This window comes from Acidovorax lacteus (genome assembly GCF_039540375.1).
GTDB classification, from domain to species: Bacteria; Pseudomonadota; Gammaproteobacteria; order Burkholderiales; family Burkholderiaceae_C; genus Acidovorax_G; species Acidovorax_G lacteus.
In genome coordinates this window covers 1-194,650 of the sequence record NZ_BAABEX010000011.1, presented here as the reverse complement: position 1 = coordinate 194,650, position 194,650 = coordinate 1, and the positions used below count along the sequence as shown (strand labels likewise).

Below are 194,650 nucleotides of genomic sequence, written 5' to 3'. Positions count from 1 at the left end.
CCGCCCCGCGCCCTGTGCTCCTCGTCGCAGCCGAGGGGCCAGAGGGGTCGGCTGCTGCTGCGCAGTGACGCCGACTCCCGGGCGGCGCTGCCGCCCTGCCGAACGTGGCGCGCTGTGGTTTGCGTCAGAGCGGTGATACCCCCACCGGGCCGAGCGCAGCAATGGCCCGCCCCCACCCCCTTCAGGATGCGCCGAGGCGCGCAGCGCCTGGGGTGGCCTGCGTGCCGCAGGACACGCAGGCTTCGTCCTTCTAGCTCGCCGCATTTGTCCGAACGCAGCGCCGCAGGCGCGAAGTGAGTTATGCGGCGCACCCCAGGCGCGAGCACCGCAGGTTGCCCCGCGCGCACGCCAGTGCGCGTGGGGACGCAGCCTGTAGGGTCGCCTTTCTTTTGCCTCCTTTTCTTTGGCGACGCAAAGAAAAGGAGGTCGGCCGCCGGGCCGAGACCCGGCCCCGGACCACAACACACCCCAGCGGCACACTACCGCCAAACACAGAATGCTACGAATTCCATAGCTGCTTGTGCTTACCAAATAAGCACGAGCAGCCAAAAACACTCCAAGCGCCTCCATCACCGCCCCAGGTACACCTCGATCACCCGCTCATCCGCCTGCACCTGGTCCAGCGTGCCCTCGGCCAGCACCGCGCCATCGCACAGCACCGTCACCTTTTCGGAAATCGCGCGGATGAACGACATGTCGTGCTCCACCACCATCAGCGAATGCTTGCCCTTGAGCGACAGGAACAGCTCGGCCGTGCGCACGGTCTCCTCGTCGGTCATGCCCGCCACGGGCTCGTCCAGCAGCAGCAGCTTCGGGTCTTGCATCAGCAGCATGCCGATCTCCAGCCACTGCTTCTGCCCGTGGCTCAGCAGCCCGGCCAGGCGGGTGGTCTGGTCGGCCAGGTGGATGGTGTGCAGCACCTCGGCCAGCCGGTCCTTCTGGGCCGAATCGAGGCGGAAGAACATGGACGCCGCCACGCCCTTGTGCGTCTTGAGCGCGAGCTCCAGGTTCTCGAACACCGTGAGCTGCTCGAACACCGTGGGCTTCTGGAACTTGCGGCCGATGCCCAGGCTGGCGATCTCGGGCTCGTTGTGGCGCAGCAGGTCGATGGTGGAGCCGAAGAACACCGTGCCGCGGTCGGGCCGGGTCTTGCCGGTGATGATGTCCATCATCGTGGTCTTGCCCGCGCCGTTGGGGCCGATGATGCAGCGCAACTCGCCCGGCGCAATGTCGAGGTTCAGGCCGTTGATGGCCTTGAAGCCGTCGAAGGCCACGTGCACGTCTTCCAGGTACAGGATGCGGCCGTGGGCCACATCCACCTCGCCCGGGGTGGCGATGCGCGAGAAGCCCGCCGTGCGGCCGCCCGACTCCGTCTGGCCCGCCGGGCCTTGCGGCAGGCGGGCCTGGGCGCGGCGCGCGCCCTCGTCCATCAGATCGGGCGTCATTGCGCGGCTCCCTTCTTGCGGGCCCAGGCGGCGTGCAGCTTCTTGGCCAGGCCGACCACGCCGTTGGGCAGGAACAGGGTCACCGCAATGAACAGCGCGCCCAGAAAATACAGCCAGAACTCGGGGGCGGTCACCGTGAGCCAGCTCTTGGCCCCGTTGACCAGGAACGCGCCCACGATGGGCCCGATCAGCGTGGCGCGCCCCCCCACGGCCGTCCACACGGCGATCTCGATGGAGTTGGCCGGGCTCATCTCGCCCGGGTTGATGATGCCCACCTGCGGCACATACAGCGCCCCGGCCACGCCACACATCATGGCGCTGATGGTCCAGATGGTGAGCTTGTAGGGCAGCGGCGAGTAGCCCGAGAACATCACGCGGCTTTCAGCGTCGCGCACGGCCTGCAGCACGCGCCCGAACTTGCTGCGCACCAGCCAGCGGGCCAGCAGAAAGAAGCCCAGCAGCGTCAGCCCCGTGAGCACGAACAGCACCATGCGCATGTGCTGGGTGGCCAGGGGCATGTCGAGGATGCGCTTGAAGTCGGTGAAGCCGTTGTTGCCGCCAAAGCCTGTCTCGTTGCGGAAGAACAGCAGCATGGCCGCGTACGTCATGGCCTGGGTGATGATGGAGAAGTACACCCCCTTGATGCGCGAGCGGAAGGCGAAGTAGCCAAACACGAAGGCGATCAGCCCGGGCACTGCGACGATGAGGATGAGCGTGGCGATGAAGCTGTCGGAGAACGTCCAGTGCCAGGGCAGTTCCTTCCAGTCGAGGAACACCATGAAGTCGGGCAGGTCGCTCTTGTAGTTGCCGTCGCGGCCAATTTGGCGCATGAGGTACATGCCCATCATGTACCCGCCCAGCGCAAAGAACAGGCCGTGGCCCAGGCTCAGGATGCCGGTGTAGCCCCAGATCAGGTCCATGGCCAGCGCGCAGATGGCGTAGCACATGATCTTGCCGAGCAGGCCCACCGCGTAGTCCGACAGGTGGAACACGCTGCCCGCGGGCACCCAGAGGTTGAGCACGGGTGCCACGGCGCAGACCACGATCAGCGCCACGATGAAGGCCGACCAGCCGGTGCGCGACAGCAGCGGCGCGGGGGCCGGCAGGGTGAGGGAGGGAGTAGAAAGATTCGTCATGGTGTATCTCTGCCCGCCACTCAATCTGCGGTGCGCCCTTTGACCGCAAAAATGCCCTGCGGCCGCTTCTGGATGAACACGATGATCAGCACCAGCACCGCGATCTTGGCCAGCACGGCACCCGTCCAGCCTTCCAGAAACTTGTTGAGGATGCCCAGGCCCAGCGCCGCATACACGGTGCCCGCGAGCTGGCCCACGCCGCCCAGCACCACCACCATGAAGGCGTCCACGATGTAGCTCTGGCCCAGGTCGGGCCCCACATTGCCCACCTGGCTCAGCGCGCAGCCGGCCAGGCCCGCAATGCCCGAGCCCAGCGCAAACGCCATGGTGTCCACACGCGCCGTGTTCACGCCCATGCACGAGGCGATGGGGCGGTTTTGCGTCACGCCGCGCACGAACAGGCCCAGGCGCGTACGGGCAATCAGGTAGCCCATGCCCAGCAGCACGGCGATGGCAAAACCGATGATGACGAGCCGGTTGTAGGGCAGCGTGAGGTTGGAGAGCACCTGCACGCCGCCGCTCATCCACGCCGGGTTTTCCACGCCCACGTTCTGCGCGCCGAACAGGCTGCGCACCAGCTGCATCAGCACCAGGCTGATGCCCCAGGTGGCCAGCAGGGTCTCCAGCGGGCGGCCGTACAGAAAACGCAGCACACTGCGCTCGAGCACCGCGCCCACGGCGGCCGACGTGGCAAACGCCAGCGGCACCGCTGCCACCAGGTACCAGTCGAAGGCTCCGGGAAAAAACTTCTGGAACACGCCCTGCACCACGTAGGTGGCATAGGCGCCGATCATCATCAGCTCGCCATGGGCCATGTTGATCACGCCCATCAGGCCGTAGGTGATGGCCAGGCCGAGGGCCACGAGCAGCAGGATGGAGCCCAGGCTGATGCCCGAGAACGCTGCGCCCAGGCGTTCGCCCCAGGCCAGGCGTTCGTTGATGGTGGCCAGGGCGGCGCGCAGGGCGGCCTTGACCTCGGCGTTGTCTTCGGCCGACAGGCGCTCGTTGAGCAGCAGGCGGGTGTCGGGCGTGGCGCTGCCCGCCAGTGCGCGTGCGGCTTCCAGGCGCTGGGCCACGTCGTCGCTGCCCAGCAGCGCAGCCGAGCGGGCCAGCGCCAGCTGCTCTTTCACCCGGGCGCTGGTTTCGCTGGTGAGCGCACGCTCCAGCAGGGGCAAGCGTGCCAGATCGGGCTCCTTCATCAGCGCCTGCGCGGCGGCCAGGCGGGCTTTTTCGTCCGTGCCAAACAGCTGCAAGGCGGCCAGCGCGGTGTCGATCTCACCGCGCAGCCGGTTGTTGCTGATCACGTCCTCGGCGTCATCCGGCACCGCCACCTCGGCTCCGGTGACCGGGTCGCGCCCTTTGCCGTCCTGCAGGACGATGACGCGCTCGCCCGCCACCTTGACGGCGTCGTCGGCCAGCGCGCGCAGAAAGACGGCAGTGGCCTCGCTTGGTTGGGCCACGGCGGCCTGCAACGCCGCAATGCGCTCGTCGGTGTCACCCGTGACCATGGCACGCGCGGCCTCGGCCGTGAGCGCGTGCGCCTGGACGGCCGCGCACAGCAGCAGGCAGGCGGTCAGGCGTTGAAGAATGGTGGCAAGCATGAATGGGAGGCGGTAGGTCAAAAGAAACAGGCCTGTGCAGCGCGCGGAGCCCAGACCAGGGCCCCGGCGCCAGGGCCACCCCGCCGCGCCGGGGGTGCCCCCCGGCCCGCATCGCGCTGCGATGCGAACGCGGGGGGAAGGCGCGATCGCGCCTCAGGGGGATGTCACAGCTTTGTCTTGCCGTCCGGCTCGTCCTTCTTCTTATCGTTGCCTTCGATGTACGGGCTCCAGGGCTTGGCCTTGACCGGGCCCGGCGTCTTCCACACCACGTTGAACTGGCCGTCGGCGCGGATCTCGCCAATGAACACGCTCTTGTGCAGGTGGTGGTTCTTCTCGTCCATCTTGCTCACGATGCCCGACGGCGCCTTGAAGGTCTGGCCGGCCATGGCGGCAATCACCTTGTCCACATCGGTGCTCTTGGCCTTCTCGACGGCCTGCTTCCACATGTTCACGCCGATGTAGGTGGCTTCCATCGGGTCGTTGGTCAGCGGCTTGTCCTTGTGGCCCGGAATGTTCTTGGCCTTGGCGTAGTCGCTCCACTTCTTGATGAAGGCGGTGTTCTCAGGGCTCTTGATCGACTGGAAGTAGTTCCAGGCCGCCAGATGGCCCACCAGCGGCTTGGTGTCCACGCCGCGCAGCTCTTCTTCACCCACGCTGAACGCCACCACCGGCACGTCCTTGGCCTTCAGTCCGGCGTTGCCCAGCTCCTTGTAGAAAGGCACGTTGGAGTCGCCGTTGATGGTGGACACCACGGCCGTCTTGCCACCCTGGCTGAACTTCTTGATGTCCGCCACGATGGTCTGGTAGTCCGAATGGCCGAACGGGGTGTACTTCTCGTCGATGTCGGAATCCTTCACGCCCTTGCTCTTGAGGTAGGCGCGCAGGATCTTGTTGGTGGTGCGGGGGTACACGTAGTCGGTGCCCAGCAGCACCCAGCGCTTGGCACCGCCGCCTTCCTTGCTCATCAGGTAGTCCACGGCCGGAATCGCCTGCTGGTTGGGCGCAGCACCGGTGTAGAACACGTTCTTGGACAGCTCTTCGCCTTCGTACTGCACGGGGTAGAACAGCAGGCCGTTGAGTTCTTCCACCACCGGCAGCACCGACTTGCGCGACACGCTGGTCCAGCAGCCGAAGATCACGGCCACCTTGTCCTGCGTCAGGAGCTGCTTGGTCTTCTCGGCAAACAGCGGCCAGTTGGAGGCCGGGTCCACCACCACGGGCTCGAGCTTCTTGCCCAGCACACCGCCCTTGGCGTTGATTTCATCGATGGCCATCAGCACCGTGTCCTTGAGCACGGTTTCCGAAATGGCCATGGTGCCCGACAGGCTGTGCAGGATGCCGACCTTGATCGTGTCCTGCGCCTGGGCGGGCAGAGCCGAAAGACCTGCGAGGGCGGCGACGGCCGCGAGGGCCTTGAGGGAATAACGACGTTGCATGAGCGCTTCTCCGATGAGGGTGGTGGGAACCAGGTCGATTCGGGGTTTTCCCGTATCGATGGGTGGGATTCTGGAGAGCCCCCCTCGCGCCGGAAATACGCCAGGTGGCGTACAGAACGTCACCCCCAACGGCACGTCCACTGTGCGTTTGCAAACGTTTCAACGCGCTCTCAACCCCGCCCTACCGGGCTGGACGGCCTGTCACGCCTGCCGTACAGTCCGGGCGGCTTTTGCCAAGGGCCTCGCTGCGAGACCACCCAGCGCCCTTGACGTTGGACCCCACCATGCAACCCAAACACCCCATTCGCGCCCCGCTTGTGCTGGCCTTTCCGCTTGTTGCCCTGGCGGTGACAGCCTGCGGCGGGGGCTCCAGCCCTGCGCAGATCTCGACCAAGGACTACGCACTGGCCGAACAGACGGCCGTGCAGACGCCATACATGGCCCTGGGCATTGCGATCAATGTCGACGAGCTTCCCATGGCCAAGACACATCGCGCCCAGGCCTTGGCGTACCAGCTGGTGCTCAAGCGCCAGAAGCTGCAAGCACAACACCCGCTGCCCAAGGAGACGGTCACGGAAACCGCCTGCGAAGCAGGCGGCAGCTACCGCTACCGTGAGCTGGACGGCCAGGACATCATCGAATTCAACGACTGCCGCTTTGAAGAAGGCGAAGAATTCCTACCGGGCGTTCGCCTGGCCACCAGCCTGAACGGTACGGTGCGCTACACCTTCCTGGCAGACGCCACCATGGACCTGGCCTACCGCACGGAAGAAAACACGGTCACCCGGTACCTGACGTCGGACGGAACGGAAGCCAACCGCGAGACCATCACCAGCGCGTTCTGGTTTGGGTCCAATGCACAGGGTTATCACTTCCGGAACATGGACTACCGCGTCCATTACCTGGGCGCGCAGCGCGACTACGTGCTGGCAGGTGAGGGCTTCAGCGCCGTCATCGACCTGAAGACGGGGATGCGCCTGTCGGGCACAGTGCGCGCTGAGGGGCGCATGGGCGATCTGCAGCTGCCCCCGACCCGGTTTCAGTACGCCACCGAGAACCCGCTGCTGTTTGCCAGTGCCGACGAGTTCAGCGACGTGACCGCAGGCCGCGTTCTGGTCACTGCGCAAGACGGTACCAGCCTGCGGCTGACCTACACCGGCCCCAACACCTACCACATTGCCGTCAATGCGCAGTGATGGCCCCGTCTGAAAGTGCCTATCTCATGTTGAGTCGATTCCTGTTCATTCTTCTGGCGCTGTCTACCCTGCTGTGGAGCCCGGCCTCGTTGGCCTCCAGCCCCGCAGAGCCACCGTTCAAAACCCAGTTGCGAAGCTGCTTTGAGGCCAACCGCCCCACCGAGTGGCTCCGCAACCCACAGACATGGTCTCAGGGCAAGTCGATGTTCCCGAGCTACCAGTCCGCAGTGAGCATCAGCCTGAACTGCATGCGGTCAGTCTGCGGCAGCAAGAATGGACTGTGCTGCAACACGTACTGCACGATGTTCGGCCTGACTGGCAACGAACACGCGTCATGCTTCAACAAGTGCTTCGACCCGTTTGCAGGCCTCTGACCGCCGCCTGCCATCGCTGAAGCCCGCTCCGTGGGCACTGGCGGCCCTCTCGGGCCTGCTGTGCTCGCTGTCTTTCGCACGCTGGGAGGGGGTGTACCTGGAGCCGCTGGCGTGGGTGGGCCTGGTGCCCTTGCTGATTGCGCTGGAGCGGAACCAGCGGCCATGGTGGTGCTGCGCGGCCTATGCGATCGCCTTCCAGTGGGCCAACCTGTGGGCCTTGATCGATTTGCTCGGCCCCGGCGTGGGGCTGCTGCTCTTGAACGCAGCGGGGGCCTGGCTGTTGCCTGCCGCCTACGTCTTGCTGCGGCGTCGCTACCCCATGGGAATGGCCATCGCCATCTGGGTCCCCGCCAGCGTGGTGCTGGAATGGGCGCAGGCCCACTGGCTCGCCACCAACGCTCCGTGGTGGCTTCTCGGCGCTTCGCAGGCCCGGCTTGTCCCCGTGATCCAGATGGCACACATCACTGGAACCGCGGGGCTGACCGCCTGGGTCCTCGCGATCAACGGACTGCTGGCTGCGGCCACGCGAAGGCACCAGTGGCGACCCACCGTGCTGTCCATCGCCCTGCTGGTCGTCGCTGCGCCGTGGATCTATGGAAGCTGGCGCCTCGCGTGGGCGGAAACGCACGCACAGGGCGGACATTCCGCGCCGTCACTGCGCATCGCGGCCATCGGCACCGGTGTCCCCACAGGTGATGCAGACCGCATGGCCCTGGCCATGCAAGCCAGCGAACGGGCGGTGCGCGAAGGCGCCGACTTGCTGGCGTGGCCAGAAGGGGTGAACGTGCCCGGGCTGCCGCACACACCGGCTTCGAAGGAAGCCCTGCTGGGAGAGGTGCGCGCATGGAACACTCCGCTGGTACTCGCGGGCACCCGTTTCCGCGCTTTCTCGGAGGCGCATCCGCCCACCGATTTCGAGCGGCGCATCGGGGCACACTACGCTGCCGAAACAGGCAGCGCCGTGCTGACGCCATGGCCATACGACCACCCGGCCGCCGTGGCGACCCTGTTCGAACCCAAACGGCGCTTGGTGCCCTTCCAGGAGTTCATTCCGGGCGCTGCGGCCTTGCCAGCCCTGGCCGCCTGGCTGCACCCGTATGCGCAGCATGGCCGTGCGCACTGGTTCACGCCAGGCACACAGTTCCCTCGCCCGATGCCGATTCCATTCGCGGGCGCGACCGCCGCCCCTGCCGAGGGGGGGTCCGTACCGCTGGCCGTGGTGTTGTGCTTTGAACTGCTCTACGCCCAGGACGTTGCGCTGCGGGTGCAACAAGGGGCACAGGCCATCGTGTGGCAAACCAACGATGAAGATGCCATTGGCAGCCATTACGGCTATCAGTTCGCGCAATTCGCCCGCCTGCGCGCCGTAGAAACAGGGCGTGACGTCGTCCGCATCAACACCGACGGACAGCACTTCCATCTCGACGCATCGGGTCGCATGGTGGCATCGTCCCGGGCCTCACAGCGCCCCTCGTATGCTGTGTTTCAAGCCACGCTTCGCCAGAATGCCACCTGGGCCTCGCAACACCCCTGGTCCTTTGTCGCCGCATGCACGCTGGCAGTGTTTGCCTTGCTGACAGCGCAATGGGCCAGAGCCCGCAGCGCATCCGGTCGTGTGATGTGATACCGACGGACTGCCCGTCAGCGGCCACGCGGTGCCAGCGCGGCAACCGGGGACGCGCACCGCACCACGCCCACACGACCTGGGGCGGCTGTCACCCGCTTGCCATACGGATATTCCCGCACGCTTGACCCGGCACCACTGTGCCGGGTTTACGATCCCGCCATGGCTGACTCATCCCGCCCCGATGCCCATGGACTGACCACCGCTGCGCTGTGCGCCGCTGCTGGCGTGTCGCGCGGCACGCTGCGCCTGTACGAGCGCGAAGGCCTGCTGCCTGCGCCCCGGCGCAGTGCCAACGGCTACCGCCATTACGCGACCAGCGAAGTGCAGCGACTGCAGGCCATCCGCGCATTCAAGGAACTGGGCTTCACGCTGCGCGAGATTGCCCTGCTGCTGGACGAACGCGAAGCCGCGCGCCTGGGCACTGAACGCCTGATGCGGCTGGCGGCCGACCAGTTGGTGCACATCGACCAGCGCATTGCACGGCTGCACATGGTGCGCGGCTACCTGGCCGATGTGGCGGCGGGTGATTTTTCGGCGCTGGACGATCCCGAATGCCGATTCCTCTGCGAGTTTCTGGCCCTGCAGGCCGGACCCGCGCAATCCACCGGCGCTGCCGCCGCAGCGCCCTGTTGAAAGGTTGTTTCATGGCACGACGTCGCACGTTCTTGCTGGCCGGCGCTGCGGCTGCAGGCGCTCTGGTGATCGGCTGGGGGGTGACCCCGCCCCGCCAGCGCCTGCACGCCAGCGCGCAGCCCCCGGCCGCTGAAGGCGCCACCACGCTCAACGGCTGGTTGGTGATCACGCCCGACCATCAGGTGACGGTGCTGATGGCCCGCGCCGAAATGGGACAGGGCACGCATACCGGGCTGGCTGCCATCCTGGCCGAGGAGCTGGATGCCGACTGGTCCCAGGTGCGTGTGGCCATGGCCCCCATCGACGACATCTACAACAACCTTGCCACCGTGGTTGACGGCCTCCCGTTCCACCCCAACCAAGAGGGCACCCTCAAGTCGCTGGCAGGCTGGCTCACGGCCAAGACCATGCGCGAGATCGGTGCCATGGTCACCGGAGGCTCTTCAAGCATTAAAGACCTGTGGCTGCCCATGCGCGAAGCCGGTGCCCATGCGCGCGCCCTGCTGGTGGCCGCAGCCGCCGAGCGCTGGAAGGTGCCCGCCGCCGACATCACGGTGCGCGGTGGCGTGGTGGCACATGCATCGGGCCCGCAGGCGCGCTTTGGCGACCTCGCAGCCGCTGCGGCAGGCCAGAAGGCCCCGCGCACACCCGTGCTCAAGCAGCCCCAGGATTTCCGCCTGGCCGGCCAGCCACTGCGCCGCATCGAGGCCGCAGGCAAGCTCGACGGCAGCGCTCGCTTTGGCATCGACGCCCTGCCCGAGGGCCTGCTCTATGCCAGCGTGGTGCTGTGCCCTACGCGCGGAGGCCAGGTCTCCGGCGTGCGCGCCGACGGGGCCCGCGCGGTGGCGGGCGTACGCCGCACGGTGGTGCTGCCGCCACGCAACGGGGCCAGTGGTGGTGTGGCCGTGATTGCCGACACCCCGTTCCATGCCCAAAAGGGCGCAGCCCAGGTGCAGGTGGACTGGCAGCACGGCCCCGCGGCCGAGTTTTCGAGCGACGGCGCGCTGCGCCAGCTGCGCCAGCGCCTGGAAACGGCCGAGGGCTTTGCCTTCCACCGCCAAGGCGATGCAGACAAGGCACTGGGCAGCGCCGCCAAGGTGGTCAAGGCCGACTACGAGGCCCCGTACCTGGCCCACGCGGCGCTGGAGCCCATCAACGCCACGGCCCAGGTGGCCGATGGGCGTTGCACGCTGTGGCTCTCGACACAGGTGCCGGACCTGGTGCGCAGCGCCGTGGCCAAGGCGCTGGCCATCGATGAAAGCGCCGTGGAGGTGCACCAGTTGCTGCTGGGCGGCGGCTTTGGGCGGCGGCTGGAGGTGGACTACGCGGTGCAGGCCGCGCTGGTCGCCCAGGCGGCCGACGGCGCACCGGTCCAGACGATCTGGAGCCGTGCGCAGGACATTCAGCACGACTTCTACCGCCCGGCGTGCGTGGCGCGCTTCCAGGCGGGGCTGGACGACCAACAGCGCCTGGTGGCCTGGCACAACATTTCGGTGGGCCAGGCCATCGTGCCGCAGGTGATGGACCGCGTGTTCGGCTTGCCCGGCGGTGGCCCGGACAAGACCGCCTCGGAGGGCGCGTTCGACCAGCCCTACGAATGGCCACACGCCTACATTGCCCACGAGACAGTGGAGTTTCCGTGGCCCGTGGGATTCTGGCGCTCTGTGGGCCATTCACACCAGGCGTTCTTCAAAGAGTGCTTCCTCGATGAAGTGGCGCTGGCTGCAGGCCAAGACCCGGTGGCGTTTCGCGCCGCACTGCTGAAGCAGCACCCGCGCCACCTGGCGGTGCTCAAGCTCGCGGCCGACAAGGCGGGCTGGGGCCAGCCGCTGGCCCCCACGGCCGACGGACGGCCGCGCGCTCGCGGTGTGGCGCTGCACCAGTCGTTTGGTTCGGTGGTGGCCCAGGTGGCCGAAGTGTCGGTGGGCGCAGACAAGGCCATCCGCGTGCACCGGGTGGTGTGCGCTGTGGACTGCGGCTACCCAGTGAACCCCAACCTGATCGCCCAGCAGATGGAAGGGGCGGTGGTGTTTGGCCTGTCGGCCGCGCTGTGGGGCGAGGTGCGGATTGAGCGTGGGCAGGTGCAGCAAAGCAACTACCACGACGTGCCGCTGCTGCGCATGGCCGACTGCCCGGTGGTGGAGACCCACATCGTGCCCAGCACCGGGCACCCCGAGGGCGTGGGCGAGCCCGGGGTGCCGCCCATTGCCCCGGCTGTTGCCAACGCGCTGGCGGCCCTCACCGGCCAACGCCTGCGCCGACTACCCCTTCAACTTGCCTGACGGCGGAGCCTGCCATGACCACCCTCACGATCAACGGACAACCCGCCACCCTGAAGGCCGAAGCCGATACCCCGCTGCTGTGGGCGCTGCGCGGCGAACTGAAGATGACGGGCACCAAGTTTGGCTGCGGCATGGCCCTGTGCGGTGCCTGCACCGTGCACGTCAATGGCCAGCCGGTGCGGTCCTGCGTCACGCCGCTGTCGGCTCTGCCCGCCAACGCCCAGGTCACCACCATTGAGGGCCTGCAAGGCCGCGAGGCCGATGCGCTGCGCAAGGCCTGGACGGAACTGGATGTGGCCCAGTGCGGCTACTGCCAGAGCGGACAGCTCATGTCGGCCTGCGCGCTGCTGCGCAGCACGCCACGCCCGACCGATGCCCAGATCGACGCGGCCATGGCAGGCAACGCCTGCCGCTGCGGCACCTACCAGCGCATCCGCGCGGCCATCCACCTGGCGGCTCAGCAGGCCTGAGCGGGCCGCTGCTCAGGGGCGTCGAATGGTGATCGTCGAGATCAGGGCCCGTGCGGGGTCGTAGCTCAGTCCAGTGCCGGTGATGCCGCGTACGGTGTAACTGATCTGGGCGGTCTGCGAAGACAGGTTGGTGGTCTGCACCGCACATTGGCCATTGGTGGCCGTGGTGCAACTCACACTCGATCCACCCGCCGAAAACGCGCCGGTGACCACCGCACCGGGCACCAGAACACCCCTGGAATCGCGCACCGTCACGGTGACACCCGCCTTCCAGCCGGTGGCCGTCCTGGCCGACACCGCCATGAAGCCCGACACACTGACCAGCCGCAGACTCGGAGACGGCGTGGGCGCCGGAGTGGGGGTCGGCGAGGGGGCGGGCGATGGTGTGCTGGACGTGGAGCCCGAAAACAACAGCAGATTTGGCGTTCCCGCGCGCGGATCGGTCACCCGGGCCGTGGTAGCTGTCGCCTTGATGGCGTCGGCCAGTTGGGCCGGCGTACCGGTCGGGTTGCGCTGCAGCCACAACGCCGCCCAACCCGTGACATGCGGGGCCGCCATCGAGGTGCCACTGATGGTGTTGCTGGCCGTGGGCGAGGTAGACCATGCAGAGGTGATGGAAGTGCCCGGCGCAAACACGTCCACGCACGTACCCCAGTTGGAATAGGACGCCCTTGCATCGGTGTTGGTGGTCGCCGCCACCGTGATCGCCGCGGGGGCACGGGCTGGCGACGCCGTGCAGGCGTCGGCTCCGCTGTTGCCGGCAGCGGCCACCACGGCGATGCCCCGCGCCGCCAACTGGGCCACGGCGTTGTCGATCGTGCTGGAGGCGGCGCCGCCGAGCGACATGTTCACCACCGCCGGGCGAACGGCGTTGATGGCAATCCAGTCCAGACCCGCCAGAACGCCGCTCATCGACCCTGATCCAGTGCAGTCCAGCACGCGCACGGGGTACAGCGCAACGCCCTTGGCCATGCCCCAGGTGGACGAGCCGATAGTGCCCGCCACATGGGTGCCATGGCCATTGCAGTCCTGCGTGCCCCGGCCGTCCACGATGGCGCTGTAGCCGCCGCGCACCCGGCTGCCGAACGTGGTGTGGGCGCTCAGGATGCCCGTGTCGACCACGTACGCGTTCACGCCGATGCCAGTGCTCGTGTAGCTGTACGAGCCCGACAGCGGAAGCAGCCGCTGATCGGTACGGTCCAGCCCCCAGGTGGCCCCGGTCTGCACGGTTTGTTGGGTGCTCATGCGGATGTCGTCGTCCAGCGACTCCACGGCGGGATGCTGTGCCATAGCCTGGGCGAATGCGTCTGCCGCAGCGGCAGGCAGCGTGGCGGCAAAACCCTTGGCCACCCGGGTGTACACCTGCCGGATCTGGCCTCCACGACCCCGCATCAGTTCCTGGGCTTGTGTGGTCGGGTTGGCGACGCTGTCCTTGAACATCACCACAAAACTGCGCGTTGTGGGCCCGGGCCCTGGGCCAATCGAAGGTCCGGCCCCGTACACGGCCGACTTGGTGGACCCAGCGTCTGCGTTGATCGATTCCCCGGCACGCCAAGCGTCGGCCTGCTCGACCAGCATGGCATAGGCCTGGGCGAGCACCTGGTCCTGCAGCAGATCCAGATCGTCTGCGACGGCGTTGCGCACGGTCTGGACAGCCTGGCCCCAGGCATCGGCGGTCCGACGCGCCTGCAGAATGGGTTGCTCGGACGTGCCCTCCGCATAGTCGGCCGGTGCCCACTGGGGCATCCCGGCGAGGTGCTGGGCGCGCAAGGCGGCCTGCTCGGGGGACAGTTGCTCCCATCGCTGGGCGGCGAACGCCAGTGTGGACAACGGCGTGATGAGCACCTGGGATGGCTGACCATCGCTCCAGGCGACCAATGGCGCCGCCACACGATCGGCAGCCCGCAGATCGAGACCTCCGTCGGCCGAGTCGTGCGCCACCGGCGAAACACGCGCCACCCAGGTGGCGTTGGGCCCGACCTGTCCGGCCGACGCAGCCACTTCGAAGCGACCCTGCTCGTCACTCAGCCCCGTGGGTTCCCCGTCGTCTTGCTCCAGGTTGCCATTGAGATCGAGGAACACCGTGGCGCCAGACACTGCTCCAGCTGATAACACACGCCCCTGGATCCAGGATGTCGCGGGTGGTGCATCGGCAGACTGTGCCGTGCCCAGGGAAGACCCGCCATCGTGCCCACCGCCGCAGGCCGCCAGGACCGATGCTGCAAGGGCAGACCACAACCAGGGCGCACGCAGCACCCGCGACAGGCTTGCGCCTGCCCGCACGATTCGATGAGACACCATTCGCGACCTCCGTATGCCATGACGAGGCCGGTGGGGACGAGCGGCGCCCCCTCCGGCAGCCCCGCTGCCGTGGCGCATGCGCGCGTTAGGCCGGAAGCTTTGCGTCGCCGCCTTTCGACGGGTTTGCCCAAGATTTGCAACAGATTGTATCTAAAAGCGCAAATATGGCAAATCTATTAAGGTCTACTCACACTATTTTTGCCAGATGCGGTGCAGTCCCGACAGGCCTGCACCAAGCGCCCAAGACATTGGGGGGCTGCATGCGCGGGACTTGGCAACGCCACGCACACTGGACCGATCAGCCCTCAAATTGCGGGTGCAACTGCCGGATACGGCCCAGTGCCATGGCGGCTGCAGCGGTACGCGTTTCCACCCCGAGCTTGGCAAACACGCGCTCCAGGTGCTTTTTCACGGTGGCCGGGCTGGCCCCCAGGATGTCGCCGATGTCGCGGTTGATCTTGCCCTTGACCACCCAGTACAGCACCTCGGCCTCGCGTGCCGTGAGCTTGAAGGACAGGCTCATGGATTCGATGATCTTCGCGTCCGACACTTCGCGCATCACCACCAGCCAGTCGCCACCTCCAGGACTGTCGCCAGCCTGCTGGTGCAGGCGGAAGGTCAGGCGCCGGGCTCCCAGCTCGACCGCCAGGCGCGGTGGCTCTGCGGCCGGGTCGGGGCCGCCGCCGTCGCCCACATGGCGGCGCAGCCAGCCCAAAACCTCTGCGGGTGCCCAAGGGCTGGCCTCGCCAAAGTAGGTCTGCAACAGCTCGCGTGCCAGGGGCGTCTGCCACACCAATCGGCCATCGCTGGCCCGCACGGTGATGCTGGCATAGCCGAACGCATCCAGCGCATTGCGCGCCTGCCGCGCGGTGCTGGCCTCTTGCCGCGCCCGCCGGGCACTGCCCATGTGCACGCCCATGCGCGCCAGCACCTCGCGCGGCTTGAGCGGCTTGGTCACGTAGTCCACGCCACCAGCCTCCAGGGCCGCCACCAGATGCTCGGTTTCGGTCAGGCCGGTCATGAAGATGATGGGAATGTGCGCGGTGAGTGGCGAGGCCTTGAGCCGCCGCGCCACCTCGAATCCGTCCATGCCCGGCATCATGGCGTCGAGCAACACCACATCGGGCTGGGCCTGCGCAGCGCGCTGCAGCGCCGCTTCGCCGTGGGTGGCCACGAGCACGGTGTAGCCCGACTCGTCCAGCGCGTCGTGCAGCACGGCCAGGTTGTCGGGCACGTCGTCCACGATCAACACCACCTCGTGGTCGTCGCGGCCCAGGGCCGCCGGGCGTTCCGGGAATGCGGGTGGCGTGCTCATGGCGTGCGCATCTGTTCAATCGACTGGCCGATGGCCTCGAACTGGAACTGCTGGGCCCACTGGCGCATGGTGGCCAGCCAGGGCGCACACTCGGGGTGGTCCTGCTCCAGGGCCTGCAGCGCCTGCAGCACCCCGCGGGGATAGCCCAGCGCCACGGCCTGCTCCAGCGCAGACAGCGCCGCCAGCGGAGGGGCGACACCGGCAGCCTGCGGCGCAGCGCGGGTGGCAGACACCGGCGCGGCTGCCACCGAAGGGGGCGACTGCAGCACCGGGTCAGCCGTGTCCAGTTCCCACACCAGCTCGAGACGGCGCTCCAGCCAGTCCAGCAATTCGGTATGGCGCACAGGCTTCACGAAGAAGTCGTCGGGCCCGATGGCCACGTCGTTCTCCAGGCCTTTGTCGAACGCATTGGCCGACACGATGGCGCAGTGGGCGGGTACCTGCATGGCGCGCAAGCGGCGCAGGGTTTCCCAGCCGTCAATGCCGGGCATGGCCAGGTCCATGAGCACCGCATCGGGCTGATACCCCGTGGCCAGCAGATCGAGCGCATCGTGACCGCTGGCGGCCTGGCGCAGCTCAAAGCCCAGGGGCGCCAGCAAGGCGACAAGCAATTCGCGGTCGGGCTCCTCGTTGTCCACCACCAGAATGCGGCGCCGCGCACCACGGTAGCCGGTGCGGGTGCCCCGCATGGCCTGCCGGTGGGCCAGGCCACTGCCCGGCTCGCCATGCAGTTCGGGCAGGAACAGCCGCACCTGAAAGGTCGCACCCTCGCCCGGCTGACTGCGCACCGTCAGCTCGCCCCCCATCAGAGCGGTGAGCATCTTGGCAATCGTCAGGCCCAGGCCTGCGCCCGGGGCCGCAGCCACAGCACTGCCGCCGCGCGCAAAGGGCTCGAAGATACGCTCGATCTCCTCGGCCGTCAGGCCCGGCCCGGTGTCCTGCACCTCGATGCGCGCCATCTCGCGGGCGTGGCGCACGCGCAGCGTGACGGTGCCCTGGGCTGTGAACTTGACGGCATTGCCCAACAGGTTGATGAGGATCTGTCGCAGGCGCTTTTCGTCGGCGCGCACCACCTCCGGAATCGCGCCCTCCACATCGAACCGGAAGGCCAGACCCTTAGCTGCGGCCTGCAGTTCAAACAGCGCGGCCATCTCGTGCAGGCCGTCTGCAAATCGCATGGGGCCGACATCCAGCGTGAGCTTGCCCGATTCGATGCGCGCGATGTCGAGCGTGCCCTCGATCAGCGACAGCAGGTGCTCGCCCCCCCGGCGGATCACATGCACCGCGTGCTTGCGGTGCTCGGGCACGCCAGGGTCTTCGCCCATGAGCTGCGCATAGCCCAGGATGCTGTTGAGCGGCGTGCGCAGTTCGTGGCTGATGGCACTGATGTAGCGGCTCTTGGCCTGATTGGCCTGGTCGGCCGCCTGCTTGGCCTCTTCGGCCACCTGCCGGGCCTGCTCGGCCACCTGGCGTGCGGTCTGCAGCGCGGCATCCGTCTGGCGGTGCAGTTCGATCTCGCGCATCAGCAGGCCCGTCTGGCGGTTGGATTCCTCCTGCGCCACCTGGCGGCTTTTGTGGGCCAGCACCAGCCACCAAGCCACGATGCCTGAGATCAGCAGCAGCACCAGGTAGGCCTTGAGCAGGCCCGAGCGCAGCGCGCCCTCGGGTGCGGCCGGGCTGTCGATCACGTCGAGTGCCTGGGCCAGCGTCTGAAGCTCCTGGTGATAAAGCAGCCCCATCACGGCCGCCAGCACAGGCGCGATCACCAGCATCAGGAGCAGGAAGTGCGCAAGCCCGGTGTCCAGATACGGCCAGATGCGGCGCGGCAGCAGCCAGCGCAGCGTGGCCGACCACTGCACCGCCAGGTGTGCGTGGGGTTTGCACAGATCGCCGCAGCGCGCATCAAGCGTGCAGCACAACGAGCAGATGGGCCCGCGGTAGGCAGGGCAGCCCGCCATGTCGGGCGCCTCGTACTCGCGCTCGCACACCACGCAGCGCTGCAGGGCGGGCAGCGCCGTGGCCGACGCAGCGCACCCGGCGCAGCCGCCACCACTGCCACAGGTGGCGGAAGGCTCAGGCTCAGGTTCGGGCTGCCGCGCCAGGTAGTAGCGGCCGCGTGTGGCCCAGGCGATCAGCGGGGCCGTGACAAAGGCCACCGCCATGGCGATCACCGCCGAAAACGCCTGCGGCAGCGGGCCGAACACCCCCAGATGCGCGGTGATGGACACGATGGACGCCAGCACCATGGCCCCCACACCCACCGGATTGATGTCGTACAGATGGGCGCGCTTGAACTCGATGCCCCGCGGCGACAGGCCCAGCGGCTTGTTGACCACGAGGTCTGCCACCACGGCCATCATCCAGGCAATGGCGATGTTGGAGTACAGGCCCAGCACCTCGCCCATGGCGCGGAACACGTTCATCTCCATGAGCATGAAGGCGATCAGCGTGTTGAACACCACCCACACCACCCGGCCCGGATGGCTGTGCGTGAGGCGCGAGAAGAAGTTGGACCACGCGAGCGACCCCGCATAGGCGTTGGTGACGTTGATCTTCATCTGCGACACCACGACGAACAGCGCCGTGGCCGCCACCGCCCAGCCAGGGTGGGAGAAGACGTACTCGTAGGCGACGAGGTACATCTGGTTCGGATCGACCGCGCGCTCGACCGGCACCATGTGGGCCATGGCCAGCCAGGCCAGCAGCGCACCGCCCAGCATCTTGAGCACCCCCAGCACCACCCAGCCCGGCCCACCCGCCAGCACCCCGGCCCACCAGCGCACCCGGTTGGCGCGCGTCTGCTCCGGCATGAAGCGCAGATAGTCGGCCTGCTCCCCCATCTGGGTGATGAGGGCGATTCCCACCGTCAAGGCCGCACCAAACAGGGGCAGATCAAAGCGCTCTCCCTGTCCTGTTTCACCGCCGTAGTGCACCACCCCGGCAAACGCACCAGGATCGTGCGCCAGCACAAACACGAACGGCACCACCAGCATCACCAGCCACAGCGGCTGCGTCCACAGTTGCAGGCGGCTGATGACCGACACCCCGTGCGTGACCAGCGGAATCACCACCAGCGCACAGATCAGATAGCCCCAGGTGGGCGGAATGCCCAGCGCCAGTTCCAGCGCATAGGCCATGACGGCCGCTTCAAGCGCGAAGAAGATGAACGTGAACGAGGCGTAAATCAGCGAGGTGATGGTCGAGCCGATGTAGCCAAAGCCCGCCCCGCGGGTGAGCAGGTCCATGTCCACCCCGTGGCGTGCCGCGTACACGCTGATCGGCAGCCCCGCCAGAAAGATGATGAGCCCCGTGGCCACAATGGCCCAGAACGCATTGAGAAAGCCGTACTGCACCAGCAGCGTGGCTCCCACGGCCTCCAGGATCAGGAACGACGCCGCGCCAAACGCCGTGTTGGCCACGCGCCAAGACGACCAGCGCCGAAAACGCACCGGTGTGTAGCGCAGCGCGTAGTCTTCCATGGTCTCGGTGGCCACCCAGTCGTTGTAGTCGCGGCGCACCTTCACCACCTGCTGGGGCGCAGGGGCGTCGCGTGCGGCGGGTGGGGTCAAGGGTGGAGAAGACACGGAACCAGCAGGGTGGAGGGGAGCACCGTCCAGGCGGCAAGACCCGGCGGCGTACGACCAGCGGTGCAGGTTCCATGCCACGCCAGGGCCGATACGCCGCTTGCCGTATGGACGGGCATGGCCCTTGCTGCGTACGATGGCCTCCAACAGCGTCGTGCGTTGAACCTTGCGTTGCGTGTTTTGCGGGCTTGCCCCCGGGACCGGAGTGGAACGACGATGGAATGGACTCCCCGCGTTCGACCGGCACTGCCGGTCGCGCGGGCTTGTGACCCCAGCCGTGAGCGAAGCGAACGAATATGGAACTGACACCTCGCGAAAAAGACAAGCTGCTGATCTTCACCGCCGCCCTGCTGGCCGAGCGGCGCAAGGCCCGGGGCCTCAAGCTCAACTACCCCGAAGCCGTGGCGCTGATCAGCGCCGCCGTGATGGAGGGCGCGCGCGATGGCAAAACCGTGGCACAGCTCATGAGCGAAGGCCGCGCCGTGCTGACCCGTGCCGAAGTGATGGACGGCGTGCCCGAGATGATTCCCGACATCCAGGTCGAGGCCACCTTCCCCGATGGCACCAAGCTTGTGACCGTGCACCAGCCCATCGTCTGACCTCTGACCGACCCTGACCCGTTTTTTTCCTGGAGTGCCCATGCGCCTGATCCGACCCTCCCATGCCCTGCTGGCCTGTGCGGCCCTGGCCCTGTCTTCGGCGGCCAGCGCCCATACCGGCGCACCGGGCCACGACCACGGCGGCTTTGTGGCCGGCTTGTTGCACCCGCTCACCGGCCTGGACCACCTGGCGGCCATGGTGGCCATTGGCCTGTGGAGCGCACTGAGCGTGCCCGCCGGTCCGCAGGCCCCGGCCCGTGCGCTCTGGAGCCCCGCATGGTTTGCGGCGCTGCTGCTGGGCGGCGCGGTGCTGGGCTGGCGCGGACTGGATCTGCCCGGCGTAGAGCCCATGATTGCCGTGTCGCTGCTGGTCACGGGCCTGCTGGTGGCCACGCGGCTTGCGCTGCCGCGGGCCGTGACTGCGCTGGTGGCCGGGTCGTTTGCGGTGTTCCACGGGCTGGCCCACGGCGCAGAGCTGCCAGCGGCCCAGGCCGCCGCCACCCTGACGGGCATGCTGCTGGCCACGCTGGCCCTGCACGCCGCGGGTTTGCTGGCCGGCTGGCCGCTGCGCCGCCATGTGTGGGCCCCGCGCCTGGCCGGCGGTGCCGTGTCGCTGCTGGGCGGCATCGCATTGTGGCCCGCACTGGCCTGAGGCCCTGCTGTACGGAGGCACGCCATGATCCCCGGAGAACTGCTGACCGAGCCCGGCGAGCACCCGCTCAACACCGGCCGCCGTACCCTGACCCTGGTGGTGCGCAACACGGGCGACCGGCCCATCCAAGTGGGCTCGCACTACCACTTTGCCGAAACCAACGACGCGCTGGGCTTTGACCGCGCCGCCGCGCGCGGCATGCGGCTGAACATTGCCTCGGGCACGGCCGTGCGCTTCGAGCCCGGCCAGCAGCGCACGGTGGAGCTGGTGGACTACGCGGGCGACCGCGTGGTGATCGGCTTTCAGGGCAAGGTGCAGGGGCCGCTGTGAGGCGATAGACCCCTTTTCACATTCCCAGCCAAATCGGCTGCTCGTGCTTGTTTATCAAGCACGAGCAGCTATCAAAATAATAGCATTCAGCTTCGGAGCGGCCCACCATGGCAACCATCGGACGACGCGCTTATGCCGAAATGTTCGGCCCCACCGTGGGCGACCGCCTGCGCCTGGCCGACACCGACCTGATCGTGGAGGTGGAGGCCGACTACACCCTGCGCGCCGGCAGCTACGGCGAAGAGGTCAAGTTCGGCGGTGGCAAGACCATCCGCGACGGCATGGCGCAGTCGCAGCGCATGCGCTCGGAAGGCGCGGTGGACACGGTGCTCACCAACGCGCTCATCATCGACCACTGGGGTATCGTCAAGGCCGACATCGGCCTCAAGGACGGGCGCATCGTGGCGCTGGGCAAGGCCGGCAACCCAGACACGCAACCGGGCGTGGACATCGTCATCGGCCCGGGCACCGAGATCATTGCGGCCGAGGGCTGCATCGTCACCGCGGGCGGCTTTGACAGCCACATCCACTTCATCTGCCCGCAGCAGATCGAAGAAGCCCTGGCCAGCGGCGTGACCACCATGACCGGCGGCGGCACCGGCCCGGCCACCGGCACCTTTGCCACCACCTGCACGCCCGGCCCCTGGCACATCGAGCGCATGCTGCAGGCGGCCGACGCCTTCCCCATGAACATCGGCCTGCTGGGCAAAGGCAACGCCAGCCGGCCCGACGCCATCCGCGAGCAGGTGCACGCCGGGCTGATTGGCCTGAAGCTGCACGAAGACTGGGGCTCCACCCCCGCCGCCATCGACGCCTGCCTGACGGTGGCCGAAGAAACCGACACACAGGTGGCGATCCACACCGACACGCTGAATGAAAGCGGCTTTGTCGAAGACACGCTGGCCGCCTTCAAGGGCCGCTGTATCCACACCTTCCACACCGAAGGCGCGGGCGGCGGCCACGCACCCGACATCCTCAAGCTCGTGGGCGAGGCCCATGTGCTGCCGTCTTCGACCAACCCCACGCGCCCCTACACGGTCAACACGCTCGATGAGCATGTGGACATGCTCATGGTGTGCCACCACCTCGATGCGGGCATTGCCGAAGACCTGGCCTTTGCCGAAAGCCGCATTCGCAAGGAAACCATCGCCGCCGAAGACATCCTGCACGACCTGGGTGCCATCAGCATGATGAGCAGCGACAGCCAGGCCATGGGCCGCGTGGGCGAAGTGATCCTGCGCACCTGGCAGACCGCGCACAAGATGAAGCTGCAGCGCGGCAAGCTGCCGGGCGACGGCGCGCGGCACGACAACTTCCGCGTCAAGCGCTACATCGCCAAGTACACGATCAACCCGGCCCTCACGCACGGCATGGCGCACGAACTCGGCTCCATCGAAGTCGGAAAGTGGGCCGATCTGGTGGTGTGGAAGCCAGCGTTCTTCGGCGTCAAACCCGCGCTGGTGCTCAAGGGTGGCACGATTGCCATGGCCGCCATGGGCGACCCGAATGCCTCCATCCCCACGCCGCAGCCCGTGCACTACCGGCCGCAGTTCGGCGCGTTTGGCGGCGCGCTCACGCGCAGCTCGCTCACCTTTGTGTCGCAGGCGGCGCTGGATGCAGGCATCGGCCAGCGCTACGGCCTGGCCAAGCCGCTGGCCGTGGTCAAGGGCATTCGCGGCATGCGCAAGCGCGACATGGTGCACAACGACTACACGCCGGTCATGGAGATCGACCCGCAGACCTACGCCGTGCGTGCCGACGGCCAGTTGCTCACCTGCGAACCCGCCACCTTGCTGCCACTGGCGCAGCGCTATTTCCTGTTCTGAGCGATGGCTGCTGCGCCCCTGGCCCTGCACATCCGGCAAGACGACCTGCAGGACGCGCGCATCGAGGCCTTCATGCACGAGCACCTGCGCGACATGCATGCCACCTCGCCGCCCGAGAGCGTGCACGCGCTCGACATGGTGCGGCTGCGCCAGCCCGACATCCGCTTCTGGACGGCCTGGACAGCCGACGCGCAAGCGGCCGCCCCGGGCCAGCTCGCGGGCACGGCGGCGCTCAAGCACCTGGATACCGACCACGCCGAGCTCAAATCCATGCGCACCGCCGCCGCCCTGCGCGGCCAGGGCGTGGCGCGCGCGCTGCTCGAACACCTGCTGGGCCAGGCCGTGGACCTGGGCTACACACGCATCAGCCTGGAAACCGGCACGCAAGCCTTCTTTGCCCCGGCGCACCAGCTTTACCTGCGCTATGGCTTTGCCGACTGCGCCCCGTTTGGCGACTACCGGCCCGATCCGCACAGCCGCTACATGACCCGCACGCTATGAAGGCGCCAGCACCCGTCCACAATGCAGGCCTTGCCGCCGCGGCGGCGCTTTGCCTCTTTACCTTGCCATGATTCAGGTCTCAAAACTTCTCCCCCAGGGCCAGGGCCTGGCCCCTGTGCTGCTCAAGCGTGCGGCCACGCTGGAGCTGGACTGGGACGTGCGCCAGAAAAGCCGCTTTTCGGCCACCGACTCGACGGGCCGTGCGCTGGGCGTGTTTCTGCCGCGCGGCACCGTGGTGCGCGGCGGCGACGTGCTGGTGGCCGAAGACGGCTCGCTGCTGCGCGTGGTGGCCGCGCCGCAGCCGGTGCTGCACATCACCTACTGCCGCACGCACGGCAGCCCGTTCGACCTGGTGCGCGCCGCCTACCACCTGGGCAACCGCCATGTGCCCATCGAACTGCAGCCCGACCACCTCAAGATCGAACCCGACCACGTGCTGGCCGACATGCTGCGCGCCATGCACCTCACCGTGACCGAAGACCGGCTGGCCTTCGAGCCTGAAGGCGGAGCCTACGGCCAGGGGCACGGGCATTCGCATGGCTCCGCCCCTGCACACGGCCATGACCACAGCCACGACCACGCACACAGCCATCCGCACGACCATGTGCACGGCCCCGGATGCGGACACGAACACACGCACGCGGCCGACACCGGCACCGCGCATGTGCATGGCCCCGGCTGCGGGCACGGTCACCACCACGGCCACCATCACCACGATTCGCACTGAGCGCTTGCGCCCCGCACCGCCCATGACACCTGCGCCCCACAGCCTGCTGCAGTTGCTCTGGCTCGCATCGCCTGCGCTGCCGGTGGGCGGGTTCTCGTATTCCGAAGGGCTCGAAGCCGCCATCGAACATGGCCAGGTGCAGGACGAAGCCACGCTCGCGGCCTGGGTGCTCGACCAATTGCACCTCACCCAGGCCCGCAGCGACATGCCCGCCCTGGCCCACAGCGTGCAGGCCTGGCAAGTGGGCGATGCGGCGCGCGTGCGCGCACTCAACGACTGGGTGCTGCAAACGCGCGAGACGGCCGAGCTGCGCCTGCAATCGGTGCAGATGGGCCGCTCGCTGGCCGAATGGCTACGCAATCTGCATGCGCACGATGCCACGCGCAGCGCCCACATTGCGCTGCTGCACAGCCTGCCGCCCACCTACCCTATCGCTTTTGGCCTGGCCGGCGCGTATGCCGGTGCGGCCGTGCGCGACGTGGTGCTGGCCTACGCCTTTGCCTGGGCCGAGAACATGGTGCAGGCCGCGCTCAAATCCATGCGCCTGGGGCAAAGCGCGGGCCAGCGGGTGCTGGCCCGGCTCGCCGCTGCCATTCCCACCGCCACCGACCACGCCCTGGCGCAGCCCGATGCGGCCCGCCAAGCCTTCACCCCCATGCTGGCCATCCTGTCGGCCCGCCACGAAACCCAATACTCCCGCCTGTTCCGATCATGAGCACCCTGCACCACATTCCCCAACGCACCAAGAAGCTGCCCCCGCTGCGCGTGGGCATCGGCGGCCCCGTGGGCTCGGGCAAAACCACGCTGCTCGAGATGCTCTGCAAGGCCATGCGCGAGCGCTACGACCTCGTGGCCATCACCAACGACATCTACACCAAGGAAGACCAGCGCCTGCTCACCATCAGCGGCGCGCTGCCGCCCGAGCGCATCCTGGGGGTTGAGACGGGTGGCTGCCCGCACACGGCCATCCGCGAAGACTGCTCGATCAACCTCGAAGCCATCGACCGCATGCTCGAAGCCTTCCCGGACGCCGACGTGGTGTTCGTCGAAAGCGGCGGCGACAACCTGGCCGCCACCTTCAGCCCCGAGCTCAGCGACCTCACCGTGTACGTGATCGACGTGGCGGCGGGCGAGAAGATCCCCCGCAAGGGCGGCCCCGGCATCACCAAGAGCGACCTGTTCGTCATCAACAAGACCGACCTGGCCCCGCATGTGGGCGCCAACCTCGACATCATGCGCAGCGACACCCTGCGCATGCGCGGCACCAAGCCCTTTGTGATGACCAACCTCAAGACGCAGGACGGGCTGGACGGCGTGATCGCGTTCATCGAAGAGCGCGGCATGCTCACCCCCCGCGAGACCGCGGCCCCGGCCCGCTAGAATGCGAGCCTTGCAACGGCCGCCCGCCCCCAGCGCGCAGCGGCCCACAGACCCGGAAGCGTGGCAGAGTGGTCGATTGCACCGGTCTTGAAAACCGGCAACGGGCAACCGTTCGTGAGTTCGAATCTCACCGCTTCCGCCAGCCTTTGAGCCAACGCCCGCCTGCTGCGGGCGTTTTTGTTGGTACGGGATGTGACATGCCATCGGTGGCGGCAGCGCCACTGCCGCTTCACGGCGCAGGCCCTTCACAAGAAGCCGCGGCCGTGTGGTCACGCTCCTTCCGGTCGCCCGTAGAACTTCCGTGCAGAGGTGCCACGCGATTCATGGCCCACCACCAGGGGCATTGCGCCCCTGGCCTCGCGTGTCTGTATCAGTCCACGCGCGAGACGAATTGCTCCTTGGGACGGCGCACCTTGGGCAGGTTCACCAGCCAGTCGCCTTCGGCCTGGCGGTAGCCCACCGGCAGGATGGCCACGCTGCGCAGGCCGCGGGCGCGCAGGTCGAGGATGCCGTCGAGTGCTTCGGGGTCAAAGCCTTCCATGGGCGTGGCGTCCACTTCTTCGTACGCCGCGGCGATCAGCGCGGCCGACAGGCCGATGTAGGCCTGGCGTGCGGCGTGCTGGAAGTTCACCTCCGGCGTGCGCTGCGGGTAGCTGTTCAGCAGCATCTGGCGGTAGTTTTCCCAGCCTTCGTTGCGGAAGCCGCGCACTTCGTTCGTCAGGTCGAACATGTGGTTGATGCGTTCGGGCGTGTAGTGGTCCCACGCGGCAAACACCAGCAGGTGCGAGCCTTCGGTGACCTGGGCCTGGTTCCAGGCAATCGCGCGGATGCGCTCGCGCACCTCGGCGTTGGTGACCACGATGATCTCGAACGGCTGCAGGCCGCTGGAGGTGGGCGCAAGGCGGGCGGCTTCGACGATGCGGTCGATGGCGGCCTCAGGCACCTTGCGGGCGGGGTCCATCTTCTTGGTGGCGTAGCGCCATTGCAGGCGTTGGTGCAGGTCCATGGTCGGTATTCAGTGCGGGTAAAACAACAGCCGTGGAAGCAGGTGCTGCGCAGCATGCGCCGCAGCCCGCACGGCCAGGGACTAGCGAGTTGAGGCCCTTGGCAGGGGTTTCAAGCGCCGATGACCGCAACGCACTGTTGCGCCAAATGGAACAGTGGCGGGTTACGCACGGTCACACGCAGCAGCGCTGTGCTCGCGTATCGTGCGGGGCATGAACGCCTGTACCGCCCCCGCCCGCGGCCACCGTCGCCCGCGCCTCGCCCCCCTGCTCGCACTGGGCCTGCTGCTGTCGGCCTGCGCCCAGCCCCCGGCAGCGCCGGACTACCCGGCCAACAGCACCGGCGCACCGCCCGGCGGCCTGTGCAATGCGCAAGGGCTGGCCGGTTTTGCGGGCCAGATGGCCACCGCCAGCGTGACCGAGGCCGTGCGCGTGCGCGCCGGTGCGCGCATGGCCCGCATCCTGCGGCCGGGGCAGATGATCACCAAGGAGTTCATCGCCGAGCGCGTGAATCTGGAGGTGGATGCCGCCGGTCGCATCGTGGCCGTGCGCTGCGGTTGACGCACCCTGCCGGCACCACCACGCTGGCGGCCTGGCCGCGCTGCCTCAGTCGTCGGCCAGAAACAGCGCCTGCAGATCGCTCAGGAAGTCAAACCCCCGCTCGGTGGGGCGTACGTGCAGCAGATCGCGCTCGATCAGCCCCTTGCGCTCGGCCTCGTCCAGCCCTGCCGCAATGGTGGACAGCGGCAGCCCGGTGCGCGCGCTGTAGTCCTGCAGCGCAAAGCCGCTGCGCAGGCGCAGCGCGTTGAGCATGAATTCGAACGGCAGGTCGGCGCGGCGCACGTCGGCGTCTTGCGCCACGGCCTGGCCGGCCAGGGCCTGCTCCATGTAGCGCTGCGGATCGCGAAAGCGCACCTGCCGCACGATGCGGTGGGCAAAGCTGAGCTTGCTGTGCGCGCCCGCACCGATGCCGAGGTAGTCGCCAAACTGCCAGTAATTGGTGTTGTGAAAGCAGCCATGCCCCGGCCGGGCGTAGGCTGAGACCTCATAGCGCGCCAGCCCCGCCGCCCCGGTGCGCTCGGTGATGCGGTCGAGCATGGCGTAGGCCAGGTCGTCCTCGGGCAGCGTGGGCGGGTACTTGGCGAAGTAGGTGTTGGGCTCGATCGTGAGGTGGTACACCGACAAATGCGGCGGCGCCAGCGCGAGCGCGGTGTCCAGGTCGGCGTCCAGCCCCGCCAGCGTTTGCCCGGGCAGGGCGTACATCAGGTCGAGGTTGAAGGTGTCGAAGGCGGCGGCGGCCTCTTGCACCGCGGCAATGGCCTGGGCGCGGTCGTGCACGCGGCCCAGGGCCTGCAGGGCGGCGTCGTCAAAGCTCTGCACGCCCACCGACAGGCGCGTGACGCCCGCCGCGCGGTAGGCGCGAAACCGGTCGCGCTCAAAGGTGCCCGGGTTGGCTTCCAGCGTGATCTCGCAGTCCGATTCGAGGCGCAGGCGCGCGCGCACGCCCGAGAGCAAGGCGTCGATGGACGCCGGAGCAAACAGGCTGGGCGTGCCGCCGCCAATGAAGATGCTGTGCACCGTGCGGCCCCACACCAACGGCAGCGCGGCCTCCAGGTCGGCCATCAGCGCGGCGATGTAGCGGGCCTCAGGCAATGCGCCGTCGGCCTGCCGGGCTTCGTGCGAATTGAAGTCGCAGTACGGGCACTTGCGCAGGCACCAGGGCAGGTGCACGTACAGCGACAGCGGCGGCAGCGCGGGCAGTTGCAGCGTGCCGCCGCGCATGGCCTGCACCGGGTCGCGCGGCGCAGCGGCCTGCTCGTCGGCCCCGGCGGGCTGAATGGGAATGTGCATGGCGAGGGCTTCCGGTCAAAACCAGCGCTCGCGCATCAGCTCGAGCATCTGCCGCGCGGCGCGGCCGCGGTGGCTGTGCGCGTTCTTGACCTCCACCGGCAATTCGGCAAAGGTCTGGCCGAATTCGGGGATGAACATGATCGGATCGAAGCCAAAGCCGTTGTGGCCCCGGCGCTCGCGTGCGATCTCGCCCACCACGCGACCCACGGCAATCAGCGGCTCGGGGTCTTCGGGGCTGCGTACGGCCACCAGGGTGCTGACCATGGCCGCGCGGCGCTGGTCGATGCCCTGCATCTGCTCCAGCAGCGCCTGCACGTTGGTGTCGTCGCCCTTGGGGTAGCCAAACTGCGTGGCGTAGTAGGCCGTGTCCACCCCGGGCAGGCCGCCAAAGGCGTCCACACACAGACCGGCGTCGTCGGCCAGCGCGGGCAGGCCGGTGTGGCGCGCGGCGAAGCGGGCTTTGGCCAGGGCGTTTTCCACAAAGGTGCGGAACGGCTCCTCGGCTTCGCCCACGCCCAGGTCGGCCTGGCGCACCAGTTCGACCGACAGCGGCGCGAGCATGGCCTGCAACTCGGCCAGCTTGCCGCGGTTGTTGGATGCAAGGACGATTTTCTTCATGGTGTTTTGGGCTGCTCGTGCTTGCCAATCAAGCACGAGCAGCTATCGTTTAGATAGCAAAAGCGTTCTGCCAGCGCGGCGCTGGGCCCACCCACAGCGCCTGCGCCCGGCCGCGGCTGAGAGGACGTGTCACGGGGGCACCGTGGCCGCTGCGCCAATACCAGTCAAAACGACCGGTCGTGCTTATTTTATAAGCACGAGCAGCTCACATTTTGATAGCATCAAGCGTGCAAGGCCTGCTGCTGAAGCGCCACCAGCTCGGCAATGCCCTTTTCGGCCAGGGCCAGCAGGCGGTCCATCTCGGCGCGGGTAAAGGCCACGCCTTCGGCCGTGCCCTGCACTTCCACATAGTGTCCGGCACCGGTCATGACCACGTTCATGTCGGTGTCGCAGTCCACGTCTTCCACGTATTCCAGATCGAGCAGCGGCATGCCCTGCACGATGCCCACCGACACAGCGGCCACCGGCTGCAGCAGCGGCGACTGGGTGATCTTGCCGCTGGCAAGCAGGTGGTTCACGGCGTCCTGCACAGCCACCCAGGCGCCGGTGATGGCTGCGGTGCGCGTGCCGCCGTCGGCCTGGAGCACGTCGCAGTCGAGCTGGATCGTGCGCTCGCCCAGCAACTTCAGGTCGAACACGGCGCGCAGGCTGCGGCCGATCAGGCGCTGGATCTCCTGTGTGCGACCGCTCTGCTTGCCCTTGGCCGCTTCGCGGTCGCTGCGGGTGTGCGTAGCCCGGGGCAGCATGCCGTACTCGGCCGTGACCCAGCCTTCGCCGCTGCCGCGCTTGTGCGGTGGCACGCGCTCTTCGACCGAGGCGGTGCACAGCACCTGGGTGTTGCCGAACTCGATCAGCACCGAGCCTTCGGCGTGCATGGTGTAGCGGCGGGTGATGCGCACGGAGCGCAACTGGTCGGCGGCGCGGCCGCCGGTGCGGGTGAAGGAGGTCATGGGGTTTCCAATGTCAAAAGGGGGAGCTTTGCAGCGCTTGGCGTGCCCGGCCTTGTGTGCCGCGGCCTTACAGGCGTCAGACGTCGGGGCAGCGGCCTTTTGGCAGCACTGGCAGGCGCTGGCTCCGGACGCCGTGCCTTGCAGGCGGCGTCGGCACGCAGCACCATCAGGGGTCGCGTCAGGCCTTGCGCGCAGCGGAGCGGCGGATGGCTTCGTTGATCTCGGCAATCGAGCGCTCGATGGCCGCGTCGTCCAGGTCGTCCACCAGCCCGTCCACAGGCCCCGCCTGGATGGTGGAGGCGAACACGTCGTCGCTGATGCTGTCGGTGGACACGCCCTGGGTCGAATCGAACTCGTCGGGCACTTCCCATTCGAGCGCGACCACCGTCACGTTGTCGCTGCTCTCGCCGGCCTTGCGCAGGGCTTCTTCCACCAGATCGGGCACAGCGTGCGACACCGCCTGCAGGCTGAGCTGGCGCGCAATTTCTTCGTCGCTGACCATGCCCCACAGCCCGTCGGAGCACAGCAGCAGGCGGTCGCCCTGCTCCAGGTACACGGGGCCGGTAATGTCGTAGATCGGCTTGGACGGCGAGCCCAGGCAGGTGAACAGGATGTTGCGGTTCACGCGGTCCATGCCGGGCGGCGGCGCGTTGCGCAGCTCCAGGTACGAATGGTCGCGCGTGCGCGTGAGCATCTCGCCGTCGCGCACCATGTACAGGCGCGAATCGCCGCAGTGGATCCAGGTGGCCGTGCCGTTTTGCAGCACGGCCGCCACCAGCGTGGTGCGGGGGCTGTCGAGCATGCCGCGCTCGGACGCGTAGCGCAGGATCTGGTGGTGCGCAGCCAGCAGCGCGCTGGACAAGAACTCCTGCACGTCGCGCAGCACGGGCTTGGCCTGGCGCTGGAACAGCGACGAGATGGTCTGCAGCGCCAGCTGGGCCGCCACTTCGCCCTCGGGGTGGCCGCCCATGCCGTCGGCCAGCAGGAACAGGCTGGACTCCCGCGTGTAGCAGTAGCCCATGCGGTCTTCGTTCTTCTCGCGCCCGCCACGGCGGCTGATCTGGAATACCGAGAACTTCATTTGGGTCGGGCTCCGATGCCAGTGGCCTCACCCATCTTCTGCACGTTCTTCTTCGTGTCAGACACCAGGGTGTCGATTTGCAGGCGCATCTTTTCCGTCACGCTGAGCTTGGTGTAGCGGCGCTCGCCCTCGCGCGAGAGCTCTTTTTGCAGCGCAAACACCGACTGCGGGCGCGACAGCGGATCGAGCGCCATGCACCATTCGACGACCTCGATCAGGTTGTCTGAGTACACACCGCGCAACTTGGTCAGCGCGAGCGAGAGGCGATCCTTCTCCAGCCGCTGCGGCGCCTCGTTGGGCGGATAGCCCTGCATGCAGGCGTAGATGCAGGCGCCAATGGCGTAGATGTCGGTCCAGGGGCCCATCTGCGAGTCGCGCCGGTACATCTCAGGCGCGGCAAATCCGGGCGTGTACATGGGACGAATGAAGTTGCCTTCCTTGGACAGCACCTCGCGCGCGGCGCCAAAGTCGATCATCACCGCCCGGTTGTCGTCGGTGATGAAGATGTTGGCCGGCTTGATGTCCAGGTGCAGCATCTTGTGCTGGTGCACGATGCGCAGGCCGCGCAGCACCTCGTCGAACAACGAACGGATCGTGGACTCGCGAAAGACCTTCTGGGTCTTGAGCTCGCGCGCGGTGATGATGAAGTCCTGCAGGGTCGCGCCCTCCAGGTAGTTCATCACCATATAGACCGTTTCGTTCTCGCGGAAGAAATTGAGCACGCTCACCACCGAGGCGTGCGAGATCTGCGCGAGCGAGCGGCCCTCTTCAAAGAAGCTCTTGAGCCCCAGGCGGTACAGCGACAGCTTCTCGGGGGGGACCTTGGGGAGCAACTCGCCCGGCGCGCGAGTGGCCAGCGACGACGGCAGGTATTCCTTGATGGCCACCTGCTGGCCTTCCGGGTCAATGGCCAGATAGACCACACCGAAGCCGCCGGACGACAAGCGCCGCACTACGCGATAGCCACCGATGGAGGTATCGGGCGGCAACGGTGCCGGCTTGATCTTGGACATAGGGTGCGCAGGAGGAGCGAGGGTGGTGGACGGAACCCGGATAATCGCCGGATCGCTAGCTACCGTCAAAAAGTCCTATGGCAGTTTACAGCATGACCGGTTACGCCAGCGTCCAGCAAAGTCTGGGCGCGGCAGAGCCCGAAACACCGCCGCGCAGCGGTGCGGCACGCGTGCTGGGACTGGAGATCCGCTCCGTCAACAGCCGCTTTCTGGACCTCACCTTCCGTCTGCCAGAAGAACTTCGCCAGGCCGAGCCAGCGCTGCGCAGCCTGCTCACGGCCCGCCTCAAGCGCGGCAAAGTCGAGGTGCGCGTCAACTTCGAGAGCGACCAGGCCGCGAGCCTGCAGGAGCCGCCAGTACGCGTACTCCAGCGTCTGGGCGCATTGCAGGACACCGTGCGCACCTGGCTGCCGCAAGCCGCCCCTCTGAGCGTGGCAGACGTGCTCCGGCTGGGGCTGGGTCATCAAGGGTCTGCTGTGGACTGGGGCGCCGAACTGCCCCCGCTGGCCGAGCAAGCGCTGGAGGCCCTGCTGGCTGCGCGCGCGCGCGAGGGCAAGCGCCTGGCCGAGATGCTGCGCGACCGCGTGGCCCAGTTGCGGACGCTGGCCGCCCAGGCAGGCCCCTTGGTGCCGCAGTTGGTGGAGCAGCAGCGCCAGCGCTTTCTGGAGCGCTGGGCCGAAGCCATGGCTCTAACAGACGGTGCCACGCTGCCCGAAGCCGCCCGCGACCGGGCGTTGACCGAGGCCACGGCTTTTGCGATCCGTATCGATGTGGCCGAAGAGCTGACGCGCCTGGCATCCCATCTGGACGAGATCGAGCGCTTGCTGGGCAAGGGCGGCGAGATCGGCAAGCGGCTGGATTTCCTGATCCAGGAACTGCACCGCGAGGCCAACACGCTGGGCTCGAAGTCTGCCGCGATGGAGCTGACCCGCATCAGCGTGGACATGAAGGTCCTGATCGAGCAGATGCGCGAGCAAGTGCAAAATATCGAATAACCCGTCCACCACCGGGCGCACAACGCCCTCACCTATGGATTACCCAGGCAATCTGTTTGTCGTGGCCGCTCCGAGCGGCGCCGGCAAATCCAGCCTCGTCAAGGCGCTGCTGGAACTCGACTCGCTCGTCTACCCCTCCGTGTCGCACACCACCCGCCAACCGCGCGGCCAGGAGAAGCACGGTCGCGAGTACTTCTTTGTCTCGAACGCTGAGTTCGATGCCATGGTGCAGGCCAACGCCTTCGTCGAATGGGCGCATGTGCACGGCAACCGTTACGGCACCTCCAAGAAGGCCATCGAGGAACGCATTGCCCAAGGCAACGATGTCATCCTAGAAATCGATTTCCAGGGCGCACTGCAGATCAAGCAGACCTTCGCCAACGCAGTGCTGGTGTTCATTCTTCCGCCCAGCTGGGAAGAACTGCGCTCGCGCCTGGAGCGCCGGGGCGAAGACACGGCCGACGTGATCGAGACGCGACTCAAGAATGCCGCCGTTGAGATGGCCCAGGTCGGCAAATTCGACTTCGTTATAATCAACGAGCTATTCGAGCGTGCGCTTTTTGACCTGAAGGCGGTCGTACACGCCCAGCGACTTCGGTACATCGCCCAACGCCGGGCCCGTGCCGACACCTTCCAGTCGCTTCACATCACCTGATTTCGGAGAATCCCGATGGCCCGCATCACAGTCGAAGATTGCCTGGAAAAAATCCCCAACCGCTTCCAGCTGGTGCTGGCGGCCACATACCGCGCCCGCATGCTGAGTCAAGGCCACGCCCCGCGCATCGACAGCCGCAACAAGCCCGCCGTCACGGCGCTGCGCGAGATCGCTGCCGGCAAGGTCGGCCTGGAAATGCTCAAGAAGGTCCCAGGCTAACTCCAGCTCGGGCCGCGCGCCACCACAAGCACCGCACTGCGGTGCTTTTTTTTGCCCCACAGGTCGGCAACGCTGCCTCGCGCTACATTAAAGGCATATGAATGCGGTGACCCCGATCTCTACAGCGCAGGCAGCAAAGCACTTCGAGCCTGCGGTGCCCTTGAGCGCGTCTGCAGCGGCTGCCAATGCTGCAGCGGCCAGTTTTGCCGCACTGACCGACAACCTGGACTACCTGGACACCGCCAGCATCGAACAGGTGCGGCAGGCCTACCGTTTTGCCGATTCAGCCCATCTGGGCCAACTGCGCAGCAGCGGCGAGCCCTACATCACCCACCCGATCGCGGTCGCAGCGCAGTGCGCCACCTGGAAGCTGGATGCCCAAGCCCTGATGGCGGCGCTTCTGCACGACGCCATGGAGGACTGCGGCGTCACCAAGGCCGACCTGATCGACCGGTTCGGCGCCCCGGTGGCCGAACTGGTAGACGGACTGACCAAACTGGACAAGCTCCAGTTCAATACCCGCGAGGAAAACCAGGCAGAGTCGTTCCGCAAGATGCTGCTGGCCATGGCCCGGGACGTGCGCGTTATCCTCATCAAGCTGGCGGATCGCACGCACAACATGCGCACCCTGGCGGACATGCCGCGCAGCAAGTGGGCGCGTATCTCGTCCGAGACGCTCGAGATTTATGCGCCGATTGCCCATCGGCTAGGGTTGAATCAAACCTACCGCGAATTGCAGGATCTGGCGTTTCGGCACCTGCATCCATGGCGCTACCACGTACTGGCCAAGGCCGTGCAGAAGTCGCGCAACCGCCGCCGCGATCTGGTGCAGAAAGTGCAGGCCGAGGTGGATGCGGCATTCACCAAGATCGGTATGCGGGTGCGACTGGCCGGTCGCGAAAAAACGCTGTACTCCATCTACCAGAAGATGGACCACAAGCATCTTAGCTTTGCCCAGGTCACGGACATCTATGGCTTCCGCGTGATCGTGCCCTCGATCACCGACTGCTACACAGCGCTGGGTGTGCTTCACCAGATGTACAAGCCGGTTCCGGGCAAGTTCAAAGATCACATCGCGATCGCCAAGCTCAATGGCTACCAGTCGCTGCACACCACACTGGTGGGTCCGTCAGGCGTCAACATCGAGTTCCAGATGCGCACAGAGGAGATGCACCTCATCGCAGAAGCGGGGGTGGCCGCGCATTGGCTCTACAAGGCGCAAGACAGCGAAGGCACACCATCGGAACGGCTGGGAACCAAGTGGCTGCAGTCGCTGCTGGACATCCAGAACGAGACACGCGACGCAGCCGAATTCTGGGACCACGTCAAGGTCGATCTGTTCCCCGATGCTGTGTACGTGTTCACACCGAAAAGTCAGATCATGGCGCTGCCCCGCGGCGCGACGGTCGTGGATTTCGCCTATGCCATCCACAGCAACGTGGGAGACCGCACGACAGCGGCCAAGATCAACAACGAGCTGGTCCCGTTGCGCACCGAGCTGAAAAACGGGGACGTCGTCGAAATCGTCACAGACCCCGTCTCATCTCCCAACCCAGCCTGGCTGGGCTTTGTGCGCACAGGGCGGGCTCGCTCGAAAATCCGGCACTACCTCAAGACACTGGCTCAGACCGAGTCGGAAGGCCTGGGTGAAAAGCTGCTGCTGCAAGCCCTTCGAGCCGAAGGGCTGGGCCAACTGCCTCAGCAGTCAGCAGAGAACCAAGGCCTATGGGAAAAACTGTTGCGCTTTACAGGCAACAGGTCGCGCAGCGAGCTCATGACCGATATCGGTCTGGGCAAGCGCATCGCCAGCATCGTGGCCAAGCGCCTGGTCGTGCTGATGGCAGAACAGGGCATGCGCCCCGATGCGCTGCTCATGACGCGTGAGCGCTATACCTCGCACGAGACCGTCTCGCAGGGGGCCGTGACTCTGGATGGCAGCGAGAACGCTTCGGTACAGTATGCCTCCTGCTGCCGCCCAGTGCCTGGAGACGCCATCCTTGGCTACCTTGGCCGAGGTGAAGGCCTGGTGGTTCACAACGCCGAGTGCAACGTAGCACGCCGGCTGCAGCACAAGGACAGCGAGCGCTTTATTGCAGTCGACTGGTCCGACGACCCTACACGACTGTTTGAAACCGGGATCGCCGTGACAGTCACCAACGGCAAGGGTGTGCTCGCGCGCGTCGCCGCCGAACTGGCACATTCCGAAGCCGATATCACGCATGTGGACATGGACGAAGAGGGAGCGCTGGATACCACAGAGCTGCGGTTCGTGATCGCGGTGCGCGATGCTGCGCATGCGGAAAACGCGCTACGTAACCTGCGTCGCACCCAAGCCGTCTTGAGCGCCAAGCGGCGCCTCCCCACGGGTTAGCGACACAGCGTGCGCTTCAAAGCGCACGGATCAGGACGGAGCCCCCGGGTAGCGTACCTCCAGAATCTCCAGCGATCGGACCCCGCCGGGCGTGGGCAACAGTACTTCGTCGCCAACCCGGCCTTTGAGCAGCACTCGCGCCACTGGAGAGATCCAGCTCACCTCCCCGCAGTGGCTGTCTGCCTCGTCAATGCCCATGATGGTGACGGTTCGCTCGTCACCCAAGTCGTCTGTGTATGTGACGGTCGCACCGAAAAACACCTGGTCGCTCCCGTAGTGCACAGACGGATCAACCACCTCGGCAACTTCCAGCCGCTTGGTCAGAAACCGAATACGCCGATCGATTTCACGCAAACGCTTCTTGCCGTACAGGTAATCGCCGTTTTCCGAGCGGTCTCCATTGCTCGCTGCCCAATGCACCACGTCCACAATGCGCGGACGCTCGTTGTCGATCAGGTCCAATAGTTCCGCCCGCAACCGGGCATAGCCGGCAGGTGTCATGTAGTTCTTGGCACCCTGCGGCAATGAAGGAAGCCCGACATCGTCCTCGTCATCGGCGCCACCGTCGTTTTCCCGGGTGAAGGCTTTGCTCATACGCAACAGTGACAAAAGCACTACAGATCGCAATATGGAAAAAGCCCTGACACCATTCGATGTCAGGGCTTACCATTTGGTGCGGCTGGCAGGAATCGAACCCACGACCCCTTGGTTCGTAGCCAAGTACTCTATCCAGCTGAGCTACAGCCGCCAAGACTTGAATTGTAGCACAGTTTTTCGAAGTTTTTTCAATCAACTGGCTAGGCTTCTGTTTTCACATCCACCCGCTCAAGCAAGCCTCAAATTATAGCGCAGTTTTCTGCCTCAAGAAGCCACCTGGTAGGGCGTGCTGGACTTGAACCAGCGACCAAAGGATTATGAGTCCTCTGCTCTGACCAACTGAGCTAACGCCCCGAGTGCCACTCGAGAGCCCTATTGTAGGCTGCGACGGGGCATCCAAGCCCCTCAACGCCTATGGCTCAAGGCGTTGGATACCAGCTTCGAGGTGATATCGACAATCTGGATCATGCGGTCATACGCCATGCGAGTGGGGCCTATAACGCCCAGAGTTCCGACCACCTTACCGTCCACTTCATAGGGAGCGCTCACCACGGAGAGTTCCTCGAACGGAACCACCTGACTCTCACCGCCGATGAAGATACGTACGCCTTCGGCTTCGTGAGACCGTTCCAGCAAACGCAGGATCTGAGTCTTCTGTTCAAACAGATCAAACGCGCGACGCAGATTCCCCATATCGCTGGAGAAATCACTCACTGCAAGCAGGTTGCGCTCGCCGGAGATGACCACGTCTTCCTGCGCCTCATGCAACACCTCGGCGCCGACATGCACTGCCGCCTGCATCAAGGCGGCCACCTCGCCGCGCAACTGATCCAACTCATGCTTGACCCGCTCCCGAACCAAGTCCATGTCCAACCCTGCGTAGTGGGTGTTCAGATAGTTGGAGGCCTCGACAAGCTGACTGGCCGCATAGTCGGTGTCCGTGAAGATGACTCGGTTCTGCACATCACCTTCAGGTGACACGATGATCACCAGCAAACGGCGCTCCGATAGCCTCAGAAACTCGATGTGGCGGAACACGGAACTGCGCCGCGGGGCCATCACGACGCCAACGAACTGAGACAGGTTCGACAAAAGCTGCGCCGCATTGGCGATCACCTTCTGGGGTTGCTCCGGCGGCAGTTCCAGCGTCGGCAAAGCGTCCCGCTGCACTGTCAGCATCGTGTCCACAAACAGCCGATAGCCGCGCACGGTAGGGATGCGTCCCGCGGAAGTGTGCGGGCTGACGATCAGCCCCAACTCCTCCAGATCCGCCATCACGTTGCGTATCGTGGCAGGTGAGAGGTCAAGCCCAGACGCCCTCGACAAGGTGCGCGACCCCACCGGCTGTCCTTCAGCGATGTAGCGCTCGACCAGAGCTTTGAGCAACAACTTGGCGCGGTCATCGAGCATGGATTCATTTTAATGATGTAATTTCGCGATGCCCCCTCTATTCCGACGCGTCGCACTCATCGGGAAATACCAGCCAGTTGCAGCCGGTGGCACCGCCCGCAGCGCTGTCGACACACTGGACCATATCGCGCACTTCCTCATGGACCAAGGCTGCGAGGTTGTGCTCGAAGCCGAGACGGCGGCGAATACTGGCCTCCCCCACTACCCAGTGGCAGACGTGGACGGCATCGGCCGAGAGTGTGATTTGGGCTTGGTTGTCGGCGGTGATGGCACCATGCTGGGCATTGCCCGCCGGCTTGCTCGCCATGGAACCCCGCTGATTGGAATCAACCAAGGCCGTCTCGGGTTCATCACAGACATTCCCCTTGACGGCTTCGCCGCGATATTGCCGCCGATGCTGCACGGTGAGTATGAGGAGGAATCCAGACCCCTGATGCGTGCGCACGTGGTGCGCGATGGCGAGGTCGTCTTCGAGGCCTTGGCCATGAACGACGTGGTCGTCAATCGTGGCGCGACCTCCGGCATGGTGGAACTGCGTGTGGAAGTGGGCGGGCAACTACTGGCCAATCAACGCGCTGACGGGCTGATCGTCGCATCGCCGACCGGTTCCACAGCATACGCATTGTCGGCGGGTGGCCCCATGCTGCATCCGTCGATACCCGGCTGGGTACTGGTCCCGATCGCGCCACATACCTTGTCCAATCGGCCGATCGTGCTCTCCGATGCTATGGAGGTTGCTATCGAAATTGTGAGCGGCCGAGATGTGAGCGCCAATTTCGATATGCAATCACTTGCATCCTTGCTGCACGGTGATCGAATTCATGTCACGCGGTCCGACTACTGCGTGCGTTTTTTACACCCGCGCGGCTGGAACTACTTCGCCACGTTGCGAAAAAAGCTGCGCTGGAATGAAGGAGGATCTTGATCGTGGCGCTGCGACGCATCGAACTGCGCGACTTCGTCATTGTGGAAAGGCTCAGCCTGGAACTGCAGCCAGGATTCACCGCCTTGACCGGAGAAACCGGCGCAGGCAAATCGATCCTCATTGACGCGCTGCAATTGGCACTTGGCGCGCGCGCAGATGCAGGTGTGGTGCGCGATGGTGCTGAGCGCGCCGACATCGCAGCCGAGTTCGATACGCCTACAGGTCTCGCACCATGGTTGGAAGATGCGGGCTTTGACCGGACCGAAACCACCCTCGTTCGCCGAAGCATTGACCGTCAGGGGCGCAGCCGCGCATGGATTAACGGCAGCGCAGCCACCGCGGCTCAGCTGCGCGAACTGGGCGAGCAGATGCTCGATGTGCACGGCCAGCATGCCTGGCAAAGCCTGGTGCGGCCCGATGCGATTGCGGCACTGCTCGATGCTTATGCCAAGGTGTCAACAACCGAGGTGCAGCAGGCCTGGAGGGCATGGCGCTTGGCAGAGCGAACGCTGCAAGAGGCCCGACAGTCGCAAGAGCATTTGCAGATCGAACGAGAGCGTCTGCAGTGGCAGATCAAGGACATGGAAAAGCTGGCCCCGCGTTTGGACGAGTGGGACGAATTGCACAACGTCCACCAGCGTCTGCTGAACGCCCAGGGGCTCCTGGATACCGCCCAGCAAGCGCATGCCGCACTTGCAGGAGACGAGAGTGCCGGCGCTCGCTACTCGCTCCATCAGGCTCGAACCCTGCTGGACCACTATCGATCCGTGGAGCCAGAATTTTCGGGGTTGCTGGATCTTCTCGACTCGGCCACCGTCCAGGTCGACGAGGTGGTTCGCAGCCTGCAAAGCTACTCACGTCATGTTGAGCTGGACCCAGCCCGGCTGGAAGAACTGGACAACCGCGTCGCCCAATGGCTGAGCCTGTCGCGACGCTATCGCCGCGAGCCGCAGGAGCTGCCGATGCTGCTGGAACAATGGCGCGTGGAACTGGCCCGGCTTGATTCCGCCGTAGACCTTGAAGGTCTGCAGCGCGAGGCCCAGCGAACCGAAAACCGCTACCGCGACGCCGCAAAACGCATCAGCCAACAGCGCAAGAAAGCCGTACCCGCCCTGTCACGCGATGTGACCCTGGCCATGCAGGAGCTTGGCATGCCAGGAGGCGTCTTTACGGTGACGCTGGAGGCGGCCGAAACGCCTACGTCCATGGGGCTAGACGCCATCGGCTTTCTTGTCGCCGGGCATCCTGGCGCGACACCACGGCCTATTTCCAAGGTGGCGTCCGGTGGCGAGCTGTCCCGAATTTCTCTCGCCATCGCAGTCACGACCAGCCAGCTGGGGTCCATCCCTACGCTCATCTTTGACGAGGTGGATTCTGGTGTTGGTGGAGCTGTCGCCGACACCGTCGGCAAGCTGTTGCGACGCCTTGGGGAAGACCGCCAGGTTCTGGCGGTGACCCATCTGCCGCAGGTTGCGGCCCGCGCGCACCATCATCTTCTGGTCGAGAAGAGCCGCGGGAAGACGACCACCAGTCAGGTGCGACCACTGCCCACAGCCGACAGGGTGCGAGAGCTTGCCCGCATGCTAGGCGGCGAGAAGATCACGGACACCTCACTCGCGCACGCCAGCGAGCTGCTCGATGCGGCAGCCCTGATCCAAGGCACGCCATGAACACAAGTCTTGAACTGGTGCTGATCACCGGCATGTCGGGTTCCGGCAAGTCGGTGGCACTGCATGCGCTGGAGGACGCTGGCTACTATTGCGTGGACAACCTTCCGCCAGAGTTGCTTGCGTCGTTCGTATCGCTGGAGCACCGGCATCACGGCAACCGCGTCGCGATCGCTATGGATGTGCGCAGCGCCACATCATTGCCACTGGTGCCCAAGGAACTACATCGCCTGCGCGCCCAAGGCACAGTCGTTCACTCGCTGTTTCTTGATGCCACGACCGACACCCTGGTGCGACGATTTTCGGAAACCCGCCGCAGGCACCCACTGTCGCACGACGACCTGCATCAGCAACGGTTGGCCCTGACACAAACCATTGAGCTGGAACGAGAACTGCTGTCCGATCTGCGCGAGCTGTCTCATGTGATCGACACCAGCAACATACGGGCCTCCCAGTTGCAGGGCTACGTCAAGAAGCTCATGACCGCACAGCCTGGGCAGCTCACGCTGGTGTTTCAGTCATTCGCCTTCAAGCGCGGCATTCCGGTCGACGCAGACTATGTATTCGATGTCCGCATGCTGCCGAATCCCCATTACGAACCCGCCTTGCGACCACTCACAGGGCTCGACGCTCCAGTGGCAGAGTTTCTGCAGGCCCAACCAGAAGTCAGGCTGATGAAAGAGCACATTGCCCAGTTCCTGGGCCACTGGCTACAGCCGCTGGAGAGCAACCACCGGAGTTACGTTACCGTGGCGATCGGTTGCACAGGAGGGCAGCACCGGTCGGTTTTTCTGGTCGAAGCCCTCGCCCGGGAATTTCATTCTCGATGGACGACGTTGCGCAGACACCGCGAACTGGATCAACGCTGAGCAGTCGCCGTCCGCCAAAGCAGTGCCTCTACTGCATCTGAAAGCTGAGGAGACAAAGGCGCTGCAGCCTCTACATCTCGAGAGAATGGTTCTGCAGCACACCGCGCAGCGGTGCTGGCATTCCAAGGCTGCGCCATTCGTGCACGGCATGCCACCGCCCATCGAGCCCAGGTAACCGGCTCAAGTCTGGCCAGCGCACGACCACCGTGTGCAGATGCAGTTCCCGGTGGGTAAGCTGGTGCACCAACACCGGCGCAGTGCGCTCAACCGAGCCGGTACCGACTGCCCGCGCGCACCACGCGTCGGCCTCTGCAGCCGAACGCACCACTGGCGGACAATGGAGCCCGCCCCAGATACCTCGGCTCGGCCGCCGCTCCAGCCAAAGACTTTGATCAGGCCCCCAGCAGACCAGCAACCACCATGGCTCGCTTCGGCGCTGGACTGCCCGCGTCCTCACCGGATATCGCTCAGCGTCTCCGGCGCCCGCCGCGCGGCAATCAGACTGCAAGGGGCAAGTGTCACAGCGGGGTTGCCTGGGGGTGCAAATCTGAGCCCCCAGATCCATCAGACCTTGGGTGTAGCGCGGCATGGCTGTCTCAAGACTCACTTGCGGCAGCAGTTGCTCCGCCGCAGCCCACAGGTGCCGCTCGTGCCGCGGCTGGGCCAAGTCTTCGCCATAGGCCAGATAGCGGGTGAGCACCCTGCGTACGTTGGCATCCAAAATCGGCACGCGGTGGCTGAAACAAAAGGCCGCAATGGCGCCGGCCGTGGATCGTCCAATGCCAGGCAACGCAGTCAACTGTTCGACCGACTCAGGGAATCGTCCGGCATGCCGCACCACAACCATCTGCGCACAGCGATGGAGGTTGCGAGCCCTGCTGTAGTAGCCTAGGCCCGCCCAGAGCGATAGCACCTCATCCTCCTGCGCCGCGGCCAGCGAAGCGACATCGGGGAAACGCTCTAAAAACCGAGCGTAGTATCCAAGCACCGTTTGCACCTGGGTCTGTTGCAGCATGATCTCTGACAACCAAACCCGGTAGGGGTCACGTGTGTTTTGCCACGGGAGGTGGTTGCGACCGTGGCGCGACTGCCAGACGACCACCCGTTCGGCCATCGGGGGCGTTGCCGCAAGATTCATGCGGTTTCAGCTTCGCTCATGGCTTGGGGCATCGCGACAAGTTGCCCGGTAAGTTCCTGCAGACGCTTCTCGATCCAGCCCAACTGCTCTTCCGACGCCTCAATCTCTGTGATTCGCTCCACAAGGCCCGTAGCCGCTTGCTGGATACGGTCTACCGCTTCGATACGACGCGAGAAGCTTCGCCGCCGCTCGCGCAGTTGCGCGTCCAACTGTGCGGTGGCTGACTTGCTCCAGAGCTCCAAATCGTTGGCGGCAGACTCATACACCGTCCGCAGCCGCGTAGCGAGCGCGCGAACCAAACGCTGAGCGAACTCTGGCTGCGCCAGCTTGATCGCGTTGCCGACACCCAGATACTGAACGTGGCTTTGCTCGATCAATGCCAGTTCCTGCTGGTAACTCTCCAGCTGCGGCGCTGCAGGGACTTGGAGCGAGAAACCGAATTCGGCATTGAGTTGACGGAACGTTCCGCTCAGCATGGCATGAATCTCACCACCAGAGGCCACTGCTTGGTCCAGCGTAGTGCGAAGGCGGTCGAAGGTCTGAAGGTAGATCTTCTTGGCGCCCAACTTCAGTCCGCCCTGCTGCAACGCATGCGCCAGTTCAGACAACTCCGCCTTCAAGGCTTTCGACCCGAGCTGCGCGAACACATCCTTCAACAACTTGAGGTGAACCGCACGCAGGGCCTGGATCTTGGTAGTGCTCAGGTCGAACTCGCGCTGCTCCTGCTCAATGCGTGCGCGCATCGCGTCGATCACGGACGCATTCTTGCCCCGCAGGCTGCGCAACTCCGCCATCTGGTCGTCGAGGTCCCGCCGCCGGATGTTGATCACACGCCCCGTCTCTGCACGCAAGCCGGCCACACCGGAAGAGACAGCCGCCCGCAGGATTTCTTGCCGTTGGCTCATCACCCGTTGGGCAAGCGCATCTTCCAAGGCCGGCAAGCCGCTGGATTCCAGCAGGACGTCGTCGCAATTGATTTTGGCGACCAGACCCTTTTGCGCGGAGACCGCGATCACGCGCTCCAGGGGAACGCCCAGCATTTCAGCCGACGTCACTCGCTGGCGCTCAAGCTGAAGCTCCACCTGCTCGGGGGAACTGAGGTCGTCCCAGAGGGTATCGATCTTGTTCAGGACGACCAGACGGGCAGCCGCATCGCCGCTGGCCGTGGCCAGGTGCTCACGCCATATCGACAGATCGGAGCGCGTCACGCCCGTATCGGCCCCCAGGATGAACACCACGGCATGGGCCTGGGGAATCAGGTTCACCGTCAGCTCGGGTTCTGCCCCCACCGCGTTCAATCCTGGCGTGTCGAGAATTACCAGCCCCTGCTTGAGCAATGGATGCGGCACGTTGATGAGAGCATGCCGCCACATCGGTACCTCGACCAGACCATCGGGTCCGAGCACGGGGTTTTCATCAGGCATGTCGTCGTGCCAGAAACCAAGCGCACGCGCCTTCTCCTGGCTGACGCGCAGTACCTCGGATACCTTCTCCAAGGACCGGGCCAGTTGGTCGGCATCTTGGACATCCAGCGGGATCTCGAGCCAGCGATCATGTCGACTGCGCCAATCCGCCAGCCCAAGCGGCTGCAGCCGAGTCTCAATTGGCAGCAAACGCAGGCTGGGAGCACGCTCCGCGTCGTAACCGAGCTCCGTGGGGCACATCGTGGTACGCCCAGCGCTTGCCGGCATGATTCTTCGCCCGTAATCGGCAAAAAAGATCGCGTTGATGAGCTCAGACTTACCGCGCGAAAACTCTGCAACGAAGGCCACCGTGACTTTGTCGCTGCGCACCTGCGCTTCCAGGCGCTGCAATCGCTCCTGCACCGCCGCGTCCATCAGTTCGTGGGATGACATCCACTCGCCAAGCTGCTTGAGCTGCTGGGCGAACGCACGGCGCCAAGCACCGTGCTGGTCAAACTGTTCGTTGAATGAAGGTCCCACGTGATTCCTGTGATCGGCTGGTGCGGCAGGCACTGGCCTGCGATCAAAATATAGCATTGGCTCCCGGAATGCGATTGTCAGGCTCCAGCCGGAAAAACAACAGCCACAACAGCCGCCCGGGACGCCTTACCGCTGACAGATCGCACAAAAGTAGGTGCTGCGCTGCGCCTGTTGCATGACCTTGATGGCTGTTCCGCACACACGACACGGAGCCCCTGCTCGCCCGTACACCATGGTTTGCGTCTGGAAATGACCCAGCGTACCGTCCACGCTGGCGAAATCCCTGAGCGAGCTTCCGCCAGCAGCCAAGGCCTGAAGCAAGACCGCACGGATCGCGGCATGCAAACGGATCACCCGAGCCATGCCGATGCGGTCTGAACGGGACGTGGGGCGAATACCCGCCCTGAAAAGGGCCTCGCACGCGTAGATATTGCCGACACCCACCACCACCCGCCCTGCGAGCAGCAGTTGCTTGACCGGCGCCCGGGTTGCGCGCAGTCCGCGCCACAAAGCTTGAACCGTGAATTCGTCTGACAGAGGCTCCACCCCCCAAGCACCGAGCAATTTATCCGCCAGCGGATCCTCCGGAGAGCGGATCCACACCACTGCGCCAAAGCGCCGCGGATCGTGTAAGCGCAGCAGTCCGGAACACAACACCAAGTCGAAATGGTCGTGCGGACCCGGCGCAGCCCGCTCCCGGTGGAACTGCAAGCTGCCCGACATGCCCAGATGAATGAGCAGCAGCCCCTCGTCCAGCTCCAACAACAGGTACTTGGCTCGCCGTCTGACAGCCTTGATGCTACTCCCGACCAGGCTGGAAGGCTCACACGACAAGGGCCAGCGCAGCGGCTTTCCCAGGCGCACATCGCGGATGATTTGCCCCACCACGAGGGGCTCAACACTGCGGCGCGTGACTTCAACCTCGGGCAACTCTGGCATGAATGTACAGGTAGAAATGTCGGGACGGGGGCTTGGATTATTATGGTTCGATGCCTTCGCCACTCTGCCCTCGAACACGTTCCCTTGGCTTGCTTCTGGCTTTGTCCAGCACCTGCGCGGTCACCTGGTCACAGGCGACTCCCCAGCCAAACCCCGCGGTGGTGTCGCATCCTCAACTCGATGGCGAGCTGTTTTACGAACTGGTGGTGAGCGAAATGAGTGCGCGCCAAGGCGATGCCATCACCGGTTATGCACTCATGCTGGAGGCAGCACGGCGGCTGCGGTCCGATCAGTTGTTTCAGCGGGCGACCGAGATAGCACTCCAGGGACGCTCGGGCGACCAAGCTTTGGTGGCCGCACGCGCATGGAAAAGTACGCTCCCGCAATCCCGCGAGGCCAACCGGTATCTGCTGCAAATCTTGGTGGCCCTGAACCGTATCACTGACACACCGGAACTGCTGCGTCAGGAATTGGCTGCCACCCAACCGCGCGCACGTGCAGCCGCAATTCAGGCTATTCCCCAACTGTTCGGCCGTGTGAGCGACAAGGCACTTGCTGCGCGCATTACGGAGCAGGCCTTGGCAGATGAGCTGGTACACCCAGCCCAAGGCCCCGTGGCATGGGCTACCGTGGGCCGGATGCGCCTGGCCGCAGGTGACCGCACCGGCGCCGAGCAGGCAGCGCTGCAGGCACTGTCCCAAGACCGGCACCAGGAGGCGGCAATCCGTTTCGCGCTCGACCTGCTGGAAGAGGGCGTGGGCAGCATGCAAACGCCTGTCAGCGAGCATGCAGCCTCCGCCCAGGCGACGCCTGATTTCCGGCTGGCCTATTCACGTGTACTGCTTGGCAGCCAGCGCTACAGCGAAGCCCGTCAGCAACTCGAAATCGCCACACGCGACCGACCCGATGCCCCCGAGCCGTGGCTGATACTGGCCACGCTGCAGTTGCAGGAGCGTCAATGGGACGCCGCTCAGACGTCGACAGACCGCTTTCTGGCGCTTGCATCCGGCGGCGGCGCCGCAACGGGCTCGGCACGGGCCGACGGTCCGCAACGGCTGCTGACGCAGGCTTATCTGGTCCAGGCACAAATCGCCGAGCAGCGGAATGATCTGGTGGGCGCCGCGCGATGGCTGGACCGCATCGAGGATGCGCAGGAACTTACCAGCGTACAAACCCGACGCGCCTCGATCCTGGCCCGGCAAGGCCGCATCGACGAGGCCCGCGCCCTGCTGCAGAAGCTTCCTGCCGCAACCGATGCGGAACGCCGCATGCGCCTGCTGGCAGAAGTCCAGCTTCTTCGCGATCACAAGCGCTATCAGGAAGCGTACGACGCCCAGAGCAAGCTGGCAGCGCTGGCCCCCGAGGATGACGACGTGCTCTACGAACTGGCCATGTTGGCTGAAAAGACCGGGAAACCGGAGCGCATGGAGTCGCTGCTGAGAAACATCATTGCAAGAGACCCACGCAACCACCATGCGTACAACGCGCTCGGATACTCCCTGGCAGACCGTGGCGAGCGGCTGCCCGAGGCGCGCGAGCTGATCCTCAAGGCGCTGGAACTGGCGCCGGGCGATCCGTTCATCACCGACAGCCTGGGCTGGGTCGAGTACCGGATGGGCAATCTTGCGGAGGCCAGAAAGTGGCTGCAGCAAGCATTCGAGAAGCGCTCTGATGCCGAGATCGCGGCCCATCTGGGCGAGGTGCTCTGGAAATCCGGCGAGCGCGACCAGGCCCTGAGCGTCTGGCGCAAAGGCCTTGAAATCGGCCCCGACAACGAGACCTTGCGTGAAACGCTGAAAAGGCTCGGAGCACAGCTTTGAGGGCGGCCCCTCAAACGGCCGCGCTCTGGACAAGGCGGCGATGGGGCGTGGGCCTCACAGGCTCGTTGGTGGCGATCGCAACGGTGGGTTGTGCCTCGCCCGCTCGCATGGAACGACAGCCGTCTTCCTGGTCTGGCCGCCTGGCCATTCAGGTGGACGACCCCTCCGTGCCTTCTTTTGCTGCGGCCTTTGAACTGGAAGGCTCTGCCATTCGAGGCACGTTGCGCCTTCTGAGCCCTCTGGGCACCGTGCTGGGTCAGGCCGGCTGGAACCCCGACGGCGCTGAGTTGAGCACGGGCGGCACCAGAGAAACCGCCCAGTCGCTGGACGCTCTTTTGTTGCGCCTGACCGGCACAGCCCTGCCGATCGCAGCGCTTTTCGACTGGCTCCAGGGACAGGCCACCAGCGTCCCAGGCTGGCGGCTGGAACAACTCGACCCGGAGGCTGGGCGGATCGTCGCGCTCCGCGAGCAGCCTCTACCGCGCGTCAGCTTGCGCATTGCTTTATCGCCTTGAGCCCCCTCGTTCCATGCGCACCCTCTACGACGTTCCTGCCCCCGCAAAGCTCAACCTGTTTCTGCACATCACGGGGCGCCGCCATGACGGCTACCACCTGCTGCAGTCGGTGTTCATGCTGATCGACTGGTGTGACCTGCTGGACTTTGACATTCGTTCGGACGGTCAAATCAGCCGGGAGGATCTCGAAGGCTCGGTGCCTTGTGACGATCTGTGCACCCGGGCGGCCCGCCTGCTGCAGACCCGGACAGCTTGCCCTCGGGGCGTTCACATTGGTCTGCGCAAGCGGCTGCCAGCCCAGGCCGGGATGGGAGGGGGCTCTTCTGATGCAGCCTCCACCCTGCTCGCACTCAACCGCTTGTGGGGACTGCAGCTCCCCCTGCCCACCCTGCTCGAACTGGGCTTGCAGCTCGGCGCTGATGTGCCTTTTTTTCTACAAGGACGCAATGCGTGGGTCGAGGGCATCGGCGAAAAGATCACCCCGCTTTCGGGAGCGGCCGCATTGCCCCCACAGCGTTGGATCGTGGTCAAACCCACTGCCGGGCTCGATACGAGCCGCATTTTTTCGGCGCCCAATTTGAAACGCGACACAAACAGTGCTACAATCGCAGGCTTTGCTGCAGCACACTACGACTTTGGTCGTAACGACCTGCAGCCCGTTGCACAAGCCTTGTGCCCCGACGTTACAACAGCCCTTGATTGGCTTGAGTTGCGCGGACTTCAGGGGAGGATGACGGGCTCTGGAAGTGCAGTGTTTGCACGCATTTCGCACGATTGGACTGCTGGCAACATTCCGGATGGATGGCAGGTAAAAACGTGCGATAATCTAGGTCTTCATCCACTTGCAGGATGGGCGCCAGAAAAGATTCAAGGTTAGCTGTCTGCGACAGCTAACCTGTGTAGGGGAGTCGCCAAGTTGGTTAAGGCACCGGATTTTGATTCCGGCATGCGAGGGTTCGAGTCCTTCCTCCCCTGCCAAATTTCTCACCGCGTACGGGCCATTTTCTAGACCGCTGGGGCGCTCATGCAAGCCAACCAACCTGACTTCATGCTGTTCACCGGCAATGCCAACCCTGGCATGGCGTCGGAAATCGCGCAGCACCTCGGAACGCACCTCGGCGCTGCCGACGTGGGTCGCTTCTCGGACGGTGAAGTCACCGTTGAAATCAAGCAAAACGTCCGTGCCCGCGACGTGTTCGTCGTGCAGTCCACCTGCGCGCCGACCAACGAAAACCTGATGGAACTGCTGATCATGGTCGATGCGCTCAAGCGCGCCTCGGCCGAGCGGATCAGCGCCGTGATTCCCTACTTCGGCTACGCCCGCCAAGACCGCCGCCCGCGCTCCACGCGCGTGCCGATTTCGGCCAAGGTGGTGGCCAACATGCTGCAGGCTGTGGGCGTGGCCCGCGTGCTGACCATGGACCTGCATGCCGACCAGATCCAGGGCTTCTTCGACATTCCGGTGGACAACATCTATGCGTCTCCGGTGCTGCTGGGCGATCTGCGCCAGAAGCAGTACGAAGACCTGATCGTGGTCTCGCCCGATGTGGGCGGTGTGGTGCGCGCCCGTGCGCTGGCCAAGCAGCTCGGCTGCGATCTGGCCATCATCGACAAGCGCCGCCCCAAGGCCAACGTGTCAGAAGTCATGCACGTGATCGGCGAAATCGAAGGCCGCAACTGCGTGATCATGGACGACATGATCGACACCGCAGGCACGCTGGTGAAGGCGGCCGAAGTGCTCAAGGAGCGCGGTGCCAAGAACGTGTACGCCTATTGCACCCACCCGATCTTCTCGGGTCCGGCCATCGAGCGCATTGCCAAGGGCACGGCGCTGGATGAAGTGGTGGTGACCAATACCATTCCGCTGAGCGACAACGCCCGCGGATGCTCCAAGATTCGCCAGCTCTCCGTGGCACCGCTGATCGCCGAGACGATCCAGCGCATTGCCAAGGGCGAGTCGGTGATGAGCCTGTTCTCGGAGTGAACGCCCAGCCGCTGCGGCGGCCAGGTGCGCCCGCCTCCTTCGGGAGGCGTGTGTTTTTCTGAGAACCACCTGTGGCAGTGCTGTTGAACGGCCTGCCTTTTTGAAACCGGGTTCGACTGGTCGCGGTCGGCCTCTTGAGGAGTCAGTTATGCAATTCGTCGCTTTTGAGCGCGCCAAGCAGGGTACGGGTGCGAGCCGCCGTCTGCGCAACGGGGGCAAGACCCCTGGCATCGTCTATGGTGGCGCAGCCGCCCCCCAGCTGATCGAAGTCGATCACAACGCACTGTGGCATGCGCTGAAGAAGGAAGCCTTCCATTCGAGCGTGCTCGACATGGAACTGGCCGGCCAGACCAGCAAGGTGCTGCTGCGTGACGTGCAATACCACCCGTTCAAGCAGCTCGTGCTGCACGTGGACTTTCAGCGCGTGGACGAGAAGACCAAGCTGCACATGAAGGTGCCGCTGCACTTCAGCGGCGCTGAAGAGTCGCCCGCCGTGAAGGTGGACAAGTGCATGGTGAACCCCATCGTGAACGAACTGGACGTGAGCTGCCTGCCGTCCGACCTGCCCGAGTTCATCGCTGTGGACCTGAGCAAGCTCGAAAAGGGCTCGTCGCTGCACCTGAAGGACATCAAGCTGCCCAAGGGCGTGACCGCCGTGGTGCGTGGCAGCCAGAAGAACCCGGCCCTGGTGGCTGTGGTGCCCCCGGCCGTGGAAGTGGAAGCCGCACCGGCTGCCCCCGCTGCCGACGCCAAGGGCAAGAAGGGCAAGAAGTAATTCTTGCCGTCTGCCGCCCGCCTCTCGGGGCGGGTGCAACACGCTCAAGGCCCACTTCGGTGGGCCTTTTGTTTGGGGCTTTCGTATGGGGCTTTCGTATGGGGCTTTCGTATGGGGCTTTGGTTTGAGCCGCGCGGTATCTGCCCGGCGTTGGCCGACCCGCGACTCCCAGCAAGGCTCCACAGACCAACCCACCGGCCGCCCCGCAGGTACATGCGTCGGGGCCGCCCGGTCCTCTGCCGTTGCAGTGGGCGCTCCGCATCCGCTGCGACCCCAGCACCCCCTCCTCGATAATCGCGCGCCATGATCAAGCTGTTTGTCGGCCTGGGCAACCCCGGCCCCGAGTACGAGGCCACGCGCCACAACGCAGGCTTCTGGTGGATTGATGCGCTTGCGCGCGAGCTGAAGGTGACGCTGGTGCCCGACCGCGGCTACCACGGCCTGGTGGCGCGTGCCCATGTGAACGGGCAGTCGGTGTGGCTGCTCGAACCGCAGACCTACATGAACCTGTCGGGCAAGTCGGTGGCCGCGCTCGCGCGCTTCTTCAAGATCGCGCCGGAAGAGATCCTGGTGGCGCACGACGAGCTGGACATCGTGCCTGGGCAGGTCAAGCTCAAGCGCGGCGGCGGCCATGCAGGCCACAACGGGCTGCGCGACATCCATGCGCAACTGGGCAGCAGCGACTACTGGCGTCTGCGCATCGGCATCGGGCACCCGGGCGTGAAGTCCGAGGTGGCCAACTGGGTGCTCAAGAAACCCTCGCCCGAGCACCTGCGCCTGATCGAGGACAGCATTTCGCACTCGATGCAGGCGCGCACGGCCTTGCTGGCCGGCAACATGACCGAGGCCACGCACCGCATCCACACCACAGAGCCGCCGCGCCCCAAGCCTCCAAAGCCTGCCGTGCTGCCCAAGCCCTCGCCCGAGGCCAACGGTGCTCCGGGCACGCCCACGGGCGCGCCACACTGAAACGGCCAGTCCATCCTGGGCCTTGGCACGCAGCCGCCCAAGCGCCAGCCCTGACACACCATGCTGCACGGCCGTGGGCCGTTCGATCACGGCGTCAAACGCTACTAATTTGATAGCTGCTCGTGCTTGCCTTTGCTGGCACGGAGGCCCGAAACGCCTGAAATGCCCAGTACGGCGCAGAGGGGCCGGCCGCGCACCCTGCCACGACCGTCGAGAGCCCCAGGCCTGCACTGCACGCGATGCACGCCCTGCACACGCCCGACAGGCCGCGACCGCAAGCGCAGCACTGCGCCATCAGGGCCTTGGTCACCAGGCGGTCTTCTTCGCCCTCCGCCTTCGCCTTGCGCCGCATCCGCCCACGGCGATGCCTCAGGCGGGCTCACCAAACAGGCATCTGCTCTGCATTCAATAGCTGCTCGTGCTTGATTTTGCTGGGCCGGAGCCCCAAAGGGCACTGAAACACGAGGGCTCACGGCCCTGCTCAGCCCTGCGCTGCAGCGCCAGGGGCTGCGGGTGCAGTTTGGCCTTTGGCCGCCTGCAGACGCTGGAACTTCTGCCACAGGGTTTCGCGCGTTTCCACGTGCTGCGGGTTCACCGGAATGCAGGCCACAGGGCAGACCTGCACGCATTGCGGCTCGTCGAAATGGCCCACGCACTCGGTGCATTTGCCGGGGTCGATCTCGTAGATCTCCGGCCCCAGGTAGATGGCCTGGTTCGGGCACTCGGGCTCGCACACATCGCAGTTGATGCACTCGTCCGTGATCATCAAAGCCATGGCTGCTCCGGCGGGCAGAGGGCTACCGACGCAAAGGCGCCGGGGCTCAGGTGTGGACACATACGCGACAACATGCGGTCGATTATCCCCGGCGGGCCGCTGTGCCGCATACGCCACAGGGCCATGCAAGCACCGCATCCATGGTTTTTGCCGTTATGCTGTGTATGCACATTAATTGCACGGCCCGCGGGGGCCTGCGTCCCTCCAAGGTTCTGCCCGGTCGATATCTGCGTCTGTCATGGGTCTTTTTTTCCTCAAACGCCTGCTCACCCTGGTCGTCACCCTGATCGGCGCATCGGTGGTCGTGTTCCTGGTGCTGGAGATCCTGCCGGGCAACGCCGCGCAGATCCTGATGGGGCCCGATGCATCGCCCGAGGCCGTGGCTGCGCTGGCCAGCAAGCTCGGACTCGACCAGCCCGCCACCACGCGCTACTGGCAGTGGGTGAGCGGCCTGGTGGTGGGCGACATGGGCGACAGCTACGCCTACAGCACCCCGGTGCTGGAACTCGTGCTCGAACGCCTGGCGCTCACCGTGCCGCTGGCGCTGATGGCCATGGCCCTGACCACGGTGCTGGCCCTGGCCGCGGGCGTGTATGCCGCGGCGCGCCACAACAAACTGGGCGACGTGGGCGTGATGGGCCTGGCGCAGATCGGGATTGCGATTCCGAACTTCTGGTTCGCCATCCTGCTGATCCTGCTGTTTTCGGTGAAGCTGCAGTGGTTTGCAGCCGGGGGCTTTCCGGGCTGGACGGAAGACGAAGGCGGCGGCCTGTGGGCAGGTCTGCGCGCGCTGCTGCTGCCCGCCATTGCGCTGGCGGTGGTGCAGGCGGCGATCCTGGCGCGCATCACACGTTCGGCCGTGCTCGAAGTGCTGCGTGAGGATTTTGTGCGCACGGCCCGCGCCAAGGGCCTGTCCCAGCGCGCGGCGCTGTGGGGCCATGTGCTGCGCAACGCGCTGATTCCGGTGGTCACGGTGATGGGGCTGCAGTTTGCGAACCTGCTGGCGGGCACCATCGTGGTCGAGAACGTGTTCTATCTGCCCGGCCTGGGCCGGCTGATCTTCCAGTCGATCTCCAACCGCGACCTGATCGTGGTGCGCAACTGCGTGATGCTGCTTGCGGCCATGGTGGTCATCGTCAACTTTGTCGTCGACATCCTGTACGCCGTGATCGATCCGCGCGTCAAGGCCAGCGACATCTGAGAGGCCGAGCCCCCGCATGAGCGCCGCCGCCCTGCCCCCTTCCGTGCCGCCGCCCACCGCGCACCGCGCGCCGGGCTTCTGGCAGCGCGCCGTACGCCACCGCAGCTTTGCCATTGGCGCGGTGCTGTCGCTGCTGCTGGTGCTGGCCGCGGGCCTGTCGTACCTGTGGACACCCTGGTCGCCCTACGAGATGGACCTCACGGCCAAGCTGCAGGGCCCGAGCGAGCGCCACTGGCTGGGCACCGACGCGTTCGGCCGCGACGTGGCCTCGCTGCTGCTGGTGGGGGCGCGCAACTCCATCCTGGTGGGCGTGATCGCGGTGGGCATCGGGCTCACGATCGGCACGGCGCTCGGGCTGCTGGCCTCGGCGCGCCGCGGCTGGGTCGAGGAGCTGATCATGCGGCTGGCCGACTTCACCTTCGCGTTCCCGGCCATCCTCTCGGCCATCATGATGACGGCGGTCTTCGGCGCGGGCATCGTCAACTCCATCATCGCCATCGGCATCTTCAACATTCCCACGTTTGCACGGGTCACGCGCGCCTCGGCCAACGCCGTGTGGGCGCGCGAATACATCATGGCCGCGCAGGCCTGCGGCAAGGGGCGCTGGCGCATCACGCTCGAGCACGTGCTGCCCAACATCCTGTCGGTGCTGATCGTGCAGGCCACGATCCAGTTCGCCATTGCCATCCTGGCCGAAGCGGCACTGTCGTACCTGGGCCTGGGCACGCAGCCCCCGCAGCCCTCGTGGGGGCGCATGCTCAGCGAGGCACAAACGCTGATGTTCCAGGCCCCGCTGCTGGCCGTGTGGCCCGGCGTGGCCATCGCGCTGGCCGTGCTGGGCCTGAACCTGCTGGGCGACGGGCTGCGCGACCTGCTCGATCCTCGCCTGGCCAGAAAAAGATGATCTCCCCTGAGTCGCTTCGCGTATTCCACGGCTCTCCCACAGCTGCGCCGTGCGGGAGGGACACGCCTCCAGTCCTGCGGGGCGGCCCTTCCCCGTTGACACTCACATCGCCAGCGCCCGCGCCCGCCCTGCGGGCCACTCCCACAACGCAACACCATGTCCTTGCTCGAAGTCTCTGACCTGCGCATCCGGCTGCACACGCACCGCGGCCCGGCCGACGCCGTGCGCGGCGTGGGCTTCACCCTGGAGCGCGGCGAAACCCTGGGCCTGATCGGCGAATCGGGCTGTGGCAAGTCGATCACGGCCATGTCGCTCATGGGGCTGCTGCCCGAATCGGCCGAGGTCACGGGCAGCATCCGCTTTGACGGCCACGAAATGGTGGGCCGCAGCGACGCCCAGTGGTGCCAGCTGCGCGGCAACCGCATCGCGATGGTGTTCCAGGAGCCGATGACGGCACTGAACCCCGTGCACACCATCGGCCGCCAGGTGGCCGAGCCGCTGCGCCTGCACCGCGGGCTGTCGGCGGCGCAAGCGCGCACCGAAGCCATCGCGCTGCTCGACCGCGTGGGCATTCCGCACGCTGCCCAGCGCTTTGAGGCGTATCCGCACCAGTTCTCCGGCGGGCAGCGCCAGCGCATCACCATTGCCATGGCCCTGGCCTGCGGGCCCGACCTGCTGATTGCCGACGAGCCCACGACCGCGCTCGACGTGACCATCCAGCAGCAGATCCTCGATCTCATCAGCGACCTGGTGGCCGAGCGCAACATGGCGATGATCCTGATCTCGCACGACCTGGGCGTGATCTCCCAGAACGTGGACCGCATGATGGTGATGTACGGCGGCATGGTGGTCGAGAGCGGCCCCACGGCGTCGGTGTTCTCAGCCATGGCCCACCCGTACACGCGCGGCCTGTTTGCGGCACGCCCGCACCTGGGCGGCCGCCAGCGGCTGGCCACCATCCCGGGCACGGTGCCCGAACTGGTCGATCTGCCTGCGGGCTGTCCGTTTGCGGGGCGCTGTGCGTTCACGGCGCCCGCCTGCCACTCGGAAGCGCCCCCGCGCACGCTGGTATCGGCCGATGCCGAGGGCGATCACCTGGTGCGTTGCCTGCGGCCCGAGGCCATGGCACCCGCTATGGAAGGAGCCCCCGCATGAGCGCCGAGCCCCCCCAGCAGCCCGTCGAGGCCCCGCTGCTGCGCGTGACCGATCTGGTGCGCGAATACACGCTGCCGCGCGAGCACCTGTTCCGCCCGCCCGCCAAGGTGCAGGCGCTGAACGGTGTGAGCTTCACCATGCCCGCCGGCAAGAGCCTGGGCATCGTGGGCGAGTCGGGCTCGGGCAAGTCCACGCTGGCCCGGCTGGTGATGGCGCTCGACACGCCCACGGCGGGCTCGGTTGAACTGCTCGGGCGCAATCTGCATGCCCTGCCCGCGGCCGAACTGCGGGCCGCACGCCGCGACTTCCAGATGGTGTTCCAGGACCCGTACGGATCGCTCGATCCGCGCCAGACGGTGGAGCGCATCGTCACCGAGCCCCTGCAGGCGCAGGGCGGCAGCACGCGCGCCGACCAGCACGCGCGCGCCGCCGAGGTGCTGGCCCAGGTGGGCCTGCGCCCGCAAGACCTGGGCAAGTACCCGCACGAATTCTCGGGCGGCCAGCGCCAGCGCATTGCGATCGCGCGCGCGCTCATCACCCGGCCGCGCCTGATCGTGGCCGACGAGCCGGTGAGCGCACTCGATGTGTCGGTGCAGGCCCAGGTGCTCAACCTCATGATGGATCTGCAGGCGCAGTTCGGCGTGAGCTACCTGCTCATCAGCCACGACTTGGCGGTGGTCAACCACCTGTGCGACGAGGTGGTGGTGCTGTATCAAGGGCGCATCGTCGAGCGCGGCGCGCCTGCCGAGCTGTTTGCCCACGCCCAGCACCCCTACACCCGTTCACTGGTCAACGCAGTGCCGCAGGTACAGCCCGGACGGGCGCGGGCGCGCAGGCAGGCGGCACTTGCGGCCAAGGCCCCTTCGATGCCCGAGGGCGCCAGCAGCGCAGGGCCAGCGATGGTGTAAAAAGAGGCATCCCCCGCAGCGCGGGTGCGCTGCGGGATTCCGTGGGTTTTTTGTTGTCTGGAGAGATTCGACATGCTCAATCGCCGTACCGTTCTCGCCACCGGCGCCATCGCCGCCGTACCGCTGGCCACCCCGCTGGGCGCGCTGGCCCAGAGCCGCAAGGATGCGGTGGTGCTCGCCATGACCCTGGAGCCCCCGGGTCTCGATCCCACGGCGGGTGCGGCGTCGGCCATCGCCGAGATCGTGCACTACAACGTGTTCGAGGCGCTCACCAAAATCAATCCCGACGGAACGGTCTCGCCCCTGCTGGCCGAGAGCTGGGAAGTCTCGCCCGACCTCAAGACCTACACCTTCAAGCTGCGCCGCGGCGTGAAGTTCCAGAACGGCGAGCCCTTCAATGCGGCGGCCGTGAAGTTCTCGTTCGACCGCGCGGCGGCCGAGAAAAGCACCAACAAGGACAAACGCACCTTCGCCAACCTGACCACGCAGGTGGTGGACGAGCACACCGTGGTGCTGCTCAACAAGGAAATCGACCCGGACCTGCTGTTCCTGCTGGGCCAGGCCACGGCCATCATCGTCGAGCCCAAGAGCGTGGACACCAACGCCACCAAGCCCGTGGGCACGGGCCCGTACCAATTGGCCAACTGGAACAAAGGCTCCTCCGTGGTGCTGACCGCCTGGGACGGCTTCCGTGCGCCAGCCAGCATCAAGATCAAGCGCGCCACGTTCCGCTTCATTGCCGACCCGGCCGCCCAGGTGGCTGCATTGCTGGCGGGCGACGTGGACGCCTTCCCGCGCGTCACACCCCGCAGCGTGGCCCAGTTCAAGACCAATCCGCGCTACCAGGTGGTGGTAAGCGGCTCGCGTGCCAAAACCATCCTGGCGATGAACAACAAGCGCAAGCCGCTCGACGACGTGCGCGTGCGCCGCGCCATTGCCTCGGCCATTGACCGCAAGGCGGTCATCGAAGGCGCAGGCGATGGCTATGGCGCACCGATCGGCAGCCACTACGTGCCCGGCGCTTTTGGCTATGTGGACACCACCGGCATCAACCCGTTCGACATCGAAAAGGGCAAGCGCCTGCTGGCCGAAGCGGGCATCAAGACGCCGCTCGAACTCACGCTCACGCTGCCTCCCCCACCCTACGCCCGCCAAGGCGGCGAGGTGATCGCCGCGCAACTGGCCAAGATCGGCATCGTTGCCAAGATCCAGAACGTGGAATGGGCGCAGTGGCTGTCGGGCACCTATGGCAGCAAGAACTACGACCTGACCATCATTTCGCACGTCGAGCCATTCGACCTGGGCAACTTTGCCAAGCCCGATTACTACTGGGGCTACGAGTCCAAGAAGTTCAACGAGCTGTTCGACAAGATCAAGAACGCCCCGCGCCCGGCCGACCGCGCCAAGCTGCTGGGCGAGGCACAGCGCCTGCTGGCCGAAGACTCGGTGCACGCGTTCCTGTACCAGCCGCAGTGGGTCACGGTGGCCAACAAGAACCTCAAGGGCCTCTGGAAGGACATGCCGATCTTCGTCAACGACCTCTCGTCGCTGTCGTGGTCTTGAAGTGGGGACACCCCCCTGAGCGCCTGCGGCGCATCCCCCCGCTCTCGCAGGACTGCGCCCTGCGGGCAGGGGGACGCAGCTATCGCGGCGGGGCGGTCCTGGCTTGGCTGCACTCGCCTGGTCCGCGCCCCGTGGCACGCGTGGCGAGGGGACACAGGTTCGCTGAATCCTGCGGCCTTCAGCTCCTGCTCTCGCGGCGGGGCCGTCCTGGCCCGGTTGCCCTTGCCTGGGCCGTGCCAGTTGCAGGCAATCCAGGGTCGCGCACAGCGGCCGGGGTTACTGGCGTGCGTGGCAGCGATTTGCTCCTGAATTCATAGCTGCTCGTGCTTGATTAGCAAGCACGAGCGCCCCTTTTTGCTCGTAATCATTGCCTTTGCCCATGACCGCCTTGCACGACCTCAGCGCCCCGGACCTCGTGGCCGCCTACCGCAGCCGCCAGCTCTCACCCGTGGAGGTCATGCAGTCGGTGCTGGATCATGCAGAGCGCTGGGAGCCGCACCTGCAGGCCACCTACCTGCTGCGGCCGGATGCCGCACTGGCGCAGGCCCGCGCCAGCGAGGCCCGCTGGCAGCAAGGCGCACCGCTGGGCCCGGTGGACGGCGTGCCCGTCACCATCAAGGACAATATCGCCACGCAGGGCGATCCCACCCCACTCGGAACCGCTGCCGTGGCCCTCACGCCCGCCGCAGCCGATGCCCCACCGGCTGCGCGCATGCGCGAAGCCGGCGCCCTCCTCTGGGCCAAAACCACCATGCCCGACTACGGCATGCTGTCGTCCGGGCTGTCCACGTTCCACCCGCTGTCGCGCAATCCTTGGGATCTGCGCAAAGGTCCGGGCGGATCGAGTGCCGGCGGCGGTGCCGCGGCCGCCGCGGGCTACGGGCCCTTCCATGTAGGCACCGACATCGGCGGCTCGCTGCGCCTGCCCGCGAGCTGGTGCGGCATCTTCAGCCTCAAGCCCAGCCTGGGGCGGATTCCGATCGATCCGCCCTACACGGGCCGCGCTGCCGGGCCGATGACGCGCACTGTGCAGGACGCCGCGCTGATGATGCAGGTGCTGAGCCAGCCCGATGCGCGCGACACCATGAGCCTGCCGCCCCAGGACATCGCCTGGCACGCCTTCGACCGCGGCACCGAATGGCTGCGCGGTGTGCGCATCGGCCTGCTGCTGGACGCGGGCTGCGGACTGCCGGTGGATGCCGAGGTACGGGATGCCGTCGAGAACGCCGCTCGCCTGTTCGAGCAGGCCGGCGCCGTGGTCGAGCCCATGCAGCCCTTCCTCACCCGTACGATGCTCGACGGCATGGACCACTACTGGCGCATGCGCTCCCATGTGGACCTGCAGGCCCTGCCACCGGCCCAGCGCGACAAGGTCCTGCCCTACATCCGCACCTGGGCCGACTCTGCCGCCAACATGAGCGGCACCGAGGTCTTCCAGGCCAGCCACCAGTTCTACCTCACACGCATTGCCACCGTGCGCGCCTGCAGCGCGTTCGACTACGTGATCTCGCCGGTCGCACCGATCACGGCCTTCCAGGCCGAGTGGCCTTCGCCCACCAACGACCCGCTGCGCCCTCTGGAGCACATTGCCTTCACAGTGCCATTCAACATGTCGGAGCAGCCCGCAGCCTCGGTGCCCTGCGGCTTCAGCCGGGCCGGCCTGCCCATCGGACTGCAGATTGCAGGGCCACGGTTCGACGACCTCGGCGTGCTGCAGATGTCCCGCGCTTTCGAACACCTGCGCGGCCCGATGCGCGCCTGGCCCGAGCCGCCGTCGGCCGCAGCCGCACAATAGGCGCATGGACGCATTTCTTCTCACCTTCCTGGTCGGCTTCTCGTCGGTGCTGGTGCTCAACGCACGCGAGCAGCGCCAGCGCATTGCGCGGCTGGCACAGTACCTGGCCCCGTACCAGATCGAACGCCTGATGGAAGGCCTGACCGAAGGCTACCTGCGCGCAATGGGAGAAAAGGACGCAGAGCGCAGCCAGCAGATCTGGCGCCTGCTGACCACCAGCGAGGTGCAGCTGAGCGAGCAGCTCACCCGCCTGGCCAAAGACTTCGCACAGACGCCCGAGCCCGAAGCCCGTGTGAGCCGCTGGCCCTTTGCCCTGCCCTATGCCACCCGCCTGGCACCCGCAGCCACCTTTGACATGCGACGTGCCCTGGCGGTGCACGCCGAAGGCGTATCCCGTGCGATGGCCAACACAGCCGGGCTGAGCACCCGCGACCGCGCCTACACCATCTCGGCCGAACTGCTGCTGCTGCAGCACACGTGCCACTGGTACTGCAAGTCCCGCACGGTGGCCAGCGCGCGCATGCTGGCGCGGCACCAGACGCCGTACCCGCAACTGGTGGCGTCGGTATCGCCCGCCACGCGCGAGGCCTATCTGGCACTCACCCGCTCGCAGTAGCGCCGCAGCCTCTTTCATCACTGCCCCGCCATGCCGATCTCCACCACCGACAGCCTGGGCAACGCCCTCACGCTCCACGACACCGCCAGCGTGGACCGGGTGAACGATTTCGTCGAAGGCTTCATCGCGAGCGAGGCGCGCGCGGTGCGGGTCCTGGAAGCCGCGGACGACCCGTCGCCCACGGTGCAGGCCTGCTGCGCCGCACTGCACATGTTTGCCGAAACAGGCGACGCCCCCGCGCAGGCTCGGCCCTACATGGAGCGCGCGCTGGCCGGGGCCGCCCACGCAACCGAACGCGAGCAACGCTGGGTCGCAGCCGTGGCAGCCTGGGTGGACGGGGACATCCTGCGCGCCGCAGCCCTGCACGAGGAGCAGGCACGCCTCCATCCGCGCGACCTGGCCTCGGTCAAGCTCGGCCAGTACCACCGTTTCAACCGCGGCGATTCACCCGGCATGCTGCGCATGGCCCTGCTGGCGCGCGATGCTGCCGCCGAAGTGCCCTACCTGCACGGCATGCTGGCCTTTGCCTGGGAGCAGTGCCATCTGCTGGCCGAGGCCGAGGCAGCGGCGCAGCATGCAATCCGCCTGCGCCGCAAGGAGCCCTGGGCCCACCACGCGCTGGCCCATGTGATGCTGACGCAGGGGCGTCTGGTGGAAGGCCTGCAGTTTCTGGAAAGCGTGAACGACACCTGGACCGGGCTCAACTCGTTCATGGTCACGCACAACTGGTGGCACCAGGCCCTGTTTCTGCTCGAACTGGACCGGCATTCCGAGGTGCTGGCGCTGTACGACTCGCAGGTCTGGGGTGTGGCCAAGGATTACTCGCAGGACCAGATCAACGCGGTGTCGCTGCTCGCGCGGCTGGAGCTGGCGGGCGTGGACGTGGGGGGCCGCTGGGCCGATATAGGGCGCCACCTGGCGACGCGCCAACCGGACCATGTGCTGCCATTCCTGGACCTGCAGTACCTCTACGGCCTTGCGCGTGCTGGCTACTGGACCGCAGCGGCCGCACTGCGCGACAGCCTGGCGGCCCATGCGGAGCGGGCCGATGCGGCGCGGGACGGCACGGTCTGGCAACAGGTCTGCCTGCCCGCCGCCGAGGGCCTGTTCGCCCATGCACAAGGCGACTGGGGCGCGGCCGTGCGCCACTTGGGCGTGGCCCTGCCGCGCATGGTCGAGGTGGGGGGCAGTCACGCGCAGCGCGACCTGTTTGAGCAGATCTTTCTGCACGCCCTGCAGTGCAACGGCCAATGGACGGCCGCACAAAACCTCCTGCAGCCCCAGTGCAATGCGCAGCCGCAGTCCCGGCGGCTGGCCCGGCAGGCGGGCGTGGTTTACGCAGCGCTCGGACTGCCTTCGGTGTCGGCCTCGGTCGCCAGCAGTTTGACCTGATCGTAGACCGGCTGCGCGGGCAGATCGGCCAGGTGGCGCGTATCGGCCCACTGCAGCACGCTCCACTGCCCATCCTGCATGCGCACCCGGTTCAGGCCAGCGTTGGGAATGTCACTCACCCGCGGACCGGACAACTCCAGACCCTGGGCCGTGCGCCACACCATGTCGAGCACCCCTCCATGGGTGACCACCAGCACCGTCTGGCCCACATGCCGGGCCGCAATGCGATGCAAGGCGTCCATCACCCGCGCATGGAACTGGCGCGTGGTTTCGCCGCCGGGCATGCCCACATCGGCATCGAAGCGCAGCCACTGCGCCCAGGCGTCGGCATGCTGCTGCTTGATGTCGTCCACGCGCAAGCCATCGACGATGCCAAAGCTCTGCTCGCGCAGCGCCGAGTCGGTCAGCGTTTCCAGCGCCAGCTGTGGCAACAGGGCCTTCTGGGAAGGGGCGGCGGTCTGGCGTGTGCGCAACAGGTCGCTGCACACCAGGTGGTCCACCGCCACGCGTTCGGCAGCCAGGCGCTCTGCAAGGCGCTGGGCCTGCGCCATGCCGGTGGCGTTCAGGGGTACGTCCACATGGCCCTGGAAACGCAGCTCTCGGTTCCAGTCGGTTTCGCCATGGCGGATCAGGATCAGGTCGGTCATGTCCCTGCATCATCGCCGAGCACGGGCCCGCGGGCAAACACTCTGGCGACAGGCGGAACGGCCCGCTATGCGGGCGGGCACCTGCGCCAGCACGGCGCCCCCCCACACACGGGGCAAGGCCACCGGAGCGCGCAGGCAGGCCTTGTCCGCCCATCCGTGCTGTTCAGCGCATGGGCACGATCAGCACCCGGCGACGAGGCTGACAGCCCGGGCCATCGTAGGCCTCGCTGTCGCGCTCCCAACCGGGGCCGGGTGAGGTCTGGGCGCAGACGCGCGCACCGTCCACCAGGCTGCGCCAGTAAAACCACGGGGCGGGCGCGGCTTCGGCCGCGCTGGCGATCAGCAGCCAAGCCAGCGCACCACCGGCCCACCACCCCCCGCCCAATCGTGGGCGCACAGGCGACGACCCGGGGCCGCTGACCGAGCGACGGCAGAGGGGATATGGGGTCTTGAGCATCCTGCTCAGCGTAGCACGCGGCCGGGCACTAGCGCTGCGGCCAGCCTGGCAGGCTGCGCAGGAACGCATCCACCGCCTGGGTGTAGGCACCAGGTTCGCCCAGGCGGGCGTTGATCTCGCTATGGTCCAGCGCCTGCGGCAGCACCTCGACCCGGGTGCCCAGGGTGGCGGCACGGGCCTGCAGGCTCCGCGCCTGCTCACACGACACGCGGCGCGGGCTGGAGCACACAGCCAGCAGCGGTGCGACTCCGGGGCGCCACTGGTGCCAGGGCGACAGGGCCTCCCACTGCGCCGGATCGGCCCCGAAAGGCTCGTCGTACAGGGGCATATGGGGCGCCTGCATGATGCGCGGCACGTCCAGGGCCGCGCTGTCCAGCGCCACGGTGCCGAGCACGGGCAGCGCCGCAGCGGCCGCGGCCAGATCGGTGCGGGCGGCCAGCAAGGCAACGAGGTGCGCCCCGGCCGAGTGGCCCATGGCCACCACGCGCTGCGGATCACCGCCCCAGCGCGCCGCCTCGCGCTGCACCGCGGCCAGCGCCCGCGCCACGTCCTGCAACTGCTCTGCCACCGGCGTACCCGGCAGCAGGCCGTAGTTGGTGGACACCAGCACCAGCCCCTGCTGCGCCACCCAATGCGCGACCTTGTGGGCCACCACCGGGGCGTGGGCTTTGTCGCCCATGCGCCAGGCGCCGCCATGCACCATGAAGACGATGGGCACCACGCCTGCAGGGCTGCGGCCGGGCGGCGGCAGGTACACGTCAAAGCGCTGGCGAGCCCCCGGCCCGTAGGCCACGTCGCGCAGCACCTGCACACCCGCCGGCAAGGCCCGGTCTGCGCGCTCGGCGTGCCGGGCCATCCAGCGCTCGCGCAGCGTGTCCTGGCCCTGCGCCAGCGGTGCGGCCAGCAGCAGCGCGGCCGCGAGCGTAGCGGTGCCGCTGCGCCAGAGCATGTCGCGCAGGCCTGCGCTGCGGTTGGGGGCCCCCTCGGAGACCTTGCAAGTCGTCATCGTCCCTCCGTCCACCGCAGCCACCGGGCCGCGTGCGGCGATTGTGGGAATGCCACGTATCGCCACTGCGCGCACGGCGTTTCCAGACGTAACCACGTGCAAGCCGGGTTCAGGCCGTGACGATCCAGCCTTCCAGCGGATCGACCTCAGCAGGCAGGCCGTAGCGGATGTCGCCCTGCGCATGCTGCCCTGCGGCCCAGGCGGCCTGCAGCAGGCACAGCACCGCGTCGAGAGTATCGCCCATGGGGTCGTCCACCAGCGCGTCGCGCTGGGCATGGCGCAAGCGCAGCCGCAGGCCCAGCCGGGTCTGACCGAGCTCCAGCGCATTCACCAGGTCCTTGCGGGCGATCAGGCGGTCGGGCGTCTGGCGGGCGCGGTCGTCGGCCTTGTAGCTGCGCCGCCCGAGCACTTCGCGCGCAAGCAAGCCGGGGTAGGCCTCCAGCGCCACGCGGCGCGGATCGCCCGTGTGCAGCACCGGCAGGTGCACCCCGGCATCCAGCAAGCGGGGCACGCCCGCATGGAGCATGAAGGCCACTGGCGGGTTGACCCATTTCATCGACGGGCTGGAGCCCGCTGGCGCGTCGGTGGCGCGGTGCGCAAACTTGCCGCCCGCGGGCCGCGCATCACAAAACGCCGCGAACTGCGCACGGATGGCATCGCGCGACAGGCTGCGATAGTGCGCCATGCAGGCCGCCCAGTCGAGCGGCCAGCCCAGCGTGTGCACCAGCTCGCGCGGCAGGCCGAAGGGCAGATCGAATCCGCCCACCCAGTCACCCGGCTGGGCCAGCCAGGCGGCCCAGGCATCCAGCGTTTCAAAGCGTTCAAAACCCAGCAACTGCACCTGCCCGCCCTGCCATTGGCCCAGCGCATGCAGGATGGGTTTGCGACGGCTGGGGCTGCTGCTGAAGTCGCAGCCCAGCAGCAAAGGCGGGGACGAGGGCGTTTCTTGGGCCATGCAGTTCGCTCCAAGCATCAACCGAGCGCCAATGCGGTCACGCCTGCGGCGATGCACACGGCGCCAGCCAGGCGGGCCAGCCGGTCGCCCTCGCCCAGCAGATGACCGCCCAGCAGCGCCGCAAACAGCATGGAGACCTCGCGCGCAGGTGCCACCAGCGACATGGGCGCCTCGCGCATGGCGTACAGCACCAGCACATAGGCCACCGGGCTCACCACGGCCACCAGCAGCGCAAAGCGCCATTGCTGCTGCCACAGGCTGCGCGCCGTGGCGGTGTCGCGCAGCACGGTAGGGGCCAGCACGGCCACGCGCACCAGGTTGCCCATGTAGTCGATGAGGATGGGCGACATGAGCAGCACCTTCACGCCATAGCCGTCCACCACGGTATAGCTGGCAATGAAGCCCCCGGTGACCAGCCCGTAGCCAATGCCTCGGTGCACACGCTCGCGGGCTGCGGGGTCTTGTGCGGCACGCAGCAGGCCCGGGCCGCCCGCAATCAGGAACACTCCACCCACCACTGCGGCGATGCCCAACGCGCCCACCAGCGTGATGCGCTCGCCCAGCAGCAGCACCGCCACCAGCGAGGTCAGCAAGGGCCCGGTGCCGCGCGCCAAGGGGTACACCACCGTCAGGTCGGCCACGCGGTAGCCGCGCAGCAGCGTGACGTAATACACCACATGCAACAGGCCGCTGGCCACCACCAGCGTCCATTCGGCGGCACCCCACAGGGGCACGGCGTCGCGCCCCAGCCACCAGCCCAAGGGCGCCCAGAACAGCATCATGAGCACCGAAGTGAAGAACGCAAAGCGCGCATCGCCCCCGGCCTTTTTGGCCGCGATGTTCCAGCCCGCATGGATGAGGCCGGCCAAAAGGATGAGCGCGAAGGCGGTGGGGGTCACGGGGAATCGACGCGGCTGGAATGCAAAAAGCCGCAGCGTCTTTGGGTACGCTGCGGCTCAAGTACCAGCCACTAGACAGTGGGCGCGATGGGCGTGGCGGGCGGCTTCGGCTTGGGCAGAGGAACGCAGCCACCCTCCGGTGCGGCGGGTACCGCAGGCCCGAGATGGGGCCGCGCAGTCGCCAAGCGCCCCACTGTTCAGGCCCTTCCGATGATGGAGGCGGTGGCCATCAGCTCTTCGAGCAGCGCAAACGACACCTTGCCCGACACGGCGTACGGATCGAGTTCGGGCTTTTCCGAGTACTTGAGCAGGATCGAGTGGTTGATCTTGGAGACGTTGACCTGGCCCATGGTCCAACCGCCGAAGCGGCGCTCAGAGATTTCTTCGTAGTGCAGCAGCACCACATCCTTATGGCGCGCGTCGCGCTGGATGTGGCCGTAGAGTTCGCTCACGGCGCTGCGCCCGCCTTCAATGGCCTGCAGGAAGATACCGCCGCCGTAGCACAGCACGCCGGTGATGCCGCTGCCCGGGTTGTGCTGGCGTGATTGCGTGAGGATGGCTTCGATGGCGGCGGGCGAGGGATCGACCGCGCGGCTGGCATAGAGCAGACGTACCAACATGGTCAGTTCTTTCCGGGAATGAGGGAGAGGAATTCGCGGCGCAGCGCCGGGTCTTTGAGAAACACGCCGCGCATCACCGAGTTGATCATCTTGCTGTCCATGTCGCGCACACCGCGCCAGGACATGCAGAAGTGGCTGGCTTCCATCACGATGGCCAGGCCGTCAGGCTGGGTCTTTTCCATGATGAGGTCGGCCAGTTGCACCACGGCTTCTTCCTGGATCTGGGGGCGGCCCATGATCCAGTCGACCAGGCGCGCGTACTTCGACAGGCCGATCACGTTGGTGTGCTCGTTGGGCATCACGCCGATCCAGATCTTGCCGATCACCGGGCACAGGTGGTGGCTGCACGCGCTGCGCACCGCCAGCGGGCCCACGATCATCAGCTCGTTGAGGTGCTCGGCGTTTGGAAACTCGGTGATCGGCGGCTGGGGCACATAGCGGCCGCGGAACACCTCGCTCAGGTACATCTTGGCCACGCGGCGCGCGGTGTCGTTGGTGTTGTGGTCGCCCTTGGTGTCGATGACCATGCTGTCGAGCACGGCCTTCATCTTGTCCTCGACCTCGTCGAGCAGGCGCTCCAGCTCGCCGGGCTGGATGAAGTCGGAGATGTTGTCGTTGGCATGGAAACGCTTGCGCGCCGCCACGAGCCGTTCGCGGATCTTGACGGAGACGGGCGTGCCCTCGTCCGGGTGTTGTTGCGTCATATCGGCTGCTGTTGGGCTGGACATGGCTGGCATGGTACCAGCGAATCGAGTCCGGCAGACTTCAAGGTTTTTGGGCTGCTCGTGCTTCAAAATCAAGCACGAGCAGCTATCAAATTAATAGCAATCAGACCGGCGGTGGCGGGCGCTGTCAGTAGCGCTTGCCGGTGACCCACAGCGCCAGCCGCATCAGCCCGAAGGCCACACGGTCGAGCAGGCGCTCTCGCCAGGGGCGATGGGCGTAGCTGGCGGGGTCGATGCGGCGGCCCTCGTGCTGCATCGCATGCTCCAGCCGCTGGCGCAGGTCGGCAGCGAAGGCCGCGTCTTCCACCACCACGTTGGCCTCGCGGGCCAGCAGCAGGCTCAGGGGGTCGAGGTTGGACGAACCTACCGTGGCCCAGGGCCGCTCTCCCAGCGCATCGACCACTGCCACCTTGGCATGCAGAAAGCTCGGGGCGTACTCGTAGATCTCGACCCCTGCGGCCAGCAGCGCACCATACACGGGCCGCGCCGCGTGGTACTGCATGAAGTACTCGTAGCGCCCCTGCAGCAGCAGCCGCACGCGCACACCACGCCGCGCCGCAGCCACCAGCGCCCGGCGCAGCCGCCCGCCCGGCAGAAAGTAGGCGTTGGCAATGATGACCTCGTGCTGCGCGGCCCCGATGGCGCGGCGGTACGCCTGCTCGATGCGGGTGCGATGGCGTACGTTGTCACGCAGCAGCAGGGCGGCACGCATGCCGCCGGGTGCGGGCAGCAGCGTGCCATCCACGGCCGCATCGGGTACGGCGGGGTGGTGTTGCCAGGCTGCACGCAGCGAGCGCAGGGCCTGCGGAATCTGGTGGCGGGCCACGTCGCGTACCGTCTGCATGCGCCACCACAGTTGCTCCATGGCCTCGCTTGCCTGCTGCACCAGGCTGCCGGTGATGCACACAGCAAAATCGAGGCGTGGGGCTTCCAGTGCGCCGTGGTTGGGGTCGTGAAAATCGTCCAGCACATTGATGCCGCCACAGAACAGCAGCCGCCCATCCACCACGCACAGCTTGCGGTGCAGCCGACGCCAGCGGTGCGGCAGGAGCAAGCCCAGCGGGCCCAGCCGCGAATACACCCGCACCTGCACGCCTGCGGCCAGCATGCGGGCGGCCCAGGCGGTGGGCAGCGGGCCGGTGCCCACGCCATCCACCACCAGGTGCGTGCGCACGCCCCGCGCTGCGGCACGGATCAGGGCCTCGGCCACGTCGGCACCGCCGTCGGTGCAATCGAAGATGTAGGTCTCGAACTGGATGTCCGAGCGCGCAGCGTCCATGGCGGCCACCAGCGCCGGAAAGAACTCCCGCGTGCCCTGCAGCAACTGCACGGCATGGTCGTCGTGGAACACGGGCGGCGGAGACATGGGTCAGCGGCGAGGCTCGGGCAAGGCGGGCGCTTCGATGACGCCCCACGGCGCCTCTGCGGCGGCAACCGACGTCGGGGGAGAAGCGGTACGAGTGTGGCGCGGCCGCATGACAGCGCTGCGATACCCGGCGGTCACAGGCGGAAGTCCGCAATCAGCGGCAGATGATCCGACATGCGCCACCACACCCGGCCGCGCGGCACGTGCAGCGACAACGGCGTGAGCCCTCGCGCGTACACATGGTCCAGCTGCGCCAGCGGCAGCCGCGCCGGGTAGGTGAAGCTGCGCGGTTCGTCGAATTCATGGAGCCCATACCCCGCCAGCGTGCGCTTGATCTGCTGACCCCAGTCGTTGAAGTCGCCCGCCACCACCAGCGGGCAGTGCGCGGGCACCTCGCGCTCGATGAACTGCTGCAGGCGCTGCACCTGGCGCACCCGGCTGCCCGGGATCAGGCCCAGGTGCACGACGATCACATGCACCGGCCGCCCATGCACCTGCACCTGCACATGCAGCAGCCCGCGCTGCTCGAAGCGGTGGTCGGAGATGTCCTCATGGCCGTGGCCCAGCACCGGCCAGCGTGTGAGCAGCGCATTGCCATGCTCGCCATGCCGGGTCACGGCATTGGTGCGGTACACCGCCTCATACCCCTCGGGGGCCAGAAAGTCGGCCTGTGGCAACTCGGGCCAGGACGCAAAAAAGCGCTCCTCGCGCCGGTGGAGCTTGCGCACCTCCTGCAGGCAGACGATGTCGGCGTCCAGTTGCTCAACCGCCAGACCCAGGTTGTGGATCTCCAGCCGCCGGGCCGGGCCAATGCCTTGCACGCCCTTGTGGATGTTGTAGGTGGCCACCCGCAGGATGTTCTCGTTGTCCATGGTGGAATTGTGCGGCCAAGGCGGCGCATCCGATGCGTTGAAAGTCCTTGCGGGCGCCCGCCCTTCCACCCTGCCAAAAAACGCTTGACGCCGAACAACACGGGGGTGAACCCGCATCGCCGTCCGGCAAAACCCGCTCTACACTAGGGAGATCGACGCTGACTGCGCGCGCCCTCGCGCTTTGTATTCCTGATGGCCACTGCTCCCAACCGCGAACCCGCCGACATGCAGGCGTTGGTGGTCGACAGCAACGCCACCTCGCGCAGCATTCTGGTCGCCCAGTTGCGCGAGTACGGCGTGGGCAAGGTCATGCAGTGCAGCCGCGTGCAGGATGCGCGGGCCCGGCTGGAGCACTCGGTCTTCGACTACGTGCTGTGCGAGCAGTACTTCCAGGAAAGCGGCGCAAGCGGCCAGACGCTGCTGGACGACCTTCGACGCGCTCAGCTGCTGCCCTTTTCCACCGTGTTCTTCATGGTCACGGCCGAGGCCTCGTATGCCGCCGTGGCCGAGGCGGCCGAGTCGGCCCTCGACGGCTACCTGCTCAAGCCCTTCACCCCCAGCGCGCTGTTCGAGCGCCTGAGCATCGCACGGCTGCGCAAGGTGCATCTCAAGCCCATCTTCGATGCCATCGAGGAAGAAGACTACGAGAAGGCGGCCGAGCTGTGCGTCGAGCGCTTTGAATCCCGCCGCCCCTATTGGCTGTACGCGGCCCGCATCGGCACCGAACTGCTTCTGCGCTTGGGCCGCCACGAACAGGCGCGAACGCTGTTTGAAGCCGTGATCGCCGCACGCGCACTGCCCTGGGCCAAACTGGGCGTTGCCCGCACCCAGATGGAAGCCGGCCAGCCCGCCAAAGCCATCGTCACGCTGCAGGGCCTGATCGGTGAAGACCCGAACTTTGCCGATGCCTACGACGTGCTGGGGCGGGCGCAGGTCGAGCTGGGGCATTTCAAGGAAGCCATCGAGACTTACCGCCTCGCCAGCTCGCTGACCCCGGACTCGGTGGTACGGTTGCAAAAGCTGGGCATGATGTCCTACTACATGGGCGACCGGGAAACCGCCACCAAGGTCCTGGCGCGCGCGGTGATCCTGGGCATCGACTCCAAGCTGTTCGACTTCCAGTCGCTGGTGCTGCTGACCTTCTCGTACTTTGCCGAGAACGACCGCAAAGGCATTGAGCGCTGCATTGCCGACTTTGGCCGGATTCTGGAGCGCCATGCCGACAGCCAGCGCGTGGTGCGCTTTGCAGCGGTGGCGCGCACCCTGCAGCTGATCCAGCAACGCCAGTTTTCGCAGGCCGTGGCTGCGGTGCGCGACATGGCCCGCGAGATCCATGCGCCCAGCTTCGACTTTGAAGCCGCCTGCAATCTGGGCAGCCTGCTGGCGGTGCTCGCGTCTACCTCCATTGATCTGTCGGAAGGCGAGAGCTGGGTCCGTGCAATCGGCATGCGCTACGCGAACACGCGCGGCCTTACGGAATTGCTGGCCAACGCCTGCAACATCTACGAGCCGTACGCCGACCTCGTGCGCGGCTGCCTCCCTGCGATCAACAAAACCGCCGAACAGGCCATGGCGCAAAGCCTGGGTGGCGACCCGGAAGGAGCCGTGCGAGGGCTGATCGACGTTGCGCGGGGCAGCCTCAATGCCAAGCTCGCGGACCTGTCGCACCAGTTGCTGGTGCGCAATGAGGCGCGGATTGCCAGTGCCGCTGCCTTGGGCGAAGCGGTGGACCAGGTGCGCCAGCGCTGCGGCACTACGCCAGCACGCGCCATTCTCGGGCAAGACAGTGGCCGGCATCCCGGTGGGCTGGCGCTTCGCGTGCGCACGGCCGCCTCGGCAGCGACGGCGGGCTCCAGCGCTGGCGCAGCCTCTGCGTCGGCCCAGACGGGCTCCGCTGCCGAAACGGCGACTCCCACCGCGCCCGATACGGACACCGCCGCTCCGCTGGACCCGCTCGACGCATTGCGCCTTCGCCCCCTCAGCCGCACCTGAACCATCGCGCCCAATGCACCACCGCGCAGGCCGCACTGTGGCATCAGATCAGCGCGGCGGAAGAAACCTTGGAAGCCATAGACAGGCTTCGGCGTTGGATGCCGAGTAACACAGATCGGCGGCGGCCCGCCAGGGCAGCCATTGCCACGCGACATGCTCACGGGGGTTGAGCTGTACGGCGTGTGCGGTGGGCACAGTCAGTCCGAACACGCGCTCGCGGTTGCGCGTCACCCCGGGCGCATAACGGTGGCGCCACTCGGGCCAGATGTCGTAGACGTTCTCTAGCTGCCAATCCGTGAGCACGCAAGCCGGCGCGAGGGCGTCGATGCCGGTCTCCTCCCAGACCTCGCGCACCGCCGTGTCGCGCAGGGGTTCTTCGGCATGGGCACGGCTGCCCGTCACCGACTGCCAGTGCGCCGCACCGTCGGTGCGCTGGATCAGCAGCACCTCCAGCATCGGCGTGTGGATGACCACCAGCACCGATTCTGGAATCTTGAACGGCCGGGCTGTTGTGCTGTCCGGTGTATCCACGCGTTGCACCATGGCCTTTATCCGCCAGCCGCTGGGCCAGCCCGCGTCCCTGCGGCGGCAGGCGGCATGGTGCGCACGGACATCTGCCGCACCTGGGTCACCAAGGCATTGTGCGCATCCAGAAACGCAGCGGCAATGAGCTTGCCTTCGTTGGTGTTGCTCCAGCCGGCCCCAGCCCCTCCGCCCAGGCGCCCCAACACCAGCCCGCCAACGCCCAGGTCGGTGCTCCGCGCAGCGCCGGTGGCAGCGGCCAACTGCTCGGTGGTTTCGTTGTCGGTCAACAGCAGGGCTGTTTGCGCCTCCTTGAGCTTGACCTGCTCGACCAGGCCCACGAGGCCTGCAATGTCCCGCAGCACGGGGATCATGCCCACCACACCCGCAAGGCCGCGGCCTGCATCGGTTTCACTGAAGGTCAGGCTGGGCGTGAGGGTGAACTGCGCCTCGTAGCCGCGCCCCCCATGCACCGTACCGCCCTGACGCAGTACGCCCTGGGCGCGCAACTCCTGTTCCTGCACGGTGCCGCGCAGGCCTGCCGCCCGATCCACCACACGGAAACAGCCGCTCTGCTGCGCCAGCAGGCGCACCAGCGGTACGGGCGACGCGGGCAACTGGTAACTGGCACCTACCGTATAGCCGTAAGGGTTTTCAGCCAGCGCCACCGTGGCCACTGGGGCGTCGCAACGCACCAGCTCGCGCGCAGCTCCCTGGGCACCTGCCGGGCCGGCAGATCCGGTGACGACCGAACCGCCCTCTCCGAGCACGGTCTTGCCCATGTCGCTGACCTTCTCGCCCACCTTGTCCCCGCATCCCGCAAGCGCGAAGGCGAGCCCCAGCAGCCCCGTGGTTGCCAGACGTCTGCCACGGGGCATGGGGCGGCTGCATGGCCACGGGCTGCGGTGCGGATGCATGGTCTGGCTCCTGGTAGGTCCGGCACGGCCGGCGGGGGTTGCAGCGCGCGATCTTAGAACTTGGCCGAGGCTTCGCGCCCTGCCCTGGCCCGAAAAGCAACAGGCCCTTGCAAGCAAGGGCCTGTGAGAAGCGACCGTGACCGCTGCGCCTGGGCACAGCGGTGGGCAGCAGCGCTTACTGCGCTGGCTGCGGGTTGCGCAGACGGATGTGCAGTTCGCGCAATTGCTTCTCGTCCACGGGCGAGGGGGCCTGGGTGAGCAGATCCTGCGCGCGCTGGGTCTTGGGGAAGGCGATCACGTCGCGAATCGACTCGGCGCCCGTCATCAGCGTGATCAGACGGTCCAGGCCGAAGGCCAGACCACCATGCGGAGGCGCGCCGTACTGCAGGGCGTCCAGCAGGTAGCCGAACTTTGCCTGGGCATCCTCGGGGGTGATCTTGAGGGCGTCAAACACCTTCTTTTGCACGTCGGCGCGGTGGATACGTACCGAACCGCCGCCAAGCTCCCACCCGTTGAGCACCATGTCGTAGGCCTTGGCAATGCACTTGCCAGGGTCTGTCGCCATGAATTCCTCGTGGCCGTCCTTGGGGCTGGTAAACGGATGGTGCACAGCCGTCCAGCGGTCTTCTTCCTCGTCGTACTCGAACATCGGGAAGTCCACCACCCACAGGGGTGCCCAGCGGTCTTCAAACAGACCGGTTCTCTTGCCAAACTCGCTATGGCCAATCTTCAGGCGGAGCGCGCCAATGGCGTCGTTGACGATCTTTTCCTTGTCGGCACCGAAGAACAGCAGGTCACCGTTCTGTGCGCCGGATCGCTTGAGCACCTCGGCCAGCGCAGCATCGTGGATGTTCTTGACGATGGGCGACTGCAGGCCATCACGGCCCTTGGACAGATCGTTGACGCGGATGTAGGCCAGGCCCTTGGCACCGTAGATCTTCACGAACTCGGTGTAGGCATCAATCTCGCCGCGGCTGATTCCACCGTTCTCGGCGGAGCCGCCCGGTACGCGCAACGCCACCACACGGCCGCCCTTCATGTTGGCCGCGCCGGAGAACACCTTGAACTCCACGTCCTTCATCACGTCGGTCAGCTCGGTGAATTCGAGCTTCACGCGCAGGTCGGGTTTGTCGGAGCCGAAGCGGTGCGCCGCCTCCTGGTAGCTCATGATCGGGAACTCGCCCAGATCGACGCCCAGTTGGGTCTGGAACACCTCCGTGATCATGCGCTGAAAGATCGCGCGGATCTCTTCCTCGTTCAGGAACGAGGTTTCGCAGTCGATCTGGGTGAACTCTGGTTGTCGGTCCGCGCGCAGGTCTTCATCGCGGAAGCACTTGGTGATCTGGTAGTAGCGGTCGTAGCCCGCCACCATGAGCATCTGCTTGTAGAGCTGGGGCGACTGAGGCAGCGCGAAGAACTGGCCATCGTGTACGCGGCTGGGAACCAGATAGTCGCGCGCGCCTTCGGGCGTGCTCTTGCCCAGCATGGGGGTTTCGATGTCGATGAAGCCTTCCTTGTCCAGGAAGTTGCGCACCTGGATGGCCGTCTTGTAGCGCAGCATCATGTTGCGCTGCATGTGCGGGCGACGCAGGTCCATCACGCGGTGGGTCAGGCGCGTGGTCTCCGAGAGGTTGTCATCGTCCATCTGGAACGGCGGCGTGACAGACGGGTTGAGCACGTTCAGCTCGTGGCACAGCACCTCGATCTGCCCGCTCTTGAGCTTGTCGTTGGTGGTACCTGCCGGACGCGCACGCACGACGCCCTTGACCTGCACGCAGTACTCGTTGCGCACATCCTCGGCCGTCTTGAACATCTCGGCGCGGTCGGGGTCGCACACCACTTGCACATAGCCTTCGCGGTCGCGCAGGTCGATAAAGATCACCCCGCCGTGGTCGCGGCGGCGGTTGACCCAGCCCGACAGGGTCACGGTTTGGCCCATCAGGGCTTCGGTCACGAGACCGCAATAGTGGGAACGCATGGCCATGGCAAATCATCCTGCGCCGCTCGGGCGCGTTGGCAGTGTTACTTGTTGCTTGGAAGGGAGGCGGGAGCGGCTGGCGATACCACCCCCATGGAGACGATGTACTTGAGCGCCGTGTCCACGCTCATGTCGAGCTCAACGCATTCGCTCTTGCGTACCATCACGAAATAGCCCCCGGTGGGGTTGGGCGTGGTGGGCACGTACACGCTGACGAATTCGTCGCGCAGGTAACTGGAGATCTCACCACCGGGCGATCCGGTGATGAAGGCAATCGTCCACACGCCTTCGCGCGGCCACTGCACCAGCACCGCGGTGCGGAAGGCGTTGCCACTCTCCGAAAAGAGCGTGTCCGACACCTGCTTCACGCTCGAATAGATCGATCGGACCACTGGAATGCGGTGCACCAGCGCATCGCCCCACTGCACCAGCTTTCGCCCAGCGAAGTTGCTGGCGACCGCCCCGACGATCAGCAGGATGGCCAGCGTGAGCAGGACGCCGAAACCCGGCACATGAAAGCCCAGCAGCCGATCCGGATGCCAGGCGTTCGGCAGGATCTGCAGGGTCTGGTCGAGAGTGGTCACGATCCAGTGCAGCACCCAGGCGGTGATCACACCGGGAACGATGACCAGCAGGCCCGTCAGGAGCCACTTGCGCAGGGCAGACATGGAAAAAAGCGGGGAGTCGGGGCGTCAGCGGGAAGCTCAGCCCGTGGTGGACGGGGCAGGAGCAGGTGCGGGAGCCGGGGCCGGGGCTGCGGACGATTCCGATTTCGCCTCTGCGGCCGGTGCTGCCGTGTTGCCGCTGCCACCGCGGAAATCGGTCACATACCAGCCCGATCCCTTGAGCTGGAAACCAGCTGCGGTCACTTGCTTGGAGAAGGACTCCGCACCGCAGGCGGGGCACACCGTCAGGGCTGGATCCGAGATTTTTTGCAGCACATCCTTGGCATGGCCGCAGGCGCCGCATTTGTAGGCATAAATTGGCATGTCGAGAGTGTTGTGAAAGTGCAAAACCCTCAATTATAGGCGGGGCGCCTCGCCCACAAGAGGCGCCCCGCCGCAGTCTCAGGCTGCGCTGCCCTGATAGTGGGTGACATGACCCTTGTGATCAGGCAGCCACTGCGGCGCAAGCGAGCCCGCTACCATGCCCACCAGCGCCGCCAGCACGCCCGCCAGTTGCTGGGGGAACGCCTCGGACAACATGGGGCTGGCCATAAACAGCAGCCACACGCCGATGCCCATGACGATGGCCAGCAAAGCGCCTTGCGTGGTGGCACGCTTCCAGTACAAACCGAACACCAGGGGCACGAATGCGCCCACCAGCGGCACCTGATAGGCACCAGACACCATGTCATAAATTGAGGTGCCCTGCATGGTGATCGCGTAGGCCAGCACGCAGCCCGTGAACACCAGCACCGAGATGCGCATGGCCTTCAGGGTCTGGGCGTCCGACATGCCAGGGCGCAGGTTGCGCAAGATGTTCTCGACAAAAGTGGTCGAAGGCGCCAGCAGCGTGGCCGATGCGGTGGACATGATGGCCGACAGCAAGGCACCAAAGAACGCCACCTGCAAGGCCACGGGCATGTGCTGCATCACCAGCGTCGGCAAAACCTTTTGCGGATCGTCGGCCAGCAGCCCCTTGGTGACATCGGGCATCACCAGCACGGCCGCCGCCACGATGAACATGGGGATGAAGGCAAACAGCAGGTAGCAGATGCCACCAATGATCGGCCCCTTGCGCGCCGTCGAGGCGCTGTTGGACGACATCACGCGCTGGAAGACGTCCTGTTGCGGAATGGAGCCGAGCATCATGGTGATGGCCGCAGCAAAGAAGAAGAGCCATTCCTTGCCATCGCCCGTGGGGAAGAACTGGAACTTGCCCTCGGTCACGGCATAGTCAATGACGCGACCCGCACCACCAGCCAGATCGGCCGCGAACCAGGCGATCGCCGAAAGGCCGAGCACGATCACGATCATCTGCACGAAGTCGGTCATGGCCACCGACCACATGCCGCCGTACAGTGTGTAGATCAGCACGACAGCGGTCCCGATCACCATGCCCATGGTGAGAGACACCGCGCCATCGGTCAGCAGGTTGAACACCAGCCCCAGGGCCGTGATCTGCGCCGCCACCCAGCCCAGATAGCTGAACATGATGATGACGGAGCACAGCATCTCCACCGTCTTGCCGAAACGCTGGCGGTAGTAATCCCCGATGGTGATCAGGTTCTTCTGATAAAGCTTGTAGGCGAAGAACAGCCCCACGAGCACCAGGCACATGGAGGCACCGAACGGGTCTTCGACCACGGCGCCCAGATTACCGCTTACGAATTTGGCAGAGACCCCCAGCACAGTTTCAGAACCGAACCACGTCGCGAAGGTGGTCGCGATCACCACAGCCAAGGGCAAACTGCGCCCGGCGACTGCATAGTCGGCCGTGTTGTGAACCCTGGTCGCGGCATAAAGCCCGATACCGATGGACACCAGCAAATAGAGAACGATGAACGAGATCAGCATGGGACCGCTCCGATACTCCTGGGGAGGGGTTGAGGAAAAACGCCCGGCATTATCGGCGTGCCGGGCAACCAGACGTCAATAAAGGCGTACCCGTATTAGCAATTGCATGACCAGCAGGCCCAACACGAACCCCAACCCACCGTACACAATGGCTTGCAACAATCGGTTGGTGCGTTTTTGGGCCTCTAGCAGCTCAGCCAGCAACTGGGTCTGCACCGCGGGAGGGCGACGCAAGGCGTCATGCACCATACGGGGGAGTTCGGGAATCAGCTTGGCGTATCGCGGGGCTTCCGCCCGGAGTTCACGCATCAAGCGCTGCGGGCCCATCTGTTCAAGCATCCACTTTTCAAGAAAGGGCTTGGCGGTGCTCCACAGGTCCAGGTCAGGGTCCAGCTCGCGGCCAAGACCCTCGATGTTGAGCAAGGTCTTTTGCAGCAGCACGAGCTGCGGCTGTATCTCGACATGAAACCGGCGCGAGGTCTGGAACAGACGCATCAGCACCATGCCCAGTGAGATCTCCTTGAGAGGCCGATCGAAATAAGGCTCACACACTGCACGAATAGCCGACTCCAGATCGTTGACCCGGGTATCCGGGGGCACCCAGCCACTCTCGATGTGCAGCTCCGCCACGCGTTTGTAGTCCCGCCGGAAAAAGGCCGTGAAGTTCTGCGCAAGGTATTCCTTGTCGAACTCGGTCAGCGTACCCACGATGCCGAAGTCGAGCGAGATGTAGCGACCGAAGGTCTCTGGCGCAAGGCTCACCTGGATGTTGCCCGGATGCATATCGGCGTGGAAGAAGCCGTCTCGGAACACCTGGGTGAAGAAGATGGTCACACCATCGCGGGCGAGTTGGGGAATGTCCACCCCGGCGTCGCGCAGCCGCTCGATCTGGCTGATGGGCACGCCCGTCATGCGCTCCATCACCATGACCTCGGCGTGGCAGAAATCCCAGAACACTTCTGGAATCAGCACCAAGTCCAGGCCCTGCATGTTGCGGCGCAGTTGCGCGGCGTTGGACGCTTCGCGTACCAGATCGAGTTCGTCGTGCAGGTAGTTGTCGAACTCCGCCACCACTTCGCGCGGTTTGAGGCGCTTGCCGTCGGCCGACAGACGCTCCAGCCAGCCGGCCATCATGCGCATGAGCGCCAGGTCTTTCTCGATCACCGGCAGCATGCCGGGGCGCAGCACCTTCACAGCCACTTCACGCTCGACGCCGCTGCGGTCGCGGATCACGGCAAAGTGGACCTGCGCAATCGAGGCACTGGCGACCGGCGTGCGGTCAAACGCCACGAACACTTCGTCCACTGGGCGACGGAAGGCACGCTCGATGGTCGCAATCGCCACCTCCGCCGGAAACGGCGGCACCCGGTCCTGAAGCAGCGTCAACTCTTCCGCAATGTCGGACGGCATGAGGTCGCGCCGCGTCGACAGCACCTGGCCGAACTTCACAAAGATCGGCCCTAGCAGTTCCAGCGCCTCACGCAGGCGCTGACCGCGGGGAGCGTCCAGCTTGCGCCCCATGCGCGCCATACGGGCCAGCCAGCGCAGCCAGGGGTGCTGAAAGCTGTCGAGCACCAGGCTGTCGAGCCCGTAGCGGAACACCACCCAGACGATGGTGGCACCCCGGACGAATTGCTTCATGGTGCGGTCCGGTCGCCCGGGACTACCGTGGGCATGGCACCGCTGCCTGCGGTAGGCATGCGTGCCCCTACGAACTGCCGCAAGGCTTGCGCCGCGCGGCGCACCGCTTGGGCCACCCCATGGGCAGGCGCGTCACCGATGAGGCGGGCGAGATCTTCCTCCAGGTCCCAGCGCACATGGTCGGCCAGCCAATTGATCTCGGCTGCCAACTGTACGTCGCCTTCAATGCGCACCGGGGGCTTGTCGCCCCGCACGACGGCCTCCAGCAGGGCCAATGGCGAGTTCTCGGCAATCTCCAGCCGGAGGTCGGGCGCTGCCCCCTCTGCGGCCCGGTTGAACAAGCCCGCGGGGGTGATCAACAAGGCCAGGGAAAAGTGGCGCCACTGGGCACTGACTACCCGCCCCCTCTGACGCGCCAAGCGGGCCATGGCCTCTGGCTCCTGCATCAGCACATGGTTGAGGAGCAGCACGACGCGCTGCTGGACCTCCTGTACCACCCACTGCGGCGGCTGAGGGCCTGCAGCCAGCCGGTCGGCGAGGCTGTCCAGAAAAGAAAAAGGGGACTGTGTTGCCATAGTCCCCGATTATTCCCCGAAGCGACAAGCCCCTACGGGGTCGTCACTGCAGCGCCTGCACACCGGCCACCAGCCAGCCGCTGGTGCCCGACTTGGGCTTGGTCATGTTCCACACTTCGCGGAAGGGGCTCGGACCTGCCGAGGGTTCCTCGCGGATCATGCCGGAGAACTCCACGCTGGCCATGTAACCGTCGCCCAGGTCTTCAATGCCCAGCAGCTGCGCCTCGAGCATGACCACATCGGTCTGGTTGGGCTGCGCGCCGCGCTGGGCCTCGCGCTCAGCCAGTTGCGTGCGGATCTCCTGAACCATGGTGTCCGTCATCATCGAGCGCAGCGTGCTGATGTCAGAGCGGTCCCATGCCGCCTGCAGCGTCACGAAATTGCGCTTGGCGGCCTCGACAAAGCCTTGCACGTCGAAATCGGCCGGAATGCCCCAGTTTTGCGAACCACCCAGAGCCGAACCAATCACCACACCCGAACTGGCTGCCTGCGCACCACGGGATGTGTCAAACGCCATGCTGCTGCGCTCCCACGGGCGGGCCGACGCATCGTTGCCCACGTTGTTGGGGCTGTACTGCGGCGGAACCTGTGCCGAGGAAGCCGACCCGGCACCCTGGAAGGCCAGCGGGCTTTGGGCGGAGGTGTGCGCAGACTGTCGGCTGCGCATGAACAGCTTGAACAGCGCAAAGGCCAGCACGGCGAACAGCAGGATCATGAGGAACTGGGCAAAGCCTTCGCCAAAACCCAGCGAATGGGCAAGCCACGCGAGGCCCAGGCCAGCCGCCAGACCGCCGAGCATGGCGCCCCAGGGCTTCTTGGGCTGGGCTGCCGCGGCAGGGGCTGCTGCCGCAGGCGTCGCAGGCTTGGCCGCAGCGGCGTTTTGTGCCGGTGCAGCGGGTGCCGTGGGCGCAGCGTCCCGCTGCGTCACATTGCTCGATTGCTGCCCAACAGATTTGCCGCTGCCCATGCGGCGGGCGTCGGCGTCGGGATGGGCTACGGCCAACATCGCCACCAGCACCACAGACCACAGTTTCATCATGTCCACGTCTCCAGTTGAAAACCTAACAAACGGCTTCAGCACTTGATTCCAACATGCAAGGCGACCACTCCGCCAGTCATGTTGTGATAGTCCACATGCCCGAAACCACTTTGCTGCATGAGGGATTTGAGCGATTCCTGGTCCGGGTGCATGCGGATGGATTCGGCCAGGTAGCGATAGCTCGACGCATCTCCCGCCACCAGTTGCCCCAGGCGCGGCAGCACGTTGAAGGAATACCAGTCGTACACCTTCTCCAACGGGCGGGCCACCTTGGAAAACTCCAGCACCAGCAGCTTGCCGCCGGGTTTGAGCACGCGGCACATCTCGGCGAGGGCTCGGTCCTTGTGCGTCATGTTGCGCAGGCCAAACGCCACGCTCACCAGGTCGAAGTGCGCGTCGGGAAAGGGCAGCGCCTCGGCGTCGCACACCAGCGTGGGCAGCACCACGCCTGCGTCGATCAGTCGGTCACGCCCCGTACGCAGCATGGCTTCGTTGATGTCGGTGTGCACCACCCGGCCCGTAGGCCCCACCTTGCGGGCAAAAGCCAGCGACAAGTCTCCGGTGCCTCCGGCAATGTCCAGCACCTGCTGGCCCTCGCGCAGGTTGGCCACCATCACGGTGTAGGCCTTCCAGGCGCGGTGCAGCCCGCCCGACATGAGATCGTTCATCACGTCGTACTTGGAGGCCACCGAGTCGAATACGCCGCGAACGCGCTGAGCCTTTTCGCGCTCGTCGACCGACTGGAAACCAAAGTGGGTGGTGCTCATAGCTTTATCCTAGGGGTGCCATGCTGTGGCGTATAGCGACAACCCCGCACCGGAACGGGGCATCTGTCGCGCAAACCGCTCAAAGTCGGTGCGCGGTTGAGGAAATGGCATCAGTGGCTGCCGCAGGCATGGCCGCCGCCCTTGGCCACCATGGGTGCGTCACGGTCCACACCAGCCGCCGCCAGCCGCTCGAAGTATTCGGCCCACAGGGCGTCCTGGTTGCGGCCCAGTTCGTAGAGGTAGTCCCACGAAAAAATGCCGCTGTCGTGGCCATCCGAAAACACGGGCTTGACGGCATAGTTGCCCACTGGCTCGAGGTCCACCAGCGTCACATCGCGCTTGCCGGTCTGCAGCACCTCTTGTCCAGGCCCATGGCCCTGCACCTCGGCCGAAGGGGAGTACACGCGCATGAGTTCAAAGGGCAGGCGGAACTGCGATCCATCCGAGAAATGCACTTCGAGCACGCGGGACGCCTCGTGCACCGTCAGCGCCTCGGGCGTCGGCGCGCCCGCTTTCAGACCAGCCATGGCAATCTCCAGGTTCTTTGATGACAAAAAAGGGCGATGGCACCAAGCCTGCCCCGCGGGGCTGCAGGCTCACACCAGGCGGGCCAGCGATTGCGCCAGTTCCGCCTCCAGTGCCGGCAGTCGCGCAGCGACAGCGCTTTCACGCTCCACATTCGCGGCCCGCTGGGCCGCAGCCCATACGGGTGCCGGAAAGTGACGGTCCCACGCAAAACGGGCCACCACGTGCCAGTGCAGGTGCGGCACCATGTTGCCCAGCGATGCGAGGTTGATCTTGTCCGGCCCCAGATGCGCGCGCAGTGCCGTTTCGACGGCGGCCACCACGTCCAGACAGTGCGCGCGGTCGGCCAGCGTCAGGTCGGTCCACTCGGCCACATGGGCCTGCCATACCACCCGATAGAAGGCTGGGTAGCCCGCCTCGTCGGCACGGATCACGCGGCAGCGCTGACCTTGCCAGACCAGGGTGCCCCCCACGCCGTCGCACAGCGGGCAGCCCGGCGCTGGGGCCCCACTCACACCAGCACCCGCTCGATGCCGCCCTGGTTGGCGCGGGCCACGTACTCAGGCATCCAGTTCTCGCCCAGGATTTCACGCGCCATCTCGACCACGATGTAATCGGCTTCGAGCAGGCCGTTCTGCAGGTCGCCCTGGTAGCGGTTCAGGCCCTGCAAGCAGCTCGGGCAGCTGGTGAGGATCTTGACGTTGTCTTGCGCACCGACGGCGCCGCTGTCACGCAGTTGGGCTTCGCCCTTGCGGATTTCCTCTTCCTTGCGGAAGCGCACCTGCGTCGAGATGTCTGGCCGCGTCACACCCAGCGTGCCCGATTCGCCGCAGCAGCGTTCGCTCTTCAAGACCTGCTCTCCCACGAGTGCCTTCACGGTCTTGACCGAGTCCTGCAGCTTCATGGGGTTGTGGCAAGGCTCGTGGTACAGGTAGGCCCCCTTGCCCTGCAGGGTGATGCCCTTTTCGAGCAGGAACTCGTGGATGTCGATGATGCGGCAGCCCGGGAAGATCTTGTCGAACTGGTAGCCCTGGAGCTGGTCGTAGCAGGTGCCACAGCTCACGACCACGGTCTTGATGTCCAGGTAGTTGAGCGTGTTGGCCACGCGGTGGAACAGCACCCGGTTGTCCGTGATCATCTTCTCGGCCTTGTCGAACTGGCCGCTGCCGCGCTGCGGGTAGCCGCAGCACAGGTAACCCGGGGGCAGCACGGTCTGCACGCCCGCATGCCACAGCATGGCCTGCGTGGCCAGGCCCACCTGGCTGAACAGGCGCTCCGAGCCGCAACCGGGGAAGTAGAACACCGCCTCGGTGTCGGCCGTGGTGGTCTGCGGGTCGCGGATGATCGGGACGTAGTCCTTGTTCTCGATGTCGAGCAGCGCCCGCGCCGTTTTCTTGGGCAGGCCGCCGGGCAGCTTCTTGTTGATGAAGTGGATCACCTGCTCTTTGACCGGGGCCGTGCCCACGGTGGCCGGAGGCTTGGCCGTCTGGCGACGCGCCACGGCGCTGAACAGGTCCACCGCCATGCGCTGGGCCTTGAAGCCCACGTCCACCATGGCGCTGCGCATGAACTTGATGGTGTCCGGGTTGGTGGCGTTGAGCATGGCCATGGCCAGTTTGTTGCCGGGCCGGAAGCTCTTCTTGCCCATCTTGCGCAGCAGGTTGCGCATGTTCATGGTCACATCACCGAAGTCGATCTTGACCGGGCACGGCGTGTAGCACTTGTGGCACACAGTGCAGTGGTCGGCGACGTCCTCGAACTCCTGCCAGTGCTTGAGCGACACACCGCGACGCGTCTGCTCCTCGTACAGGAAGGCCTCGATCAGCAGCGAGGTGGCCAGAATCTTGTTGCGCGGGCTGTAGAGCAGGCTGGCGCGCGGCACATGCGTGGCGCACACCGGCTTGCACTTGCCACAACGCAGGCAGTCCTTCACGCTGTCGGCAATCGCGCCGATGTCGCTCTGCTGCATGATCAGCGACTCGTGCCCCATGAGGCCGAAGCTGGGCGTGTAGGCGTTGGTCAGGTCGGCGTAGGTCGCCTCACCGTCTTGAGCAAAATGGGCAGCTTGTGCTTGTCCAAGCTCGTTTTCCTGCTCATTTTTTCGGAGCAACTTGCCTTTGTTGAAGTGCCCGGCCGGATCGACCTTGCGCTTGTACTCGGCAAACGGACGCAGTTCCTCGTCGGTCAGGAATTCGAGCTTGGTAATGCCGATGCCATGCTCGCCCGAGATCACACCATCCAGGCTGCGCGCGAGCTTCATGATGCGCGCCACCGCCTCGTGCGCGGTCTGCAGCATCTCGTAGTCGTCGCTGTTGACCGGGATGTTGGTGTGCACATTGCCGTCGCCTGCGTGCATGTGCAGGGCCACCCACACGCGACCCTTGAGCACGCGCTGGTGGATGGCCTGGGCCTGGTCCAGAATGGGCTGGAACGCCGCACCGGCAAAGATGCCCGCGAGCGGTGCGCGCAGCTGGGTCTTCCAGCTCGCACGCAGCGTGTGATCCTGCAGCTGTGGGAACAGGCGCTCCACATCGGTCAGCCAGCCGGCCCACAGCGCGCGCACCTCGGCCACCAGGGCCAGGGCCTGTGCCACGCGGTCTTCCAGCAACTCGGCGGCCGGGATTTCGCTGGCGTCGTCCTGCTTGCCCAGGGGCAGCTGGCCGTTTTCAAAGAAGGCCCGCAGCTCGTCGCACAGCTTGATCTTGTTGCGCAGGGACAGCTCGATGTTGATGCGCTCGATACCGTCGGTGTACTCGGCCATGCGCGGCAGCGGGATCACCACGTCTTCGTTGATCTTGAAGGCGTTGGTATGGCGGCTGATGGCGGCCGTACGCTTGCGGTCGAGCCAGAACTTCTTGCGCGCCTCGGCGCTGATGGCCACAAAGCCCTCGCCGTTGCGCGAATTGGCAATGCGCACCACCTCCGAAGTGGCGCGGGCCACGTCTTCGGCGTTGTCGCCCGCGATGTCGCCGATCAGCACCATCTTGGGCAGCGCGCCGTTGCCCTTCTTGCTCTTGGTGGCGTAGCCCACCGCTTTGAGGTAGCGGTCGTCCAGGTGCTCCAGCCCGGCCAGCAGGGTGCCGGTGCGGCGCTGCTCGGCGAACATGAAGTCCTTGATCTCGACGATGCTGGGCACCGCGTCCTTCGCGTTGCCAAAGAACTCCAGGCACACGGTGCGCATGTGCTCAGGCATGCGGTGCACCACCCAACGCGCGCTGGTGATCAGGCCGTCACAGCCTTCCTTCTGGATGCCGGGCAGGCCCGAGAGGAACTTATCCGTCACGTCCTTGCCCAGGCCTTCCTTGCGGAAGGTCTTGCCCGGAATGTCCAGGCGCTCCACGCGCGCGGGGCGGCTCCAGTCGATGCGCGACTGGGTGGCGTCAAAGTAGCGCAGCTCGAACGAGGCGACTTCGGCGTCGTGGATCTTGCCCAGGTTGTGGCCGATGCGCACCACCTCCAGCCACTGCGCATCGGGCGTGACCATGCGCCAGGACGCGAGGTTGTCGAGCGCCGTACCCCACAGCACGGCTTTCTTGCCGCCCGCGTTCATGGCGATGTTGCCGCCGATGCACGAGGCCTCGGCACTGGTCGGGTCCACGGCAAACACGAAGCCGGCACGTTCGGCCGCGTCGGCCACGCGCTGCGTGACCACGCCGGCCTCGGTCCACACGGTGGCCACATCCTGGTCCAGGCCGGGCAGGCGCACCATCTCGACCTCGGTCATGGCTTCGAGCTTTTCGGTGTTGATCACCGCGCTCTTCCAGGTCAGCGGGATTGCGCCGCCGGTGTAGCCGGTGCCGCCCCCACGCGGGATGATGGTCAGGCCCAGCTCAATGCAGCCGCGCACCAGGGCGGCCATCTCGGCCTCGGTGTCGGGGGTGAGCACCACGAACGGGTACTCCACGCGCCAGTCGGTCGCATCGGTCACATGGCTCACGCGCGAGAGGCCGTCGAACTTGATGTTGTCGCGCGCCGTGAGACGCCCCAGAGTGCGCTGCACGCGGCGGCGCAGCTGGGCGGCATCGACAAAGCCCTGATTGAAGCGCGCCACCGCCGCGCGGGCCGCCTCGACCAGCTGGCCTACCAGGCGGTCGCGCTCGGCATCGTCGGCCGGGGTCCGGCGCTTTTCGATTTCGCGCAACCGGTGCTCGAGCGCTTCCACCAGCGCCTTGCGGCGGCCCGGGTTGTCCAGCAGATCGTCCTGCAAATAGGGGTTGCGCTGCACGACCCAGATATCTCCGAGCACTTCGTAGAGCATGCGGGCCGAGCGCCCTGTACGGCGCTCCTTGCGCAGCTGGTCCAGCAAGTCCCAGGAGGACGATCCCAGCAACCGGATCACGATTTCGCGATCGGAGAACGACGTGTAGTTGTACGGGATCTCGCGCAGTCGGACGGGCTCGGCGGCCAGCGATTGCAGGGCGGCCAGGGCGATGGGTGCATTCATGGGGTGAACCTGGGGTGGGCGACGCAGCGCCCATGTGCCTCGGGGGCTGCAATTTTATGTCAGGGGGGTTGCGGCCCGCAGGGGGCAACACTGCTGGCAACGCGGGCGTTCTAGGGGCTCGACCCTAGAACAGCACGCGACTGCGCAGCGTGCCCGGGATGCGCGACAGCTGCTGCAGCGCGCGCTCGGACGACGCCGCATCGATGTCGGTGACCACGTAGCCGATGCCTCCGCGGGTCTGCAAATACTGTGCTGCGATGTTGACCTGCCCCTCCGAGAACACCCGATTGATCTCGGACAAGACACCGGGCACGTTGCGGTGCACATGCAGCAGGCGGTGCTTGCCCGCCTGGGCGGGCAGCGCCACCTCCGGGAAGTTCACCGACGACGTCGTGGTGCCGTTGTCGCTGTAACGCACCAGCTTCTCGGCCACCTCGACGCCAATATTTGCCTGCGCCTCGACGGTGGAGCCGCCGATGTGGGGCGTGAGGATGACGTTGTCCAGCCCACGCAGTTCGGAAGTGAACGCGTCCTGGTTGGTGCGGGGTTCTACAGGAAACACGTCGATTGCCGCCCCGGCCAGACGGCGTTCGCGCAACGCGCGGGCCAACGGCTCGATGCGCACCACCGTGCCCCGCGAGGCATTGAGCAAGATCGCTCCGGGCTTCATCATGGCAAGCTCCGGCTCGTCGAGCATCCACTGCGTGGAGGGCAGCTCGGGCACATGCAAGCTCACGATGTCGCTGGCCGCCAGCAACTCCGGCAGGCTGCCTGCCGGGCGCGCATTGCCCAGGGGCAGCTTGTGAACCACATCATGAAAGACGACCTGCATGCCCATGGCCTCGGCCAGTACCGACAGCTGGGTGCCGATGGAACCGTAGCCTACGATGCCCAGGGTTTTGCCGCGTATTTCGTAGGAGCCCTCGGCCGACTTGAGCCAGCCGCCACGGTGCGCCATGGCATTTTTTTCGGGGACGCCACGGAGCAGCAGAATGGCCTCGGCCAGCACCAGTTCGGCCACCGAACGGGTGTTGGAATACGGCGCATTGAAGACTGCAATGCCCCGGTCACGCGCCGCGTCCAGATCAATCTGGTTGGTGCCGATACAGAACGCGCCGACCGCCACCAGCTTGGGCGTGCGTGCCAGCACCGCCGCAGACAGCTGCGTGCGCGAACGGATGCCCAGGAAATGCACATCGGCCAGGCGGTCGGTCAGCTCCGCCTCGGACAGCGCCCCCGCGACCGTTTCAATGGCCGAATAACCAGCAGCGCGCAATACATCCAGCGCGGAAGGATGAACACCTTCAAGCAGCAGAAAACGGATCTTGCTTTTGTCGAGTGAGGCAAGTGCAGTCATGGCAACAGGCAAAGAGGGCAAGCAGCAGACCCGCGAGCGGTGGCACGCCGGCTTTCCGCCAGATTACGGTGGACCATGATGCCCCATCGATGATGCACTGCAGCAAGCGTGGTCTTTGACCCGATGCTGTCGATTCCAACCCGTGGCGCAGAGTCCGGCACTGTCGCAGGGGTTTGCGACAAGCTGTCACAAAGTTGTCACAATCACGCCCTTTCGCGCTCGTGCAACGGGTTTACCCCAGTGCTCTCGCATGCGCGTCATGCGACAACGACACATTGGTGTCACAGAGGCTGCATAGCATGCGGCGTTTGTGCATTTCGTCATCCTTGGAGGAACATTCATGCAGTTCAAGCACCTGGCAGTCGCCACGGCCATCGCCGCCGGAGCCTGTCTCCCCGCACACGCCCAGACCGAAATCCAGTGGTGGCATTCCATGAGCGCCGCCCTGGGCGAATGGGTGAACGATCTGGCCAAACAGTACAACGCCAGCCAGACCCAGTACAAGGTCGTGCCCACCTACAAGGGAACGTACGACGAGTCGATGACGGCTGGCATCGCTGCCTTCCGTGCCGGCAATGCACCGCACATCATCCAGGTCTTCGAAGTGGGCACCGCCACCATGATGGCCAGCAAGGGCGCCATCATCCCGGCTGGCAAGGTGTTGAACGACGCGGGCTTCAAGTTCGACCCCACGCAGTACGTGTCGGCCGTGACCGGCTACTACACCGCACCCAACGGTCAGATGCTGAGCTACCCGCTCAACAGCTCGACCACGGTGTTCTACTACAACAAGGACGCCTTCAAGAAGGCAGGTCTTGACGCCAACAAGCCGCCCAAGACCTGGCCGGAAGTGTTCGAAGCTGCTGCCAAGCTCAAGGCCAGTGGCCACAGCTGCCCGTTCACCACCAGCTGGATCAGCTGGACGCAGCTGGAGAGCTTCTCGCTGTGGCACAACACGCTGTTCGCATCCAAGAACAACGGTTTTGACGGCAACGACGCCCAGCTGTTGGTGAACTCGCCCCTGCACGTGCGCCACTTCGAAAACCTGGCCAAGGCCGCCAAGGATGGCACCTTTGTCTACAAGGGCCGTGGCAATGTGCCCGACGCTTCCTTCCCCTCGGGCGAGTGCGCGATGATGACCGCCTCGTCGGGCCTGTACGCCCGCGTGGCCCGCGAAGCCAAGTTCGCCTATGGCATCTCGACCATGCCCTACTACCCGGACGTGAAGGGTGCACCGCAGAACACCGCCATCGGTGGTGCCAGCCTGTGGGTGATGGCCGGCAAGAAGCCTGAAGAGTACAAGGGTGTGGCCGATTTCCTGAACTTCCTGAACGACACCAAGGTACAGGCCGCTACCCACCAGCGCACCGGCTATCTGCCGGTCACCATGGGCGCCTACAAGCTGACGGAAGCCTCCGGCTTCTACGAGAAGAACCCCGGCACCGACGTGGCCGTGACGCAGATGATCCGCAAGGCCACCGACAAGTCGCGTGGCATCCGCCTGGGCAACTTCACGCAGGTGCGCAGCATCATCGACGAGGAAACCGAACAGATCTGGTCGGGCAAGAAGGCCCCCAAGGAAGCGCTGGACACCATCGTCACCCGCGGCAACGAGCAACTCGCCCGCTTCGCACGGGCCAACCGCTGATCGCCACCGCACCGCTGCGCAACAGCTGGCCGACTGCTGCGGCCCGCCAGTAGCGTAGCCTCCCCCAGCCCGCGACCCTGCATCCTCTGGAGTGCAGGGCTGCGGGCTCTTTTCGTTGAGATTTCCGCCATGGAAAAACGCGTTCTCTTCCGCTCCGTCTGGCTGCCGTGGCTGCTGCTGCTGCCGCAGTTGGTCATCATCACCGTGTTCTTCTTCTGGCCCGCAGGACAGGCCCTGATCCAGTCCTTCCAGATGCAGGATGCGTTTGGCATGTCGACCGAATGGGTGGGCCTGGAAAACTTCAAGACCCTGTTTGCCGACCCGGGCTACATCGCATCGTTCAAGACCACGGCCCTGTTCTCTGCCCTGGTTGCGGTGCTGGGCATCAGCGTTTCGCTGGTGCTAGCCATCTTTGCCGACCGAGTGATCCGCGGTGCGCTGGCCTACAAGACGGCCCTGCTGCTGCCCTATGCCGTGGCGCCTGCCGTGGCAGGAGTGCTGTGGATGTTCATGTTCTCGCCCTCGCTGGGTGTGGTGGCCTACGGGCTGCGCCAAATGGGCCTGGACTGGAACCATATGCTGCGCTCCGACCATGCGATGACGCTGATCGTGGTGGCCGCCGTGTGGAAGCAGATCTCCTACAACTTCCTGTTTTTCCTGGCGGGCCTGCAGTCGATTCCCAAATCCCTGATCGAAGCCGCCGCCATTGACGGTGCGAGCCCGTGGCGCCGGTTCTGGAGCATCCAGTTCCCGCTGCTGTCGCCCACCACCTTCTTCTTGCTGGTGATCAATGTCGTGTACGCCTTCTTCGACACCTTCGCCATCGTGGATTCGACCACCCAAGGCGGTCCGGGGCGCGACACCTCCATCCTGGTCTACAAGGTCTACCACGACGGCTTCAAGGCCATGGACCTCGGAGGCTCGGCCGCGCAGTCGGTGGTGCTGATGGTGATCGTGGTGGCCCTGACCATCGTGCAGTTCCGCTACGTGGAAAAGAAAGTGCAGTACTGAAAATGGTTGAACGCAGTCCTATCCTCGACGCGATCTCGCACCTGGTCATGGTGCTGGGCGTGATCATCGTCGGCTTTCCCCTGTACCTGGCGTTCGTGGCCTCCACGCACACCGCGCAAGATATCGTGCAGGTGCCCATGCCCATCCTGCCTGGCAGCAACTTCTGGGAAACCTACAAGACCGCGCTGTTCGGCGGCGGCTCGGGCCCAGGCTCGAGCGCCCCGGTGGCCCACATGATGTGGGTGAGCTTTGTCTCGGCCATCATCATCACGGTGGGCAAGATCTCGATCTCCCTGCTGTCGGCATTCGCGATCGTGTACTTCCGCTTCCCGTTCAAGGGCCTGTGCTTCTGGATGATCTTCATCACCCTGATGCTGCCCGTGGAAGTGCGCATCGGCCCGACCTACAAGGTGGTGTCGGACCTGGGCATGCTCAACAGCTATGCGGGTCTCACGATCCCGCTGATCGCGTCGGCCACGGCCACCTTTCTGTTCCGTCAGTTCTTCCTCACGGTGCCGGACGAACTCGTCGAAGCCGCTCGCGTGGACGGCGCCGGCCCGATGCGCTTCTTCAAGGACGTGCTGGTGCCGCTGTCGCGCACCTCGATTGCTGCGCTGTTCGTGATCCAGTTCATCTACGGCTGGAACCAGTACCTCTGGCCGCTGCTGGTCACCACGTCGGAAGACATGTACCCGGTGGTGATCGGTATCAAACGCATGATCGCGGGCGGTGACGCCGGCAATGAGTGGAACGTCGTGATGGCCACCGCCCTGCTGGCGATGCTGCCCCCGGCCCTGGTGGTCGTGCTCATGCAGCGCTGGTTCGTCAAGGGCCTCGTGGACACCGAGAAGTAAGCCGCCGTAGAGCGCCCCGGGCGCCAGTGGCTTCCCCCTCAGCAACCCATTCCAAGAAACAACATGGCAACCCTTTCTCTTCGCAATGTCGTCAAGCGCTACGGACACGGCCCCAAGGCCAACCAGGTGATCCACGGCGTCAACGCCGAAATCAAGGACGGCGAATTCATCGTGATCGTGGGCCCCTCGGGCTGCGGCAAGTCCACCCTGCTGCGCATGGTCGCAGGACTGGAAGAAATCAGCGGCGGCGAGATCGCCATCGGCCCGCGTGTGGTCAACAACCTGGAGCCCGCCGAGCGCGACATCGCGATGGTGTTCCAAAACTACGCGCTCTACCCGCACATGAGCGTGTTCGACAACATGGCCTACGGCCTGAAGATCGCCAAGGTGCCGGTGGAAGAGATCAAGGCCCGCGTGGACAAGGCCGCCAAGATTCTGGAGCTTGGCCACCTGCTCGAGCGCAAGCCGCGTGAGCTCTCGGGCGGTCAGCGCCAGCGCGTAGCCATGGGCCGCGCCATCGTGCGCCAGCCACAGGTCTTCCTGTTCGACGAGCCGCTGTCCAACCTCGACGCCAAGCTGCGCGCACAGACCCGCCTCGAAATCCAGAAGCTGCACCGCGACCTCGGCATTACCAGCCTGTTCGTCACGCACGACCAGGTCGAAGCCATGACGCTGGCCCAGCGCATGATCGTGATGAACGGCGGCAACATGGAACAGTTCGGCACGCCCGAAGAGGTCTATCACACACCCGCCTCGACCTTCGTGGCCAGCTTCATCGGTTCGCCGCCGATGAACCTGCTGCGCGCGGTGCCGGGTGGCAAGGCCGGTGCCATTCTGGGCATCCGCCCTGAGCACTTGGACGTGGGTTCGGACGGCTGGGAAGTGCGCGTGGAAACCGTGGAACTGCTGGGTGCAGAACGCCTGATCTACGGCCGCATCGGCGCCGAGCAGATCATCGTGCGCGTGGAAGAAGGCGCTCCCGCACCGCAGGCCGACGCGGTGATCCGCGTGGCCCCGCGCCCGGACCGCCTGCACTGGTTCGACGCCCAGTCGGGCAAGCGGATCTGAGCATGGCCCACCCCGCCCTGCCCGCCTGGCCCTACCCGCGCTGGATCGCCCACCGCGGCGCGGGCAAGCTCGCGCCCGAGAACACGCTGGCGGCCTTCCGCCTGGGGGCCGAGCACGGCTACCGCATGTTCGAATGCGACGCCAAACTCAGCCGCGACGGTGTGCTGTTTCTGCTGCACGACGCCACGCTGGAACGCACCACCAACGGCCGCGGCACCGCAGGCGATCAGGACTGGCAAGCCCTGGCGCAACTCGACGCCGGTGGCTGGCATTCGCGCCGCCATGCGGGCGAGCCGTTGCCCACCCTGGAAAACCTGGCCCGCTGGTGCCTGGCCAATGGCTTTTACCTGAACATCGAGATCAAGCCCACGCCGGGCACCGAGGAAGCCACCGGCCACGCCGTGGGTGCGCTGGCGGCGCGGCTGTGGCAGGGGCAGGCAGTGCCGCCGCTACTGTCGTCCTTCCGCCCAGAGGCCTTGGCCGGCGCCCGCGCTGCCGCGCCACACCTGCCGCGCGGTTTGCTGCTCGACACGCTGTGGGACGGATGCCTGGACGTGGCCGCGCAGCTGGAATGCGCCGCCGTGATCTGCAACCACGCCCTGTGGGACGCGGCCCTGGTGGCCCGCGTGCAGGGCGCAGGCCGCCGCGCGCTGAGCTACACCGTCAACGACGACTGGGCCGCGCAGCGGCTCATCGACCTGGGCACAGACGGCATCATCACCGACCGCGTGGACCTGTTCTCGCCTGCCGCAGGCTGAAGAGCTGGGTGGCACCCGCCCCCCACGCAGGCGCCCTACCCCAGCCTGATCAGCCAGGCGGCGTGCCAATGAAGCGGCACGCTGCTCCCGTCCCCTGCGTGCCGGGCACGCGCGGCGTCAGTCCAGCTTGGCGCCCGACTTCTTCACCGCGTCGGCCCAGCGCGGCATTTCAGCGGCCAGGAACTTCGCAAAGTCGTCCGCCCCAAGGAAAGCCGGGTCTGCACCCTGCGCCACCATGCGGTTGCGGATGTCGGGTGTCTCCAGCACCTGGCGGAAAGCGTCGCTGAGCTTGGCGACCACGTCGCGCGGCGTGCCTGCGGGGGCCAGAAAGCCGTAGAAACCGACCACCTCGAAGTTGCGGATGCCCATTTCCATCACCGTGGGCACCTCGGGCAGCGCCGGGTTGCGCAGCCGGCTGGTGACTGCCAGCGCGCGCACCTTGCCCTGCTTGTGGTAAGCCGCGGCCTGCGGAATGCTCTCGGCCATGAACTGCACCTGCCCCCCCATCAGATCGGTGAAGGCTGGCGCACTGCCGCGGTACGGAATGTGCACCATGAACAAGCCGGTGGAGGTTTTGAACATCTCGGGCACCAGGTGGCTGATGCCACCGTTGCCGGCAGAACCGAAATTGATCTGCCCCGGCCGCGCGCGCGCGTAGTCGATGAATTCCTTCAAATCCTTGACCGGCACCTGCGGATTCACCAACAGCGCCAGCGGCTGCATGGCCGTGCGGGCGATGGGCACGAAGTCTTTGAGCGTGGCGTAGGGCAGCTTGCCGTAGAGCGCCGGGTTGATGACCATCACGCCCGTGTTGGCCAGCATCAGGGTGTGGCCGTCGGCCGGGGCTTTCATCACATCCTGCGCGCCCACGGTGCCGCCAGCCCCAGCCTTGTAGTCGATGACGACCGGCTGGCCCAGCACAGCCTGCAGTCGGTCGGTCAGAAGGCGCGCGTGCTGGTCCAGCGGGCCTCCAGCCGGAAAACCGATGACCACCCGAATAGGCTTGGACGGAAAGCCCTGCGCGGCGGCAGGCGCGAGCCCCGCCAGCATCAGGCACAGGCCGCCCGCCACTGCGAGCACGGTGCGTTTGCGAAACATGGGAAGCCATGGCATCGGGGGTCTCCAATCGGTTGAAAAGCGGACAGGCGTTTCCACGATTGTGCGGGGCCTCTGCGGCCCGCGGCACCGGGGTGTGCCCGGATGCAAGATGCGTGAGGTGCAGGCCGCGGCGGTCGCCGCTCAGCCGCGCCAGCCGCGCTGGCCCAGCCAGTGGGCCGTGGCGCAGCACAGCACCAGCGCCGCGTAGGTGGCCATCTTGCCGTCGCGCCCCCACAGCAGCAGGCCGCCCCCCAGCACCAGCAAGCCCACCACGGTGTCGAGCAGCGCTTGCCGCCCCCACCCCAGGGCCTGCGGCCCGCGTGCCGGCAGGCACAGGCGGCCCAGCGGTGCCAGCAGCAGTGCCACCACCACGGCTGGTGCCACAAAGGCGCCGGTGTGCAGCAGCAGATCAAGGGCGTCCATGGCAGAAGGGCAGCAGGTGCAGGGGGGCGGTGAGCGGTGGGATTGGGCGGGCGCACCCGCCAGACTTGACCTGCATCAAGGCATGAAGCCAAGGGCCAGCGGCGGGCAGCTAGCAATTTTATAATCGCGCTCCATGGCAGTCTGGGCCCTCGGCATCAACCACCACACCGCGCCGCTCGACCTGCGCGGCCGGTTTGCCTTTGCGCTCGACCAGATCCACCCCACGCTGCAAGGCCTGCGCAGTGCGCTGGCCGATGCGACACGCGGCCCGGCGGTGGAAACCGCCATCATCTCCACCTGCAACCGCACCGAAATTTACTGCGCAGGCGAGCAGCCCGCCATCGACCACACGCTGGGCTGGCTGGCCCACAGTGGCGGCGTGAGCCCGGCGCTGCTGCGCTCGCACTCGTACACGCTCGAAGACTCGCGCGTGGCACGCCATGCGTTCCGCGTGGCCAGCGGGCTTGATTCGATGGTGCTGGGCGAGGCGCAGATCCTCGGCCAGATGAAAGACGCCGTGCGCGCGGCCGAATCGGCGGGTGCTTTGGGCACCACGCTCAACCAGCTTTTCCAGCGCAGCTTTGCCGTGGCCAAGGAAGTGCGCAGCTCCACCGAAATCGGCGCGCACAGCATCAGCATGGCCGCCGCGGCCGTGCGCCTGGCGGGCCAGCTGTTTGAAGACCTGGGCGAGATCCGCATCCTGTTCGTGGGGGCGGGCGAGATGATCGAGCTGGCCGCCACGCACTTTGCGGCCAAGAACCCGAAGGCGATTGCGATTGCCAACCGCACGCTCGAACGCGGCGAGAAACTGGCCACGCGCTTTGGCGGCGAGGTGCTGCGACTGTCCGACCTGCCCGAGCGCCTGCACGAATTCGACGCCGTGGTCAGCTGCACCGCCAGCAGCCTGCCCATCATTGGTCTGGGGGCCGTGGAACGCGCGCTCAAGAAGCGCCGCCACCGCCCTATGTTCATGGTCGACCTGGCCGTGCCGCGCGACATCGAGCCCGAGGTCAAAGACCTGGGCGATGTGTACCTCTACACCGTGGACGACTTGGCCACAGTGGTGCAAACCGCGCAGGCCAACCGCCAGGCCGCCGTGGCGCAGGCCGAAGCCATCATCGACGCGGGCGTGCAGAGCTTCATGCACTGGATGGAGCTGCGCAGCCCGGCAGGCGCTGAGGGGGGCGTGGTACCGCTGATCCGCCAGCTCAACGCCCAGACCGACGAATGGCGCGCCCTGGAGATCGCGCGCGCCAAGAAGCTGCTGGCCAAGGGCGAGGACGTGGACGCCGTGCTCGAAGCGCTGTCCCGCGGCCTCACGCAGAAGATGCTGCACGGCACCCTGGCCGAGCTGCGTGCGGGCGACGCCGAGATGCGCGCCCAGACGGCCCAGACCGTCTCGCGCCTGTTCCTGCGCTCGCAAAGCAAGACCGGCCTCTAGCGGCCGCTGCCTGCCCCGGCCCAACACCGCGGGCCGTCCCACCTCTTCAAGCGTTTTTGGCCGCTCGTGCTGATTTCACAAGCACGAGCAGCTACCAAAACGATAGCAAACACCCTTACGCCGCCATGAAACCCTTCCTCCGCAGCCAGCTTGAGCGCTATGCCCAGCGCCTGGGCGAGCTCGACTTCCTGCTCTCGCGCGACGACATCATGGCCGACATGGCCCAGTACCGCAGCATCTCACGCGAGCATGCCGAAGTCACACAGGTGGCCGGGCGCTACGCCCGTTACCAGCAGCGCGAAGCCGACCTGGCCGCTGCGCGAGACTTGCTGGCCGACCCCGACATGGCCGAGATGGCCGCCGAGGAGATCGCCGGGTGCGAGACCGAGCTGGTGCAGCTCGAAGACGAGTTGCAGCGCCTGCTGCTGCCCAAAGACCCCGACGACGCGCGCAACGCTTTTGTCGAAATCCGCGCGGGCACGGGTGGCGACGAATCGGCGCTGTTTGCGGGCGACCTGGCGCGCATGTACACGCGCTACGCCGCCACCCAGGGCTGGAAGGTCGAGGTGATGAGCGCCAACGAGAGCGAACTGGGCGGCTACAAGGAAGTGGTGCTGCGCGTCGAAGGCGACCATGCCTACGGCCGCCTGCGATTTGAATCGGGCGGCCACCGCGTGCAGCGCGTGCCCGCCACCGAAACGCAGGGCCGCATCCACACCAGCGCCTGCACCGTGGCCGTGATGCCCGAGCCCGACGAGCAGCAGGCCATCACGCTCAACCCAGCGGACTTGCGCATCGACACCTTCCGTGCCAGCGGCGCGGGCGGCCAGCACATCAACAAGACCGATTCCGCCGTGCGCGTGGTGCACCTGCCCACCGGCATCGTGGCCGAATGCCAGGACGGCCGCAGTCAGCACAGCAACAAGGCCAAGGCGCTCCAGGTGCTGCAGGCGCGCATTCAAGAGAAAGAACGCAGCGAGCGCGCCGCCAAAGAGGCCGCGCTGCGCAAGGGCCTGATCGGCAGCGGCGACCGCAGCGACCGCATCCGCACCTACAACTTCCCGCAGGGGCGGCTGACCGACCACCGCATCAACCTCACGCTGTACAAGCTGCTGGCCGTGATGGAAGGCGATGTGGGCGACGTGCTGCAGGCCCTGCAGCACGCGCGCGAGGCCGAGCTGCTCGAAGAACTGGAAAACGCGCCCCTGCGCTGACCCGGCCGCAAGCGTTCATTTCAAGCGTTTTTGGCCTACAACCCAGCAAAATCAAGCACGAGCAGCTACAGTTTTGATAGCAAATCATCCCCCAACCACGCTGGCCCAGGCGCTGCAGCAGGCCCAGCAGCAGGGCCTGGCGCGCATCGACGCGCAGATGCTGCTGCTGCACGCCTGCGGCCGCGCCACGGGCGACCGGGCCTGGCTGCTGGCCCACGACACCGACCCGCTGCCGCCCGAGGCCGCAGCCCGCTGGGCCACGCTGTGCGCGCGGCGGCAGGCGGGCGAGCCTGTGGCCTACCTCACGGGCCGCAAGGCCTTCTACGGGCTCGATCTGGCCGTGGACGCGCGCGTGCTCGACCCCCGGCCCGACACCGAAACCCTGGTGGACTGGGCCCTGGAAGTGCTGCAGGGCCAGGCGCAGCCGCGCCTGATCGACCTGGGCACGGGCAGCGGCGCGATCGCACTGGCGCTGCAGCACGCCCGGCCCGACGCCCAGGTGTGGGCGCTCGATGCCAGCGCCGACGCACTGGCCGTGGCCAAGGCCAACGCCGCGCGCCTGGGCCTGCCGGTGCGCTGCCTGCAGGGGCAGTGGCTGGCGGGCTGCACGGCCGGGCCGTTTGCATTGATCGTCTCCAACCCGCCCTACATTGCCGCGCACGATCCGCATCTGGCCGCGCTGCAGCATGAACCGCTGTCGGCCCTGGTGGCAGGTGCCGACGGGCTGGACGACCTGCGCACCATCGTGGCGCAGGCCCCGGCCCACCTGCAGCCCGGCGGCTGGCTGCTGCTGGAGCACGGCTGGGACCAGGCCAACGCCGTGGCCGCGCTGCTGCGCACCGCAGGCTTTGCCGCCGTGCACAGCCGCAATGACCTTGGTGGCAACGCGCGCTGCACGGGCGGGCAGTGGCCGACGGTGAAATAATCTCGCCTATCGCGATTCAGACGGCCTCGGCAGCCGACCGCGCCCCTACAGGAGTACCCCATGAGCGACACCCAGCAACGCATCGACCAACTGGTCAAATCCAACGACATCGTCCTGTTCATGAAGGGCAGCGCCAGCTTCCCCATGTGCGGCTTCTCGGGCCGCGCGGTGCAGATCCTCAAGGCCAGCGGCGTGGACCCGAAGAGCCTGGTCACCGTCAACGTGCTCGAAGACGACGCCATCCGCCAGGGCATCAAGGAATACAGCAACTGGCCCACGATCCCGCAGCTCTACGTGAAGGGCGAGTTCATCGGCGGCTCGGACATCATGATGGAGATGTACGAATCGGGTGAGCTGCAGCAGGTGCTGGGCAACGGCGCGTAAGGCCCTGCCCCCCAGCCACCCACAAGCCGCCTGCGGGCGGCTTTTTTGCGCCCGCAGGGCAGCGGTGCGGGTCCTGCGGCGCAGCGGGCGAAACAAACGCACCACAGCGGCGCTGCTTGGGGCTTTCACGGCATTGAAGCCGGGCATGTTGTGTGCTTGAATGAAATCGCCGGACACCCCCGGCCGTGATTGTTCAAGGAGCCTGCCATGAGCCGCCACAGCCTCGTTCCCCAGTCTGCCCCCATGCGCCTGCCGCTGGCCCAGATGCGCAGTGTGTTCCACCCGGGCGATGTCGAGCGCAAGCTCGCCAAGCTGCAGGAGGCCGGCAACCAGCGCGAATACGAGAACCTGCGCGCGGTGTACGAGCGCATGCTCGAGCGCGGGCCCGAGCGCTTCCAGGTCAAGCCCTCGGGCGTGCCCGACATGGACGATCTGTACGAACAACTCCCCAACTTCACCGAAGTGCTGGACGACGTGCGCCGCCACGTGGCGCTGGCGCAGGACAGCCGCGACGGCCTGGAAGTCACGCCCATGCTGCTGCTGGGCCCGCCGGGCATCGGCAAAACGCACTTTGCGCGTCAGCTGGCCGACCTGCTGGGCACGGGCATGAACCTGCTGCCCATGAGCTCGATGACGGCCGGGTGGCTGCTGTCGGGCTCATCGAGCCAGTGGAAGGGTGCGCGCCCGGGCAAGGTGTTTGAAGCCCTGGTGGACGGCGAATACGCCAACCCCGTCATCGTGGTGGACGAGATCGACAAGGCCAGCGGCGACGCGCAGTACGACCCGCTGGGCGCGCTGTACAGCCTGCTCGAACACGACACCGCCCAGGCCTTCACCGACGAGTTTGCCGAGGTGGCCATCGACGCCAGCCAGGTGATCTGGATCACCACGGCCAACGACGTACGCGGCATCCCCGAGCCCATCCTCAACCGCATGAACGTGTTCGAGGTCGAGGCGCCCACGCTGGACCAGGGCCGCCGCATTGCGCGCAACCTGTACGCCAGCATCCGCGCCGCGCACGACTGGGGTCGGCTCGTGGACCCGGACCCCTTGCCCGACGTGCTGGATGTGCTGGCCCCGATGCCCCCGCGCGAGATGCGCCGCGCACTCATGACCGGCTTTGGCAACGCCCGGCTGGAGCGGCGCAGCACCGTCGAGGTGGCCGACCTGCCACGCCCACACGGCCACAAGTCGCGCATTGGCTTTCTGCAATAGCGCCCGGGCGGGGCCGCCCTGCCGGTGGGGGATGCGCCGCCCCCGCCAGGGTGCGCACGGGGCCGGACAGCCCTGCACTGTGCAGGCCCGCCCCACGCGCGGCGCGGGGCCGCAGATACACTTGGTGGCATTGGGGCCATGCGCCCCGCTCGCCTTTCCTACATGACCCTGACCCAGAGCCTTTTCGTCATCGGGTTGCTGATCGCAACCAGCGCCTTTTTTTCCATGGCAGAAATCTCGCTGGCGGCCGCGCGCCGCCTGCGGCTGCGGCAGATGGCGGACGAAGGGGACCCACGGGCCGAGCGCGTGCTGCGCATGCAGGAGCAGCCGGGCGACTACTTCACCGTGGTGCAGGTCGGGCAGAACGCCGTGGCCATCCTCGGCGGTATCGTGGGCGAAGGCGCTTTAAGCCCGCATTTCACGGGCGTGCTGCAATGGTGGCTGCCTGCATCCACGGCCGACACGGTGGGCTTTCTGGGCTCGTTCGCGGTCGTCACGTCGCTGTTCATCCTGTTTGCCGACCTGTTTCCCAAGCGGCTGGGCATGGCCAACCCCGAGCGCGTGGTGCTGCGCCTGGCGCCGCCCATGGCGCTGCTGACCACGCTGCTGCATCCAGTGGTGGTGTTCTACAGCCGCGGGGCCGACGCGCTGTTCCGGCTGTTCGGGCTCTCGTCGCTGCGCGACGAGCGCGTGACCTCGGACGACATCCTGGCCATGATGGAAGCCGGTGCCCGCGCGGGCGTGCTGGCCGAGCGCGAGCAGCAGGTGATTGCCAACGTGTTCGAGCTGGACAGCCGTACGGTGGCCACGGCCATGTCGCCACGCGACCGCGTGGCCTTCTTTTTGCGCGACGACCCGGACTCGGTGATCCGCGCGCGCATCGCGGCCGAGCCGTTCTCGACCTACCCGGTCTGCGAAGGCGACATCGACCATGTGGTGGGCTATGTCGATGCCAAAGACCTGTTCCAGCGCGTGCTGAACAACCAGCCGATTTCGCTCAAGGACGACCAGCTCGTGCGCAAGGTGCTGATCGTGCCCGACCGGCTCACGCTGGCCGAGGTGCTGGAGCAGTTCCGCCAGGTGCACGAGGACTTTGCCGTCATCGTCAACGAATACAGCCTGGTGGTGGGCGTGGTCACCCTGAACGACGTGATGAGCACCGTGATGGGCGATCTGGTGAGCACGCCCGACGAGGAGCAGATCGTGCGCCGCGACGAAAACTCGTGGCTGATCGACGGCGTGACCCCCGTGACGGACGTGCTGCGCGCACTCGACCTGGACACCCTGCCGCAGGAAGGCGAGTACGAGACGCTGGCGGGTTTCTTGATGGTGATGCTGCGCCGCGTGCCCCGGCGCACCGACACCGTGACCTGGGGCGGCTACCGCTTCGAAGTGCTGGACGTGGACAGCTACCGCATCGACCAGGTGATGGTCACACGCCTGGGCGAGAGCGCGGCGCCTGCCGCGCCCGACGCAGCAGCATAGGCCGCACCGGCCACCGCAGGCAACGGGCAACGCGCCACGCGCCGCCCCACAACGCTCAGGCGCGGTGGTTGAACAGCCAGTTGCGCTGCGCGGCAAACACGGCGTCGGGGTACACCGCGCGGCCCCGGCTGCCGTTGTAGCGGCCCAGGGCCATGAACAGGTCGCCGCGTTCGCGGTCCATGTAGTGGCGCAGGATCACGCAGCCAAAGCGCAGGTTGGTCTGCATGTGGAACAGCTTGCCCGCGTCGCCATCGCCGATCACGCGCGTCCAGAACGGCATCACCTGCATGTAGCCCCGTGCGCCCACGCTGGACACGGCGAACTTGCGGAAGGCGCTTTCGACCTGGATCAGGCCCAGCACCAGCGATTCGTCGAGCCCGGCGCGCTTGGACTCGTACCACACGGTCTGCAGGAACTCGCGGCGCACCTCCAGATCGGGCTTGCGGCGGCGCAGCCGGTCGCTCATCGCGGCCAGCCAGCGCAGGTACTGCAGGCGCGACTCGGTGGTGAAGAATTCGGGCTCGGGTGGTGCCTGGTTGGCAATGGCCGACGACAACGCCGTGCGCACCGAATCGGCCAGCGGTTCTTCGAGTTGCCCGGCGCCGGCCAGCGCCGGGGCCCCCAGCCACCCGATCGGGGCTGCGAGGGCCGCCAGGCAAGCGCGGCGCGTCAGCAGTCCCCGGGTGCTCATACGGCCATGCGGCCCTTGAGGTGGGCCAGGATGTCGGCCACGGCCACCTTGGTGGCCGCTGCGTCGCGGCGGTGCTGGTATTCGACCAGACCGTCCTTGAGGTTCTTGTCGCCAATCGTCACGCGGTGCGGCACACCGATCAGCTCCCAGTCGGCAAACATCGCGCCCGGGCGCTCGCCACGGTCGTCAAGAATCACATCCACACCAGCGGCCAGCAGGTCGCCGTAGAGCGTTTCGGCGGCTGCCTTCACATCGGCGCTGCGGTCCATGCCGATGGGGCAGACCACCACGGTGAACGGTGCAATCGCGTCGGGCCAGATAATGCCGCGCTCATCGTGGTTCTGCTCGATGGCCGCCGCCGGCAGGCGCGTGACGCCGATGCCGTAGCAACCCATCTCGAAGAACGCGGGCTTGCCGTCTTCGCCCAGGAAGGTCGCATTCATGGCCTTGCTGTACTTGGTGCCCAGGTAGAACACATGGCCGACTTCGATGCCGCGCTCGATTGCGAGTTCGCCTGCGCCGTCGGGCGAGCGGTCGCCCGCCAGCACGTTGCGCAGGTCGGCCACCAGTTCCGGCTCGGGCAGGTCGCGGCCCCAGTTCACGCCGGTCAGGTGCACGTCCACCTCGTTGCCGCCGCAGATCCAGTCGGCCATCACGGCCACCTCGCGGTCGGCCACGATGCGCACCGGCTTCTTCAGGCCGATGGGGCCCAGATAGCCGGGCTTGCAGCCAAAGTGGTCTTCAATCTCGGCCACGGTCGCAAAGCGGAAGCCCACATTCAGGCCTGGCACCTTGGAGACCTTGATCTCGTTCATGTCGTGGTCGCCGCGCAGCAGCAGCAGCCAGACCTGGCTGCGCACGACATCGCCGTTCTCACCGATCTCGTCGGTGGCCAGCACCAGCGACTTCACGGTGCGCTCGAGCGGCACGCCCAGCAGGGCCGCCACATCGGCGCAGGTGCTTTTGCCCGGCGTGGGCGTGCGCACCAGCGCCTCGGCGGGCGCGGGGCGCGGGCCCTGCGGCGGCAGCGCCTCGGCCTTTTCCATGTTGGCCGCGTAATCGCTGTTCGGGCAGTAGACGATGGCGTCTTCGCCGGTGGAGGCGATCACCTGGAATTCTTCCGACAGATCGCCGCCGATGGCACCACTGTCGGCTGCTACGGCGCGGTAGCGCAGGCCGAAGCGGTCAAAAATGCGGCGGTACGCCTGGGCCATGACCTGGTAGCTGGCCTTGGCGGATACCTGGTCGCGGTCGAAGCTGTAGGCGTCCTTCATGATGAATTCGCGCCCCCGCATTAGGCCGAAGCGGGGACGGCGCTCGTCGCGGAACTTGGTCTGGATCTGGTACAGATTCTTGGGCAACTGCTTGTAGCTGCGCAACTCCTGGCGGGCAATGTCGGTGATCACTTCCTCGCTGGTGGGCTGCACGATGAAGTCACGGCCATGGCGGTCCTGGATGCGCAGCAGCTCGGGGCCCATCTTCTCGAAACGGCCGGTTTCTTGCCACAACTCAGCCGGTTGCACCACAGGCATGGTCAGCTCCACGGCCCCGGCGCGATTCATTTCCTCGCGCACGATGGCCTCGACCTTGCGGATCACGCGCAGGCCCATGGGCATGTAGTTGTAGATGCCCGCGCCGAGCTTGCGGATCATGCCTGCGCGCATCATGAGCTGGTGGCTGACCACTTCGGCGTCGGCCGGGGCCTCCTTGAGGGTCGAAATCAGGAATTGGGTGGCTTTCATGGGAGAGTGCGCGGAAGCGATCCGGTCCAGACTGGTCCTCTTGTCGCACGGCATGCCGCGTGCATAATGGATCCAGTTTCAAAATTTGGGGTTAGATTATGCTTGACCGGGACGGCTTTCGGCCGAACGTCGGCATCATCCTGCTCAACCACAAGAACCAGGTGTTCTGGGGCAAGCGCATCCGCACCCACAGCTGGCAGTTTCCGCAGGGTGGCATTGACCGGGGCGAATCCCCCGAGCAGGCCATGTTCCGCGAACTGCACGAAGAGGTGGGGCTGCAGCCAAGCCAGGTGCGCGTGGTGGCCCGTACGCGGGACTGGTTGCGCTACGAGGTGCCTGACCGGTACATCCGCCGCGATGCACGCGGCCACTACAAGGGCCAGAAGCAAATCTGGTACCTGCTGCAACTGCTGGGCCACGACTGGGATCTGAACCTTCGCGCCACCGACCACCCCGAGTTCGACGCTTGGCGTTGGAACGATTACTGGGTGCCGCTGGACGTGGTGGTGGAGTTCAAGCGCGGCGTCTATGAAATGGCGCTGACCGAACTGGCCCGTTACCTGCCCCGCCACGAACAACGCAATCGCTATCTGCGCAGCGGCATGCGCGCCCGCGAGCACGACGGCCACGGCTCCCCACAACGACCGCATTCCATGCTCGTACACCCCGGCATGGAAATGCCCCCGGGCGCAAGTTTCGATCCCGACCCGCAGAACAGCATGCCGGCCCCGCTGGAGGCTCCGGGCGGGCCGACGCCCACGCGTTGACGGCCAGATGATGGCCATCGCGCACTGACTTCAACATGCAAGGCGGTCGCCAGCAGCCTCTGCCTTACCCGGCAGAGCTGCCGGGCTCACGGTGACAGTGCGTACGGCCACGAAACGCATACACCCCGTGCTGCCTGCGCTGCGCAAAAACCGCAATCCTTGGGCCAGCGGCCTTGTGCCTTTGTACCAGCAAGCCAAGGTTCTGAACGTACCCACGCATGCCAACCTACTGCCTGTGGGGCCTTGGCAGCGCTTCGGTTCGCTTGGCGCTCCGCTGCGGGCACGGGCTTTGAGTAGTGGTGCCGCCATGCACCGCAGGGGGCAGCATGAGGCCGCAGCACGCTGCGGCCCAGCCGTTCAGGCTTGTTGCGTGAGCACCATGTTGTCGCGGTGCACCATCTCAGGTTCGGCGCTATAGCCCAATAGACGCTCGAACTCGCCGGAGGCACGGCGGCACAGCAAGCGCGCCTCGGCGCTGGCGTAGTTGGCCAGCCCTCGCGCAATTTCCACGCCGTCGGGCCCGCGCACGGCGATCACATCGCCCCGTGCAAAGTCGCCCTCCACCCCCGTCATACCGATGGGCAGCAGGCTCTTGCCTTCGTCGCGCACCTTGGCGGCGGCACCGGCGTCCACGGTCACGGCACCGCGCAGTTGCAGGTGGTCGGCCATCCACTGCTTGCGGGCCTGCTTCTTGGCGGTCTGGGCCACCAGCAGCGTGCCGATGGCGTCGCCAGCCACCAGGCGCAACAGTACGTCGTGCTCGCGGCCCCAGGCGATCACGGTGGATGCGCCAGAACCCGCCGCACGCTTGGCCGCAAGAATCTTGGTGATCATCCCGCCCTTGCCAATGCTGGAGCCTGCGCCCCCTGCCATGGCTTCGAGCGTGGGGTCACCCGCTTTGGCTTCGTGCACAAAGGTGGCGGTGGGGTCGCGCCGCGGATCGGCGGTGTACAGGCCCTTCTGATCGGTCAGGATCACCAGCGCGTCGGCCTCGACGAGGTTGGCCACGAGCGCGCCCAGCGTGTCGTTGTCACCGAACTTGATCTCGTCGTTGACGACCGTGTCGTTTTCATTGATGACCGGCACCACGCCCAGGCGCAACAGCGTAAGCAGCGTGGAGCGCGCATTCAGGTAGCGCTCGCGGTCGGCCAGGTCGGCATGCGTGAGCAGCACCTGGGCACTGCCCACGCCCTGCTCGCGCAGCTTGGTTTCGTACATCTGCGCAAGGCCCATCTGGCCCACGGCGGCGGCGGCCTGCAGCTCGTGCACCTCGCTCGGACGGGTGCTCCAGCCCAGGCGCTTCATGCCCTCGGCAATCGCACCGCTCGACACCATGACCACCTCGCGCGACGTGCCGTCGGCACCTCGCACCAAAGCTGCAAGCTGGCGGCACCATTCGCCGATGGCCGCCTCGTCCAGGCCACGGCCTTCGTTGGTGACAAGACTGGAGCCGACCTTGACCACGATGCGGCGTGCATCGCGCAATACGCTGGAAACCATGGATTCGATGAAAAAGGCCGCTTGTGCTTAGAAAGCAAGCACGAGCAGCTATCAAAACAATAGCAAATCAGGATTCGGGCGGAACATCCACGAAACGTGGATCCACTTCGGCCGGCGCCTGGGCGGCGCGCTGCTCGGCCTGGACGTGATCATAAATCGCACGGATCAGCGTCTCGCAGCCCTCGCGGGTCAGCGCCGAGATTTCGAACACCGGCCCCTTCCACTTGAAGCGTTTGACGAAATCCTTCACGCGGGCTGCGCGCTCTTCAGCAGGCACCATGTCGAGCTTGTTGAGCACAAGCCAGCGCGGTTTTTCATACAGCGCTGCGTCGTACTTTTTGAGTTCGCCCACGATGGCCTTGGCCTGCGCCACAGGATCCACCGCATCATCAAACGGCGCTAGATCCACGATGTGCAGCAGCAGCCGGGTGCGCTGCAGATGGCGCAGGAACTGGTGCCCGAGCCCCGCTCCTTCAGAGGCCCCCTCGATCAGCCCCGGGATATCAGCCACCACAAAGCTCTGCTCAGGCCCGACGCGCACCACGCCCAGGTTGGGGTGCAATGTGGTGAAGGGATAGTCGGCAATCTTGGGCCGCGCGTTCGACACCGCGGCGATGAAGGTGGACTTGCCCGCGTTGGGCATGCCCAGCAGGCCCACATCGGCCAGTACCTTGAGTTCGAGCTTGAGGCTCTTGCGCTCGCCCGGCCAGCCGGGCGTTTTCTGGCGCGGTGCGCGGTTGATGGCGCTCTTGAAGCGCAGGTTGCCGTAGCCGCCATCACCGCCCTTGGCAATGGTGATGACCTCTCCAGCATTCAATAATTCGTACAGCACCTCACCGGTCTCGGCGTCGGTGATGATGGTGCCCACGGGCATCTTGAGCGTGATGTCGTCACCCGCAGCGCCAAACATATCCGATCCCATGCCGTGTTCGCCGCGCTTGGCCTCGAAGCGGCGGGTGTAGCGATAGTCCACCAGCGTGTTCAGATTCGGGTCTGCCACGGCAAACACATGGCCACCGCGGCCGCCGTCGCCGCCGTTGGGACCGCCGAACTCTTTGTACTTTTCATGGCGGAACGAGACGCAGCCGTTGCCCCCGTCTCCAGCGGCGATATCGATAAAGGCTTCATCAACGAACTTCATGGCCAATCCAGTGTAACGAATGAGTGGATGGGGACCCGCGCACTCTGCGCTTTCGCCCACCCTGCAAACGACAAAGCCCCGCAGAGCGGGGCTTTGGCTTGCCTGGGCGATGCCTCAGACAGGGGTCACGTTGACCGTGTGCTTGGACAACGCACCCTTGGTGCCGAAGCTCACGTGGCCATCGACCAGCGCGAACAGCGTGTGGTCCTTGCCCACGCCGACGTTCGTGCCGGGGTGAAACTTGGTGCCGCGCTGGCGCACGATGATGGAACCGGCGCTGATCAATTCGCCGCCGAAAGCCTTCACACCGAGCATCTTGGGCTTGGAATCGCGCCCGTTTCGCGTAGAGCCGCCGCCTTTTTTCTGTGCCATGACTTCAGCTCCCGTTTAAGCAGCGATTGCACCGATCTGCAGTTCGGTGTACTGCTGACGGTGACCTTGGCGCTTTTGATAGTGCTTGCGGCGACGCATCTTGAAAATGCGCACCTTGTCGTGCTTGCCATGGGCTACGACCGTAGCCTTGACCGTTGCACCGGACACCAGGGGCGTGCCCACCTTCAGTTCAGCGCCGTTTCCGACGGCCAGAACCTGGTCGATCACGATTTCCTGGCCAACGTCCGCAGCAATCTGTTCTACTTTGATTTTCTCGCCGGAAGCAACGCGATACTGCTTGCCACCGGTTTTTATGACCGCGTACATGTGGACCTCTTGAGTTGAGTTCTGCGAACGGATTTCCGCAGAGCCCGCGATTGTACTACGGGGCGCCGAGGCTGTCACCCAGGGCCTGCGCGGCGCCCAGAGGATCAGCCTTCGGCCTCCTTGGCACGAATAGGCCCTTTCTATAATCCGGTCGCACTCTGCGCGACGACCACCTTGAACGCCCCCCTCCCCCCCGCCTCTCCCAACCCCCTAGCCCCCATCGCGCACGACATGCTCGAAGTGGACGGGGTGATTGCCCATCGACTGACGTCCAGCGTGCCGCTGGTCGCCCAGATCTCCCAGTACATCATCGCGGCTGGCGGCAAGCGCCTGCGACCGGCCCTGCTGCTGCTGATCTGCGGTGCCTTGGGCTACAAAGGGAGCGAACGCTTCAATCTGGCCGCGGTCGTCGAATTCATTCACACCGCCACGCTGTTGCACGATGACGTGGTGGACGAATCGACGCTGCGGCGTGGACGGGCCACGGCCAACGAGAGCTTCGGCAACCCCGCAAGTGTGCTGGTCGGAGACTTTCTGTACTCCCGAGCTTTTCAAATGATGGTGAGTGCGGGCAGCATGCGCATCATGGAAATCCTGTCGGATGCCACCAACGTGATCGCCGAAGGCGAAGTGCTCCAACTCATGAACATGCACGACGCTTCCCTGGACGAAGAGGGGTACCTGCGCGTCATTCGGTCCAAAACCGCCAAGTTGTTCGAGGCCAGCGCCCGTCTGGGAGCCGTGCTGGCAGGCGCCCCGCCTGCTACCGAAACCGCATGCGCCACCTATGGACAGGCCCTGGGCACTGCCTTTCAGATCATCGACGACGTCCTCGACTACGACGGCGTGGCCGCAGAAATGGGCAAGAACCTCGGGGACGATCTGCGCGAAGGCAAATCCACGCTGCCACTGATCGCAGCCATGCAACGCGGCACGCTGGAGCAATCGACCCTCATACGACAGGCGATCGAGCAAGGCAGTACCGAGCACCTGGAGGACATCGTGGCCATCGTTCGGAACACTGGCGCCCTCGATGTGGCCCGGAAGGCGGCTGCGGCCGAAGCACAGCGCGCGATCGATGCAATATCTAACCTGCCCATCAATCAGCACACGGCAAGTTTGCTACAATTAGCGGCTCAGCTTCTTGAGCGCCGCCATTGAATTGGCCTACGCGCCTTGAACAGACTGACATCGGGGTGTAGCTTAGCCTGGTAGAGCGCTACGTTCGGGACGTAGAGGCCGGAGGTTCGAATCCTCTCACCCCGACCAGATTTCCCTCGCAAACGAGGATGTACGAAGCCCCGCACCGCGGGGCTTCGTCGTATCAGCGGTCGCGAGTGGCAGATTGGTGGCAGAGGCGCTGCTTGCGCCGCAGCCTTCGCGTAGCAGCCTGCTGCCGACAGAGCCAAGCCTTACCCTCAAAGACAAGTAAAGCGATCGCATGACGCCCTGTGGAGAGCCACGCCCTCCGCACCGCCTGCGTCCGGTCATCAAACATCTCAGGGCCAGTGGCGGTGTCGCACAGCACCGACGCTTTTCACTCCACACGGGGTATGCCCGCTTCGCATTTCCTCGCACGCCAAGGTAAAACGCTTCGGGAATGATAGGATGATTTCCTTTCAGACCCTTACGCACATTGCTTTCTCGGTGACATGGCCGCAGTCGACACCTCATCCAAAGACGTTTCCGCCGTCGCCCTGCCTGGATTGGGTCGCGCGCTGATTGCGGCGGGCAAACTGAACCAAAAATCAGCCGAGGACATTTACAAGAAGTCACAAAGCACCCGCAGCAGTTTCATTGCGGAGCTGACGGGATCCGGGGTGGTGTCGGCCGCCGATCTGGCACATACCGTCTCGTCTGTTTTCGGTGCCCCGCTCTTGGATCTGGATGCGCTGGACCCCCAGCGCCTGCCCCGGGATCTGCTGGATGTCAAGATCTGCCAGGCCTACCGTGTGGTGGTGCTAAGCAAGCGCAACAACCGGCTGATCGTTGCCACTGCGGATCCTACGGACCAAGAAGCCGCGGAAAAGATCAAGTTCACGACGCAAATGGGCGTGGACTGGGTAATCGCCGAATTCGACAAGCTCAATCGGCTCGTGGATGCCACTACAAAGTCGGCCACAGAATCCATGGACGCCATCGTTGGCAACGGCGGTGAATTTGATTTTGCCGACGTGACGGTCGAAGAGGCGACGGAAAGCCAGGAGACAGGCGCCAACGAAGTCGAAGACGCGCCTATCGTCAAGTTTTTGCACAAGATGCTGATTGACGCGTTCAATATGCGGGCATCTGACTTGCATTTTGAGCCCTACGAACACCAATACCGCGTTCGGTTTCGTATTGACGGGGAACTGCGCGAGATTGCGTCGCCCCCGATTGCGATCAAGGACAAACTGGCCTCGCGCATCAAAGTGATCTCGCGACTCGATATTTCGGAAAAGCGCGTGCCGCAGGATGGGCGAATGAAGCTCAAGGTAGGACCTGACCGGGTGATCGATTTCCGTGTGAGCACCCTGCCAACCTTGTTCGGGGAAAAGATCGTGATCCGTATCCTGGATCCGAGCAGCGCGCGACTGGGCATTGATGCGCTGGGATATGAACCCGAAGAAAAAGAGCGTCTGCTCCACGCGATCGCCCGCCCCTACGGCATGATTTTGGTGACAGGCCCGACCGGCTCCGGCAAGACCGTGTCGCTCTATACATGCCTGAACCTGCTGAATAAGCCTGGCGTGAACATTGCCACCGCTGAAGACCCATCGGAAATCAACTTGCCGGGCGTCAACCAGGTCAACGTCAATGAGAAGGCCGGACTGACGTTCGCGGCAGCTCTCAAGGCGTTTCTGCGTCAGGATCCGGACATCATCATGGTGGGCGAAATCCGTGATCTGGAGACTGCAGACATCGCCATCAAGGCTGCCCAGACCGGGCATCTGGTGCTGTCTACCCTCCACACCAACGATGCCCCCACCACGCTCACGCGGATGCGTAACATGGGGATTGCCCCGTTCAACATTGCATCCAGCGTCATTCTGATCACCGCCCAGCGCCTGGCGCGGCGGCTGTGCGCGCAATGCAAGGCACCAGCCGATATTCCGCACGAGTCCCTGTTGGAGGCTGGCTACCGCGAGGAGGACATCGATGGCACGTGGGTCACTTACCGCCCCGTGGGATGCTCAGCCTGCAACAACGGCTACAAGGGCCGAGTGGGTATCTACCAGGTGATGCCGGTGTCCGAGGAAATGCAGCGCATCATCCTGCGCGATGGCAGTGCCCTTGAGATTGCCGAACAGGCCAAACGCGAAGGCGTCCGCTCGCTTCGCGAATCGGGGCTGCATAAGGCACGCATCGGTCTGACGTCACTGGAAGAAGTGCTGGCCGTGACCAACGAATAACAGAAGCGAGCTTATTCGCTAGACCAGGGAGAGCACCATGGCAACTGCAACAGCAAAAAAAGACGTCCAGGATTTTGTCTTCGAGTGGGAAGGCAAAGACCGCAATGGCAAGGTGGTGCGCGGCGAGGTACGGGCAGTCGGCGAGAACCAGGTACAAGCCACACTACGCCGCCAAGGTGTGCTGCCTACGAAGATCAAGAAGCGCCGCATGCGCAGCGGCAAGAAGATCAAACCCAAGGACATCGCGCTTTTCACCCGGCAGCTCGCCACGATGATGAAGGCCGGGGTGCCCCTTTTGCAGGCTTTTGACATCGTGGGCCGCGGCAACGCGAATCCCAGCGTCACCAAGTTGCTAAACGATATCCGCGGCGATATCGAAACCGGCACGTCGCTCAATGCTGCGTTTCGCAAGTACCCGATGTACTTCGACAGCCTTTACTGCAATCTGGTTGAGGCAGGCGAAGCCGCCGGTATTCTCGAAGGATTGCTGGACCGCCTCGCGACTTACATGGAGAAAACTGAGGCCATCAAGTCGAAAATCAAGTCTGCCTTGATGTACCCGATTTCGGTGGTCATCGTGGCCTTTGTGGTCGTGACCATCATCATGATCTTTGTGATCCCGGCGTTCAAGGACGTGTTCAGCTCATTTGGTGCCGATCTGCCTGCCCCCACGCTGTTTGTGATCGCCATCAGCGAAGTGTTCGTGAAATGGTGGTGGCTCATTTTTGGCGGTATCGGCGGCACATTCTTCTTTTTCATGCAGGCTTGGCGCCGCAGTGAGAAGGTTCAGATGTTCATGGACCGGCTGCTGCTGCGCATTCCTGTGTTTGGGCCACTGATCGACAAATCCTGCGTTGCGCGCTGGACCCGAACACTGTCCACCATGTTTGCCGCCGGTGTACCTCTGGTAGAGGCGCTCGATTCCGTGGGTGGCGCTTCGGGCAACTCCGTGTATGAGATGGCCACCGACCGCATCCAGCAAGAAGTATCAACTGGCACCAGCCTGACGGCTGCCATGACGAATGCCAACGTGTTTCCGTCCATGGTGCTGCAGATGTGTGCGATCGGCGAGGAGTCCGGCTCCATCGACCACATGCTGGGCAAGGCGGCCGACTTCTACGAAGAAGAGGTCGATGACATGGTGGCAGGGCTTTCGAGCCTGATGGAGCCCATCATCATCGTGTTCCTGGGCACGCTGATCGGCGGCATTGTGGTGTCCATGTACCTGCCAATCTTCAAGTTGGGGCAGGTTGTCTGATGCTCGGTTTGCAAGGAATGGATGCGCTCATCGCGGGGACCATCGGGCTTTTGATTGGCAGTTTCCTGAACGTGGTGATCCACCGCCTGCCGCGTATGATGGAGCGCGCCTGGGCTGCGGAATGCCACGACTACCTGATCGAGCAGGGCCAAACCCCACCTGCCCTTCCATCAGACCGGTTCAACCTGCTCACACCGCGCTCGCGCTGTCCGCACTGCGGCCACGCAGTGCGCTGGTATGAGAACATCCCTGTACTGAGCTATCTCGTCCTGCGGGGACGTTGCTCTGCCTGCAAGACGCGCATTTCATGGCGCTATCCCATAGTAGAGCTTTCGACTGCAGCGCTGTTCGCGGTTTGCGCCTGGCGCTGGGGACTGACCCCGACTGCCCTGGCGTGGTGCGGCTTCAGCGCTGCCCTGCTCGTGCTGGCGCTGATCGACTGGGACACCACCTTGCTGCCCGACAGTATCACCCTGCCCCTGCTCTGGGCAGGCCTGTTGGCGGCCATGCTGCGCTGGACGCCTGTGTCGGTCTCCGACGCCTTATGGGGGGCGATGGGCGGCTACCTGTCGCTCTGGACGGTGTATTGGGCCTTCAAACTCGTCACCGGGAAAGAAGGCATGGGCTACGGTGACTTCAAGCTGTTTGCCGCGCTGGGCGCTTGGTTTGGATGGACAGCCCTGGTGCCCATCATCCTGGTGTCGTCGGTCATCGGAGCGATCGTGGGCATTGGCATGAAGCTCTTCAAGAATCTGCGCGAAGGAGGCTACGTGCCCTTCGGCCCGTTTCTCGCAGGTGCCGGCTTCGCGGCGATGATCGTCGGCCCCCAGGCGCTCTTGCAACGCATCCTGGGCTGGCTAGGCCTGTGAGCAAGGCTTTGCACCCACGGGGTGTTGAGCGTTCACGAGACACAGATTGATTCCGACCCAGCACACGCGCACCATCGGCCTGACCGGCGGCATCGGCAGCGGCAAAAGCACGGTGGGCCAATTTCTGGCGGATGCCGGCGCCACCCTGATCGATGCCGACGCCATCGCACGCGAAGTCACCGGACCGGATGGCAGCGCCATGCCGGCGATACGGAAGGCGTTCGGACATGCGTTTGTGACGGCAGAGGGCGCGCTCGACCGGGACCGCATGCGTTCGCTGGCCTTCACCGACCCCGACGCACGGGTACAGCTTGAGCAGATTGTGCACCCCCTGGTGGGCAGCACCGTATCGGCACGCGCCCAGACGGCTATCGAGGCTGGCAGTCGCCTTGTGGTGCTGGACATTCCGCTGCTTGCCGAATCCCGGCGCTGGCCTGCGCAACTGGACGCTGTCGTGGTGGTCGATTGCCCCGCAGCCGTCCAAATCGCCCGCGTGATCGCGCGCAGTGGCCTGGCAGAAGATGCCGTCAGGGCCATCATTGCGGCGCAGGCGTCAAGAAGCTTGCGGCGCAGCCTGGCCGATGTGGTGATTCACAACGAGGGCGTTGACCTGGCCGCATTGCGCACGCTCGCTCTGCAGGTGGGGCGCCGGTTCGGGCTATGATGATGTGATCGCCCTCGATGGCGTGCGCCAAGGCGTGCTGCACACGCCGTGAGCGCACTCTACCGAATCTGCCGAGACCTGCGGAACCTGCCAGCGTGATCCTTTACGAATACCCCTTCAACGAACGCCTGCGCACCTACCTCCGGCTGGAGCACCTGTTCCGCCGCCTCGGCGAGCTGATCCCCCGCACACATCCGCTGGACCACCACTTCGCGCTGGTTACGATGTTCGAAGTGATGGATGTGGCTGCGCGGGCCGATCTGAAATCTGACGTACTCAAGGACATCGAACGCCACAAGCAACAGCTCGACAGCTACCGTGGCAACCCGTCAATTTCCGAACGCGCGCTGGACGCCGTGATTGCCCAGCTGGACCACTGTTTCCAGGCGTTGAACACGCAGGCCGGCAAAGCGGGCCACACGCTCGCTGAAAACGAGTGGCTGATGAGCATCCGCAGCCGTGTGGGCATTCCGGGGGGGACCTGCGGGTTCGACCTGCCGGCCTATTACGCATGGCAGCACCGCGCGCCTGAAGAGCGGCAGCAGGCGCTGCAAGGCTGGGCCGCTGCGCTGGCACCGCTGGCCGAATCCATCTTCCTGCTGCTCAAGCTGCTGCGCGACTCTGGCGTGCCGCAGAAAGTCGCAGCCGAGCGAGGACAGTTCCAGCAGAACCTGCCGCAGGGCCGTACCTTCCAATTGCTGCGCCTGCGCATCGATCCATCGCTCAACCTGATTCCGGAGATCAGCGGCAATCGGCTGATCGTCTCCGTTCGGCTGATGCGCCAGGGCGCGGACGAGCGCCTGCATGCCTGCCCAGAGGATGCGACCTTCGAGCTCACCCTCTGCGCATAAGCCGCCTCTCCCGCCCGCCACGCCGCGACGCGAATGACTGCGCCCGCCCCATCTCCCGCCGACACCACATCCACCATCGTGCGCACCGTGCGGTGCCCGCAGTGCGGCGGCGAGAGCCTGTACGCGCCCAGCAACCCGCACCGCCCGTTCTGCTCGGAGCGCTGCCGCCAGATCGACCTGGGCGTGTGGGCCAGCGATGGCTACCGCGTGCCCAGCGCCTCTGGGCCAGACGCCGAGCACGGAGACCCCACCACGGGTGACTGAGGGGCTTGCGCGGGCAAGCGCTCGCATCCACAGGGTCTACGGCCTGCCACCCAGCCTCAGATCAATATCGGGCGCTCGTGCTTGTTTGATAAGCACGAGCAGCTATTAAAATGATAGCAAACAACCATCAAGGCCTGCTGCTCTACCAGAATGTTGGGGTCGGCCCCGTCGTCGCCATACAGCGGCCAAGGCTGGGTCGAGCACCCGTCTGAACACGCCACCTCTGCACGCAAACGCCATCCCGCATGGGCAGGCGGCGCCAGCCCACCCACATGGCCTGTACGGCCCAGGCGGTCAATCGGTGCCTGCAGACTCCTGCGGCAGCACGGCCACCTCGGTCGGCAGGCCCCGCTCTTGCGCCAGCCACTGCAGCACGGGCAATGCGCCGGGCAACACCGGCGACACGGTCAGCGGCAACTGCTGCCAGGCCATCTGCTGGCCTTCGCGCATGTCGAAGTCGCCGCTCCAGCGCGTGACCTTGCACCAGTGCAGGCGCACCAGCGCGTGCGGGTAGTCGTGCTCGGTCACTTTCCAGACCTCAACCGGGCCGATGGTGACGCCGATTTCCTCCACGAGTTCGCGGCGCAGCGCCTGCTCGACGGTTTCCCCGGCTTCGAGCTTGCCGCCCGGAAACTCCCAGTAGCCCGCATACGGCTTGCCTGGTGGGCGGGTGGACAGCAGCAGTGCGCCATCCACCTCGCGGATCAGCACGCCCACGGCCACCTCGGTGTGCTTGCGTGGCGGCATCCCGGCGGCGCTCGGATCAACGGCTGGCATGGCGCCCCGCATAGTCGCGTGCAAACTGGAAGGCCACGCGGCCGCTGCGCGAGCCGCGCTCCAGCGCCCACACCAGTGCCTCGGGCCGTGCCGCCTCGATCGCCGTCGGCGACACGCCCAGATGGGCCAACCACTGCGCGGCAATCTGCAGGTATTCGTCCTGGCTGAAGGGGTAGAAGCTCACCCACAGGCCAAAGCGCTCAGACAGCGAGATCTTTTCCTCCACCACCTCGCCCGGGTGCACTTCGCCGTCTTCCGTGTGCGTGTACGTGAGGTTTTCCTTCATGTACTCGGGCAGCAGGTGCCGGCGGTTGCTGGTCGCGTAGATCAGCACGTTGGGCGTGGCAGCGGCCACAGAGCCGTCCAGAATCGACTTGAGCGCCTTGTAGCCGGGCTCACCCTCCTCAAAGCTCAGGTCGTCGCAGAACACCATGAACTTCTCAGGGCGACCCGCCACCACGTCGATGATGTCGGGTAGGTCCACCAGATCGGTCTTGTCCACCTCGATCAGACGCAGGCCGCGCGGTGCGTATTCGTTCAGGCAGGCCTTGATCAGCGACGATTTGCCCGTGCCCCGCGCGCCTGTGAGCAGCACGTTGTTGGCCGGCTGGCCTGTCACGAACTGTTCGGTGTTGCGCTGGATGCGCTCCTTCTGTCCGTCGATCTCCTTCAGGTCCGACAGGCGGATGCCGGCCACATGGCGCACGGGTTCGAGCGTGCCATGGCCCGACGAGCGCTTGCGGTAGCGCCAGGCAATCGACGCCCCCCAGTCGGGCGCCGACAGTGGCTGGGGCAGGATGGATTCGAGGCGCGCCAGCACCTGCTCGGCGCGCTGCAGAAGCTGTTCGAAGGCGGGGTTCATGCGAAGCAGGCGGTGGCCGCCAAGGTCTAATGGAATGGGGGCGCCCCGCAGGCTCTCGGGGCTGTGGCCAGGGCCTGAGACAGGCCACCCGGGCCTGCCTGCGGCCGAACGCTCACGAGCGATAGTCGGCGTTGATGGTCACGTAGTCGTGGCTGAAGTCGCAGGTCCAGACCGTCTGCACGGCCGAACCACGGCCCAGCGCCACGCGCACCGTGATCTCGCTTTGCTTCATCACGCGCTGACCGTCTTCCTCGCGGTACGCGGGGTTGCGCCCCCCGTTGACGGCCACATGCACGTCGTCGAGGAACAGGTCGATCGTGCCCTGGTCCAGGTCGTCGATGCCCGCGTAGCCCACGGCCGCCAGGATGCGGCCCAGGTTCGGGTCGCTGGCATAGAAAGCCGTCTTGACCAGCGGCGAGTGGGCAATCGCATACGCGACCTGGCGGCACTCGGCTTCGGTGCGACCGCCTTCCACGCGCACGGTGATGAACTTGGTCGCACCTTCACCATCGCGCACGATGGCCTGGGCCAGGGTTTGCGCCACCTGCATCAGCGCCGCCTTCAGCGCCTGGCCCTCGGGGCTGTCGAGCGAGGTGATGGAGGCATTACCCGCCTTGTGCGTGGCCACCAGCACGAAGGAATCGTTGGTGGAGGTGTCGCCGTCGATGGTGATGCGGTTGAAAGAGGCATCGGCCAGTTCGCGTACCAGTGGCTGCAGCAACTCGGGGGCAATGCAGGCGTCGGTGGCCAGAAAGCCCAGCATGGTCGCCATGTTCGGTCGGATCATGCCCGCGCCCTTGCTGATGCCGGTGGCATGCACCGGCACACCGCCAATGGTGGTACGCACGCTGCTGGCCTTGGGCACGGTGTCCGTGGTCATGATGCCTTCAGCAGCCCGCGCCCAGTGCGCAGGCTGCGCATCGGCCAGGGCGGCCGGCAGCGCTGCGGCAATGCGGTCGTTGGGCAGGGGCTCCATGATCACGCCAGTGGAAAACGGCAGCACCTGCTCGGGGGATACCTCGAGCAGGCGGGCCAGCGCGATGCAGGTAGCGCGCGCGCGCACCAGGCCGTCGGCTCCGGTGCCTGCATTGGCGTTGCCCGTGTTGACCACCATGGCGCGCACCGGGTGGCCGCTGGCCAGATGCTCGCGGCACACCTGCACCGGGGCAGCACAGAAGCGGTTCTGCGTGAACACACCGGCCACAGAGGCTCCCTCTTCAAGCAGGAAGACCGTCAGGTCCTTGCGCTGCGCCTTGCGCACGCCAGCCTCGGTCACGCCGATGCGCAAGCCGGCGATGGGATGCAGGTCTTCGGCCACCGGGGGCTTCAGGTCAACGGGCATGAGGGCTCCTTGTTACGCGGGCCGGCGCCCCATGCGCCAGCCGAAAAAACCGGATGGGAAAACGACAACACGGGCCGCGGCCCGTGTTGCTGGCCTGGGCCGCTCAGCTAAGCTTGCCGTGGCACTGCTTGTACTTCTTGCCGCTGCCGCATGGGCAGGGGTCGTTGCGGCCAATGCGCATGTCAGCGTACGGGTTGGCGCCAGCGGCTGGCGTGGTCTCGGCCTCGCCGCTCTCGGTGGGCGCGGTATAGGTCACGTTGGCGATGTTTTCGGCGCGCGCCTCGATGGCCTGGGCGGCCTGCTCGATCTGCTCGTTGGACTGCACCTGCACCGTCATGAGGATGCGGGTGACCTCGTTCTTCACCTGGTCGATGAGCTGGCGGAAGAGCTCAAAGGCCTCCCGCTTGTATTCCTGCTTGGGCTGCTTCTGCGCATAGCCGCGCAGGTGGATGCCCTGGCGCAGGTAATCGAGCGCGCTCAGATGGTCTCGCCAGGTCGAATCGAATGTCTGCAGCAGCACCATGCGCTCGAAATTGGTGAAGTTCTCGCGCCCAACCAGCGCCACCTTGGCATCGAAGGCTGCATGGGCCGCCTCAAGCACCTTCTCCAGGATATCTTCATCCGTGACCGCCTGCGAGCCTTCCACCCAGGCCACGAGGCCGAGCTCCATGCGCCACTCTTCGGCCAGCGCCTTTTCCAGTGCGGGCAGATCCCACTGCTCTTCCACCGACTCGGCAGGCACGTGCTGGCGCACCAGATCGGTGACGCAATCCTCGCGCATCGAACGAATGATGTCCGAGAGGTCGGCCGCGTCGATGATTTCGTTGCGCTGGCGGTAAATCACCTTGCGCTGGTCGTTCGACACATCGTCGTATTCGAGCAGTTGCTTGCGGATGTCGAAGTTGCGGGCCTCGACCTTGCGCTGTGCCGATTCGATGCTGCGCGTCACAATGCCCGCCTCGATGGCTTCCCCGTCGGGCATCTTGAGGCGGTCCATGATCGCGCGCACACGGTCACCCGCGAAGATGCGCATCAGGGAATCGTCCAGGCTCAGGTAGAAGCGAGAGGAACCAGGGTCGCCCTGGCGGCCCGAACGGCCGCGCAGCTGGTTGTCAATACGGCGCGACTCGTGGCGCTCAGTGGCGATGATGCGCAGGCCACCCAGCGACTTCACCTCTTCGTGATCCAGTTTCCACTGCGCGCGCAAGGCCTCGACGCGCTGCGTGCGCATGGCCTCGTCGAGCGAGGCATCGGCTTCGATGGCCGCCACTTCCTTTTCGATGTTGCCGCCGAGCACGATGTCGGTGCCGCGGCCCGCCATGTTGGTGGCGATCGTGATCATGCCCTTGCGGCCCGCCTGCGCGACGATGTCGGCCTCGCGGGCATGCTGCTTGGCATTGAGCACCTGGTGCGGCAAACCCGACTTCTCCAGCAGCTGGGCAATGATTTCAGAGTTCTCGATCGAGGTGGTGCCTACGAGCACCGGCTGGCCACGACCATGGCAATCGCGGATGTCCTGGATGGCGGCGTCGTATTTCTCACGTGTGGTCTTGTACACGCGGTCCAGCTGGTCGTCACGGCGGTTCGGGCGGTTGGGGGGAATCACCACCGTTTCCAGGCCGTAGATTTCCTGGAACTCATAGGCTTCGGTGTCGGCGGTGCCTGTCATGCCCGCGAGCTTGCCGTAGAGGCGGAAATAGTTCTGGAACGTGATCGAGGCCAGGGTCTGGTTCTCCGCCTGGATCTTCACGCCTTCTTTGGCTTCCACCGCCTGGTGCAGGCCATCGCTCCAGCGGCGGCCCGTCATCAGGCGGCCGGTGAATTCGTCCACGATCACGATTTCACCGTTTTGCACCACGTAATGCTGATCACGGTGGTACAGATGCTGCGCCTTGAGCGCCGCGGACAGGTGGTGCATAAGCGTGATGTTGGCCGGGTCATACACCGAAGCACCCTCCGCCAGCAAGCCGTGCGTGAGCAGCAGGCGCTCAGCGGTTTCATGCCCCTGCTCGGTCAGGAAGACCTGATGGCTCTTCTCGTCGACCGTGAAGTCTCCGGGCTTGGTAACCCCAAGGCCCGTGCGCGGATCCGCCTCGCCTTCCTGGCGCACGAGATGGGGTACGACCTTGGTCATCGCAAGATACAAGGCCGTGTGGTCCTCGGCTTGGCCGCTGATGATCAGCGGCGTTCGCGCTTCGTCGATCAGGATCGAGTCGACTTCATCGACGATGGCGTAGTTCAGGAGACGCTGCACACGATCGCGCGCCTCGTACACCATGTTGTCTCGCAAGTAGTCGAAGCCGTATTCGTTGTTGGTGCCGTAGGTGATGTCTGCGGCGTAGGCGGCCTGCTTGTCTTCGCGCGGCATCTGCGGCAGGTTGATGCCCACCGACAAGCCCAGGAAGTTGTACAAGCGCCCCATCCACTGGGCATCGCGGTTGGCCAGGTAGTCGTTCACCGTCACCACGTGCACACCCTTGCCCGACAGCGCGTTCAGGTACACCGGCAGCGTTGCCGTCAAGGTCTTGCCTTCGCCAGTCCGCATTTCAGCAATCTTGCCGAAATGCAGGGCCATCCCACCAATAAGCTGCACATCGAAGTGGCGCATCTTCATGATGCGCTTGGAGCCCTCCCGCACCACGGCGAAGGCTTCGGGCAGCAGATCGTCCAGCGATTCACCCTTGGCCACGCGCGCCTTGAACTCATCGGTCTTGGCGCGCAGTGCCTCATCCGACAACTTCTCGTACTCTGGCTCCATCGCATTGATGCGGGCAACCGTTTTGCGGTACTGCTTAAGGAGCCGGTCGTTGCGGCTGCCGAAGATTTTGGTGAGGAAGTTGGTGGCCATGCGAACGGGAGCGGCCGCGTGCTTGCGCGACGCAGCCGCCGAAATCCTTACGTGAATTGAAACCAGATGGGTGCATAGACGCGGATTGCAAGCTCATCCGCTGCAAGCTGCCAGCACCCCAGCCGCGGCGATTCTACCTGCCCGCTGCAGTCACCTGCGGGGCGACGTGCGCACTGGCTGTAGACCCTGCAGCAGTCACGGCTCCGCCAGCCCCACCTGCACTCAGGAATTTCTGTGGATCCTGAAAAACCCCCTGCACCAGCACTTCAAAGTGGAGGTGTGGCCCAGTAGATCGCCCTGTCGAGCCCACCTCTGCGATCTTTTGACCACGTCGCACCAGATCGCCTTGCTTGACCAGCACCTTGGATGCGTGTGCGTAGCGGGTGACTAGCTGATTGCCATGATCGATTTCGACCATGTTTCCGTACTGGGGGTGATACTCTTGGGCGACCACCACACCCCCCGCAGCAGCCAGGATGGGGGTCCCGACATCTGCCTGAAAATCCAGGCCGGTGTGAAGCGCCGACTGCCCCGTGATCGGGTCAAGCCGCCACCCAAAAGCGGACCCGGGTGGGCGATTGCTCACTGGCGCCTGGGTGGGCACCATTTTCTTGCGGATGTGTTGATCGAATAGACGCGACTCCAACACTGTCATCAGATCCACCCGCTGGGTGCTTACGCGCTCCAGATCGTCCATGGCACGCTGCAACTCCTCCATGGATAACGATCGCGCAGCAACCAATGCCCCGCCTCGACCTCCACCACTTCGCGGAAGCTCTGCGGGTGTGAGACCTGCAAGGCCCAGCACACGATCACCCAAAGACTCCAGTTGCTCCATGCGCGCTTGCATCTCGCCCACGCGGCGGGCCATCTCGTCCAGGTTGGCCCGCATGAAACGGTCGCGCTCGGCAAATTCGTCCTGGGTCACCAGACGCACCAGCGAACCCACCACCGGCCACCCCTCACGCGCGCCCTTGAGAAACACCCAGTGATACAAGCCCACCGACAACAAAACCAGACACAGGGAGGCCGCTAGCGACGCCAGCAGCAACCGGGTGCCGGTCAGGTGAATGACGCGGCTGCGCGCAAAGCGGGCGTCCGTGATAATCAGCTGCACTCTCACACTCCTCGCAGATCGACCCCTAGATGCAACGCCGCCACCACGCCATCACGCTGCAGCAGGCATCCCAGGAATCGCCGACCTTGGCCCGCCTGACCGCGATGGCCCAGGAGTCCGTCGCGCGCTGGAAGGCCGTTGAATTGTTGGTCCCTGCCACGCTGCGCGCGGCCATACAGCCAGGACCCATCGAAGGAGCCACTTGGTGCCTGCTGGTCCGCAACAATGCCGTGGCGGCGAAGTTGCGCCAGCTGTCGCCTGCTTTGCAGGCTCACCTCAGAAGCCGGGGGTGGGAGGTTACCGCGATTCGGTTGAAAGTTCAAACCGGCGGTTGAGCGACGATGCGCAAGTCTTGGGGTGCTTCACGGAAACGCACCTGCGTTCCATGATCGATGGCGACGAAAGCGCCGTATCCCAACTGTCACCTTGGGCAAGAGCCAAAGGGGGAGGACAAAAGATGTGGTGCCGGTTGTCGGATTCGAACTGACGACCTACCGCTTACAAGGCGGGTGCTCTACCAACTGAGCTAAACCGGCGAAACTTGCATTCTATATCAGGCGACACATGCTGCCGAAGACGAATCGCCTCCCAAACAGCCCCCGGCACAACGCTGCGACGCCAGAAACAGCATTGCTCAAGAGCTGACCGGGCGTTCACTTCACGCGCTTGAGCGAAGGCCTCGCGCCACCCGGCGGCACTGGCCCACGAGGCGGAGGTTCTGTGTCCACCCCGCGGTCTGGGTCGGACGTGACAAGCTGCACCACCCGATCAGCCGCAGACCCCGGTTCGGACTCGCTTTTGTCGTGCGCCGGCTTGTGCGGCGCAGCATCGGCCAGCCTTTCAGACTCGCCACCATCCGCCACCAGCAGATCCGTGGGCGGCGGAAATGCCATGCCTTGTCCGTTCTCGCGCGCATAAATCGCCAAGATCCGGCTGACAGGCACCAGGATGTCCCTGGGCACCCCGCCAAAGCGCGCGCGAAACTCCACGAAATCGTTGCCGATTTGCAGTGAACTGGTGGCGTCGTAGCTCACATTGAGCACGATCTCACCGTTTTGCACAAATTCACGAGGCACTTGAACCGAGTCGTCCACCTTGACCGCCACATAAGGCGTAAAACCGTTGTCCGTGCACCATTCGTGCAGTGCACGGATCAGGTACGGCCGGGTGGAGGTGGATTCCTGGGCATTCATGAAGGGACTCTCTCAGCAGTCAGATAGAGCAAGAGCCCCCGCTCACTTGCGCATGACCTTCTCGGACGGTGTCAGCGCCTCAATATAGGCAGGCCGCGAGAAGATGCGCTCTGCATACTTCAGCAAGGGGGCAGCGTTCTTGCTCAGCTCGATGCCATAGTAGTCCAAGCGCCAGAGCAGAGGCGCGATGGCCACGTCCAGCATGGAGAAATTGTCACCCAGCATGTACTTGTTCTTCAGGAACACGGGGGCGAGTTGCGTGAGACGGTCACGGATGTGGGCCCGCGCCTTCTCCAAAGCCTTCTCGTTGCCCTTGGTCGTGCGCGACTCCAAGGTATTCACGTGTACGAACAGTTCCTTCTCGAAGTTCAGCAGGAACAGACGCACCCGCGCACGGTCCACCGGATCGCCGGGCATGAGCTGCGGATGCGGGAAGCGCTCGTCGATGTACTCATTGATGATGTTCGACTCGTACAGGATCAGGTCTCGCTCGACCAGGATGGGTACCTGGCCGTACGGATTCATCACGCTGATGTCTTCGGGCTTGTTGTACAGATCCACGTCGCGGATCTCAAAGTCCATGCCTTTTTCGAACAGAACGAAACGGCAACGGTGGGAGAAGGGACAGGTGGTTCCCGAGTAAAGCACCATCATGGTGAGCGACTCCTAAAAATCAAAAGAGTGGGACGCCAATAGACGCCCACTCCATCAGGGGATGCCGCGTGGTGACACCCACGCGGTGAATCGGCTGGTGAATTACTTCACGTCCTTCCAGTAGGCGGCATTGAGTCGCCAGGCCAGTACGGTGAAGAATCCGAGGAAAATCATCACCCAGACACCGACCCGGATCCGGGTGTTCTGAGCAGGCTCCCCCATCCACGCCAAGTAGTTCACAAGGTCCGCAATCGTCTCGTCGTACTGCTGAGGCGTCATCACACCGGGCGTGATCTGCTCCCAGCCCTTGAAGACTTGGGTCTTGTGACCGTGGCTCTCAACCTCTTCGAACACCGGGCGACGGCTACCCTGCAATTCCCACAACACGTGCGGCATGCCCACACTGGGGAATGCCAGATTGTTCCATCCCGTGGCCTTGGTTTCGTCGCGGTAGTAGGTGCGCAGGAATGTGTACAAGTAATCCACGCCATCACCCTTGCCGATGGCAGAGCGCGATCGTGCAATCACCGTAAGGTCGGGTGGGTTGGCGCCGAACCATTCCTTGGCCTGACGCGGATCGATGGCGGACTTCATGGTCTCACCGACCTTGTCGGTCGTGAACAGCAGGTTGTCCTTGATCTGCTGGTCGGTCAAACCGATATCACGCAGGCGGTTGTAGCGCATGAAAGCCGCCGAGTGGCAGTTCAGGCAATAGTTCACAAACACCTTAGCACCGTTTTGCAGCGAGGCCAGATCCGTGGTCTTCTTGGGGGCCTTGTCCCAGGCGATCGTGTCACCACCCGCGGCATGTGCCGCGCCAGCCGCCAGGCCAAGGGCAGCGATCAACGTGAGGATGATTTTTTTCATGGTCTGCTTCTCCCGCTCAGTGCGCTGCAAAGGTGACACGGTCCGGCACCGGCTTGGGCTCACCCAGACGGCTCCACCAAGGCATCAGCAGGAAGAAACCGAAATAGAACAACGTACCCACCTGGGAGACGCGCTCGCCCAACGGCGAGGGCGGCTGCACACCCAGGTAGCCCAGAATCAGGAAGTTGAACACGAACACCGCGTACAGGTACTTGTGCCATGTCGGGCGGTAGCGAATCGACTTGACCGGGCTGTGATCGAGCCAGGGCAGGAAGAACAGAATGATCACAGCACCGCCCATGACGACCACGCCCCAGAACTTGGCGTCGATCGCCAGCATCAGGGCCACAGCCACCACAGCTGCGCCCACGATGCCACCCTTGACGATGGTGGGCAGCTTGGCCTTGATTACGCCCAGCACGGCTCCTGCCAGCACACACAGGATGAGCACATACATCATCTCGGTGGTGATGGCGCGCAGCATCGAGTAGAACGGCGTGAAGTACCAGACGGGCGCAATGTGCGCGGGTGTCTTCAGCGGATCAGCAGGAATGAAGTTGTTGAACTCCAGGAAATAGCCGCCGAATTCCGGAGCGAAGAACACCACTGCGCTGAACACCATCAGGAACACGCTCACGCCCAGAATGTCGTGCACCGTGTAGTACGGGTGGAAAGGAATGCCGTCGAGCGGCTTGCCATTGGCATCCTTCGGAGCCTTGGGACCCTTGATTTCCACACCGTCCGGGTTGTTCGAACCCACATCGTGCAGGGCCAGCAGGTGGGCCACCACAAGACCGAGCAGCACCAGCGGCACAGCAATCACGTGGAAGGCGAAGAAGCGGTTCAGCGTTGCATCGCCCACCACGTAGTCGCCACGGATCAGCAGGGCCAGATCAGGGCCGATGAAGGGGATCGCAGCGAACAGGTTCACGATCACCTGAGCGCCCCAGTACGACATTTGACCCCAAGGCAGCAGGTAGCCCATGAAGGCCTCGGCCATCAAGCACAGGAAGATCGCGCAACCGAAAATCCAGACCAGTTCACGCGGCTTGCGGTAGCTGCCGTAAATCAGGCCACGGAACATGTGCAAGTACACCACCACAAAGAAGGCAGAAGCACCTGTCGAGTGCATGTAACGGATCAGCCAGCCCCAGGGCACATCGCGCATGATGTACTCCACAGAGGCAAACGCCAGGGCGGCGTCCGGCTTGTAGTGCATGACCAGGAAAATGCCTGTGACGATCTGAATCACCAGCACCAGCATGGCCAGCGAACCGAAGAAGTACCAGAAGTTGAAGTTCTTCGGGGCGTAGTACTCGGACATGTGGACGCGGTACGCGTCGAATGCCGTGGGGAACCGGTTCTCGAACCAGTTCGTGACCTTGGCGCCAGCCGAGGCATTGGGGGAGATTTCCTTGAATTCAGCCATGATGCAGCGCTCCTTCAGGCCTTCTTGTCCTCACCGATCAGCAGCAGCGTGTCGGAGAGGTACATGTGCGGCGGCACTTCGAGGTTGTCCGGGGCGGGCTTGTTCTTGAACACACGGCCGGCCATGTCGAAGGTCGAACCGTGGCAAGGACACAGAAAGCCGCCCTTCCAGTCGTCCGGCAGCGAAGGCTGCGGACCCGGAGTGAGCTTGTCGGTGGGAGAACAGCCCAGATGCGAGCAGATACCCACTGCCACGAGGATCTCGGGCTTGATCGAGCGCGCCGTGTTGCGGGCGTACTCGGGCGTCAGTTCAGCCGGGTTGCGCTCCGATTTCGGATCGGCGAGCTGACTGTCGAGCTTGGGCAGTTCGGCGAGCTGCTCTTCCGTGCGCTTGATGATCCACACGGGCTTGCCACGCCACTCCACCGTCAGCTTCTCGCCGGGTTTGAGCGCGGAAATGTCCACTTCGACGGCAGCGCCGGCGGCCTTGGCCTTCTCGGAAGGCTGGAAGGTACTCACGAAAGGTACGGCGACTGCCACGCCGCCCACCGCACCCGCGCAGCCGGACGCGATCAGCCACGTCCGTTTGCTGGAGTCGATTGGAGTGTCACTCATGGGGATCCTCGATGAACATCGCAAGAATTGGGGTCAACCGCGAATTGTAGCGGAGTGACCAGGGATATCGGCCCCCTGGTACGCCTTGACAGAGCCCGCTTCTCGGCAATACTCGCCGCATTCCAACACTTGGGAGGACCTATGGGCGTGATGCAGGAATTTCGCGAGTTCGCGATCAAGGGTAACGTGGTCGATCTGGCCGTGGGCGTGATCATCGGCGGGGCGTTTGGCAAGATCGTGGACTCGGTGGTCAGCGACCTGATCATGCCGGTGGTCGGCTTGGTCTTTGGCAAGCTCGACTTTTCCAACCTGTTTCTGGTGCTCGGCCAGGTGCCGCCGGGCACCGCCATGACGCTGGACGCGCTCAAGAAGGCCGGTGTGCCGGTATTTGCCTACGGCAACTTCATCACGGTGGCCGTCAACTTCCTGATCCTGGCATTCATCATCTTCATGATGGTCAAGCAGATCAACCGCCTCAAGCGCGAGGCACCTGCCCCGGCGCCGGCAGCCCCGGCGCCGACTCCGGAAGACATCGTGCTGCTGCGCGAGATCCGCGACAGCCTCAATCGCCGGTAAGCGCAGCCCACTGCCGCCAGGCCAGGCGGCCACGCGACCGCTCAGCCGAGCAGTGAGCGCGCCATGGCCACCGCCTGGCGCAGGCTGCTCGCGTCGGCCACGCCACACCCTGCGATGTCGAACGCGGTACCGTGGTCGGGGCTGGTGCGTACCAGCGGCAGGCCCAGGGTCACGTTCACGCCCTGATCCACGCCCAGGTACTTGACCGGGATCAGCCCCTGGTCGTGGTACATGGCCACGACCACATCAAACTCACCCGGGTGTCCGGGTGCATGGCGGGCCCGCATGAACACCGTGTCTGGCGCAAATGGTCCGTGTACATCCCAGCCCTGGGCACGGGCTGCCTGCACCGCCGGTCCAATGATCTCGATTTCCTCTCGGCCGAAGCGCCCACCCTCGCCTGCATGGGGATTGAGCCCGGCCACGGCGATGCGCGGCACGCGGCCCAGCAATCGGTGCAGTGCGTGGTGGGTGATGTCCAGCGTCTGCAGCACCCGGGCGAAGGTCACCGCGTCCAGCGCCTCGCGCAGCGAGACGTGGATGCTCACCAGCACGGTGCGCAGTTCGGGGTTGGCCAACATCATGCGCACGGGCATCTCGGCCAGCGGCACGCCGGCATGGGCCGCCGCCTCAGCCTGCAGGAGCTCGGTGTGGCCAGGCACGTCGTACCCGGCCGCGGCCAACGCCTCTTTGTGCAGCGGAGCGGTGACCAGGGCCGCGATCTCGCCGCGCAAGGCCGCACGCGCAGCCCATAGCACGCATTCGGCCGCAGCACGGCCGGCCTCTGCCGAGACCTGCCCCCAGGGTTGCGGCCCGGGCAGGCCCGGCAGCGGCAGCACGGGCAGGCAGCGGGGCGGCACCTGGGCCGCCTCGTGCGGAGCGCCTAGGCATGCCACGGGCAGCGGCGTCTCCCCGGGTCGGGCGATGCAGGCGGCCGCACGCCGCAGCGTGGCCACGTCGCCCACCACCAGGCAGCCCCGCACCACGTCGGGCGTGTCGCGAAACACCTGGGCGATGGTTTCGGGGCCGATTCCGGCAGGGTCGCCCTGGGTGATGGCGATCAAAGGCAGCGCAGCGGTCATGGGTCGAAGAAGGGGTGCGGGTCTCGTCAGGCCGCGAGCAGCGCTCAGGCGGGGTTATCGATGTCGATGAAGGTGTGCTGCAGCCCCCATTGCGCCGCCACCTGCGCGGCCACGGCCGGTGCGCCGTAGCGCTCGGTCGCGTGGTGCCCGGCGGCGATGAAGACCACGCCGGTCTCGCGCGCCAAATGGGTCTGAGGCTCCGAAATCTCGCCCGTCACGAAGGCATCGGCCCCGGCGGCAATGGCTCCTTCAAAGTAGCCCTGCGCACCGCCCGTGCACCACGCCACGCGGCGGATGGGGCGTGAGGGCTCGGCCGCGACGCAGGTCACACGGCGGCCCAGCGCCTGCTCTACTTGTCCGGCCAGCGCGGTGGCGTCGGCATAGGCCGCCGTGGCCACGCAGCCCAGGTCCTGCTCGCCGAAGCGCGCATCGGCCTGCCAGCCCAGCAGCGCCCCGAGGCGGGCGTTGTTGCCCAGTGCGGGGTGCGCGTCCAGCGGCAAGTGGTAGGCCAGCAGATTGATGTCGTGCGCCAGCAGGCGCTGCAGGCGCTGCTTCATCCAGCCGGTCACGCGCCCGTCCTGGCCGCGCCAGAACAGGCCGTGGTGCACCAGGATCGCATCGGCTCCCGCCTCGATCGCGGCGTCGATCAGCGCGCGACTGGCCGTCACGCCGCTGACCAGATGGCGGATTTCGGCACGGCCTTCCACCTGCAGCCCGTTGGGGCCGTAGTCCTTGAAGCGCCAGGGCTCGAGCAGCGCGTCCAGGCTTTGCAACAGTTGCTCACGGGTTGTGCTCATGCCGCTATTGTCGCCGTGCGGGGCACCCCCATCTCTTGGGCGACAATCTTGGCTTGCCCCTGCCGCCGCCGCCCCTGGGCGTGCGTGGGCAGGCCGTGCCGACACCCTGCCCTGCCCGCCCATGAAACGACTCTGGCTGCTGTTTTCCCAAACCGTGACGGTGCTCGTGGCCGCCTACTTTGTGGTGGCCACGCTGCAACCCGACTGGATCCGCTCGGGCGCGACCCGCTCGGGCGCAGGCATTGCGCTGCTGCAGGCCCCCGACGCCCCGGCGCCTCAGCCGGTGGCCGGCAGCTTTGCCGCTGCGGCGCGCAAGGCGGCGCCGGCTGTGGTGAGCATCAACACCAGCAAAGCCGTGCGCCACCCGCGCAGCAACGACCCGTGGTTCCGCTTCTTCTTTGGCGACCAAGGTGGCCAGGCGCAGACCGGGCTGGGCAGCGGCGTCATCGTGAGCCCCGATGGCTACATCCTGACCAACAACCACGTGGTGGAAGACGCCGACGAGATCGAGGTCACCCTGACCGACAGCCGCCGCACGCTGGCGCGCGTGATCGGCACCGACCCCGACACCGACCTGGCCATCCTGAAGATCGACCTCGACAAGCTGCCGGTGATCGTGCTGGGCAATTCCGACCAGATCGCAGTCGGCGACCAGGTGCTGGCCATTGGCAACCCCTTCGGTGTGGGGCAGACCGTGACGAGCGGAATCGTGAGCGCGCTGGGCCGCACGCAGCTGGGCATCAACACCTTCGAGAACTTCATCCAGACCGACGCGGCGATCAACCCAGGCAATTCGGGCGGGGCGCTGGTGGACGTGAATGGCCACCTCATGGGCATCAACACCGCCATCTACTCGCGCTCGGGCGGCAGCATGGGCATCGGGTTTGCCATTCCGGTGTCCACCGCGCAGCAGGTGCTGGACGGCATCGTGCGCGACGGCCAGGTCACGCGCGGCTGGATCGGGGTGGAACCCAACGAACTCTCGCCCGAGCTGGCCGAAACCTTCGGCGTGAAGGCGAGCGAAGGCGTGATCATCACCGGCGTGCTGCAGGACGGCCCGGCGGCCCGCGCGGGCATGCGTCCAGGCGATGTGATCGTGCAGGTCAATGGCAAAGCGGTAGGCAATGTGTCGGAGCTGCTCACCGCCGTGGCCGCGCTCAAGCCCGGCGAGCCGGCGCCCTTCCGCGTGCAGCGCGGCCAGCAGGTGACGGAGCTGCAGATCCAGCCCGGCGTGCGGCCCAAGCCGCACCCGACATTGCGGCGCTGATCTGGCTGCGGGCCTCGTGCAGCGGCCCGGCGAGAAGGACGCGTCGGCGGCAGAGTCCCGTTCCGCACGAAACCGCGCAACGAGCTGCTACGGCCGCTATTCCGTGGCGAGTACGACACCGCGGTGCTGCACGCGGATCACCCGATGGCCTCCAGTCTGCGCGTGCGGCACCGCCACCGCTGCAGGGGCTAGCCCGAGGCAGACGCCTGACAGACAGCCCACGCAAGTGCTATGAAAAACATAGCTGCTTGTGCTTGATTTACAAGCACGAGCAGCCAATTTGGCCTGAATCAAAAAACAGGAAGCTGGCCACAAGGCCCAGCTGGCACGCCACGCGGACAAACCTGCTTGCAAAAAGCCAGGGAGGCGGCAGCGATCAGGGGTTGCCGGTCGTCTCGGCCGCAGCGTCGTCGGGCGCGCGCGTGTGGCGGATGAAAATCTGCGCCGCCCAGATGCCCAGTTCGTACAGCAGACACATCGGAATGGCCAACGCCAGCTGTGACACCACGTCCGGCGGCGTGACCACGGCGGCGATCACAAAGGCCAGCACGATGAAATAGCCGCGGAAGGCCTTGAGCTTTTCGACGGTGACCACGCCCATGCGCGCGAGCACCACCACGGCAATCGGCACCTCGAACGCCAGGCCGAAGGCCAGGAACATGGTGAGCACAAAGCTCAGGTAGGCCTCGATGTCTGGCGCGGCGGTGATGCTTTTCGGCGCAAAGCTCTGGATGAACGCAAACACCTGGCCGAACACGAAGAAGTAGCAGAACGCCACGCCGATGAAGAACAGCACGGTGCTGGAGATCACCAGCGGCAGCACCAGCCGCTTCTCGTGCGAATAGAGCCCGGGCGCAACGAAGGCCCACACCTGCCACAGCACAAACGGCAGCGCGATCAGAAAGGCCGACATCAGCAGGATCTTCAGCGGCACCATGAAGGGCGAGATCACCGAGGTGGCGATCAGCGTGGCGCCCTTGGGCAGGTGCGCCACCAGCGGTGCGGCCAGCAGGTCGTACAGCGCCCCCGGCCCCGGAAAGAAAAACAGCAGCGCCGCCGCCACGCCCACCGCCAGGATGGCGCGGATCATGCGGTCGCGCAGTTCGATCAGGTGCTGCACGAACGGCTGCTCGGTGCCGGCCAGCTCGTCGTCTGAGGAGGGGGTTTGGGACATGGTGGAAGCCAGGGCACCGCTCGGCGCGAGGAGCGCGGGCGGTGGTATCGGTCAGTGGAAACGCTTGGGCCGAAAGCGCGCCACGCGCGCTGCGCCCGACTGGGCCCGGGTGCGCACGCCCGCACGGGCCTTGTACCACTGGGGCACGGCACCGCGCTTGAGACGCCAGTTCTTGCCCGGGTGCTTGTAGGCCGGTGTCACGCTGCTGGCGTCGTGGGCCAAGGCGTTGTCGGCGCTGCCATCGGCCATGCGGGTGGCGTCGGCCCAGTCTTTTTCGAAGTCGCTGGCCGTGGTCTGGATCGATTGCTCCACATCGCGGGCCGCATTTTCGACCGAGTCCTTCATCTTGCGCAGTTCGTCCAGCTCCATCGAGCGGTTGACCTCCGCCTTGACGTCGGACACATAGCGCTGCGCTTTGCCCAGCAGTGTGCCCACGGTGCGAGCCACGCGCGGCAGCTTTTCAGGGCCGATGACGATCAGCGCCACCGCGCCGATCAGCGCCATCTTGGACAGACCGATGTCGATCATGGATCAGGCGCTCGCCAACGCGCTCAGCTCTTTTGCTTGGCTTCGACGTCGATGGTGGCCTTGTCGGCCGAGGCCTGGTTGGCCACCTGGCCCGCGGGCGGCGTGGCCGTCGAAGCGGCCGCGTTGTCCGGGGTGGAGCCGTCGCGCATGCCGTCCTTGAAGCCCTTGACGGCGCCGCCGAGGTCGGAGCCCATGTTCTTGAGCTTCTTGGTGCCGAACACCAGCACCACGATCAGCAGCACGATCAGCCAGTGCCAGAGGGAAAAAGTACCCATGGAGGTTCTCCTAACGAATGACGGTCATTTTAGACGGGGGGCGTGACACCTATCGGTCAATCCCCCTTTGCCCCGCAGACCGGGGCGATCACGGAATCAACCTTTAAGCCACGGGCGGGGGCCACCCATCACATGGATGTGCAGATGGTGGATCTCCTGCCCGCCTTCAAGCCCCGTGTTGACCACGATGCGAAAGCCCCCTTCCGGGTACGGGTTGCAGCCCTGTTCCAGCGCGAGCTTGGGGGCCAGGGCCATCATGCGGCCCAGCAGGGCGGCGTCGGCCTCGGTCACCTGCGCCATCGAGGCGATGTGGCGCTTGGGCACCATCAGAAAGTGCACCGGCGCCCAGGGGTGGATGTCGTGGAAGGCCAGGATCTCGTCGTCCTCGTACACCTTGCGGGACGGGATCTGGCCGGCCACGATCTTGCAAAACAGGCAGTTCGGGTCGTGCGATGGAGCGGTTGAAGCAGACATGGGCAACAAAAGAGTCGGAATTCGCGGACAGGCCGCGGCTCAGGCATTGTCAGGGATATGCACCGTGGGGCGCACGCCCACATCGGCCGCATGGCGCGCCATCCACTGTAGCCCGGCTTCGCGGCCCAGGTCGAACAGTTCGCGCACCAACACAAGGTCGGCCCTCAGCTTGCTGTCAGCTCCGTAGCCAGCCAGGCGCGCGCCGCCGTCGATGCGGTGCATGCGGATGTCCTTGTAGCGGCGCGGGTCCAGCCGCCCTTCGGCCAGCAGGCGGCGCACGAACTCAATGGCACGCAACTCGGCCAGCAGGCTGGCGTTGAATGTCACCTCGTTCATGCGGTCCATGATCTCGGGCACGGTGTCGGGCACGCCCAGGTGCTCCACCGGGTTGATCTGCACCAGCAGGATGTCGCTGCCCGCCGTCTGGTAGATCAGCGGGTGCAGCGCCGGATTGCCCGAAAAACCACCGTCCCAGTAGCGCTCGCCGTCGATCTCCACGGCCTGGAACAGCAGCGGCAGACAGGCGGACGCCATGACCGCATCGGCCGTGAGGCGCGGGCCCGAGAAAATCTCGCCCCGGCCAGTGCGCACGTTGGTCGCACATACAAACACCTGGGGCGTGCCCGGGCCGCGCTGGGTGCACAGGCGGTCAAAGTCCACCTCGCGCTCCAGCAAGCGGCGCAGCGGATTGATGTCGAGCGGATTGGTCTGGTAGGGCGACAGCCACTGCCCCCAGAAGCCCATGATCGTGCGCGCGGCTGCCAGCGGCGTGCCCATGGCCAGGCTGCCCAGCGTGCCCACGCCTTCCCACAGGCGGCGCAGTGCCGCACGGGCTTCGTCGCACCCGGCGCGGTGGCGGGTGGCAGCGTCGGCATGCGCATGCCGCTCGGCCGCGAGCGCAAAACCGTGGGCCACGGCCACGGCGTTCATGGCCCCGGCGCTGGTGCCGCTGATGCCTTCGAACGACCAGCGTCCGTCTTCGAGCAGCGCATCGAGCACGCCCCAGGTCAGTGCCCCGTGCGAGCCGCCGCCCTGCAGCGCCAAGTTGAGCGACCGGGGCGGCTGGGCCTCAGGCATCCAGCGCCTGGCTCTTGTTCATGGCGACCATGCCACGCACGATGCGGTAGAGGAACCACAGCGAAATCAGCGACCAGGCGATCCAGCCCGGCAGCACGAACAGCACCCACAGCGGCGCCGTCACCACGTACAGCACCCCGGCCCACACCACGGTGCGGATGCGCCAGCTGAAATGGCTGGCCTGCCAGGTGCCCTCGGCGTCGCTGCGCTTGACGAGGTCGATCACCAGGGCCACTAGCAGCAGCACCGCGCCGGGCTGCGCCCCGGGCACCACCGCGCCCACGGCCACGATCAGGTGCAGCAGGTAGCTGACCCAGCCCACGGCCTTGAGGTCTTCGGCGCGGGTGTCCGGGCCCGGGAAACCCTCGTTCATCGCGGAGCCTCCTCGGCCGCACGGGCGGCCACCTTGCGCAGGGCCTTTTCCTCGATGCCGCTCAGGCCCTCGCGGCGCACCAGCTCGGCCACCACGTCGGCGGGTGTATAGCCGTAGTGGGCCAGCGCCACCATGCTGTGGAACCACAGATCGGCCACTTCATTTACAAGCTTGCGCGCATCGCCGCCGTGGTCGGCGTCCTTGGCGGCCATCACCACCTCGGTGGCTTCTTCGCCGATTTTCTTGAGAAACGCGTCTGGGCCCTTGTGCAGGAGGCGGGCCACGTAGCTGGTCTCGGGGTTGCCACCCAGGGCGGGCTTGCGGCTTTCGATCACCGCGGCCAGGCGGGCCAGGGCGTCAGAAGTGGAATCGGTGCTCATGGCGCTTACTTGTAGATGGATTCGGGGTCTTTCAAGACCGGATCGACCGGTTGCCAGGCACCGTCCTTGAGCACGCTGAAAAAGCAGCTGTGGCGGCCCGTGTGACAGGCAATGCCGGGCTCGTGCCCGAGCTGGGTGACCTTGAGCAGCACCACGTCGTTGTCGCAGTCGAGGCGGATTTCATGCACCTGCTGCACATGGCCCGACTCCTCGCCCTTGAACCACAGCTTGCCGCGCGAGCGGCTGTAGTACACGGCCCGGCCCAGCTCGGCCGTGCGGGCCAGTGCCTCGCGGTTCATCCAGGCAAACATCAGCACGTCGCCCGTGCCCTGCTCCTGCGCAATCACGGGCACCAGGCCCTGCGCGTCCCACTTCACTTCGTCAAGCCAGTTCATGCGCGGGATTGTCAGCGATTTCCACGCAGCGCCGCTCAGGCGGCGGTCGTTTGAGGCCGAAATTGGCCTACCGCCTAGCAAAGTCAAGCACAACCAGCTATCAAATCGATAGCACAATAGGACGGGAGCGATCAAGCCAGCGAACGCACCTTGTCGGCCAGGCGCTGCTGCACGGAGGGCGAGACGAACTTGTCCACCTCGCCACCGAGCACTGCGATCTCGCGCACAAACGTGCTGCTGATGAACTGGAACTTGTCGCTGGGCGTGAGGAACACCGTCTCCACCTGCGGCATCAGGCTGCGGTTCATGCCCGCGAGCTGGAATTCGTAGTCAAAGTCGGTCACGGCGCGCAGGCCGCGCACCATGGCCTTGCCGCCGCGCGACACCACAAAATCGCGCAGCAGGCCCGAGAACGGCTCCACCTGCACCTGCGGGTACGGGCGCACCACCTCGCGCACCATCTCGATGCGCTCTTCCAGGCTGAACAGGGTCTTTTTGTGATGGCCCGCGGCCACGGCCACGATCACACGCTCAAACAGCTGGGTGGCCCGGCGCACCACGTCTTCATGCCCCAGTGTGATGGGGTCGAAGGTACCGGGATAGACGGCGAGCACGTTCTGGGACATGGCGGGAAGTCTCCTGTGGGGCACGATCTGCGGCCGGGGCCGGCTGGCGTGCGCGCATTATGCAGTGCAGTGCAACATGGCCAGCGCAGCCGGTGCGCCCCTGCGCGACAGCGCCGCAACGGCGCCGCGATGGCGACACGGCACCACCGGCCCTGCGGCGCGTGCGTGCGGCCAGGCCCGGGCACGCGCGGCCCCGGACAAGCGCCGGGGCTCAGCCGGCAGGCGGTGCCGCGGTCGCCACCGGCTGCAGCAGGTGCGCATGCACCATGCCCGCCTTGAGGTGGCGGTATTCGGCCAGGCCCAGGGCCTGCAATTCGTCGGCCGCCCAGTGGCGCGGGGCCTCCAGGTACACCCAGCCGCCGGGCCGCACCGCACGGGCGGCGGCCTGCAGCGCGGGGGTGAAGTGCTCGCCATCGAAAGGCGGGTCCAGCAGCACCAGATGCAGGCTGGCCGGTGCGCAGGCGCGCAGGGCTTGTACGCCGTCGCCGCGCTGCACGCGCACGGTGGTCGCCCCCAGCCTGTCGCACACAGCGCGCAGCGGGGCCACCAGGGCAGATTCGGACTCGACCAGGGTCACGGCCTGCGCGCCGCGGGAGGCGGCCTCCAGCCCCAGCGCTCCGGTGCCTGCAAAGGCATCGAGGCAGTGCCAGCCGGTCAGGTCTTGCCCCAGCCAGTTGAACAGGGTCTCGCGCACCCGGTCGGGCGTGGGCCGCAGGCCCGGGCGCTGCGGCACCGGCAGACGGGTACGCTTCCATTGCCCGCCGATGATCCGCACCTCGCCCGGTGCAGCCGCGGGTGTGGGGCGGCCCGAGCCGCTGGCGGGCTTGCGGGCCGGGATGCCAGTGGCGCGCGGGCCGGGCCGGGCGGCGCGGGCGCTGCTCATGGCTGGCCTCCGACCACCACGGTCACCATGCGCTCGGGCTGCAGCTTGCGGGCCATGGCCGCGCGTACGTCGGCCACCGTGAGGGCTTCGACGCGCCGCGTCCAATGCTGCAGATAGTCGAGCGGCAGATCGTTCCAGGCGATGTTGGCCACGTTGGACAGCAGCTTGCGGTTGCTGTCGATGCGCAGCGCAAAGCCGCCAATGAGGTTGTCCTTGGCGGCGCGCAGCTCTTCCTCGGTGGGCCCTTCGGCCACAAAGCGGGCCACCACGTCGCGCGCCACCTGCACGGCCTGGTTGGCCTGGTCGGGCCGTGTTTGCAGCCCCAGCGTGAACGCGCCCGCGTGCTGGCCCGGCGCAAAGTAGCTGTACACGCTGTAGCTCAGCCCGCGCTTTTCGCGCACCTCGTGTGTGAGACGCGACGTGAACCCGCCTCCACCAAGAATATGGTTGCCCACCACCAGCGCAAAGAAGTCGGGGTCGCGCCGCGCAAAACCGGGCTGGCCGATCAGCACATGCGCCTGGGCCGAGGCAAAGGGGATGCGCCGCTCGGCCGCCTGCGCAAGGGGCGCCACTTCGGCCACCGGTGGCAGCGGCGCACATCGCGCCGCAGCAGGCAGGCGTGCGAGCAGCGTGCGCACCAATTGGTCGGCGCGCGCGCGGTCGAGTGCGCCCACCACGCTCACGCGCGCACGGCAGGGTTGCACGTGGGTTGCGTGAAAGGCCTGCATGTCGGCCAGCGTCAGTGCTGCGAGCGTGGCCTCGGTGGCGCGCTGGCCGTAGGGATGCGTGCCGAACACCGCGTCGGAGAATGCGTAGGCGGCCACGGTGGCCGGGCGTGTGCCCGCCTCGCGCAGGCTGGCCGTCCAGCGCGCGCGCTCGCGCTGCCACACCTCGGCCGGCCAGCTGGGCTCGCCGATCTGGCGGGCGGCCAGGCGCGCTGCGCGATCGAGCAGCGCCGGGTCGGTGAGCGAGCGCAGCGTGTACTGCAGGCGATCGTTGTCGGCCTGCGCCTCAAAGCTCGCGCCCAGGTCGGCCCAGGCTTCGCCCAGCGCGTTCTCGTCGAGCGCAGGCTCGGCACCGTGGGCCTTCACGCCGCGGGCGGTCATGCCAGCCACCGCTGCCGCCAGGCCCGCCTTGCCGGCCGGGTCACGGCGGCTGCCAGCGTCTAGGTCGATCTGCACATCCACCATCGGAATCACGGGGCTTTCGACCAGCCACACGCGGGCGCCGTTGTCCTGCGTCCAGTGCTGGATGGGCAGCACCGCCCAGGCCGGTGCCGCCAGGCACAGCGCAGCAGCGCAGGCGGCGAGTTGTTTCACAAAGGGCATGACAGGGGCTCCACACAAGGGGGCACGCGGCGCGTGCCCGGGGGACAAAGGTCGTGGGCGCGGTCCGGCGGCACATCGCCGGGCCCGGCAGCTCAATGGCGACGTCCGGCCGCAGGGGCAGCGGCGGGCCGGGCGCGCGGTGCATCCAGCGGCTGCGGCAGCAGCGTGGCCACGGTGAGCTGGTCGTCGCCAAAATAACGCGCCGCCACCTGCTGCACCTGCGCGGGCGTCACGTCGCGCAGCAGGGCCAGCAGGCGTTCGCTGGCATCCAGGGGCAGGCCCTGGATCCAATGGATGCCCAGCTCCTGCGCCTGATGCTGCACCGAATCGCGCTGGTAAATCTGCGATGCGATCCACTGCGTTTTCACGCGGTTGAGCTCGGCCTCGCTCACGCCCTCGCGGGCGATCCGGGCGATCTCGGCGCGCAGGCCAGCTTCCACCTGGGTGGTGTTGCGCCCCTCGGCGGGCACACCAGTCAGCACGAACAGCGCAGGCCCCCGGCCCATGACCATGGCCGCGCTGTCGGCTGCATCGGCCACGCGCTGCGGGCCCTGGCTGAGCGCACGCTCCAGCCGTGCGCCGTCGTAGCCGCTGAGCACCGCCGACAGCACCATCAGCGCCAGGGCATCGCGGTCGGCGTCTTGCAAATCGGTCACACGCTGCAGGCCGGGCACACGAAACGCCATGGCCACGTAGGCCTGCTCGGCCGGCGCTTTCACGGCAATGCGGCGCAGGCCCATTTGTACCGGCTCGGTGCGCGGCTTGCGCTCAGGCAGCGCATGCACCGGAATGCGCCCGTAGTACTTCTCGGCCCAGGCCAGCACCTGCTGGGGGTCCACGTCGCCCGCCACCACCACGGCAGCGTTGGAGGGGCTGTACCAGGTACGGTAGAACGCGCGCACGTCTTCAGGCGTCATCGCGTCCAGGTCGCTCATCCAGCCCACGATGGGCCGACGGTACGGCGAGGCCACGAAGGTGGTGGCAAACAGTTGCTCAGCGAGCAGCGCGCGCGGCTGGTCTTCGGTGCGCAGGCGGCGCTCTTCCTTCACCACCTCGATCTCGCGGCGGAACTCGTCGTCGGGCCACTGGCTGTTGGCAAAGCGGTCGGCCTCAAGCCGCATCACGTCTTCAAGCCGGTTCGACGGGATCTGCTGGTAGTAACCGGTGTAGTCGCGGCTGGTGAAGGCGTTTTCGCGCCCGCCCAGGGCCGCTACACGGCGCGAAAACTCACCAGGCGGCAGCGTTTTGGTGCCCTTGAACATCATGTGTTCGAGCACATGGGCGACACCGCTGGTGCCGTCCACCTCATCCATGGAGCCCACGCGCACCCACAGCATGTGCACAGCAGTGGGTGCGCGACGATCGGTTTGAACGATCAGCGGCATGCCGTTGGAGAGGGTGAAGCGTTGCGGACCGGTGGCAGCCACAGACGCGCTCGCGGCCGGGTTTGCCGCCGCGGCAGCAGTGACAACCGGTTCGCCTGGCGTCGCAGCGCCCACGGCCGCGGCAAGGGCATACAGCCCCAGGAGCATGGAGAGGCGTTTCATAGAATGCGTTGATTCTAAGAACCCGCCAATGTTCAGTTTTTTCAAGAAGAAACCGCCCGTCCCCGCACCGGGCGATGCCCACAGCCTGCCGCCAGCGCCCCCGGCGGCGGTCGAGCCCTCTAGCCCATCCGCTGTAACCGAGCCGACCGCCGCAGCTCCGGCGCCCGTACCGGCCCCGGCACCCGCGACCTTGGTCGAGCCGCAAGCGGCCAGCCCAGCATCGGGCGGCGCATTCGGCTGGCTGCGCAATCCCTTCGGCACACGCGCACCCGAACCGGCACCCGCCCCCTCCGCCACCGCGGCCCCTGCTGTGCCGCAGTCCCCAGCCGGGTCACTGCCTGCACCCCTGGTGGCGCCCGATGCAGCCCCCCCGACCATCCCGCCCAACATGCCGGGTGCATCGGCCGCGGAGAAACCGGCCCCTGCCACCCCTGCCACCCCTGCACCCCCGACAGAGCAGACCGTACTGCCCCCCGCAGTGGCCCCAAGCCCGGTGCAGCCGCCTCAGGCGGTTGCCGCGCACGAGGCGGCTGCCCCCATGGGCAGGGCAGGCACACCACCGCCCGCTCCTGCACCCGCACCCGCTCCGACGGGCTCGCCCGCGACCGCAACCACCCCCGCCCCGGCCGCCGAGCCCGCACGCAGCGGCTGGATGGAGCGGCTCAAGGCCGGCCTGCGCAAAACCGGCACCAGTATTGCCACGGTGTTCACCGGCACGCGCATTGACGAAGCGCTGTACGAAGAGCTGGAAACCGCACTGCTCATGGCCGACACCGGCGTGAAGGCCACGCAGCACCTGCTGGACGACCTGCGCCGCCGCGTCAAGGAAACGCGCACCACCGAGCCTGCAGCCGTCAAGGGCCTGCTGGCCGATGCGCTGGCCGACCTGCTGCGTCCGCTGGAAAAGTCGCTCGTGATCGGCCAGTACACCCCCACCGTGATCATGGTGGCCGGTGTCAACGGCGCGGGCAAAACGACGTCGATTGGCAAGCTCACCAAGCACCTGGCCGACGAGGGCGCGGCCGTGCTGCTGGCGGCGGCCGACACCTTCCGCGCGGCGGCGCGCGAGCAGTTGGGCGTCTGGGCCGACCGCAACACGGTCGAGATCGTGAGCCAGGAGGGCGGTGACCCAGCGGCGGTGAGCTTTGATGCCGTGACGGCAGGCCGCGCGCGCGGCAAGGACGTGGTGCTGGTGGACACGGCGGGCCGGCTGCCGACCCAGTTGCACCTGATGGAAGAGCTCAAAAAAATCCGCCGCGTGGTCACCAAGGCCGACGCCACCGCGCCGCACGAAGTGCTGCTCGTGATCGACGGCAACACCGGCCAGAACGCTCTGGCACAGGTGCGCGCGTTTGACGATGCGCTGCAGCTCACGGGGCTGATCGTGACCAAGCTCGACGGCACCGCCAAGGGCGGCGTGCTGGCGGCCATTGCGCAGGAGCGGCCGATTCCGGTGTACTTCATCGGCGTGGGCGAGAAGCTCGAAGACCTGCAGACCTTCAACGCCCGCGAATTCGCGCAGGCCCTGCTGGCCTGACGCACAAGCTGCCGGGGCGCGTGGGCGCCCGGCACTGCCCTGACATCGCGCCTCTCTTGGCGCGGCGCTGCCGCATTTTGTCGTTGCGGCACCTGGCAAAAGCCCGCATCATGCGCCGATCCCTACTGCGGAGATGGCCATGGTGGAGGAGCTGGTCAAAAGCGTGGCGCTGTTGCTGGCGCTGTGCTTCCTGCACGGATTCATCGTCCGCCTCTGGCGGCGACACGCCGTCGCGGGGCAAGTGGTGTCTGGTTTTCTGTTCGGGGGCATCTGCATCCTGGGCATGTTGATGCCGCTGGTGCTCATGCCGGGCGTGATCTTCGACGCGCGTTCGGTGGTGCTGTGCATGGCCGGCCTGTTTGGCGGCCCGCTGGTGGGCCTGATTGCGGCCACCATGACCGCCGCCTGGCGCGGCTGGGTCGTAGGAGGTGTCGGTGCCGGGGTCGGCATCATGATGGCGTTTGTGTGCGTGGCCATGGGGCTGGCCTACCGCGAGGCCCGTGCGCGCGGCTGGGTCACGGTTCAACCGCTGCACATGCTGGGCTTTGGCCTGGTCGTGCACCTGGTGGTGGTGGGCATGTTCCAGTTCACGCCGCCTGCCGTGGCAGCACGCATCAACGATACCGTCGCCGTTCCCTACGTCATCGTCTTCACCCTGGCCACGCCGCTTCTGGGCTGGCTGCTGCATGATGTCGAGCGGCGGCTGGAGACCGAGGCCGCCCTGGTGGCCAGCGAGGCGCGATTGCGCGCTGTGACCCAGGCGCTGCCCGACGTGCTGCTGTTGCTGGACGAGGACGGGCGCTATCTCGAAGTCCTGTCGGCACGCCCCAGCTATCTTGTGGCCCGCAGTGAAGACCTGATCGGCCGTCACATGCACGAGGTGCTGCCGCCCGATCGGGCCGCCGAGTTCCTGCAACTCATCCGCAAGACCCTTGCGGTAGGCGAGACCCAGTCGGCGGAATACACACTCGATACGCTGGCGGGCCCCCGACACTTCGACGCGCGGGTGCAACCGCTGGGGATGCGGGTGGGCGGACGACTGGCGGTGGTGCTGCTCGCCCGTGATGTGACGGCGCGCCATGAGGTGGAGCGTGCCCTGCACGAATCGGAGCTGCGCTTTCGCACCGTGCTGCGCAATCTCACCTCCATTTCAGTGCAAGGCTATCGGGCGGACGGCACCACCAGCTACTGGAACCACGCTTCCGAGCGGCTGTACGGATACACCGAGGCCGAAGCCCTGGGCCGCAACCTGCTGGACCTGATCATTCCGCCCCCCATGCACGACGCGGTGCGTGCCGACATGGCCCGCATGTTTGCGACGGGCGAAGCCATTCCGGCGGGCGAGCTGCGCCTGCGCCGCAAGGACGGCAGCGAGGTGGAGGTGTTCTCCAGCCACGTGTTCATTCATGTGCCAGGGCAGGACCCGGAGATGTTCTGCATCGATATCGACATCTCGGACCGAAAGGCAGCGGAGGAAGAGGCCCGGTACCTCGCCTGCTACGACCCGCTGACACAACTGCCCAACCGCCGCATGCTGCTCGACCGCTTGCAGCAGGTGATGGCGGGCAGCGCGCGCAGCGGTCATTACCTGGCGGTCCTGTTTGTGGATCTGGACAACTTCAAAACCCTGAACGATACCCGGGGCCACGAAACTGGCGACCGCTTGCTGCAAAGCGTGGCCCAGAGACTCCGAGCGGGCGTTCGCGAACACGACACCGTGGCACGGCTGGGCGGCGACGAGTTTGTGGTGGTGCTGGAGGACCTGAGCGACAACCCGAATGAAGCGGCCACCCAGACCCGCAGCGTGGCCGAAGGCCTGCTGCTGCGCTTGTACGCTCCCTACGACACGGTGCAAGCGGACTACCGCTGCACCGCCAGCATCGGGGCAACGCTGACCTGCGGCCAGGACGGCTCGGTGGAAGACCTGCTCAAGCAGGCCGACCTGGCCATGTACCGCGCCAAGACCGCCGGGCGCAATGCGCTGCGATTTTTTGACCCCGACATGCAGCAGGCCATGAACCGGCGCGCCCAACTGGAGGCCCAGTTGCACAACGCGCTACGGCTGCAGCAGTTTCTGTTGCTGTACCAGCCACAGGTGGACACCAAAGGCGGCGTGCGCGGCGTGGAGGTGCTGGTACGCTGGTCCCATCCCGAACAGGGCATGGTGTCGCCGGGCGAGTTCATTCCGTTGGCCGAGGACACCGGCCTGATCCTGCCTCTGGGCCACTGGGTGATGGAAACTGCCATGCGCCAGCAGGCGCAGTGGCGCCGCGATCCGCTGCTGGGCAGCATCGATGTGTCCATCAATGTGAGCGCACGGCAGTTTCACCAGGAGCACTTCGTGCAGATGGTGCAGGAATTGTTGCAGCGAACGGGGGCTGACCCACGGCGCATCCAGCTGGAGTTGACCGAATCGCTGCTGCTGGACCAGGTGGACGCAGTGATTGCCACCATGCAAGCGCTGCGCGCCCTGGGCGTAGGCTTTGCGCTGGACGACTTCGGCACGGGCTACTCCAGCCTGAGCTACCTCAAGCGCTTGCCGCTGGACGTGATCAAGATCGACCAGGGTTTTGTGCGCGATCTGCTCGACGAGCCGCGCGACGCGTCCATTGCCCGCACCATCATTGCGCTGGCCGACGCTCTCTCCCTCGGCGTGGTGGCCGAAGGGGTTGAGACCGAGGCCCATTTCCAGTTTTTGCAGTCGCACGGCTGCAAGCGGTTCCAGGGCTACCTTTTCGGGCGGCCCATGCCCCTGCCCGACTTCGAAGACCGGGCGCGCCAGTGCCCTTACCCACCGGCCTGACGCACGGCGAAACCGAAGGAAGCTCTGCATCACCCTGGCGAGGATGCGCGGGTGCGGGCCAGGATGGACCGCAAGGCGCTTTTGGCAGTCCATAGCCGCGCGATGGGCAAGAACAGCATCGCAGCAGACCGCCCGAGGCCGTGCCCGCGCAGACCGCAGGGCGTTATGCAGAGCTTCCTTAACAGCGCAGCACAGGCGCAGACGGTGCTACGGCCTCGTGCACCCAGGCCGCATAGGCGGGGCTGGCCTGCACGGGCTGCACCACCAGTTGCGGCAGCGAGTACGGATGCGCCTCCTGCCACTGCTCCAGCAGGGCGGGCACCCGGGCAGAAATGGTCTTGGCGAGCACACGCCATTCGCGGTCGGCATGCAGAGCGCCGTCCCAGACATAGTGGGAGGTGATGGCCTCCACCTGGGCGCACGCAGCCAAGTGCTGCTGCACGGCCAGCTGGGCCAGGCGGGTGGCATCGGCCTCATCGGCGACGGTGGTGGTGACGACGGACAAATCTGCCAGGGCACCCAGTGCGGGTGAAGAAGACATAACGCACCTCCGCATAGACCGCGTCTGCCGGCCAAACGCCCACAACAAAAGCTCCTAAAATAATAGCAAACCCTTGAGCGAATACAAGCACAAGCCATCCTTTTGACCAAGGAAATCCGCCTCTCCGCATGCACCGCATCCGGACACGATCCTCCATCGAAACACGCACACCGTGTGCGGTGGACCGCGCCCGTCAGAAGCGGCGCGGGCCGCTGACCGAAGCACGACGGTGGAAACCGTTGGCTCCGCCGGAGCCTGACGGTGCCGCGACGACGTGGGGTGAGGCCGCGCAAGTGCCCCCCCTGTGGGAGGACACTGACCCGACCATGCTCCGGAGTCCAAGGGCGTCGAACCACACCAGACGTCCACCGCCCGGTAGGGCAGCCCCCCTGCACAGTCCTCTTGCCGGGCACCCGACGGCGCTGCCAGGGCACTCCGGAAGCCCCGGGGGCAAGGCAATGACGCAGCTTACGCGCAAGAGCCTGGCGGCACGGCGCAGTGATCGGCATCCTGCACCACGCTCCAGTCCATGAAATCCAGAATCTCTTGCCGCCGCGCCTGGGCGTCGGCCTCTCCCAAGGCCATCAACTCCTGGGTGAAAGGCGCCTCAAACAACAGATAGCTGGCCAGGGCAGCGCCTTGCGTGCGCGCCCCCTGGCGCGCTACTCCGATGCCCCCGAGCAGGGCACGCACAGGGCGCGGCAATGCCTCCAGGTGTCGCGCCGCAATGTCATCAATGCGCTGGGAGGGCGACACCACCAGGCATCGGACCGTTTTCCAGGGGGTCTCGGCGCGGGCGGCTGGAGACATCAGCGACAGCACGCGATTCACCCGCTCCAGCCGCTCGATGTCCACGGCCAGGGTGTCGAGGAATACGCTGGCCATCGCGTGTCCGGCAATCTGGGCCATGCTGGGGTAACGGCGCTCGGGCAACTGCTCCGCCGGCGCTTCTTGTGCGCGCCCGGCACCGACCACCAGCAGCCGGTCGGCCCCCAAGTGCATCGCAGGCGACAGCGGTGCGGTCTGCCGCATGCTGCCGTCGCCAAACCAGGTGGTCGCTCCGGCATGTGTCAGCCTGCGCGCGGGAAAGATGAAGGGGATGGCCGACGATGCCAGCAGATGGTCGTGGGACAAAAAACCGGGTACCGCTTGCCGCTGAGGCCGCACCCACGGCTCGATGGGTGTGGCACTGCTGTAGAACGTCATGTGCTGGCCATTGCTGTACGACGAAGCCGTGACTGCCAGCGCCCCCAGATGTTTGCGGGCAAACATGGTGGGCAAGCGTTCCATGGGAACCAGCTCGCGCAACAGGCTGGCCAGCGGCGTGTTGTCCAGCAGGCTGCGAGGCTTGAGTTTGCGCCAACGGGCAAAGGCCCATCCGGCGGACAACGCGGTGATCCAGTGGGCGCCGGACCGAATCACGCCCCAGGCATCGGCTTCGTATACCTGGTCCGCGTGAAAGTTGCCCCACACCTGTGCCAAATCGGCAACCGCATCCCCAAAGGCATCCGCGCGACACGCGACCGCGGCGCTGTTGATGGCACCCGCAGACGTTCCCACCACGATTCCGAACGGTGCCTCCTGCGCGCGCAGCGCGGGGACGGTGGCGGGTGTGCATTCGGCCTGCATTCGGGCCAACGCCCTCAGTACACCGACCTGGTAGGCGGCTCGGGCGCCGCCTCCGCTCAGGACCAGGGCGGTGGTCAGACGGTTTCTCATGGCCTCTCCTGCTCTGCGTCAGCACCGGCCGCGTCCGGGCTTGCGGTGGACGAGCGTCGTGCGGCCCCTCCGGGTCAGGGCGATCTCAAAACAGCTCGATCCGGGGACCTTGTGTCGGCGACAGGGACAGGGCCGTGGACTCCGCCCCCTCCGGCGCTGGCTTCGCTGGCTCCTCATGGCCCAGCACGGCCATGCCAGCATCGGCCGTCATCAGGGCATGATTGACGCGCTGTGCGTACATGACGTAGTCATGGGTCCAGCGCTGCAGCAACTCCTCCAGCAGTTGGGGCGGCGGCGGGGCGTTGCCGTCCACCAGCAAGTACAACTGAGAGAAGTGGTCAGACAGGCTGCCCAGGGCGCGGTTGATCTGTTCGAGCAACTGGCGATTGATGTCCTGGAACTGCATCTGGGCCAGTGTTTCCAGCACGTCCTCTGTGACACGGCGCACATCGGCCTCCATACTGGCCGACAGATCCGCCAGATAGGGCACGAGATCGGACAACGTCGTGCCCATGTGGTGCACATGTCCGGCGATTTCTTCCAACTGGCCCGAAGACTCGATCCCCAGGGTTTGCTGCAGCCTGTCGAACTCGTTGTCGATGGCGGACGCTGCCGCATGGATGCCGTCTCGGACATGGCGCGCGGCCGCTGTGGTCTCTCCGGAGAGGCGACGCACCTCGTCGGCCACCACCTTGAAACCCGTGCCCGAATTGCCAGCACGCGCAGCCTCGATGGCCGCATTCAGTGATATGAGCTGAATCTTGCGAGCAATCTCCGTGATCTGGTCGGCCACGGGCATGAGGTCACGCACTTGCGCAGCCACATCGTGCACACGCTCCAGGCTCTGCGCGCGCAGAGCCTCGTAGTCTCGCTGGTGCTCTGCCAGACGCTGCACCGTCGCCGCCTGCTGAACCGCCTGGGCTTGAGACAGCTCCGACATACGGGCAGAGTGTTCGATGGCCTGGGACACCCGTGTACCCATATCTCGCGAGACCGCGTGGATATGGTTCACCCGCTCGAGCATCGAAAACACGGCGGCCTCGGACGTCTGGATGGTGGTGCCCACCTGCTGCTGCAAGACGGAAAACGCCTGCTGCGAGGTGCTGATGTCCTGGGCCAGCACAGCCCGCACTGGACCGATGTCGCCGGCCGGCTCAGCGGCTTTCCTGCCGAGATGCGGCAGCAAGCCGCCGATGGCAAGGCCCACGATGCACCACAGGGCCGACTGCAAATCCAGCCACCCTGGCATAGACCAAGCCACCACCAGCAGCGCCATGGACAAGGCCGCCCAAGTCTGCGCGGTGCGCGAGTGGCTCAAATCCTGGGCACGCTGGCCCAGCCTGGCCAACCACTGTTTGATCACGTCGTATGGCATGTCAGCACCTCATGCTCCAGGCAACACCTGGCGTATGACCTGGACCAGGTCGTTCCCCCCTACCGGCTTGACCAGCCAGCCTGTGGCCCCCAGACGCTTGGCCTCATCGCGCTTGGCTTGCTGGCTCTCCGTCGTCAGGGTGAGAATGGGCGTGAAGCGCAGGAGCTTGCGTGCCTCGGTGATGAACCCGATGCCATCCAGACGCGGCATGTTGATGTCGGTAATGATCAGATCGGGCTTAAGCCCCTGCTGCACGCGCTCCAGTGCCGCCTGACCATCGTTGGCCACCTCGACCTTGAAGCCACTGATTTCCAGCGTGCTCTTGAGACTCATCAGCATGGTGCTGGAGTCGTCGATGAGAAAAATGGTTTTCATGGCAACTTGCCCTCTGTCTGTTCCAATGGTGAGCGGTCGGACCTGTGCTTTCAGGGCCGGGGGCCGTCCAGGTGCCGTGCCAACAACCCCTCCAGAAATGGATCGGACGGCGCGGCAATGACCCGGGGCTTGAAGACCAACAGCGCCTGCAAGGCTGCGGTGTGCAGGTGCTCGCAACGCCCCAGGTGCACCTTGGGGGACTTGCGGGCCTGTAGCCACTGCGCTAGAGCCTCGGCGTCTTCCACGCTGACGGTGCCCTCGAGCGCGGCGTGCGTCTTGAGGTATCGAATCGACATCAGATGAGCTCCTTGGGGTTGAGTACCAGCAACACACTCCCATCGCCCATCAAGGCCGTACCGGCAAAGCCGGTCAGCCCCGCCAGAACGCCCTCCATGGGCTTGAGGATGATGTCGCAGGTACCGTGGAAGTCGTCCACGATGAGACCCACCACCTCCGAGGCCGTACGAACCACCAGCACGGCGTGCTCCCCCTCGCCGTTCAGGCGTTGGGGTTCGCACAAGGCCAACATGTCATTGATGGCTCGCAGCGGTACGATCCGCCCCCGCAGCACCGCCGTCTGGGCCGACTTGAATTGGTGAATGTCATCGATGTGCACCCGCACGGTCTCTACGATCAGATCCATGGGGATACCGAATCTCCGGCCAGCCGTCTCGACCACCATCACATTGGTCACAGCCATGGACAAGGGCAGCGACAGGCTGACGCAAGCCCCCCGACCCTCCTCGCTGTGCAGGGCGACCGAGCCATTGAGACGCTCCACCGCAGAACGCACCGCATCCATCCCAACGCCCCGGCCGCTGAGGTCGGACACACTGTCTGCCGTGGAGAAGCCGGGCAAGAAAATCAGGTGCTGGATCTCGGCTGGCGTCATGGCCGCCGCGCGCTCCGCCGTGATCAGCCCCTTTTGCAGCGCCTTCTCCTTGACTCGCTGGGCGTGTATACCTGCCCCATCGTCCCGGATATCGATGATGATGCGGTCGCCCTCCTGGCGCGCGCATACCTCGATGGTGCCCTGCGCCGATTTGCCAGCGCGGGTACGCACCTCGGGCATCTCCACACCGTGATCGAGGCTGTTGCGGAGAATGTGCACGAGCGGCTCGGCCAGTGCCTCAATCACCGTCTTGTCGGCCTCTGTCTCCTCACCGGTAACCACAAGGCGGACGTCTTTGCCCAACCTGCGTGAGATGTCGCGGACCAACCGTCCAAACCGCTGGAACACGGTGCCGATCGGTAACATCCGCACCTGCATGATGGCGTGCTGCATGTCCTCGGCGATGCGGTTGATCACGGCATACTGGGCCTTGATCTCGCGGGCAAGCTCTCGGCTCTCGAAAACGGTTTCAGCCCGTGCTGCCAGATACGGCAGTGCATTCTTGGCCACCACCATCTCGCCAATCAGATCCATCAGGCGGTCGATCTTGTCCTGAGACACCTTCAGCACGCGATGCCCGGCCTCCTCTGCCACCGGAGCCGGCTGCAAGCTCGTGCGCACCTCTGGCGCAGCAGCATCGGCAGCGCTTTCCGCCAAGGCCAGAGACGCATGGGCCACTCGGGGTCCTTCCTGCTCGGGATCGTGCACACGGATACCCCTGCTGCCGTCGGGATCCTGGTCTCGGGCCCACTGCGCCAGCGCTGCGCGCTCATAGGGAGCGTCTTCCTCCCAGGAACAGACCGCGTCGCCCGCGGTGTCGCCATGCATGGCCGACAGCAGTCCCAGCAGCACCCGACGCACAGCCAGCAATGCACCGCCTGTCAGGTCCGGCCGGGTCAGCAGGACGCACTGGTCACGCCAGAGCTGGCGCGCGCGCTGAAGCATCACCTCGCTGTACCGCTCGTCCTGCTCGAAAGCGCCGGGCTGCGCAGCCTGGCCATCAGGGGCCTGGAGCTTGACCGCGCCCTCGCTGCCGAGCGCAGAGGGCGCTACCACTGCTACGGGGGGCAAAACAGCACCCACCGCCGATGGTGTGGCTTCGACCGTGACAGCGGCCGAGGCTTCTTCTGGACACAGCCAGAGGACCAACTGCTCTGGCACAAAACGGAAGTGCTCCTCCAGGTACGCCGTCGGCGATGAACTGAGCATGCGGAAAACCAGAGAACACTGATAACAGTCCCACGCTGCGTTGTCCGCGGGTTGCTCCATCGGTGCAGTGTCCAGCCACGCCAGACCAGGGACCGAACGGGCGAGACGCCAGGGATCTTCGCCCTTGAAGAAGCATCCCGGCTCTGGCGTGTACTCCAGCGCAACCAGTCCCAGCTGCCCCTGGACGGCTGCATGGTCCATGGCCGCACTCACCCAGCCAGGCAACGGCTGCTCCGCAGTCGCGGAGGCGAGGGGCGGAGCGACAGGCCCACGCGACGACAGGGCCGCCACCGGCGGCGCTGTCGCCGTATCGCCTGTGTCCATCAGGGAACGCAAGGCACGAACGTGGACATCCGCGCCCTTGCTGGCATCGGTTGCCAAGCCCCCCGTGGCGGCGATCGCGTCAATCAGCGTGCCGGCGTAGTCCATGGCATCCAGAATGGCATCGGCCAACTGGGGGCTGTAGGCCATCTCCTGGCTGCGTACACGATCGAGCAAGTCCTCGGCCGCATGCACCACCGACTCCAGCGCAGCAAATTCGAACAGACCACAGTTGCCTTTCAGCGTGTGCACCTGACGAAACAGGTCATTGAGAAGCGCTGCATCCTGCGGAGCGCGTTCGACCTGCAGCAGCCGCTCGCCGATGGTCAGCAGAAGGTCGCGAGCCTCCAGCGTGAACTGCTCAATCAATTCATTCTGGTTTGTCGTCATAGCGACCTCCCTGTGGCTGCCTTGGCACGCTGCGCGGGCCCCTGTCCTCGGGCGATGTCTGCGGCTGCGCGCAAGGCGCGCTGCCGGTCGCCCAGCAGCAATGCGACCGTCAGCACCAATTCAGCCGACCGAGCAGGTTTGACCAAGTAGGCGTTGGCACCTGCCGCAAAAGCAGCCTCGGCGTCATGAGACTGCGCTTCGGTGGACACCATGAGCACTGGTGCCTGCAATGTGCCCTCGGTGCGAGCGCGCAGTGCCTTCACGAAGGCATATCCATCCATGCGGGGCATGTTGATATCACTGACGTACAGATCGAAAGGCTGTTCGCGCTGAGCGATTTTCTCCAGCGCCTCCATACCGTTCACGGCTTCGTCGATGATCCAGCCCGCGTCTCCGAGCATCTTGCGGTGGTACATGCGAATGGTGGCAGCGTCATCGACCACCAGAATGTTCTTGGCGCTCATTTCTTGTCTCCAGACACCGGCTTTTGGTACACCAGCGCGTCAGGGAATCGACGGGCGGAAAACAGCGAGGAAATCCGACTCATCGACTCGGAATGCCCCAGACACAGAAAGCCTCCTGGTCGCAGGCTCTCGAACATGTGCTCAGCCGCCAACCTGCGTGACACGTCGTCGAAATAGATCAGCAGGTTGCGGCAAAAAATGATGTCGATATCCCGAAACCGCCGGCAATCGGCGGGATCGGTGAGATTGACGCGGGAAAAATCCACGGCGCTTACCAGGTCGCGAGAGATCGCGTAAGTGCCATCCTTGCGCTTGGCGAAGTACTTCTCCAGATACGCGGCGGGCAGATTGGCCACGGAGCGGGCCGAGTAGGCACCGCGCTGGGCCGCTGCGAGTACAGCGGTATCGATATCGGACGAAAAGATTTCGACGTCGTGAAAATCAATGCCCGGCCATCTCTCCAGCAGGTAGATCGCGATGGAATAAGGCTCTTCGCCCGTGGACGACGGTACAGACCAGATGCGCACACGATCACCCGAGGGCTTGCGCTTGACACACTCGTCGAGCATGTTGTGCACCATGCAGTCGAACTGGTAAGCCTCGCGGAAGAAGTAGGTCTCGTTCACCGTCATGGCATTGACGAGGTGTTGCAATTCGTCGCTGCCGCGATCAAAGCGCAGTGCCATGAAGTAGGTGCGAAAGTCTGCAGCACCGGTCGTCTCGATGCGCTCGACCAGGCGCTTGTCCACGAAGTACCGCTTGCTCTCGTCAAAGTGAATGCCAGTCTTGCGGTAGAAGTACTCGCGGAACTTGAGGAAGTCCCCCTCCGTGATCACCGCGACATCGGTCGGATGTGTGGCTTTCATGGCGATTCAATCCTGGAGATCGCCACATCGGCAGCGAACGCGAGAAACGGGTCGTTACCGAAGCGTTGCACCGCGGCACGGAGCAATTCGACGTCCTGCGGCATGCCGGCCTCCGCCATGCCCTCCATGGCAGAGCCCACCACGTTGAGGGAGTCGTCGTGCTGCAGCACGCCTCGCAGCCATCTGCGTATAGAGGGATGCTGCAGCTCAGACAGCAACTGCAAAGTGAGCAGTCGCGTGTCGGGATCAGGATGACGGAGCAGTTCGTCGACGTGATCTGAGACGACCTGCGGCATGGTCGCCAGTACCTCCATGGCACCATTGCGCAAGGAGGCCTCGTCACTTTGCAAAAGCGGGATCAGCGCCTTGGCGACGTCGTCGTCACCGATCACGCTCAACGAGGTCCACAGCGCCGATTGCACCTCACGGCAAGACTCTGAGCGCAGCGCCTGCACCATGGATGCCACGCACCCAGGATGGGCTCGCAATGCGGCTGCTGCCTCCCGGCGACGGACAGGGTCTGGGTGATGGAGCAGCTCTTCGCACAGCGCTGCTGCATCCTGGGCTACCGGCCCGGTAGGTTCCGATGCAGCGTTGCTGGTAGCGGCTTTCTGCAATGCCATGCTGATCTCCTGAAATACGATGGCGCCTCAGACACCAAGCCACTGACACAGCTGACTGGCAATGCGGTCGCAGGGGAGCTGAACCGTGGCCCCGTTGCGTGCCACCAATTCCTGGGGCATGCCATAAACCACCGCTGTCTCCCGAGACTCGGCCACCGTGCGCCCACCCCGTCGGCGCAGCTCTGCCATCGGTTGCGCGCCGTCATCACCCATACCGGTCAACAAGACCCCGATCAATTGACTCGGATCCACCACCTGCATGGCCGACTCGACCAGCCGAGAGACGGACGGGTGCCACGCGTAAGCGCAGGACTCGGGTACCGGACGGGCCACAAGCTCACCGCCCGATGCGCGAGCCACGACCATGTCGGTACCTCCACGCGCGACGTAGACATGACCTGGCGCCAAACGGGTGGGCCTGTCCACCTCGCAGACGTGCACTGCGCACAAACCATCCATCCGACGTGCCAGCACCTGTGTGAAATTGGCCGGCATGTGCTGCGCCAGCAGTACGGGCCAAGGGCAGTGGGCAGGCAGATGGGGCAATATGTCCTCCAGAGTGCGCGGCCCTCCAGTGGAGACCCCCATCAGCACCAAACCCTGGTACTCCCCTGCCGTTGCACGTGTCGCCCCGACCGCCTCCGTTGCGACACTCCCGGCATTGCGTACGCAAGGCCCCCGCGACTCCTGACGTCTTTGTCCTGCCAAACGTTGCCGCGCACCCGCCCGGGGCTTTGCTTGGGCGGCCGCGCGTACTTTGGTCACCAGTTCCAGGGCCACCTGCTCGATATTGAGCGAGATCGTTCCTCCGGGTTTGGCAATGCAATCGACCGCCCCCAGTGCCAGCGCCTCGAGTGTCGCCATGGCACCCTTCTCGGTCAGGGAGCTGACCATCACCACCGGAGTCGGCCTGACCTGCATCATCAGCGACAAAGAAGTCAGCCCGTCCATTTCAGGCATGTTGACGTCCAGTGTCACCACATCCGGGTGGTACTGCACCAGTCGATCCACAGCTTCAACCCCATTGCGGGCCATCTCCACCTCCATGCCGGCATCGCGCAGGATTTGGCCAAGGGTTCGCCGCATCAAAGCAGAGTCGTCCACGACCAACACTTTGGTGACCTTCATCGAGATTTCTCCCCAGAGAGTCAGGGCATGGGCGCGGGGTTGCCGCAGTCGCCCACATCAGCCATCAGCTGCTGGGCCTCTACCAGCATGACCAGCCGGCGATCGCCGTCGAGCTTGGCCACACGTCGGATAAGGCGTGCCTGCTCTGGAGCCAGTTCTGGCGCCGACTCTATGGAGTGCGCATCGATCCGCAGCACCTCGGCCACAGAGTCCACGATGAATCCGGTTCGGCGTTGACCGACGTGGTACACCATGATTCTCTGGCGGTCGTTGCGCTCGCAGCGGGGCAACCCGAGGCGACTGCGCTGGTCGATCACTGGGAGCACAGTGCCACGCAGGTTGATGACGCCTTCCGCATAGTCTGGTGTGCGTGGAATATGGGTCAGGGTTTCTGGCACACGCACAATCTCTTGCACGCTCATGATTGGAACGCCGTATTCCTCGCCAGCCAGCCGAAAGACCACCACTTGCAGATCGTCGTCTAGCCCACTCGCTGAAGCTGTGGCTTGTGCGTCGTCCTTCATGACTGCCTCCTGGTGAAGTGCGTGTACCGTGTTTGCCTGTATTTGCTCGGTAATCTCAGCCCCTAGCAGCAGGTCCTGTACACCCGGAAGACTGGCGATATCGAGCACAGACACCAGACGGCGTCCCTCGTCGAGTCGGCAGATGGCGGAGAACTCGCGCATCCCCCCATCGCGGGACAGCGTCGGCGGCAGCGGCTCTGCTGCGTCCTGTGGCACCGTCAGCACTTCTTTGACGGTATCCGTCACCAGCCCTACAGCCGCTCCATCCGACAGACCTACCACTACGATTCGCTGGCGCTCGTCGGGCTCGGCGTAGGGCAACCCAAACAGTTGCCGCAATCCGACCAGCGGGAGCAAACGCTGACGTAGTGAGATCAGACCCAGCACATGCGGCGCGGCATGCGGCAGTACCGTCCACTCGTTAGGGCACTGCACGATCTCACGAACATCTGCGATATCCACACCGTATTCCTGCCCCGCCACCGTGAAGCTCACCAGTCGCTGCTCGGTCGCGATGACTCCGTGAGCAGCCATAAGATCGGGGGCTGCGCCTACAGACGTGCTCATCGGAGCGGTATTGGGTAGCGCACCCTCTGCGCTCTGCGCGATCAAGCGGCTGAACTGCTTCTGCACCACGCGTGCCAGGTCCAGCACCAGGATGAGATCGCTCCCAGGCCCCTCAGGGCGTGGCCGCTGAATGACAGCCGTCAGGTAGTCTCCCTGCGCCAGAGAGCGGAACTGCTGTGCAGGGACCAGCTCGTGCGGCTGCACGTGGATCACGCTGCGCACCTGATCCACCAAAAATCCGAGCAACTGACCGCTCTCGATCACCACAGCCCGTGTCGCATCGTCAACCTCGCGCTCAGGCAGTCCGAAAATGGTACGTAGACTCAGGATTGGCAGTACGCGGCCGCGCAAGTTGGCCAACCCGTCCAGGGACCGCGGCGCAAGTGGCAGTCGCGCGACGTCCGGTGCGCGAATGATCTCTTGTACAGGCGCCAACGGTACAGCGAACACTTCGTTCGCGACACTGAAGGTCACAAACTGCCCCTCTGCGCGCACGATGCTCTCACTGGCTTCAGGTAGGGAATTCATCCCGCACTCCTCAGGCCTGCAGGCCCGCTGGTGAATCAGGAGCTTTGCAGCTCGTCGGCCAGTGATGCGATCTCTTCGATAGCAGCTGCCAGCTCTTCTGCGCCTTGCGACTGCTGTCGCGCGGCTGCTGCAGCCTGCTCTGCGGCCTTCTCCGCCTGGGCGGCTGCGGCAGCAACCTGATCGACCCCTAACTTGACCTGCCCCAGCGCTGTCACAATTTCCTCCGACGACTGCAGCGCCAGCTCGTTGCCTCGCACAAGACTGTCCACATCACGCTCCATGGTGTGCAATGCGGTCGTGATGCTGCGGGCTTTGTCGACTTCGACCCGTGCCGCGTCCATGATCTCGGAGAGGTCACGGCCCACCAGAGTGATCTGGTCTTGGATTCCCTTGACCAGATCCTTGATCCGGTCGGCGTTCTCTGCGGAGTCGTGAGCGAGATTGCGGATGTCGGTCGCGACCACCACAAATCCCTTGCCGTACTCTCCGGCGCGAGCCGCCTCAATGCTGCCGTTGACGGCCAGCATATTGGTCTGAATGGACACTTGGGTGATCGCATCTACGATCTTGTCGATCTTGCGGCTCACCAACTCGAGTGCCTTGACCTGCTGCGTGCTCACCTGCGTGGATTCCACGCCCGTCGAAATGCTGGCAATGAGGCCATCGATCTGCACCTTGCTCTCCGTCATCAAGGCCTGAATGGTGGACGCCTTTTCTTTGCTGACAGACGCGCGAGTCGCTGCCAGCTGGGCTCCACGTTCAATCTGCACAATCGAGGCGGACGAGGCGGATGTTGCGGAAGACTGCGCCTGTGCGCCCTTTCGGATCTGGTCCAGCGCCACCATGATCTGCGCCGCTGAACGGTTGATCTCCTGCACAACGCTGGCCAGCTCCTCGGCGGCCGAGGCCACCTCTTCCGCGCTCTTGCCGATGTCGGTACTCGTCTTGAGCTCATCCGCCAGATCCGCAAGACTCTGGGCGGTTTGCTCACACTCGGACAGCGCGGTACTTTGCTCTTGCACGGTCTTGGCAGCCTCTTCGCAGGCAGAGCTCTGCTCGGTTGCCGCTGCAGCAATGGTTTCGGCACCACGCAGTGCCTCTTTCACAGCGTTGTCGGACTGGCCTGCAGCCGTAGCGATTTCTGTGGCCCCTGACACGATGGTGGCGGCATCTGAGCCGATGCGCGTGAGCTGCTGCAAGATGGCATCGCTCTTTTGGACCTCCGCCTGAACAGCGTCGGCAGCCGCATTGATGCCCGTTGCGATGTGATTCACATCTCCTTGAATCTGGGCCACCAGTTCCTGAATCTGCTTCGCACTTTTCTCGCTGGTCTCCGCCAGGGTACGCACTTCGTCGGCAACCACAGCGAAGCCCTTGCCATGCTGACCAGCTCGCGCCGCCTCGATGGCCGCATTCAGAGCCAGCAAATTGGTCTGATCCGCAATACGAGCCACAGCCTTGACGATGTCGCCGATGCTCGAGGCCTGCCGCTCCAACTCCGCCACCATCTTGACGGACTCGGCCTGGCGTTGCGCCGCCACACCCACGTTGCTGATGGTCGCCCGCACCTCGTCGTTGAGACGGGAACTCATCTGCTGCATGGCCTGCGCACTTTGCTGGGCATGCTGCGCTGAGTCGAGCTGTCGGGTGATGGATGTGCTGATCTGGGTGATGGCTGCGAGGGACTCCTGGGCTGCGCCGGAGGCCTCCTCGGCGCCGCTGGCGATCTGGTCCGTCGCACGCTTGAGCTCTTCCGCGGCAGAGGCTGCTTCGTTCACACCAGCAGACAGCTGGGTCGCCGCACTGGCCACTCGCTCGGAGGCCTGCTGCTGCTTGGCAAGGGTCCGTGCTCTCTTGCGCTGGGCTTCTGCATCTTTACTGACCTGTCGGCCCACATGTGGCATGGACTGCGCAGCAAGTGCAGCACCAGCATCGCTTTGTCGTCTCACCAAGGACATCATGGACTCCTTCGATTCAGCCTTGCAAATGATAAATTAACACCATCGACGGGAATCAATACTATCACTTAAGACGTCAAAAGATTGCACTTGGGTCATTTATAAAATCTTTTAACAACGAAAACCTCTTCGCCTACGCCAAAGCGATTGAAGACAAAATTTCATATTTATCATCTAGGAGGCCTATCATGCGCTGGGCCTACATTGCTGCACTCATCTGACCTGCATAGAGCACCGCACACCCATGAAGCCGGGCAAAGCATCCGTATTCAGAACTGTTTCCTGGTGAATGCAGTGCCAATCACAGAGATTTCAGACGGCCAGCGAATGACCGAGCGCGGCGTGGTGGGACCTTGGCGCGATCCAACCTCTCGCCCTCTGGTGCCTTCGGGTGGCATGGTGCTGCCAATCCAAGATGCGGTGCGACGAAAGCTTGGTCACAGTGCCGCTTCGCTCATAGGCAAGCGATCGCCGATCCATTCGGCCAAACCTATCCTGAGCGCCAATAATCACGCAGTCTGGGGTCGGAACTTTTGGTCTTAGCACTCACTCCCAGAGAGTGCTAACATTGCTCCACAGTCCAGAAAGGATGCGTCGAATGCCCACTTCCACCCTCGCCTCCAGCACGAGCATCGCCCCCGCCAACCCGTGGGCGCTGGTGCCGCCGCTGGGCAATCTGGACGCCTACATTTCCGCCGTCAATCGCCTGCCCATGCTCACCGCCGAGGAGGAGCAACAGTATGCGCGCCGGCTGAAAGAGCACAACGACCTAGACGCCGCCGGGCGGCTTGTGATGTCGCACCTGCGCTTGGTGGTGTCGATCTCGCGCCAGTACCTGGGATACGGCCTGCCGCACGGTGACCTGATCCAGGAAGGCAATGTCGGCCTGATGAAGGCGGTCAAGCGCTTCGACCCCGACCAAGGCGTGCGCTTGGTCAGCTACGCCATGCACTGGATCAAGGCAGAGATCCACGAGTACATCTTGAAGAACTGGCGCATGGTCAAGGTGGCTACCACCAAGGCGCAACGTAAACTGTTTTTCAATCTTCGCTCGATGAAACAGGGCTTCAAGGCTGATGCTGGCGCCGAGGGTCTGAGCCCCCGCGATACCCTGTCCGAGCATGAAATCGACTCGGTCGCAGCGCAGCTCAATGTGAAGCGCGAAGACGTCATCGAGATGGAAACGCGCATGGCAGGCGGCGACGTGCTGCTCGATCCAAGTCCCGGCGACGACGGCGAACAGGCCTTCGGCCCGATCGCCTACCTGGCCGATGCCTCGCACGAACCAACGTCGATGATCGAGTCGCGCCAGCGTGACCTGCTGGCCTCCGACGGTATTGCGACCGCCTTGGCCACGCTCGACGACCGCAGCCGCCGTATCGTGGAAGAGCGCTGGCTCAAAGTGAACGATGATGGCTCGGGCGGCATGACGCTGCACGAACTGGCCGCCGTGTACGGCGTAAGTGCCGAGCGTATCCGCCAGATCGAGGCAGCGGCCATGAAGAAGATGAAGAAGGCACTCGTTGAGTACGCTTGACGCTGCGCGGCCGATGTTGCGCGTTAACATCGCCTGCTAGCGGTCTGCCAAGCCGAGGCCCTTTGAGGGCCTTTTTTGCGAGCATCGGACCGCGTTCAACGCCCCCTCTTTTCTCGTCCTTTGTCGATCCCTGCAAGGAGCACGCATGTCGCAACCGATGTCCCGACGCACCGCCCTGGCCGCAGCCTTGCTGGCTACCGGCGCTCCGGTGGCTGGCTGGGCCCAATCCAAAGCAGCCGCCAACGCTGAGGTCTGGCCCAGTAAGCCACTGCGTATCATCGTGGGCTTTCCGGCTGGCTCGTCGCCCGACCTGACCGCCCGCACGATCGCAGAACCGCTTTCCAAGGCACTGGGCCAGCCGGTGGTGGTGGAAAACCGCGTGGGCGCGGGCGGCAACATCGGTGCCGATGCGGTGTCCAAGGCCAGAGACAACCACACCATCGGCCTGATGATCAACGGCAACCTCACAATTGCCAAGTTGTTGAATCCTGCGGTGCCGTACGACCCACAAAAAGATCTGGCGCCACTGACTCTGGTCGGAACCTCGCCGCTGGTACTCACTGTGCCCACCAATCTGCCCGGCATCACGCCGCAGACCACGGGCCAAGACTTCTTCACCCTGGCTCGCAACGCGGGTGACAAATGGAGCTACGGTACCCCTGGCGTTGGTACCGTGGGCCACATCGGCACAGAGCTGCTCAAGTCACGCAGCAACATCAATCCAGTCCATGTCCCATACCCCGGCTATCCACAGGTGGCCACCGCCATGCTCGGGGGGCAATTGCAGATGGCCCTGCTGCCGCCCGCTCTTGCACAGGCGCAGATCCGCTCAGGCAAGCTGCGTGGCATCGGGGTCACATCCACGGGGCGCAGCCCGCTCGCGCCCGACTTGCCGCCACTGAGCGAGGCGGGCATTCGCGGCTTCAGCCTCGAGATCTGGAACGCTTTTGCTGCGCCCTCCACCATGCCCGCGGCCTTGCGCGAGCGGTTGTCCGCGATGCTCGTGAACATCATCCGCACTGATGAAATCCGTGCCAAGCTCTTCCAGCAAGGCTGGCAGGTCGCAGCCACGTCGCCTGAAGGCCTGAGCAACCGCATCAAGGCCGATACCAACCTGCTCGGCGGCATCATCGCCATGCGTGGCATCAAGGCGGAATAGCTTAACGAGACTTGGCTCGCTACATGGGCCGCGAATGCCGCGGGCATCGGCCAGCTCGTGGCACCGCTCACGAGGCCGGGCTCGGTCAGCCCGCCTCGCGCAGCAAGGTGCGCACGTCTTCGCCTAGTACCTGAACGCCAGTTCCATAGCGGTGGTACACGCGAAGGCGCCCCGATGGGTCGTACACATAGCTGCCAGCCGAATGATCCATGGTGTAGCTCGTGGGCGTCTTGCCGTCGACCTTCTTGTAGTAAATCTTGAAGTCCTTGGCGACCGCCGCGAGTTGCTCCGGCTCGCCACGCAGCGCGAGGAAGCTCGGATCGAAATTGCCCATGTACTCCTTAAGCACCTGCGGCGTGTCGCGCTCGGGATCGACGGTGATGAAGATGCCCTGCAGCCGGTCACCCTCGGCGCCTAGTTGGCGTTTGACTTCAGCCAGCTCCAGCATGGAGGTCGGACAGACGTCCGGGCACTGCGTAAATCCGAAGAACACCACCACCACCTTGCCACGAAAGTCGGCAATTGTCCGCCGCTGTCCATTGTGATCTGTCAGTGGAAAATCCTTCGCATAGTCGGCTCCGGTGATATCAATCCCCCTGAACTCGGCCTTCTTCTCGCCGCACGCCGCCAGCATTCCGGCGGCAGCCACCAACGCAGCGGCTCCTGCGGTGCGGATGAGGTTACGTCTTAGCATGGGCGTCACAACAAGTAATGATCCAGTAGCAGCGCGGCGAACAGTGCGCTCAGATGGATCAGAGAAAAACGGAAGGTCTTGCGTGCCAATGCGTCGGAATACGAACGCCAGAGCGCAAATCCATAGGCGCAGAAACCGCCGCTCAGAATGACAGCTGCTGCGAGATACAGCCAGGAGCTCATGCCAAAGATGAACGGCATCAGACACCCGGCGAACAGGATCAGGGTGTAGAGAAACACCTGCAGGCGGGTGAATTCGTTGCCATGGGTCACCGGAAGCATCGGAAGGCCCGACTTGCGATAGTCCTCCACACGGTACAGCGCCAGGGCCCAGAAGTGCGGCGGTGTCCAGAGGAAGATGATGAGAAACAGGATCAGTGCCTCAGGTGCCACCTCGCCCGTCACTGCTGCCCAGCCGAGCACTGGTGGCATGGCCCCCGAAGCGCCTCCGATCACGATGTTCTGCGGCGTCAGCGGCTTGAGCACCACGGTGTAGATCACAGCGTAACCCACAAAGGTGGCAAAGGTCAGCCACATGGTCAGCGGGTTCACCGCAAAGTACAGCAGTGCAGAGCCCCCCACACACAGCGCAGCAGAAAAAACCAGGGTCTGCGCGTTCGACAGCTCGCCCTTGGCCGTTGGCCGCCAGGCTGTACGCTTCATGCGTGCGTCGATGCCCTGCTCCACGATGCAATTGAATGCAGCGGCGGCCCCAGCCACCAGCCAGATGCCCACACAGGCCAGCACCATGCGCCAGCTCTGGGCACCCGTCGGCAGGCCGGGAATGGCCAGCACCATGCCGATGAGCGCACAAAAGACAATGAGCTGGACAACGCGTGGCTTGGTCAGCGCATAAAACTGCGCGAACCGGGACGGAAGCAAGGAAGCAGAAACGGCACTCATGCAGTCAATCGAGAGTCTTGGGAGCAGGCAGCCAACCGGGTAGCAGCCTCAGAGGTCATGCGAGTGCCCGTCCAGGCCCACGTCAGCACCAGCACCATGGCGGCCGCTCCGCCAGTGTGCAACACAGCAGCCGCCAAGGGCCAGCCCAACACGACATTGGACAAGCCCGTGAGCAATTGCAACAGGCCCAGCACTGCCAGCCAGCGGGCGGCAGGTCGCAGGGCATCCACGCGATGGAGACGCCATGCCAGCAGCCACAGCGCAGGCAGTACCACGTACGCGGCAAGGCGGTGAACGTAATGGATGGCGGTCAAGCCCGCAAAGCTGATGTGGGAGCCGTCCTGGAGCATGCCCAGTTCACGCCATATCTGAAAACCCTGCGCAAAATTCATCGGGGGCCACCAGCTGCCCTGGCATTGCGGAAACGTGGTGCATGCCAGCACAGCGTAGTTGGTGCTCACCCAGCCACCTAGCAGAATCTGCAGGGCGACCAATGCGGCCACAGCGCCAATCCCCCAGCGCACCCCTCGCGACAGCGCAACGGGTTGCAAGCCTCGGTCATGCTGCGAATAGCGCACGGCCTGCACCGTCAGCAAGGCCAGCAAGATCAACCCGCCGGCAAGATGCAACGTGACAATGGCGGGGAACAGCTTCATGGTTACTGTCAGCGCTCCAAACGCCCCTTGCAAGCAGACCCAGAAGAGCGTGAATGTCGGCCACCAAGGACTCAGCGGCTCCGCCTGCGCCACAGGAGCCGAAGACGAACGGCCTTGGCGGCGCTGCGCCCAGGCGGTGGCCGTCATCGCGATGATCAGCACCCCCACCCCAGTCGCAAGGTAGCGATGGATCATTTCCACCCACGCCTTGCCATGGGTCACGGGGCCGGTGGGGCGTTCGGCCTGCGCAGCCGCAATCTCCTCGCGCGCGCCCACCGGACTGGCGCTGCCGTAGCATCCGGGCCAGTCCGGGCAACCCAGGCCGGAATCGGTAAGGCGCGTGAACGCTCCGAACAGCACCAGATCAAACGTCAAAAATAACGTCAGCAGCGTCAGCGCCTGTAGCCGTCGCATCGGCGTGGCACCGCGGTTGCGCCACCACACCCAGCACAAGGGTCCCAGCGCAATCAGCACACCCAGCAGCATCAGCCGCGCCAGGGGCTCCAGGTCGTAAAGCGGTTGCGGATCCATACTCACTGCGCTCCCGAACGCCCTGCCTGATCCCAAGACGAAGACGCCCGCAGCAGACGCTCCAGATCGCGCTTGGCCTTGCTCGCATTCGCCTTGTCGAGCCCGGCCGGCATGCGCATCATCCAGTTGCCCATGGGATCCACCACATACAGATGATCCCGAAGCGCATGGCCGGGCCCTGGCGCCAGCCATCGGGACAAGGCCTGCGCATCTACACGCAGCACGGTGGCCTTGGTCAACCCAGGCAGTATCTCGGCAGGGGGAGAAGCATCATCCGGAATCAACCAGACCCAATCCACGCGGTCCTTTTCCTTGCCGACGCCTTCGCGCATCTGGCGCTGCAGGTAGAGATGGTCTTGGCACGCCGCGTCGCAGGCCCCGGGCGCCACACTGACCAACAACCATTGCCCTTTGAGCGCCGTGAGATTGCCTGCGGCACCAGCGAGATCGCGCGTCTCCAGGGACGGCATGGGACGTTGCGGGTCAATCAACTCGCTGAAGTTGCGTCGCCCCTCCGGACGGATCACATAGTAGGTGAAGTACGAGGCAATAACCGGTGCAGCACACATGAGCAGCACGCCGATCATCTTCAGACGGCCACTGCGCGTGCGCTGAGCTTGCTCCACCGCATGGTCCACCCCTGGAAGGTTATGAACCGTCAGACCCAGGGGATGGTCCTGCGCCGTTTCGGACTCAGGCGGCCGGGTCGCGGCGCGGGCGAATGAAGCGTCGGACGAGTTGGAACCAGACATAAAGAAGTGCAATCAGGGCACTGAGCCCGAACCATTGAAAGGCGTAGCCGTAGTGCTTGTCCACTCCGGTGGCCACAGCAGGCCATTCGCGCAACAAACCTTCGCTGGGGTGGCCCGTCTGCACCACCGACAGTGGCAGAGGGGACAGGCCCGTTTCAGAGCGGAAGGTTTCGAGGTCGAGATTTTGCCGGATGCGTGAAGCCCCCTCTTGCGCAGGGCCGCCCGCCATCTCGTACAGCTTGGAAGGCAACCCTGCAACGCGGCCCTCAATGCTGACCACTCCAGAAGGGGTGTCGACTTCCGGAAGCGCTGTACGGTCTTGAAAGTTACGCGGCACCCACCCCCGTTGCACCAACACCGGCTGTGCCAATCCTTCTGCCTTCAGGGGCGTCACGACAAAAAATCCTGGACGCCCTTGCATCTGGCGATTGTCGAGAAACCGCGTGTGCGCGGCCAGCCATTCGCCCCTCAGAACAATCCGCCGATGCAATGCATCCGGATGCACCGAACCGGTGTCTGCATCGATGGACTGTCCAAGCGCGTCGGCCGTCAGTGGCGAGGCCGCCTCCTGTGCTTCTCGCGCGGCTTGTAATGCCAGCTTCGTGTCGGCGCGCCCCAACTGCCAGAATCCCAGGGACGCGGTGACCGCAATGCCCACCACCGCAGCCAGGGTAATCAGCCCAAAACGGCGGCTCCAAAGACGGTCAGAGGGGCTCACGGGATAATGGCTCCATGAAAATTCTGGTCGGTATCGCTTTTCTGGGCATCCTGGGCAGTCTCGGGTCGGCGCTGTACTACATGATGCGCAACGGCCGCGATGACAAGGCCAAAGGTAGTCACATGGCCTGGGCACTTGCCCTGCGGGTCGGGCTTTCCGTGCTGCTCTTCCTGTGTATTTTGATCGCCTGGCAACTAGGCTACCTGCAGCCCACCGGACTCCCTGCGACCAGTTAAGTCTTTACGTGCTGGACGTACTACATCGCATCAGACGCCGAGTGTTTACATCACCATGTAAGACATGAAAAAAGCGCCTTACGGCGCTTTTTTCATGGGCGTCCCGGCTTACATCCAATAGACCAACACATACAAGCCCAGCCAGACCACGTCCACAAAGTGCCAGTACCAAGCTGCGCCTTCAAAGCCAAAGTGCCGTTCGGCGGTGAAGTGACCCTTTTGTAGCCGCAGCGTGATAAACAGAAGCATCAGCATGCCAATGAACACGTGGAAGCCGTGGAATCCCGTGAGCATGAAGAAGGTGGAACCGAAGATGCCCGAGTCGAGCTTGAGATTCAGGTCGGTGTACAGGTGGTAATACTCGTAGCCCTGCACCATCAGAAACACCACACCCAGCAGAACTGTCGCCCACATGAAGGCAATGGTCTTACCGCGTTGGTTGGCTCGCAGTGCATGATGGGCAATCGTCAGGGTCACGCCCGAGGTGAGAAGCAGTGCGGTGTTGATGGTGGGCAACCAGAACGGACCGACCGTCTGGAACGGCTCCACGATACCTGCCGGCGACGCGGTCGCTCCAGCAGCTACGCTGGGCCACACTGCCTTGAAGTCTGGCCACAACAGGCCGTTCTCAAGGCTGCCGAGGGCTGGCACCGAGTGCGAGCGTGCCCACCACAGCGCGGTGAAGAAAGCCCCGAAGAACATCACCTCGGAAAAGATGAACCAGCTCATGCTCCAGCGGTACGAAAGATCGATCTTGTAGCCATACAGGCCGCTTTCGCTTTCGTGGACAGCATCACGGAACCACTGGTACAGCACGAACAGCCACCACACCAGACCGAACGCCAGCGAGTACTTGCCCCAGTCATGGCCGTTGATCCACTGGCCAGCCCCCAGGATCACGAAGAACAGCCCAAAAGCGGACATCGCGGGATGACGCGACTCGGCGGGCACGTAGTAATACGGGGTCGTACCGTGGGTGGATGCGCTCATTTCAGCTCCTGACTCTCTCTAAATCTATCGTTATTCGTACTCTGACCGCCTAAACGATCGTATTGACCAGCATCATCAGCCCGATCACAAGCAAAAACACCGCCACCAGCCCCACCACGATCACATGCAACGGATAGATACGGCTCAGGTCTTGCGCGTACTCACTGCCTTTGCGCAATCCAAGAAGCGACCAAGCCACTGCCTTGACACTACGCAACCAAGATGCGCGACCGTTTGCAGGCGAATCAGAACCAGCAGCGGGCTGGGTCGGTGCGGAATCAGATGCCATGGAAGACTCAGGAACCCGAAGTCTGCGACGGCGCCGCTGACAGTGTGCTCGTCGGTGCTGCAGGCACCTTGCCCCCTACTTCGAAGAATGTGTAGGAGAGCGTGATGGTCGTCACATCCTTGGACAGCTTCGGATCAATGACAAATGCCACTGGCCATTCACGCTTCTCTCCAGGCTCGAGGGTGTATTGATTAAAGCAGAAACATTCCAGCTTGTTGAAATGCGATGCCGCCTGGCGAGGTGCATAGCTCGGGATTGCCTGCGCAGCCATGCGCCGGTCCTGGATGTTCTGGAACTCGTACATAACCGTGGCTAGCTCCCCGGGATGTACTTTCATGGAGCTCACAGCCGGTTTGAAATCCCAAGGCCCACGGGCATTGGCGTCAAACTCGACCGTGATCACGCGGCTGCGGTCCACTTGGCTGTTGGAAGGGACCTTCACATCCCGACCAGCAGCACCAGCGCCGGGTACCTGCCGCTCAGACAGCGAGAGGATGTTAATCCCCGTCATCTCGCAAATATGGCGATAAATAGGAATGAGGGCATAGCCGAAAGCGAACATGCCGGCGGCGATCACCACCAGCTTGCCCACCATCTTGGCATTTTCACGACGAAGGTTCATGGTGCGGTGAAGGTCTCGTATTCAACTCGACAGAAGGAACACCTTGGCCACAAACCCGAGGAAGAACGCTGCCGCTATGGACGCCAATACCAGCGCCATGCGAACGTTGTTCTTCTTTTGCTCGGGTGTCGTCATCGCGCAGCTCCTCAGCCAATCACGCGCGTGGCCGTAGCGTCCAGCTTGGGAGGCGTCTCAAACGTATGGAAGGGGGCAGGAGACGGCACTTCCCATTCCAAACCTTCAGCAGCTTCCCAGGGCTTCTGCGGCGCTTTCTCGCCTTTGCCCATCATGGCGGGCAGCACGATGGCCATAAAGAAGTACACCTGCATCAGACCGAAGCCAAAGGCACCAATAGACGCGATGGCGTTGAAGTCTGCGAACTGCATGGGGTAGTCGGCATAGCGTCGAGGCATGCCAGCCAGACCCAGGAAGTGCATCGGGAAGAACGTGATATTGAATGTGATCAACGAACCCCAGAAGTGAATCTTCCCGCGGGTCTCGGAGTACATCACACCAGTCCACTTCGGAGCCCAGTAGTAATAGGCAGCGAACATGGAGAACAGCGAGCCTGCGACCAGCACGTAGTGGAAGTGGGCTACCACGTAGTAGGTGTCCTGCAGTTGGATGTCGATGGGCGCCATCGACAGAATCAGACCTGTGAAGCCGCCCATGGTGAACACGAAGATGAAACCCACGGCGAACAGCATGGGGGTTTCAAACGTCATCGAACCGCGCCACATGGTCGCGATCCAGTTGAAGATCTTGACCGCAGTGGGCACAGAGATCAGCATGGTCGCGTACATGAAGAACAGTTGTCCCGTCACGGGCATGCCAGTCGTGAACATGTGGTGGGCCCACACGATGAACGACAGGATGGCGATCGACGAAGTGGCGTACACCATGGATGCGTAGCCGAACAGCTTTTTGCGAGAGAACGCGGGCACGATCTGGCTGATGATGCCGAAGGCCGGCAAGATCATGATGTACACCTCAGGGTGACCGAAGAACCAGAAGATGTGCTGGTACATGATCGGGTCACCACCGCCAGCCGGGTTGAAGAAGCTGGTGCCGAAGTGGCGATCTGTCAGGGTCATCGTGATGGCACCAGCGAGCACGGGCATCACCGCGATCAGCAGATAAGCCGTGATCAGCCAGGTCCAAGCGAACATCGGCATCTTCATCAGCGTCATCCCAGGAGCGCGCATGTTGAGGATGGTCACGATGATGTTGATCGAGCCCATGATCGACGAAGCACCCAAGATGTGCATTGCGAAAATCGCGGCATCCATCGAAGGACCCATCTGAAGCGTCAGCGGGGCGTACAGCGTCCAGCCGGCGGCGGGGGCACCGCCGGGCATGAAGAAGCTCGACACGAGGATGATGGCGGCCGGAATCATCAGCCAGAAGCTGAAGTTGTTCATCCGCGCAAATGCCATGTCAGAGGCACCAATCTGCAGCGGAAGCATCCAGTTCGCAAAGCCCACGAAGGCAGGCATGATCGCGCCGAACACCATGATCAGGCCGTGCATCGTGGTGAGCTGGTTGAACAACTCGGGGTTGACCACCTGCAGGCCAGGCTGGAACAACTCTGCGCGGATCAGCAACGCCAGCACACCGCCCACCATGAGCATGGCGAACGAGAACAGCAGGTACAGCGTACCGATGTCTTTGTGATTGGTGGCGAACACCCAACGGCGCCAGCCGGTCGGAGCGTGGTGGTGATCGTCGTGCGCGTGATCGCCAGCGTGGCCGTGATTGTCGAGAACAGCACTCATGTTGGTTACCTCAATGCAATGGTGCGGTGATTACTTGCCGCGCTGGGCCACGATTTCTGCAGGCTGCACCAGCTGCCCCGTCTTGTTGGACCAAGCATTCTTGGTGTAGCTCACAACAGCCGCAATGTCAGTGTCGCTAAGTTGCGGCCAAGCTGGCATTGAACCGTTGCCAGCGCCCTTGAGCATGATCTGAATCTGCTTGGCATGATCCGAATCCAGCACGATAGCCGAACCGTCCAGCGCCTTTATCGCACCAGCGCCCTTGCCGTTCGCTTGGTGGCAGGCGGCGCAGTTGGCAGCGTAAATCTTCTCGCCGCGCTTCATGAGGTCGTCCAGGGCCCACACTTTGTTCGGATCGTCCTGCTTGGCCGCCGCCAGCTTGCGCTGCTGCGCCACCCAAGCCGTGTACTCCTCGGCCGTGACCACCTTCACGTGGATCGGCATGTACGCGTGCTCCTTGCCACACAGTTCAGCGCACTGGCCGTAGTAGTCTCCGACCTTCTCTGCCCGGAACCAGGTATCACGCACGAAACCAGGGATCGCGTCTTGCTTGATACCAAACGCCGGCACCATGAAAGCATGGATCACATCGTTCGCCGTTGTGATCACGCGGATTTTCTTGCCAACCGGCACCACCAGGGGGTTATCCACCTTGAGCAGGTAATCGTTGGGCGCATCGGCGACCTTACCGCTGTCCGACAGCACACGATGCGAGCTGTCAAGCGTAGAAATGAAGGAAAGACCTTCACCCTCGCCGGTGATGTAGTCGTAGCCCCACTTCCACTGGTATCCAGTGGCCTTCACCGTCAGGTCGGCATTGGTCGTGTCCTTCTGTGCCACGAGCACCTTGGTCGCGGGCAATGCCATCAGGATCACGATGATGAAAGGCACCACCGTCCAGACCACCTCCACCGTCACCGACTCGTGGAAGTTCGCCGGTTTGGCACCGCGCGACTTTCGGTGTTTCCAGATGGAGTAGAACATCACAGCGAACACGGCCACGAAAATCACCGTGCAGATGATCAGCATCATCCAGTGCAGAAAATGCTGCTGCTCAGCAATCTTGGTGACCGGCGGGGCCAGGTTCAGCTGATTCACCGCCGGACCACCGGGAAGATCTTGAACGGCATGGGCAACGCCCCCCATCCAAGCACCGGCGGTCAGCAGCAGAGAAGCCAGCTTTTTGGAAATGCTCTTCATAGTTCTCACTTACTTCTAAGCCTCAATGTAACCAAACCCCTGGCGCGCCCTGGTGGGGTCAGGCAGCGCGCAAGGCCATGCGGATCTCCGAAGCCAGGGCAGCCCGCAGCTCGGGGCGCACAAAACGCCCCACATGCACAGACCGCCCCTGCGCCGACAGCGTGATCAGCGACCGGTCTCCGGACTTGGGCTCAACCCGTACCCAGTGGCGATCGAATTCCGCACGCTGCAACCTGCCAGCCGTCTCCAGTTCCACCACAAGACGACCGCCTTGCAGCGAAATCCTCTCACCGTCGGCCGCATGGCGCCCGTACAGGAGGAAAGCAATTCCTACCGCGATGATTTCGGCCCAAGCAAAGGGCATGACGAGGTAGGCGCCCTGCACCCAAAAAAACGTGGCAATGCCCAAGGACACCACGCACAAGGACAGATACATCCACCCCAGTTGCGCAGGCGTTACCGAGCAGTTACGGGTCAAACGCCAGTCGATGCGTTGTCCCGAGACTGTGGCAAAACGAAAAACCAAGCCCGTCACCGTCAATGCTCACAAGACTGCCGAGGCCTCTTGTCAGACAGCGCTATGGCCATCCGAAGCCTCAGCAATTGCGCGGGAAGATGCCCGAAATCTCAATCGTTTGGAATTGTAGCGCGCCTTGTTCCATGTCATTGACAGGTCTTAGCGTTTGCCCCCGATACCCGACAAACGCAGCATGGAACGCATGTCTTGGAGCGAAACTGTGCTTTGCGACTCCAAACGGGCCCGCGGTGTAGGCTTGAATGCATGGCCGTAAATCACCTCGAAGGTGAGCGCGAGGGGACCATCCGAACCGGCCGGGCTCAAACGCTGCATCATCGACTGCAGCAGTTGCCGATGCCAACCCCGCCCCCGCAAGGACGCATGCCGCTCTGGGTGCAGGTTGCGCCCAAGCCCTCGCAGCTCCAGCAGCAAGCGCTCTGGGGTCTCAAAGGTGAGTGTGATGCGCTCCATGTCCATGATGGGCTCGGCAAAACCCTGATGCACCAGCATGTCCCCCCAGTCATGCATGTCCGTGAACGCGTGACCCGGAGGAGGCCAACCGCACGCCTCGTACAGCGCACGCAGCTCGCGCACCGTATCGGGCCCCAGGCACGAGAACATGAGGAAGCCGTCCACTGCCAGCGCTCGATGCCAGCGCGCCAGCAGGGCCTGCGGGTCGGCGCTTAAGTGCAAAGCCATGTTGGCCCAGAGCATCTCCACGGAGGCATCGGGCACGTCCCCCCAGCGCAGCGCGGTCGATGCCCGCCAGCGGGCCGGGCTCCACCAGGGCTGCCGGTGCGCGCGACGGGCCAGCGCCTCGTGCGCCGGGTTGTCCAGCACGAGGTGACAACGCGCATCGGGATAGCGCTCCCGGATGCGGGCATGTGTTTCGAGACCGCCGCGCACTGGCTCCCAGTCGCACCATGCGGCAGGCTTTCGCAGAATCCACTGCAGCCGCTCTTCCATGCGGCGACCCACCTCCTCGTGCAGCCAAGGGGTGAGGGCAGGCGCGCGCCGTCGCCACTGAGCGGCGGCAACCGGGTCAATGGTGGGCGGACGGTCGTGGGATTCAGTGGGCATGGCGGACACAAGCGAGCGGGCAGTATATTGACTGCACCGCCGCCACGCGGCCCGCCCCACACAAGCCCGTGTTTGCGTATCGGCGTCGCAATCGCCTATCTCGCGCCTGCAAGGAGTCCCTGCCCGTGACCCCGTCTGATTCTGCTGAGCCAACGGCCGCATCATGCAAGAGGGCAACCACACCAGCCGCGACGGGGCTTGGCATGCTCGCAGCCCTGGGCAGCCGCTGCGCAGTGTGTGCGGCCTGGCCGGCCGCACGGCTCTGCACGGCCTGCGTGGCACGACTGGCCTATACCGTACCTCGCTGCCAGCGCTGCGCACTGCGCGTACCCGCCGGTGTTCCGTTGTGCGGAGCCTGCGTGGGCCAACCGAGTCTGCTGCAGGCCTGCGCGGCCGCGGTGGATTACGCCTACCCTTGGGATCGGATCGTCGCTGCGTTCAAATTTGAGGGCGATCCGGGCTGGGCACGCCCATTGGCCGGCCTGCTTTCGCAGTGCGAAACCGCCGAAGCACTGCGCAGCGCAGCCGATTGGGTCCTGCCCGTACCGCTGTCCGATGCGCGATTGCGCATGCGCGGGTTCCAGCAAACCGCACTGTTGGCGCAGGCCTGGGCGGGCCCGCAGGCACAAACGCGCTGGCTGCTGCGACTGCGCGATACCCCGCCTCAGGCCGGACTCACGCGCCAGGCCCGGCTGCGTAACCTGCAGGGTGCAATGGCCCTGGAGCCCGCACACGCCCACCGTGTTCGCGGGCAAAGCCTGCTGCTACTGGACGATGTCATGACCACCGGTGCCACGCTGGAGGCCGCTGCGCAGGTCTTGTGGGACGCTGGCGCACGACAAGTCAGTGCGGTGGTACTGGCACGCACACCGGCACCTGGTAGCTAGGGACACTCAGCATCACCCGCGCAAGGACGGGCGAGTGCAGATCGGGCGGAGCCAGAAGGCGTTGCGTACAGACTATCGCGCTGCGATGAGCACAAAAGGCAACGCAGTGCACCACCCGAGGCCGCGCCAGCGCAGACTGCGGGCAGTAAAGCTTGCCTTGAGACCGCGCCCGGAACCAAGGCGCGGATCGCCCGCTCCCCACACCGTGCCTCACACACCCCGATTCGCACGTCCCGTCACACCTTCCACACGCCTGCCTCGGCAGCAGCGGCGACAATCGGGGCATGTTTCACGTCGTCCTGGTTGAACCCGAGATTCCGCCCAACACCGGCAATGTGATCCGCCTGTGTGCCAACACGGGTTGCACGCTGCACCTGATCGAGCCACTGGGCTTCTCGATGGAAGACCGGCTGATGCGCCGGGCTGGGCTGGATTACCACGAGTACGCCGAGGTCCGACGGCACGCCGGCTGGACGGCCTTTGTGCGCGATCTGCAGCCTGATCCTTCGCGCATGTTTGCGATGACGACCCACGCCACGCAAGGCGTGTACGACACCGCCTTCCAGCCTGGCGACTGGCTGGTGTTCGGGGCTGAAACCCGTGGTTTGCCCCCAGCGCTGCGCGAAAGCTTTCCACCAGCGCAGCGCCTGCGGCTGCCCATGGTGCCGGGCCAGCGCAGCCTGAATCTGTCAAACGCGGTGGCCGTGACGGTGTTCGAGGCTTGGCGGCAAAACGGCTTTGCCCAGCCGGGTCAGGCCGTGCCGCCCCGGGCACCTGCGCAGAATCTGGCGGGCCTGAACGTTCAGGCGGGCTGAGCCCCGCCGTTTTCGAGCACCAGCGGCACCTGCTCCGTCATGAAGTCGAGCAGCACGCGGGTGCGCGCGGGCAAAAGCCGACCCGTGGGCAAGGCGGCATACACCGTGTAGCGGGAGATGATCCAGTCGGGCAGCAGGCGCACCAGCGCGCCCTGCACCAGATACGGCTCGGCCAGCAGGCGCGAGGTCACGGCAAAGCCCATGCCATCGATCGCGGCGCGCATCAGCAATTCGGTGCTCACCGACTGCATCACCGCCGGCGGATCGACCTCCACGCCCCCCCCCTGGCCCGACGCGGGCTTGAGCGGCAGCTTGCGCCCCATGCCGCCGGGCGCGCGCACCGACACCGCTGAATCCCGCAGAAAGTCGTGCGCGAGCAGATCGTCCGGATGCTGCGGTGTGCCCCGGCGGCGCAGGTAGTCGGGCGAGGCGACCAGAATGGCCTCGCCATGCAACAGGGGCCGGGCCACCACGTTGGCGTCGAAGTCCTCGCCCGCAATCATCAGCGTGACGTCGAACTCGTCCACACGGGCCGAAGCGTAGGGGTCGATGTGCACGTCCAGCAGCAGGCGCGGAAAGTTCGCGTGCCAGCGCGCCACCAGCGGGGCCAGGAAGTGATTGGCCAGCACCGGGACTGTGCACAGGCGGATGGTGCCGCGCAGGTCGCGCGTACTGGCCACCGCGGCGGCCTCGGCGTCGTCGATTTCGTGCAGGATGGAGCGCACGCGCTGCAGATAGGCGTCCCCGGCCACGGTGAGGGCCAGCTTGCGCGTGGTGCGCTGCAGCAATCGCGTGCCCAGGTGCTGCTCCAGCTCGGCCACCATGCGCGTGACCACTGGGGGCGACATGTCCATCGCGCGGGCGGCGGCGGCAAAGCCGCCCTCCTCGACCACGCGGGCAAACACTTTCATGGCTTGCAGGCGGTCCATGGCTCAGGCCTCCTGCACGGCGGGCGGCGTAGGACGCGCACTGCGGCGCACCCACCCCTGGGGCGTTACACGGGTGCGCCGTAGTTGCGCGCCAGCGACTCGGCCACGCACACGGGCTTGTCGGCCCCCTCGCGCTCCACGGTCACCAGCCAGGTCATCTGCAGGCCCTCGGGCTCCAGGCGCTCGGCGGCCTGCAGCGTGAGACGTGCGCGCAGACGGCTGCCCACCGGCACCGGCGCGGTGAAGCGCACCCGGTTGAGGCCATAGTTCACCCCCATGCGCGCGCCTTCGATGTGCAGGCCCAGCTCGAAGAAGCGCGGGATCAGCGACAGCGTGAGAAAGCCGTGCGCAATCGGCGCGCCAAACGGGCCCTGCCTGGCGCGCTCGGGGTCGATGTGGATCCACTGGTGATCGCCCGTGGCATCGGCAAACAGGTTGACCTGCTCCTGGGTGATGGTGATCCAGTCCGTCACGGCGACTTCCTGGCCCACGCAGGCGCAGACTTCGGTGTAGGAGCGAAAGGTTTTCATGCGGCCACTGTAGCGCCCGCTCCCGGGCGCGCTTGTCGGCCGTGCGACAGGCCCGCATCAGGCGTCCAGCCAGGCGCACAGGTCCTGCCACTGTTCCAGATCGCGGGCCACGCGGCCCGGGGCCACGTCGAACAGCGTGAGACCGTGGGCCGCCAGGTGCACGTAGTTCTGCGTGTCGCGCAGGTAGCCCAGCACCGGGAAACCCAGCCCCTCGACAAAGTGCTGCAGCTGCTCGGCCGCGCGGGTGCGGGCGTCCACACGCATGCCCACGATGCCCACCGGCACACCCTGGGCCTGGCGCAGCGCGGCCAGTTCGTCCAGAAAGGCGCGCGTGGCAAAGATGTCGAACACGCTGGGCTGCAGCGGCACGACGATGCGGTCGGCCAGCTTGACGGTGTCGGACAGCCGCCAGCCCTGCAGGCCGGCCGGGGTGTCGATGACCACATGGCGCGCATCGCGCGGCGGCTTGCTGATCACGTCGGCCTGAATGTCCCAGGTGCCGATGGGTGCGGCTGCGGGCGGGCGCAAGCCCAGCCAGAGCCGCGCAGACTCCTGCCGGTCGATGTCGCCCAGCAGCACGGCATGGCCGCGGCTGGCGTAGTACCCGGCGATGTTGGTCGACAGCGTGGACTTGCCCACGCCCCCTTTCGGATTGGCCACGACGATCACAGGCATCTTCAGCTCCCAGCAGAGAGGACACACCGGCACCCAGCGTGCCAGCGCGGTGCCGATTTTGCACCGCGGCATATTGTGCCAAATGCGCTGCTTGTGCTTACCAAGCAAGCACGAGCAGCTATTAAATCAATAGCAAATGGCACAACAGGCATGCGCAGCCTGCCGCGTTCAGGCGTCGGCGGTGCGCTTGACGAAAAACAGCCCTGCGCCCATGGCCATGAGCAGCCCGCCAAACACGCGGTTCTGCGCGCGCGCGGCGCGGGCGCTGCGCAGCAGCGGCTGCAGGGCGCTGGCGGCAGCGGCGTAGCCGTGCATGACCACCACGTCCACCACCACCGTGGTAGCCGCCATCACCAGCAGCTGCGACCACAGCGGGCGCTGGTCGGTCATGAACTGTGGCAGCACGGCCACCATGAACACGATGCCCTTGGGGTTGGTGGCGTTGGTCAGAAAGCCCGTGAGCACGCGGCGCTGCCAGGTGCCGGGGTCGGCCTCGGCCTGGCTGGCCAGGGCCGGCCCCCCGGCCGCCCGCCACTGCTGCACGCCCAGGAACACGAGGTAGCACGCGCCCAGCACCTTCACCACGTTGAAGGCCGTCTCGGACGCCACCAGCACCGAGCCCACACCCGCGCCCGCAATGAACAGCACCAGCAGCAGCCCGAGCTGCAGGCCCACGATGGTGGCGCTGGCGCGGCGCACGCCAAAGGCCAGGCCGTGGCTCATGGACAGCACGGCCCCCGAGCCGGGCGAGATCGCAATCAGACAGGATGCGGCCAGAAAGGCCAGCCAAGTGTGCAGGTCCATGGACAACAGGGTGTGGAGTGGGGCGCGCCGCTGGGCACCGCGGTGCAACGGCAGGGGCGGCCATCTTAGCGCCGCGCTGCCCGGCTTGCAGGGCAGCGCGCCGCGGCACGCCGCTGGCGGCCCTGGGCACTGCCAGAATGGCGGCAGGGACACAGTCGCGTGGCCCGCCCCACTCTGCCGCACCCGATTGCCCTCCATGGAACACGCTCCCACCTGGCTCCTGAATGCCTGCCTCTTTCTGGGCGCCGCCGTGGTGGCCGTGCCCCTGGCCCGCGCGCTGGGACTGGGCGCGATCATCGGCTACCTGGGCGCGGGCATCGCCATCGGGCCCTGGGGGCTGGGCTTCGTGAGCCATCCGCAGGACATCCTGCACTTTGCCGAGTTTGGCGTGGTGCTCATGCTCTTCCTCGTGGGGCTGGAGCTGCAGCCCGCACGCCTGTGGAGCCTGCGGCGGCCCATCTTTGGCTGGGGCGGCCTGCAGGTGCTCGGCTGTGCGGCCGCGCTGTGGGCGCTGGCCCTGGCCGCGGGGCTGGACTGGCGCACCGGCCTGATCGGCGCTCTGGGGCTGGCACTGTCGTCCACCGCCATTGCGCTGCAGGTGCTGCAAGAGCGCAACCTGATGCGCACCACGGGCGGGCAAACGGCGTTTTCCATCCTGCTGTTCCAAGACATTGCTGCCATCCCCATGCTGGCGCTGCTGCCGCTGCTGGCCGTGGCCCCGGCCGCCGCGCCCGGGGCCGACACGCCCCTGTGGCTGGAGATTGCGCGCACCGTCGGCCTGGTGGCCGCGCTGGTGCTGGGCGGGCGGCTGCTGTTGCGCCCGCTGCTGCGCTGGATCGCGAAGAGCCGCACACCCGAGGTGTTCACGGCCGCTGCGCTGCTGCTGGTGGTGGGCATGGCGCTGGTCATGGTCGCCGCTGGGCTGTCGATGGCCCTGGGCGCGTTTCTGGCCGGGGTGCTGTTGGCCGACAGCGAATACCGGCGCGAGCTGGAGACCGATATCGAGCCCTTCAAGGGCCTGCTGCTCGGCCTGTTCTTCATTGCCGTGGGCATGAGCATCGACTTCGGCGTGCTCCTGCAGTACCCGGGCCGCATGGCGCTGCTGCTGCTGGTGCTGCTGGTGGCCAAGGGCCTGGTGATTGCGCTGCTGGCCCGCGCGGCCCGCCTGCCTGGGCCCGAGCGCCCGGCCTTCACGCTGCTGCTGGCGCAGGGGGGCGAGTTTGCGTTCGTGGTGTTCCAGGCGGCCGTGGGCGCGCAGGTGCTGGCGGCCGACACGGCCTCGCTGCTCAACGGCGCGGTGGCGCTGTCGATGCTGCTCGGGCCGCTGCTGCTCACGCTGGCCGACCGCTGGCAGCGCCGCCGCGGCGGGCGGCTGGACGCTACCGCTGCGCCGCCCCCGGGCGTCGAGACACTGCACACCCCGCAGGAGGCGCCGGTGGTCATCTGCGGCTTTGGCCGCTATGGGCAGATCGTGGCGCGCATGCTGCACGCCCAGGGCGTGGCCACCACCGTGCTGGACCACAGCGTGGAGATTCTGGAAGTCGCGCGCATCTTCGGCTTTCGGGTGTTCTATGGCGACGCCACGCGGCTCGACCTGCTGCGCACCGCCGGGGTGGAGCAGGCGCGTGCGCTGGTGATCGCGGTGGACGACCCCGAGCAGTCGCTGCGCATCGCGGCCCTGGCGCGCAAGCACTTTGCGCAGGTGCCGGTGGTGGCGCGGGCCCGCGACATCTCGCACTGGAACGCGCTGCGCGACCTGGGCGTGACGCTGGTGCAGCGCGAGCTGTTCGAGTCCAGCCTGGTCAGCGCGCGCAGCGTGCTCGAACAGCTCGGCATGCCCCCAGAGCAGGCGGTGCAGCTGGCCGACCGCTTTCGCGCCCACAACCTGGAACTGGCCGACCGGCTGTACCCGCACCACAAAGACCGGGCACGCTTCATTGCCGTGGCGCGCGAGGGCCGCCAGCAGCTCGAAGAGCAGATGGCGCGAGAGCGCCAGGCCGTGCCGCCCGAGGGCGCCCCACCGGCCGCTGCCAGCGCCACCGACGTGCCCCGGCCCTGACCTGTCTGCCCCCTTCGAGACCGCCCATGGACCTGCCCCTCGTGCCCGCCACCTGGCTGAACCCGCTGCGCCTGGCGCTCGAAATTGCCGCCACCGTGGCGTTTGCGCTGTCGGGCGTGATGGCCGCGGCACGCAAGCGGCTTGATGCCGTGGGCGTGTGCGTGGTGGCGTTTGTGGCGGCCTTTGGCGGCGGCACGCTGCGCGATTTGCTGCTCGACCAGCGCCCGTTTTTCTGGGTGCGCCACACCGAATTCGTCTGGGGCATCCTGGGCCTGAGCGTGGCGGCCATGCTGTTCATGCGGCAGCGGCACTTCGAGCCCACACAGCGCCTCATGCAATGGCCCGACGCACTGGGCCTGGGCCTGTTTGCCGCCGTGGGCGTGGACCTGGCCACGACCGTGGGCATGCCCGCCATCATCGCGGTGATGATGGGCATGATCACCGGCGTGTTCGGCGGCGTGCTGCGCGATGTGCTGTGCAACGAAGTGCCCCAGGCCTTCAGCGACCACCGCCCGTACGCGGTCTGCGCGTTTGCCGGGGGCTGGGCCGACGTGCTGCTGCGCCAGTTGCACGCGCCCGACTGGGCGCCCCTTCTGGCCTGCGTGCTGCTTACGGCCGGGCTGCGCGGCCTGGCCGTGTGGCGCAACTGGGAACTGCCGGCCTGGCGCGTGTAGAGCGCCCGGGGCCTGCGCCCCGCACGCGCCACCCTCCGCCGCGGAGGCGACAGCCCGGCCGTGCGCGCCACGCCACACTGGCAGCCAGCGGCCTGTTGCGCCGCCTCATGCTGGAGAGCCGATGTCCACCCCGCCCACCGCCAATGCCACACCGCAGATTCCGCCGGGCTTTCGCCCGATTGCCGCAGGCGGCCCCTACATGCAGCACAACGGGCCGCTGTACCTGCGGCACGAAGCGGGCCTGGTGCGCTTTGGCTTTCGGGTGGAGGCGCGGCACTGCAACCCCATGGGCAACCTGCACGGCGGCATGATGGCCAGCTTTTGCGACATGCTGCTGCCGCTGTCGGCCCACCGCACGGTGGCCGAAGTGGCGCACCGCTTTCTGCCCACGGTGAGCCTGCAGCTCGACTACCTGGCTCCCGCGCCCGAGGGCTGCTGGGTCGAGGGCGAGGCGACCGTGCTGCGCACCACGCGCAGCCTGGTGTTCATCCAGGGCCTGGTCACGGCCGACGGAACGCCCTGCGTGCGGGCCAGCGGCGTGTTCAAGATCGGACCCGAGATGCCCCAGGGCGCAAGGCCCTGAAGCAGATTGGAAGCCTAATCGGCCTGCAGCCCAGCGAAATCAAGCACAAGCAGCTATTGAATCAATAGCAACTCAGCGCCAAGCGGCGGGGCGTGCCGCCACCCGGGAAGCCCCCCTTGCGCATGGCGCAGCGCGTCACATGCGCTCGATCACCACCGCAATGCCCTGGCCCACGCCGATGCACATGGTGGCCAGCGCATAGCGTCCGCCCGTGGCGTGCAGGCGGTTGACGGCCGTGGTGGCCAGGCGTGCGCCGCTCGCGCCCAGCGGGTGGCCCAGCGCAATCGCGCCGCCCCAGGCGTTCACGCGTTCGTCGTCGTCGGCCAGGCCCAGCTGGCGCAGCACGGCCAGGCCCTGGGCGGCAAAGGCTTCGTTGAGTTCGATCACGTCCATCTGCGCCAGCGTGAGGCCGGTCTGCGCCAGCACCTTCTGCGTGGCCGGGGCCGGGCCGATGCCCATGATGCGCGGGGCCACGCCCGCCGTGGCCATGCCCACCACGCGGGCGCGGGGCGTGAGGCCGTACTGCGCGGCGCTGGCCTCGTCGGCCAGCAGCAGCGCACACGCGCCGTCGTTCACGCCGCTGGCATTGCCTGCGGTCACGCTGCCGTCGGGTCGCACCACGCCCTTGAGCTTGGCCAGCGCCTCCAGGCTGGTCTCGCGCGGGTGTTCGTCCTGGCTCACCACCAGCGGGTCGCCCTTTTTCTGCGGGATGTGCACGGGCACGATCTCGCGCGCCAGATGGCCGGCCTGCTGCGCGGCCACGGCCTTCATCTGGCTGGCCAGGGCCATGCGGTCCTGCGCCTCGCGCTCGATGCCGAAGTCCTGCGCCACGTTCTCAGCGGTTTCGGGCATCGAATCCACACCGTAGTGCTCCTTCATCAGCTTGTTGACGAAGCGCCAGCCGATGGTGGTGTCGTACACCGCGTTGCTGCGGCTGAAGGCGCTTTCCGCCTTGGGCATCACAAAGGGCGCGCGGCTCATGCTTTCAACCCCGCCCGCAATCATCAGCCGCGCCTCGCCCGACTTGATGGCCCGCGCGGCCGTGCCCACGGCGTCGAGCCCCGAGCCGCACAGGCGGTTGATGGTGGCGCCGGGCACCTCGATGGGCAGGCCGGCCAGCAGGCTGCTCATGTGCGCGACGTTGCGGTTGTCCTCGCCGGCCTGGTTGGCGCAGCCGAACAGCACGTCGGTCACGGCGGCCCAGTCCACCTGGGGGTTGCGCACCATCAGCGCCTTGAGCGGGATGGCGCCCAGGTCGTCGGTGCGCACGCTGGAGAGCGCGCCGCCGTAGCGGCCGAAGGGGGTGCGGATGGCGTCGCAGATGAAGGCATTGGGCATACAGCTGTCTCCTCGGTTTCAACTCATTCGTCGGTGTGCATCCCACGGTGTGCTCGCCGCGCGCCGAAGGGTAGCGCAGACGCGCCGGGCCTCGGCGTTGCAGCCCAACAGGGGAGATGCGGGTCGCGGCTACCGGCATGCAAGCGCTGGTCCGCCCCACGGCGCTCTCCGCCAGACTGCTGTGTTCTCCTGCCGGCAGGACGCTGCGCGGTGCGGCCCCGTGGCATCCCCCGGGGCACCTTGTTCAGTGTGCACTGATCGGTGCTTGTACGCTTCACGTGCGCGACACCAGCGTCATGGCGCCCCTACCAAGAGAGATGTCAGGCCCCCCCGGTCGCGCAGCCGATGTGGACGCGGGGAATGCGACGCAAAGTGGATCACTCCCGTCGTGTGGGCGGCAAGGCAGACGATGCACGCACGCAGGGTCTCTCTCATCCCAATCCAGGCCGTGCGCCGCCTGGCTCGCATGCCGGTGTGGGACAACCCCGCAGGCCCGCGGCCCGGGGCCTGCGTGCTACGCTGCGCGCATGTTCAATCCTTCGCAGGCGGACGTGCGCCGCTTCTTCTGCCGCGTGCAGGCCAAGACCCAGGCGGGCGAGCCCATGGAGGCCATCGAAACCCTGGCCGGGCTGTGGATCGCCGAGCATCCCGAATACCACCCCGACCTGGCCGACGCCAAAGCCGCCGTGGCGCGCAACTACGACGCCACACCGGGCCAGACCAACCCTTTTCTGCACCTGTCGATGCACCTGTCGATCAGCGAGCAGTGCAGCATCGACCAGCCGCGCGGCATCCGCCAGGCGGTGGAGTTGCTGGCCGCGCGCCTGGGCTCGCTGCACGACGCGCACCACGCCGCCATGGACTGCCTGGGCGAGATGCTGTGGGAGAGCCAGCGCTCGGGCCGCCCGCCCGACGGCGACCGCTACATTGCCTGCGTGCAGCGCCGCGCCACGCGGGACTGACGCCGCAGCGCGGCCCGCCTACAGCCCCAGCAGCCTCAGCCCGCGCTGCAGCTCGGCATGGCCCAGCCAGTCCGCATGCCAGGCCACGCACAGCGCCGCATTGGCCAGCACCGTCACCCTGAACACGGCGATGAAAGCCGGCTTGGCCGTCTTGTGCCGCAGCCGCTGCTGGGCCCACAGCGCGCCCGGCCAGCCGCAGGCCAGGGCCAGCAGGTGCAGCGTTTTTTCGCTCGTGCGCCAGCGGCCCGACACGGCGGCCGCCTTGTCGATGGCGTAGGCTGCGTAAGTCACCAGGCTCATCGCGGCATAGGCCAGCGGCACGCGCGCGTCCCACCCCCACACCCCCACGCAGACCGCATACACCAGCCCAAACAGCGGCAGCGCAGCCCTGCGCACCGGGCTCCAGGGCGCGGGGCGCTCGCCAGGGCGGGCACCGGTGCGGCGCTCGTTGGCCGCACCGCGCGCGGTGGTGGTGCGCTGGGCCGCAGCAGGGTGCGCCTTGCGGGCAGCACCCGCAGGGGCCGCGGTGGCGGCTGCTGCGGCGCGCACATCCACCGCCTGGGGCTTGCCCTGGCGACCGGGGCGCACGGCGTAGCGCAGCGCTGTGCCTACGGCCGGCCGCTGACCGCGCGGGCCCAGGGCCGAGGCGTGCACAAACACCGGCTCGCCGCCGCCGTGGGGGGTGATAAAACCAAAGCCGCGTTCGTCGTTCCAGGTCGTGAGGGTGCCGGTGTGCTGCATGCGAGAAAAGCCCAGGCCCGAGCGCTGCGGGCCGCGGCGCAAGCATAAGCCGCAGAGCCGCTGCGCACGACCGCTTGGCCCTGCTGCGGCTGGGTGCTCCGCCCGCAGGGCGCGCCGCCTTGGTCGCGATGCCGTTGGTCACGAGCTTTTGCTATTTTTTTGATAGCTGCTCGTGCTTGATTCTTCAGCACGAGCGGCCATTTTCGCCTTCACCTATCACGCACCACCCGAGCCTGCGCCTGGGTCTTGTGCACGACCGGCGGCGCGGCCGGGGCGTTTTCCGCACAATCGGGCCACCCGTTTGCTGCGACAGGACCGTGCCATGACCGTGCTGCTCCACCATCCCCAACGCCCCGCCGTCGTCACCTGGCTGGGCTACGGCGGACTGCTGCCCTTTCTGGCACTGGCCACGGCCTGCGTGGCCTGGCCGGCTGGCCGCGCCCAGTGGTGGACGCCTGCGCTCATCGGCTATGGCGCGGTGATCCTGAGCTTTGTGGGGGCGCTGCACTGGGGCTTTGCCATGACGGCGCAGGACATGCCGCCCGACGAACGCCGCAACAGCTTTGTCTGGAGCGTGGTGCCCGCGCTCATGGCCTGGCCGGCGCTGCTGCTGCCCGCGCCCTGGGCCGTGGCGCTGCTGATTGCTGGCTTTGTGGCGCACTTGGCGCGCGACTTGCAACTGCGCGAGCGCACCACGCTTGCGCCCTGGTATCTGCGGCTGCGCCTGCAGCTCACCACCGTGGCCTGCCTGTGCCTGGCCCTGGGCGGCTGGGCCAGCACGCGCTGAAGGCCCGCGCCATGGCCGCTGCCAACAAGCCCTCCGCCGCGCCGGGCGACGCGTCCTCCACCGCCGCCGTGCCCAGCGGCCGCATCGGGCGGCTGGCCCGCATGGGCGGGCTGGCCACAGGCCTGGCCTCGGGCATGGTGGCCGAAGGGCTTCGCCGCTGGTCGCAGGGCGACCGGCCCAGCGCCCGCGAGCTGCTGCTGACCCCGGCCAACGCGCGCCGCGTGGCCGACCAGCTCGCGCAGCTGCGCGGCGCCGCCATGAAGGTGGGCCAGCTGCTGTCGATGGACGCGGGCGAGCTGTTGCCGCCCGAGCTGTCGGACATCCTCGCCCGGCTGCGCAGCGACGCCAAGCCCATGCCGCTGGGCCAGATGGACGAGGTGCTCACCGCCGCCTGGGGCGCAGGCTGGGACCAGCGTTTCGCGCAGTTCGGCTTCACGCCCATTGCGGCGGCCTCCATCGGCCAGGTGCACCGGGCCCGCATGCAGGACGGGCGCGACCTGGCCATCAAGGTGCAATACCCGGGCATCGCGCGCAGCATCGACAGCGACGTGGACAACGTGGCCCTGCTGCTGCGCATGTCGGGCCTGCTGCCGCGCGGCCTGGACGTGGCCCCGCTGCTGGCCGAGGCCAAGCGCCAGCTGCACGAAGAGGCCGACTACCGGCGCGAAGCCGAATGCCTGGAACGCTTTGCCGCGCTGCTGCAGGGCGACGACGCCTTTGTGCTGCCGCGCACCGAGTCTGCGCTGTGCGGCCCTACGGTGCTGGCCATGGACTACCTGGCGTCTGAGCCGCTCGAATCCCTGGCCCACGCCGATGCAGCCCAACGCGATGCCGCGGCCACACAACTGCTTCGCCTCCTGTTCCGCGAGCTGTTCGAGTTCGGCTGGGTGCAGACCGATCCCAACTTTGCCAACTACCGCGTGCAGCCCGGCACGGGCCGCATCGTGCTGCTGGACTTTGGCGCCACGCGCCGCTACGGGCCCGCGGTGGCGGGCGGCTACCAGCGCCTCCTGCGCGCGGCACGTGACGACGACCGCGCGGGCGTGGCCCAGGCGGCAGAAGCCATTGGCTACTTCGGCACAGCCATCGTGCCCGCGCAGCGCGAGGCCGTGGTGGACCTGTTTCTCACCGCCTGCGAACCGCTGCGCACCCCGGGCGCGTACGACTTCGGCGCCAGCGACCTGGCCGCGCGCATCCGCGATGCAGGCATGGCGCTGAGCATGGAGCGCGACTTCTGGCACACACCGCCAGCCGACGCGATCTTTCTGCACCGCAAGCTGGGCGGCCTGTACCTGCTGGCCGCGCGCCTCAAGGCCCGGGTGCCGGTGCAGGCGCTGGTGTCGCCCTGGCTGGACGGGCCCGCCCCGGCCGCGCAAGGCGGCTGACGCGCACCGCCACACGCCCTGCCCACAGCGGCCCAAAAGCACAAAGCCCGCACAGGGCGGGCTTTGCGGCGTGGGCGCGGGGCCGATCAGCGGAAGCGCGATTGCGGCACGGTCTGCAGGTCGCCTTCGATGCTGCCGATGTAGTTGGCCAGGGCCTTGAGTTCGGCGTTGGTGAACTGCTTGGAGATGCCGCCCATGATCGCGTTGTTGCGGCCGATGTTGGCGTTCTTCTCGACCTTGTACGACTTGAGCGCGACGAACAGGTAGTCGGCGTGCTGGCCCGCGATCTTGGGGTACGACGGGTCGATGGGCTTGGCAAAGTTATCGCCGTGGCAGGAGACGCAAGCGCCCTTCTTCAGCAGCTCGGCCACCTGCACGCTGGGTTCGCGCGAAGGCTTGGCAGGCAGTTCAGCGCCCTTCTTGCCGTGTTGTTCGTAATAGGCCGAGATGTCAGCGATGTCCTGGTCGGACAGCGACTCGGAGATGCCGCGCATGGTCGGGTGCTTGCGATCGCCCTTCTTGTAGGCCTGCAGCGCAGCGGCGATGTACTTGCCGCTCTGGCCCGAAATCATCGGCACCTTGTGCACTTCGGGGAAGCTGGCCTGGTAGCCCGGGATGCCGTGACAGCCAATGCACATCGCGATTTTCTGCTCGCCCGCTTTCACGTCACCCTTGACTTCCTGGGCGTGGGAGAACGCCGTCACGGAAGCGACAGCCAGGGCAAATATCGTGGTCAACGTCTTGTTCATTTTGCGCGCACAATCTCGTGAAAGTTCAGCTCTGGGCTCTGATCAGCGGACGATTATAGCCAGCGCCTGTCAAGCCCATTCATCAACATCGGCTCAGAAGCTCCATGAAATTCCAAGGCTCCGAGAACTACGTCGCCACCCAGGACCTGATGCTCGCGGTGAACGCGGCGATCACGCTCAAACGCCCGCTGCTGGTCAAGGGCGAGCCTGGCACCGGCAAGACCATGCTGGCCGAGGAAGTGGCCGCATCGCTGGGCATGCCGCTGCTGCAGTGGCACATCAAGTCCACCACCAAGGCGCAGCAGGGCCTGTATGAGTACGACGCCGTGAGTCGCCTGCGGGACAGCCAGCTGGGCGATACCGACAGCAGCGAGCGTGTGAAGGACATCCGCAACTACATCGTGCAGGGCGTGCTGTGGCAGGCCTTCACGGCCGAGCAGCCGGTCGCACTGCTGATCGACGAAATCGACAAGGCCGACATCGAATTCCCCAACGACCTGCTGCGCGAGCTCGACCGCATGGAGTTCTACTGCTACGAAACGCGGGAACTCATCAAGGCCAAGCACCGGCCGCTGGTGTTCATCACCTCCAACAACGAAAAGGAACTGCCCGACGCCTTCCTTCGCCGCTGCTTCTTCCATTTCATCAAGTTCCCCGACGCAGACACCATGCGCCAGATCGTGCAGGTGCACTTCCCCACGCTCAAGAGCGAGTTGCTCAGCGTGGCCATGAAGACCTTCTACGACGTGCGCAACCTGCCGGGCCTGAAGAAAAAGCCCTCGACCAGCGAACTGCTCGACTGGCTCAAGCTGCTTGTGGCCGAAGAGATTCCGCTCGAAGCCCTGCAAAGCGCCGACAACAAGGTGGCCGTGCCGCCGCTGGTGGGCGCACTGCTCAAGAACGAGCAGGACGTGACGCTGTTCGAGAAGCTGGTGTTCATGAACCAGCGCAACCGCTGACCGGGGCCTGGCATGCAGCCCCAACACTCCGCACGCCAGTTGCTGCTGCTGGGCATTGGCCAGGCCGTGGGCTTTGTGGGCGGCGCCCTGCTGGGCCGCTGGGTGGGCACACTGCTCGGGTGGGATGCGTTCGGCCCCAACGGCTACGACGGCCCGGCCATGCTGGGCATTCTGCTGATCGGCCTCGGGGGTGGCGGCGGCGTGCACCTGGCGCGGCGCCTGTACATCCACCGCTTTGGCGACCCCAAGGTGTGACGCGGCACGTGCCCGCGCCTGCCAACCCTTTGCTCCCTCTCGCGCTTCAGCCATGGCATTTGTAGAACCCGTCACCCTGTCCGGCCGTGGCGTGCGGCTGGAGCCGCTGGGCCTTGCGCACGAAGCCGGGCTGGCGGCCGCAGCCGCAGACGGCGCGCTGTGGACGATCCGCGTGACTTCGGTACCCGAGCCCACACAGACGCGCGCCTACATCGAAGCCGCGCTGGAAGGCCGCGCGCAGGGCCACCGCTTTCCGTTTGCCGTGGTAGACGAGGCCAGCGACCGCGTGCTGGGCTCCACCAGCTACCACGACATCGTGCCCGCCGTGCGCCGAGTGGAAATCGGCTGGACCTGGTACGCCCGCAGCGTGCAGCGCACGCATGTGAACACCACCTGCAAGCTGCTGCTGCTCACACATGCGTTCGACACGCTGGGCTGCCACGTGGTGGGCTGGCGCACCGACAACTTCAATTTCGCAAGCCAGCGTGCCATCGAGCGCCTGGGCGCGAAGAAGGACGGCGTGCTCCGCGGGCATGCGCTGCGGCGCGACGGCACGATCCGCGACACCGTGATGTACAGCATGCGCAGCGGCGAATGGCCCGAAGCGCGCGCCCAGCTGCTGTACCTGCTTGCGCGCCATGACGGCACGCCGGAGGCCTGACCCATGCTGACCGACTTCTTCTACACGCTGCGCGCGGCCAAGCTGCCGGTGTCGGTGAAGGAATACCTCACGCTCCTTGAAGCCCTGCAGGCTGGCGTGGTGGGCCCCAAGTCCGAAGGGGCCTGGAGCCTGGACGACTTCTACTTCATGTCGCGCATGGCGCTGGTCAAGGACGAGAAGCACTACGACAAGTTCGACCGGGCCTTCGCCGCCTACTTCAAGGGCGTGGAGATGGTGTCGGACTTCACCAAGGAAGTCCCGGCCGACTGGCTGCGCAAAATGCTCGAGCGCGAACTGAGCCCCGAAGAAAAGGCCGCCATCGAGAAGATGGGCTGGGACGAGCTGATGGAGACGCTCAAAAAGCGCCTTGAAGAGCAGAAAGAGCGCCACGAGGGCGGCAACAAGTGGATCGGCACGGGCGGCACCAGCCCGTTCGGCCATGGTGGCTACAACCCGCAGGGCGTGCGCATCGGCGGGGCCGGCAAGAACAAGAGCGCCGTGAAGGTGTGGGAGCAGCGCGCCTACCGCGACTACGACGACCAGCAGGAGCTGGGGACGCGCAACATCAAGGTTGCGCTGCGCCGCCTGCGGCGCTTTGCGCGCGAAGGCAACGAGCTGGAACTGGACCTGCCCGACACCATCCGCAGCACGGCGGCCAACGCCGGTTACCTGGACATCAAGATGGTGCCCGAGCGGCACAACAACGTGAAGGTGCTGCTGCTCATGGACGTGGGCGGCACCATGGACGAGCACATCCAGCGGGTCGAGGAGCTGTTCTCCGCCGTCAAGAGCGAGTTCAAGCACCTGGAGTTCTATTACTTCCACAACTGCGTGTACGACTTCATGTGGAAGAACAACCGCCGCCGCTTCTCGGAGAAGTTTGCGACCTGGGACATCATCCGCAAGTACAACAAGGACTACAAACTCATCTTCGTGGGCGATGCGACCATGAGCCCCTACGAGATCCTGCAACCCGGCGGCAGCGTGGAGTACAACAACGAAGAAGCCGGTGCCGAATGGCTGCAGCGCCTGACCCACGCATTCCCGAAATTTGCGTGGATCAACCCCGAGCCGCCGGGCGTGTGGCAATACCGGCAGAGCATCAGCATCGTGCAGCAGCTCATGGGGGGGCGGATGTACCCTTTGTCACTCAAAGGGCTCGAAGAGACCATGCGGCTGCTGTCAAAATAGCCGGATGCCTACGCCTCCCGCAACGCCGGCCCGTTGGCCGGCGTTGTTGTTTCTGAGCGCTGCACTCGGCCTGCAAGGCTGCAGTGCCCTGCGCCCAGCCCCTGCTGACGCCACCCACGAAGACCCCGCCACACTGGCCGCACAGAGCGGCACAGCGGCCGTGTTTGACGTACGCATCGAGGCCCCCGACGCGGTGCGCGAGTACCTCGCGCGCCACCTCGAACTGCTGCGCTTTCGCCACCTGGCAGACCTGCAGCCGCAGGAGCTTGAGCGCCTGCTCGGCGCAGCCGAGGCCAATGTGCGCGACCTCCTGGGCACGCTGGGCCATTTCGCACCCGACATCACGATCGCACTCGACGAGCCCGCGACGGGCGCAGAAGGAGCCCTGCGCCAGGTGCGCATCGCAGTGCAGCCGGGCCCCGTCACGCAGGTGATCGCTTCCGAGGTGCACGTGGCTGGCGACCAGGCGATCACCGCGGCCGACGACGACGCTCGCCGCCAGTGGGCGCGCGTGCAGCGCAATTGGCCACTCGAGCCCGGCATGCCCTTCACCCAGCAGGGCTGGGACGGTGCCAAGAGCGCCGGCCTGCGCCAGTTGCAGGCCCGCCGCCACCCCACCGCGCGCATCGCAGACAGCCGCGCCGACATCGACGCCGACCGGCACGAAGCCCGGCTGGCCGTGACCTACGACCCCGGCCCGGCCTTTCGCTTCGGCCCGCTGCAGGTGCGCGGCAGCCAGCGCTACGACCCCGAGGGCGCGCGCCGCATTGCGCGCCTGCCCACCGGCAGCGTGTACGACGAGGCGCAGCTGCTGGATGCGCAGCTGCGCCTGGCCAGCAGCGGCTACTACGACGCCGTGTTCCTCACGCTCGACACCGAGGCCGCCGATCCACAAGCCGCGCCGGTGGTGGCGCAGGTGCGCGAATCGCCACTGCAAAAGGTGGTGCTGGGGGTGGGCGCGTCCACCGACAGCGGGCCGCGCCTGTCGCTGGACCACACGCACATCCGCCTGCCGGGCATTGGCTGGCGCGCACTCAGCAAGATCAGCCTCGACCGCGAAACGCAGCTGCTGTCCAGCGAATGGACGGCGCTGCCCGACGAGCAGGGCTGGCGCTGGTTCACCGGGGCGCAACGGCAGCGCGAAACCACAGGCGACTACGACGTGGCCAGCAGCCGGCTGCGCGCAGGGCGCACCCAGAATTCCGACCACATCGACCGCACGCTGTTCGTGCAGTGGGACAACGCCCGCAGCGAAGGCGCGGGTGCGCCGCCCTCAGGCGCCGCCGTCAGCGCCAACTGGGGCTGGACGGGCCGCTACTTCAACAACGCCACCGCCCCCACCCGCGGGCAGGGCCTGGCCCTGGAGCTGGGCCTGGGCACCACCTTGCGGCCCGAGCGCGACCCGTTTGTGCGGACGCTGGCGCGCTGGCAGCGCTTTGTGCCGCTGGATCGCGTGCGCGCCGACAGCGGGCGCAGCCGCAGCAGCCGCCTGGCGCTGCGGGCCGAGCTGGGCGCCGTGCTGGCGCGCGACGAAGCCCGCATTCCCGTGACACAGCTGTTTGTCACCGGGGGCGACACCACCGTGCGCGGCTACGGCTACCGCTCCATCGGCGCGCGCACCGAAGCCGGCCGCGTGACCGGCGGGCGCTATCTGGCCGTGGGCAGCGTAGAGTGGCAGCGGCCCATCGTGTGGAACGGCGAACTCACCGCATTGGAAAGCACGCTGTTCCTGGATGCCGGGGCCGTGGCCGACCGCCCCGCCGACTTGGACCCGCGCGTGGGTGTGGGCACCGGCGTGCGCTGGCGCAGCCCAGTGGGCCCGCTGCAGGCCGATCTGGCCTGGGGCGCACAAGACCGCAAGCTGCGGCTGCACCTGCGGCTGGGCTTCAGCTTCTGAGCATGGTGACCGACACCGCCCCCCGCCCCGCCCCGCCACCGCCCGCAGGCTTTGAAGCGGGTGCCAGCGCACCGCCGCCAGCGCACCGCCCCAGGCGGTGGCCCCCGCTGCTGCGCTGGCTGCTATGGCCCACCACCGCACTGGCGCTGGCGGTGGTGGCGCTGTGGTTCTGGGCGGGCTCGGCCGCATCGCTGCCGCAGGCCCTGGCGCTGGTACAGCGCCTGCTGCCCACGGGGCAGCACCTGGAATTTGAAGGCACGCAGGGCTCGCTGCGCGACGGGGGGCAGCTTGCGCGCCTGCAGTGGACGCAGCCCGAGCTTCGCGTGCAGGTGCAGGGCCTGCGCTGGGCCTGGGACCTGCAAGCCCTGCTGGGCGGTACCCTGCGCCTGACCGACCTGAGCGCCGACGCCCTGACCGTGGAACGCAGCCCCGCGCCAGCGCCCAAGCGCCCGCGCACGCCCCCCGCGCAGGCCACGCTGCCATTGGCCATCGACACCCCGCTGCAACTGGGCCGTCTGCAATGGGGCCCGACACCCGCCCAGACCCTTCAGCACCTGGAGGCGCACTACCGCTACCAGGACGCCACCCATGCGCTGGAGCTGCGCCGACTTGACTGGGCCGATGGCCGCTACCAGGGCCGCCTGACATTGGGCGCCACCGGTGCGCTGCCGCTGGCGCTGGAGCTGCAAGCTCAGGTACAGACCCCGGCCAGTGCGCTGGGCACGGCCACACCGCTCGCGCTGGCGCTGCAAGCCCAGGCCCACGGCACGCTGGGCAGCGCAGACGCCGCGCTGGCGGTCACGGCACAGCTCGACACCGCTGCGCCACCGGGCTCCGGCAACGCCGCCAGCAGCCCCCTCTCCAGCGCGCGGCTGCAGGCCACACTGCGCCCCTGGGCCGCGCAGCCGCTGCAGCAGGCCCAGGCGTCGGTACAGGCGCTGGACCTGGCCCTGCTGTGGCCCACGGCCCCGCGCACCGCACTGTCGGGCGAGGCGGCGCTGCGGCCGCTGCCCGACCAACCCCTCACCGGGTGGGCGCTGCAGGCCGACCTGGCCAATGCCGCCCCGGGCCGCTGGAACGACGCACGCCTGCCGCTGGCACAGCTCAAGGCCGAGGGCCGGCTCCTGCAGGCCGAGACCGGGGCCGCAGTGGAACTGGAGTCGTCGGAAGCGCTGCTCGGCCCCGGCGGGCGCGACGGCCGCATCCGCCTGCACGGCCGCTGGCAAGCCGCGCCTGCGCTGGTGCAGGGCGAAGCCACGCTCACCGGCGTGTCGCTGGCCGCGGTGCAGCAGGGGTGGGACGCCGCGCCCCTGGCGGGGCACGTCACCGCGCGCCAGGGGGCCGACGGCATCGTGCGCTTTGCGGCCGACCTGCGCGCCGCCGCAGCGGCCACAGGCGGGCTGCGCAGCGTGCAAGCGCTGGCACTGCAGGGGCAATGGAACGGCGCACGCGACGGCGGCACGCTGGTGCTCGAGCGGCTGCGCCTGGCCGCGCTGCAGGCGCGGCTGGAAGCCGACGCCCTGACCCTGTCGCGCACGCCGCTGCGTGCCGCTGGCGAAGCCCGCGCCAGCCTGCCCGGCGCCACGCTGGCCTGGTCTGGCCAGTGGAGCGCCGCCCAGGGCCGCGGTCAGGCCCAACTGCGCTGGAGCGACGCGGCCGCGGCCCAGGCCTGGCTCGCGCAATGGCCGGGCATGGCCGAGCGGCTGGCCGCCGGGCGGGCCAGCGGCCAGGGCGAGGCGCAAGCCCAGTGGCAAGGCGGCTGGCAAAGCGCACTCGACGCCTGGGCCGCACTGCAGCAAGGCCGCCCGCCTGCGGCCAGCGCCCCCGGCATGCCATGGCAGCTGCGCCTGCGTTCAGACCGCGGGGGCTGGCAGCCCGCTGGCGGCACGGCGGCCACGCAATGGAGCGGGCTCGACGTGCAGGCCCAGGGCGACCTGCGCCAGCTGCAACTGCGCGCCCAAGGCGATGTGCAATCCGGCCCGCACCGCGTGGCCGCCCGAACCGAAGGCCAGGCGCGCTGGAGCGGCGCCGGACAGCTGCAGACCACCGTGGACCGGCTGGAAGCGCGCTGGAACAAAGGCCGCCACACCCCCTGGACGGCCCGCCTGGACGCCCCCGTGCAAGCCACAGTGCGCTGGCCCTTGCCCGACAGCCGCACCCCCTGGCAGCTCGAAGCCGCCGCGGGCGCGCTGCAGGTGCAAGGCCCCGCCGCTGGGCCGCTGCGCCTGCGGTGGTCGCCCACGCGCCTGGCAGGTGGCAGCGCCACGCCGCTGGCCGTGCAGACCGAGGGCGAACTGCAGGGCTTGACCCTGGCCTGGATCGATGCGCTGCAGCAGCGCGCCCTGCCCGCCCCCACCCCTTTGGCACAGCACGGCCTGCGCGGCGACCTGGAGCTGGCAGCCCGCTGGAGCCTGAACGCACAAGACGACCGCCTGCGCCTGCAAGCCGAACTGACTCGCCGCAGCGGTGACCTGGAGGTACCGGCCGCCGACACCAGCACCCCCACCACCGTGCGCAGCAGCGGCCCGCAGGCGCGCGATGCCGGCGGCGAGCGCAAGCCCGCGCTGCGCAGCACCGAGCCCGCCCCAGCCGCCAGCCGCGCCGGCCTGCGAGAGGCGCGCCTGAGCGTGGACGTGGCCCCGGGCGGCCGCGTGGACGCCCGCCTGCGCTGGGACAGCGAGCGCGTCGGCCAGGCCGACGTGCAACTGCAGACCCAGCTGGCCGTCGCCCCGGTCTGGACCACATTCGCCTGGGCGGACGACGCTCCGCTGTCTGGCCAGGTGCGCGCACGCCTGCCCGACCTGGGGGTGTGGTCGGCCCTGGCACCACCGGGCTGGCGCGTGCGCGGCACGCTGGGTGCCGACGTGGCGCTGTCGGGCACGCGGCAGACTCCGCGCTGGAGCGGCAGCCTGCAGGCCGACGGCCTGCGCGTGCGCTCGGTGCTCGAGGGCATCGACCTGCAGGACGGCCGCCTGCGCGCCACGCTGCAGGGCGATGCGCTGGAGATCACCGAGCTGCGGCTGCGCGGTGCCAGCGGCGGCGGCGCGCGCATCCTGGGCCCCAGCGGCAACCGCACGGCACCGCCGGCCGACGGCGGTCTGCTTGAAGCCACGGGCCGCGTGCGATGGTCCCAGGGTGCGGCCAACGCTGCAGGCCAGGCGCTGTCGCTGCAGTTGCAAGCGCAGGCCACGGCGCTGCAGGTGCTGGCGCGGGCCGACCGGCAGCTCAGCGTATCGGGCCCGCTCACGCTGCAGATCGACGACGGCCAGGTGCGCGTACGCGGCAACCTGCGGGCGCAGCGCGCAGCCATCGTGCTGCCCGAAGAATCGGCCCCACGCCTGGGCGACGACGTGGTGGTGCACAGCCGTCGCCACAGCGCACCCAATAGCCCACCCGAAACGGCCACCGAAGGGCCCGCCGCCGCCGTGCGATCGGCCCGGCCGGCCGACATCCAGCTCACGGTGGACCTGGGCGACGACTTTGCGCTGCAGGGGCTGGGCATCACCACACGGCTGAGGGGCTCCGTGGAACTGCGCGGCCCGGCCACGGCCGACACGCCACCGCGCGTGCTGGGCGAAATCCGTACCGAGCAGGGCCGCTACCGGGCCTGGGGCCAGGTGCTCGATGTGGAAAGCGGGCTGATCCGCTTCAATGGCCCGTACCAGAACCCATCGCTCGACATTCTGGCGCTGCGCCCGCAGCTGGCGGTGCGCGCGGGCGTGCAGGTCACGGGCTCGGCCCAGTCGCCGCGCGTGCGGCTGTACTCTGACCCCGAACTGCCCGACGCCGAAAAGCTGGCCTGGGTGGTGCTGGGGCGTAGCGCGGCGGGCGGCGGGGCCGAAGCGGCGCTGCTGCAACAAGCGGCGCTCGCCTTCCTGGGCCGCCAGGGCAACCAGACGGCGGCCAACGTGGCCTCGCGCCTGGGCCTGGACGAAATCGGTTTCAAGGGACCGGGCTCGGGCGACGACGCCAGCAGCGCCGCCCTGACCTTTGGCAAGCGCCTGGCGCGCAACCTGTACGTGAGCTACGAACGCAGCCTGTCGGGCACGCTGGGAACGCTCTACATCTTCTACGACCTCTCGCGCCGCCTCACGCTGCGCGGGCAGACGGGCGAGAAAAGCGCGGTGGACCTGATCTACACGGTGCAATACGACTGAAGGCCAGCCCACCACACAGCCCACTCGACTGGATTGCTATTAGTTTGATAGCTTGTCGTGCTTGACTTCGCTGGATCAGAGGCCGATTTGGCTTGAAAACCCGGCACCGTGGGCCTGCCCCTACAATGCGGGCCTCGCTCCTCGTAGTTCAATGGATAGAACGAGTGCCTCCTAAGCGCTAGATACAGGTTCGATTCCTGTCGAGGGGACCAGGCACAAGGCCGCAGCGTGGCAACGCGCTGCGGCCTTTTTCATGCGCACGAGCCTGCGCCGCTGCGGGTAGCGCAGGCGGCATCTGCTATCAAAAAAAGAGCTACTCGTGCTTGATTGGAAAGGGCGGTTTCAAGTCCAAGCGCAACACTTGTATTGGTTCAATGCACCGAATCAGGCTGCTGCGTCAGACGCTGCAGATGTTGGGCATAAACCTGCAGC

184 protein-coding genes, 7 tRNA genes and 1 riboswitch are annotated in these 194,650 nt (G+C 65.9%); of the genes, 82 read left to right on the top strand and 109 right to left on the bottom strand.

Translation table 11 applies throughout. The features are described 5' to 3' along the window. Positions 1-569 precede the first annotated feature (569 nt). The 4 genes from urtD to urtA all read right to left on the bottom strand — a co-directional run bounded on the left by urtD (position 570) and on the right by urtA (position 5,618). Entirely contained in the window at positions 570-1,445 is an 876-nt protein-coding gene (gene urtD / locus ABD866_RS09315) for an urea ABC transporter ATP-binding protein UrtD (RefSeq protein WP_345063695.1), read from the bottom strand. Beyond that, the gene (gene urtC / locus ABD866_RS09310; RefSeq protein WP_345063693.1) at positions 1,442-2,581 is read right to left on the bottom strand and encodes an urea ABC transporter permease subunit UrtC; all 1,140 of its coding nucleotides are present in this window, start codon (positions 2,579-2,581) and stop codon (positions 1,442-1,444) included. The genes urtD and urtC overlap by 4 nt, the downstream gene beginning before the upstream one ends. Before the next feature lie 20 nt (positions 2,582-2,601). Then, a complete protein-coding gene (gene urtB, locus ABD866_RS09305) occupies positions 2,602-4,182 on the bottom strand; it encodes an urea ABC transporter permease subunit UrtB (protein WP_345063691.1) in 1,581 nt (526 codons plus the stop codon). Positions 4,183-4,346: 164 nt separating this feature from the next. Beyond that, complete coding sequence (urtA, locus tag ABD866_RS09300) at positions 4,347-5,618, bottom strand: urea ABC transporter substrate-binding protein (RefSeq protein ID WP_345063688.1); 1,272 nt, start codon at positions 5,616-5,618, stop codon at positions 4,347-4,349. A 284-nt stretch (positions 5,619-5,902) separates the two neighbouring features. Between urtA and ABD866_RS09295 the strand changes: the two genes are divergently transcribed. The 6 genes from ABD866_RS09295 to ABD866_RS09270 all read left to right on the top strand — a co-directional run bounded on the left by ABD866_RS09295 (position 5,903) and on the right by ABD866_RS09270 (position 12,200). Beyond that, positions 5,903-6,814: a hypothetical protein gene (locus tag ABD866_RS09295; protein WP_345063686.1), complete on the top strand. Its 912-nt coding sequence runs from the start codon at positions 5,903-5,905 to the stop codon at positions 6,812-6,814. A 26-nt stretch (positions 6,815-6,840) separates the two neighbouring features. Further along, positions 6,841-7,188: a hypothetical protein gene (locus ABD866_RS09290; RefSeq protein ID WP_345063684.1), complete on the top strand. Its 348-nt coding sequence runs from the start codon at positions 6,841-6,843 to the stop codon at positions 7,186-7,188. Next, positions 7,175-8,812, top strand: a complete 1,638-nt coding sequence (locus ABD866_RS09285; RefSeq protein WP_345063681.1) for a hypothetical protein — start codon at positions 7,175-7,177, stop codon at positions 8,810-8,812. The genes ABD866_RS09290 and ABD866_RS09285 overlap by 14 nt, the downstream gene beginning before the upstream one ends. Before the next feature lie 162 nt (positions 8,813-8,974). Next, on the top strand, positions 8,975-9,448 hold the full coding sequence (locus tag ABD866_RS09280) for a MerR family transcriptional regulator (protein WP_345063679.1): 474 nt from the start codon (positions 8,975-8,977) through the stop codon (positions 9,446-9,448). A gap of 11 nt (positions 9,449-9,459) precedes the next feature. Beyond that, positions 9,460-11,730, top strand: a complete 2,271-nt coding sequence (locus tag ABD866_RS09275) for a xanthine dehydrogenase family protein molybdopterin-binding subunit (protein ID WP_345063676.1) — start codon at positions 9,460-9,462, stop codon at positions 11,728-11,730. Positions 11,731-11,744: 14 nt separating this feature from the next. Beyond that, positions 11,745-12,200, top strand: a complete 456-nt coding sequence (locus ABD866_RS09270; protein ID WP_345063674.1) for a (2Fe-2S)-binding protein — start codon at positions 11,745-11,747, stop codon at positions 12,198-12,200. Between the two features lie 12 nt (positions 12,201-12,212). On the opposite strand, the gene ABD866_RS09265 is transcribed toward ABD866_RS09270, so the two are convergent. The 3 genes from ABD866_RS09265 to ABD866_RS09255 all read right to left on the bottom strand — a co-directional run bounded on the left by ABD866_RS09265 (position 12,213) and on the right by ABD866_RS09255 (position 19,400). Next, entirely contained in the window at positions 12,213-14,297 is a 2,085-nt protein-coding gene (locus ABD866_RS09265) for a S8 family peptidase (RefSeq protein WP_345063672.1), read from the bottom strand. Between the two features lie 255 nt (positions 14,298-14,552). After that, positions 14,553-14,639: riboswitch (cyclic di-GMP riboswitch) on the bottom strand. A gap of 160 nt (positions 14,640-14,799) precedes the next feature. Beyond that, positions 14,800-15,816 carry a response regulator gene (locus ABD866_RS09260; RefSeq protein ID WP_345063670.1) on the bottom strand — a complete coding sequence of 339 codons (1,017 nt, stop codon included), beginning with the start codon at positions 15,814-15,816 and terminating at the stop codon, positions 14,800-14,802. Further along, positions 15,813-19,400: a hybrid sensor histidine kinase/response regulator gene (locus ABD866_RS09255; RefSeq protein WP_425549568.1), complete on the bottom strand. Its 3,588-nt coding sequence runs from the start codon at positions 19,398-19,400 to the stop codon at positions 15,813-15,815. The genes ABD866_RS09260 and ABD866_RS09255 overlap by 4 nt, the downstream gene beginning before the upstream one ends. Positions 19,401-19,696: 296 nt before the next feature. Between ABD866_RS09255 and ABD866_RS09250 the strand changes: the two genes are divergently transcribed. The 9 genes from ABD866_RS09250 to ABD866_RS09210 all read left to right on the top strand — a co-directional run bounded on the left by ABD866_RS09250 (position 19,697) and on the right by ABD866_RS09210 (position 25,557). Further along, on the top strand, positions 19,697-19,999 hold the full coding sequence (locus tag ABD866_RS09250; protein WP_345063668.1) for an urease subunit gamma: 303 nt from the start codon (positions 19,697-19,699) through the stop codon (positions 19,997-19,999). A 40-nt stretch (positions 20,000-20,039) separates the two neighbouring features. Then, positions 20,040-20,651, top strand: a complete 612-nt coding sequence (locus tag ABD866_RS09245) for a HupE/UreJ family protein (protein WP_345063666.1) — start codon at positions 20,040-20,042, stop codon at positions 20,649-20,651. Between the two features lie 24 nt (positions 20,652-20,675). Beyond that, on the top strand, positions 20,676-20,981 hold the full coding sequence (locus ABD866_RS09240) for an urease subunit beta (protein ID WP_345063664.1): 306 nt from the start codon (positions 20,676-20,678) through the stop codon (positions 20,979-20,981). Between the two features lie 107 nt (positions 20,982-21,088). Further along, positions 21,089-22,807, top strand: a complete 1,719-nt coding sequence (ureC, locus tag ABD866_RS09235; RefSeq protein WP_345063662.1) for an urease subunit alpha — start codon at positions 21,089-21,091, stop codon at positions 22,805-22,807. A 3-nt stretch (positions 22,808-22,810) separates the two neighbouring features. Continuing rightward, entirely contained in the window at positions 22,811-23,308 is a 498-nt protein-coding gene (locus tag ABD866_RS09230) for a GNAT family N-acetyltransferase (protein WP_345063660.1), read from the top strand. A gap of 67 nt (positions 23,309-23,375) precedes the next feature. Beyond that, positions 23,376-24,035, top strand: a complete 660-nt coding sequence (ureE, locus tag ABD866_RS09225; RefSeq protein ID WP_345063658.1) for an urease accessory protein UreE — start codon at positions 23,376-23,378, stop codon at positions 24,033-24,035. Positions 24,036-24,057: 22 nt separating this feature from the next. After that, the gene (locus ABD866_RS09220; RefSeq protein WP_345063656.1) at positions 24,058-24,750 is read left to right on the top strand and encodes an urease accessory protein UreF; all 693 of its coding nucleotides are present in this window, start codon (positions 24,058-24,060) and stop codon (positions 24,748-24,750) included. Beyond that, the gene (gene ureG, locus ABD866_RS09215; RefSeq protein ID WP_345063654.1) at positions 24,747-25,415 is read left to right on the top strand and encodes an urease accessory protein UreG; all 669 of its coding nucleotides are present in this window, start codon (positions 24,747-24,749) and stop codon (positions 25,413-25,415) included. Before ABD866_RS09220 ends, ureG begins: the two co-directional genes overlap by 4 nt. Before the next feature lie 54 nt (positions 25,416-25,469). Further along, positions 25,470-25,557 (top strand) — tRNA-Ser (locus ABD866_RS09210). Positions 25,558-25,785: 228 nt separating this feature from the next. On the opposite strand, the gene ABD866_RS09205 is transcribed toward ABD866_RS09210, so the two are convergent. Next, positions 25,786-26,421 carry an NAD(P)H-dependent oxidoreductase gene (locus ABD866_RS09205; protein WP_345063651.1) on the bottom strand — a complete coding sequence of 212 codons (636 nt, stop codon included), beginning with the start codon at positions 26,419-26,421 and terminating at the stop codon, positions 25,786-25,788. A 211-nt stretch (positions 26,422-26,632) separates the two neighbouring features. On the opposite strand from ABD866_RS09205, the gene ABD866_RS09200 reads away from it, so the two are divergent. Then, positions 26,633-26,980, top strand: coding sequence for an I78 family peptidase inhibitor (locus tag ABD866_RS09200; RefSeq protein ID WP_345063649.1), 348 nt, complete (start codon positions 26,633-26,635; stop codon positions 26,978-26,980). 45 nt (positions 26,981-27,025) lie between these two features. On the opposite strand, the gene hemW is transcribed toward ABD866_RS09200, so the two are convergent. The 5 genes from hemW to ABD866_RS09175 form a co-directional block, all read right to left on the bottom strand. Continuing rightward, positions 27,026-28,270: a radical SAM family heme chaperone HemW gene (gene hemW / locus ABD866_RS09195; RefSeq protein WP_345063646.1), complete on the bottom strand. Its 1,245-nt coding sequence runs from the start codon at positions 28,268-28,270 to the stop codon at positions 27,026-27,028. A gap of 15 nt (positions 28,271-28,285) precedes the next feature. After that, positions 28,286-28,888: an RdgB/HAM1 family non-canonical purine NTP pyrophosphatase gene (rdgB, locus tag ABD866_RS09190; protein ID WP_345063644.1), complete on the bottom strand. Its 603-nt coding sequence runs from the start codon at positions 28,886-28,888 to the stop codon at positions 28,286-28,288. A gap of 221 nt (positions 28,889-29,109) precedes the next feature. Next, on the bottom strand, positions 29,110-29,838 hold the full coding sequence (gene rph / locus ABD866_RS09185) for a ribonuclease PH (RefSeq protein ID WP_345063642.1): 729 nt from the start codon (positions 29,836-29,838) through the stop codon (positions 29,110-29,112). A 178-nt stretch (positions 29,839-30,016) separates the two neighbouring features. Next, a complete protein-coding gene (locus ABD866_RS09180) occupies positions 30,017-30,919 on the bottom strand; it encodes a PP2C family protein-serine/threonine phosphatase (RefSeq protein ID WP_345063637.1) in 903 nt (300 codons plus the stop codon). After that, positions 30,916-31,932, bottom strand: coding sequence for a serine/threonine protein kinase (locus ABD866_RS09175; RefSeq protein ID WP_345063634.1), 1,017 nt, complete (start codon positions 31,930-31,932; stop codon positions 30,916-30,918). Before ABD866_RS09175 ends, ABD866_RS09180 begins: the two co-directional genes overlap by 4 nt. A 92-nt stretch (positions 31,933-32,024) precedes the next feature. On the opposite strand from ABD866_RS09175, the gene ABD866_RS09170 reads away from it, so the two are divergent. The 4 genes from ABD866_RS09170 (at position 32,025) to ABD866_RS09155 (ending at position 36,172) form a co-directional block, all read left to right on the top strand. Then, positions 32,025-32,927 (top strand): YicC/YloC family endoribonuclease, encoded by a 903-nt coding sequence (locus ABD866_RS09170; RefSeq protein ID WP_345063631.1) that lies wholly within the window; start codon positions 32,025-32,027, stop codon positions 32,925-32,927. Between the two features lie 34 nt (positions 32,928-32,961). After that, entirely contained in the window at positions 32,962-33,582 is a 621-nt protein-coding gene (gene gmk, locus ABD866_RS09165; protein WP_345063628.1) for a guanylate kinase, read from the top strand. A gap of 15 nt (positions 33,583-33,597) precedes the next feature. After that, a complete protein-coding gene (gene rpoZ, locus ABD866_RS09160) occupies positions 33,598-33,801 on the top strand; it encodes a DNA-directed RNA polymerase subunit omega (RefSeq protein ID WP_345063625.1) in 204 nt (67 codons plus the stop codon). 97 nt (positions 33,802-33,898) lie between these two features. Continuing rightward, positions 33,899-36,172 carry a RelA/SpoT family protein gene (locus tag ABD866_RS09155; RefSeq protein ID WP_345063622.1) on the top strand — a complete coding sequence of 758 codons (2,274 nt, stop codon included), beginning with the start codon at positions 33,899-33,901 and terminating at the stop codon, positions 36,170-36,172. Positions 36,173-36,202: 30 nt separating this feature from the next. Here ABD866_RS09155 and greB read toward each other — a convergent pair whose 3' ends face one another. The 4 genes from greB to hrcA form a co-directional block, all read right to left on the bottom strand. Continuing rightward, on the bottom strand, positions 36,203-36,766 hold the full coding sequence (gene greB, locus ABD866_RS09150; RefSeq protein ID WP_345063620.1) for a transcription elongation factor GreB: 564 nt from the start codon (positions 36,764-36,766) through the stop codon (positions 36,203-36,205). A gap of 77 nt (positions 36,767-36,843) precedes the next feature. Next, positions 36,844-36,920 (bottom strand) — tRNA-Arg (locus ABD866_RS09145). Between the two features lie 126 nt (positions 36,921-37,046). Further along, a tRNA-Ile gene (locus ABD866_RS09140) sits at positions 37,047-37,123 on the bottom strand. Positions 37,124-37,174: 51 nt separating this feature from the next. After that, entirely contained in the window at positions 37,175-38,179 is a 1,005-nt protein-coding gene (gene hrcA, locus ABD866_RS09135) for a heat-inducible transcriptional repressor HrcA (RefSeq protein WP_345063618.1), read from the bottom strand. Between the two features lie 28 nt (positions 38,180-38,207). Between hrcA and ABD866_RS09130 the strand changes: the two genes are divergently transcribed. The 3 genes from ABD866_RS09130 to rapZ are packed head-to-tail and all read left to right on the top strand — an operon-like array spanning position 38,208 to position 41,640. Further along, a complete protein-coding gene (locus ABD866_RS09130) occupies positions 38,208-39,104 on the top strand; it encodes an NAD kinase (RefSeq protein ID WP_345063616.1) in 897 nt (298 codons plus the stop codon). A gap of 2 nt (positions 39,105-39,106) precedes the next feature. Then, positions 39,107-40,774, top strand: a complete 1,668-nt coding sequence (recN, locus tag ABD866_RS09125; protein ID WP_345063614.1) for a DNA repair protein RecN — start codon at positions 39,107-39,109, stop codon at positions 40,772-40,774. After that, entirely contained in the window at positions 40,771-41,640 is an 870-nt protein-coding gene (gene rapZ, locus ABD866_RS09120) for an RNase adapter RapZ (protein WP_345063612.1), read from the top strand. Before recN ends, rapZ begins: the two co-directional genes overlap by 4 nt. Positions 41,641-41,710: 70 nt before the next feature. Here rapZ and mutY read toward each other — a convergent pair whose 3' ends face one another. The 3 genes from mutY to mutM form a co-directional block, all read right to left on the bottom strand. Further along, complete coding sequence (gene mutY, locus ABD866_RS09115; RefSeq protein ID WP_345063609.1) at positions 41,711-42,778, bottom strand: A/G-specific adenine glycosylase; 1,068 nt, start codon at positions 42,776-42,778, stop codon at positions 41,711-41,713. Next, a complete protein-coding gene (locus tag ABD866_RS09110) occupies positions 42,775-44,721 on the bottom strand; it encodes a dynamin family protein (RefSeq protein WP_345063606.1) in 1,947 nt (648 codons plus the stop codon). Before ABD866_RS09110 ends, mutY begins: the two co-directional genes overlap by 4 nt. 126 nt (positions 44,722-44,847) lie before the next feature. Then, complete coding sequence (mutM, locus tag ABD866_RS09105) at positions 44,848-45,660, bottom strand: bifunctional DNA-formamidopyrimidine glycosylase/DNA-(apurinic or apyrimidinic site) lyase (RefSeq protein WP_345063602.1); 813 nt, start codon at positions 45,658-45,660, stop codon at positions 44,848-44,850. Between the two features lie 50 nt (positions 45,661-45,710). Between mutM and ABD866_RS09100 the strand changes: the two genes are divergently transcribed. The 7 genes from ABD866_RS09100 (at position 45,711) to pth (ending at position 51,723) form a co-directional block, all read left to right on the top strand. Beyond that, entirely contained in the window at positions 45,711-47,480 is a 1,770-nt protein-coding gene (locus ABD866_RS09100; protein ID WP_425549567.1) for a tetratricopeptide repeat protein, read from the top strand. A 107-nt stretch (positions 47,481-47,587) separates the two neighbouring features. Then, the gene (locus ABD866_RS09095; RefSeq protein WP_345063596.1) at positions 47,588-47,995 is read left to right on the top strand and encodes a lipoprotein insertase outer membrane protein LolB; all 408 of its coding nucleotides are present in this window, start codon (positions 47,588-47,590) and stop codon (positions 47,993-47,995) included. 13 nt (positions 47,996-48,008) lie between these two features. Further along, positions 48,009-48,872: a 4-(cytidine 5'-diphospho)-2-C-methyl-D-erythritol kinase gene (ispE, locus tag ABD866_RS09090; RefSeq protein ID WP_345063593.1), complete on the top strand. Its 864-nt coding sequence runs from the start codon at positions 48,009-48,011 to the stop codon at positions 48,870-48,872. Between the two features lie 24 nt (positions 48,873-48,896). Next, positions 48,897-48,973 (top strand) — tRNA-Gln (locus tag ABD866_RS09085). 46 nt (positions 48,974-49,019) lie between these two features. Then, a complete protein-coding gene (locus ABD866_RS09080) occupies positions 49,020-49,979 on the top strand; it encodes a ribose-phosphate pyrophosphokinase (RefSeq protein ID WP_345063591.1) in 960 nt (319 codons plus the stop codon). A gap of 148 nt (positions 49,980-50,127) precedes the next feature. After that, positions 50,128-50,754: a 50S ribosomal protein L25/general stress protein Ctc gene (locus ABD866_RS09075; RefSeq protein ID WP_345063588.1), complete on the top strand. Its 627-nt coding sequence runs from the start codon at positions 50,128-50,130 to the stop codon at positions 50,752-50,754. A gap of 303 nt (positions 50,755-51,057) precedes the next feature. Beyond that, the gene (pth, locus tag ABD866_RS09070) at positions 51,058-51,723 is read left to right on the top strand and encodes an aminoacyl-tRNA hydrolase (RefSeq protein ID WP_345063585.1); all 666 of its coding nucleotides are present in this window, start codon (positions 51,058-51,060) and stop codon (positions 51,721-51,723) included. Between the two features lie 481 nt (positions 51,724-52,204). On the opposite strand, the gene ABD866_RS09065 is transcribed toward pth, so the two are convergent. Continuing rightward, positions 52,205-52,498, bottom strand: coding sequence for a YfhL family 4Fe-4S dicluster ferredoxin (locus ABD866_RS09065; RefSeq protein ID WP_345063582.1), 294 nt, complete (start codon positions 52,496-52,498; stop codon positions 52,205-52,207). Positions 52,499-52,736: 238 nt separating this feature from the next. Here ABD866_RS09065 and ABD866_RS09060 point away from each other — a divergent pair, with 238 nt between their 5' ends. The 8 genes from ABD866_RS09060 (at position 52,737) to ABD866_RS09025 (ending at position 62,032) form a co-directional block, all read left to right on the top strand. Continuing rightward, positions 52,737-53,699 (top strand): ABC transporter permease, encoded by a 963-nt coding sequence (locus ABD866_RS09060; RefSeq protein ID WP_345063580.1) that lies wholly within the window; start codon positions 52,737-52,739, stop codon positions 53,697-53,699. A gap of 16 nt (positions 53,700-53,715) precedes the next feature. Then, on the top strand, positions 53,716-54,603 hold the full coding sequence (locus tag ABD866_RS09055) for an ABC transporter permease (RefSeq protein WP_345063576.1): 888 nt from the start codon (positions 53,716-53,718) through the stop codon (positions 54,601-54,603). A gap of 156 nt (positions 54,604-54,759) precedes the next feature. Next, entirely contained in the window at positions 54,760-55,758 is a 999-nt protein-coding gene (locus ABD866_RS09050; RefSeq protein WP_345063573.1) for an ABC transporter ATP-binding protein, read from the top strand. Continuing rightward, positions 55,755-56,666 carry an ATP-binding cassette domain-containing protein gene (locus ABD866_RS09045; RefSeq protein WP_345063570.1) on the top strand — a complete coding sequence of 304 codons (912 nt, stop codon included), beginning with the start codon at positions 55,755-55,757 and terminating at the stop codon, positions 56,664-56,666. Before ABD866_RS09050 ends, ABD866_RS09045 begins: the two co-directional genes overlap by 4 nt. A 72-nt stretch (positions 56,667-56,738) precedes the next feature. Then, positions 56,739-58,229 (top strand): ABC transporter substrate-binding protein, encoded by a 1,491-nt coding sequence (locus ABD866_RS09040; protein WP_345063566.1) that lies wholly within the window; start codon positions 56,739-56,741, stop codon positions 58,227-58,229. A 379-nt stretch (positions 58,230-58,608) separates the two neighbouring features. Beyond that, positions 58,609-60,024: an amidase gene (locus tag ABD866_RS09035; protein WP_345063563.1), complete on the top strand. Its 1,416-nt coding sequence runs from the start codon at positions 58,609-58,611 to the stop codon at positions 60,022-60,024. 4 nt (positions 60,025-60,028) lie between these two features. Beyond that, entirely contained in the window at positions 60,029-60,640 is a 612-nt protein-coding gene (locus ABD866_RS09030) for a hypothetical protein (protein ID WP_345063561.1), read from the top strand. Between the two features lie 30 nt (positions 60,641-60,670). Then, positions 60,671-62,032: a tetratricopeptide repeat protein gene (locus tag ABD866_RS09025; RefSeq protein WP_345063559.1), complete on the top strand. Its 1,362-nt coding sequence runs from the start codon at positions 60,671-60,673 to the stop codon at positions 62,030-62,032. Here the strand turns inward: ABD866_RS09025 and ABD866_RS09020 are convergent. The 9 genes from ABD866_RS09020 to ABD866_RS08980 all read right to left on the bottom strand — a co-directional run bounded on the left by ABD866_RS09020 (position 61,975) and on the right by ABD866_RS08980 (position 69,579). Further along, a complete protein-coding gene (locus ABD866_RS09020; RefSeq protein ID WP_345063556.1) occupies positions 61,975-62,679 on the bottom strand; it encodes a histidine phosphatase family protein in 705 nt (234 codons plus the stop codon). The genes ABD866_RS09025 and ABD866_RS09020 overlap by 58 nt on opposite strands. Before the next feature lie 163 nt (positions 62,680-62,842). Beyond that, positions 62,843-63,076, bottom strand: a complete 234-nt coding sequence (locus ABD866_RS09015; protein WP_425549566.1) for a hypothetical protein — start codon at positions 63,074-63,076, stop codon at positions 62,843-62,845. Positions 63,077-63,164: 88 nt separating this feature from the next. Beyond that, on the bottom strand, positions 63,165-64,142 hold the full coding sequence (locus tag ABD866_RS09010; RefSeq protein ID WP_345063553.1) for an alpha/beta hydrolase: 978 nt from the start codon (positions 64,140-64,142) through the stop codon (positions 63,165-63,167). Between the two features lie 109 nt (positions 64,143-64,251). After that, positions 64,252-65,097 carry a DUF429 domain-containing protein gene (locus tag ABD866_RS09005; RefSeq protein WP_345063550.1) on the bottom strand — a complete coding sequence of 282 codons (846 nt, stop codon included), beginning with the start codon at positions 65,095-65,097 and terminating at the stop codon, positions 64,252-64,254. A gap of 17 nt (positions 65,098-65,114) precedes the next feature. Then, the gene (locus tag ABD866_RS09000) at positions 65,115-65,996 is read right to left on the bottom strand and encodes an EamA family transporter (RefSeq protein ID WP_345063547.1); all 882 of its coding nucleotides are present in this window, start codon (positions 65,994-65,996) and stop codon (positions 65,115-65,117) included. Between the two features lie 197 nt (positions 65,997-66,193). Next, positions 66,194-66,616, bottom strand: coding sequence for a BLUF domain-containing protein (locus ABD866_RS08995; protein ID WP_345063543.1), 423 nt, complete (start codon positions 66,614-66,616; stop codon positions 66,194-66,196). 2 nt (positions 66,617-66,618) lie between these two features. After that, positions 66,619-67,344 carry a GTP cyclohydrolase I gene (folE, locus tag ABD866_RS08990; protein ID WP_345063540.1) on the bottom strand — a complete coding sequence of 242 codons (726 nt, stop codon included), beginning with the start codon at positions 67,342-67,344 and terminating at the stop codon, positions 66,619-66,621. 124 nt (positions 67,345-67,468) lie between these two features. Then, on the bottom strand, positions 67,469-68,707 hold the full coding sequence (gene clsB, locus ABD866_RS08985; protein WP_345063537.1) for a cardiolipin synthase ClsB: 1,239 nt from the start codon (positions 68,705-68,707) through the stop codon (positions 67,469-67,471). A gap of 134 nt (positions 68,708-68,841) precedes the next feature. Further along, positions 68,842-69,579 (bottom strand): endonuclease/exonuclease/phosphatase family protein, encoded by a 738-nt coding sequence (locus tag ABD866_RS08980; protein ID WP_345063534.1) that lies wholly within the window; start codon positions 69,577-69,579, stop codon positions 68,842-68,844. A 192-nt stretch (positions 69,580-69,771) separates the two neighbouring features. Between ABD866_RS08980 and ABD866_RS08975 the strand changes: the two genes are divergently transcribed. After that, positions 69,772-71,571 (top strand): tetratricopeptide repeat protein, encoded by a 1,800-nt coding sequence (locus ABD866_RS08975; RefSeq protein ID WP_345063531.1) that lies wholly within the window; start codon positions 69,772-69,774, stop codon positions 71,569-71,571. Between the two features lie 48 nt (positions 71,572-71,619). On the opposite strand, the gene nudB is transcribed toward ABD866_RS08975, so the two are convergent. From nudB to serA, 14 genes are all read right to left on the bottom strand, one after another. Continuing rightward, positions 71,620-72,114, bottom strand: coding sequence for a dihydroneopterin triphosphate diphosphatase (gene nudB, locus ABD866_RS08970; RefSeq protein ID WP_345063527.1), 495 nt, complete (start codon positions 72,112-72,114; stop codon positions 71,620-71,622). Between the two features lie 5 nt (positions 72,115-72,119). Continuing rightward, a complete protein-coding gene (locus ABD866_RS08965) occupies positions 72,120-72,971 on the bottom strand; it encodes a CsgG/HfaB family protein (RefSeq protein ID WP_425549565.1) in 852 nt (283 codons plus the stop codon). Positions 72,972-73,185: 214 nt separating this feature from the next. Further along, a complete protein-coding gene (gene aspS, locus ABD866_RS08960) occupies positions 73,186-74,994 on the bottom strand; it encodes an aspartate--tRNA ligase (RefSeq protein WP_345063524.1) in 1,809 nt (602 codons plus the stop codon). Positions 74,995-75,032: 38 nt separating this feature from the next. Next, positions 75,033-75,656 (bottom strand): DUF502 domain-containing protein, encoded by a 624-nt coding sequence (locus tag ABD866_RS08955; protein ID WP_345063522.1) that lies wholly within the window; start codon positions 75,654-75,656, stop codon positions 75,033-75,035. Positions 75,657-75,692: 36 nt separating this feature from the next. Continuing rightward, on the bottom strand, positions 75,693-75,977 hold the full coding sequence (locus ABD866_RS08950) for an FmdB family zinc ribbon protein (protein WP_345063518.1): 285 nt from the start codon (positions 75,975-75,977) through the stop codon (positions 75,693-75,695). 78 nt (positions 75,978-76,055) lie between these two features. Beyond that, on the bottom strand, positions 76,056-77,507 hold the full coding sequence (locus tag ABD866_RS08945; protein ID WP_345063515.1) for a high affinity choline transporter 1: 1,452 nt from the start codon (positions 77,505-77,507) through the stop codon (positions 76,056-76,058). A 75-nt stretch (positions 77,508-77,582) separates the two neighbouring features. Further along, positions 77,583-79,148, bottom strand: coding sequence for a ubiquinone biosynthesis regulatory protein kinase UbiB (ubiB, locus tag ABD866_RS08940; protein WP_345063511.1), 1,566 nt, complete (start codon positions 79,146-79,148; stop codon positions 77,583-77,585). After that, positions 79,145-79,723 (bottom strand): hypothetical protein, encoded by a 579-nt coding sequence (locus ABD866_RS08935; RefSeq protein ID WP_345063509.1) that lies wholly within the window; start codon positions 79,721-79,723, stop codon positions 79,145-79,147. Before ABD866_RS08935 ends, ubiB begins: the two co-directional genes overlap by 4 nt. A gap of 43 nt (positions 79,724-79,766) precedes the next feature. After that, positions 79,767-80,762, bottom strand: a complete 996-nt coding sequence (locus ABD866_RS08930) for a Tim44 domain-containing protein (RefSeq protein ID WP_345063506.1) — start codon at positions 80,760-80,762, stop codon at positions 79,767-79,769. Between the two features lie 35 nt (positions 80,763-80,797). Further along, the gene (ubiE, locus tag ABD866_RS08925) at positions 80,798-81,529 is read right to left on the bottom strand and encodes a bifunctional demethylmenaquinone methyltransferase/2-methoxy-6-polyprenyl-1,4-benzoquinol methylase UbiE (protein ID WP_345063504.1); all 732 of its coding nucleotides are present in this window, start codon (positions 81,527-81,529) and stop codon (positions 80,798-80,800) included. 110 nt (positions 81,530-81,639) lie between these two features. Beyond that, positions 81,640-82,056 (bottom strand): gamma-butyrobetaine hydroxylase family protein, encoded by a 417-nt coding sequence (locus ABD866_RS08920; RefSeq protein ID WP_345063501.1) that lies wholly within the window; start codon positions 82,054-82,056, stop codon positions 81,640-81,642. Positions 82,057-82,125: 69 nt separating this feature from the next. After that, positions 82,126-82,569: an HIT family protein gene (locus ABD866_RS08915; RefSeq protein ID WP_345063498.1), complete on the bottom strand. Its 444-nt coding sequence runs from the start codon at positions 82,567-82,569 to the stop codon at positions 82,126-82,128. Then, positions 82,566-86,498 (bottom strand): DUF3683 domain-containing protein, encoded by a 3,933-nt coding sequence (locus tag ABD866_RS08910; RefSeq protein WP_345063495.1) that lies wholly within the window; start codon positions 86,496-86,498, stop codon positions 82,566-82,568. Before ABD866_RS08910 ends, ABD866_RS08915 begins: the two co-directional genes overlap by 4 nt. Positions 86,499-86,622: 124 nt before the next feature. Next, entirely contained in the window at positions 86,623-87,855 is a 1,233-nt protein-coding gene (gene serA / locus ABD866_RS08905; protein WP_345063492.1) for a phosphoglycerate dehydrogenase, read from the bottom strand. 340 nt (positions 87,856-88,195) lie between these two features. On the opposite strand from serA, the gene ugpB reads away from it, so the two are divergent. The 5 genes from ugpB (at position 88,196) to ugpQ (ending at position 93,194) form a co-directional block, all read left to right on the top strand. Further along, positions 88,196-89,503, top strand: coding sequence for a sn-glycerol-3-phosphate ABC transporter substrate-binding protein UgpB (ugpB, locus tag ABD866_RS08900; RefSeq protein WP_345063489.1), 1,308 nt, complete (start codon positions 88,196-88,198; stop codon positions 89,501-89,503). A 129-nt stretch (positions 89,504-89,632) separates the two neighbouring features. After that, entirely contained in the window at positions 89,633-90,514 is an 882-nt protein-coding gene (gene ugpA / locus ABD866_RS08895) for a sn-glycerol-3-phosphate ABC transporter permease UgpA (RefSeq protein WP_345063486.1), read from the top strand. A 2-nt stretch (positions 90,515-90,516) separates the two neighbouring features. Beyond that, on the top strand, positions 90,517-91,368 hold the full coding sequence (gene ugpE / locus ABD866_RS08890; RefSeq protein WP_345063483.1) for a sn-glycerol-3-phosphate ABC transporter permease UgpE: 852 nt from the start codon (positions 90,517-90,519) through the stop codon (positions 91,366-91,368). A gap of 63 nt (positions 91,369-91,431) precedes the next feature. Continuing rightward, the gene (locus ABD866_RS08885) at positions 91,432-92,436 is read left to right on the top strand and encodes a sn-glycerol-3-phosphate import ATP-binding protein UgpC (RefSeq protein ID WP_345063480.1); all 1,005 of its coding nucleotides are present in this window, start codon (positions 91,432-91,434) and stop codon (positions 92,434-92,436) included. A 2-nt stretch (positions 92,437-92,438) separates the two neighbouring features. Continuing rightward, on the top strand, positions 92,439-93,194 hold the full coding sequence (ugpQ, locus tag ABD866_RS08880; protein WP_345063477.1) for a glycerophosphodiester phosphodiesterase: 756 nt from the start codon (positions 92,439-92,441) through the stop codon (positions 93,192-93,194). Between the two features lie 117 nt (positions 93,195-93,311). Here the strand turns inward: ugpQ and ABD866_RS08875 are convergent, their stop codons facing one another. Together ABD866_RS08875 and ABD866_RS08870 are read right to left on the bottom strand one after the other, a co-directional pair. Then, positions 93,312-94,292, bottom strand: coding sequence for a Bug family tripartite tricarboxylate transporter substrate binding protein (locus ABD866_RS08875; protein WP_425549569.1), 981 nt, complete (start codon positions 94,290-94,292; stop codon positions 93,312-93,314). A 141-nt stretch (positions 94,293-94,433) separates the two neighbouring features. Further along, the gene (locus ABD866_RS08870; RefSeq protein ID WP_345063475.1) at positions 94,434-94,715 is read right to left on the bottom strand and encodes a hypothetical protein; all 282 of its coding nucleotides are present in this window, start codon (positions 94,713-94,715) and stop codon (positions 94,434-94,436) included. A 133-nt stretch (positions 94,716-94,848) separates the two neighbouring features. Here ABD866_RS08870 and hemA point away from each other — a divergent pair, with 133 nt between their 5' ends. From hemA to paeA, 6 genes are all read left to right on the top strand, one after another. Beyond that, a complete protein-coding gene (gene hemA, locus ABD866_RS08865; protein ID WP_345063472.1) occupies positions 94,849-96,156 on the top strand; it encodes a glutamyl-tRNA reductase in 1,308 nt (435 codons plus the stop codon). A 125-nt stretch (positions 96,157-96,281) separates the two neighbouring features. Then, on the top strand, positions 96,282-97,370 hold the full coding sequence (gene prfA, locus ABD866_RS08860) for a peptide chain release factor 1 (protein ID WP_345063469.1): 1,089 nt from the start codon (positions 96,282-96,284) through the stop codon (positions 97,368-97,370). 76 nt (positions 97,371-97,446) lie between these two features. After that, the gene (prmC, locus tag ABD866_RS08855) at positions 97,447-98,295 is read left to right on the top strand and encodes a peptide chain release factor N(5)-glutamine methyltransferase (RefSeq protein WP_345063709.1); all 849 of its coding nucleotides are present in this window, start codon (positions 97,447-97,449) and stop codon (positions 98,293-98,295) included. Positions 98,296-98,355: 60 nt separating this feature from the next. Then, on the top strand, positions 98,356-98,679 hold the full coding sequence (grxD, locus tag ABD866_RS08850; protein ID WP_345063465.1) for a Grx4 family monothiol glutaredoxin: 324 nt from the start codon (positions 98,356-98,358) through the stop codon (positions 98,677-98,679). Between the two features lie 207 nt (positions 98,680-98,886). Continuing rightward, the gene (locus ABD866_RS08845; protein WP_345063462.1) at positions 98,887-99,894 is read left to right on the top strand and encodes an AAA family ATPase; all 1,008 of its coding nucleotides are present in this window, start codon (positions 98,887-98,889) and stop codon (positions 99,892-99,894) included. Between the two features lie 162 nt (positions 99,895-100,056). Beyond that, positions 100,057-101,379 carry a polyamine export protein PaeA gene (paeA, locus tag ABD866_RS08840; protein WP_345063459.1) on the top strand — a complete coding sequence of 441 codons (1,323 nt, stop codon included), beginning with the start codon at positions 100,057-100,059 and terminating at the stop codon, positions 101,377-101,379. Positions 101,380-101,434: 55 nt separating this feature from the next. Here the strand turns inward: paeA and ABD866_RS08835 are convergent, their stop codons facing one another. Both ABD866_RS08835 and ABD866_RS08830 read right to left on the bottom strand, forming a co-directional pair. After that, positions 101,435-102,070 (bottom strand): lytic transglycosylase domain-containing protein, encoded by a 636-nt coding sequence (locus ABD866_RS08835; protein ID WP_345063456.1) that lies wholly within the window; start codon positions 102,068-102,070, stop codon positions 101,435-101,437. Beyond that, on the bottom strand, positions 102,067-103,812 hold the full coding sequence (locus ABD866_RS08830) for a proline--tRNA ligase (RefSeq protein WP_345063454.1): 1,746 nt from the start codon (positions 103,810-103,812) through the stop codon (positions 102,067-102,069). Before ABD866_RS08830 ends, ABD866_RS08835 begins: the two co-directional genes overlap by 4 nt. Positions 103,813-103,910: 98 nt before the next feature. Between ABD866_RS08830 and ABD866_RS08825 the strand changes: the two genes are divergently transcribed. Further along, on the top strand, positions 103,911-104,579 hold the full coding sequence (locus ABD866_RS08825; RefSeq protein ID WP_345063451.1) for an RNA pyrophosphohydrolase: 669 nt from the start codon (positions 103,911-103,913) through the stop codon (positions 104,577-104,579). Positions 104,580-104,936: 357 nt separating this feature from the next. Here ABD866_RS08825 and proB read toward each other — a convergent pair whose 3' ends face one another. From proB to rplU, 4 genes are all read right to left on the bottom strand, one after another. Then, a complete protein-coding gene (proB, locus tag ABD866_RS08820; RefSeq protein ID WP_345063442.1) occupies positions 104,937-106,079 on the bottom strand; it encodes a glutamate 5-kinase in 1,143 nt (380 codons plus the stop codon). A 67-nt stretch (positions 106,080-106,146) separates the two neighbouring features. Next, positions 106,147-107,220 carry an Obg family GTPase CgtA gene (gene cgtA / locus ABD866_RS08815; protein ID WP_345063439.1) on the bottom strand — a complete coding sequence of 358 codons (1,074 nt, stop codon included), beginning with the start codon at positions 107,218-107,220 and terminating at the stop codon, positions 106,147-106,149. Between the two features lie 114 nt (positions 107,221-107,334). Then, positions 107,335-107,592, bottom strand: a complete 258-nt coding sequence (rpmA, locus tag ABD866_RS08810; RefSeq protein ID WP_345063437.1) for a 50S ribosomal protein L27 — start codon at positions 107,590-107,592, stop codon at positions 107,335-107,337. A gap of 15 nt (positions 107,593-107,607) precedes the next feature. Then, entirely contained in the window at positions 107,608-107,919 is a 312-nt protein-coding gene (gene rplU / locus ABD866_RS08805) for a 50S ribosomal protein L21 (protein WP_345063434.1), read from the bottom strand. A 231-nt stretch (positions 107,920-108,150) separates the two neighbouring features. Between rplU and ABD866_RS08800 the strand changes: the two genes are divergently transcribed. From ABD866_RS08800 to ABD866_RS08765, 8 genes are all read left to right on the top strand, one after another. Next, complete coding sequence (locus tag ABD866_RS08800; protein WP_345063707.1) at positions 108,151-109,080, top strand: polyprenyl synthetase family protein; 930 nt, start codon at positions 108,151-108,153, stop codon at positions 109,078-109,080. Between the two features lie 31 nt (positions 109,081-109,111). Beyond that, positions 109,112-109,188 (top strand) — tRNA-Pro (locus ABD866_RS08795). A 383-nt stretch (positions 109,189-109,571) separates the two neighbouring features. Continuing rightward, entirely contained in the window at positions 109,572-111,311 is a 1,740-nt protein-coding gene (gene pilB, locus ABD866_RS08790) for a type IV-A pilus assembly ATPase PilB (protein ID WP_345063430.1), read from the top strand. Between the two features lie 37 nt (positions 111,312-111,348). Further along, a complete protein-coding gene (locus tag ABD866_RS08785; RefSeq protein WP_345063427.1) occupies positions 111,349-112,569 on the top strand; it encodes a type II secretion system F family protein in 1,221 nt (406 codons plus the stop codon). Beyond that, positions 112,569-113,438: a prepilin peptidase gene (locus ABD866_RS08780; protein WP_425549564.1), complete on the top strand. Its 870-nt coding sequence runs from the start codon at positions 112,569-112,571 to the stop codon at positions 113,436-113,438. The genes ABD866_RS08785 and ABD866_RS08780 overlap by 1 nt, the downstream gene beginning before the upstream one ends. Before the next feature lie 49 nt (positions 113,439-113,487). Next, on the top strand, positions 113,488-114,102 hold the full coding sequence (coaE, locus tag ABD866_RS08775; RefSeq protein WP_345063705.1) for a dephospho-CoA kinase: 615 nt from the start codon (positions 113,488-113,490) through the stop codon (positions 114,100-114,102). 95 nt (positions 114,103-114,197) lie between these two features. Then, positions 114,198-114,953, top strand: coding sequence for a cell division protein ZapD (gene zapD, locus ABD866_RS08770; RefSeq protein WP_345063421.1), 756 nt, complete (start codon positions 114,198-114,200; stop codon positions 114,951-114,953). Between the two features lie 33 nt (positions 114,954-114,986). After that, positions 114,987-115,217 carry a DNA gyrase inhibitor YacG gene (locus tag ABD866_RS08765; RefSeq protein WP_345063415.1) on the top strand — a complete coding sequence of 77 codons (231 nt, stop codon included), beginning with the start codon at positions 114,987-114,989 and terminating at the stop codon, positions 115,215-115,217. A gap of 294 nt (positions 115,218-115,511) precedes the next feature. On the opposite strand, the gene ABD866_RS08760 is transcribed toward ABD866_RS08765, so the two are convergent. The 5 genes from ABD866_RS08760 to ABD866_RS08740 form a co-directional block, all read right to left on the bottom strand. Continuing rightward, on the bottom strand, positions 115,512-115,964 hold the full coding sequence (locus ABD866_RS08760) for an NUDIX domain-containing protein (RefSeq protein ID WP_345063411.1): 453 nt from the start codon (positions 115,962-115,964) through the stop codon (positions 115,512-115,514). A 16-nt stretch (positions 115,965-115,980) separates the two neighbouring features. Then, positions 115,981-116,856 (bottom strand): ATP-binding protein, encoded by an 876-nt coding sequence (locus tag ABD866_RS08755; protein WP_345063408.1) that lies wholly within the window; start codon positions 116,854-116,856, stop codon positions 115,981-115,983. Positions 116,857-116,968: 112 nt separating this feature from the next. Further along, on the bottom strand, positions 116,969-118,198 hold the full coding sequence (gene argJ / locus ABD866_RS08750; protein WP_345063406.1) for a bifunctional glutamate N-acetyltransferase/amino-acid acetyltransferase ArgJ: 1,230 nt from the start codon (positions 118,196-118,198) through the stop codon (positions 116,969-116,971). Positions 118,199-118,301: 103 nt separating this feature from the next. After that, positions 118,302-121,046, bottom strand: coding sequence for a preprotein translocase subunit SecA (secA, locus tag ABD866_RS08745; RefSeq protein ID WP_345063403.1), 2,745 nt, complete (start codon positions 121,044-121,046; stop codon positions 118,302-118,304). A 133-nt stretch (positions 121,047-121,179) separates the two neighbouring features. Further along, on the bottom strand, positions 121,180-122,163 hold the full coding sequence (locus tag ABD866_RS08740; protein WP_345063399.1) for a M23 family metallopeptidase: 984 nt from the start codon (positions 122,161-122,163) through the stop codon (positions 121,180-121,182). A gap of 29 nt (positions 122,164-122,192) precedes the next feature. Here ABD866_RS08740 and ABD866_RS08735 point away from each other — a divergent pair, with 29 nt between their 5' ends. Continuing rightward, positions 122,193-122,498 (top strand): DciA family protein, encoded by a 306-nt coding sequence (locus ABD866_RS08735; protein ID WP_345063396.1) that lies wholly within the window; start codon positions 122,193-122,195, stop codon positions 122,496-122,498. A gap of 125 nt (positions 122,499-122,623) precedes the next feature. Here the strand turns inward: ABD866_RS08735 and ABD866_RS08730 are convergent. The 6 genes from ABD866_RS08730 to petA form a co-directional block, all read right to left on the bottom strand. Next, a tRNA-Thr gene (locus ABD866_RS08730) sits at positions 122,624-122,699 on the bottom strand. A 117-nt stretch (positions 122,700-122,816) separates the two neighbouring features. After that, positions 122,817-123,356: a ClpXP protease specificity-enhancing factor gene (locus ABD866_RS08725; RefSeq protein ID WP_345063394.1), complete on the bottom strand. Its 540-nt coding sequence runs from the start codon at positions 123,354-123,356 to the stop codon at positions 122,817-122,819. A 42-nt stretch (positions 123,357-123,398) separates the two neighbouring features. Next, positions 123,399-124,010 carry a glutathione S-transferase N-terminal domain-containing protein gene (locus tag ABD866_RS08720; protein ID WP_345063392.1) on the bottom strand — a complete coding sequence of 204 codons (612 nt, stop codon included), beginning with the start codon at positions 124,008-124,010 and terminating at the stop codon, positions 123,399-123,401. A gap of 102 nt (positions 124,011-124,112) precedes the next feature. Further along, the gene (locus ABD866_RS08715; protein ID WP_345063389.1) at positions 124,113-124,877 is read right to left on the bottom strand and encodes a cytochrome c1; all 765 of its coding nucleotides are present in this window, start codon (positions 124,875-124,877) and stop codon (positions 124,113-124,115) included. A gap of 16 nt (positions 124,878-124,893) precedes the next feature. Further along, positions 124,894-126,309 (bottom strand): cytochrome b, encoded by a 1,416-nt coding sequence (locus ABD866_RS08710; RefSeq protein ID WP_345063703.1) that lies wholly within the window; start codon positions 126,307-126,309, stop codon positions 124,894-124,896. Between the two features lie 11 nt (positions 126,310-126,320). Next, positions 126,321-126,920 carry a ubiquinol-cytochrome c reductase iron-sulfur subunit gene (gene petA, locus ABD866_RS08705; RefSeq protein WP_345063385.1) on the bottom strand — a complete coding sequence of 200 codons (600 nt, stop codon included), beginning with the start codon at positions 126,918-126,920 and terminating at the stop codon, positions 126,321-126,323. A gap of 141 nt (positions 126,921-127,061) precedes the next feature. Here petA and mscL point away from each other — a divergent pair, with 141 nt between their 5' ends. Further along, a complete protein-coding gene (mscL, locus tag ABD866_RS08700; protein WP_345063382.1) occupies positions 127,062-127,496 on the top strand; it encodes a large conductance mechanosensitive channel protein MscL in 435 nt (144 codons plus the stop codon). A gap of 41 nt (positions 127,497-127,537) precedes the next feature. On the opposite strand, the gene pdxA is transcribed toward mscL, so the two are convergent. Continuing rightward, entirely contained in the window at positions 127,538-128,578 is a 1,041-nt protein-coding gene (gene pdxA / locus ABD866_RS08695; RefSeq protein WP_345063378.1) for a 4-hydroxythreonine-4-phosphate dehydrogenase PdxA, read from the bottom strand. A gap of 44 nt (positions 128,579-128,622) precedes the next feature. Then, positions 128,623-129,375 (bottom strand): Nif3-like dinuclear metal center hexameric protein, encoded by a 753-nt coding sequence (locus tag ABD866_RS08690; protein WP_345063374.1) that lies wholly within the window; start codon positions 129,373-129,375, stop codon positions 128,623-128,625. A 121-nt stretch (positions 129,376-129,496) separates the two neighbouring features. On the opposite strand from ABD866_RS08690, the gene ABD866_RS08685 reads away from it, so the two are divergent. After that, entirely contained in the window at positions 129,497-130,642 is a 1,146-nt protein-coding gene (locus tag ABD866_RS08685) for a S1C family serine protease (RefSeq protein ID WP_345063372.1), read from the top strand. A gap of 376 nt (positions 130,643-131,018) precedes the next feature. Here ABD866_RS08685 and tatC read toward each other — a convergent pair whose 3' ends face one another. From tatC to ABD866_RS08625, 12 genes are all read right to left on the bottom strand, one after another. Then, the gene (gene tatC, locus ABD866_RS08680; RefSeq protein ID WP_345063370.1) at positions 131,019-131,816 is read right to left on the bottom strand and encodes a twin-arginine translocase subunit TatC; all 798 of its coding nucleotides are present in this window, start codon (positions 131,814-131,816) and stop codon (positions 131,019-131,021) included. A gap of 51 nt (positions 131,817-131,867) precedes the next feature. Then, a complete protein-coding gene (gene tatB / locus ABD866_RS08675; RefSeq protein WP_345063367.1) occupies positions 131,868-132,344 on the bottom strand; it encodes a Sec-independent protein translocase protein TatB in 477 nt (158 codons plus the stop codon). A 23-nt stretch (positions 132,345-132,367) separates the two neighbouring features. Next, positions 132,368-132,619 (bottom strand): Sec-independent protein translocase subunit TatA, encoded by a 252-nt coding sequence (gene tatA, locus ABD866_RS08670; protein WP_345063364.1) that lies wholly within the window; start codon positions 132,617-132,619, stop codon positions 132,368-132,370. A 96-nt stretch (positions 132,620-132,715) separates the two neighbouring features. Beyond that, positions 132,716-133,093: a histidine triad nucleotide-binding protein gene (locus ABD866_RS08665; RefSeq protein WP_345063362.1), complete on the bottom strand. Its 378-nt coding sequence runs from the start codon at positions 133,091-133,093 to the stop codon at positions 132,716-132,718. 39 nt (positions 133,094-133,132) lie between these two features. Continuing rightward, positions 133,133-134,170, bottom strand: coding sequence for a patatin-like phospholipase family protein (locus ABD866_RS08660; protein WP_345063359.1), 1,038 nt, complete (start codon positions 134,168-134,170; stop codon positions 133,133-133,135). After that, complete coding sequence (locus ABD866_RS08655) at positions 134,163-134,543, bottom strand: DUF4870 family protein (protein WP_345063356.1); 381 nt, start codon at positions 134,541-134,543, stop codon at positions 134,163-134,165. Before ABD866_RS08655 ends, ABD866_RS08660 begins: the two co-directional genes overlap by 8 nt. After that, positions 134,540-134,923, bottom strand: a complete 384-nt coding sequence (locus ABD866_RS08650) for a phosphoribosyl-ATP diphosphatase (RefSeq protein WP_345063353.1) — start codon at positions 134,921-134,923, stop codon at positions 134,540-134,542. Before ABD866_RS08650 ends, ABD866_RS08655 begins: the two co-directional genes overlap by 4 nt. Before the next feature lie 5 nt (positions 134,924-134,928). After that, positions 134,929-135,327, bottom strand: a complete 399-nt coding sequence (hisI, locus tag ABD866_RS08645; RefSeq protein WP_345063701.1) for a phosphoribosyl-AMP cyclohydrolase — start codon at positions 135,325-135,327, stop codon at positions 134,929-134,931. A gap of 122 nt (positions 135,328-135,449) precedes the next feature. Further along, positions 135,450-135,944, bottom strand: coding sequence for a pantetheine-phosphate adenylyltransferase (gene coaD, locus ABD866_RS08640; protein WP_345063351.1), 495 nt, complete (start codon positions 135,942-135,944; stop codon positions 135,450-135,452). 211 nt (positions 135,945-136,155) lie between these two features. Further along, positions 136,156-136,827 carry a 16S rRNA (guanine(966)-N(2))-methyltransferase RsmD gene (gene rsmD, locus ABD866_RS08635; RefSeq protein WP_345063348.1) on the bottom strand — a complete coding sequence of 224 codons (672 nt, stop codon included), beginning with the start codon at positions 136,825-136,827 and terminating at the stop codon, positions 136,156-136,158. Further along, positions 136,824-138,155: a M16 family metallopeptidase gene (locus ABD866_RS08630; protein WP_345063344.1), complete on the bottom strand. Its 1,332-nt coding sequence runs from the start codon at positions 138,153-138,155 to the stop codon at positions 136,824-136,826. The genes rsmD and ABD866_RS08630 overlap by 4 nt, the downstream gene beginning before the upstream one ends. Before the next feature lie 92 nt (positions 138,156-138,247). Continuing rightward, positions 138,248-139,702 (bottom strand): M16 family metallopeptidase, encoded by a 1,455-nt coding sequence (locus tag ABD866_RS08625; RefSeq protein ID WP_345063340.1) that lies wholly within the window; start codon positions 139,700-139,702, stop codon positions 138,248-138,250. 388 nt (positions 139,703-140,090) lie between these two features. Here ABD866_RS08625 and ftsY point away from each other — a divergent pair, with 388 nt between their 5' ends. Both ftsY and ABD866_RS08615 read left to right on the top strand, forming a co-directional pair. Next, positions 140,091-141,239, top strand: a complete 1,149-nt coding sequence (ftsY, locus tag ABD866_RS08620) for a signal recognition particle-docking protein FtsY (RefSeq protein ID WP_345063699.1) — start codon at positions 140,091-140,093, stop codon at positions 141,237-141,239. A gap of 139 nt (positions 141,240-141,378) precedes the next feature. Beyond that, complete coding sequence (locus tag ABD866_RS08615; RefSeq protein WP_345063338.1) at positions 141,379-144,042, top strand: EAL domain-containing protein; 2,664 nt, start codon at positions 141,379-141,381, stop codon at positions 144,040-144,042. Between the two features lie 178 nt (positions 144,043-144,220). Here ABD866_RS08615 and cutA read toward each other — a convergent pair whose 3' ends face one another. The 12 genes from cutA to ABD866_RS08555 all read right to left on the bottom strand — a co-directional run bounded on the left by cutA (position 144,221) and on the right by ABD866_RS08555 (position 157,525). After that, positions 144,221-144,583, bottom strand: coding sequence for a divalent-cation tolerance protein CutA (gene cutA, locus ABD866_RS08610; protein ID WP_345063336.1), 363 nt, complete (start codon positions 144,581-144,583; stop codon positions 144,221-144,223). Between the two features lie 468 nt (positions 144,584-145,051). Beyond that, positions 145,052-146,302 (bottom strand): patatin-like phospholipase family protein, encoded by a 1,251-nt coding sequence (locus ABD866_RS08605; protein ID WP_345063334.1) that lies wholly within the window; start codon positions 146,300-146,302, stop codon positions 145,052-145,054. A gap of 85 nt (positions 146,303-146,387) precedes the next feature. Continuing rightward, positions 146,388-147,677: a methyl-accepting chemotaxis protein gene (locus ABD866_RS08600; RefSeq protein WP_345063332.1), complete on the bottom strand. Its 1,290-nt coding sequence runs from the start codon at positions 147,675-147,677 to the stop codon at positions 146,388-146,390. 9 nt (positions 147,678-147,686) lie between these two features. Next, positions 147,687-148,052, bottom strand: coding sequence for a response regulator (locus ABD866_RS08595; RefSeq protein ID WP_345063329.1), 366 nt, complete (start codon positions 148,050-148,052; stop codon positions 147,687-147,689). A 50-nt stretch (positions 148,053-148,102) separates the two neighbouring features. Beyond that, positions 148,103-148,348, bottom strand: coding sequence for a hypothetical protein (locus ABD866_RS08590; protein ID WP_345063325.1), 246 nt, complete (start codon positions 148,346-148,348; stop codon positions 148,103-148,105). Continuing rightward, positions 148,348-150,864, bottom strand: coding sequence for a chemotaxis protein CheA (locus tag ABD866_RS08585; protein ID WP_345063322.1), 2,517 nt, complete (start codon positions 150,862-150,864; stop codon positions 148,348-148,350). Before ABD866_RS08585 ends, ABD866_RS08590 begins: the two co-directional genes overlap by 1 nt. Then, on the bottom strand, positions 150,861-151,328 hold the full coding sequence (locus ABD866_RS08580) for a response regulator (RefSeq protein ID WP_345063320.1): 468 nt from the start codon (positions 151,326-151,328) through the stop codon (positions 150,861-150,863). The genes ABD866_RS08585 and ABD866_RS08580 overlap by 4 nt, the downstream gene beginning before the upstream one ends. Then, positions 151,325-152,194, bottom strand: coding sequence for a CheR family methyltransferase (locus ABD866_RS08575; protein WP_345063317.1), 870 nt, complete (start codon positions 152,192-152,194; stop codon positions 151,325-151,327). The genes ABD866_RS08580 and ABD866_RS08575 overlap by 4 nt, the downstream gene beginning before the upstream one ends. Next, complete coding sequence (locus ABD866_RS08570; protein WP_345063313.1) at positions 152,191-152,817, bottom strand: HEAT repeat domain-containing protein; 627 nt, start codon at positions 152,815-152,817, stop codon at positions 152,191-152,193. The genes ABD866_RS08575 and ABD866_RS08570 overlap by 4 nt, the downstream gene beginning before the upstream one ends. 27 nt (positions 152,818-152,844) lie before the next feature. Then, on the bottom strand, positions 152,845-153,945 hold the full coding sequence (cheB, locus tag ABD866_RS08565; protein WP_345063310.1) for a chemotaxis-specific protein-glutamate methyltransferase CheB: 1,101 nt from the start codon (positions 153,943-153,945) through the stop codon (positions 152,845-152,847). A gap of 20 nt (positions 153,946-153,965) precedes the next feature. Next, on the bottom strand, positions 153,966-155,564 hold the full coding sequence (locus tag ABD866_RS08560) for a chemotaxis protein CheW (RefSeq protein ID WP_345063307.1): 1,599 nt from the start codon (positions 155,562-155,564) through the stop codon (positions 153,966-153,968). A gap of 35 nt (positions 155,565-155,599) precedes the next feature. Then, positions 155,600-157,525 carry a methyl-accepting chemotaxis protein gene (locus ABD866_RS08555; RefSeq protein ID WP_345063303.1) on the bottom strand — a complete coding sequence of 642 codons (1,926 nt, stop codon included), beginning with the start codon at positions 157,523-157,525 and terminating at the stop codon, positions 155,600-155,602. 595 nt (positions 157,526-158,120) lie between these two features. On the opposite strand from ABD866_RS08555, the gene rpoH reads away from it, so the two are divergent. Together rpoH and ABD866_RS08545 are read left to right on the top strand one after the other, a co-directional pair. Next, complete coding sequence (rpoH, locus tag ABD866_RS08550) at positions 158,121-159,059, top strand: RNA polymerase sigma factor RpoH (RefSeq protein WP_345063300.1); 939 nt, start codon at positions 158,121-158,123, stop codon at positions 159,057-159,059. A gap of 145 nt (positions 159,060-159,204) precedes the next feature. Continuing rightward, a complete protein-coding gene (locus tag ABD866_RS08545) occupies positions 159,205-160,218 on the top strand; it encodes a Bug family tripartite tricarboxylate transporter substrate binding protein (RefSeq protein WP_345063297.1) in 1,014 nt (337 codons plus the stop codon). Positions 160,219-160,303: 85 nt separating this feature from the next. Here the strand turns inward: ABD866_RS08545 and ABD866_RS08540 are convergent, their stop codons facing one another. Genes ABD866_RS08540 through ABD866_RS08520 form a run of 5 tightly spaced genes read right to left on the bottom strand, consistent with a single transcriptional unit; the run spans position 160,304 to position 164,471 of the window. Continuing rightward, the gene (locus tag ABD866_RS08540) at positions 160,304-160,912 is read right to left on the bottom strand and encodes an SCO family protein (protein ID WP_345063295.1); all 609 of its coding nucleotides are present in this window, start codon (positions 160,910-160,912) and stop codon (positions 160,304-160,306) included. A 5-nt stretch (positions 160,913-160,917) separates the two neighbouring features. Then, on the bottom strand, positions 160,918-161,814 hold the full coding sequence (gene cyoE / locus ABD866_RS08535; RefSeq protein WP_345063290.1) for a heme o synthase: 897 nt from the start codon (positions 161,812-161,814) through the stop codon (positions 160,918-160,920). After that, positions 161,811-163,001, bottom strand: a complete 1,191-nt coding sequence (locus tag ABD866_RS08530) for a COX15/CtaA family protein (RefSeq protein WP_345063288.1) — start codon at positions 162,999-163,001, stop codon at positions 161,811-161,813. Before ABD866_RS08530 ends, cyoE begins: the two co-directional genes overlap by 4 nt. Positions 163,002-163,003: 2 nt before the next feature. Next, a complete protein-coding gene (locus ABD866_RS08525; protein ID WP_345063285.1) occupies positions 163,004-163,753 on the bottom strand; it encodes a hypothetical protein in 750 nt (249 codons plus the stop codon). Then, positions 163,695-164,471 (bottom strand): SURF1 family protein, encoded by a 777-nt coding sequence (locus tag ABD866_RS08520; RefSeq protein WP_345063282.1) that lies wholly within the window; start codon positions 164,469-164,471, stop codon positions 163,695-163,697. The genes ABD866_RS08525 and ABD866_RS08520 overlap by 59 nt, the downstream gene beginning before the upstream one ends. Positions 164,472-164,485: 14 nt before the next feature. On the opposite strand from ABD866_RS08520, the gene ABD866_RS08515 reads away from it, so the two are divergent. Continuing rightward, a complete protein-coding gene (locus tag ABD866_RS08515; protein ID WP_345063280.1) occupies positions 164,486-164,707 on the top strand; it encodes a twin transmembrane helix small protein in 222 nt (73 codons plus the stop codon). A gap of 108 nt (positions 164,708-164,815) precedes the next feature. Here the strand turns inward: ABD866_RS08515 and ABD866_RS08510 are convergent, their stop codons facing one another. From ABD866_RS08510 to ABD866_RS08475, 8 genes are all read right to left on the bottom strand, one after another. Further along, positions 164,816-165,697 (bottom strand): cytochrome c oxidase subunit 3, encoded by an 882-nt coding sequence (locus tag ABD866_RS08510; RefSeq protein WP_345063278.1) that lies wholly within the window; start codon positions 165,695-165,697, stop codon positions 164,816-164,818. Between the two features lie 49 nt (positions 165,698-165,746). Next, entirely contained in the window at positions 165,747-165,986 is a 240-nt protein-coding gene (locus tag ABD866_RS08505; protein ID WP_345063275.1) for a DUF2970 domain-containing protein, read from the bottom strand. A 7-nt stretch (positions 165,987-165,993) separates the two neighbouring features. Beyond that, positions 165,994-166,608, bottom strand: coding sequence for a cytochrome c oxidase assembly protein (locus ABD866_RS08500; RefSeq protein ID WP_345063272.1), 615 nt, complete (start codon positions 166,606-166,608; stop codon positions 165,994-165,996). A 21-nt stretch (positions 166,609-166,629) separates the two neighbouring features. Further along, positions 166,630-166,743 (bottom strand): cytochrome oxidase small assembly protein, encoded by a 114-nt coding sequence (locus tag ABD866_RS08495; protein ID WP_345063269.1) that lies wholly within the window; start codon positions 166,741-166,743, stop codon positions 166,630-166,632. 11 nt (positions 166,744-166,754) lie between these two features. Then, entirely contained in the window at positions 166,755-168,383 is a 1,629-nt protein-coding gene (ctaD, locus tag ABD866_RS08490) for a cytochrome c oxidase subunit I (protein WP_345063266.1), read from the bottom strand. A gap of 30 nt (positions 168,384-168,413) precedes the next feature. Continuing rightward, positions 168,414-169,583 (bottom strand): cytochrome c oxidase subunit II, encoded by a 1,170-nt coding sequence (gene coxB / locus ABD866_RS08485; RefSeq protein WP_345063263.1) that lies wholly within the window; start codon positions 169,581-169,583, stop codon positions 168,414-168,416. Between the two features lie 58 nt (positions 169,584-169,641). Beyond that, on the bottom strand, positions 169,642-170,118 hold the full coding sequence (locus ABD866_RS08480) for a DUF2244 domain-containing protein (RefSeq protein WP_345063697.1): 477 nt from the start codon (positions 170,116-170,118) through the stop codon (positions 169,642-169,644). 141 nt (positions 170,119-170,259) lie between these two features. Next, positions 170,260-171,180 (bottom strand): methyltransferase domain-containing protein, encoded by a 921-nt coding sequence (locus ABD866_RS08475; protein WP_345063261.1) that lies wholly within the window; start codon positions 171,178-171,180, stop codon positions 170,260-170,262. Positions 171,181-171,539: 359 nt separating this feature from the next. Between ABD866_RS08475 and ABD866_RS08470 the strand changes: the two genes are divergently transcribed. Continuing rightward, positions 171,540-172,067 carry a ComF family protein gene (locus ABD866_RS08470; protein WP_345063259.1) on the top strand — a complete coding sequence of 176 codons (528 nt, stop codon included), beginning with the start codon at positions 171,540-171,542 and terminating at the stop codon, positions 172,065-172,067. Positions 172,068-172,351: 284 nt separating this feature from the next. Beyond that, entirely contained in the window at positions 172,352-172,882 is a 531-nt protein-coding gene (trmL, locus tag ABD866_RS08465) for a tRNA (uridine(34)/cytosine(34)/5-carboxymethylaminomethyluridine(34)-2'-O)-methyltransferase TrmL (RefSeq protein WP_345063256.1), read from the top strand. Here the strand turns inward: trmL and ABD866_RS08460 are convergent. The 4 genes from ABD866_RS08460 to ABD866_RS08445 form a co-directional block, all read right to left on the bottom strand. Further along, positions 172,870-173,811: a LysR family transcriptional regulator gene (locus ABD866_RS08460; RefSeq protein WP_345063253.1), complete on the bottom strand. Its 942-nt coding sequence runs from the start codon at positions 173,809-173,811 to the stop codon at positions 172,870-172,872. The genes trmL and ABD866_RS08460 overlap by 13 nt on opposite strands. 65 nt (positions 173,812-173,876) lie before the next feature. Continuing rightward, complete coding sequence (locus tag ABD866_RS08455; RefSeq protein ID WP_345063250.1) at positions 173,877-174,341, bottom strand: MaoC family dehydratase; 465 nt, start codon at positions 174,339-174,341, stop codon at positions 173,877-173,879. A 57-nt stretch (positions 174,342-174,398) separates the two neighbouring features. Continuing rightward, complete coding sequence (locus tag ABD866_RS08450; protein WP_345063247.1) at positions 174,399-175,016, bottom strand: nucleotide-binding protein; 618 nt, start codon at positions 175,014-175,016, stop codon at positions 174,399-174,401. Between the two features lie 168 nt (positions 175,017-175,184). After that, the gene (locus tag ABD866_RS08445; RefSeq protein WP_345063244.1) at positions 175,185-175,820 is read right to left on the bottom strand and encodes a LysE family transporter; all 636 of its coding nucleotides are present in this window, start codon (positions 175,818-175,820) and stop codon (positions 175,185-175,187) included. A gap of 196 nt (positions 175,821-176,016) precedes the next feature. On the opposite strand from ABD866_RS08445, the gene kefC reads away from it, so the two are divergent. From kefC to ABD866_RS08430, 3 genes are all read left to right on the top strand, one after another. After that, a complete protein-coding gene (gene kefC, locus ABD866_RS08440; protein WP_345063241.1) occupies positions 176,017-177,879 on the top strand; it encodes a glutathione-regulated potassium-efflux system protein KefC in 1,863 nt (620 codons plus the stop codon). A gap of 26 nt (positions 177,880-177,905) precedes the next feature. Further along, entirely contained in the window at positions 177,906-178,553 is a 648-nt protein-coding gene (locus ABD866_RS08435; protein WP_345063238.1) for a trimeric intracellular cation channel family protein, read from the top strand. 121 nt (positions 178,554-178,674) lie between these two features. Continuing rightward, positions 178,675-179,136 (top strand): PaaI family thioesterase, encoded by a 462-nt coding sequence (locus ABD866_RS08430; RefSeq protein WP_345063235.1) that lies wholly within the window; start codon positions 178,675-178,677, stop codon positions 179,134-179,136. Positions 179,137-179,271: 135 nt separating this feature from the next. Here the strand turns inward: ABD866_RS08430 and pcaF are convergent, their stop codons facing one another. After that, a complete protein-coding gene (pcaF, locus tag ABD866_RS08425; RefSeq protein WP_345063232.1) occupies positions 179,272-180,474 on the bottom strand; it encodes a 3-oxoadipyl-CoA thiolase in 1,203 nt (400 codons plus the stop codon). A 527-nt stretch (positions 180,475-181,001) separates the two neighbouring features. Between pcaF and ABD866_RS08420 the strand changes: the two genes are divergently transcribed. Continuing rightward, positions 181,002-181,436, top strand: coding sequence for a DUF1841 family protein (locus tag ABD866_RS08420; protein WP_345063229.1), 435 nt, complete (start codon positions 181,002-181,004; stop codon positions 181,434-181,436). A gap of 18 nt (positions 181,437-181,454) precedes the next feature. Here ABD866_RS08420 and ABD866_RS08415 read toward each other — a convergent pair whose 3' ends face one another. Next, positions 181,455-182,177, bottom strand: a complete 723-nt coding sequence (locus tag ABD866_RS08415) for a DUF1294 domain-containing protein (RefSeq protein ID WP_345063227.1) — start codon at positions 182,175-182,177, stop codon at positions 181,455-181,457. Between the two features lie 322 nt (positions 182,178-182,499). Here ABD866_RS08415 and ABD866_RS08410 point away from each other — a divergent pair, with 322 nt between their 5' ends. Beyond that, positions 182,500-182,964 (top strand): DUF3429 domain-containing protein, encoded by a 465-nt coding sequence (locus tag ABD866_RS08410; RefSeq protein WP_345063224.1) that lies wholly within the window; start codon positions 182,500-182,502, stop codon positions 182,962-182,964. A gap of 11 nt (positions 182,965-182,975) precedes the next feature. Then, entirely contained in the window at positions 182,976-184,349 is a 1,374-nt protein-coding gene (locus ABD866_RS08405) for an ABC1 kinase family protein (protein ID WP_345063221.1), read from the top strand. 86 nt (positions 184,350-184,435) lie between these two features. Here ABD866_RS08405 and ABD866_RS08400 read toward each other — a convergent pair whose 3' ends face one another. Beyond that, positions 184,436-185,098: a c-type cytochrome gene (locus ABD866_RS08400; protein WP_345063217.1), complete on the bottom strand. Its 663-nt coding sequence runs from the start codon at positions 185,096-185,098 to the stop codon at positions 184,436-184,438. 104 nt (positions 185,099-185,202) lie between these two features. Between ABD866_RS08400 and ABD866_RS08395 the strand changes: the two genes are divergently transcribed. From ABD866_RS08395 to ABD866_RS08365, 7 genes are all read left to right on the top strand, one after another. Further along, positions 185,203-186,057 carry an AAA family ATPase gene (locus ABD866_RS08395; RefSeq protein WP_345063214.1) on the top strand — a complete coding sequence of 285 codons (855 nt, stop codon included), beginning with the start codon at positions 185,203-185,205 and terminating at the stop codon, positions 186,055-186,057. 12 nt (positions 186,058-186,069) lie between these two features. After that, positions 186,070-186,312, top strand: coding sequence for a hypothetical protein (locus tag ABD866_RS08390; protein WP_345063211.1), 243 nt, complete (start codon positions 186,070-186,072; stop codon positions 186,310-186,312). 52 nt (positions 186,313-186,364) lie between these two features. Next, on the top strand, positions 186,365-186,973 hold the full coding sequence (locus tag ABD866_RS08385) for a GNAT family N-acetyltransferase (RefSeq protein ID WP_345063208.1): 609 nt from the start codon (positions 186,365-186,367) through the stop codon (positions 186,971-186,973). Between the two features lie 3 nt (positions 186,974-186,976). Continuing rightward, positions 186,977-188,164: a vWA domain-containing protein gene (locus tag ABD866_RS08380; protein WP_345063205.1), complete on the top strand. Its 1,188-nt coding sequence runs from the start codon at positions 186,977-186,979 to the stop codon at positions 188,162-188,164. Positions 188,165-188,168: 4 nt separating this feature from the next. Then, positions 188,169-190,061 (top strand): autotransporter assembly complex protein TamA, encoded by a 1,893-nt coding sequence (locus ABD866_RS08375; protein WP_345063202.1) that lies wholly within the window; start codon positions 188,169-188,171, stop codon positions 190,059-190,061. 2 nt (positions 190,062-190,063) lie between these two features. Continuing rightward, a complete protein-coding gene (locus ABD866_RS08370) occupies positions 190,064-194,218 on the top strand; it encodes a translocation/assembly module TamB domain-containing protein (RefSeq protein WP_345063200.1) in 4,155 nt (1,384 codons plus the stop codon). Positions 194,219-194,355: 137 nt separating this feature from the next. Beyond that, positions 194,356-194,430, top strand: a tRNA-Arg gene (locus tag ABD866_RS08365). The last annotated feature ends 220 nt before the right edge of the window (positions 194,431-194,650 follow it).

What these genes read in the sequence shown, in the direction of transcription:
- urtD (WP_345063695.1), bottom strand. Translation starts at nt 1,445, where the DNA reads ATGACGCCCGATCTGATGGACGAGGGCGCGCGCCGCGCCCAGGCCCGC.
- urtC (WP_345063693.1), bottom strand. Translation starts at nt 2,581, where the DNA reads ATGACGAATCTTTCTACTCCCTCCCTCACCCTGCCGGCCCCCGCGCCG.
- urtB (WP_345063691.1), bottom strand. Translation starts at nt 4,182, where the DNA reads ATGCTTGCCACCATTCTTCAACGCCTGACCGCCTGCCTGCTGCTGTGC.
- urtA (WP_345063688.1), bottom strand. Translation starts at nt 5,618, where the DNA reads ATGCAACGTCGTTATTCCCTCAAGGCCCTCGCGGCCGTCGCCGCCCTC.
- ABD866_RS09295 (WP_345063686.1), top strand. Translation starts at nt 5,903, where the DNA reads ATGCAACCCAAACACCCCATTCGCGCCCCGCTTGTGCTGGCCTTTCCG.
- ABD866_RS09290 (WP_345063684.1), top strand. Translation starts at nt 6,841, where the DNA reads ATGTTGAGTCGATTCCTGTTCATTCTTCTGGCGCTGTCTACCCTGCTG.
- ABD866_RS09280 (WP_345063679.1), top strand. Translation starts at nt 8,975, where the DNA reads ATGGCTGACTCATCCCGCCCCGATGCCCATGGACTGACCACCGCTGCG.
- ABD866_RS09275 (WP_345063676.1), top strand. Translation starts at nt 9,460, where the DNA reads ATGGCACGACGTCGCACGTTCTTGCTGGCCGGCGCTGCGGCTGCAGGC.
- ABD866_RS09270 (WP_345063674.1), top strand. Translation starts at nt 11,745, where the DNA reads ATGACCACCCTCACGATCAACGGACAACCCGCCACCCTGAAGGCCGAA.
- ABD866_RS09260 (WP_345063670.1), bottom strand. Translation starts at nt 15,816, where the DNA reads ATGAGCACGCCACCCGCATTCCCGGAACGCCCGGCGGCCCTGGGCCGC.
- ABD866_RS09250 (WP_345063668.1), top strand. Translation starts at nt 19,697, where the DNA reads ATGGAACTGACACCTCGCGAAAAAGACAAGCTGCTGATCTTCACCGCC.
- ABD866_RS09245 (WP_345063666.1), top strand. Translation starts at nt 20,040, where the DNA reads ATGCGCCTGATCCGACCCTCCCATGCCCTGCTGGCCTGTGCGGCCCTG.
- ABD866_RS09240 (WP_345063664.1), top strand. Translation starts at nt 20,676, where the DNA reads ATGATCCCCGGAGAACTGCTGACCGAGCCCGGCGAGCACCCGCTCAAC.
- ureC (WP_345063662.1), top strand. Translation starts at nt 21,089, where the DNA reads ATGGCAACCATCGGACGACGCGCTTATGCCGAAATGTTCGGCCCCACC.
- ABD866_RS09230 (WP_345063660.1), top strand. Translation starts at nt 22,811, where the DNA reads ATGGCTGCTGCGCCCCTGGCCCTGCACATCCGGCAAGACGACCTGCAG.
- ureE (WP_345063658.1), top strand. Translation starts at nt 23,376, where the DNA reads ATGATTCAGGTCTCAAAACTTCTCCCCCAGGGCCAGGGCCTGGCCCCT.
- ABD866_RS09220 (WP_345063656.1), top strand. Translation starts at nt 24,058, where the DNA reads ATGACACCTGCGCCCCACAGCCTGCTGCAGTTGCTCTGGCTCGCATCG.
- ureG (WP_345063654.1), top strand. Translation starts at nt 24,747, where the DNA reads ATGAGCACCCTGCACCACATTCCCCAACGCACCAAGAAGCTGCCCCCG.
- ABD866_RS09205 (WP_345063651.1), bottom strand. Translation starts at nt 26,421, where the DNA reads ATGGACCTGCACCAACGCCTGCAATGGCGCTACGCCACCAAGAAGATG.
- ABD866_RS09200 (WP_345063649.1), top strand. Translation starts at nt 26,633, where the DNA reads ATGAACGCCTGTACCGCCCCCGCCCGCGGCCACCGTCGCCCGCGCCTC.
- hemW (WP_345063646.1), bottom strand. Translation starts at nt 28,270, where the DNA reads ATGCACATTCCCATTCAGCCCGCCGGGGCCGACGAGCAGGCCGCTGCG.
- rdgB (WP_345063644.1), bottom strand. Translation starts at nt 28,888, where the DNA reads ATGAAGAAAATCGTCCTTGCATCCAACAACCGCGGCAAGCTGGCCGAG.
- rph (WP_345063642.1), bottom strand. Translation starts at nt 29,838, where the DNA reads ATGACCTCCTTCACCCGCACCGGCGGCCGCGCCGCCGACCAGTTGCGC.
- ABD866_RS09180 (WP_345063637.1), bottom strand. Translation starts at nt 30,919, where the DNA reads ATGAAGTTCTCGGTATTCCAGATCAGCCGCCGTGGCGGGCGCGAGAAG.
- ABD866_RS09175 (WP_345063634.1), bottom strand. Translation starts at nt 31,932, where the DNA reads ATGTCCAAGATCAAGCCGGCACCGTTGCCGCCCGATACCTCCATCGGT.
- ABD866_RS09170 (WP_345063631.1), top strand. Translation starts at nt 32,025, where the DNA reads ATGACCGGTTACGCCAGCGTCCAGCAAAGTCTGGGCGCGGCAGAGCCC.
- gmk (WP_345063628.1), top strand. Translation starts at nt 32,962, where the DNA reads ATGGATTACCCAGGCAATCTGTTTGTCGTGGCCGCTCCGAGCGGCGCC.
- rpoZ (WP_345063625.1), top strand. Translation starts at nt 33,598, where the DNA reads ATGGCCCGCATCACAGTCGAAGATTGCCTGGAAAAAATCCCCAACCGC.
- ABD866_RS09155 (WP_345063622.1), top strand. Translation starts at nt 33,899, where the DNA reads ATGAATGCGGTGACCCCGATCTCTACAGCGCAGGCAGCAAAGCACTTC.
- greB (WP_345063620.1), bottom strand. Translation starts at nt 36,766, where the DNA reads ATGAGCAAAGCCTTCACCCGGGAAAACGACGGTGGCGCCGATGACGAG.
- hrcA (WP_345063618.1), bottom strand. Translation starts at nt 38,179, where the DNA reads ATGCTCGATGACCGCGCCAAGTTGTTGCTCAAAGCTCTGGTCGAGCGC.
- ABD866_RS09130 (WP_345063616.1), top strand. Translation starts at nt 38,208, where the DNA reads ATGCCCCCTCTATTCCGACGCGTCGCACTCATCGGGAAATACCAGCCA.
- rapZ (WP_345063612.1), top strand. Translation starts at nt 40,771, where the DNA reads ATGAACACAAGTCTTGAACTGGTGCTGATCACCGGCATGTCGGGTTCC.
- mutY (WP_345063609.1), bottom strand. Translation starts at nt 42,778, where the DNA reads ATGAATCTTGCGGCAACGCCCCCGATGGCCGAACGGGTGGTCGTCTGG.
- mutM (WP_345063602.1), bottom strand. Translation starts at nt 45,660, where the DNA reads ATGCCAGAGTTGCCCGAGGTTGAAGTCACGCGCCGCAGTGTTGAGCCC.
- ABD866_RS09100 (WP_425549567.1), top strand. Translation starts at nt 45,711, where the DNA reads ATGCCTTCGCCACTCTGCCCTCGAACACGTTCCCTTGGCTTGCTTCTG.
- ABD866_RS09095 (WP_345063596.1), top strand. Translation starts at nt 47,588, where the DNA reads ATGGAACGACAGCCGTCTTCCTGGTCTGGCCGCCTGGCCATTCAGGTG.
- ispE (WP_345063593.1), top strand. Translation starts at nt 48,009, where the DNA reads ATGCGCACCCTCTACGACGTTCCTGCCCCCGCAAAGCTCAACCTGTTT.
- ABD866_RS09080 (WP_345063591.1), top strand. Translation starts at nt 49,020, where the DNA reads ATGCAAGCCAACCAACCTGACTTCATGCTGTTCACCGGCAATGCCAAC.
- ABD866_RS09075 (WP_345063588.1), top strand. Translation starts at nt 50,128, where the DNA reads ATGCAATTCGTCGCTTTTGAGCGCGCCAAGCAGGGTACGGGTGCGAGC.
- pth (WP_345063585.1), top strand. Translation starts at nt 51,058, where the DNA reads ATGATCAAGCTGTTTGTCGGCCTGGGCAACCCCGGCCCCGAGTACGAG.
- ABD866_RS09065 (WP_345063582.1), bottom strand. Translation starts at nt 52,498, where the DNA reads ATGGCTTTGATGATCACGGACGAGTGCATCAACTGCGATGTGTGCGAG.
- ABD866_RS09060 (WP_345063580.1), top strand. Translation starts at nt 52,737, where the DNA reads ATGGGTCTTTTTTTCCTCAAACGCCTGCTCACCCTGGTCGTCACCCTG.
- ABD866_RS09055 (WP_345063576.1), top strand. Translation starts at nt 53,716, where the DNA reads ATGAGCGCCGCCGCCCTGCCCCCTTCCGTGCCGCCGCCCACCGCGCAC.
- ABD866_RS09050 (WP_345063573.1), top strand. Translation starts at nt 54,760, where the DNA reads ATGTCCTTGCTCGAAGTCTCTGACCTGCGCATCCGGCTGCACACGCAC.
- ABD866_RS09045 (WP_345063570.1), top strand. Translation starts at nt 55,755, where the DNA reads ATGAGCGCCGAGCCCCCCCAGCAGCCCGTCGAGGCCCCGCTGCTGCGC.
- ABD866_RS09040 (WP_345063566.1), top strand. Translation starts at nt 56,739, where the DNA reads ATGCTCAATCGCCGTACCGTTCTCGCCACCGGCGCCATCGCCGCCGTA.
- ABD866_RS09035 (WP_345063563.1), top strand. Translation starts at nt 58,609, where the DNA reads ATGACCGCCTTGCACGACCTCAGCGCCCCGGACCTCGTGGCCGCCTAC.
- ABD866_RS09030 (WP_345063561.1), top strand. Translation starts at nt 60,029, where the DNA reads ATGGACGCATTTCTTCTCACCTTCCTGGTCGGCTTCTCGTCGGTGCTG.
- ABD866_RS09025 (WP_345063559.1), top strand. Translation starts at nt 60,671, where the DNA reads ATGCCGATCTCCACCACCGACAGCCTGGGCAACGCCCTCACGCTCCAC.
- ABD866_RS09020 (WP_345063556.1), bottom strand. Translation starts at nt 62,679, where the DNA reads ATGACCGACCTGATCCTGATCCGCCATGGCGAAACCGACTGGAACCGA.
- ABD866_RS09010 (WP_345063553.1), bottom strand. Translation starts at nt 64,142, where the DNA reads ATGACGACTTGCAAGGTCTCCGAGGGGGCCCCCAACCGCAGCGCAGGC.
- ABD866_RS09005 (WP_345063550.1), bottom strand. Translation starts at nt 65,097, where the DNA reads ATGGCCCAAGAAACGCCCTCGTCCCCGCCTTTGCTGCTGGGCTGCGAC.
- ABD866_RS08995 (WP_345063543.1), bottom strand. Translation starts at nt 66,616, where the DNA reads ATGTTGGTACGTCTGCTCTATGCCAGCCGCGCGGTCGATCCCTCGCCC.
- folE (WP_345063540.1), bottom strand. Translation starts at nt 67,344, where the DNA reads ATGTCCAGCCCAACAGCAGCCGATATGACGCAACAACACCCGGACGAG.
- clsB (WP_345063537.1), bottom strand. Translation starts at nt 68,707, where the DNA reads ATGTCTCCGCCGCCCGTGTTCCACGACGACCATGCCGTGCAGTTGCTG.
- ABD866_RS08980 (WP_345063534.1), bottom strand. Translation starts at nt 69,579, where the DNA reads ATGGACAACGAGAACATCCTGCGGGTGGCCACCTACAACATCCACAAG.
- ABD866_RS08975 (WP_345063531.1), top strand. Translation starts at nt 69,772, where the DNA reads ATGGCCACTGCTCCCAACCGCGAACCCGCCGACATGCAGGCGTTGGTG.
- nudB (WP_345063527.1), bottom strand. Translation starts at nt 72,114, where the DNA reads ATGGTGCAACGCGTGGATACACCGGACAGCACAACAGCCCGGCCGTTC.
- ABD866_RS08965 (WP_425549565.1), bottom strand. Translation starts at nt 72,971, where the DNA reads ATGCCCCGTGGCAGACGTCTGGCAACCACGGGGCTGCTGGGGCTCGCC.
- aspS (WP_345063524.1), bottom strand. Translation starts at nt 74,994, where the DNA reads ATGGCCATGCGTTCCCACTATTGCGGTCTCGTGACCGAAGCCCTGATG.
- ABD866_RS08955 (WP_345063522.1), bottom strand. Translation starts at nt 75,656, where the DNA reads ATGTCTGCCCTGCGCAAGTGGCTCCTGACGGGCCTGCTGGTCATCGTT.
- ABD866_RS08950 (WP_345063518.1), bottom strand. Translation starts at nt 75,977, where the DNA reads ATGCCAATTTATGCCTACAAATGCGGCGCCTGCGGCCATGCCAAGGAT.
- ABD866_RS08945 (WP_345063515.1), bottom strand. Translation starts at nt 77,507, where the DNA reads ATGCTGATCTCGTTCATCGTTCTCTATTTGCTGGTGTCCATCGGTATC.
- ubiB (WP_345063511.1), bottom strand. Translation starts at nt 79,148, where the DNA reads ATGAAGCAATTCGTCCGGGGTGCCACCATCGTCTGGGTGGTGTTCCGC.
- ABD866_RS08935 (WP_345063509.1), bottom strand. Translation starts at nt 79,723, where the DNA reads ATGGCAACACAGTCCCCTTTTTCTTTTCTGGACAGCCTCGCCGACCGG.
- ABD866_RS08930 (WP_345063506.1), bottom strand. Translation starts at nt 80,762, where the DNA reads ATGATGAAACTGTGGTCTGTGGTGCTGGTGGCGATGTTGGCCGTAGCC.
- ubiE (WP_345063504.1), bottom strand. Translation starts at nt 81,529, where the DNA reads ATGAGCACCACCCACTTTGGTTTCCAGTCGGTCGACGAGCGCGAAAAG.
- ABD866_RS08920 (WP_345063501.1), bottom strand. Translation starts at nt 82,056, where the DNA reads ATGGCTGGTCTGAAAGCGGGCGCGCCGACGCCCGAGGCGCTGACGGTG.
- ABD866_RS08910 (WP_345063495.1), bottom strand. Translation starts at nt 86,498, where the DNA reads ATGAATGCACCCATCGCCCTGGCCGCCCTGCAATCGCTGGCCGCCGAG.
- serA (WP_345063492.1), bottom strand. Translation starts at nt 87,855, where the DNA reads ATGACTGCACTTGCCTCACTCGACAAAAGCAAGATCCGTTTTCTGCTG.
- ugpB (WP_345063489.1), top strand. Translation starts at nt 88,196, where the DNA reads ATGCAGTTCAAGCACCTGGCAGTCGCCACGGCCATCGCCGCCGGAGCC.
- ugpA (WP_345063486.1), top strand. Translation starts at nt 89,633, where the DNA reads ATGGAAAAACGCGTTCTCTTCCGCTCCGTCTGGCTGCCGTGGCTGCTG.
- ugpE (WP_345063483.1), top strand. Translation starts at nt 90,517, where the DNA reads ATGGTTGAACGCAGTCCTATCCTCGACGCGATCTCGCACCTGGTCATG.
- ABD866_RS08885 (WP_345063480.1), top strand. Translation starts at nt 91,432, where the DNA reads ATGGCAACCCTTTCTCTTCGCAATGTCGTCAAGCGCTACGGACACGGC.
- ugpQ (WP_345063477.1), top strand. Translation starts at nt 92,439, where the DNA reads ATGGCCCACCCCGCCCTGCCCGCCTGGCCCTACCCGCGCTGGATCGCC.
- ABD866_RS08875 (WP_425549569.1), bottom strand. Translation starts at nt 94,292, where the DNA reads ATGTTTCGCAAACGCACCGTGCTCGCAGTGGCGGGCGGCCTGTGCCTG.
- ABD866_RS08870 (WP_345063475.1), bottom strand. Translation starts at nt 94,715, where the DNA reads ATGGACGCCCTTGATCTGCTGCTGCACACCGGCGCCTTTGTGGCACCA.
- hemA (WP_345063472.1), top strand. Translation starts at nt 94,849, where the DNA reads ATGGCAGTCTGGGCCCTCGGCATCAACCACCACACCGCGCCGCTCGAC.
- prfA (WP_345063469.1), top strand. Translation starts at nt 96,282, where the DNA reads ATGAAACCCTTCCTCCGCAGCCAGCTTGAGCGCTATGCCCAGCGCCTG.
- grxD (WP_345063465.1), top strand. Translation starts at nt 98,356, where the DNA reads ATGAGCGACACCCAGCAACGCATCGACCAACTGGTCAAATCCAACGAC.
- ABD866_RS08845 (WP_345063462.1), top strand. Translation starts at nt 98,887, where the DNA reads ATGAGCCGCCACAGCCTCGTTCCCCAGTCTGCCCCCATGCGCCTGCCG.
- paeA (WP_345063459.1), top strand. Translation starts at nt 100,057, where the DNA reads ATGACCCTGACCCAGAGCCTTTTCGTCATCGGGTTGCTGATCGCAACC.
- ABD866_RS08835 (WP_345063456.1), bottom strand. Translation starts at nt 102,070, where the DNA reads ATGAGCACCCGGGGACTGCTGACGCGCCGCGCTTGCCTGGCGGCCCTC.
- ABD866_RS08830 (WP_345063454.1), bottom strand. Translation starts at nt 103,812, where the DNA reads ATGAAAGCCACCCAATTCCTGATTTCGACCCTCAAGGAGGCCCCGGCC.
- ABD866_RS08825 (WP_345063451.1), top strand. Translation starts at nt 103,911, where the DNA reads ATGCTTGACCGGGACGGCTTTCGGCCGAACGTCGGCATCATCCTGCTC.
- proB (WP_345063442.1), bottom strand. Translation starts at nt 106,079, where the DNA reads ATGGTTTCCAGCGTATTGCGCGATGCACGCCGCATCGTGGTCAAGGTC.
- cgtA (WP_345063439.1), bottom strand. Translation starts at nt 107,220, where the DNA reads ATGAAGTTCGTTGATGAAGCCTTTATCGATATCGCCGCTGGAGACGGG.
- rpmA (WP_345063437.1), bottom strand. Translation starts at nt 107,592, where the DNA reads ATGGCACAGAAAAAAGGCGGCGGCTCTACGCGAAACGGGCGCGATTCC.
- rplU (WP_345063434.1), bottom strand. Translation starts at nt 107,919, where the DNA reads ATGTACGCGGTCATAAAAACCGGTGGCAAGCAGTATCGCGTTGCTTCC.
- ABD866_RS08800 (WP_345063707.1), top strand. Translation starts at nt 108,151, where the DNA reads ATGCTCGAAGTGGACGGGGTGATTGCCCATCGACTGACGTCCAGCGTG.
- pilB (WP_345063430.1), top strand. Translation starts at nt 109,572, where the DNA reads ATGGCCGCAGTCGACACCTCATCCAAAGACGTTTCCGCCGTCGCCCTG.
- ABD866_RS08785 (WP_345063427.1), top strand. Translation starts at nt 111,349, where the DNA reads ATGGCAACTGCAACAGCAAAAAAAGACGTCCAGGATTTTGTCTTCGAG.
- ABD866_RS08780 (WP_425549564.1), top strand. Translation starts at nt 112,569, where the DNA reads ATGCTCGGTTTGCAAGGAATGGATGCGCTCATCGCGGGGACCATCGGG.
- ABD866_RS08765 (WP_345063415.1), top strand. Translation starts at nt 114,987, where the DNA reads ATGACTGCGCCCGCCCCATCTCCCGCCGACACCACATCCACCATCGTG.
- ABD866_RS08760 (WP_345063411.1), bottom strand. Translation starts at nt 115,964, where the DNA reads ATGCCGCCACGCAAGCACACCGAGGTGGCCGTGGGCGTGCTGATCCGC.
- ABD866_RS08755 (WP_345063408.1), bottom strand. Translation starts at nt 116,856, where the DNA reads ATGAACCCCGCCTTCGAACAGCTTCTGCAGCGCGCCGAGCAGGTGCTG.
- argJ (WP_345063406.1), bottom strand. Translation starts at nt 118,198, where the DNA reads ATGCCCGTTGACCTGAAGCCCCCGGTGGCCGAAGACCTGCATCCCATC.
- secA (WP_345063403.1), bottom strand. Translation starts at nt 121,046, where the DNA reads ATGGCCACCAACTTCCTCACCAAAATCTTCGGCAGCCGCAACGACCGG.
- ABD866_RS08735 (WP_345063396.1), top strand. Translation starts at nt 122,193, where the DNA reads ATGCAACGCCGCCACCACGCCATCACGCTGCAGCAGGCATCCCAGGAA.
- ABD866_RS08725 (WP_345063394.1), bottom strand. Translation starts at nt 123,356, where the DNA reads ATGAATGCCCAGGAATCCACCTCCACCCGGCCGTACCTGATCCGTGCA.
- ABD866_RS08720 (WP_345063392.1), bottom strand. Translation starts at nt 124,010, where the DNA reads ATGATGGTGCTTTACTCGGGAACCACCTGTCCCTTCTCCCACCGTTGC.
- ABD866_RS08715 (WP_345063389.1), bottom strand. Translation starts at nt 124,877, where the DNA reads ATGAAAAAAATCATCCTCACGTTGATCGCTGCCCTTGGCCTGGCGGCT.
- petA (WP_345063385.1), bottom strand. Translation starts at nt 126,920, where the DNA reads ATGAGTGACACTCCAATCGACTCCAGCAAACGGACGTGGCTGATCGCG.
- mscL (WP_345063382.1), top strand. Translation starts at nt 127,062, where the DNA reads ATGGGCGTGATGCAGGAATTTCGCGAGTTCGCGATCAAGGGTAACGTG.
- pdxA (WP_345063378.1), bottom strand. Translation starts at nt 128,578, where the DNA reads ATGACCGCTGCGCTGCCTTTGATCGCCATCACCCAGGGCGACCCTGCC.
- ABD866_RS08690 (WP_345063374.1), bottom strand. Translation starts at nt 129,375, where the DNA reads ATGAGCACAACCCGTGAGCAACTGTTGCAAAGCCTGGACGCGCTGCTC.
- ABD866_RS08685 (WP_345063372.1), top strand. Translation starts at nt 129,497, where the DNA reads ATGAAACGACTCTGGCTGCTGTTTTCCCAAACCGTGACGGTGCTCGTG.
- tatC (WP_345063370.1), bottom strand. Translation starts at nt 131,816, where the DNA reads ATGTCCCAAACCCCCTCCTCAGACGACGAGCTGGCCGGCACCGAGCAG.
- tatB (WP_345063367.1), bottom strand. Translation starts at nt 132,344, where the DNA reads ATGATCGACATCGGTCTGTCCAAGATGGCGCTGATCGGCGCGGTGGCG.
- tatA (WP_345063364.1), bottom strand. Translation starts at nt 132,619, where the DNA reads ATGGGTACTTTTTCCCTCTGGCACTGGCTGATCGTGCTGCTGATCGTG.
- ABD866_RS08665 (WP_345063362.1), bottom strand. Translation starts at nt 133,093, where the DNA reads ATGTCTGCTTCAACCGCTCCATCGCACGACCCGAACTGCCTGTTTTGC.
- ABD866_RS08660 (WP_345063359.1), bottom strand. Translation starts at nt 134,170, where the DNA reads ATGCCTGAGGCCCAGCCGCCCCGGTCGCTCAACTTGGCGCTGCAGGGC.
- ABD866_RS08655 (WP_345063356.1), bottom strand. Translation starts at nt 134,543, where the DNA reads ATGAACGAGGGTTTCCCGGGCCCGGACACCCGCGCCGAAGACCTCAAG.
- ABD866_RS08650 (WP_345063353.1), bottom strand. Translation starts at nt 134,923, where the DNA reads ATGAGCACCGATTCCACTTCTGACGCCCTGGCCCGCCTGGCCGCGGTG.
- coaD (WP_345063351.1), bottom strand. Translation starts at nt 135,944, where the DNA reads ATGTCCCAGAACGTGCTCGCCGTCTATCCCGGTACCTTCGACCCCATC.
- rsmD (WP_345063348.1), bottom strand. Translation starts at nt 136,827, where the DNA reads ATGAGCAGCGCCCGCGCCGCCCGGCCCGGCCCGCGCGCCACTGGCATC.
- ABD866_RS08630 (WP_345063344.1), bottom strand. Translation starts at nt 138,155, where the DNA reads ATGCCCTTTGTGAAACAACTCGCCGCCTGCGCTGCTGCGCTGTGCCTG.
- ABD866_RS08625 (WP_345063340.1), bottom strand. Translation starts at nt 139,702, where the DNA reads ATGAAACGCCTCTCCATGCTCCTGGGGCTGTATGCCCTTGCCGCGGCC.
- ftsY (WP_345063699.1), top strand. Translation starts at nt 140,091, where the DNA reads ATGCCGGGTGCATCGGCCGCGGAGAAACCGGCCCCTGCCACCCCTGCC.
- ABD866_RS08615 (WP_345063338.1), top strand. Translation starts at nt 141,379, where the DNA reads ATGGTGGAGGAGCTGGTCAAAAGCGTGGCGCTGTTGCTGGCGCTGTGC.
- cutA (WP_345063336.1), bottom strand. Translation starts at nt 144,583, where the DNA reads ATGTCTTCTTCACCCGCACTGGGTGCCCTGGCAGATTTGTCCGTCGTC.
- ABD866_RS08605 (WP_345063334.1), bottom strand. Translation starts at nt 146,302, where the DNA reads ATGAGAAACCGTCTGACCACCGCCCTGGTCCTGAGCGGAGGCGGCGCC.
- ABD866_RS08600 (WP_345063332.1), bottom strand. Translation starts at nt 147,677, where the DNA reads ATGCCATACGACGTGATCAAACAGTGGTTGGCCAGGCTGGGCCAGCGT.
- ABD866_RS08595 (WP_345063329.1), bottom strand. Translation starts at nt 148,052, where the DNA reads ATGAAAACCATTTTTCTCATCGACGACTCCAGCACCATGCTGATGAGT.
- ABD866_RS08590 (WP_345063325.1), bottom strand. Translation starts at nt 148,348, where the DNA reads ATGTCGATTCGATACCTCAAGACGCACGCCGCGCTCGAGGGCACCGTC.
- ABD866_RS08585 (WP_345063322.1), bottom strand. Translation starts at nt 150,864, where the DNA reads ATGACGACAAACCAGAATGAATTGATTGAGCAGTTCACGCTGGAGGCT.
- ABD866_RS08580 (WP_345063320.1), bottom strand. Translation starts at nt 151,328, where the DNA reads ATGAGCGCCAAGAACATTCTGGTGGTCGATGACGCTGCCACCATTCGC.
- ABD866_RS08575 (WP_345063317.1), bottom strand. Translation starts at nt 152,194, where the DNA reads ATGAAAGCCACACATCCGACCGATGTCGCGGTGATCACGGAGGGGGAC.
- ABD866_RS08570 (WP_345063313.1), bottom strand. Translation starts at nt 152,817, where the DNA reads ATGGCATTGCAGAAAGCCGCTACCAGCAACGCTGCATCGGAACCTACC.
- cheB (WP_345063310.1), bottom strand. Translation starts at nt 153,945, where the DNA reads ATGAAGGTCACCAAAGTGTTGGTCGTGGACGACTCTGCTTTGATGCGG.
- ABD866_RS08560 (WP_345063307.1), bottom strand. Translation starts at nt 155,564, where the DNA reads ATGAATTCCCTACCTGAAGCCAGTGAGAGCATCGTGCGCGCAGAGGGG.
- ABD866_RS08555 (WP_345063303.1), bottom strand. Translation starts at nt 157,525, where the DNA reads ATGATGTCCTTGGTGAGACGACAAAGCGATGCTGGTGCTGCACTTGCT.
- rpoH (WP_345063300.1), top strand. Translation starts at nt 158,121, where the DNA reads ATGCCCACTTCCACCCTCGCCTCCAGCACGAGCATCGCCCCCGCCAAC.
- ABD866_RS08545 (WP_345063297.1), top strand. Translation starts at nt 159,205, where the DNA reads ATGTCGCAACCGATGTCCCGACGCACCGCCCTGGCCGCAGCCTTGCTG.
- ABD866_RS08540 (WP_345063295.1), bottom strand. Translation starts at nt 160,912, where the DNA reads ATGCTAAGACGTAACCTCATCCGCACCGCAGGAGCCGCTGCGTTGGTG.
- cyoE (WP_345063290.1), bottom strand. Translation starts at nt 161,814, where the DNA reads ATGAGTGCCGTTTCTGCTTCCTTGCTTCCGTCCCGGTTCGCGCAGTTT.
- ABD866_RS08530 (WP_345063288.1), bottom strand. Translation starts at nt 163,001, where the DNA reads ATGGATCCGCAACCGCTTTACGACCTGGAGCCCCTGGCGCGGCTGATG.
- ABD866_RS08525 (WP_345063285.1), bottom strand. Translation starts at nt 163,753, where the DNA reads ATGTCTGGTTCCAACTCGTCCGACGCTTCATTCGCCCGCGCCGCGACC.
- ABD866_RS08515 (WP_345063280.1), top strand. Translation starts at nt 164,486, where the DNA reads ATGAAAATTCTGGTCGGTATCGCTTTTCTGGGCATCCTGGGCAGTCTC.
- ABD866_RS08510 (WP_345063278.1), bottom strand. Translation starts at nt 165,697, where the DNA reads ATGAGCGCATCCACCCACGGTACGACCCCGTATTACTACGTGCCCGCC.
- ABD866_RS08505 (WP_345063275.1), bottom strand. Translation starts at nt 165,986, where the DNA reads ATGGCATCTGATTCCGCACCGACCCAGCCCGCTGCTGGTTCTGATTCG.
- ABD866_RS08500 (WP_345063272.1), bottom strand. Translation starts at nt 166,608, where the DNA reads ATGAACCTTCGTCGTGAAAATGCCAAGATGGTGGGCAAGCTGGTGGTG.
- ABD866_RS08495 (WP_345063269.1), bottom strand. Translation starts at nt 166,743, where the DNA reads ATGACGACACCCGAGCAAAAGAAGAACAACGTTCGCATGGCGCTGGTA.
- ctaD (WP_345063266.1), bottom strand. Translation starts at nt 168,383, where the DNA reads ATGAGTGCTGTTCTCGACAATCACGGCCACGCTGGCGATCACGCGCAC.
- coxB (WP_345063263.1), bottom strand. Translation starts at nt 169,583, where the DNA reads ATGAAGAGCATTTCCAAAAAGCTGGCTTCTCTGCTGCTGACCGCCGGT.
- ABD866_RS08475 (WP_345063261.1), bottom strand. Translation starts at nt 171,180, where the DNA reads ATGCCCACTGAATCCCACGACCGTCCGCCCACCATTGACCCGGTTGCC.
- trmL (WP_345063256.1), top strand. Translation starts at nt 172,352, where the DNA reads ATGTTTCACGTCGTCCTGGTTGAACCCGAGATTCCGCCCAACACCGGC.
- ABD866_RS08460 (WP_345063253.1), bottom strand. Translation starts at nt 173,811, where the DNA reads ATGGACCGCCTGCAAGCCATGAAAGTGTTTGCCCGCGTGGTCGAGGAG.
- ABD866_RS08455 (WP_345063250.1), bottom strand. Translation starts at nt 174,341, where the DNA reads ATGAAAACCTTTCGCTCCTACACCGAAGTCTGCGCCTGCGTGGGCCAG.
- ABD866_RS08450 (WP_345063247.1), bottom strand. Translation starts at nt 175,016, where the DNA reads ATGCCTGTGATCGTCGTGGCCAATCCGAAAGGGGGCGTGGGCAAGTCC.
- ABD866_RS08445 (WP_345063244.1), bottom strand. Translation starts at nt 175,820, where the DNA reads ATGGACCTGCACACTTGGCTGGCCTTTCTGGCCGCATCCTGTCTGATT.
- kefC (WP_345063241.1), top strand. Translation starts at nt 176,017, where the DNA reads ATGGAACACGCTCCCACCTGGCTCCTGAATGCCTGCCTCTTTCTGGGC.
- ABD866_RS08435 (WP_345063238.1), top strand. Translation starts at nt 177,906, where the DNA reads ATGGACCTGCCCCTCGTGCCCGCCACCTGGCTGAACCCGCTGCGCCTG.
- ABD866_RS08430 (WP_345063235.1), top strand. Translation starts at nt 178,675, where the DNA reads ATGTCCACCCCGCCCACCGCCAATGCCACACCGCAGATTCCGCCGGGC.
- pcaF (WP_345063232.1), bottom strand. Translation starts at nt 180,474, where the DNA reads ATGCCCAATGCCTTCATCTGCGACGCCATCCGCACCCCCTTCGGCCGC.
- ABD866_RS08420 (WP_345063229.1), top strand. Translation starts at nt 181,002, where the DNA reads ATGTTCAATCCTTCGCAGGCGGACGTGCGCCGCTTCTTCTGCCGCGTG.
- ABD866_RS08415 (WP_345063227.1), bottom strand. Translation starts at nt 182,177, where the DNA reads ATGCAGCACACCGGCACCCTCACGACCTGGAACGACGAACGCGGCTTT.
- ABD866_RS08410 (WP_345063224.1), top strand. Translation starts at nt 182,500, where the DNA reads ATGACCGTGCTGCTCCACCATCCCCAACGCCCCGCCGTCGTCACCTGG.
- ABD866_RS08405 (WP_345063221.1), top strand. Translation starts at nt 182,976, where the DNA reads ATGGCCGCTGCCAACAAGCCCTCCGCCGCGCCGGGCGACGCGTCCTCC.
- ABD866_RS08400 (WP_345063217.1), bottom strand. Translation starts at nt 185,098, where the DNA reads ATGAACAAGACGTTGACCACGATATTTGCCCTGGCTGTCGCTTCCGTG.
- ABD866_RS08395 (WP_345063214.1), top strand. Translation starts at nt 185,203, where the DNA reads ATGAAATTCCAAGGCTCCGAGAACTACGTCGCCACCCAGGACCTGATG.
- ABD866_RS08390 (WP_345063211.1), top strand. Translation starts at nt 186,070, where the DNA reads ATGCAGCCCCAACACTCCGCACGCCAGTTGCTGCTGCTGGGCATTGGC.
- ABD866_RS08385 (WP_345063208.1), top strand. Translation starts at nt 186,365, where the DNA reads ATGGCATTTGTAGAACCCGTCACCCTGTCCGGCCGTGGCGTGCGGCTG.
- ABD866_RS08380 (WP_345063205.1), top strand. Translation starts at nt 186,977, where the DNA reads ATGCTGACCGACTTCTTCTACACGCTGCGCGCGGCCAAGCTGCCGGTG.
- ABD866_RS08375 (WP_345063202.1), top strand. Translation starts at nt 188,169, where the DNA reads ATGCCTACGCCTCCCGCAACGCCGGCCCGTTGGCCGGCGTTGTTGTTT.
- ABD866_RS08370 (WP_345063200.1), top strand. Translation starts at nt 190,064, where the DNA reads ATGGTGACCGACACCGCCCCCCGCCCCGCCCCGCCACCGCCCGCAGGC.